Source organism: Sideroxydans lithotrophicus ES-1, from assembly GCF_000025705.1.
GTDB classification, from domain to species: Bacteria; Pseudomonadota; Gammaproteobacteria; order Burkholderiales; family Gallionellaceae; genus Sideroxyarcus; species Sideroxyarcus lithotrophicus.
The window spans coordinates 1,609,549-1,840,234 of sequence record NC_013959.1; the positions used below are offsets into that span (position 1 = coordinate 1,609,549).

Annotated in this window: 214 protein-coding genes and 5 tRNA genes (2 of these 219 running past the window's edge); 55 read left to right on the top strand and 164 right to left on the bottom strand. The window is 56.8% G+C overall.

Going from position 1 to position 230,686, the window contains the following annotated elements; genetic code table 11:
* The 5 genes from SLIT_RS07985 to SLIT_RS08015 form a co-directional block, all read right to left on the bottom strand.
* On the bottom strand, nt 1-247 hold the start of the coding sequence (locus tag SLIT_RS07985; protein WP_013029729.1) for an HlyD family type I secretion periplasmic adaptor subunit. 1,112 nt of this gene lie to the left of the window's left edge; only the first 247 of its 1,359 coding nucleotides appear in the window; the start codon lies at nt 245-247; its stop codon lies off the left edge, out of view.
* 3 nt (nt 248-250) lie between these two features.
* Nucleotides 251-11,587: a cadherin-like domain-containing protein gene (locus SLIT_RS16205; RefSeq protein ID WP_013029730.1), complete on the bottom strand. Its 11,337-nt coding sequence runs from the start codon at nt 11,585-11,587 to the stop codon at nt 251-253.
* 24 nt (nt 11,588-11,611) lie between these two features.
* Complete coding sequence (locus tag SLIT_RS15935; protein ID WP_190272124.1) at nt 11,612-12,820, bottom strand: TolB family protein; 1,209 nt, start codon at nt 12,818-12,820, stop codon at nt 11,612-11,614.
* Nucleotides 12,807-13,469 (bottom strand): ATP-binding cassette domain-containing protein, encoded by a 663-nt coding sequence (locus SLIT_RS08010; protein WP_223293851.1) that lies wholly within the window; start codon nt 13,467-13,469, stop codon nt 12,807-12,809. Before SLIT_RS08010 ends, SLIT_RS15935 begins: the two co-directional genes overlap by 14 nt.
* 235 nt (nt 13,470-13,704) lie before the next feature.
* Nucleotides 13,705-14,388 carry a transposase gene (locus SLIT_RS08015; protein ID WP_263053155.1) on the bottom strand — a complete coding sequence of 228 codons (684 nt, stop codon included), beginning with the start codon at nt 14,386-14,388 and terminating at the stop codon, nt 13,705-13,707.
* Between the two features lie 145 nt (nt 14,389-14,533).
* Between SLIT_RS08015 and SLIT_RS08020 the strand changes: the two genes are divergently transcribed.
* Nucleotides 14,534-14,809 (top strand): BrnT family toxin, encoded by a 276-nt coding sequence (locus SLIT_RS08020; RefSeq protein WP_013029734.1) that lies wholly within the window; start codon nt 14,534-14,536, stop codon nt 14,807-14,809.
* Nucleotides 14,793-15,056 (top strand): BrnA antitoxin family protein, encoded by a 264-nt coding sequence (locus tag SLIT_RS08025; protein ID WP_013029735.1) that lies wholly within the window; start codon nt 14,793-14,795, stop codon nt 15,054-15,056. Before SLIT_RS08020 ends, SLIT_RS08025 begins: the two co-directional genes overlap by 17 nt.
* Before the next feature lie 172 nt (nt 15,057-15,228).
* Here the strand turns inward: SLIT_RS08025 and SLIT_RS08030 are convergent, their stop codons facing one another.
* The 3 genes from SLIT_RS08030 to SLIT_RS08040 all read right to left on the bottom strand — a co-directional run bounded on the left by SLIT_RS08030 (nt 15,229) and on the right by SLIT_RS08040 (nt 18,611).
* Nucleotides 15,229-17,571, bottom strand: coding sequence for a peptidase domain-containing ABC transporter (locus SLIT_RS08030; RefSeq protein ID WP_013029736.1), 2,343 nt, complete (start codon nt 17,569-17,571; stop codon nt 15,229-15,231).
* A gap of 375 nt (nt 17,572-17,946) precedes the next feature.
* On the bottom strand, nt 17,947-18,219 hold the full coding sequence (locus SLIT_RS08035) for a hypothetical protein (protein ID WP_013029737.1): 273 nt from the start codon (nt 18,217-18,219) through the stop codon (nt 17,947-17,949).
* 23 nt (nt 18,220-18,242) lie between these two features.
* Entirely contained in the window at nt 18,243-18,611 is a 369-nt protein-coding gene (locus SLIT_RS08040; protein ID WP_013029738.1) for a thioredoxin family protein, read from the bottom strand.
* Between the two features lie 86 nt (nt 18,612-18,697).
* Here SLIT_RS08040 and SLIT_RS08045 point away from each other — a divergent pair, with 86 nt between their 5' ends.
* From SLIT_RS08045 to SLIT_RS08065, 5 genes are all read left to right on the top strand, one after another.
* Entirely contained in the window at nt 18,698-20,509 is a 1,812-nt protein-coding gene (locus SLIT_RS08045) for an NAD(P)H-dependent oxidoreductase subunit E (RefSeq protein ID WP_013029739.1), read from the top strand.
* The gene (locus tag SLIT_RS08050) at nt 20,506-21,258 is read left to right on the top strand and encodes a 2Fe-2S iron-sulfur cluster-binding protein (RefSeq protein ID WP_013029740.1); all 753 of its coding nucleotides are present in this window, start codon (nt 20,506-20,508) and stop codon (nt 21,256-21,258) included. The genes SLIT_RS08045 and SLIT_RS08050 overlap by 4 nt, the downstream gene beginning before the upstream one ends.
* Complete coding sequence (locus tag SLIT_RS08055) at nt 21,255-21,794, top strand: NADH-quinone oxidoreductase subunit B family protein (RefSeq protein ID WP_013029741.1); 540 nt, start codon at nt 21,255-21,257, stop codon at nt 21,792-21,794. The genes SLIT_RS08050 and SLIT_RS08055 overlap by 4 nt, the downstream gene beginning before the upstream one ends.
* A gap of 93 nt (nt 21,795-21,887) precedes the next feature.
* Complete coding sequence (locus tag SLIT_RS08060) at nt 21,888-23,375, top strand: Ni/Fe hydrogenase subunit alpha (RefSeq protein WP_013029742.1); 1,488 nt, start codon at nt 21,888-21,890, stop codon at nt 23,373-23,375.
* The gene (locus SLIT_RS08065) at nt 23,375-23,836 is read left to right on the top strand and encodes a hydrogenase maturation protease (protein ID WP_013029743.1); all 462 of its coding nucleotides are present in this window, start codon (nt 23,375-23,377) and stop codon (nt 23,834-23,836) included. The genes SLIT_RS08060 and SLIT_RS08065 overlap by 1 nt, the downstream gene beginning before the upstream one ends.
* A gap of 165 nt (nt 23,837-24,001) precedes the next feature.
* Here SLIT_RS08065 and SLIT_RS15205 read toward each other — a convergent pair whose 3' ends face one another.
* From SLIT_RS15205 to SLIT_RS08160, 19 genes are all read right to left on the bottom strand, one after another.
* On the bottom strand, nt 24,002-24,844 hold the full coding sequence (locus tag SLIT_RS15205; protein WP_013029744.1) for a lysozyme inhibitor LprI family protein: 843 nt from the start codon (nt 24,842-24,844) through the stop codon (nt 24,002-24,004).
* 251 nt (nt 24,845-25,095) lie between these two features.
* Nucleotides 25,096-25,326, bottom strand: a complete 231-nt coding sequence (locus SLIT_RS08075) for a hypothetical protein (RefSeq protein WP_013029745.1) — start codon at nt 25,324-25,326, stop codon at nt 25,096-25,098.
* A 120-nt stretch (nt 25,327-25,446) separates the two neighbouring features.
* Nucleotides 25,447-25,737, bottom strand: coding sequence for an addiction module antidote protein (locus tag SLIT_RS08080; RefSeq protein ID WP_013029746.1), 291 nt, complete (start codon nt 25,735-25,737; stop codon nt 25,447-25,449).
* Nucleotides 25,738-25,745: 8 nt separating this feature from the next.
* Nucleotides 25,746-26,036 (bottom strand): type II toxin-antitoxin system RelE/ParE family toxin, encoded by a 291-nt coding sequence (locus SLIT_RS15630; protein ID WP_013029747.1) that lies wholly within the window; start codon nt 26,034-26,036, stop codon nt 25,746-25,748.
* Between the two features lie 197 nt (nt 26,037-26,233).
* On the bottom strand, nt 26,234-28,003 hold the full coding sequence (locus tag SLIT_RS08085; protein ID WP_013029748.1) for a nickel-dependent hydrogenase large subunit: 1,770 nt from the start codon (nt 28,001-28,003) through the stop codon (nt 26,234-26,236).
* Nucleotides 28,004-28,013: 10 nt separating this feature from the next.
* Entirely contained in the window at nt 28,014-28,451 is a 438-nt protein-coding gene (locus SLIT_RS08090; RefSeq protein ID WP_013029749.1) for a hypothetical protein, read from the bottom strand.
* 4 nt (nt 28,452-28,455) lie between these two features.
* Entirely contained in the window at nt 28,456-29,718 is a 1,263-nt protein-coding gene (locus tag SLIT_RS08095) for a (Fe-S)-binding protein (protein ID WP_013029750.1), read from the bottom strand.
* A 15-nt stretch (nt 29,719-29,733) separates the two neighbouring features.
* On the bottom strand, nt 29,734-30,393 hold the full coding sequence (locus tag SLIT_RS08100; RefSeq protein WP_013029751.1) for a hypothetical protein: 660 nt from the start codon (nt 30,391-30,393) through the stop codon (nt 29,734-29,736).
* Nucleotides 30,390-31,505: a hydrogenase small subunit gene (locus SLIT_RS08105; protein ID WP_013029752.1), complete on the bottom strand. Its 1,116-nt coding sequence runs from the start codon at nt 31,503-31,505 to the stop codon at nt 30,390-30,392. The genes SLIT_RS08100 and SLIT_RS08105 overlap by 4 nt, the downstream gene beginning before the upstream one ends.
* A gap of 65 nt (nt 31,506-31,570) precedes the next feature.
* On the bottom strand, nt 31,571-32,374 hold the full coding sequence (hypC, locus tag SLIT_RS08110) for a HypC/HybG/HupF family hydrogenase formation chaperone (protein ID WP_013029753.1): 804 nt from the start codon (nt 32,372-32,374) through the stop codon (nt 31,571-31,573).
* Nucleotides 32,375-32,426: 52 nt separating this feature from the next.
* A complete protein-coding gene (locus tag SLIT_RS08115; RefSeq protein WP_013029754.1) occupies nt 32,427-33,212 on the bottom strand; it encodes a TrmH family RNA methyltransferase in 786 nt (261 codons plus the stop codon).
* Between the two features lie 228 nt (nt 33,213-33,440).
* Nucleotides 33,441-34,094, bottom strand: a complete 654-nt coding sequence (scpB, locus tag SLIT_RS08120; RefSeq protein ID WP_013029755.1) for an SMC-Scp complex subunit ScpB — start codon at nt 34,092-34,094, stop codon at nt 33,441-33,443.
* Nucleotides 34,060-34,884: a segregation and condensation protein A gene (locus SLIT_RS08125; protein WP_013029756.1), complete on the bottom strand. Its 825-nt coding sequence runs from the start codon at nt 34,882-34,884 to the stop codon at nt 34,060-34,062. Before SLIT_RS08125 ends, scpB begins: the two co-directional genes overlap by 35 nt.
* Nucleotides 34,884-36,086: a tryptophan--tRNA ligase gene (locus SLIT_RS08130; protein ID WP_013029757.1), complete on the bottom strand. Its 1,203-nt coding sequence runs from the start codon at nt 36,084-36,086 to the stop codon at nt 34,884-34,886. The genes SLIT_RS08125 and SLIT_RS08130 overlap by 1 nt, the downstream gene beginning before the upstream one ends.
* Before the next feature lie 14 nt (nt 36,087-36,100).
* Entirely contained in the window at nt 36,101-36,757 is a 657-nt protein-coding gene (locus SLIT_RS08135; RefSeq protein ID WP_013029758.1) for a site-2 protease family protein, read from the bottom strand.
* Between the two features lie 187 nt (nt 36,758-36,944).
* Nucleotides 36,945-37,574 (bottom strand): L-threonylcarbamoyladenylate synthase, encoded by a 630-nt coding sequence (locus tag SLIT_RS08145; protein ID WP_013029760.1) that lies wholly within the window; start codon nt 37,572-37,574, stop codon nt 36,945-36,947.
* Between the two features lie 3 nt (nt 37,575-37,577).
* Nucleotides 37,578-38,438: a 3',5'-nucleoside bisphosphate phosphatase gene (locus SLIT_RS08150; RefSeq protein WP_013029761.1), complete on the bottom strand. Its 861-nt coding sequence runs from the start codon at nt 38,436-38,438 to the stop codon at nt 37,578-37,580.
* On the bottom strand, nt 38,438-38,752 hold the full coding sequence (locus SLIT_RS08155; protein WP_013029762.1) for an RnfH family protein: 315 nt from the start codon (nt 38,750-38,752) through the stop codon (nt 38,438-38,440). The genes SLIT_RS08150 and SLIT_RS08155 overlap by 1 nt, the downstream gene beginning before the upstream one ends.
* Nucleotides 38,749-39,186, bottom strand: a complete 438-nt coding sequence (locus SLIT_RS08160) for a type II toxin-antitoxin system RatA family toxin (protein WP_013029763.1) — start codon at nt 39,184-39,186, stop codon at nt 38,749-38,751. The genes SLIT_RS08155 and SLIT_RS08160 overlap by 4 nt, the downstream gene beginning before the upstream one ends.
* A 189-nt stretch (nt 39,187-39,375) precedes the next feature.
* Here SLIT_RS08160 and smpB point away from each other — a divergent pair, with 189 nt between their 5' ends.
* The gene (smpB, locus tag SLIT_RS08165; RefSeq protein WP_013029764.1) at nt 39,376-39,825 is read left to right on the top strand and encodes an SsrA-binding protein SmpB; all 450 of its coding nucleotides are present in this window, start codon (nt 39,376-39,378) and stop codon (nt 39,823-39,825) included.
* Nucleotides 39,826-40,123: 298 nt separating this feature from the next.
* Nucleotides 40,124-40,633, top strand: coding sequence for a peptide-methionine (S)-S-oxide reductase MsrA (msrA, locus tag SLIT_RS08170; protein WP_013029765.1), 510 nt, complete (start codon nt 40,124-40,126; stop codon nt 40,631-40,633).
* Between the two features lie 3 nt (nt 40,634-40,636).
* Here the strand turns inward: msrA and SLIT_RS08175 are convergent, their stop codons facing one another.
* The 25 genes from SLIT_RS08175 to SLIT_RS08295 all read right to left on the bottom strand — a co-directional run bounded on the left by SLIT_RS08175 (nt 40,637) and on the right by SLIT_RS08295 (nt 65,422).
* A complete protein-coding gene (locus SLIT_RS08175; protein WP_013029766.1) occupies nt 40,637-40,879 on the bottom strand; it encodes a hypothetical protein in 243 nt (80 codons plus the stop codon).
* A 43-nt stretch (nt 40,880-40,922) separates the two neighbouring features.
* Nucleotides 40,923-41,387 (bottom strand): CopD family protein, encoded by a 465-nt coding sequence (locus tag SLIT_RS08180; protein ID WP_013029767.1) that lies wholly within the window; start codon nt 41,385-41,387, stop codon nt 40,923-40,925.
* 68 nt (nt 41,388-41,455) lie between these two features.
* Nucleotides 41,456-42,031 (bottom strand): ribonuclease HII, encoded by a 576-nt coding sequence (gene rnhB / locus SLIT_RS08185; RefSeq protein WP_013029768.1) that lies wholly within the window; start codon nt 42,029-42,031, stop codon nt 41,456-41,458.
* Nucleotides 42,028-43,179 carry a lipid-A-disaccharide synthase gene (gene lpxB, locus SLIT_RS08190; protein WP_013029769.1) on the bottom strand — a complete coding sequence of 384 codons (1,152 nt, stop codon included), beginning with the start codon at nt 43,177-43,179 and terminating at the stop codon, nt 42,028-42,030. Before lpxB ends, rnhB begins: the two co-directional genes overlap by 4 nt.
* Before the next feature lie 5 nt (nt 43,180-43,184).
* Nucleotides 43,185-43,976, bottom strand: coding sequence for an acyl-ACP--UDP-N-acetylglucosamine O-acyltransferase (gene lpxA, locus SLIT_RS08195; RefSeq protein WP_013029770.1), 792 nt, complete (start codon nt 43,974-43,976; stop codon nt 43,185-43,187).
* Nucleotides 43,976-44,422: a 3-hydroxyacyl-ACP dehydratase FabZ gene (gene fabZ, locus SLIT_RS08200; protein ID WP_013029771.1), complete on the bottom strand. Its 447-nt coding sequence runs from the start codon at nt 44,420-44,422 to the stop codon at nt 43,976-43,978. The genes lpxA and fabZ overlap by 1 nt, the downstream gene beginning before the upstream one ends.
* Entirely contained in the window at nt 44,419-45,462 is a 1,044-nt protein-coding gene (gene lpxD, locus SLIT_RS08205; RefSeq protein ID WP_013029772.1) for a UDP-3-O-(3-hydroxymyristoyl)glucosamine N-acyltransferase, read from the bottom strand. Before lpxD ends, fabZ begins: the two co-directional genes overlap by 4 nt.
* 18 nt (nt 45,463-45,480) lie before the next feature.
* Complete coding sequence (locus SLIT_RS08210; protein WP_013029773.1) at nt 45,481-45,996, bottom strand: OmpH/Skp family outer membrane protein; 516 nt, start codon at nt 45,994-45,996, stop codon at nt 45,481-45,483.
* A gap of 20 nt (nt 45,997-46,016) precedes the next feature.
* On the bottom strand, nt 46,017-48,299 hold the full coding sequence (bamA, locus tag SLIT_RS08215; protein WP_013029774.1) for an outer membrane protein assembly factor BamA: 2,283 nt from the start codon (nt 48,297-48,299) through the stop codon (nt 46,017-46,019).
* 8 nt (nt 48,300-48,307) lie between these two features.
* Nucleotides 48,308-49,663 (bottom strand): RIP metalloprotease RseP, encoded by a 1,356-nt coding sequence (gene rseP / locus SLIT_RS08220; protein WP_013029775.1) that lies wholly within the window; start codon nt 49,661-49,663, stop codon nt 48,308-48,310.
* Complete coding sequence (gene ispC, locus SLIT_RS08225) at nt 49,660-50,841, bottom strand: 1-deoxy-D-xylulose-5-phosphate reductoisomerase (RefSeq protein ID WP_013029776.1); 1,182 nt, start codon at nt 50,839-50,841, stop codon at nt 49,660-49,662. The genes rseP and ispC overlap by 4 nt, the downstream gene beginning before the upstream one ends.
* Entirely contained in the window at nt 50,838-51,662 is an 825-nt protein-coding gene (locus SLIT_RS08230) for a phosphatidate cytidylyltransferase (protein ID WP_013029777.1), read from the bottom strand. The genes ispC and SLIT_RS08230 overlap by 4 nt, the downstream gene beginning before the upstream one ends.
* Nucleotides 51,655-52,422, bottom strand: coding sequence for an undecaprenyl pyrophosphate synthase (uppS, locus tag SLIT_RS08235; protein ID WP_013029778.1), 768 nt, complete (start codon nt 52,420-52,422; stop codon nt 51,655-51,657). Before uppS ends, SLIT_RS08230 begins: the two co-directional genes overlap by 8 nt.
* A gap of 18 nt (nt 52,423-52,440) precedes the next feature.
* Nucleotides 52,441-52,998, bottom strand: a complete 558-nt coding sequence (frr, locus tag SLIT_RS08240) for a ribosome recycling factor (RefSeq protein ID WP_013029779.1) — start codon at nt 52,996-52,998, stop codon at nt 52,441-52,443.
* 27 nt (nt 52,999-53,025) lie between these two features.
* Nucleotides 53,026-53,745: a UMP kinase gene (gene pyrH / locus SLIT_RS08245; protein WP_013029780.1), complete on the bottom strand. Its 720-nt coding sequence runs from the start codon at nt 53,743-53,745 to the stop codon at nt 53,026-53,028.
* A 13-nt stretch (nt 53,746-53,758) separates the two neighbouring features.
* Nucleotides 53,759-54,658, bottom strand: coding sequence for a translation elongation factor Ts (tsf, locus tag SLIT_RS08250; protein ID WP_013029781.1), 900 nt, complete (start codon nt 54,656-54,658; stop codon nt 53,759-53,761).
* 196 nt (nt 54,659-54,854) lie between these two features.
* Complete coding sequence (gene rpsB / locus SLIT_RS08255; protein ID WP_013029782.1) at nt 54,855-55,577, bottom strand: 30S ribosomal protein S2; 723 nt, start codon at nt 55,575-55,577, stop codon at nt 54,855-54,857.
* Between the two features lie 199 nt (nt 55,578-55,776).
* A complete protein-coding gene (locus SLIT_RS08260; RefSeq protein WP_013029783.1) occupies nt 55,777-56,712 on the bottom strand; it encodes a flagellar brake protein in 936 nt (311 codons plus the stop codon).
* Nucleotides 56,713-56,782: 70 nt separating this feature from the next.
* Nucleotides 56,783-57,121: a P-II family nitrogen regulator gene (locus SLIT_RS08265; protein WP_013029784.1), complete on the bottom strand. Its 339-nt coding sequence runs from the start codon at nt 57,119-57,121 to the stop codon at nt 56,783-56,785.
* Between the two features lie 33 nt (nt 57,122-57,154).
* Nucleotides 57,155-58,759: an NAD+ synthase gene (locus SLIT_RS08270; RefSeq protein ID WP_013029785.1), complete on the bottom strand. Its 1,605-nt coding sequence runs from the start codon at nt 58,757-58,759 to the stop codon at nt 57,155-57,157.
* Entirely contained in the window at nt 58,756-60,009 is a 1,254-nt protein-coding gene (locus tag SLIT_RS08275) for a DNA recombination protein RmuC (RefSeq protein WP_013029786.1), read from the bottom strand. Before SLIT_RS08275 ends, SLIT_RS08270 begins: the two co-directional genes overlap by 4 nt.
* A gap of 20 nt (nt 60,010-60,029) precedes the next feature.
* Nucleotides 60,030-60,821 (bottom strand): dienelactone hydrolase family protein, encoded by a 792-nt coding sequence (locus SLIT_RS08280; RefSeq protein WP_013029787.1) that lies wholly within the window; start codon nt 60,819-60,821, stop codon nt 60,030-60,032.
* Nucleotides 60,822-60,922: 101 nt separating this feature from the next.
* Complete coding sequence (typA, locus tag SLIT_RS08285; RefSeq protein WP_013029788.1) at nt 60,923-62,755, bottom strand: translational GTPase TypA; 1,833 nt, start codon at nt 62,753-62,755, stop codon at nt 60,923-60,925.
* Nucleotides 62,756-62,825: 70 nt separating this feature from the next.
* Nucleotides 62,826-64,526 carry a diguanylate cyclase gene (locus SLIT_RS15210; RefSeq protein WP_013029789.1) on the bottom strand — a complete coding sequence of 567 codons (1,701 nt, stop codon included), beginning with the start codon at nt 64,524-64,526 and terminating at the stop codon, nt 62,826-62,828.
* The gene (locus tag SLIT_RS08295) at nt 64,526-65,422 is read right to left on the bottom strand and encodes a phosphate/phosphite/phosphonate ABC transporter substrate-binding protein (protein ID WP_013029790.1); all 897 of its coding nucleotides are present in this window, start codon (nt 65,420-65,422) and stop codon (nt 64,526-64,528) included. Before SLIT_RS08295 ends, SLIT_RS15210 begins: the two co-directional genes overlap by 1 nt.
* A 337-nt stretch (nt 65,423-65,759) precedes the next feature.
* Between SLIT_RS08295 and SLIT_RS08300 the strand changes: the two genes are divergently transcribed.
* Nucleotides 65,760-67,295 carry a DEAD/DEAH box helicase gene (locus tag SLIT_RS08300; protein ID WP_013029791.1) on the top strand — a complete coding sequence of 512 codons (1,536 nt, stop codon included), beginning with the start codon at nt 65,760-65,762 and terminating at the stop codon, nt 67,293-67,295.
* Between the two features lie 64 nt (nt 67,296-67,359).
* On the opposite strand, the gene SLIT_RS08305 is transcribed toward SLIT_RS08300, so the two are convergent.
* Nucleotides 67,360-67,686 (bottom strand): YMGG-like glycine zipper-containing protein, encoded by a 327-nt coding sequence (locus SLIT_RS08305; RefSeq protein ID WP_013029792.1) that lies wholly within the window; start codon nt 67,684-67,686, stop codon nt 67,360-67,362.
* Nucleotides 67,687-67,861: 175 nt separating this feature from the next.
* On the opposite strand from SLIT_RS08305, the gene map reads away from it, so the two are divergent.
* The 5 genes from map (at nt 67,862) to SLIT_RS15215 (ending at nt 77,255) form a co-directional block, all read left to right on the top strand.
* Complete coding sequence (map, locus tag SLIT_RS08310; protein WP_013029793.1) at nt 67,862-68,653, top strand: type I methionyl aminopeptidase; 792 nt, start codon at nt 67,862-67,864, stop codon at nt 68,651-68,653.
* A 14-nt stretch (nt 68,654-68,667) separates the two neighbouring features.
* The gene (locus SLIT_RS08315; protein WP_013029794.1) at nt 68,668-71,199 is read left to right on the top strand and encodes a [protein-PII] uridylyltransferase; all 2,532 of its coding nucleotides are present in this window, start codon (nt 68,668-68,670) and stop codon (nt 71,197-71,199) included.
* 229 nt (nt 71,200-71,428) lie between these two features.
* Nucleotides 71,429-72,604 carry a carbohydrate porin gene (locus tag SLIT_RS08320; RefSeq protein WP_150102979.1) on the top strand — a complete coding sequence of 392 codons (1,176 nt, stop codon included), beginning with the start codon at nt 71,429-71,431 and terminating at the stop codon, nt 72,602-72,604.
* Between the two features lie 112 nt (nt 72,605-72,716).
* Nucleotides 72,717-73,760: an extracellular solute-binding protein gene (locus SLIT_RS08325; protein WP_013029796.1), complete on the top strand. Its 1,044-nt coding sequence runs from the start codon at nt 72,717-72,719 to the stop codon at nt 73,758-73,760.
* Between the two features lie 36 nt (nt 73,761-73,796).
* Complete coding sequence (locus tag SLIT_RS15215; RefSeq protein WP_013029797.1) at nt 73,797-77,255, top strand: EAL domain-containing protein; 3,459 nt, start codon at nt 73,797-73,799, stop codon at nt 77,253-77,255.
* An 88-nt stretch (nt 77,256-77,343) separates the two neighbouring features.
* Here SLIT_RS15215 and SLIT_RS08335 read toward each other — a convergent pair whose 3' ends face one another.
* Genes SLIT_RS08335 through dsrA form a run of 20 tightly spaced genes read right to left on the bottom strand, consistent with a single transcriptional unit; the run spans nt 77,344 to nt 94,947 of the window.
* Complete coding sequence (locus SLIT_RS08335; RefSeq protein ID WP_013029798.1) at nt 77,344-77,778, bottom strand: hypothetical protein; 435 nt, start codon at nt 77,776-77,778, stop codon at nt 77,344-77,346.
* A gap of 5 nt (nt 77,779-77,783) precedes the next feature.
* Entirely contained in the window at nt 77,784-78,011 is a 228-nt protein-coding gene (locus SLIT_RS08340) for a hypothetical protein (protein ID WP_013029799.1), read from the bottom strand.
* A gap of 38 nt (nt 78,012-78,049) precedes the next feature.
* A complete protein-coding gene (locus SLIT_RS08345) occupies nt 78,050-78,622 on the bottom strand; it encodes an ankyrin repeat domain-containing protein (RefSeq protein WP_013029800.1) in 573 nt (190 codons plus the stop codon).
* Between the two features lie 19 nt (nt 78,623-78,641).
* Nucleotides 78,642-79,538 carry a hypothetical protein gene (locus tag SLIT_RS08350; protein ID WP_150102980.1) on the bottom strand — a complete coding sequence of 299 codons (897 nt, stop codon included), beginning with the start codon at nt 79,536-79,538 and terminating at the stop codon, nt 78,642-78,644.
* Between the two features lie 47 nt (nt 79,539-79,585).
* Entirely contained in the window at nt 79,586-81,079 is a 1,494-nt protein-coding gene (locus SLIT_RS08355; protein ID WP_013029802.1) for a 2Fe-2S iron-sulfur cluster-binding protein, read from the bottom strand.
* A gap of 55 nt (nt 81,080-81,134) precedes the next feature.
* Nucleotides 81,135-82,511 carry a siroheme synthase CysG gene (cysG, locus tag SLIT_RS08360; protein ID WP_013029803.1) on the bottom strand — a complete coding sequence of 459 codons (1,377 nt, stop codon included), beginning with the start codon at nt 82,509-82,511 and terminating at the stop codon, nt 81,135-81,137.
* A gap of 1 nt (nt 82,512) precedes the next feature.
* Nucleotides 82,513-83,115 (bottom strand): DUF4202 domain-containing protein, encoded by a 603-nt coding sequence (locus SLIT_RS08365; RefSeq protein WP_013029804.1) that lies wholly within the window; start codon nt 83,113-83,115, stop codon nt 82,513-82,515.
* On the bottom strand, nt 83,112-84,581 hold the full coding sequence (locus tag SLIT_RS08370) for a cobyrinic acid a,c-diamide synthase CobB (RefSeq protein ID WP_013029805.1): 1,470 nt from the start codon (nt 84,579-84,581) through the stop codon (nt 83,112-83,114). Before SLIT_RS08370 ends, SLIT_RS08365 begins: the two co-directional genes overlap by 4 nt.
* A gap of 18 nt (nt 84,582-84,599) precedes the next feature.
* On the bottom strand, nt 84,600-85,781 hold the full coding sequence (gene nrfD / locus SLIT_RS08375; protein WP_013029806.1) for an NrfD/PsrC family molybdoenzyme membrane anchor subunit: 1,182 nt from the start codon (nt 85,779-85,781) through the stop codon (nt 84,600-84,602).
* 3 nt (nt 85,782-85,784) lie between these two features.
* Nucleotides 85,785-86,501 (bottom strand): sulfate reduction electron transfer complex DsrMKJOP subunit DsrO, encoded by a 717-nt coding sequence (gene dsrO / locus SLIT_RS08380; RefSeq protein WP_013029807.1) that lies wholly within the window; start codon nt 86,499-86,501, stop codon nt 85,785-85,787.
* Nucleotides 86,498-86,866 carry a hypothetical protein gene (locus SLIT_RS08385; protein WP_013029808.1) on the bottom strand — a complete coding sequence of 123 codons (369 nt, stop codon included), beginning with the start codon at nt 86,864-86,866 and terminating at the stop codon, nt 86,498-86,500. Before SLIT_RS08385 ends, dsrO begins: the two co-directional genes overlap by 4 nt.
* A complete protein-coding gene (locus tag SLIT_RS08390) occupies nt 86,866-88,836 on the bottom strand; it encodes an NAD(P)-binding protein (RefSeq protein ID WP_013029809.1) in 1,971 nt (656 codons plus the stop codon). Before SLIT_RS08390 ends, SLIT_RS08385 begins: the two co-directional genes overlap by 1 nt.
* 15 nt (nt 88,837-88,851) lie before the next feature.
* Entirely contained in the window at nt 88,852-90,381 is a 1,530-nt protein-coding gene (gene dsrK, locus SLIT_RS08395) for a sulfate reduction electron transfer complex DsrMKJOP subunit DsrK (protein ID WP_013029810.1), read from the bottom strand.
* A gap of 1 nt (nt 90,382) precedes the next feature.
* The gene (locus tag SLIT_RS08400; RefSeq protein ID WP_013029811.1) at nt 90,383-91,114 is read right to left on the bottom strand and encodes a respiratory nitrate reductase subunit gamma; all 732 of its coding nucleotides are present in this window, start codon (nt 91,112-91,114) and stop codon (nt 90,383-90,385) included.
* Between the two features lie 27 nt (nt 91,115-91,141).
* A complete protein-coding gene (locus tag SLIT_RS08405) occupies nt 91,142-91,477 on the bottom strand; it encodes a TusE/DsrC/DsvC family sulfur relay protein (protein WP_013029812.1) in 336 nt (111 codons plus the stop codon).
* Between the two features lie 27 nt (nt 91,478-91,504).
* Nucleotides 91,505-91,801, bottom strand: a complete 297-nt coding sequence (gene tusB, locus SLIT_RS08410) for a sulfurtransferase complex subunit TusB (protein WP_013029813.1) — start codon at nt 91,799-91,801, stop codon at nt 91,505-91,507.
* A 9-nt stretch (nt 91,802-91,810) separates the two neighbouring features.
* Entirely contained in the window at nt 91,811-92,176 is a 366-nt protein-coding gene (gene tusC, locus SLIT_RS08415; protein WP_013029814.1) for a sulfurtransferase complex subunit TusC, read from the bottom strand.
* An 11-nt stretch (nt 92,177-92,187) separates the two neighbouring features.
* Nucleotides 92,188-92,547: a sulfurtransferase complex subunit TusD gene (gene tusD, locus SLIT_RS08420; RefSeq protein ID WP_013029815.1), complete on the bottom strand. Its 360-nt coding sequence runs from the start codon at nt 92,545-92,547 to the stop codon at nt 92,188-92,190.
* Between the two features lie 13 nt (nt 92,548-92,560).
* A complete protein-coding gene (gene dsrB, locus SLIT_RS08425) occupies nt 92,561-93,640 on the bottom strand; it encodes a dissimilatory-type sulfite reductase subunit beta (protein ID WP_013029816.1) in 1,080 nt (359 codons plus the stop codon).
* Between the two features lie 11 nt (nt 93,641-93,651).
* Nucleotides 93,652-94,947, bottom strand: a complete 1,296-nt coding sequence (dsrA, locus tag SLIT_RS08430) for a dissimilatory-type sulfite reductase subunit alpha (protein ID WP_013029817.1) — start codon at nt 94,945-94,947, stop codon at nt 93,652-93,654.
* A 294-nt stretch (nt 94,948-95,241) separates the two neighbouring features.
* On the opposite strand from dsrA, the gene SLIT_RS08435 reads away from it, so the two are divergent.
* The 7 genes from SLIT_RS08435 to SLIT_RS08470 all read left to right on the top strand — a co-directional run bounded on the left by SLIT_RS08435 (nt 95,242) and on the right by SLIT_RS08470 (nt 98,889).
* On the top strand, nt 95,242-95,457 hold the full coding sequence (locus SLIT_RS08435) for a DUF6967 family protein (protein WP_013029818.1): 216 nt from the start codon (nt 95,242-95,244) through the stop codon (nt 95,455-95,457).
* A complete protein-coding gene (gene cas6, locus SLIT_RS08440) occupies nt 95,454-96,056 on the top strand; it encodes a type I-MYXAN CRISPR-associated protein Cas6/Cmx6 (protein ID WP_013029819.1) in 603 nt (200 codons plus the stop codon). The genes SLIT_RS08435 and cas6 overlap by 4 nt, the downstream gene beginning before the upstream one ends.
* A 24-nt stretch (nt 96,057-96,080) precedes the next feature.
* Nucleotides 96,081-96,410 (top strand): TusE/DsrC/DsvC family sulfur relay protein, encoded by a 330-nt coding sequence (locus tag SLIT_RS08445; protein WP_013029820.1) that lies wholly within the window; start codon nt 96,081-96,083, stop codon nt 96,408-96,410.
* A gap of 12 nt (nt 96,411-96,422) precedes the next feature.
* Nucleotides 96,423-96,896 carry a sulfurtransferase TusA family protein gene (locus tag SLIT_RS15220; RefSeq protein ID WP_013029821.1) on the top strand — a complete coding sequence of 158 codons (474 nt, stop codon included), beginning with the start codon at nt 96,423-96,425 and terminating at the stop codon, nt 96,894-96,896.
* Nucleotides 96,897-96,899: 3 nt separating this feature from the next.
* A complete protein-coding gene (locus SLIT_RS08460; protein ID WP_013029822.1) occupies nt 96,900-97,496 on the top strand; it encodes a hypothetical protein in 597 nt (198 codons plus the stop codon).
* Nucleotides 97,497-98,375, top strand: a complete 879-nt coding sequence (locus tag SLIT_RS08465; RefSeq protein WP_013029823.1) for a TauD/TfdA family dioxygenase — start codon at nt 97,497-97,499, stop codon at nt 98,373-98,375.
* Nucleotides 98,376-98,499: 124 nt separating this feature from the next.
* Entirely contained in the window at nt 98,500-98,889 is a 390-nt protein-coding gene (locus SLIT_RS08470; RefSeq protein ID WP_013029824.1) for a glutaredoxin family protein, read from the top strand.
* Between the two features lie 44 nt (nt 98,890-98,933).
* Here the strand turns inward: SLIT_RS08470 and SLIT_RS08475 are convergent, their stop codons facing one another.
* The 9 genes from SLIT_RS08475 to SLIT_RS08515 all read right to left on the bottom strand — a co-directional run bounded on the left by SLIT_RS08475 (nt 98,934) and on the right by SLIT_RS08515 (nt 105,986).
* Nucleotides 98,934-99,389, bottom strand: a complete 456-nt coding sequence (locus SLIT_RS08475; RefSeq protein ID WP_013029825.1) for a DsrE family protein — start codon at nt 99,387-99,389, stop codon at nt 98,934-98,936.
* A 52-nt stretch (nt 99,390-99,441) separates the two neighbouring features.
* Nucleotides 99,442-100,539, bottom strand: a complete 1,098-nt coding sequence (locus SLIT_RS08480) for a YeeE/YedE family protein (RefSeq protein WP_223293780.1) — start codon at nt 100,537-100,539, stop codon at nt 99,442-99,444.
* A 114-nt stretch (nt 100,540-100,653) separates the two neighbouring features.
* Nucleotides 100,654-102,369 (bottom strand): thiosulfohydrolase SoxB, encoded by a 1,716-nt coding sequence (soxB, locus tag SLIT_RS08485; RefSeq protein WP_013029827.1) that lies wholly within the window; start codon nt 102,367-102,369, stop codon nt 100,654-100,656.
* A gap of 87 nt (nt 102,370-102,456) precedes the next feature.
* The gene (soxA, locus tag SLIT_RS08490; RefSeq protein WP_013029828.1) at nt 102,457-103,284 is read right to left on the bottom strand and encodes a sulfur oxidation c-type cytochrome SoxA; all 828 of its coding nucleotides are present in this window, start codon (nt 103,282-103,284) and stop codon (nt 102,457-102,459) included.
* Between the two features lie 45 nt (nt 103,285-103,329).
* On the bottom strand, nt 103,330-103,644 hold the full coding sequence (soxZ, locus tag SLIT_RS08495) for a thiosulfate oxidation carrier complex protein SoxZ (protein WP_013029829.1): 315 nt from the start codon (nt 103,642-103,644) through the stop codon (nt 103,330-103,332).
* Between the two features lie 52 nt (nt 103,645-103,696).
* Complete coding sequence (gene soxY, locus SLIT_RS08500; protein WP_013029830.1) at nt 103,697-104,158, bottom strand: thiosulfate oxidation carrier protein SoxY; 462 nt, start codon at nt 104,156-104,158, stop codon at nt 103,697-103,699.
* Nucleotides 104,159-104,186: 28 nt separating this feature from the next.
* The gene (gene soxX, locus SLIT_RS08505; RefSeq protein WP_013029831.1) at nt 104,187-104,540 is read right to left on the bottom strand and encodes a sulfur oxidation c-type cytochrome SoxX; all 354 of its coding nucleotides are present in this window, start codon (nt 104,538-104,540) and stop codon (nt 104,187-104,189) included.
* Between the two features lie 142 nt (nt 104,541-104,682).
* On the bottom strand, nt 104,683-105,429 hold the full coding sequence (locus SLIT_RS08510; protein ID WP_013029832.1) for an anti-sigma factor: 747 nt from the start codon (nt 105,427-105,429) through the stop codon (nt 104,683-104,685).
* On the bottom strand, nt 105,426-105,986 hold the full coding sequence (locus tag SLIT_RS08515; protein WP_013029833.1) for an RNA polymerase sigma factor: 561 nt from the start codon (nt 105,984-105,986) through the stop codon (nt 105,426-105,428). The genes SLIT_RS08510 and SLIT_RS08515 overlap by 4 nt, the downstream gene beginning before the upstream one ends.
* A 328-nt stretch (nt 105,987-106,314) precedes the next feature.
* Here SLIT_RS08515 and SLIT_RS08520 point away from each other — a divergent pair, with 328 nt between their 5' ends.
* Nucleotides 106,315-106,710, top strand: a complete 396-nt coding sequence (locus tag SLIT_RS08520) for a DUF302 domain-containing protein (RefSeq protein WP_150102981.1) — start codon at nt 106,315-106,317, stop codon at nt 106,708-106,710.
* A gap of 47 nt (nt 106,711-106,757) precedes the next feature.
* Here SLIT_RS08520 and SLIT_RS08525 read toward each other — a convergent pair whose 3' ends face one another.
* The 8 genes from SLIT_RS08525 to SLIT_RS08560 all read right to left on the bottom strand — a co-directional run bounded on the left by SLIT_RS08525 (nt 106,758) and on the right by SLIT_RS08560 (nt 116,404).
* Nucleotides 106,758-107,471, bottom strand: coding sequence for a DsbC family protein (locus tag SLIT_RS08525; RefSeq protein WP_013029835.1), 714 nt, complete (start codon nt 107,469-107,471; stop codon nt 106,758-106,760).
* Between the two features lie 174 nt (nt 107,472-107,645).
* Nucleotides 107,646-108,914 (bottom strand): OmpP1/FadL family transporter, encoded by a 1,269-nt coding sequence (locus tag SLIT_RS08530; RefSeq protein WP_013029836.1) that lies wholly within the window; start codon nt 108,912-108,914, stop codon nt 107,646-107,648.
* 78 nt (nt 108,915-108,992) lie between these two features.
* Complete coding sequence (gene dsrE2, locus SLIT_RS08535) at nt 108,993-109,463, bottom strand: sulfur carrier protein DsrE2 (protein WP_013029837.1); 471 nt, start codon at nt 109,461-109,463, stop codon at nt 108,993-108,995.
* A gap of 35 nt (nt 109,464-109,498) precedes the next feature.
* On the bottom strand, nt 109,499-109,726 hold the full coding sequence (locus tag SLIT_RS08540; RefSeq protein WP_013029838.1) for a sulfurtransferase TusA family protein: 228 nt from the start codon (nt 109,724-109,726) through the stop codon (nt 109,499-109,501).
* A gap of 246 nt (nt 109,727-109,972) precedes the next feature.
* Entirely contained in the window at nt 109,973-111,679 is a 1,707-nt protein-coding gene (locus tag SLIT_RS08545) for a SulP family inorganic anion transporter (protein WP_013029839.1), read from the bottom strand.
* 63 nt (nt 111,680-111,742) lie between these two features.
* Nucleotides 111,743-112,714: a dimethyl sulfoxide reductase anchor subunit family protein gene (locus SLIT_RS08550; RefSeq protein WP_013029840.1), complete on the bottom strand. Its 972-nt coding sequence runs from the start codon at nt 112,712-112,714 to the stop codon at nt 111,743-111,745.
* Nucleotides 112,715-112,722: 8 nt separating this feature from the next.
* Nucleotides 112,723-113,454 (bottom strand): 4Fe-4S dicluster domain-containing protein, encoded by a 732-nt coding sequence (locus SLIT_RS08555; RefSeq protein ID WP_013029841.1) that lies wholly within the window; start codon nt 113,452-113,454, stop codon nt 112,723-112,725.
* A 34-nt stretch (nt 113,455-113,488) separates the two neighbouring features.
* A complete protein-coding gene (locus tag SLIT_RS08560) occupies nt 113,489-116,404 on the bottom strand; it encodes a molybdopterin oxidoreductase family protein (RefSeq protein ID WP_013029842.1) in 2,916 nt (971 codons plus the stop codon).
* Nucleotides 116,405-116,644: 240 nt separating this feature from the next.
* Here SLIT_RS08560 and sat point away from each other — a divergent pair, with 240 nt between their 5' ends.
* The 9 genes from sat (at nt 116,645) to SLIT_RS16105 (ending at nt 123,993) form a co-directional block, all read left to right on the top strand.
* Nucleotides 116,645-117,859 (top strand): sulfate adenylyltransferase, encoded by a 1,215-nt coding sequence (sat, locus tag SLIT_RS08565; protein WP_013029843.1) that lies wholly within the window; start codon nt 116,645-116,647, stop codon nt 117,857-117,859.
* 59 nt (nt 117,860-117,918) lie between these two features.
* Entirely contained in the window at nt 117,919-118,755 is an 837-nt protein-coding gene (locus tag SLIT_RS08570) for a hypothetical protein (protein ID WP_013029844.1), read from the top strand.
* Nucleotides 118,756-118,798: 43 nt separating this feature from the next.
* Nucleotides 118,799-119,281 carry an adenylyl-sulfate reductase subunit beta gene (gene aprB, locus SLIT_RS08575; RefSeq protein ID WP_013029845.1) on the top strand — a complete coding sequence of 161 codons (483 nt, stop codon included), beginning with the start codon at nt 118,799-118,801 and terminating at the stop codon, nt 119,279-119,281.
* Nucleotides 119,281-121,173, top strand: coding sequence for an adenylyl-sulfate reductase subunit alpha (aprA, locus tag SLIT_RS08580; RefSeq protein WP_013029846.1), 1,893 nt, complete (start codon nt 119,281-119,283; stop codon nt 121,171-121,173). The genes aprB and aprA overlap by 1 nt, the downstream gene beginning before the upstream one ends.
* Nucleotides 121,174-121,363: 190 nt before the next feature.
* The gene (locus SLIT_RS08585) at nt 121,364-121,714 is read left to right on the top strand and encodes a hypothetical protein (protein WP_013029847.1); all 351 of its coding nucleotides are present in this window, start codon (nt 121,364-121,366) and stop codon (nt 121,712-121,714) included.
* A 25-nt stretch (nt 121,715-121,739) separates the two neighbouring features.
* Nucleotides 121,740-122,249: an FKBP-type peptidyl-prolyl cis-trans isomerase gene (locus SLIT_RS08590; RefSeq protein WP_013029848.1), complete on the top strand. Its 510-nt coding sequence runs from the start codon at nt 121,740-121,742 to the stop codon at nt 122,247-122,249.
* Entirely contained in the window at nt 122,246-123,310 is a 1,065-nt protein-coding gene (locus SLIT_RS08595) for a tetratricopeptide repeat protein (RefSeq protein WP_013029849.1), read from the top strand. The genes SLIT_RS08590 and SLIT_RS08595 overlap by 4 nt, the downstream gene beginning before the upstream one ends.
* A gap of 15 nt (nt 123,311-123,325) precedes the next feature.
* A complete protein-coding gene (locus tag SLIT_RS15635; protein ID WP_013029850.1) occupies nt 123,326-123,739 on the top strand; it encodes an HIT family protein in 414 nt (137 codons plus the stop codon).
* 83 nt (nt 123,740-123,822) lie between these two features.
* The gene (locus tag SLIT_RS16105) at nt 123,823-123,993 is read left to right on the top strand and encodes a hypothetical protein (RefSeq protein ID WP_013029851.1); all 171 of its coding nucleotides are present in this window, start codon (nt 123,823-123,825) and stop codon (nt 123,991-123,993) included.
* Nucleotides 123,994-124,138: 145 nt separating this feature from the next.
* On the opposite strand, the gene SLIT_RS15640 is transcribed toward SLIT_RS16105, so the two are convergent.
* The 3 genes from SLIT_RS15640 to SLIT_RS08620 form a co-directional block, all read right to left on the bottom strand.
* Complete coding sequence (locus SLIT_RS15640; protein ID WP_013029852.1) at nt 124,139-124,561, bottom strand: DUF4279 domain-containing protein; 423 nt, start codon at nt 124,559-124,561, stop codon at nt 124,139-124,141.
* A 214-nt stretch (nt 124,562-124,775) separates the two neighbouring features.
* Complete coding sequence (locus SLIT_RS08610; RefSeq protein ID WP_013029853.1) at nt 124,776-125,162, bottom strand: rhodanese-like domain-containing protein; 387 nt, start codon at nt 125,160-125,162, stop codon at nt 124,776-124,778.
* Between the two features lie 486 nt (nt 125,163-125,648).
* Nucleotides 125,649-126,206: a metallophosphoesterase family protein gene (locus SLIT_RS08620; RefSeq protein ID WP_223293781.1), complete on the bottom strand. Its 558-nt coding sequence runs from the start codon at nt 126,204-126,206 to the stop codon at nt 125,649-125,651.
* A 248-nt stretch (nt 126,207-126,454) separates the two neighbouring features.
* Here SLIT_RS08620 and SLIT_RS08625 point away from each other — a divergent pair, with 248 nt between their 5' ends.
* Genes SLIT_RS08625 through SLIT_RS08635 form a run of 3 tightly spaced genes read left to right on the top strand, consistent with a single transcriptional unit; the run spans nt 126,455 to nt 129,696 of the window.
* Complete coding sequence (locus tag SLIT_RS08625) at nt 126,455-127,678, top strand: GAF domain-containing sensor histidine kinase (RefSeq protein WP_013029855.1); 1,224 nt, start codon at nt 126,455-126,457, stop codon at nt 127,676-127,678.
* Nucleotides 127,671-128,378 (top strand): response regulator, encoded by a 708-nt coding sequence (locus SLIT_RS08630; RefSeq protein WP_013029856.1) that lies wholly within the window; start codon nt 127,671-127,673, stop codon nt 128,376-128,378. Before SLIT_RS08625 ends, SLIT_RS08630 begins: the two co-directional genes overlap by 8 nt.
* Nucleotides 128,379-128,424: 46 nt before the next feature.
* Complete coding sequence (locus tag SLIT_RS08635; protein WP_013029857.1) at nt 128,425-129,696, top strand: NAD(P)/FAD-dependent oxidoreductase; 1,272 nt, start codon at nt 128,425-128,427, stop codon at nt 129,694-129,696.
* A gap of 136 nt (nt 129,697-129,832) precedes the next feature.
* On the opposite strand, the gene SLIT_RS08640 is transcribed toward SLIT_RS08635, so the two are convergent.
* From SLIT_RS08640 to SLIT_RS08745, 23 genes are all read right to left on the bottom strand, one after another.
* Nucleotides 129,833-129,909, bottom strand: a tRNA-Pro gene (locus SLIT_RS08640).
* 60 nt (nt 129,910-129,969) lie between these two features.
* A complete protein-coding gene (locus tag SLIT_RS08645) occupies nt 129,970-130,338 on the bottom strand; it encodes a MerR family transcriptional regulator (RefSeq protein ID WP_013029858.1) in 369 nt (122 codons plus the stop codon).
* Entirely contained in the window at nt 130,319-130,627 is a 309-nt protein-coding gene (locus SLIT_RS08650; protein ID WP_013029859.1) for an integration host factor subunit alpha, read from the bottom strand. Before SLIT_RS08650 ends, SLIT_RS08645 begins: the two co-directional genes overlap by 20 nt.
* A gap of 9 nt (nt 130,628-130,636) precedes the next feature.
* On the bottom strand, nt 130,637-132,991 hold the full coding sequence (gene pheT, locus SLIT_RS08655; protein WP_013029860.1) for a phenylalanine--tRNA ligase subunit beta: 2,355 nt from the start codon (nt 132,989-132,991) through the stop codon (nt 130,637-130,639).
* Nucleotides 132,992-133,147: 156 nt separating this feature from the next.
* Nucleotides 133,148-134,158, bottom strand: a complete 1,011-nt coding sequence (gene pheS, locus SLIT_RS08660) for a phenylalanine--tRNA ligase subunit alpha (protein WP_013029862.1) — start codon at nt 134,156-134,158, stop codon at nt 133,148-133,150.
* Between the two features lie 58 nt (nt 134,159-134,216).
* Entirely contained in the window at nt 134,217-134,576 is a 360-nt protein-coding gene (rplT, locus tag SLIT_RS08665) for a 50S ribosomal protein L20 (protein WP_013029863.1), read from the bottom strand.
* Nucleotides 134,577-134,586: 10 nt separating this feature from the next.
* Entirely contained in the window at nt 134,587-134,784 is a 198-nt protein-coding gene (gene rpmI / locus SLIT_RS08670) for a 50S ribosomal protein L35 (RefSeq protein ID WP_013029864.1), read from the bottom strand.
* A gap of 130 nt (nt 134,785-134,914) precedes the next feature.
* Nucleotides 134,915-135,433 (bottom strand): translation initiation factor IF-3, encoded by a 519-nt coding sequence (infC, locus tag SLIT_RS08675; RefSeq protein ID WP_013029865.1) that lies wholly within the window; start codon nt 135,431-135,433, stop codon nt 134,915-134,917.
* A 21-nt stretch (nt 135,434-135,454) separates the two neighbouring features.
* Nucleotides 135,455-137,368, bottom strand: a complete 1,914-nt coding sequence (gene thrS, locus SLIT_RS08680; RefSeq protein WP_013029866.1) for a threonine--tRNA ligase — start codon at nt 137,366-137,368, stop codon at nt 135,455-135,457.
* 242 nt (nt 137,369-137,610) lie between these two features.
* Entirely contained in the window at nt 137,611-138,393 is a 783-nt protein-coding gene (locus SLIT_RS08685; RefSeq protein ID WP_013029867.1) for an ABC transporter permease, read from the bottom strand.
* Nucleotides 138,393-140,180, bottom strand: coding sequence for an adenylate/guanylate cyclase domain-containing protein (locus SLIT_RS08690; RefSeq protein ID WP_013029868.1), 1,788 nt, complete (start codon nt 140,178-140,180; stop codon nt 138,393-138,395). Before SLIT_RS08690 ends, SLIT_RS08685 begins: the two co-directional genes overlap by 1 nt.
* Before the next feature lie 7 nt (nt 140,181-140,187).
* Nucleotides 140,188-140,985: a hypothetical protein gene (locus SLIT_RS08695; protein ID WP_150102982.1), complete on the bottom strand. Its 798-nt coding sequence runs from the start codon at nt 140,983-140,985 to the stop codon at nt 140,188-140,190.
* Nucleotides 140,986-140,996: 11 nt separating this feature from the next.
* Nucleotides 140,997-141,947: an MlaD family protein gene (locus tag SLIT_RS08700; RefSeq protein WP_013029870.1), complete on the bottom strand. Its 951-nt coding sequence runs from the start codon at nt 141,945-141,947 to the stop codon at nt 140,997-140,999.
* Between the two features lie 13 nt (nt 141,948-141,960).
* Nucleotides 141,961-142,515, bottom strand: coding sequence for a P-loop NTPase family protein (locus tag SLIT_RS08705; RefSeq protein WP_013029871.1), 555 nt, complete (start codon nt 142,513-142,515; stop codon nt 141,961-141,963).
* A gap of 38 nt (nt 142,516-142,553) precedes the next feature.
* A tRNA-Val gene (locus SLIT_RS08710) sits at nt 142,554-142,630 on the bottom strand.
* Nucleotides 142,631-142,797: 167 nt separating this feature from the next.
* Entirely contained in the window at nt 142,798-144,183 is a 1,386-nt protein-coding gene (gene dnaB, locus SLIT_RS08715; RefSeq protein WP_013029872.1) for a replicative DNA helicase, read from the bottom strand.
* A gap of 86 nt (nt 144,184-144,269) precedes the next feature.
* Nucleotides 144,270-144,719 carry a 50S ribosomal protein L9 gene (rplI, locus tag SLIT_RS08720; protein ID WP_013029873.1) on the bottom strand — a complete coding sequence of 150 codons (450 nt, stop codon included), beginning with the start codon at nt 144,717-144,719 and terminating at the stop codon, nt 144,270-144,272.
* Nucleotides 144,720-144,729: 10 nt separating this feature from the next.
* A complete protein-coding gene (rpsR, locus tag SLIT_RS08725; protein ID WP_013029874.1) occupies nt 144,730-144,999 on the bottom strand; it encodes a 30S ribosomal protein S18 in 270 nt (89 codons plus the stop codon).
* A 9-nt stretch (nt 145,000-145,008) separates the two neighbouring features.
* Nucleotides 145,009-145,305: a primosomal replication protein N gene (gene priB / locus SLIT_RS08730; protein ID WP_041420825.1), complete on the bottom strand. Its 297-nt coding sequence runs from the start codon at nt 145,303-145,305 to the stop codon at nt 145,009-145,011.
* 7 nt (nt 145,306-145,312) lie between these two features.
* The gene (gene rpsF / locus SLIT_RS08735; protein WP_013029876.1) at nt 145,313-145,699 is read right to left on the bottom strand and encodes a 30S ribosomal protein S6; all 387 of its coding nucleotides are present in this window, start codon (nt 145,697-145,699) and stop codon (nt 145,313-145,315) included.
* Nucleotides 145,700-145,821: 122 nt separating this feature from the next.
* The gene (locus SLIT_RS08740) at nt 145,822-148,296 is read right to left on the bottom strand and encodes an ABC transporter permease (protein ID WP_013029877.1); all 2,475 of its coding nucleotides are present in this window, start codon (nt 148,294-148,296) and stop codon (nt 145,822-145,824) included.
* A gap of 3 nt (nt 148,297-148,299) precedes the next feature.
* The gene (locus tag SLIT_RS15950; RefSeq protein ID WP_013029878.1) at nt 148,300-148,932 is read right to left on the bottom strand and encodes a DUF6988 family protein; all 633 of its coding nucleotides are present in this window, start codon (nt 148,930-148,932) and stop codon (nt 148,300-148,302) included.
* The gene (locus SLIT_RS08745; RefSeq protein ID WP_223293782.1) at nt 148,929-149,597 is read right to left on the bottom strand and encodes an ABC transporter ATP-binding protein; all 669 of its coding nucleotides are present in this window, start codon (nt 149,595-149,597) and stop codon (nt 148,929-148,931) included. The genes SLIT_RS15950 and SLIT_RS08745 overlap by 4 nt, the downstream gene beginning before the upstream one ends.
* On the opposite strand from SLIT_RS08745, the gene SLIT_RS08750 reads away from it, so the two are divergent.
* The gene (locus SLIT_RS08750) at nt 149,596-150,204 is read left to right on the top strand and encodes an arylesterase (protein WP_013029880.1); all 609 of its coding nucleotides are present in this window, start codon (nt 149,596-149,598) and stop codon (nt 150,202-150,204) included. The two genes, SLIT_RS08745 and SLIT_RS08750, sit on opposite strands and share 2 nt — an antisense overlap.
* A complete protein-coding gene (locus SLIT_RS08755; protein WP_013029881.1) occupies nt 150,204-152,234 on the top strand; it encodes a thioredoxin domain-containing protein in 2,031 nt (676 codons plus the stop codon). Before SLIT_RS08750 ends, SLIT_RS08755 begins: the two co-directional genes overlap by 1 nt.
* Nucleotides 152,235-152,288: 54 nt before the next feature.
* Here SLIT_RS08755 and SLIT_RS08760 read toward each other — a convergent pair whose 3' ends face one another.
* Together SLIT_RS08760 and SLIT_RS08765 are read right to left on the bottom strand one after the other, a co-directional pair.
* Nucleotides 152,289-153,242 (bottom strand): S49 family peptidase, encoded by a 954-nt coding sequence (locus SLIT_RS08760; RefSeq protein ID WP_013029882.1) that lies wholly within the window; start codon nt 153,240-153,242, stop codon nt 152,289-152,291.
* Nucleotides 153,243-153,267: 25 nt separating this feature from the next.
* Nucleotides 153,268-153,924, bottom strand: a complete 657-nt coding sequence (locus SLIT_RS08765) for an HAD-IA family hydrolase (protein ID WP_013029883.1) — start codon at nt 153,922-153,924, stop codon at nt 153,268-153,270.
* A gap of 92 nt (nt 153,925-154,016) precedes the next feature.
* Here SLIT_RS08765 and rlmM point away from each other — a divergent pair, with 92 nt between their 5' ends.
* Complete coding sequence (gene rlmM, locus SLIT_RS08770; RefSeq protein WP_041420827.1) at nt 154,017-155,036, top strand: 23S rRNA (cytidine(2498)-2'-O)-methyltransferase RlmM; 1,020 nt, start codon at nt 154,017-154,019, stop codon at nt 155,034-155,036.
* Between the two features lie 7 nt (nt 155,037-155,043).
* Here rlmM and SLIT_RS08775 read toward each other — a convergent pair whose 3' ends face one another.
* Nucleotides 155,044-155,364, bottom strand: a complete 321-nt coding sequence (locus tag SLIT_RS08775; protein ID WP_013029885.1) for a hypothetical protein — start codon at nt 155,362-155,364, stop codon at nt 155,044-155,046.
* A gap of 64 nt (nt 155,365-155,428) precedes the next feature.
* On the bottom strand, nt 155,429-156,367 hold the full coding sequence (locus SLIT_RS08780) for an RluA family pseudouridine synthase (protein WP_013029886.1): 939 nt from the start codon (nt 156,365-156,367) through the stop codon (nt 155,429-155,431).
* Between the two features lie 360 nt (nt 156,368-156,727).
* On the opposite strand from SLIT_RS08780, the gene SLIT_RS08785 reads away from it, so the two are divergent.
* Nucleotides 156,728-159,235: an Rne/Rng family ribonuclease gene (locus SLIT_RS08785; protein WP_013029887.1), complete on the top strand. Its 2,508-nt coding sequence runs from the start codon at nt 156,728-156,730 to the stop codon at nt 159,233-159,235.
* Nucleotides 159,236-159,301: 66 nt separating this feature from the next.
* Nucleotides 159,302-162,103, top strand: coding sequence for a hypothetical protein (locus SLIT_RS08790; RefSeq protein WP_013029888.1), 2,802 nt, complete (start codon nt 159,302-159,304; stop codon nt 162,101-162,103).
* A 1-nt stretch (nt 162,104) separates the two neighbouring features.
* Here the strand turns inward: SLIT_RS08790 and SLIT_RS08795 are convergent, their stop codons facing one another.
* The 6 genes from SLIT_RS08795 to uvrB form a co-directional block, all read right to left on the bottom strand.
* The gene (locus tag SLIT_RS08795) at nt 162,105-162,599 is read right to left on the bottom strand and encodes a low molecular weight protein-tyrosine-phosphatase (RefSeq protein WP_013029889.1); all 495 of its coding nucleotides are present in this window, start codon (nt 162,597-162,599) and stop codon (nt 162,105-162,107) included.
* Between the two features lie 67 nt (nt 162,600-162,666).
* On the bottom strand, nt 162,667-164,430 hold the full coding sequence (locus SLIT_RS15230; RefSeq protein ID WP_013029890.1) for an ATP-binding response regulator: 1,764 nt from the start codon (nt 164,428-164,430) through the stop codon (nt 162,667-162,669).
* A gap of 51 nt (nt 164,431-164,481) precedes the next feature.
* Nucleotides 164,482-166,290, bottom strand: a complete 1,809-nt coding sequence (locus SLIT_RS08805) for a GMC oxidoreductase (protein WP_013029891.1) — start codon at nt 166,288-166,290, stop codon at nt 164,482-164,484.
* A gap of 32 nt (nt 166,291-166,322) precedes the next feature.
* Nucleotides 166,323-167,837, bottom strand: coding sequence for a metallophosphoesterase (locus SLIT_RS08810; protein WP_013029892.1), 1,515 nt, complete (start codon nt 167,835-167,837; stop codon nt 166,323-166,325).
* Entirely contained in the window at nt 167,830-169,575 is a 1,746-nt protein-coding gene (locus tag SLIT_RS08815; RefSeq protein ID WP_013029893.1) for an alpha/beta fold hydrolase, read from the bottom strand. Before SLIT_RS08815 ends, SLIT_RS08810 begins: the two co-directional genes overlap by 8 nt.
* 96 nt (nt 169,576-169,671) lie before the next feature.
* Nucleotides 169,672-171,696 (bottom strand): excinuclease ABC subunit UvrB, encoded by a 2,025-nt coding sequence (gene uvrB / locus SLIT_RS08820; protein WP_013029894.1) that lies wholly within the window; start codon nt 171,694-171,696, stop codon nt 169,672-169,674.
* A 111-nt stretch (nt 171,697-171,807) separates the two neighbouring features.
* Between uvrB and SLIT_RS08825 the strand changes: the two genes are divergently transcribed.
* From SLIT_RS08825 to SLIT_RS08840, 4 genes are all read left to right on the top strand, one after another.
* Nucleotides 171,808-172,131 (top strand): type II toxin-antitoxin system RelE/ParE family toxin, encoded by a 324-nt coding sequence (locus tag SLIT_RS08825; RefSeq protein WP_013029895.1) that lies wholly within the window; start codon nt 171,808-171,810, stop codon nt 172,129-172,131.
* The gene (locus tag SLIT_RS08830; protein ID WP_013029896.1) at nt 172,128-172,454 is read left to right on the top strand and encodes an addiction module antidote protein; all 327 of its coding nucleotides are present in this window, start codon (nt 172,128-172,130) and stop codon (nt 172,452-172,454) included. The genes SLIT_RS08825 and SLIT_RS08830 overlap by 4 nt, the downstream gene beginning before the upstream one ends.
* A 190-nt stretch (nt 172,455-172,644) precedes the next feature.
* Nucleotides 172,645-173,376, top strand: coding sequence for a hypothetical protein (locus tag SLIT_RS08835; RefSeq protein WP_150102983.1), 732 nt, complete (start codon nt 172,645-172,647; stop codon nt 173,374-173,376).
* Between the two features lie 125 nt (nt 173,377-173,501).
* Nucleotides 173,502-174,062, top strand: a complete 561-nt coding sequence (locus tag SLIT_RS08840; protein ID WP_013029898.1) for a peroxiredoxin — start codon at nt 173,502-173,504, stop codon at nt 174,060-174,062.
* A gap of 189 nt (nt 174,063-174,251) precedes the next feature.
* Here SLIT_RS08840 and SLIT_RS08845 read toward each other — a convergent pair whose 3' ends face one another.
* The 4 genes from SLIT_RS08845 to SLIT_RS08860 form a co-directional block, all read right to left on the bottom strand.
* Nucleotides 174,252-174,581, bottom strand: coding sequence for a c-type cytochrome (locus tag SLIT_RS08845; RefSeq protein WP_013029899.1), 330 nt, complete (start codon nt 174,579-174,581; stop codon nt 174,252-174,254).
* Nucleotides 174,582-174,895: 314 nt separating this feature from the next.
* The gene (locus SLIT_RS08850) at nt 174,896-175,177 is read right to left on the bottom strand and encodes a type II toxin-antitoxin system RelE family toxin (RefSeq protein WP_013029900.1); all 282 of its coding nucleotides are present in this window, start codon (nt 175,175-175,177) and stop codon (nt 174,896-174,898) included.
* Nucleotides 175,167-175,421: a type II toxin-antitoxin system Phd/YefM family antitoxin gene (locus SLIT_RS08855; RefSeq protein ID WP_013029901.1), complete on the bottom strand. Its 255-nt coding sequence runs from the start codon at nt 175,419-175,421 to the stop codon at nt 175,167-175,169. The genes SLIT_RS08850 and SLIT_RS08855 overlap by 11 nt, the downstream gene beginning before the upstream one ends.
* A 71-nt stretch (nt 175,422-175,492) precedes the next feature.
* Nucleotides 175,493-176,380, bottom strand: coding sequence for an ROK family protein (locus SLIT_RS08860; protein ID WP_013029902.1), 888 nt, complete (start codon nt 176,378-176,380; stop codon nt 175,493-175,495).
* Nucleotides 176,381-176,531: 151 nt separating this feature from the next.
* Between SLIT_RS08860 and SLIT_RS08865 the strand changes: the two genes are divergently transcribed.
* Nucleotides 176,532-177,446: a sensor domain-containing diguanylate cyclase gene (locus SLIT_RS08865; protein WP_013029903.1), complete on the top strand. Its 915-nt coding sequence runs from the start codon at nt 176,532-176,534 to the stop codon at nt 177,444-177,446.
* Nucleotides 177,447-177,467: 21 nt separating this feature from the next.
* On the opposite strand, the gene dtd is transcribed toward SLIT_RS08865, so the two are convergent.
* Both dtd and SLIT_RS15235 read right to left on the bottom strand, forming a co-directional pair.
* A complete protein-coding gene (dtd, locus tag SLIT_RS08870; RefSeq protein ID WP_013029904.1) occupies nt 177,468-177,911 on the bottom strand; it encodes a D-aminoacyl-tRNA deacylase in 444 nt (147 codons plus the stop codon).
* 33 nt (nt 177,912-177,944) lie between these two features.
* Nucleotides 177,945-179,222 (bottom strand): BamA/TamA family outer membrane protein, encoded by a 1,278-nt coding sequence (locus tag SLIT_RS15235; RefSeq protein WP_013029905.1) that lies wholly within the window; start codon nt 179,220-179,222, stop codon nt 177,945-177,947.
* A gap of 220 nt (nt 179,223-179,442) precedes the next feature.
* Between SLIT_RS15235 and SLIT_RS08880 the strand changes: the two genes are divergently transcribed.
* From SLIT_RS08880 to SLIT_RS08895, 4 genes are read left to right on the top strand one after another with little or no spacing between them, the layout of a single operon-like run.
* Entirely contained in the window at nt 179,443-179,733 is a 291-nt protein-coding gene (locus SLIT_RS08880) for a DUF427 domain-containing protein (RefSeq protein ID WP_013029906.1), read from the top strand.
* 1 nt (nt 179,734) lies between these two features.
* Entirely contained in the window at nt 179,735-180,991 is a 1,257-nt protein-coding gene (gene egtB, locus SLIT_RS08885) for an ergothioneine biosynthesis protein EgtB (RefSeq protein ID WP_013029907.1), read from the top strand.
* Entirely contained in the window at nt 180,988-181,977 is a 990-nt protein-coding gene (egtD, locus tag SLIT_RS08890) for an L-histidine N(alpha)-methyltransferase (RefSeq protein ID WP_013029908.1), read from the top strand. Before egtB ends, egtD begins: the two co-directional genes overlap by 4 nt.
* A gap of 10 nt (nt 181,978-181,987) precedes the next feature.
* On the top strand, nt 181,988-182,827 hold the full coding sequence (locus tag SLIT_RS08895) for a DMT family transporter (RefSeq protein WP_013029909.1): 840 nt from the start codon (nt 181,988-181,990) through the stop codon (nt 182,825-182,827).
* Between the two features lie 3 nt (nt 182,828-182,830).
* Here the strand turns inward: SLIT_RS08895 and SLIT_RS08900 are convergent, their stop codons facing one another.
* The 3 genes from SLIT_RS08900 to SLIT_RS08910 all read right to left on the bottom strand — a co-directional run bounded on the left by SLIT_RS08900 (nt 182,831) and on the right by SLIT_RS08910 (nt 186,375).
* Nucleotides 182,831-184,000, bottom strand: coding sequence for a MalY/PatB family protein (locus SLIT_RS08900; protein WP_013029910.1), 1,170 nt, complete (start codon nt 183,998-184,000; stop codon nt 182,831-182,833).
* Between the two features lie 115 nt (nt 184,001-184,115).
* Nucleotides 184,116-185,030, bottom strand: coding sequence for a response regulator (locus tag SLIT_RS08905; RefSeq protein ID WP_013029911.1), 915 nt, complete (start codon nt 185,028-185,030; stop codon nt 184,116-184,118).
* A gap of 16 nt (nt 185,031-185,046) precedes the next feature.
* Nucleotides 185,047-186,375, bottom strand: coding sequence for an ATP-binding protein (locus SLIT_RS08910; protein ID WP_013029912.1), 1,329 nt, complete (start codon nt 186,373-186,375; stop codon nt 185,047-185,049).
* A 315-nt stretch (nt 186,376-186,690) separates the two neighbouring features.
* Between SLIT_RS08910 and SLIT_RS15955 the strand changes: the two genes are divergently transcribed.
* From SLIT_RS15955 to SLIT_RS08930, 4 genes are all read left to right on the top strand, one after another.
* Nucleotides 186,691-186,957, top strand: a complete 267-nt coding sequence (locus SLIT_RS15955) for a hypothetical protein (RefSeq protein ID WP_150102984.1) — start codon at nt 186,691-186,693, stop codon at nt 186,955-186,957.
* Nucleotides 186,951-188,339, top strand: coding sequence for a glycerate kinase type-2 family protein (locus tag SLIT_RS08915; protein ID WP_190272125.1), 1,389 nt, complete (start codon nt 186,951-186,953; stop codon nt 188,337-188,339). Before SLIT_RS15955 ends, SLIT_RS08915 begins: the two co-directional genes overlap by 7 nt.
* Nucleotides 188,340-188,695: 356 nt before the next feature.
* Nucleotides 188,696-189,889, top strand: coding sequence for a pyridoxal phosphate-dependent aminotransferase (locus SLIT_RS08925; protein ID WP_013029914.1), 1,194 nt, complete (start codon nt 188,696-188,698; stop codon nt 189,887-189,889).
* Nucleotides 189,890-189,894: 5 nt separating this feature from the next.
* On the top strand, nt 189,895-190,860 hold the full coding sequence (locus SLIT_RS08930; RefSeq protein ID WP_013029915.1) for an HDOD domain-containing protein: 966 nt from the start codon (nt 189,895-189,897) through the stop codon (nt 190,858-190,860).
* A gap of 8 nt (nt 190,861-190,868) precedes the next feature.
* On the opposite strand, the gene SLIT_RS15240 is transcribed toward SLIT_RS08930, so the two are convergent.
* Entirely contained in the window at nt 190,869-193,898 is a 3,030-nt protein-coding gene (locus tag SLIT_RS15240; protein WP_013029916.1) for an AsmA family protein, read from the bottom strand.
* A 141-nt stretch (nt 193,899-194,039) separates the two neighbouring features.
* On the opposite strand from SLIT_RS15240, the gene SLIT_RS08940 reads away from it, so the two are divergent.
* A tRNA-Asn gene (locus tag SLIT_RS08940) sits at nt 194,040-194,115 on the top strand.
* A gap of 58 nt (nt 194,116-194,173) precedes the next feature.
* Here SLIT_RS08940 and ccmI read toward each other — a convergent pair.
* The 9 genes from ccmI to ccmA form a co-directional block, all read right to left on the bottom strand.
* Nucleotides 194,174-195,418 (bottom strand): c-type cytochrome biogenesis protein CcmI, encoded by a 1,245-nt coding sequence (gene ccmI / locus SLIT_RS08945; RefSeq protein WP_013029917.1) that lies wholly within the window; start codon nt 195,416-195,418, stop codon nt 194,174-194,176.
* Entirely contained in the window at nt 195,415-195,876 is a 462-nt protein-coding gene (locus SLIT_RS08950) for a cytochrome c-type biogenesis protein (protein WP_013029918.1), read from the bottom strand. Before SLIT_RS08950 ends, ccmI begins: the two co-directional genes overlap by 4 nt.
* A complete protein-coding gene (locus tag SLIT_RS08955; protein WP_013029919.1) occupies nt 195,873-196,400 on the bottom strand; it encodes a DsbE family thiol:disulfide interchange protein in 528 nt (175 codons plus the stop codon). The genes SLIT_RS08950 and SLIT_RS08955 overlap by 4 nt, the downstream gene beginning before the upstream one ends.
* A complete protein-coding gene (locus SLIT_RS08960) occupies nt 196,397-198,382 on the bottom strand; it encodes a heme lyase CcmF/NrfE family subunit (protein WP_013029920.1) in 1,986 nt (661 codons plus the stop codon). Before SLIT_RS08960 ends, SLIT_RS08955 begins: the two co-directional genes overlap by 4 nt.
* 16 nt (nt 198,383-198,398) lie before the next feature.
* Nucleotides 198,399-198,893, bottom strand: coding sequence for a cytochrome c maturation protein CcmE (gene ccmE, locus SLIT_RS08965; RefSeq protein ID WP_013029921.1), 495 nt, complete (start codon nt 198,891-198,893; stop codon nt 198,399-198,401).
* Nucleotides 198,890-199,075 carry a heme exporter protein CcmD gene (ccmD, locus tag SLIT_RS08970; RefSeq protein WP_013029922.1) on the bottom strand — a complete coding sequence of 62 codons (186 nt, stop codon included), beginning with the start codon at nt 199,073-199,075 and terminating at the stop codon, nt 198,890-198,892. The genes ccmE and ccmD overlap by 4 nt, the downstream gene beginning before the upstream one ends.
* Nucleotides 199,076-199,168: 93 nt before the next feature.
* Entirely contained in the window at nt 199,169-199,906 is a 738-nt protein-coding gene (ccmC, locus tag SLIT_RS08975) for a heme ABC transporter permease CcmC (RefSeq protein ID WP_013029923.1), read from the bottom strand.
* A 4-nt stretch (nt 199,907-199,910) separates the two neighbouring features.
* The gene (gene ccmB, locus SLIT_RS08980; protein ID WP_013029924.1) at nt 199,911-200,594 is read right to left on the bottom strand and encodes a heme exporter protein CcmB; all 684 of its coding nucleotides are present in this window, start codon (nt 200,592-200,594) and stop codon (nt 199,911-199,913) included.
* Entirely contained in the window at nt 200,591-201,205 is a 615-nt protein-coding gene (gene ccmA, locus SLIT_RS08985; protein ID WP_013029925.1) for a cytochrome c biogenesis heme-transporting ATPase CcmA, read from the bottom strand. Before ccmA ends, ccmB begins: the two co-directional genes overlap by 4 nt.
* Before the next feature lie 273 nt (nt 201,206-201,478).
* Here ccmA and fabI point away from each other — a divergent pair, with 273 nt between their 5' ends.
* Nucleotides 201,479-202,264 carry an enoyl-ACP reductase FabI gene (gene fabI, locus SLIT_RS08990; RefSeq protein ID WP_013029926.1) on the top strand — a complete coding sequence of 262 codons (786 nt, stop codon included), beginning with the start codon at nt 201,479-201,481 and terminating at the stop codon, nt 202,262-202,264.
* Nucleotides 202,265-202,333: 69 nt separating this feature from the next.
* Here the strand turns inward: fabI and SLIT_RS08995 are convergent, their stop codons facing one another.
* The 19 genes from SLIT_RS08995 to SLIT_RS09085 all read right to left on the bottom strand — a co-directional run.
* The gene (locus SLIT_RS08995; protein ID WP_013029927.1) at nt 202,334-204,220 is read right to left on the bottom strand and encodes a SurA N-terminal domain-containing protein; all 1,887 of its coding nucleotides are present in this window, start codon (nt 204,218-204,220) and stop codon (nt 202,334-202,336) included.
* Between the two features lie 76 nt (nt 204,221-204,296).
* A tRNA-Asp gene (locus SLIT_RS09000) sits at nt 204,297-204,373 on the bottom strand.
* 33 nt (nt 204,374-204,406) lie between these two features.
* A tRNA-Val gene (locus SLIT_RS09005) sits at nt 204,407-204,482 on the bottom strand.
* Between the two features lie 11 nt (nt 204,483-204,493).
* Nucleotides 204,494-204,769, bottom strand: coding sequence for an HU family DNA-binding protein (locus SLIT_RS09010; RefSeq protein ID WP_013029928.1), 276 nt, complete (start codon nt 204,767-204,769; stop codon nt 204,494-204,496).
* Between the two features lie 127 nt (nt 204,770-204,896).
* Nucleotides 204,897-207,314 carry an endopeptidase La gene (gene lon, locus SLIT_RS09015; RefSeq protein WP_013029929.1) on the bottom strand — a complete coding sequence of 806 codons (2,418 nt, stop codon included), beginning with the start codon at nt 207,312-207,314 and terminating at the stop codon, nt 204,897-204,899.
* Nucleotides 207,315-207,397: 83 nt separating this feature from the next.
* Nucleotides 207,398-208,654: an ATP-dependent Clp protease ATP-binding subunit ClpX gene (clpX, locus tag SLIT_RS09020; protein ID WP_013029930.1), complete on the bottom strand. Its 1,257-nt coding sequence runs from the start codon at nt 208,652-208,654 to the stop codon at nt 207,398-207,400.
* 42 nt (nt 208,655-208,696) lie between these two features.
* Nucleotides 208,697-209,323, bottom strand: coding sequence for an ATP-dependent Clp endopeptidase proteolytic subunit ClpP (gene clpP / locus SLIT_RS09025; RefSeq protein WP_013029931.1), 627 nt, complete (start codon nt 209,321-209,323; stop codon nt 208,697-208,699).
* A gap of 2 nt (nt 209,324-209,325) precedes the next feature.
* Nucleotides 209,326-210,630: a trigger factor gene (gene tig / locus SLIT_RS09030; protein WP_013029932.1), complete on the bottom strand. Its 1,305-nt coding sequence runs from the start codon at nt 210,628-210,630 to the stop codon at nt 209,326-209,328.
* A gap of 94 nt (nt 210,631-210,724) precedes the next feature.
* Entirely contained in the window at nt 210,725-213,229 is a 2,505-nt protein-coding gene (locus tag SLIT_RS09035; protein WP_013029933.1) for a glycogen/starch/alpha-glucan phosphorylase, read from the bottom strand.
* A 479-nt stretch (nt 213,230-213,708) separates the two neighbouring features.
* Nucleotides 213,709-215,457 carry a glycoside hydrolase family 57 protein gene (locus SLIT_RS09040; protein ID WP_013029934.1) on the bottom strand — a complete coding sequence of 583 codons (1,749 nt, stop codon included), beginning with the start codon at nt 215,455-215,457 and terminating at the stop codon, nt 213,709-213,711.
* Between the two features lie 29 nt (nt 215,458-215,486).
* Nucleotides 215,487-216,770, bottom strand: a complete 1,284-nt coding sequence (gene glgC / locus SLIT_RS09045) for a glucose-1-phosphate adenylyltransferase (RefSeq protein ID WP_013029935.1) — start codon at nt 216,768-216,770, stop codon at nt 215,487-215,489.
* A 38-nt stretch (nt 216,771-216,808) separates the two neighbouring features.
* Nucleotides 216,809-218,239, bottom strand: a complete 1,431-nt coding sequence (gene glgA / locus SLIT_RS09050; protein ID WP_013029936.1) for a glycogen synthase GlgA — start codon at nt 218,237-218,239, stop codon at nt 216,809-216,811.
* Nucleotides 218,236-219,882: a glucose-6-phosphate isomerase gene (pgi, locus tag SLIT_RS09055; RefSeq protein ID WP_013029937.1), complete on the bottom strand. Its 1,647-nt coding sequence runs from the start codon at nt 219,880-219,882 to the stop codon at nt 218,236-218,238. The genes glgA and pgi overlap by 4 nt, the downstream gene beginning before the upstream one ends.
* A 17-nt stretch (nt 219,883-219,899) precedes the next feature.
* Nucleotides 219,900-222,071, bottom strand: coding sequence for a 1,4-alpha-glucan branching protein GlgB (gene glgB / locus SLIT_RS09060; RefSeq protein WP_013029938.1), 2,172 nt, complete (start codon nt 222,069-222,071; stop codon nt 219,900-219,902).
* A gap of 320 nt (nt 222,072-222,391) precedes the next feature.
* Nucleotides 222,392-223,999, bottom strand: a complete 1,608-nt coding sequence (locus tag SLIT_RS09065; protein WP_013029939.1) for a cytochrome c/ABC transporter substrate-binding protein — start codon at nt 223,997-223,999, stop codon at nt 222,392-222,394.
* 20 nt (nt 224,000-224,019) lie between these two features.
* Entirely contained in the window at nt 224,020-224,658 is a 639-nt protein-coding gene (locus SLIT_RS09070; RefSeq protein ID WP_013029940.1) for an SCO family protein, read from the bottom strand.
* Nucleotides 224,659-224,674: 16 nt separating this feature from the next.
* Nucleotides 224,675-225,517 carry a LolA-like protein gene (locus SLIT_RS09075; protein ID WP_013029941.1) on the bottom strand — a complete coding sequence of 281 codons (843 nt, stop codon included), beginning with the start codon at nt 225,515-225,517 and terminating at the stop codon, nt 224,675-224,677.
* Between the two features lie 10 nt (nt 225,518-225,527).
* Nucleotides 225,528-226,040 carry a hypothetical protein gene (locus SLIT_RS09080; protein ID WP_013029942.1) on the bottom strand — a complete coding sequence of 171 codons (513 nt, stop codon included), beginning with the start codon at nt 226,038-226,040 and terminating at the stop codon, nt 225,528-225,530.
* A gap of 10 nt (nt 226,041-226,050) precedes the next feature.
* Nucleotides 226,051-230,686, bottom strand: the 3' portion of a protein-coding gene (locus tag SLIT_RS09085) for a choice-of-anchor D domain-containing protein (RefSeq protein ID WP_013029943.1). Its footprint extends 3,986 nt past the window's final position; 4,636 of the gene's 8,622 nt are visible here — the last part of the coding sequence; the start codon falls outside the window, past its right edge; its stop codon occupies nt 226,051-226,053.

Below are 230,686 nucleotides of genomic sequence, written 5' to 3' on the forward strand. Positions count from 1 at the left end.
CCTGCACGATGCCGGCATCGGCAGGCTGCACGATCTTGACGTAGGTCTGCGGCACCAGGCGCCCTTCGGCGCTGGCGATGATGTTGAGTTTGCCGAAGACAGCCCACAGTACAAGGATGGTGAACAGTGCTGCAACTGTGTACATCACCGACCGCGGAAGGCGTGCCGGCGGGCTTTCCTGGATGGCCAGCAACCCCGGGGCAAAATCCAGTGCCTCCGGGGACAGGACGGGTGACTTGTTCGTCATTGTTTACCCCAATTTTGCCGTTGTGGTCTGCAGCCCCGCAAAAGGATGCAGTTGTTGGGGTATACCACCGAAGTTGGTGTCATTGATGGCCGTCTGCGATGAGGCCAGTGCAATAGCGGCCAGACTCCCGTTCTGGTTGAACTGGTTTGCCAGGTCCCCGCCCAGGGTGGAAGAGTCGCAACCTTCCAGATGTGCACTCAGCAAGGCATCGGTCATGCTCCACGCATTCAGTGCCGGATTGGTAGTCAATGCCTGATCAAAGGCGTTGACCACCGCAGTGAAGTCGAAATGCCGGATCGACAAATGATCGTCGTGCTTGCCGTGGTGATTGTCTTCGCCAAAACCGGACATCGCATTGGAGATGATCTCCAGGTTCAGCACGCTCTTATGGTTGACATTGGTGTCATACCAGTTCTTGAAGGTGATCTGGTCGTTGTTGCCGGATTCGAGGATGAGATCGTTACCCTGTTTGGAGAGTGCGATATCAGCCATCTGGATACCACCACCTAGCACCACGGTGTTGTCGGTGCCGATGCTGCCATAAACCTTGTCTTGGCCATAGCCGCGCATAAAGACGATGGTATTGGCGCCGTTACCGGTGTGGATGATGTCGTTCACCGAACTGCTGGTGATGATTTCGTCCTGGGTGGTGTCAATTGGCAGCACTTGATCGTCATGGCACTTGTCGCGATGATCGTCGCCAGAACTCAGGTTGAAGACTTGCGAGACACTGGCGCCGGCCCGGTCGGTGACAGTCAGCAGGATGTCCCAGTTACCGGAGTCCTCCGCTCTGCCGCTGAAAGTGCAGGTGGCTGCATCGAACTTGAGCCAGCATGGAAGCTTTTCTCCATCCGCCATGGTGGCGCTGTAGGTAAGACTGTCGCCATGGACGATATCCCAGTCGTCAAAAGTGTTGGCTGGCACGGCAAAACTGAAACCGTGGTGGTCATCACAATGGCTCTCGGCAATATGCTGGTCAGCCATGTGGTTGAGCACGACCGGTGCATCGTTGACGTTCTGCACATCGAGCGTAAAGGTGTCAGTTGCCGAAAGTCCGCCGGTATCGGTCGCAGTCACAGATACGTTGAACACACCCACATCCCAGTTGGAAGGCACGCCGCTGAAGGTCAGTGTGGTTGCATCGAACGTGAGCCAGTCGGGCAGTACGGAGCCATCGGCCATCGTGGCGTGGTATGTCAACACGTCGCCCTGGTCGATATCGGTAAAGGTATCGGCTGGCACCTGGAAGTGGAAAATCTGGTCTTCAAGCGTACTGCTATCCGGCAACGGAACAGCGACTATCGGTGCATCATTCGTACAAGTAATGGTGACTGTGAGGGAGGATGGGGTAGATACCAATCCATCGGTCGCCTGGTAGGCAAAAGTCTCAGTGATGACTTGTCCGGCAGCCAGTGACTGGACTGCAGACGAGGCGTTGTCCAGCACATAGGTGTAGCTTCCGTCGGCTTGCAATGTGAGCTGACCATACTGGCCCGCAAATTCACCAGCGTTTGCTACGCCAAGAACGGTGCCTTGATCTACATCGCTGTCGTTTGCCAACACATTGCCACTTGCCGCGATACTGATATCTTCCTGCACCGCAGCAGTATCAACCGTGGTAACCGGTGCATCGTTGGTGCCGGTGATAGTGACGGTCAGAGTGGATGGCGTAGAAGTGATTCCATCGGTCGCTTGATAAGCAAAGGTTTCGGTGACCACCTGCCCTTCAGCAAGACTCTGTACGCCGAGTGAGGCATTGTCCAAAGTGTAGGTGTAACTGCCATCTGCATTCAAGTTGAGCTGGCCATAATGACCTGCAAACATTCCGGTATTGGCCACGCTCAGCACCGCTCCCTGATCGATGTCGATGTCGTTCGCCAGCACATTGCCGATTGCAGTGATACTCAGGTCTTCCTGCACGGCTGCCGTGTCGGCAGCAACTACCGGAGCATCGTTTGTACCGGTGATGCTGATAGTCAGCGTTGATGGTGTGGAAGTGATGCCATCTGAAGCTTGGTACGCAAAAGATTCTGTCACCACTTGGCCTTCGGCGAGCGATTGAACAGCGAGCGCATTATTATCCAGCGCGTAGGTGTAACTGCCGTCGGCATTCAGGGTCAACTGACCAAACTGACCGATGAATACGCCCACATTCGCCACGCTGAGCACGGTGCCCTGATCCACATCCGCGTCATTGGATAGCACATTGCCGCTTGCTGTAACGCTGACATCTTCCTGCACCGTAGTAGTATCAACCGTGGCAATTGGAGCATCGTTGGTGCCGATGATGGTGACGGTAAGTGTCGATGGTGTTGCCACGAGCCCGTCAGTCGCCTGGTATGCAAATGTTTCGGTGACAACCTGTCCTTCAGCAAGACTCTGTACACCGAGTGAGGCATTGTCCAAAGCGTAGGTGTAGCTGCCATCTGCATTCAGCGCGAGCTGACCGTACTGGCCAGCAAATGTGCCTGCATTCGCAACCGCAAGGACAGTACCTTGATCTATATCGGTGTCGTTCGCCAGCACATTGCCCATTACCGTAACGGCTAGGTCTTCCTGCATGGCAGTCGCAACATCAGCGGTAGTCACAGGTGCGTCATTCACGCCAGTGATAGTGGCAGTGACTGTCGCTGTAGCAGTGGCTCCCGAACCATCAGCCACCGTGTAATTGAAAGTGTCTATTGCAGTCTGGCCAGCGCCCAACAATTGATATTTGTTGCCGATGTCGAACACAACATCGCCTGCCGCCCCCAGCATCACTGAATTACCCAATGCGCTTGTCGCATCGACAGAGACGATATTGAGAGTATCGCCCATATCTGGATCGGTATCGTTTGCCAACAATGATGATGCAGTGATGATCGACTGCCCACTATTTTGATCCAGCGTCACCGTATCACCATTGGCAACTGGCGCCTGATTGCTTGGAGCAACACCAGCAATATCCAATCTGAACGTTGTCGAAGCCGTCAACCCATCGATATCGGTCGCTGTTACCGCAACATCAAGAACACCCACATCACCGTGTGCCGGCACTCCACTGAATACACCAGCCCCTGCATCGAAAGTCAGCCATGCAGGCAAAGCAGAACCATCAGTTAATGTGGCACTGTAGATCAGGCTATCTCCATAATTCATGTCTATGTCAGTAAAAGCGCCATCGGGCACAGCGAAAGTAAATTCCGCACTTTCCTGCACTGTCTGATCAGTAAGTGCCATTGAAACCACGGGAGCATCATTCACATTCAGCACGTTTAAAATAAATGTACCGCTCGTTGATAGCCCTCCCGCATCGGTAGCGGTCACAGATAGATTGAGACTGCGGACATCAGCATTTTCAGGTGTACCGGTGAACGTCTGCGTCAGAGGATCGAATTGAAGCCATGCTGGCACAGCAGAACCATCAGCCATCGCGACGCTATAACTCAGCCTATCTCCATTAGGGTCGGCAAACACGGAGTCGGGTATCTGGTAAGTAAAGGCCTGGTCTTGCGTAGCATCCTGATCCAGCAGCGCACCGGATTGCGTCGGTGCCAGATTATTGCCATTTCCGCCAGGTAGATGTGCTATGACGCCCCACTCATCCCATGACGTGCCATCTGCAAACTGAACCTTCTGCACTGAAAAAGCACCCGGCTGTCCGAGATCGATGCTTCCGCCATCCGCCATTTTCAGCACGATGCTGCCAGTATCTGCATTGAAACTCACTGATACATTGGACTGGTCGATACCGCTGCCAAGCTGGAGTGTGTTTTCGTCCGCCACCAAGACATTACCATTCCAGTGCCAGCCCTGATCAATGATGGTATCTGTGCCATCCCCGAGGTCGTACGCGTAAGTATCACCGCCCTCGCCTCCGCGCAGAATGTCGTTCCCTTTGCCGCCAATGATTGTGTCGTTGCCGTCAAGCGCGTCAATCCGATCATTGACGGCCGTTCCTTCGATGACTTCCGAAGCGGCTGAACCCTGCATATCGATTCCGCGTGTCAGAAGTTGATCGTAGGTAAGCGCCGTGCCATCGGCAAACTTGAAGGAATCTATCGAACAGGAAGCCTGCGGATCATTCGGATCGAATCCACCCAAGCGAACCGTTGCTCCGTTATCAAAATTCAGCGTCAGCCCACTTTCGTTCGAAAGCGTAAAGTTCGAATCTGCATAGTTCCAGGCGAATTCGACAGTATTGTTGCCACTGCCAACACCGCAAGAATCCGTGATGGTGTAATCGCCAGATTCGCTGATCACATAGGTATCGTTCCCCAACCCGCCTGACAGCACCGAATTCCCGGCATAAGCAAAGATACGATCGTTATATCCCGTTCCTGTCACAAGTGCCGATGCCGCATCTTCCACAATATGCGTAGCGTGGGCCATGATGTCCTCGTAATTCCATATGACACCATTGGCGAACTCGATCTTACGAATGCTTTGTATGGTCTGCGCTTCTCCACTCCACCAATCCCAGGCACTTGGCAGCGAGCCGGGAACCTGATTCTGCCCGGCCTGGAATGTATATGCATCCTGAATGAACACCTGATCGCCCTGATTGCCATAGCCGATGCTGATATCCTGCGAATCCAGCCCAAGCTGACCTTGCCTGGACCAAAGTTGACCGGTATTTTTCTTTTCAATGACTTCAATATTGAAAGAGGCGTCCGGAGTGATTCCCGTTCCAAACAACAACGTCATTCCGGAATCATTATATGAGCTGCCCCAACCTTTATTTTGTATCGTGTCCTGACCGTCACCCACGTTGAACAGGAAGGTACTGTTTGGGCCGTACATGACATCGTCACCCTTGCCGCCTACGACAACAGCAGCTCCAGATGATGCCGACACATCCGAATTGATCGTATCGTCGGCATTCGAACCCATCAGCAAACCCGAGTTATACGAATATAGCGACTTGGGTATATCCGGCGTAACAGGCGGCAAGCCGCCTTGCTGAGCCAACAATTGATCGAAAGTGATCGCCGTTCCATCGCTGAAAACAAAGTTCTGGATTATCCCCTGCTCGCCATTGGCGATCGCGATCGAGTCGCCATACGGCCCTACATTCAGAACGAATGGTGTCGCACTGGCCGGATCGTAATTCCAGGTGATGTCACTGGCTGTGATTCCCGCCCCGAATCTGATGTCATTCCAGCCACCCAAATCTGCAATGACATCCTGGCCATCGCCAAGATTAAAGGTATACGAATCATATTGATCACCGCCGATGACAATGTCGTTACCCGCCCCACCGTTAAAGACTGCGGAAGTCCCGATACCGTCCAACGTGGACGCCCTCCAGGGATCGTTGATCGTGTCATTGATAGTCGGCAACCCTGCATCCTGCCAAGTGATCAATTCATTCAACGTAAATTCAGATCCGTCTGCGAATTTAAATTTGCCGATGGCATTCATGCCTGACATCACTTGAATCGCATCGCCCTGTGCACCCACAGAAATGGTCATCACCTGACGGGTCGTTTCGTTCGGGGCCATGTCAGCTGCAGTGGATGGAAATGATGGCGTATTTCCATATCCCGTACGCCAGGCATCGGTTGCCTGAACGACCTCCATATTGAAGGAAAGCATATCCGGCGTAATTCCAGCGCCAAAAACGATCGAATTATCAGTTGCGGGATTTCCCAGACCTGACAACTCGTAAATCTGATCCACACCATCACCCAGATTGAACAGGTATGTATCGTTACCAGTGCCACCGATCAGTGTATCGTTGCCTTGTCCGCCTGCCAGCGTATCGTTCCCGACACTGCCGGTCAGTATGTCGTCCGCCACGGTTCCCACAATTGGCACATCCGCAAACGACGGTTCCATGGCACGCAAATCGAGTGAAGTTCCATCGTTAAAAGTCAGTGTCTCAATCGAGTTTCCGGCAAACCAATCCACTACGCGGATACGATCCGTACCATTGGAGAAATCGATTTGCAGATCTGAACCGAACTTGCTGAAGGTCACATCGGAAGCGAAAATTCCTGCACCGAATTGCAAAGTGTTGCTGCCCTGGTTATCGATGATGCGATCCTGCCCATCACCGTAATTGAAGACATAGGTATCGTTGCCGGTGCCGCCATACAAAACATCGTAACCAATGCCGCCTTGCAATATATCGTTGCCACCTTCACCGCTCAGAACATCGTTGCCGTATCCGCCATCCAGAGCATCATCGCCCGCTCCTGCCAGCAATACATCGTTACCGTCGTCACCAAACATATAATCCGTTGAACTGGAACCCAGGAGCACATCGTCGCCAGTTGTACCATCGACATTGATACCAAGATCAACCAACTGTTGCGCTGTCATTACGGTGCCATCGACAAACTCGAAGCGCTGTATGGACAACCCGGCAAGCAAATCATTCCTGTTGAAACCACCGATCACGACTGCATCGCCATTGCCGAAATCCAGTGTCAATAACCCATTGTCTTGAGTCGTAGCCAGACGCAGCATCGGTACTGTCAATCCGGCACCCAGCCGCAGCGTATTGATCTGCCCGGCAGTATTCGAATCAGCTATCAGATCAACACCATCACCCTGATTAAATATGTATGTGTCGCTTCCTTCGCCACCAAAGAGGGTATCGTTTCCAGCACCGCCAGTCAGCACGTCGTTGCCGTAGCCGCCGGACAACTGATCGTTCCCGGCACCACCATTCAGCGTGTCGCTACCAAGTCCGCCGTCGAGCCAGTCGTTACCATCCCCGCCATCCAATATGTCGTTAATGCTTCCGCCCGACAAACTGTCGTCACCGGCACCTCCTTGCATCCGATTGGTCCAGTTTGCAGCTCCTTGCAAAACATCGACCATATCTCCACCGATGACATCAAGCCCTTTTTGGGCGAACAATTCAAACGGAGTGATTGTCGATCCATCGGCAAATTTCAACTGCTCGATAGAGATGCCATTCAAGTCGTTTGTGTTTAAATCGATTTGACCTATCGTGACACTGTCGCCGCCACCCAAATCGAGCGTGACGTCACCGAATTCACCATCGAGTTGTACAGTAATCATGTCTGCCGTAATGCCAGCGCCGAAACTCAATACATTGATACCAAGGCCATGTGCCATATCACTAACACCGGTATCAATAATATTGTCGGCCCCGTCCCCAAGATTGAAAACATAGGTATCGTTTCCACGACCGCCGATCAATAGGTCGTTACCAGCTCCACCAATTAAAGTGTCGCTATAACTTGACGAGTTGCTTCCGTACAAAACATCCGATCCGCTGGTACCAACCTCGGTCAATGTCTTCTGACCAAGAAAATCATTCAGATTCATTGTTGAGCCATCAGCAAACTTCAATTGCTGAATAGTCAGTGCATCTGCAGCACCCACATTGATCGAATCGCCGTTGCCCAAATCCAGCACAATTGCGTTTACGCTTCTGTCATAGCGAGGCGTGACCATGTCAGCCGTAATGCCCGTACCAAAACTCAAAGTATTGGTTCCTGCCACCCAACCCGAAGCAGTCTGCGTTCCACTGGGATAATCAACAATCTGATCAGCGCCGTCCCCAAAGTTGTATATATAAGTATCGCTACCACCCATCCCGATCAGTACATCGTTACCCGCTCCACCGCTCAAGATGTCGTTACCTTCCGTTCCGGTCAATGTGTCATCCCCACCCATCCCTTGCAGATTGTTTCCATAGAAATGATTGAATCCGGTCATGCTTTCCGCTGTGGCAGTACCTTCCACATAGAACTTGTTGCGGCGCAACATTTGATCGATCGTAAAACTTGAGCCGTCCGCAAACTGGACTGTTTGAACAGAAAGGTTGTAGTTACTGCTTGTCTGAATACCGCTGCCGACATTGATTGTGTCGCCATTTCCCAAATCGAATACGATGGAGCCAGTACTTCCTGTTGGGTCTGCCGGGTCGGGTACAAAACGGATCTTGACCATATCCGGCGTAATTCCGGAACCAAAGCTAAGCGTGTTTATGTCAGGAGTTGGCCATTGCCCCCACCCTTCAGGATGAGTACCAACCAGATCAATGATCGTATCTGCGCCATCTCCAAGGTTGTATACATAAGTATCGTTACCACCGCCACCGGACAAAGTATCGTTGCCCGTCCCTCCGATGAGAATGTCATTACCGCTTTGGCCGTATAAAGTATCGTTGCCGGCACCGCCATCCAGCGTGTCGCCGCCTGCCCCGCCATAGAGTGTGTCGTCCCCGCCCAAGCCCTGGATCGAATCCCTGAACATAATCGAATCAGAACCCGTCAGTACATCGTTACCTTCTGTACCCACCTGCGTCAACGTCTGTTGTCCGACCAAGGTATTCACATCCAGCGTACTGCCATCGGCGAATTGCAATGTCTGGATCGCCAGATTATCCGGCGCACCGATTTCGATGGTGTCGCCGTTGCTTAGCACCAGTGTTGCAGCAAGCGTCACGCTGTCGTAGCTCACCGTCAGCATATCGGCCGTGATACCTGCGCCGAATGACAAAACGTTGGTGTCCGCATTACGGTACTGTCTTGTCTGCCAGTCATAATACTGACGACCGCTATCGGTGATCCGATCCGAACCATCGCCCAGGTTGTACACGTACGTATCACTGCCTGTACCGCCATTCAACACATCGTTGCCCGTGCCTCCGTTCAGCACATCATTACCGGCACCTCCATTCAGGATATCGTCGCCTGCACCTCCACTGAGGACGTCTGCATAAGCCGAATCCGAGCCCTGCAAGATATCCGCGCCATCGGTGCCGTTCTGTACAAGGGAGCGTTGTCTTAGCAGCGTATCGACATCCAGCGTGCTGCCGTCCGCCAGTTGTATCGTTTGAATAGCAAGATCGGTCGGACTGCCGATGTGGATGCTGTCGCCATTGCCCATGTCCAGCAGCACCGTCACGGCAACGCTGTCGTAGGTCACGAAGAGGGTGTCTGCGGTGATGCCTGCCCCCAGTTGAAGGATGTTGTTTGCAGTGTGGTAGTAGCTGTTGTCGATGATGATGTCTGCACCATCGCCTTTGTTGTAGACATAAGTGTCGTTGCCGGAGCCGCCTTGCAGGATGTCGTTGCCAGTCCCTCCAGTGAGCACATCGTTGCCCGTATCGCCATTCAAGATGTCATCACCTGCCCCGCCATCCAGAACATCGTTTCCCCATCCACCATCCAGGTTGTCGTTACCATCACCACCTTGCAAAGTGTCGTTATACCAACCGCCCTTGAGTACATCATCCCCTGCTCCACCTTGCAGGATGTTGGTAGCCAACATCCCACCGGTAATTACATCGTCGCCCGCGCCGCCCAGCAGGATGTTGTTGCCGTAATACCCGCCGTTCAGCACGTCGTTGCCATCGTTACCCACCAGCACCCCACCGTTCCATAACCCATTGAGCGTGCTGCCGTCTTTTTTGGCGATCTGAACTTCAGCATTGGCTTTCTGGTTTGGCTGTCCATCCATGTTGATATTGAAATCGGCAAGAGTCTTCTGGATGGCGGGGGTAAGTGTGGGGTTGGTCAGCGTAATATCGTTAAGGGTATCGCCCAGCAGTTGCCAGCCCTGTGTCTCCCAGTCGCTGCTCTTGAAGTAATCCTTGCCGTAGCGGTTGAATTCGACGAGGTCAACGATGGCTTTGTCGGGGTTGGCAAGTATCTGTGCCAGAAAGAGCTCTTGCACGTTAACAAAGTCATACACCAGATCGCCGTCCTCTTGTTTCAAACCCACTGCATCGAGATACGGCAATAGACGGGTTTGCGGCAGCAATGCTTGATATACCGCGTCACGCAGAATGGCATAAGTGTCATCCAACATCCTGGTTTGCCCGAAGCGCGGCGAGAGGTCGATGCGGATGTGCTTGGGATTGCCATCGTAGCAGACCGTCATGCCTTGCGATGCACCCATAGCACCTGAGTTGCCCTCCCACGGCATGCGGAAATAACTGCTTCCGGTAAATTGTTCAAGCACTGAAAGGTGGGCTTGCTGAGTCGGCGTAAGACCGGCATACACCAGGGTGTAGCCGTTTGCCGCCGCCCTTGTTTGCATGTCCGCGAAGCCGCTGCTTTTTCCCCATTCCGCAATCAGGTTATCGATGAGGGCATATTGCTCATCTCGGGTGCCCGCATTGCTGTATTGGGTGAGCGCGGCTTCCAGGCTACTGCTCAGGCTCACGGCTTCACTCAGGTCGCGCACTTTGCCGCTGCCCTGCATGTCGGGCAGTTGTTCCGCGGCGGGTGTCAAGGGAATTGGGGTGACGAAAGTACGGTGGAAAGTATCCAGTGCCAAGTTGATGTCGGCCATGTTACTGACGGAGCCGGTGGCGCCAGTACTGCCGTCGGCATAGGTGAAGCTGCCCAGGTCAGCCATCTGGTTGCCGCTGGCGAGCATCTGGCTGTGCTGGGTGGCAGCGACGTTGATGCTGGTGATGTTGAGGTCGTCGGCCAGATAGCGGAGTTCGTTTGCCTGCGAGATTCCATCCTGATTCAGGTCTTGCCAGACTTGCAGGTCGAAGAAGTTGGCATCCTGAGCATCCACGATTCCGTCGTGGTTAGTGTCTAGCTGAGCGAGCGCATCGAAGCCGTTTTTCGCTTTGCCGATGACGTTGCCATTCGCATCAAGTATTGGTGTGCTGTCGCCGAAAAGTTCGGTACCGTTGTCGATGGTGCCGTTCCCGTTCCTATCCAGTACGAGAAAGCCGTCGTCTGGAGCGATCCAGCCGGTGCCAGTCTTGATGCCGCTGCCGGTGTGGTCAAACAGGATGGGCGGATTGGTCAGGGGAACGGTGTTGATGCCGTCGCCGTTCAGATCAAGCGTAAGCGGGTCGCCGAAGCGTTGGTTGAATTGTTTAGTGGCGTTAAGACTGGTACTAAGCTGTAAAGGCATACCAGGTGATGGTAAATCGCAGGTGCCAAAGAGTTCAGGCCATGGATTTACACGATCCACTTTACCTGGATACCCCATCGCACCAGTTGTGTTCCATTTAATTTCAGTTTTTGATTTAATAACTTCAAAATGTAGATGCGGATCTTGGCTACTACCTGATCCGGGGGCTCCTTTTTTTCCACCACTAAGCCCAAGTGGCTGCCCAGCAGCGACCACCTGCCCCACAGCAAGAGCGGAATCAAACTCGCTTAAGTGTGCATATAACGAATAAACATGTTCACCTTCAATAATCCCATGATCAATCACCACCACATTTCCATAATTATGCGGACCTGGATTGTCGGACGCACGAACAACAGTGCCAGCGCCACTGGCAAACACGCCAGTACCCACACTTGCTCGAATATCTATTCCAGCGTGATTCGTACCACTCCTCATTCCAAAAGGGCTTGTAATTTTTACTGTTCCAGCAATCGGCAAAGACGTGAGGCACATAATTATTCTCCTAATTTCTAGAAATTATTTCAGTGGCATAATATAAGCATCATCAACACTCTGCCCCACGCCTTCAGTATTTCCGGCCCTTAGGCGATAGAACACAACATTTCCCCCATCCGGCGAGATTGATGGATATCCTTCAACTTTTTCAGCCAAGCGTTTAGTTTTCTGGGTAGCTATATCAACAGAATAAAGCTCGGAGTGATCTGGATTCACATAAACCAATTGATGCCCATCTTGCGAAACATCAAAAGTAATGACACCTGCAGAGGAGCCAGCAATCTTGATGCAATTTATTTGCGTCAAGTTTATTGAGCACTTGAATAGCTGATACATCATCGCCAAGGTTTTGGTATCGGTAGTGGAAACATAAATATGTTCTTGACTATCGATTTTGATCTGAACAATGGCTGGAAAATTCTGAGGTGACATTACGTCGAGAGTCGTTAAATCCTGCCCACGCTGTAAAAAGAACTTACCTCTATGCCCCAGAAAAAGTGTTTTGGAATCTGGCATCCACGCAGCGACACCGCCAGTACCCGATGGCCAATCATGTGACCAATAGAATTCCCATTTAGTTGTTGTTTGTTTAATTGAAAGCTGCGGTGCTTTGCCAAGAAACAATATTTTGCTACCGTCTGGAGACAAGACCCCGCCGCCTTGTGCAATAGCAAAGCGTTCTTTTTTTCCACTGACAAGATCAATTCTAGAATAGTCCTGTACAGAATGAGCATAATCAACATGCCCTGAAGCATCCCTATCAGCTCGAGCTGTGCGTGTATCAACAATAATTAACCATTTGCCATCGATTGAACAACTGGTTGCTCCGATATAGCCACTGTTTGACACCTTGCGTCGAGCGCCATTTGGTAGTTCGAATAGAAATGAACCTGATTCTCCTACATCTAAAACAAGAGCATTATTTCCGCACCAAACTGCTTCCGTATAAGTCACATTCTTAGCTAACAACCGTTCCCTATTATTCGTCGCTTCTGTTGCACCCAATACGACATCGGCTGCGAAACTTTTTGGCTGAAAAAGTAATACAACAATTGCTATGGCATGGCATAAACCGCGAAACTTACTTATGCTCTTCACATCCACATTGTTCATCACTTGCTGTTCTCTCATGCTAACCATGCCCCCTCCCTCAACTTCCTGTTTGATTTGATCGTTTGAATCACTCACCGCACTAACCAAAGTGGTCCGCATCGCATTAAGTTTTTTCATTTCGCATCCCTTGTTCATCGATTACCCTGACATCATCCTTCCCGCCTACCGCACTCAACGCCCCCTTGCCTATCCTTACAATCTCATCCACCAATAGACTCTTCGGCATGGCGTGGGTGATGAAGATCATGCCGACCTTGCCCTTGAACTGGTTAATGGTGCTGGCGAAGTGTTCTGCCGTGTTCTGGTCCAGGCTGCTGGTCGCTTCGTCAAAGATGAGTATTTTGGGTTGCTTGATCAATGCCCGCGCAATGGCCAGCCGTTGTTTTTGTCCGCCAGAGAGTCCTGAGCCGCGCTCCCCGATCTCGGTCTGGTAACCCTGCGGGAGTTCTTCGATGGCAGAGTGGATCTCGGCCATGCGGCAGGCATTCACGATCTGTTCGAAGGTGGCATGCGGGTTGGCCATCAGCAGGTTGTCGTAGATGGTGCCGGAGAACAGCACGGTCTCTTGCGGCACCACGCCGAAGTAGTGCCGCAGTTCGTTGGCGGAGAGATAGCGGATGTCGGTGCCGTCGATCTTGATGGTGCCGCCTGCAGGTTGATAGAAACCTTGCAGCAGTTTGGTGAGCGTGCTTTTGCCGGAACCGGATGGCCCCATGATGGCGACGACTTTGCCGGGCGCAACACTGAGGTTGAAGTTCTCGTACAGGAAAGGCCTGTCCTCGGCATAGCGGCAATCAAAGGGGTCAGCCTCGCATTATGTTTTCGCATCTCAATGTTCCCGTTCAAAATCCAAAATCACTTTGATCTTCAACTTGCACGCTTAGGTCGCTCATTACCATCGGCCTGCCCGGTTTCCTATGGGCTCGCCTCACTCCGAGCGGGATATCGGCAGAATTAAAGGGGTCAGCCTCGCATTAAGTTTTCGCATCTCAATTCTCCTATCAGAATCCAAAATCACTTTGATCTTCAACCCGCTCACCCTGGTCGCGCTTTACCATCGGCCTACCCGGCTTTCTCTGCGCACGCCGCACACCAACTGCTGCACACATCATTTCGCTGAACCGCTCGCTTCCCAACGGTTGCCCCTGTGCCAGTGCAAGCCGGATATCCGCTATCGCTGCGTCATCCAGTTCACTACGGAACAGCCCACGATATTCAGTCAGTCGTTCAGTCTCTTCCTTGCCCAGTGCCAGATACAGCGAATGGGGCGTAATGCGCTCGTCTGTTTGTCCCAATCCGTTATGCCGATAGCTTGACCACCGATATTGCGCAGGGTCGTTCACCATGTTTGCGCGCACCGGGTTGAGTTCGATGTAGCGCATGCAGGTCAAAAGGTAATCTTCGGCTTGCACCAAACTGGATTTGAAGCGCCCTTCCCATAAACCGCCCGTGCGGCGATAGCTGCGGTTGATGTATTGCACGTACCGACGTCCGATGGATTGCATCATCTTTGCGATGCCGTCCGGCCTGTCTGATGTCACCAGCAGATGTACATGGTTGGTCATCAGTACATAAGCGTGTATGGCGCAGTGCCAATCGCCAGCCGATTTCTGTAGCCAGTGGAGGTAGCAGTGATAATCCTCTTCGGCAAAGAAACACGGTCCGCGATTGATTCCGCGCTGCACGATGTGCTGCGGGACTTCGGCTAATCTAATGCGTGGGCGACGGGGCATGGTTGTCTAAAATTAAATGCGAGGCTGAGCCAACTCCTTTTATTTCCACTTTAGGCCCCCCATTGACGGTACATACGTTTGTGCATATCATATTTATATGAACATTGAGTTCGATCCGAAAAAGGCTGCCGGTAACTTGAAGAAACACGGCGTGCCGTTTGATGAAGCGGCGAGTTGTTTGCTGGATCCGTTGGCGCTGGCGCGTGACGACCCCGATGCGGGAGGTGAGGTGCGCTTGGTGCTATTGGGGATGAGCCATGCGGGGCGGTTATTGACGGTGTGTTATACCTTGCGCGATGCGGAAACGGTTCGTTTGATTTCGGCGCGCAAGGCCACGAAAAAAGAGGAGAGTTATTATGCGCAAGGAATATGATTTTACGGGCGCCAAGCGCGCCAAGGATGTGGCCCATCTGGCCAAGCTGCAAACCGAAATGGCGGGCAAGACGCGCATCACGATGCGTGTAGATAATTCGGTGCTGGCTTTGTACAAGGCGCGCGCCGAGACAAGCGGCGGCAGTTACCAGACCATGATGAATGAAGCGTTGAAACAGTACGCGCTGGGTTTGTCGCTGGCGGAAGTGGTGCGCGATACGATACGCGAGGAAATGCATTCTTCCTGAAGGAACCAAATTATGGTTTGGTCGTTTCTTTTGTCCGCTTTGCTGAGCTTTTATTTTTGCTGGATTCCGGCCTGCACCCGCAAGAGGTACGCCATGGTTGTAAGGGGCTAACGCCCCAACAACACACGCAGCGCCAGAATGACGGAGTATTGGATTTATTTGGTTCATGAAGTTACCCATGCACTCCACCGTCAGCTTCCTTCTTGGGTGAGTCGTTCGAGTCACTCACCGCACTAAGCGACCCCTGCCCTATCCGCACCACCTCATCCACCAGCAGATTCTTGGGCATGGCGTGGGTAATGAACAGCATCGAGACTTTGCCCTTGAGCTGATTGATGGTGGCGGCGAAATGTTCGGCGGTGTTGGAATCCAGACTGCTGGTGGCTTCGTCGAAGACGAGTATTTTGGGTTGTTTGATGAGGGCTCTTGCGATGGCCATACGTTGCTTTTGTCCACCGGAGAGTCCCACACCGCGTTCGCCGATCTCGGTCTGGTAGCCTTGCGGCAGAGCTTCGATGGCGCTGTGGATTTCGGCCATCTTGCAACACTGCACGATCTGGTCGAAGGTGGTATGCGGGTTGGCCATCAGCAGGTTGTCGTAGATGGTGCCGGAGAAAAGAACCGTCTCCTGCGGCACCACGCCGAAGTAGTGGCGCAACTCATTCGCTGAAAGGTAGCGAATGTCATTGCCATCGATCTTGATGGTGCCGCTGGCGGGCTGGTAGAAGCCTTGCAGCAGTTTGGTGAGCGTGCTTTTGCCTGAGCCCGATGGCCCCATGATGGCGACCACCTTGCCGGGGGCGACCTTGAGGTTGAAGTTCTGGTACAGGAAAGGCCTATCTTCGGCATAGCGGAAGCTCAAGGCTTCGATGTCGATCTGGCCCTTGCCTTCGCGCATGCGACTGGGCAGAACCGAATACGGTTCCATCGGGGCGTTCATGATGTCGCCCAGGCGCTGCACGGACATATTGGCTTGCTGGAACTGCTGCCACAGCCCCACCAGCCGCAGCATGGGTTGCGACACTTTGCTGGCGTACATCTGGAAGGCGATGAGCATACCAATGGAGAAGTCGCTGCTGTTCATCACGGTATAGGCACCCACGATCAGGATGAGCAGGGTCATCATTTGTTCGAGGCCGTTGGAGATGACGTTGTAGGTGTTGCCGATCTGGCGGACGTTGAAACCGGTACGTAGGTATTCGGCCAGGTAGTCGCTATAACGGGCATTGAGCTGGGGTTCCATTTGCAGGCTCTTGACGGTTTCCAGACCTGATACGTATTCGGTGGTAAATGCCTGGTTGCGCGCACCGAGCATGAATTGTTCGTTCAACCGGGTCCTGAACAAAGGGGCGACGATGAAGCTCATGATGGTGATCACACCCATGATGGCCAGTGCAATACAGGTCAGCAGCACGCTGTAGTAAAGCATCATGGCGAGGAAGATCAGCAGGAACGGAAAATCCAGGATGAGGGTGACGGCGGCACTGGCAATGAATTCGCGTATGGTTTCCACCCCATGCAGGCGGGCGGCGATGACACCGGTCGGGCGCTGTTCGAAGTAGCGCGGCGGGAGCTTGAACAGGTGCTCGAACACGGCATGCCCCAGCACGGCATCCACCCGGTTGCCGGTATGCAGGATGAGGTACTGGCGCACCCAGGACAGCAAGGCTGAGAACACCATGAATACGGCCAGTGCGATGCCGATGACGATCAGGGTGCTTTCGGTTCGGTGGACAACAACTTTATCGATGATGACTTGGGTGAATAGCGGCGTCACCAGCCCCAGCAACTGGATAATGAAGGAAGCGATCAGCACGTCGCGCCAGATGCGCTTGTGTTTCAGCAATTCAGGGATGAACCAGTTGAAGCCGAATTCAGCTTGTTTGTTTAATGCACCATCGGGGTCCTGGATGCCCTTGGTTTCGAGTGCCAGCTGGAAGGCTGTGCCTGCAAAACGCGTGGCGAATTCTGCTTGCGTCAGGGTCTTGGGGGTGTTGGTGCCGACCTCGAACAGGATCACGCTCTCGGCAGTCATCTGCACGACGATGGCGGGATGGAATTTGGGTGGTGCGGGTGGTAGTTCTACCGGTAGGATGCCAACGGTTTCTGCAGTTTCTTCTTGGACCGCTGCGAGGCCAGGTGTACCTGGTTGCTCTGGCGCTGTGTGCTGAGCAACCGGAACAACTTCGGCTTCAGCGTCAGACTGCATGACCGGTTCGGCCTCATTCAGTACAACCAGACACGGCAGGTTGAGGCTGGATAATCCGGCGCACTCGATATCCCTTCGTTTGATCCGAAAACCCAACGCTCTTGCAGCATGGATAAAGGAATCCGAGGTGTAGGGTGGTGGAAATTGCTTGGCCAGCAACTCGGCATCGAAGGGCTTGCGGTTCAGGGCGCAAAAACTGCCCATGGCCCAGACCATGTCTTCAAGTGCAAAAGTGAATATGGGTGAAGGACGGGAAGGCTCCCGCGACAGGCTGCTGGAAACGATCTTGAGCAGCCGCCGCGGCATCAGATGGATGCTCCGCAGGCATAACAATTGACACGAGCTGCTCTGATGGTTGTCACCATGGGCGCTTCCCTGAACAAGTTTCTGTGTACGCATCATTTGATGCACTTGCCACTCGGGAAAACCCTATCTGGCATCAGGGCAACACCCTACTTGATTGCAATTGTTAAAACAACGTTAAAAAAGGCCTATGCCTTTCTATATATATTGACTGAAAATTTCTCCAAATATGCTGCTGGAAAAGGGTTTAAGAGGATATATATCCCGCCAACAATCCCGAGTGAACTATGAGGAAACTGACAAATATTCCTGCTTTGCTCTTAAATGTAAATTAAGTTGCTCACAGCTCTCCTTATGCAAGTCAGCTCGCTTTCAAATCTATATTTTTATGATGAAAATATAAATTGATCTGAAACGAAACAGCACGGGTTCGACAACAAGCCCGAAGCGGCTTGTTGCGGCGTAGGCTAACGTGAGCTTGCGAACGTTAAGCGCGAAGAGCGCGGCCGAAGCCACCAGCCGCTCGCGCAGGATGCCGAAGGCAGTCCCGAGTTCCACGAGGGATGAGGTTTTCGCGGAGGCAACGCGAAAGCTGAGCAATCCGCCCTCTCCGCCAAATACAAAACCGCCCACAAAGGGCGGTTTTTTCATTCAGCGATGCCGTCGCAAACGATTCACGCACCGGACTGATGATGCGAAATCAGCTTGTCGATGAACTGGCGCAAGAAGTGATCCGGCTGCGAACTGTGGAAACGGTCGAACTCTGCACCGCGGCTGTAGGCGATGACTGTCGGGAATCCCCTGACCTTGTGTTTTCCGGCGATGCGCATGTTCTCGTCCGCATCGACTTTCGCCAGCAGGAACTTGCCGCTGTATTCCTTCGCCAGGCGCTCCAGATGCGGGCCGAGGACTTTGCACGGTGCGCACCACTCGGCGCCGATGTCGAGCAGGATGGGAGCATCCTGCGAACGGGCAACGACCCGCTCGTCAAAATTGGCTTCTTCCACGTCGTATGAATAAGGATGGGGATCGTGCATGTGCATAACTATTCAGTTCCTGTGAGTGCTGTTTAGATTGTTTAGGGGTAAACTGTCCGGACACATTTCGGTGAAGCATCAATTTCCACCATATGCTACCAGACAACGATATTCGTTTTGACGTTTCCGATCTGTCATGGCTGGATAAATTGGTCATGCGTCACGGGCGCGACGCGACCCGGTTGTTGCAGATACTCCGGGAGATACAAGAGTCTTTCGGCCATATTCCGCAACAGGCCGTTTCCGTACTCGCGGCAAAACTGTCCATACCCCGTTCCCGCATCGAAAGCGTGGCTTCGTTCTATTCTTTCCTGCACCTGAAACCGCACGGCGAATATCGCGTGCTGTTCTCCGACAACATCACCGACCGCATGCTGGGCAGCCAGGACCTGATGGACCAGATGTGCCAATTGTTGTGGCTGCAACCGGGCAAGGTCTCCGAAGACGGCCTGGTCAGCATCGGCACCACATCCTGCACCGGCATGTGTGACCAGGGGCCGGCGCTGCTGGTCAACGGACGCGCCATCACACGCATGACTCACCAGCGCGTGCAGGAGATCGCACAACTGATCCGCAACCGCACCCCTGTTGCCGACTGGCCGTCCGATTTCTTCAGGGTGGAAGACAACATCCGGCGCAGCGGCCTGCTGCTCGGCAACACCATTCCCTACGGCGCAGCGTTGGCAGCTGCGATATCGTCCGGGGCGCACATCATCGAACCGATCAAGGCATCGGGACTGCGCGGACGCGGCGGCGCCGGCTTCCCAACCGGCTTGAAATGGGAAGCCTGCCGCGATGCACCGGGCTCTGAACATTATGTGGTGTGCAATGCCGACGAAGGCGAACCGGGCACATTCAAGGACCGCGTGCTGCTCAACTCGCACGCCGACCTGGTGTTCGAAGGCATGACGATATGCGCCCTGGCCGTCGGTGCCCGCAAAGGCTTTCTGTACCTGCGCGGCGAATACCGCTACCTGCTCGAACCTTTGCACGCGACATTGCAGCGCCGCCGCGAAAGCAACCTGCTGGGCGAGAGCATCCTGGGACGGGCCGGATTCGATTTCGACATCGACATCCATGTTGGCGCAGGCGCCTATATCTGCGGCGAGGAATCGGCGCTGATCGAATCGCTGGAAGGCAAGCGCGGCGTACCGCGCAACCGCCCGCCGTTCCCGGTGACGCACGGATACCTGCAACAACCGACTGCGATCGATAATGTCGAGACCTTCTGTCAGGCCGTGCTGGCTCTGTACTTGGGCGCCGAAAGATATCGCGCCATCGGCACAGCCAAATCCACCGGCAGCAAGCTCATATCTGTCTCCGGCGATTGTCCCCGTCCCGGCATCTATGAGTATCCCTTCGGCGTCTCGGTGCGCGAAGTGCTGCAGGATTGCGGTGCGGTGAACACGATCGCAGTGCAGGTCAGCGGTCCGTCCGGTGCGTGTGTCGGGGAAAGCGAATTCGACCGCAAGCTGGGTTTCGAGGACCTGCCGACCGCCGGAGCATTCATGGTCTTCGACGACAGCCGCGACATGTTCGAAGTGGCCCGCAACTATGTGCATTTCTTCGCGCATGAGAGTTGCGGCTTTTGCACGCCGTGTCGTGTCGGCACTTCGATGTTGAAATCCACCATGGACAAGATCGCCAACGGCCACGGCACGCGCTACGACCTGAACGAGGTCGAGAACCTGGACCGTGTGCTGCAGACCACGTCCCACTGCGGCCTGGGGCGTACCGCCTGCAACCCGGTGCTGCATACGCTCAAGCATTTCCGTCCCGCCTACGAGAACAGACTGAAATCGCTGATGTTCTCGCCCGCCTTCGACCTCGACGGTTCCCTGGCGCGCGCACGGCAGATGACCGGCCGCGACGATGCCGGAGCCCACCTGAAGGAGGTCGAGTGAGCGACACATTCCAGCTCGATGGCAGCACAGTGCCGTTTGAATCAGGTCAGACCGTGATGCAGGCCGCGCTGGCAGCCGGACATTACATCCCGCACCTGTGCTACCACCCGGAGTTCAAACCGCACGGCAGTTGCAAACTGTGCACGGTCAAGGTCAACGGGCGCACGACCGCCTCATGCACCATGCCGGCCGAAGCCGATCTCAATGTCGAAAGCAATATCGAGGAACTGAATGCCCTGCGCCGCTCCCTGGTGCAGATGCTGTTCGCCGAAGGTAACCATTTCTGTCCCTCTTGCGAAAAGAGCGGCAATTGCGTGTTGCAGGCGCTGGGTTACGATCTCGAAGTTCACGCCACCGGCTTCCGCCACCTCTATCCGGATCGCCCGCTGGACGCCTCGCATCCCGACATCCTGCTCGACTTCAACCGCTGCATCCTGTGCGAACTGTGCGTGCGCGCCTCCGGCGAAGTGGATGGCAAGAACGTGTTCGCCCTGGCGGGGCGCGGCATCGACAAACATCTCATCGTCAATGCCGAATCGGGCTTGCTCAAGGATACCAACATCGCGCTCACCGACAAGGCGATGCAGGTCTGCCCGGTGGGCGTGATTCTGCCCAAGCGCATCGGCTTCAGCGTGCCTATCGGCGAGCGGCGTTACGACCAGCGCCCGATCAGCGCGCAGGCGCTGGACGACGCTCCGCGCCAACTCGACGCCAGCGGCAATTGCGATGCCTGCGAGGGAATGCCATGAGCAAGAAACTGCGCGTCGCCACCACTTCGCTAGCCGGTTGCTTCGGCTGCCACATGTCCTTGCTCGACATCGACGAGCGTCTGTTCCCGCTGCTTGAGCTGGTCGAGTTCGACCGCTCGCCGATCACCGACATCAAACATTGCGGGCCGTGCGACATCGGCATCGTCGAAGGCGGTGTCTGCAACGCAGAGAACGTGCATGTGCTGCATGAGTTCAGAAAGAACTGCAAGATCCTCATCGCCATCGGCGCCTGCGCCATCAACGGCGGGCTGCCGGCACAGCGCAACCATCTCGATCTGGCCAGCTGTCTCACCGAGGTGTATCTCACCGAACCCGGGCTGGAACATGGGCATATCCCCAACGATCCCGAGCTGCCGCTGCCGCTGGACAAGGTGCATCCGCTGCACGAAGTCGTGAAGATCGATTACTTCATCCCCGGCTGCCCGCCCTCGGCTGATGCCATCTGGAAATTCCTCACCGACCTCATTGCGGGCAAGACGCCGGAACTGGGGCACGGGTTGATTAAATATGATTGAAAGACATTTAGCCACAGAGATCACAGAGCACACAGAGAAAAGCAGCGAAGTTCTCTGTGGTCTCTGTGTACTCTGTGGCAAAGGATTTTGAATATGGGTAATGATCTGGAAACCGCCGCCCACCCCGAGAACCTGCGCCGCGTCGCCATCGACCCGGTGTCGCGCGTCGAAGGCCACGGCAAGGTGACCTTGCTGCTCGACGAGAACGACCGTGTGCACCAGGTGCGGCTGCATATCGTCGAGTTTCGCGGCTTCGAGAAATTCATCCAGGGCCGTCCCTACTGGGAAGCGCCGGTCATGGTGCAGCGGCTGTGCGGTATCTGCCCGGTGAGCCACCATCTTGCGGCATCCAAGGCGATGGACATGATCGTCGGTGCGACGCTCACGCCCACGGCGGAAAAGGTGCGGCGGCTGATGCATTACGGCCAGATCCTGCAATCGCATGCGCTGCATTTCTTCCACCTGTGTTCGCCGGACCTGTTGTTCGGTTTCGATTCCGATGTCGCTAAGCGCAACATCGTCGGCATCGCCGCCGCCTATCCGGACATCGCAAAACAGGGGGTGCTGCTGCGCAAGTTCGGGCAGGAAGTGATCCGCATCACCGCAGGAAAACGCATTCACGGCACCGGTTCCGTTCCCGGCGGGGTCAACAAGAACGTCAGCTTCGAAGAACGCGATTACCTGCTCAAGGACATCGAACAGATCGTGGCCTGGAGCAAGGATGCCGTTGGCATCGCGCGACAACTGTTCGAGCAGAATCTCGACCTGTACAACGATTTCGGTCGCTTCAAGGCGCACACGCTCAATCTGGTGCGTGCCGACGGTGCGCTGGACCTGTACCACGGCGGATTGCGCGCGCGCGACATGGAAGGTCAAACGCTGTTCGATCATCACGACTATGGACATTACTGGGATGTGATCTTCGAGGACGTGAAGCCGTGGTCGTACATGAAATTCCCGTTCCTACGCAGCCTCGGACCGGAGAACGGCTGGTATCGCGTCGGACCGCTGACGCGCGTGACCCAGTGTGACTTTATTCCCACGCCGCTGGCCGAAGCGCAGCGCCAGGAATTCCTCGCCTTCAACGGCGGCTCTGCGACAGGCGCGACGCTCGGTTTCCATTGGGCACGCATGATCGAGATGCTGCACTCTGCCGAAGTGATCCGCGACCTGCTGCACGATCCTGACCTGCAAGGCAGCGAGCTGGTCAGCCAGGGCGCACGGCAGGAACGCGGCGTGGGCGTGATCGAAGCGCCGCGCGGCACGCTGATCCATCACTACAAGGTGGACGATAACGACCAGATCGTGCGCTGCAACCTGATCGTTTCCACCACCCACAACAACCAGGCGATGAACGAGGCCATCCGCTCCGTGGCAAGGCAGTACATCGACGGAAAGAAGCTCACCGAAGGGCTGCTCAACCATATCGAAGTCGCCATCCGCGCCTTCGACCCCTGCCTCTCCTGTGCCACGCATGCCTTGGGCAAGATGCCGCTGGAAGTGGAACTGCTGGATGCAGAAGGTGCCCGCGTAGATGTGCTGACGCGTTCATCCGACGGTTCTTTCAGCTGCGCTGCCTGATGCCTGCCCCGCTGCTCGTCTTCGCCATCGGCAACGAATCGCGCGGCGACGACGCACTGGCCCCGCTGCTGCTGCGACAACTCGCAGCGCAAGATTTTTCCCAAGCCGAGTTCATCGAAGATTTCCAGTTGCAGGTCGAGCACGTCACCGACCTCGCCGGGCGCGATGCCATCCTGTTCGTGGATGCAGACATGTCCTGTGCAGCCCCATGCCTGCTGCAACCCATCGCTGCTGCGCATGACCACAGCTACACCAGCCACGCCATGACACCCCATTCCTTGCTGCATGCCTTCCACCAGTTCTATGGCAAAACAGCTCCGCCCAGCTATCTGCTACGCATCCGGGGATATGGATTTGAATTGGGAGAGGGATTGAGCCCGGAGGCGAGAGCGAATTTGCAGCAGGCTTATGCGAAGGCACAAGAGTGGATCGCTGAAGTCGGGACGGTTCAAATTCGATAATTAACCGGCAGCATGGTGCCCACCAAAGCGGTCGTCGAACGTCAAAAGATTGATAGCCTTCTACCGACTGTTCCTAACCCAAAGCGGTTATTCGCCTCTTCTCGATTTTTGACATTCAAAACAAATCGGGCCTAGTTAGCTGCCGAGCTAGCCTTCAATAATTTCTTAGTCTTTGGTTGGCGTAGCGGTCAGTTCGAATATTCGGTTTATGTAAGTTTCCTTCATACAACCGATGTTTTGGCATTCATTGCGCTTCTTCATCCATTGTCTTTGCATTTCTCGAAGAGAATTACTTCTCCTGTCCTGCTTCAACATATTCCTGTAGATAGCATCTAACAATCTGTCGAGTGACTTCATCTCATTTTCGCTGCATATTAGTTTTTCAACTTGGCTCTCGGCCTTACTGCAATTAAAGCTCGCGTAGCTTCTCTCCGGAATATTTTCAATTTTTTGTGCCGGATCGCATTTCTCTGCTTCAGTTAATTGGTCCAAACAGGTGTATCGCGTTTTTACTTGCCCATCGCTAGGGACTTCAACTTGTTCAACAATGGTCTGTTCCTTCCCTGTTGAATAGTATGGGAAAAACCTCACATCATTCACCAGTACACCTCCTCTCCAAATTACGCTAAGTTCGGGAGAAACGTGGGTGGTGTTATATGCATAACTCTGAATAATTATTTTGTATACATTGTTATTAATGCGGCATTCCCTTACTGCCATTCTGCCCGCATATATCACTCCAGATGGATTGGATGGGCTTACATATGTATCAAACGCCATTGAGTAAATATCCAGCGTGTTTGGCATCTGACTCTTTTCTTTCCCTGCTTCATTCCAATCCGAATTATTTCTGATGATTAAGGCATTGGAGTCCTGGTCGCAATCGACATTTATGAGTGTGTAAAATATATCGGCAACTGCCACATTTGATCCAAGAATGAAAATAATTGCTAATACATTCCTCATTAAACGGGGCAGCACCGAATTAATCTTTAGATTGTTTCTCATAGGAGACTGCTATCCGAGTAGGTGATGTCCGAAAACTATCCCGCCCTTGCAGCGGAGTCAACCAGCAAGAATATCTATATCCGGCCTATAGTCGTTCGTTAACTGTCATGCCTGCAAGCTCAGAGTCTTTAGTCATGTCTAACCCAAATTAGAGTACAACCTCGAACGGCTGCTTGTGGCCGATTTTTGCCCTTTGCTAAATACTATTCCAGTGTCCGTTGTTTCACCGTTAGCGGATGTCAAAACATCGGCTACCTGCGGGACTGCTGCAGACGTGCGAGCTTTTCCGCCCTTCGGATGTTTCTTGTCAGTGCTTTTTGTACCAACGCATAAAATCCGACCAAGTCATGCTCTGGATGATCATCCAGCACGCCACAGTCTTGATAGAATTCCGCGATCCATAGTGAATCGAGTTCATCTTTACCTGTTTCTTGCCAATATTCCTCTGCGGCAATTTCCACATAGTCACTTAGTTTACGCATCGAGCCCCCAGTGAAGTTTTCTGGAAGAATTAAAACGATCGTGACCTTCTGCGTCTGGCCGCAAAATGACTCGCATACGCCGGTTGGCGAAAGTCCGTTCCCAGTTTGGATGCGGTCGAGTTATACGCTGGCGTGAAGTTTCATGCCAAGGGCCTTCGTTACCTTTAGAATAGTGTCAAAGGTTGGCGCTCTTTCGCCTGAAAGAGCCTTGTACAAACTCTCTCGTGAAAGGCCAGTATCTTTTGCGACCTGTGACATACCACGAGCGCGGGCTATATCACCAAGAGCTTTTGCGATGAATGCGGCATCACCATCAGCCTCTTCGATGCATGCATCAAGGTAGAGTGCCATTTCTTCTGGCGTACGGAGATGTTCTGCAACATCGTAACTTGAAGTTTGAGTTTTATTCATATTGCCTCCTACAAATTCTCCGCAAGGCGCAAAGCAGTTTTAATGTCTGCTTCTTGAGTTCGTTTATCTCCACCCGCTAGGAGAACAATCAATATCTCACCATGTTTAATGAAATAAACTCTGTAACCAGGGCCGTAATCAATCCTCAATTCAGACACCCCAGATCCAACTGGTTTTGCATCTCCTGGATTGCCAGATCGTAACCTTTCAATTCGAACTAAAATTCTCGTTCGTGCCTGCGGGTCTCGTAGATCGTCAATCCATTTTGCGTATTCGGCTGTTTTGCGAATTTCAATCATAGCAAAGTGTAGCCAGTAGGCTACGACATGTCAATCATTGGACGATCTCGTTGAATGTCTCAATTGGGCAACCGATTCCTGTCTGTTTCCTATTTCAGCCGTAAGAGACTGCTATTGGGAACAAGCAGTCTACCCCCAACAACTTACCAGAATGATAGATGAGACGGCGATGACCGGCCAGCCATCGCCACAAGAAGTTAAACCACCTTCACCTGCACCAGTTCTTCTCCGTTCGGGTCGGTGACATGCACTGCGCAGGCGATGCATGGATCGAAACTGTGGATGGTGCGCAGGATCTCGATGGGTTGTTTCACATCATGCAGCTGGTGGCCTTTCAAAGCTGCCTCGTATGGCCCCTGATTCCCCTGGGCATCGCGCGGGCCGGCATTCCAGGTACTGGGCACGATGGCCTGGTAGTTATCGATCTTCTGGTCCTTGATGACGATCCAGTGCGAAAGCGCACCGCGCGGCGCTTCCATGACACCGACGCCCTGCGCATGGCTGGGCCAGGTCGATGGGTCCCATTTGGTTTCGTTGAAGGTCTTCACATCGCCAGCCTTGATGTTGGCGACCAGCTGGTCGTACCAGCCCTGCATCGCGTCGGCAACGATCTTGGTCTCCAGCGTGCGCGCTGCCGTGCGCCCCAGTGTCGAATACAACGCCTGTACCGGCACATCGAGTTTCTTCAGTGTCATGCCAACCAGCTCCCTGGTCTGTTCATGGCCGGAGGCATACAGCATCAACACGCGCGCCAGCGGCCCGACCTCCACCGCCTTGCCTTTCCAGCGTGGCGATTTCAGCCATGAGTATTCCTTGTCCACATCCAGATGGTCATACGGCGGTTTCGGGCCGGTATAGTCGAGCTTTGTCTCGCCCTTGTAGGGATGCAGTCCCTTTTCTTTTCCCACGGAGTAGTCGTACCAGGCATGGCTGACGAACTCCTGGATCTCTCCTTCCGCATCCATGTCGATAGGATGGATCTTGCTCAGGTCGCGATCCAGTATCACGCCGGATGGGATCAGGTAGGAGGACGGATCGGACATGCCCTTGGCCGGAAAATCTCCGAAGGTGAGGAAGTTGCCCACGCCCTCGCCCTGTTTCGCCCAGTCCTTGTAGAAACCGGCGATGGCCAGCGTATCCGGCACATAGACCTGGTCGACGAAGCTGCGCATCTGGTTGATCGCGTTCTGCACCGTTTGCAGGCCGACCACATTGAGCGCGGTGCCGGAGTTGCCGCCGTGGAAATGCGGGCCGTTGCCTTGTCCCGGATGATTCGGGTCGATGCTGATCGCGCACGGTACGCCGCCGACCAGGAACATCGGGTGCGGGTTCTTGCCGCCGAACACGGCATGCAGTTTGACCACGTCGCGCTGCCAGGCCAGCGCATCCAGATAATGCGCCACCGCCATCAGGTTCGCTTCCGGCGGCAACTTGTAGGCTGGATGCCCCCAGTAGCCGTTGGCGAAGATACCCAACTGGCCGGCATCGACGAAACCTTTCAGTTTCTTCTGCACATCGCTGAAATAGCCGGGAGAGGATTTGGCGTAGCCGGACAGGCTCTGTGCCAGCGCTGAGGTCGCTTTGGGATCGGCCTTCAATGCCGAGACCACATCCACCCAGTCCAGCGCATGCAGGTGATAGAAGTGCATCACGTGGTCGTGAATATATTGCGCGCCGATCATCATATTGCGGATCAGCTGCGCATTGCTCGGCACTTCGATCTTCAGCGCATTTTCCACGGCACGCACGGAGGCGATGCCATGCACCAGCGTGCACACGCCGCAGATGCGCTGGGCGAATGCCCAAGCCTCGCGCGGATCGCGTCCGCGCAGGATGATCTCGATGCCGCGCACCATGGTCCCTGCGGATGAGGCGCGCGAGATGCGGTTGTCCGCGTCCATTTCCGCCTCGATGCGCAAGTGGCCTTCGATGCGGGTGATCGGGTCGACTACGATGGTTTGCGTCATGTCTTATCCCTCAAACGTTCAAAAAATCCGCCAGGATGCGGTATTGCGCCGAGGTCTCGGCATTGTCCGTTCCCCGGCCAGTGGCGATGCTCTCGCAGGTGCGTGCCATGCGCGCGTGCATCGCAGCGTCCCATGCAGGAGCATCCGCAGTCTTGAAACAGGCCAGCACTGCCTGCGCAACGAAATGGCCAGCCTGGTCGTTCCAGTCGCATTCATGTCCGCACTGAGTGAAACTGTCTACGCTGGCTTTACCGGCCGACTGATGTGCGGCGGCAAGCTCGTCTTCGGTTATATCGGAACGTTTGGCCGCATTCACCGCGTTCCTCACTCTGGCGTCCTTGCTCAGTGCAAGCACGTTTTCCGCAAAGCGCGCGGCAACCTGACGCTGCCCGGCTCTGGAAAGGCCGTTCAGGGCAAGCTTGAATTCGTTGTCGTTATTGATGGCCATCGCATCATTCTCCTTCAACCAGATGATCGGCGAGCAACTCAGTCAGGCCGATCACATCGACCTTCATGTGATAGTGCTCCAGGCCTTCTTCCAGCACGATGCGGCAGTTGGCACACGCGGTGACCAGCGTATGCACGCCGGTGGTTTCGAGCTGGCGTTTCTTGACCTTGAACGCCTCCAGGCGCAACGGTTCGGCGCGCGAGTTGGCCGACACCCCGCCACCACCACCGCAACACCAGTTCATCACGCCGGCATCCGGCATCTCGCGAAAATCCGCGGCAACATCGCCAAGCAGGCGGCGCGGCTGCTCCACCACCCCGCCGCGGCGGGTGATCTGGCAGGGATCGTGGTATGTCAACGGACGTGCATCCTTGCCCGTGGTCTTGATCTTGCCAGCCGTGCGCAGTTCGTCCAGCACTTCGAGAATATGCTTCACTTCGAAGCCGAATGGTCTGCCCATCAGGTTCGGCCCTTCCCAGCGTATCGCGGTGAAGGCATGGCCGCATTCCGGGCTGATCACGCATTTGACCTTCAGGCGCTCGGCTGCCACCACGATGCGGCTGACGATCTCGCGCGCCAGATCCGACGCCCCAATCTGGATGCCGCTGTTGGTCGCCTCGAACGCATCCTGCGCCAAGGTCCAGCTCACGCCGGCCTGCTTGAAGATGCGGCACAGTGCAGAAAGGTATTCGGGGAAGTTGATGATTTCCATCGAGGACATCAGCACCAGGTAGTCGGCACCCTCGCGTTCCACCGGCACCTCGATGCCGGTCTCGGCCTGCACATGCTTGATCTGGGCCAGTACCGCCGGCCACTTGATACCCATCGGGCTGCCGATGTTGACGGCACGCGTCGTCGCACCGATCAGGTCTTCCTGTGCATGGCCGGATGCCGCCATGCCTTCGCGCATCTTGCGGATCATGTAGGTGATGTCGTTGCCGACCGGACAGACCATGGAACAGCGGCCGCACATCGTGCAACTGTCGTAGACCAAGGGCTCCCACTCGGCCAGTTCCGCATCGGTCACCGGCTTGGACAGACCCAGCATCTTTGCGAGCTTGCCGAGCAGCGTGTATTCCTGCTTCCACACACGGCGCAACGGTTCCAGCTTGTGGATCGGCGTGTACTTTTCTTCGCCGGTTTCGTTATAGAACAGGCAAGCCTCGGCACACAATCCGCAATGCACACAACTGGAGAAATAGCTGGCGATCGGCGTATCGATCACTTCCTTGAAGGCGTTGAGGCCTTTCTCTAAAGTCGCACTCATCTTCAGCTCTCCCGGTTAAGAAGCCACACCCTTGCGTCCAAAGAAATCACCGTTGTACCAGCGCGAGATGAACAACGAGAACGTGTGGAACAGCTTGGTGAACGGCAACAGCACCAGCAACAATTCGACAGAAAAGATATGCAATGCAAGCATCAGGGTGTACTCGACGAACAGGTGGTGATAGGCCATGTAGCCAGTCAGCAACGGCAGGAAGGTCGCCGCCCAGGCAACATAATCGCCGACGCCTGACAGCATGCGCTTCACCTTGTTGTTGAGCCGATGCGCCAGCGATACGCCCAAGGCCAGCATCGCTGCGACGACCGAAGCGTCGACCAGCGCGGTCGGCAAGCCGGGCCAGTGCAGCCCTGTCACGCTGCGGAAGAATGCGATATGCGGGACAAAAAAGAGGATGGCCAGGAACAACCCAGCATGGAACACATAGCCGCTGATATAGGTCACCGGATCGCGTTTCAACATGCCTTCGGCCGGCAAGGAACGCGTGAACACGGTGCGCCAGCCGCTGCCCACACTGTCGGTCCGTGGTCTTGCCAGATCGGCTTTGCGGCCCAGACCGAAGATCTCGAACAGGCGCAGTACGACGCCAACCAGAAAGATCATCATTGCCCAGTTCAATGCGCTGCCGCGTGCAAAGGTCAGGAGTTCGAGGTGGTTCATTTTTCCTCCCGCGTCAGCTCTTCCACCGTCACCTTTGCATGCGCTGCCTTGGCCGCCGACTTGGTCGAACGGTTGTGCCAGGTGATGACGGCCCCTGCCGCCACACCCACTGCGGCAGCACCGCCCAGCATGGCGGTCGTCGCCGATACCGGCATCGACAGGGCCTTGTAGAACGGCCCGGCATCCCAGAACTTTGGCTCGGAACAGCCGATGCAACCGTGGCCGGACTCGATCGGGAAACTGGTGCCGTCGTTCCACTTCGTCGTGGCACAGGCGTTGTAGGTCACCGGCCCCTTGCAACCGAGCTTGAACAGGCACCAGCCATTCCGCGCAGCCTCGTCGTCGAAGGTCTCGGCGAACTTGCCCTGGTCGTAGAACGGGCGGCGATAGCAACGGTCATGGATGGTCTCGCCATAGAAGGATTTCGGCCTGCCCAATGCATCCAGCTCGGGGATCCCGCCGAAAGTCAGGAAGTGCGCCAGTACCCCGGTCATCACCACCGGGATGGGCGGACAGCCGGGTACGTTGATGATGGGTTTGTCCTTGACGATGTCGCTTACCGGGACTGCACCTGTCGGGTTTGGATCGGCCATGGGAATGCCGCCGTAGGTCGCGCAGGTTCCCACTGCCACGATGGCGGCCGCGCCTTTGGCGGTCTCGACCAGCATGTCGTGGTTGCTGATGCCGGCAATGGCGGAATATCCCGGATTGCCCATCGGGATCGACCCGTCGACGATCACCAGGTACTTGCCCTCATTGTCTTTCATCGCCTGCAAGCGGGCATGTTCGGCAGCCTCGCCGGAGGCGGCTTGCAGGGTATGGTGGTAATCGAGGGAGATCATTTCGAAGATCAGGCTTTCCAGCGTCGGCGAATGCGAGCGCGTGATGGATTCGGTGCAGCCGGTGCATTCCTGGAACGAGAGCCAGATCACCGATTGTCGTCGCGCCTTGCTGATCGCTTCCGCCATCACGCTGGCCATCGACGGAGGCAACGCCAGCAGTGCGGCCAGAGAAGTGCAGAACTGGAGGAATTCGCGGCGGGAAATGCCGCGCTGAGCCAAACCTTCACCAACTGTTCCGGGGATGACTTCCGGTTGATGTGTTCTTTTCATGTCGACTCCCTGTGTTCGATGAACCATGGAATGCGCGTGGATTCTGCGCGCACATTCCTGCCTGGTCAACTCATCTGATCAAGTGCCTGCAAACCCGCGCCAAGTCTGAAACGTCCGATGATCCCGGCTGCGGCGTTGCAGATATCCGGCAATGCCGTTGCAACAGCTGGCGTCAGCGCTTCTCCCCAACCCACGAAGGCTGGCTGGATGCCGATCAAGGCGCGCCGTTGCGGCCAGTACCCGGTCAGCAGCGAGATAGACCTCAGGTCGAGCAATCCCACTTCATGCACGCTGCTTTTGCGGTTCTCGCCGAGGAAACGGTCCATCGCTTCACCCTCGAAACTGCGCACTGTGCCCGGCGTTGCGCCAAGTTCGGCTGCGTCGATCACCAACAGCGCATCGCATTCGCTGATCGGTACTGCCAGCGTAAAGGACAGCGTGCCACCGTCGAGGAACTCGATATCTTCATCTGCCCCCAAGCGCGCTTTCAACTCCTGCATCACAACGATACCGACGCCTTCATCGGCAAGCAGCGTGTTGCCGATCCCGAGCACCAGTATCTTCAAGCCGCTCTTCCCGCTCTTGTCCGGCATATCCGGCAACTGCGGTGCAGCAGGAGCCGGAAAATAGGCCTCCAGATCCGTTTCGCCCTGCAATGCCGCGGCAAGTCCATCGAGCGCAAGGCCGATCTCTTCCGCACGCTGTGCAGTGATCCTTTCGCGGGCGTGCCCGAGCGTCGCATACACCCAGTCTCCGGGAGACACCTCTTCCAGCAAGATGACGTTCAGGCGTTCACGCCGTCCGCGTCCTTCGCACCAGGCAAAGGCACCTTCGACTTCGACGACCTGCATGGGTATGCCGATACACATAGCGGAATCCTACTAGCAAAACGTGACAAAGACATGACCCCGACGGGTACGACTAAAGTCGCTGCCGCGAGGCCTCGAACAGGCAAACCGCAGTAGCCGCCGCGGCATTGAGCGATTCGATCTTGCCCTGCATGGGAATGATGAAATGCTGCTGTGCCGCAGTCAACAATTCGGGCGACAGCCCTGCTCCTTCGTTGCCGATGGCGAACGCCAGTTTTCCGCGCAGGTTGCAGTCATACAACGATTTCCTTGCATGCAGCGATGCTGCCAGTATCTTGCCGGTGAAACCGGTCGCGACCTTGAGCAGGTCGGCCGACTCCAGAATGCTCAACGCGAAATGCCCGCCCATCCCGGCACGCAACACCTTGGGCGACCATGCATCGGCACAGCCTGGCGACATGAACACCGCATCGCAACCTGCCGCTGCAGCCGAACGCAGGATGGAACCGAGGTTGCCGGGATCCTGAATATCTTCCAGCAGCAGTGCGAACTGGCTGTGCGCTACTTCGACCTGGGCGGCGGGAATATCGATCAGCGCCAGCAAACCGTTCGGTGTCTTGAGTTCGGAGAGTTGCGCGAACAATGCGTCCTCGAATTGGGTCTGCGGCACATCGACGCAGGCATCAAGCAAGGCGACGATCTCGGCATCCTGCTGCGCCTGCTCGTTGAGCAGCAGGTGTTTCGGTTTGCCGCCGTTGTCCAGAAAGGCGCGCAGCAGGTGCGAACCATCGAGCAGCGTCTGCCCTGCTTCGCGCCGCTCGCGGGCAGAAGATGAAATCCGGTGCAGCGACTTGTAGAACGGATTGTCGCGCGAGGTGATGCGCTTGATCGCAGTCATTAGTATGAAATTCGCGAAGCGTTTCGTTTGCCTCCTCTCCCGCAAGCGGGATAACCAGCGACTTGCCCGCTTGCGGGCTTAGTCGAATGGCTAGTAGTTCCACCAGAGGATTGCACCCGCAAGGGGTAGGCCGTGGTTGTAAAGCCGATAAATCGGCAACAACCACGCACAGGAGAGGGAGCGGACATGGTGTGTTTCATAATCAGCACAGGCTATTCACCACATCCGCTAGGCAGCGTTGGCTTCCGGTTCGGATTCCGTCGACTCAGGCGCTTCAGCGATACCGGCCTCCAGCAAGGTACCCATCTCTTCCAGGGCAGGCAATTCCTGCAAAGTCCGCAGGTTGAGATCGTCCATGAACTGCGGCGTGGTGGCATACAGCGCAGGCTTGCCCGGTGTGTCGCGCGTGCCGATGCTCTCGATCCAGCCGCGCGCCTCCAGCGTCTTCAACACCTGCGTGGAAACCGCCACACCGCGTATCTCTTCGATGTCGCCGCGAGTGACCGGCTGGCGGTAGGCGATGATGGCCAGAGTCTCCAGCACGGCGCGCGAATAGCGCGGCGGCTTCTGCGGGTTGAGCTTGTCCAGATGCACCTGCATCTCCGGCCGAGCGCGGAAGCGCCAGCCGCTGGCAACGCGGTTAAGTTCGACGCCGCTGTCGCTGTACTTGTCGGCCAGTTGCTGCAGCAGATCTTCCAGGAACCGGGTCTCCAGCGGTACCTCGCTCAAACGCTTCAACTCGGCGATGGACAGCGGTTCCTGCGTGGTCAGCAGCGCCGCTTCGAGAATGCGCATGAGTTGCACGGAATCCACGGCATGCTCGACCTCCGCGACTGCGGTGACTTGTTCACTCGGCAGTGATTGCTCGACTGGTTCGGACATAGATATTCCCCAAGCTTTCGGTTTGTGTGATCTCGACCAGGTTTTCCTTGGCGAGTTCGAGAATGGCGATGAAGGTGACAACCAGCAACGGGATGCTGGCTTCGGCTTCGAACAGGCTCTCGAAGGCGATGAAGTCGGTATTGCGCAGCTGGCGCAGCACCTTGGTCATCTGTTCGCGCACCGACAGTTCCTCGCGGCGCACCCGGTGATGCGCGTTGACCTTGGCGCGTGTAAGCAATGCCAGCCAGGCATGGCGCAGGTCTTCCACCGAAACGCTGGGCAGGCGTTCGATCACCGTGCGTTCGATCAACACCTGCACCAGTTCGAAGTCGCGCCCCGCTTGCGGCACTTCGTTGAGCTGCTGCGCGGCCAGTTTCATCTGTTCGTACTCGAGCAAGCGGCGCATCAGTTCGGCGCGCGGGTCTTCGACCGCCTCTTCCTCGTTCACCTTGGGCGGGCGCGGCAGCAGCATGCGCGATTTGATCTCGATCAGCACCGCCGCCATCAGCAGGTACTCGGCTGCCAGCTCCAGACGATGCTGCTGCATCGCCTCGATATAGGTCATGTATTGCTGGGTGAGCGCAGCCATCGGAATGTCGAGCACATCGAGGTTGTGCTTGCGGATCAGGTACAGCAACAGATCGAGCGGACCCTGGAAGGACTCCAGCACCACCTCGAGCGCGTCCGGCGGGATGTACAGATCCTGCGGCATCTCCAGCATCGGTTCGCCGTGGACATGTGCCACGGGACTTGCCGGTTGCATCTCGACTTGTGTTTCCGCTTCGGTCATCAGTTGTAGCCCAGCCCCATCGCTTCACGCACATCGCGCATGGTCTCGCTGGCCAGCTTGCGTGCCTTTTCGCAACCGTCGGCGATGATGTTACGCACCAGGCTGGGATCATCCAGATAGAGCTGCGCGCGTTCGCGCATCGGTTTCTGCTCTTCCAGCACGGCAGTAATGACAGGCTGTTTGCATTCGATGCAGCCGATGCCGGCACTCCTGCAGCCCTGTTGCACCCATTGTTTGATCGCATCGCTGGAATAGACCTGATGCAATTGCCACACCGGGCATTTGTCCGGATCGCCGGCATCGGTACGGCGGATGCGCGCGGGGTCGGTTGGCATGGTCTTGATCTTTTTCCCTACCTCGGCCTCGTCTTCGCGCAGGCTGATGGTGTTGCCGTAGGACTTGGACATCTTGTTGCCGTCCAGCCCCGGCATGCGCGAAGCCACAGTCAGCATGGCTTGCGGCTCGGACAATATCATCTTGCCGCCGCCCTCAAGGTAGCCGAACAGACGCTCACGGTCACCCAGGCTCAGGCTCTGCTGTTCGTCGAGCAATGCCTTGGCCGATTCCAGCGCCGCATCATCGCCCTGCTCCTGAAAGCGGGTACGCAACTCGACATACAGCTTGGCTTTCTTGCCGCCGAGTTTTTTGATCGCAGCCTCGGCCTTTTCCTCGAAGCCCGGTTCACGTCCGTAGATATGGTTGAAACGGCGCGCAATCTCGCGCGTGAATTCGATATGCGGCACCTGGTCCTCGCCGACCGGCACTTGCGTGGCACGGTAGATCAGGATGTCCGCGCTTTGCAGCAAGGGGTAACCGAGAAAGCCGTAGGTGGAAAGATCCTTCTCGGAAAGCTTCTCCTGCTGGTCCTTGTAGGTCGGCACGCGTTCCAGCCAGCCCAGCGGCGTGATCATGGAAAGCAGCAGATGCAATTCGGCATGCTCAGGCACGCGCGACTGGATGAAAAGCGTTGCCTGTGCAGGATCGACACCTGCCGCCAGCCAGTCGATGACCATGTCCCACACGTTCTGTTCGATGATCTGCGGCGTGTCGTAATGGGTGGTCAGAGCATGCCAGTCGGCCACAAAGAACAGGCACTCGTACTGGTGCTGCATCTGCACCCAGTTCTTCAGCACACCATGGTAATGCCCCAGGTGCAGACTGCCTGTGGGGCGCATTCCGGATAACACGCGATCAGCAAACATAGCTCAACTTCACATTAAAAAATCGTTTCGACAAACTGGATGAACGAGGTTACCAGCGGCGACAATATCCAGCTCAATATCGGTTGGCCCCCGATCGGCACCACGGCCAGCAGGATCAGTATGACCATGCCGTACGGTTCGACCTTTGCCAGCTGGAAGGCCTGGCGGTGCGGCAGCAGGCTGATGGCGATGCGTCCGCCGTCCAGGGGCGGCAACGGCAACAGGTTCAACACCAGCAAAACGGCGTTGATTGTAACTCCGATCTGCGCCATGCCTATCAGCGGCTCGGCAAAATAGTTCTCAGGGAACATCAGCGCCACCTTGATCATCCCGCCCCAGAACAGCGCCATCACCAGATTGGCAAGCGGGCCGGCCAGCGCGACCCACAGCATGTCCTGCTTGGGTCGGCGCAACGCGGAAAAATTGACCGGAACCGGCTTCGCCCAGCCAAACAGGATACCGCCCACGAACAGCGTCAGCAGAGGCAGCAGGATCGTGCCCACGGGATCGATATGGTGCAAGGGATTCAGCGATATCCGCCCCTGCTGATACGCCGTCAGATCGCCGAAATGACGCGCCGCATAACCATGTGCGGCCTCATGCAAGGTGATGGCAAACAGCACAGGTATGGCTGCAAGCGCGATGGTCTGTATCAATGCATCAAAGTTCATTTGTTTTCCTCGTTCGTTCCCTCTCCCGCAAGCGGGAGAGGGTTAGGGTTAGGGTGAGGGACGATATCGCGGGCCTCGCGAACCCTCATCATCTGCCCTTCCACCCGCAAGCAGTACGCCGGTGGGTACCCCGCTGCTACGCAGCGCCCCATCCGCAGTCCCGACTGCGGGAAAAGGGAGTGATTCATCATTCCTCGATTCCTAAATGTGCGACCTCCCCGATACCGCGCCGTACCAGCACTGGTGTTGCGTCGGTCAGGTCGATGACCGTGGTCGGGCCGATACCTACCGTGCCGCCTTCGATGACGAGTTCGACCAGGCGCTCGAGTTGTTCCCGTATCACGTCCACATCGGTCAGCGGTTGTTCTTCGTCCGGCAGGATCAGTGTGGAACTCAGCAACGGCTCGCCCAACTCCTCCAGCAAGGCCAGCGCGATGGGATGATCCGGGATGCGCAAACCGACGGTACTGCGCTTGGGATGCTGCAAGCGTCGCGGCACTTCCCTGGTCGCTTCCAGGATGAACGTGTAGCTGCCCGGCGTGTTGTTCTTCAGCAGGCGGAACTGAGCGTTGTCCACCCTGGCATAGTGAGACAGCTCGGACAGATCGCGACACATCAAGGTCAGAAAATGCTTGTCGTCGAGCCCGCGTATCTGGCGGATCCGGGTCACCGCATCTTTGTCGTCCAGATGGCAACCGAGCGCATAACCGGAATCGGTGGGATAGACGATCACGGCGCCGTTCCGCAACATCTCCGCTGCCTGCTTGATCAAGCGCGGCTGCGGGTTTTCAGGATGGATGGTAAAGAATTGCGCCATAGTTCAGGCTGCCGCCTTTTCCCACTCTGTCCACACCGGTCGGCATTCCAGCGGAAAATCCGGCAAGCGCCCGAGGTCCCGGTAGCTCTCTCCGGGCCCGTGGAAATCCGAGCCGCAGGAGCACAGCAAGCCGAACTCCTTGGCGTAGCGTGCGAACTCGGCATATTGCGGCGGCGTATGGCTGCCGCTCACCACTTCGATGCCGCGTCCGCCTGCTTCGACGAATTCTCGCAGCAGTTCCTGCAAGGTCGTCTTTCCCATCGCCTTGCGTCCGGCGGTATAGCGGCCCGGATGCGCCAGCACTGCAACGCCGCCGCTGCCGCGTATCCAGCTTACCGCATCCTGCAGATGCGCCCATTCGTGCGGCACATAGCCGGGCTTGCCCTTGACCAGATAGCGGCTGAACACGCTGCGCACATCCTTGCAATAACCCGCTTCGACCAGATAACGCGCGAAATGGGTACGCCCGATGATGTCCGGATTGGCCGCATACCGATACGCCCCCTCCAGCACGCCACCGATACCGCTGCGCGCCAGCGATTCCGACATCAGCTCTGCGCGATGCTTGCGACCGCTGCGGATCGCGCGCAAACCATCGACCAATGCAGGATATTGCGGGTCGATATGCAGCCCGACGATGTGTATCGTGTGGCTACGCCAGCTCACCGATATCTCCACCCCATTGATGAATTCGATACCGTGCGCAGTGGCGGCTTGTTCTGCCTCTGTCAGGCCATCCACTTCGTCATGATCGGTCAATGCCAGCACCTTCACTTCGCGCGCGGCGGCGCGCGCCACCAGTTCGGTCGGAGTGAGCGTCCCGTCGGACACATTGGAATGGCAATGCAGATCGTAATCGAGCATCAGAGGTCGCCGCCGCCTTTCTTCATCGCTTTGCCTTCTTCGGCGCGCTTGCGCCGCACCTCTTTCGGATCGGCGATCAATGGACGATAGATCTCGATACGGTCTTTCTCGCGCAATACGGTATCGGTCTTGCTCAACTTGCCGAAGATGCCGAATTTGCCTTTTTCAAGGTCGATCTCGGGATGCTTGTCCAGCATGCCGGAAAGCCTGACTGCCTCGGCAATGGTCGTTCCCCTGGGCACTTCCGACTTGATCAGGAACTGCTCGGCAGGCAAGGCATAGACCAATTCCACATCGATTTTTTCGTCGCTCATTTTTTTACATAAACCTTGTCTGCACGTTGGATAAAGGCATCCACAAAACTGTTGGCGATATGGTGAAACACCGGGCCCACCAGCTTCTCCAGCAGCTTGCTGGAAAACTCATAATGCAGGCGGAACTCTATTTTACAGGCTTCGTCGCTCAAGGGGATGAATCGCCAGCTTCCATCCAGGTGCCGGAACGGGCCGTCTGTCAGCTTTATATCGATCTGGTGCGGCGGAGTGCGCCGGTTCTCGGTGCTGAAATGCTGTTTGATATGGTGATAATCGATATGGATCGTGGCATGCATGGTCGTACCCTGCATGTCGTTGATGCTCCCGCCGCCGCACCAGGGCAGGAACTGCTGATATTCCTCCACCCCATCCACCAGCTTGAACATCTGCTCCGCCGTGTGCGGAACCAGGACCGTCTTTTCTACCAGAGCCATTGCTTTACGAAGCCGCCAAATCAAAGACTGGTAGAATATCGCAACACACCTCAAAACTCACCTTATTCCAGTTCAATTTCGAAGGTCAAACAAGGCGATGACGAACGAACGACGCGGGCAGTGCTGATGCATGACTAGGAGTGAGTGAGGAAATCAACGCAGTTTCACCGAAGAAATTGGATTGGAATCATGAGCATCATCCAGAACAAAAAAGCCTTTCACGAGTACTTCATCGAAGAAAAACATGAAGCCGGACTCATGCTGGAAGGCTGGGAAGTCAAAGCCATCCGCGAAGGACGCGTGCAGCTGAAGGAAGCCTACGTCCTCGCCAAGGACGGTGCACTCTACCTGTTCGGCTCGCACATCAGCCCGCTACTGAACGCCTCCACCCATATCCACCCCGACCCCGTGCGCACCCGCAAGCTGTTGCTGCACAAGCACGAGATCGACAAGCTCATCGGCAAGGTGCAACGCGCCGGTTACACCATCATGCCACTGGACATGCACTACAAGGGCGGACGCGTGAAGCTGGAGATCGGCCTCGCAAAAGGCAAGAAGGAGCATGACAAACGCGCAACGGAACGAGAAAAGGACGCGAAGCGTGAAGCAGCCTCCGCAATGAAGAAGGAGCGCCGCTAAGGCAAGCCTTGCGCGCTTGCGGCGCAGGCTAACTTGGCGTAGCCAAGTTAAACGAACGAAGTGAGTGGCCGAAGCCACAAAGAGCCACCGAACGCGAAAAAGATTCGAAACGTGAAGTCGCTATGGCTATGAAAAAGGAACGCCGCTAGTTGAGTGGCTCACTTGCGGCGCAGGCTAACATGGGCACAGCAAATGTTGAGCTCGCAACGCGAGCGGCCGGAGCCACAAGCATGCGACCAGCCTTTAAAAGGCGCAATTCGATTTCCCCGCACCATTCCGCCAACCGAAAGGAGCCGCCATGACCGACATCTACCAAACCGCCTATCTCTCCGGCGGCTGTTTCTGGGGCATGGAAGAGCTGGTGCGCCAGATTCACGGCGTGCTGGAAACCGAGGTCGGCTATACCGGCGGCGATATACCAGACGCGACTTACGAGATCGTGAAGTCCGGGCGCAGCGGCCATGCCGAATCGCTGAAGGTCGTGTTCGATCCCGGGCTGCTGACTTACCGCCATTTGCTGTTCGAGTTCTTCCGCATGCATAACCCCACCACCCGCAACCAGCAGGGTAACGACATCGGCACGCAATACCGTTCGGCGATCTTCTATCTGGATGAAGAACAGAAACGTACTGCGGAAGAGGTCATCAGTACCGTGGATGCATCAAGAGGCTGGAGCGCAAAGGTGGTCACGGAGGTCGTACCATTCAAGGACTTCTGGCGTGCCGAGGAGTACCACCAGAGATATCTGGTCAAGCACCCGCACGGCTACACCTGCCACTATGTGCGTCGCATGCAACTCGGCGAGTAACGTCTATTTCTTCATCCTGAAGGTCAGCAGCACACCCGCCACAGCGCCCGCAGCACCGCACAGCAATATCTTGTTGCGCATATCGTCGATGCCGGAAACGGACTGGAATGCACGATGGAATGCATTTCCTCCGAAAGAGAACAGCGTTTGCAGGCTGACGTATTCACCAGCCCACTTTCCGAAGATGGCGTAGCCGATGATCAAACCCAGGGCGGTGAAGGATGCGACGCTGAGCAGGTTCTTCATATCTGGTGATTCCTCTTGTACAAGGGATGTTTGCGATCTCCGCCTAGCGGGTGAATCCACCGGCCATGCCAATAAGCGCCACAGAGACGGTGATCAGCCCCAGCGTGAGGTTGACCGCCACCAGCTTGCGTATCTTGCCGAGCATCGCACCCGCTTCTTTCCAGCGTTCCTTGGCGACATGCAGACTGAGCGGCACGTAGCAGGCGAAGAACACGTAACCGTAGACCGCCACCATCACCAATCCCAGCAGCAGCATGATGTGAACATAGGGCGGCACATGCGCCATGCCGCCGAACAGGTAGATCATGTAGAAGCCGCTGGCCAGTATGGCGCCGATCGCACCCCACACCCAGTTGAAGAAACGGCGGAACACATTGTCCCAAAGGCGCAGGCGTTCGGGCGGCTGCAACACATCGACAGCAGCTGGACGCAGCACCATATAGGCGAAGAACATGCCGCCGACCCAGATGAGCACGGCAAGCAGATGAATGAGTTTGAACAGGGTCATGATGTCTCTGGATTGGTTGTGCAGGAGCAAAAGGATAACCGAAAAATCCTTCGCTTAATCCCCTGTTTTCAAGGGGACAAAAGTTCGCGCACGGGCCTGAAACTGCGGCGATGCACGTCGGAAACGCCATGCTGGCGAAGGGCAGCGAGGTGCGCGGCAGTCGGATAGCCCTTGTGGCCGTCGAACCCGTACTGCGGATATTGCTCATGCATCTTCAGCATGAGTTCGTCGCGCGCAGTCTTGGCGAGTATGGAAGCAGCGGAAATGGCGGCGACCTTGCTGTCGCCCTTGACGATGGCCTGGCTGGGAATGCCGGTCTGCGGGCAATACAGGCCGTCCACCAGCACCTGTTGCGGTTGCGTATGCAGCGCCAGCACGGCGCGCTTCATCGCCAGCAGGGTCGCCTGCAGGATGTTGAGGCGGTCGATCTCTTCGACTTCGGCATAGGCGACCGCCCAGGCCAGCGCGCGTTCCCGGATAAGCGGCGCAAGCTGGTCGCGTTGTCTTTCGGACAGTTTCTTGGAGTCCGCCAGCCCCTCGATCGGGCGCGATTTGTCGAGAATGACTGCAGCCGCACTCACCGGCCCGGCCAGCGGCCCCCGCCCTGCTTCATCCACACCGCAGATGAGCAGGACATGGCTCATGCCAGGAACGGCAGGATGGCCGCCGCCGCCTTCTGTGCAGTGTCCTGGCGCAAGGTCCGATGGATAGCACCGAAGGTCTGCTCCAGTTCGGCCACAGCATGTTTGTTGCTGACCAGGTTGAGTAGTGCCTGGGACAGGTTCTCCGGCGTGGCATCGTCCTGCAGGATCTCGGGCACGACGAACTTCCCGGCGAGGATATTGGGAAGCCCCACATAAGGCAGGTATTGCTTGCGCTTTGCCAGCCAATAAGTCAGCGCGGGCATCTTGTAGGTGATGACCATGGGGCATTTGAGCAATGCGGCTTCCAGCGTGGCCGTGCCAGAGGCGACCAGTGCGCCGTCGGCGGCGATCATCGCGTCATGCGCATGGCCGAAAAGCAGCGTGATAGGCAATTGCTGCGCTTCCTGCTTCCATATCTCGTTTTCGAATATGGTGCGCGTCTCGCGGCTGGCGAGCGGCACCAGAAACTGCGCTTCCGGCACTTTCTGCAGAATCAATCTGGCTGTCTCGATGTATGTCCTGGCCAGACGCCGTACTTCGCCCTGGCGACTGCCCGGCAGGAAGGCGAACACCTTGGCATTCCTCGGCATGATGCGCATCTGCTCGCGCATCTCGGAACGATTGGGCGCCTCCGGCAGCATATCCGCCAGCGGGTGGCCGACATAGGTGACCTGGACACCGGCCTTCTGATACAGCGGCGCCTCGAACGGAAACAAGGCAAGCATGTGCGACACCGCCTGTTTGATCTTGTGGATGCGCTCGCCGCGCCAGGCCCAGATGGAAGGGCTGACGTAATGCACAGTGGGAATGCCGTGCTGCTTGAGCGCCAGTTCAAGATCGAGATTGAAGTCAGGCGCATCGATGCCGATGAAAAGATCCGGCGGCTCGGCAATGAAGCGCTCGCGCAGATTGCGGCGGATGCCAATGAGTTCGCGGTAATGGCGCAGGACTTCGATATAGCCGTTCACCGACAGCTTTTCCAGCGGGAACAATACTTCCATGCCCTGCGCCTGCATCTTCGGACCGCCGATACCGATGAAGCGGACATTGGGGAAAGCTTGCTTGATCGCATCCAGCAGCAAACTGCCCAGCAGGTCGCCCGAGGCTTCGCCCGCCACGATGGCGATGGTTTTCACAGAATTAGTCATACCGGTTACCGCACGATGCCGCGGCTGGCGTGGCTCAGGAATGTCAGCATGTTCTCGATGTCCGCGTCGGCATCCGTCGCTTGTCCGCGCAAGGCTTCGATCTCCTTTTTTGCCGTATCGAAACTGCTGCCTGCACGATAAAGAGTGCGGTACATCTGCTTGATCATGTCGAGGCGTTGCGCTGAGTAGCCTGCACGGCGTGGTCCTTCCTGATGCGGCCCCTTGGCTTCGGCCGGATTCCCGACTGCAGTCACAAACGGCGGAAGATCCTGGGACAAACGCGTCTGGAAGCCAATCATGGCAAAGTCGCCGATGCGCACGAACTGGTGTATCCCGCTCATGCCGCCGATCAGGGTATGGCTGCCTACAGTCACATGGCCCGCGAACTGCACCGAATTGGCGATCACGTTATGGTCGGCGATATGGCAATCATGCGCCACATGCACATAGGCCATGATCCAGTTGTCGTTGCCGATGGAGGTGACGCCGCCGTCCTGTATGGTGCCCAGATTCAGGGTGCAACTCTCGCGGATGGTGTTGTTGTCGCCGATGATCAGCCTTGTCGGCTCGCCCTTGTATTTCTTGTCCTGGGGAATCTCGCCGATCGAACTGAACTGAAAGATGCGATTGCCTTTGCCGATCGTGGTATGTCCATCGACGACGACATGCGGGCCGATCACCGATCCCGCGCCGATCTCGACATGCTCGCCGATGATGGAATACGGGCCGACTGAAACGTCGTCGGCCAGTCTGGCATTCGGGTGGATGATCGCGGTCGGGTGACGCAAGCTGTCCATTATTTGTCCCGCAGCGTGCAAATCAGCTCTGCTTCTGCGGCGACCTGCCCGTCCACTTCTGCCTTGCCGTTGAATTTCCACATGCCGCGACGGTTCATGCCTATCGACACTTTCAGGATCAGTTGGTCGCCGGGGCTGACCGGGCGCTTGAATCGAGCATTCTCGATACCGACGAAGTAATACACCGAATCGTCGCTCGGCAAGGTACCCATCGTCTTGAAGGACAGGATGGCCGCCGCCTGCGCCATCGCTTCGATCACCAGCACGCCCGGCATCACCGGATGGTGCGGGTAGTGACCGGGAAAGAAGGGCTCATTCATGGTGACATTCTTAAGCGCCACGATCCTCTCGTTCGGCACGACTTCGAGCACGCGATCTATCAGCAGGAACGGATAACGGTGCGGCAGATGCTCCAACACCTCGTGGATGTCCATCACGGTACTCATACTTTCTCCCCTTTTAATGTTGCTATCTCTTTTTCCAGTGCTTTGACACGTTTGACCAGGTCACCCAGGTGCCGCAGATGTACGGCGTTGTTGCGCCATTCGTCGTTCTTGCTGAACGGATAGATGCCCGCATAGCTGCCCGGTTCGGATATGGATTTACCGACCAGCGTGAACGAGGCGACCTCGACGTTGTCGGCGATCTGCAAATGGCCCAGGATGCCGGCGCTGCCGCCGATGCGGCAATACTTGCCGATGGTCGCGCTGCCGGCGATCCCCACGCAGCCGGCGATGGCAGTATGCGCGCCGATACGGACGTTGTGGGCGACCTGGATCTGGTTATCCAGTTTCGCCCCCTCTTCGATCACCGTGTCGTCCAGCGCACCGCGATCGATGGTGGTGTTCGCCCCGATCTCGACATGATCGCCGATGACCACGCGACCGATCTGCGGGATCTTCAACCACCTGCCTTCATCCATCGCGATACCGAAACCGTCCGCTCCGATCACTGCGCCGGAATGCACGATGACGTCGCTGCCGATGAGGCAGCCGTGATAGATCGTCACTCGCGGATAGAGCCTTGTGTTCCGCCCCAGTGTCACGCCTTCGCCGATGCAGCATCCGGCCATCACCACAGCCCCTTCGCCGATGACGGCGCCGTCGCCTATCGTCACCAGCGGTCCGATGTAGGCTTGCGCAGATATCTGAACGTCTTTGCCGATGATGGCGGAGGGATGAACGCCAGGAACATACCGGGCCAGGGGATTCAGAAAGGCGGAAAGCCTGGCGAAATACGAATAAGGGTTGTCGCAGACGATGCGCGGCAACCCGGTAGCATCGACATCGGCCCTGGACAGGATCACGGCGGAAGCTTTGCTGCCTTCCAGTTGACTGCGATATTTCGCATTGGCAAGAAAGGCGATCTGGCCTGCCGTCGCGTGCTCCAATGTTCCGATCTGCTGCACTCGCGTATCGGCATCGCCCATCACCTGCCCGCCGAAGCGCGCTACGATGTCTGCCAGTCGGTAGGCTGTACGTTCCATCAAGACAACTCTTTCAGATCACTTCTCGGATTTTTCGGGAGCCTCGTTGGCAAGGTATTTCAGCACCTTGTCGGTGATGTCCACTTTGGGATTGCGATAGACTGCTTCCTGCAGGATGATGTCGTACTTTTCGCTCTCGGCGATCTCGCGTATCGCCTTGTCGGCACGGGCCAGCACCACCGCCAACTCCTCGTTCTTGCGCAGATTCAGGTCTTCGCGAAATTCGCGCTGCAGGGTCTGCAAATTCAGGTTCAGGTTGGCCAGCTCGCGTTCCTTGCCGCGGCGCACTGCATCGGACATGGTAGAACCGTCCTTTTCCAGTGATGCCTGCAGGTCCTTGCTCTGCTTGATCATCTTTTTGATCTCCTGATCCCGCGCGGAGAACTCCCGTTCGATCTTCTTCTCTGCACGGATCGCCTGGTCCGATTCGCGCAGGATACGCTCGGTATCGACCACCCCGATACGGAAACCATCTGCATTTGTCTGCGCGACACATGCGAAGAACAACAGGCCCGCACAAAGTAACTTCTTCATCTCATACTCCTTCGAATAGGTCAAAACATCGAACCCAACGTAAACTGGAGATTCTGTATCTTGTCCTGCGGTTGCTTGTTCAACGGCCTGGCCCAGCTCAGTTTCAGCGGGCCGGCAGGCGAAAACCATGTCAAAGCAAGGCCTGTAGAATAGCGCATTCCGTCCGTGCCCGGTACCTGTCCTCCCGAGCCGAATATCTCGCCGCCGTCCAGGAAGGCGCTCAAGCGCAGCGATTTCTCCTTTTCCATGCCAGGCATGGGGAACAACAACTCGATATTGCCGACCGCCAGCTTGTTGCCGCCCAATGAATAGTTATTGATGTCTCGGGGACCCAGAGAATTCGGATCATAGCCACGCACCGAACCGACCCCGCCCGCGTAGAAGTTCTTGAAGAACGGCAGCGGCATACCGCCGTATCCGCCTGCCACGCCGAAATTCGCATTGGTCATCAGGGTAAAACTGCGGCTCAGCGGATGGAACCACTGGTTCTGATAAGTCCACTTGTAGTAGCGCTGGTCGGATGACGGAATGCTGAGCTCGATATATGAGTTCTGCATCACGCCCTCGGTGGTAAATATTGCGCTATCGCGCGTGTCTTGCGACCAGCCTATCGTGCCGAGCTCGTTCCTGTTGGTCGGGCCAAATGTGTTGATGTAGTCAACGAAGCGCTGCGGACTGAGCGAAGTCAAACCGATCGTGGTCTGCTCGAACGACAAGCCGTAATGGAACATCTGGTCATCGGTGATCGGCACACCATAGCGCACCCCGGCACCATAGGTATCCGACGTATATTGACTGACCGTTATCTGGGTCGCGTTGGTTCTGCGCTTGTAAACGTCAAACCCGCGGCTGATGCCATCATCGGTGTAATAGGGATTGGTATAGGAAACCGAATAGACCTGGTTTAGCTTGCTGGTGTTGATTTGCGTGGACAGCGAGTTTCCCGTGCCGAACACGTTGGATTGAGTGACGCCAGCCATCAGCGTCAATTTTTCCAGGCTGCTGTAACCGGCGCCGATCGAGAAGTTGCCGGTGGATCTTTCCGCCACCTTGAGGTTCAGGTCCAATTGATCGCCGGTTCCCTGTACCGGCGAAGTATCGACATTCACATCCGAGAAGAAGCCCAGCCGATCGAGACGCTGCTTGGATTTCTTTATCTTCGAAGTGGCGAACCAGCCGCCTTCCATCTGGCGGAATTCGCGGCGGATAACTTCATCCCTGGTCTTGTCGTTGCCGGTGATATTGATACGCCGGATATAGGCGCGCTGCAGCGGATCGACCACAAAGGTGAATGCCACCTGGTGTTTGGCCTTGTCAATTTCCGGTGCAGCATTCACGTTGGCAAATGCATAGCCTTCCTCGCCAAGCCGTTCGCCGATCTTGCGCGTGGATTCAGTGATCGCGTCGCGCGAGAACACATCGCCCGGCTGTATGCCTATCAGCTTGCGCATTTCCTCATGCGAAAGCACGGCCTGCGTTCCGGCCACCTTGATGTCCGAAACGGTATATTTGTCGCCTTCCGAGATATTCAGGGTGATAAAGATGTCTTTTTTGTCCGGCGAAATGGAGACTTGCGTCGATTCGATGGTGAAATCCATATACCCAGAGTTCATGTAGAAGGTACGCAGACTCTCCATGTCGGCAGACAGTTTTTGCTTGGAATACTGATCGTTCTTGCTGAACCAGGAGAACCAGCCGGGTGTGGTCAGCTGCATGGTATCGAGCAAGTCCTTTTCGGAGTATGCCTTGTTGCCCACGATATTGATGAGACGAATCTTGGATGCCGAACCCTCTTCCACATTGAAACTCACCGCCACACGGTTGCGTTCCAGGTCTTTCACGGTCGTCTTCACCACGACGGAGTATTTTCCGCGCGCTATGTACTGGCGCTTGAGTTCGTTTTCGGATTTCTCCAGCGCAGACTTGTCGAAGATGCGCCCTTCCGCCAAACCGACATATTTGAGATTGTCGAGCAATTGCGACTTGGGGAAATCCTTCACGCCGTTGATCTCGACGCTGGCGACGGTCGGACGCTCTTTCACGACGACGATCAGCACGCTGCCCTCTGCCTTCAACTCCACATCCTTGAAGAATCCGGTTGCGAACAAAGCATGCAGCGATGCGGTCGCATGTTCGTCATCCATCGTATCGCCGACCTTGACCGGCAGGTAGCTGAACACCGTGCCGGGCTCGGTACGCTGGATGCCCTCGACGCGGATGTCCTTGATGGTGAAAGGCTCTATCGCCATAACAGATGTGCTGTACAACAGTGCAAACAGACCCGCCAGTTTTATCAAATTCATTATTGTGTTCAACCTAAAATCAGGCGGCTGATGTCGTTATATAACGCAAAAGCCATCATGGTAACCAACAGGGCGATACCTACTTTTTGTCCCGCTTCCCACAGGCTTTCCGAGACCGGGCTGCCTTTGACCAACTCGACCGAATAATACAGCAAATGTCCGCCATCCAATAAAGGTATGGGCAACAGATTCAATACGCCCAGGCTGATGCTGATGAGCGCAAGAAAACTGATATACGCTCCTGCCCCCAATTGTGCCGACTGCCCGGCGTAGTCCGCGATGGTGATCGGACCGGAAAGGTTTTTCAGCGACACCTCGCCCTCCACCATCTTGCCCATCATTTTCAAACTGACGATGGCAGTCTCCCAGGTCTTGCGCAATGCTTCCTGCAAAGCCGCGAGCGGCGGGTAACTCACCTGGGTCAGCATCGCTTCAAACGCCGTCTTGTCGATAAACGCCGCCGCGCCGATACGGCCTATGGTCTTGCCGCCCTCGACAATGACCTCGGGCGTCAGGCTAAGTTTCAGGACTGCGCCCGCACGTTCGATCTCAATATCCAATGGCTTGCCGGGGTGGCTGCGCACCGCGTTCACCCAGTCGTCCCACAAGGGGACTTTCTGCCCATCCGCCAGCAGCACCCGGTCGTTCACCTGCAACCCGGCACGCTGCGCCACACCGCCCTCGACCAACTTGCCGATGACGGGATAGATCGGCGGCTGGAATGGTTGCAAGCCGAGTTTCTGCATGAAATCGCCGTCCAGATCCGCAGCCTTCAGGCTGCTCATCTCCAGAACACGGAACGACCTTTCGCCCTGGACATCCAGCAGCTCGACATTGGCCGCTTTCTGCTGCAGCACCAGATCGAGCAGTATCCAGCGTATCTCCTGCCAGCTCGGGGTCGGCTGCCCATTGATGCTGACGATGGTCTGTTTGCTTTGCAGTCCGGCAACAGCTGCAGGCGAATTCGGCACGATCTCGCCCAATACCGGCTTGAGGCCCGGCACGCCGTGTATGAAAAGCATGAAATACAGGACGACAGCCAGCAGCAGGTTGGCGATCGGGCCCGCTACCACGATGGCCATGCGCTGCCACACCGGTTTGCGGTTGAAGGCACGCGGCAACTCATGCGCGGCAACCTCGCCCTCATTCTCGTCCAGCATCTTGACGTAGCCACCCAACGGGATCGCCGAAATCACCCACTCCGTCTCGCTATTGCTGAAGCGTTTTGTATACAGTGCATTGCCGAATCCGATGGAGAACTTCAGCACCTTCACATCGCACAGTCGCGCCACCACGTAATGCCCCAGTTCATGGAACACCACGAGGATAGCGATAGCAACAATGAATGCGATCAGCGTGGTCATTTTGCGATCCACTCCCTGGCTGCATCGCGTGCCGCGGCATCCGCAGCCAGCACATCCTGCAGTGTGTGCACTTCAACGCGGGTGATCTTATTCAGCACTGCTTCGATCAGGCGCGGGATATCGAGAAAGGATATGCGCCGTTCGAGGAATGCAGCTACTGCCTCTTCATTTGCTGCGTTCAGCAATGCCGGCGTGGTGCCGCCCGCACGCAAGGCATGGTACGCCAAAGCAAGGCAAGGGAAGCGCGTGAAATCGGGAGCGGCAAAATCGAGTCTTGCGATCTGGAACAGGTCGAGCGCTGCAACGCCGGCATCGATGCGCTCGGGATAAGCCAGGGCATAAGCGATCGGTGTGCGCATATCCGGGTTGCCGAGTTGGGCCAGTACCGAGCCATCGACATACTGGACCATGGAATGAATCACGCTCTGCGGATGGACCACCACCTGGATGTCATCGGCAGATGCATTGAACAGCCAGTGCGCCTCGATCACTTCCAGCCCCTTGTTCATCATGCTGGCGGAATCGACCGATATCTTGCGCCCCATGCTCCAGTTCGGGTGTGCGCAGGCCTGCTCCGGCGTGACCTGCTGCAACTGCTCCAGCGGCGTATTGCGGAACGGCCCGCCGGACGCGGTGAGCAATATCTTGCTCACCCCGCCCTGCTTCATGTCGCCTGAATAGCCGCGTGGCAGCGCCTGAAAGATCGCGTTGTGCTCGCTGTCTATGGGCAGCAACACCGAGCCGCTGCGATGCACCGCCTCCATGAACAGATGTCCGGCCAGCACCAGGGTCTCTTTGTTGGCCAGCAATATCTTCTTGCCGGCCTGCGCAGCAGCCAGGGTGGGAGGCATGCCTGCCGCACCGACGATGGCCGCCATCACCGCGTCCACTTCGGGCAAAGTCGAAACGCGTTCAAGTTCTGCCGCCCCGCACAGCACTTCGACATCCAGCCCGGCTGCAGCGATGCGCCGGCTCAGGCGTTCACCGGCAGCCTCATCCAGCAATACCGCATAGCGCGGCTGGAAACGCTGGCATTGTTCGAACAGCAAACCGTCCTGTTGTTGCGCGGTCAGTGCGACGATCCGGTATTTTTCGGGATGACGCGCCACCACGTCCAGCGTGCTTTTGCCGATACTGCCGGTAGAACCGAGTACGGTAAGTCGGGTGATCTTGTTCATTCCAGCCTTTGCAGAACGAGTACGATCGCGGCAAAGGGCAAGGTGGACGTCAGGGCATCGATGCGATCCAGCAGACCGCCATGTCCGGGCAGCAGCGCACCGCTGTCCTTGACGCCCGCCTGACGCTTGACGGCAGATTCGAACAGGTCGCCGATCACCGCCAATGCCACCCACCACCATCCGGCCACGACGACTCCCGGCAGCATCGGATACTGCTTGTAAAACCCGCTCGCCCAATAGACCGCGACCACGTACACGGTCACACCGATCATCGCCCCGATCACGCCTTCCCAGGTCTTGCCGGGACTGATCGCCGGAGCGAGCTTGTTCTTGCCGAAACGCTTGCCGGCAAAGTAAGCCGAGATGTCCGCCATCATCACCACTGTCATCACGAACAACAGCAGCCAGGGACTGGAAGCGCGCAGATCCAGCATCGCCAGCCCGGTCGGCAGCAACACGATCCAGCCGACCACACCCATCAGCCATGCATTGCGGGGACGCCATCCCGCGATCAACCACGCGGGAACCACGAACACCCAGAGCAGCACTGCCAGGACGTACCAGACCAGGTGCAACAATGTCTGTTGCTGCTGCGCCAAGCCATAGTCGAGCATTACCATACCGGCCATCATCGCCAGCGTCAGCAGCCAATATACGGTGGCAGCGCGCCCGTTCAAACCGGCCAGCCGCGACCATTCCACTGCGCTCTGCCATACCACAGCCAGCACCAGTACCTGCCAGCCCAAAGTCGGCAGACCGAACAAGGCTGCCAGAAACAGCACAAACAGGATGCTCGCAGTGATGACGCGCTGTTTAAGCATTGGTCTTGCCCTCGGTCAGTTGTTCGCTGGTCCGCCCGAAACGACGTTCGCGCTTTTGATAGGACTGGATGGCCGATTCCAGCGCGGCCCGGTCGAATGCGGGCCACAGGGTATCGGTGAAGTACAGTTCGGTATAAGCCAGTTGCCATAGCAGGAAGTTGCTGATGCGTTGCTCGCCGCCGGTACGGATGAACAGATCCGGTTCCGGCGCATAGGGCATGGAAAGATAAGGGGTAAGCTCTTCTTCGCCGAAGGCCGTAGCGCGCTCCGGGTGGGCCTGGCTCAAGGCATGCATCGCCTGCATGATGTCCCAGCGGCCGCCGTAATTGGCGGCGATGGTCAGCGTGAGGCTGGTGTTGTTCGCGGTAAGCAGTTCCGCCTCTTCGATGTGGCGCACGAGTTGCGCTTCGAAGCGGCTGCGGTCGCCGATGACCTTGAGGCGAATGTTGTTCTCGTGCAGTTTGCCGACTTCGCGTTCCAGCATCTTCATGAACAGCTGCATCAGGAAAGACACTTCATCCGCGGGACGCCGCCAGTTCTCGCTGCTGAATGCAAATAGAGTCAGATATTCGACGCCAAGCTGGCGGCATGCCTTGACCATCTCGCGCACCGTTTCCACGCCGCGCTGATGCCCCATGACACGAGGCATGAAGCGCTGCTTCGCCCAGCGGCCATTGCCATCCATGATGATGGCGATGTGACGCGGGACAGCAGTGATGTCGGGGATGGTGCGGGTGGAACTGAAGAAAGGCAGCGCCATTATCGTATCGATGGCCGCCTATACTGCCATCAGATCGGTTTCTTTTGCCTGCAGTGCCTTGTCGATCTCGGCAACGAAGCGGTCAGTCAGTTTCTGCACATCCTCTTGTGCGCGACGCTCCTCGTCCTCACCGACCGCTTTGTCCTTGAGCAGCTTTTTCAGCTGTTCGTTGGCATCGCGACGGATGTTGCGCACGGCGACCTTGGCATCCTCGCCCTCGCTCTTGACCACCTTGATCAGGTCGCGGCGCCGCTCTTCGGTCAGCATCGGCATCGGCACGCGGATCAGGTCACCATTGGTTGCCGGATTCAATCCAAGGTCGGAGTCGCGGATGGCTTTTTCAATGGGACCGACCATGTTCTTTTCGTAGGGCTGCACGCCGATGGTGCGCGCATCGGTCAGCGTGATGTTCGCGACCTGATTCACGGCTGTCGGACTGCCGTAGTAGTCCACCATCACGTGATCCAGCAAACCGGTATGCGCGCGCCCGGTGCGAATCTTGCCCAAGTCGGTCTTCAAAGCTTCCAGCGACTTGGCCATCTTTTGTTCTACGTTCTTCTTGATGTCAGCAATCATTTTCGTTCTCCGTCAAGAATGCTTTATTCAGTCGCAATGTACCAGCGTTCCTTCATCCTGCCCCATCACCACACGCTTCAAAGCGCCTTCCTTGAAGATGCTGAACACGATGATGGGCAGCTTCTGGTCGCGGCACAGCGTCAATGCGGTGGCATCCATCACTTTCAGGTCCTTGCCGATGGCCTCGTCGAAACTCACCTTCTGGTAGCGCGTGGCCTTCGGGTCCTTCTTCGGATCGGCGGTATACACGCCATCCACCTTGGTGGCCTTGATCACCACGTCGGCAGACATCTCCACGCCGCGCAATGCGGCCGCAGTGTCGGTGGTAAAGAACGGACTGCCGATCCCGGCTGCGAAGATCACCACCTTGCCGTCTTCCAGATAACGCAAGGCCTTGCCGCGGATGAACGGCTCGGCGACCTGCTCCAGACTCAATGCAGACTGCACACGGCATTCCAGCCCGGCGCGGGTCATCGCGTCCTGCAATGCCATGGAATTCATCACCGTCGCCAGCATGCCCATGTAATCCGCATTGGCACGATCCATGCCTTCTGCAGCAGGCGCCACGCCGCGAAAGATGTTGCCGCCGCCTACCACCATCGCCACCTCGACACCCAGCTCGGTCACTTCCTTGATCTCGGCCACGATGCGCTCGACGACCACGCGGTTGATACCGTAGCTGTCATCGCCCATCAGGGCTTCACCGGAAAGTTTGAGCAGGATGCGTTTGTAGGCGGGTGCAGTCATGGATTCCTTTCGATTATTTCTTGGCTGCAGCAGCTGCAGCAGCGACTTCAGCAGCGTAGTCTTCCACTTTCTTCTCGATGCCTTCGCCGACGATGAACATCTGGAAGGCAGAGACCGTTGCGCTCTTGCTCTTCAGCAATTGTTCGATGGTCTGCTTGCCGTCCTCGGCCTTGACGAACACCTGTCCAAGCAAGGTGACTTCCTTGAGGAACTTCTGCACGGTACCTTCGGCGATCTTTTCCAGCATGGCTTCCGGCTTGCCGGATTCCTTGGCCTTCTCGATCGCGATGCGGCGCTCGGTGGCGATGTCTTCCGGATTCACGCCGGATGCATCGACCGATTTCGGCTTGCTTGCTGCGATGTGCATCGCCAGATCCTTGCCCAGGGCTTCGTCGCCGCCGGTGAAGTTCACCATCACGCCGATCTTGTTGCCGTGCAGGTAGGTCGCCAGCTTGCCGGTGGTGGTTGCATAACGTTCGAAACGGCGCACGGTCAGGTTCTCGCCCAGCTTCATCACCAGCGCCTTGCGGTCTTCTTCGACCGTACCGGTTCCATTCGCCAGCTTCATCGCCAGCAGCGCGTCGATGTCCGCCGGGTCGTTCTTGACCACGGTTTCTGCAACGTTTTTGGCGAACGCCATGAAATCGTCGTTCTTGGCCACGAAGTCGGTTTCGCAATTCACTTCCGCCACCGCGCCGGTCTTGCCGTCAGCGGCGAGGAACGAACCGATCACGCCTTCTGCCGTCACACGCGATGCCGCCTTGCTGGCCTTGGCGCCGCTCTTGATGCGCAGCAACTCTTCCGCCGCCTTGGCGTCGCCATTGGTCTCGACCAATGCCTTCTTGCATTCCATCATGCCGAGGCCGGTAGCCTCGCGCAGCTCTTTCACCATGGTTGCGGTGATCTCTGCCATGTCACACTCCTAATGATTTCAACTAAATTCAAGTTACAAAAAAGGGGGCTTGCGCCCCCTCGAAAATATGAAAACTCGCGTCGCGACTCGTTTGTCCCCTCTCCCCCCGGGAGAGGGTTAGGGTGAGGGAAAACGGCGATGGCGAATTCACTATCTTAAAGATGGCTACTTGCCACAGCCGTTGCGGGTAGGCTGCTTACGCTGCACTTTCCGCGACTTGCGCCGTCAAGTCGTTGAGCGCCTGCTCGCGTCCTTCCAGGATCGCATCGGCCACGCCGCGCGCATACAGGCGGATCGCCTGGCTGGAGTCGTCGTTGCCGGGAATCACGTAATCCACGCCGAGCGGACTGTGGTTGGTATCCACCACGCCGATGACCGGGATGCCCAGCTTCTGCGCTTCGGTGACGGTACCCTTCTGGTAGCCGACGTCGATCACGAAGATGGCGGAAGGCAGGCCTTGCAGATCCTTGATGCCACCCAGGCTGCGATCGAGCTTTTCCAGCTCGCGGCGCAGAACCAGGCCTTCTTTCTTGGAAACCTTCTCGATGCTGCCGTCTTCGATCATCGTTTCCAGTTCGCGCAGGCGCTTGATGGAAGTCTGGACGGTCTTGAAGTTGGTCAGCATGCCGCCGAGCCAACGGTGATCAACGAAGGGGGAACCGCAACGTTGCGCTTCCTCGCGGATGATCTCGCGCGCCTGGCGCTTGGTTGCCACGAACAGGATGGTGCCCTTCTTCGCGGCGATCTTGCGCACTTCCTTCAGCGCGTCGTTGAACATCACGACGGTCTTTTCCAGGTTGACGATATGAATCTTGTTGCGATGACCGAAGATATACGGGGCCATCTTGGGATTCCAGAAACGGGTCTGGTGTCCGAAATGGACGCCCGCTTCCAGCATTTGACGCATGGTTACTTGCATTTAGTGCTCCAATCGTTAAGGGTTAAGTCTTCCACCCGTCAGCCTGATCCTTTAATCCAAAGGACACCCCAACATGAACGGATGTGCGAATTACCGTTTATTCGGCGGATGCCGGATAAACAGGGCGCGCATTGTAACCGAAGCGGCCCGCGGACTCAACGGCTGGATGCATGATGAACTTGGCTGGCTTCAGGCGCAGCTAAACCAGCATGTGCGGGTTCTCGATCAGTTGCTGATAGATCAGACTTTGCAGGATGACGCTGTCATTCGGCGGTAAATCCTGGAATTCGATGCCGTGGCGCACCAGGGGCGGCTTCGCAGTACCATCCTGCCCGGTGGTGAATGTTGCCCGAATGATGCCCTTTAGCGACAGGTATGCATCGATATTGTGCAGCTGTACCCGGAACGACAAATTAAGGGTATCTCCTTTACCACCCAGTGCACTCCTCGATTCCAGGGAAACCCCATTGGCGCTGATGTCGGAAATAAGCGCCGATATTTGCTCTGCCTCCCCGCTCTTGCTACCCCTGACTGCCGCAATGATCCGCGTCCTGACGCGTGGCGCCTTGCGGATCATGATTCCCTGGATGTCCCCTGGAATCGAGAGATGCATATATTCATAAGGGATCTTGCATATCTTCAGGATGGTACAGGCGAAGCCAAAGGCATTCTGGCCAGAAAAAGAGCGCATGACGACCTTTTCCTTTTCCCTGAGTTGCAGCCGAAGTCCGTTGGCGGTGATCGGCATGGATACCAGCAGGCTGGATCCCCTGAGAAATCCGATCACCTTGACTGTGAAGCGTTCATGGGACAATTGGGCCGGCGGTTCAAGTTGCAGCCTGTCTTCCGATTTCAGATTCAAGTCGTCAAAACCAAAGGAGGTCTTCGCTCCATTGGCTCCAGACGCCCCGGTAGCCGCCTCTTCCAGGGCGGAAAAACGCTCCTCCTCCACATTGTCCGGCACTTCCCACGACAATTCGTGGCGGGCGCCGCCAGCAAGCAGTGCATCAAGGTGTTCCTCGTCCCGTACAAGCTCGCCCCGCCCAAGCAATAGCGTGTAGTTCTGGTCATACAGCGGCCACGGGGCCGGCTTGCCGACCATGACCTCATTGGGCTTTAGCAGTATCAGGCTCATGCAACAGGATCAGCCGGAATGGTCATGGCAGATGGATATTCAATCCTGCCGTGCATGGCGGCTAGGTCGATTACAGCGCTGATTCGTTGGTCTCGCCGGTACGTATCCGGATGACCTGCTCCACCGGGGTGATGAATATCTTGCCGTCACCGATCTTGCCGGTGTTCGCCGCCTTGACGATGGCTTCGATTGCCGTATCCAGCATGGCTGCACTGATCACGACCTCGATCTTGATCTTCGGGAGGAAATCCACCACATATTCCGCACCGCGATACAACTCCGTGTGCCCCTTCTGGCGGCCAAAGCCCTTGACTTCGGTAACGGTCAGCCCGCTGACACCCAGCTCGGACAATGCCTCGCGGACTTCGTCGAGTTTGAAGGGCTTGATGATGGCTTCGATCTTCTTCATGGAGTTCTCCCAAAATGTGTGCGGCAAGTATAACTAAAAGTCGTCCTGATAACGTACCGTAATCGGGTAGCGCCAGTCTTTACCGAATCCGCGATCCGTGATGCGGACTCCGACCGGGGCTTGGCGGCGCTTGTACTCCGCTATCCGGATGAGTCTCACCACTCGCAGAACATCTGCGCTGGCGTATCCCAAGTCCTCGATTTGCGCGATGTTCATGTTCTTCTCGACATAACAGGCCATGATCGCATCCAGCACGTCATACAGAGGCAGGCTATCCTGGTCGGTCTGATCCGGCTTCAGTTCGGCACTGGGCGGTCGCGTGATGATGCGCTCCGGGATCACCCTGCCCATGCTGTTGCGCCAGTTGGACAGGCGATATACCCAGGTCTTGCTCACATCCTTGAGCACCGCAAAACCTCCGGCCATGTCGCCGTAGAGCGTGGCGTAGCCGACCGTCATCTCGGATTTGTTGCCGGTGGTCAGTACCAGCGAGCCGGTCTTGTTGGAGATCGCCATCAGCAGGTTGCCGCGTATGCGTGCCTGCAGATTCTCTTCGGTCGTATCTGCGGGCAGGCCCTTGAACAAGGGCGACAGTGTCTCCTGCAGCGCAGTGAAGGTTGGCAGGATATCCAGCTCCTCGTAGCGCACGCCGAGCAGCCTCACCATCTCGCGCGAATCGTCGATGCTCATCTGCGCGGTGTAAGGCGACGGCATCATCACCGCCAGTACCTTGTCCGCGCCCAATGCATCCACCGCCACCGCCAGCGTCAACGCCGAATCGATACCGCCGGACAGCCCCAGCAGCACTCCGGGAAAACGATTCTTGCCGATGTAATCGCGTACGCCGACGCACAAGGCACGATAGATGCTGGCCTCGTCCTTCACCACGTTCTCGCACTTCCCCGGCACCAGCTTGCCATCCTCAAACTCTACAAGACCCAGCAACTCGTCAAAGGCCGGGAATTGATGCGTCAGCTCCCCTTCGTTGTCCATCACGAAAGAGGCTCCGTCGAACACCAGCTCGTCTTGCCCGCCCACCATGTTGGCGTACACCACGGCCAGACCGGTGTCGACTATGCGTTCGCGTATGGTCTCGTAACGGGTGTCCTGCTTGTTGAAGTGATAGGGCGATGCGTTCAATACCAGCAATACCTGCGCCCCAGCCTCTTTGGCGCGGATGGCGGCGTGCTCATGCCAGACATCGGCACAGATATTGATTCCGAATCTGACACCGTCCAGCTCGATCAGGCAGGGCTCGTTGCCATGTGCGAAATAACGCTCCTCATCGAACACGCTGTGGTTGGGCAAGGCATGTTTGTTATAGGTCGCAACGATCTTGCCGTCGCGCAACACCGATGCCGAGTTGTAGAAATGCCTGTCGATCTTGCGCGGATGTCCGACGATCAGCGTGATGCCCTGTGCTTGCAGCGCAAGGTCGCGCAATGCGGTGTCGCAGGCATGATAGAAACCGTCGCGCAACAGCAGGTCTTCCGGCGGATAGCCGCAGAGGCTGAGTTCAGGCGTGAGCAAGATTCCCGCGCCCTGTTTTTTTGCACGCTGCGCGTATTCGGCGATCTTGGCGGCGTTGCCGGCGAGGTCGCCGACGGTGCAATTGATCTGTGCGATTGCGATCTTCATACCTTGTCTTCCAACTGCTGTGGTTGATCCAGTTCGACCCGTTCTATCCTGGCGAACTGTTCAGTGATCTTGCGACTGCTGATCTGAACATCGTCCACATCCTTGTTCGCCTGACGGATGTGTTCCGCCAGTTTCTTCATGCGTTCGTCGAAGCGGCCGAAGTCTTTGCCCAGCTTGCCCAGCTCGTCCTTGATGATGTGCACCTGCTTGCGCGTCTCCACATCCTTCATCACCGCGCGTGCCGTGTTCAGCACAGCCATCAACGTGGTCGGGGATACGATCCACACGCGCCGCTGCATGGCGTAATCCACCACATCGGAATGGTGCGCGTGGATCTCGGCGAACACCGCCTCGGCGGGAATGAACATCACCGCGCCGTCCGAGGTCACCTCGGGAATGATGTATTTTGCGGAGATATCGTCCACGTGTTTTTTTACGTCCGCCTTGAATTGCCGTTCCGCCACCAGTCTTTCTGCAGGGCTCGCCGCATCGAACATGCGGTGATAGTTTTCCAGCGGGAATTTGGAATCCACCGCCACCATGCCGGTGGGCTCGGGCAGCTTCAGCACGCAATCGGCGCGGCTGCCGTTCGGCAGGGTGTATTGCATCTCGTAGGCCTGCGGCGACAGGATGTTGCGCACCAGACCTTCCAGCTGCACCTCGCCGAACGCACCCCGCGAACGCTTGTCGCCGAGCAGTTCCTGCAGGCTTACCACGTTGGTGGTCAACCCGTCGATCTTCTTCTGCGCCTCATCGATGGTTGCCAGCCGCGCCATCACGCTGACGAATGTCTCGTTGGTCTTCTTGAAGCCTTCATCCAGGCGTTCGTTGACCTTGCCGCCGATCTGTTCCAGCCGACCATCCACAGTCTTGCTCAGGGTCTCGATACTGTTGCGCAGATGCTGCGATGCATTGTTGAACGATTCCTGGATCAGCTTCTGGTCTGCCCGCCCCTGTTCCGCCAGCTTCTCCAGCATCTGCGCCAGCATCTCGGTGCGCAACGCACCAATGGCGTCGCGCGTGGCGCGCAATTCTTCGCTCACGGCAGAACGCAGGCGTTCGGATTCCGCGACCTGAGTCGCGATCAGACGATCGCCCTGCTTGTTCAAACCATCGTGCAGGTCGGTGAGCATGGCACGATGCTGTTGTTCCAGCATCTGTGCGGTCCGCGCGGGAGCCCTCCACTGCATTGCCAGCAATACGGCCAGCAGCACCAGCGCGGCAGCGATCAGAAATACTTCCAGCGTCATATCACTTACCAGTCAAATTTCTATTTGGTCTTGAATGCCTCGGCCATGAGAGCCATGCCCTTGCTCCAGGAATCCTTGTCCGCCGCGGCGTTGTAGGCCATGGGCAACTTGAATTTCTTGCCAAGCCTGTCCGCCTCCGGGCTGGTGAAGCTGTGCATGGCTCCTGGATAGGTCACCACCAGGGGCGTCACACCGGCTTTCTCCATTTCCTGGCGAAATGCCGCAACCTGCTCGGCGGGGATAAACGGGTCGGCTTCGCCGGTGAACGAGGCGATGCGCGCCTTCACCACACCTGGCTCGGCCGGATGCATCGTCTTCAGCCCGCCGTGGAAACTTTCCACCACCTTGAGCGGTTCGCCTATGCGCGCCATGTTCAGCACCACCGAGCCACCGAAGCAATAGCCGATAGCGCCGATGTTGTCGGCATCCACCGACTTCTGCTGCCTGAGCAGTGCGAGTGCCGCCTCGAAGCGCGCCTTGGCCAGTGCCTCGTTCTGGCTCACTTCGCTGGAGAATTTCTGCGCATCGTCGGGATGGTGCGCCATCTTGCCGTTGCCGTACATGTCGAGAGCGAGCGCGGTGTAGCCTTGCTTGGCCAGCATGCGTGCGCGCTTGCGCGCGTAGTCGTTGAGCCCCCACCATTCATGCACCACGAGGACACCCGGGCGCTTGCCCTTGACGACATCGTCATAGGCAATATAGCCCTTGAGCTTGACACCGTCGGCTTCGTAGCTGACTTCCTTGCCCTGTACCGCAGCATGGGCCGCCACTGCCGCGAACATGAGTCCGACGAAACATAGCAATGTTTTCATGGTCATTCTCCGGTTGTGAGTGTGCAGCCAGTATAAATCAAGATGAAATGACAAGGGACGCCGTAGCGTCCCTTGTCGGTCAGATTACATCCGGACAATGATCACTCAGCTGCCCGTACCGCCTTCTTGCGGTCATGCTCTTTCAGGTAACGCTTGCGGATGCGAATCGATTTCGGCGTCAGCTCGACCAGTTCGTCGTCGTCGATGAATTCCACGGCGGATTCCAGCGTCAACTTCAGCGCAGTGGTCAAACGCACTGCTTCGTCGGTGCCGGAAGCGCGCACGTTGGTGAGCTTCTTGCCCTTGATCGGATTGACGATCAGGTCGTTGTCGCGCGAGTGGATACCGATGATCATGCCTTCATACAGCTTGTCGCCGGGGACCACGAACATGCGACCGCGATCTTCCAGGTTCCACAGCGCGTAAGCCACCGCTTCGCCGTCTTCCGCCGAGATCAGCACACCGTTGTGGCGCCCCGGCAGGTCGGCCTTGACCGGACCGTAGTCGTCGAACACGTGGCCGATCAGGCCGGTGCCGCGCGTCATGGTCATGAAGTCGGACTGGAAGCCGATCAGGCCGCGTGCGGGAATGTGGTATTCCAGACGGGTACGGCCCTGGCCGTCGGATTCCATGTTGGTCAGTTCGCCGCGACGGCGGCCGATCTCTTCCATCACCGCGCCCTGATGGGCATCTTCCAGGTCGATGGAGAGGTTTTCATACGGCTCGCACTTCTCGCCGTTGATCTCTTTGTAAACCACGCGCGGTTTGCCCACGGCCATCTCGAAACCTTCGCGGCGCATGTTCTCCAGCAGAATCGTCAGGTGCAACTCGCCGCGACCGGAGACGCGGAACACGTCGGCATCCTGTGTGTCTTCCACCTTCAAAGCCACGTTGGTCAGCAATTCCTTGGTCAGGCGGTCACGGATCTGGCGGCTGGTGACAAACTTGCCCTCGGTGCCTGCCAGCGGCGAGGTGTTGACCATGAAGTCCATGGTCAACGTGGGCTCATCCACCATCAGCATGGGCAAGCCAACAGGATTGTCCTTGTCGCAGATGGTGACGCCGATACCGATCTCTTCCAGACCGGAGATGATGATGATGTCGCCAGCTTCGGCGCTATCCACCGGCACGCGATCCAGACCCTGGAAACCCAGCACCTGGTTGATACGGCCGGAGCCGACCTGTTTCTCATGGTTCATCACCACGACCTGCTGGCCGGGCTTGATGCGGCCGTTCAGTACGCGACCGACGCCGAGGCGTCCGGTGAAGGTGGAGTAGTCCAGCGCGGCCAGTTGCAGCTGCAGCGGCGCATCGGGGCTGCCGGGAGGCGTCGGTACGAACTTCAATACGGTGTCGAACAGCGGCTTCATGTCGGAAGCCGATCCGCCATTCGATGGCGCATCTTTCAGATCCAGGCAGGCCCAGCCATTCAGGCCGGATGCATAGATCACGGGAAAATCCAGTTGCTCGTCGGTGGCGCCGAGTTTGTCAAACAGGTCGAAAGTCTGGTTCAGCACCCAGTCCGGACGGGAACCCGGGCGGTCGACCTTGTTGATCACCACGATGGGCTTGAGACCCAAGGCCAGCGCCTTCTTGGTCACGAAGCGGGTCTGCGGCATCGGGCCTTCCACCGCATCCACCAGCAGCAGCACGCCGTTCACCATGCCCAGCACGCGCTCCACCTCGCCGCCGAAGTCGGCGTGTCCCGGTGTGTCGACGATGTTGATGTGGGTGCCGTTGTATTCGATGGCGGTGTTCTTGGCCAGAATGGTAATGCCGCGCTCTTTTTCCAGATCGTTGCTGTCCATCACGCGCACATCCACCTTCTGGTGTGCGGCGAAGGTTCCGGACTGGCGCAGTAATTGGTCAACCAGGGTGGTCTTGCCGTGGTCGACGTGGGCGATGATGGCGATGTTGCGTAGAGCGCGGGACATGATGTGTACTACCTGTGCAGGATTCAAAGGGCGCGCATTCTAGCACAGAGCCGGTAGACAGACAGGATAACTATGAGTCGGCAAAACACACCCGATTCCGGCCGGCGGCTTTGGCCTGGTACATCGCGGCATCGGCCAGCCTGATCAGATCCTCCTGGGTAACGCCATGATCGTTGAAAAGCACCACGCCGATACTGGCTGTGCAATGGTGCTCGACGATGTGCGGCTCCACCCCGTCCTTTTTCGACACAGCCAGCCGGTAAGTTTCCCCCAGAGACTGCCTGATCTTTTCGGCAACGACATTGGCCTGATCCACCGAAATGTCTTTGTCGGTATCCAGCTCGCTCAACATCACCACGAACTCATCGCCGCCGAAGCGCGAAACGGTATCGACCTCGCGCACACATTTAACGATGCGGCGCGCCACCTCCACCAGCAGGATATCCCCCACATCGTGCCCATGCTCGTCGTTGAGCGGCTTGAAATTATCCAGGTCTATGAACATCAGCGCCGCATAGCGATTGTTGCGTTTGCAGGCGGAAATGACCAGGCTGAACCTGTCCTGGAGCAGGCGCCGATTGGGCAGTTGCGTCAGGGTATCGTAGAAAGCCAGGTTGCGGATCTGCTCCTCGGCTTTCTTGCGTTCGGTGATGTCGCGCATCACCCCCAACAGGATCATTTCATTCCGCTCGTTTCTGGCGAAACTTGTCGTCACCTCGCACCACACGACAGAACCGTCGCGGCGGCAGTATCCCACTTCGTCCAGATACACATGATCGCCATCTGTGCCGCTCAGGAATATCTCGCTGCGTTCGCGGATCCACCTTTGGACATCTGCCCTGGATTCGGCTGTCAGCGTTTTTTCCATCGGATATTGCATGATCTCATCGACACTGTAGCCAAGCAGTTTGCTGATAGACGGGCTCATATAGACCCAGTGCTGCGATTTCGGCTCCAGCACCCAGATGACATCGGAAATATTATCGGCAAGAAAACGATACTTGGCCTCGCTCTCGTGTATCAGTTTTTTTTGATCTTCAAGCGCATCCAGCATGCGATCCAGATGTCGCGCCAGCACGCCGATCTCATCGGCGCGCCCCATATCGGAACGTCGCTTTCCCCAGCCGTGCTCCACTGCTGCCGCGACCTGCATCAAATGGCTAAGCCCGCGCGTCAATCGCCTCGCCAGCAATAGCGCAATCAGCGAAACCGCCAGCACCGCGAACAGGATGAACTCGATCCACATCCGGGTGAGTTCGGCAAGATTCTCATTCACCGTATCGCGCGTCATCTCGACACGCACCCAGCCCAGAAAACGGCCTTCATCCAGTACCGGTTGGGCGATGACGATCAGGTTGGGCTGATTCACCAATATGGCTTGCTCACGATTCAACGAGGCCAGCATGTCGCGACTTGTCTTGTCGGTCACGAAGAATCCAACTTCATCAGGGTTGGTCGAGGCCAGCACCTCACCGTGTGGGTTCAGGAAATAGGCCCGCTGCAGATCCTGCGTCCTGGCAAAGCCCTGCACCACCTCCTGCAGCCCCACCAGGTCATTTGCCAATGCCCATGAGGTTCCACTGATTGCCAGCGCGCGTGCGAGTGAAGAAGCGCGTTCCTCGGAAGATTGATAGAGTGCCCCACGTTGTTGCTGGAGGATCAGGTAACCAAAACCCAGCATCAACGCGAGCGATGCTATGGCGAAACCGAGGATCAGCTGCCTTCGTATCGAGCCGCGCCACAGGGTGCTGAATTGTCTGAATATCTTCATCAGTATTCGATCGGCCGTACGGTTTCGGAAAAATCCTTCAGATATTGCTCGACCGGCCTGTAGGTCTCATTGCTGGCATGTTCGAAACGGGTGATACCCAGCCTTTTGAGTATGGCCCTTCCCTCGCTGGTTTTACCTATGTCGACCAGCGCCCTGCCGACCTTCACGGTCAATACGGGTGGCACATCGTCACGTGCCACCCAACCGTTGTTCGGCAACGTTCCCGTCTGCCACTTCACCTCGAGTTGCGCCGCCATTTCCGGCTTTTCCTGCTGGAAGACCTTCCACGGCACGGGCCATGTCGCTGCAGCGGCGACATGGCCGCGCAGTACATTCATGATGGAAGATTCTTGCGAACCGACGTACAGGTTCTCGATGTCGCGCTTCACGTCGATGCCGTGCGTTTGCAGATAGTATTGCGGCATCATGGTCGCCGCCAAAGCGGTCGGCGCTGGATAACACACCTTCTTGCCTTTAAGATCGCTGACGCGGCTAATACCGCTATCCCTGCGCACCAGGATGATGCCGCGGAACAGTTCGTCGTTGCCCATCTTGCCGAACACCCGGTAACCATACTTGAGCGAACGCACAGTCTGATAGGGATTCGGCATGGCGAAGTCGAAATGCCCGTTGTAGAGTTTCTTCTCGAACTCTGCGTAGTTGCGGGAAGCTTCCAACCGGAAGCGTGCCTGCGGAATGGCAGCATTGAGGTAGTCGATGACGGGACCGTACACCTCCACCAGACGCTTCGGATTGTGCAAGGGATGGATGCCGACGATGTATTCCTTGGGCTCATCCGCTCCGCGTTCCGAGAATGTGGGTTGATAGGTTTCTTCTTGCTGTTCGCCGCAGCCGACGATCAGCAATGCGGCAAGCGCCACAACATGCCATTTCATCTTTAGCTCCCCAGATCGCCCAGCAGCCGGATGACTTGTCAACTCAAGTGCGGAATATACTCGCAATCCCAATGCCAGCAAACGTCCCCGGCCTTGCCCAACATAACGCTGGCTTTTATTTTCTTGCTGAGTATAATGCGCGCCTTGCCGCCTTTGGGGCGGTATTGAGTCCATCGTTTTCTGACCCTCCAGCGTCCATTTTGGATGCGCCAAGCTTCACCGGTTAGCGACGATGTTTGTTTGCGCCGGTAGAGGTATTAGCATTTCCCCTACTGAATTTCATTGTGTGGCATTGAGCCACGCATGCGCTGTGTCTGATAAAAATTAAGGAACAACTGTGTCTGATAAAATCATCGCAACTGCTGCACCCGAGACTACCGAAGCCGTAGCCACCTTTGCCACACTGGGTTTGAACCCGGCGATCCTGAAAGCCGTGCAGGATGCGGGTTACACCGTACCTTCTCCTATCCAGGCGCAAGCCATCCCTGAAGCGCTGGCCGGCCATGACCTGATGGCATCCGCCCAGACCGGCACCGGCAAGACCGCCGCTTTCATCCTGCCTGCATTGCAACGCCTGTCCGTCGAATCTGCCGTACGCAGCAAAGGCCCGCGCGTACTGGTACTGACCCCGACGCGCGAACTGGCGCAACAAGTCTCCGACGCCGCCAACAAATACGGCAAGAACATGCGCGTCAAGGTGGTGAGCATCCTCGGCGGCATGCCCTACCCGCTGCAAAACAAGCTGCTGTCCGGATTCGTCGATATCCTGGTTGCCACACCAGGCCGTCTGATCGACCACATCGAACGCGGCCGCATCGATTTCTCGCGCCTTGAGATGCTGGTGCTGGACGAAGCCGACCGCATGCTGGACATGGGTTTCATCGACGATGTGGAGCGCATCGCCGCAGCCACGCCGGCTACACGCCAGACCCTGCTGTTCTCTGCCACGCTGGAAGGCGTGATCGGCAATCTGGCCCAACGTCTGTTGAAAAGCCCCAAGCGCATCAGCGTCACCTCCGCTCAGGCCAAGCACGAGAACATCGAACAGCGCCTGATGTATGTGGACGACATGGCCCACAAGAACCGCCTGCTCGACCATCTGCTGCGCGATGTGGACTTGAACCAGGCGCTGGTGTTCACCGCCACCAAGCGCGATGCCGATTCGCTGGCTGACGAACTTTCCGCTGCCGGCCACGCTGCCGCCGCCCTGCATGGCGACATGAATCAGCGCGAACGCAACCGCACCCTGCTCAACCTGCGCCGCGGCAATGTGCGTGTGCTGGTCGCCACCGATGTCGCCGCACGCGGCATCGACGTGGCAGGCATCACGCACGTCATCAACTTCGACCTGCCCAAGTTCGCCGAGGATTACGTCCACCGTATCGGCCGTACCGGCCGCGGCGGCGCTTCGGGCATCGCAGTCTCGTTCGCCTCCAACCGCGACGCGATGCACCTGAAGAAGATCGAACGCTATACCGGCCAGCCCATCAAGACGCACACTGTCGAAGGTATGGAGCCGAAGTTCAAGCCGCGTCCGGCTTCTTCACAACCTCGCAGCGGCGCTGGTCGCAGCAACGGTGGCGGTTTTGGACGCAACAATGGCGGAGGCAACGGTGGCAACTTCAGCCGTCACGCCGCCCCGGACAGTCGGCACGAGCATCCGCAAGGACAGCGCCGTGAAGGGCACAAGCACAGCCGTTTCAGCAACGATGCTCGTCCTCGCAGCAATGCAGCGGTGAATGGCAACGTGAACGGCAATGTCAACGGCAATCGCGCACCTTCAGCTCCTCATGCCGGCGCACGCCGTCCTCAAGGTACCAGCTTTGCTTTGGGACGCGGTCATAACAGCAGCAATACCGGCAACAAACGCTGAAGCGAACAGTAGGCACAATAAAAAAGGCACGCCGAAGCGTGCCTTTTTTGTTTATCAGTTCCAATCAATCATCTTCTTCATCGTCCCGCTGGTGCCTTCTGTGCTTCTCCCGGCGACCATGATCATGCTCGCCATCATCCTCACCGGCATCGCCTTGTTCGGCAGGTGCCGTAGATGCAGAAACCTGCGCGTTATTGCTGCCACCCACTGCCGCCCCCACTGCGCCGCCAACAGCACCGCCTATCACCGCCCCATTCTGTCCGCCGACCTGATATCCCACAGCCGCGCCAGTACCCCCTCCGACTGCGCCACCCAATACCGCCCCCAGATTGCCATCGTCAGTTGCACAGCCAGCCAGCAATAACACAGCGATCACAACAATATTCTTCATCTAAAACCCCTAATCAATTGTCCATATTCATATCCGGCATAAACAAGTCTGCCTGACCCGCACCTGCGGCGCGCTTCGGCATTCTACTATCTCCGTTATCAAAACACTCACAAGATGGTTGTAGTCGCCAGCGCTATCCTCTATCCTTGCGGCCAGTTGCTATTCATTATTTATCATGTCCATCAGCATCAAAACCCCGCAGGAAATCGAAAAGATGCGCATTGCCGGACGTTTGGCCGGCGAGGTGCTGGATTACATCGCGCCTTTCGTGAAAGCAGGCGTTACTACCGACGAACTCGACAAACTGTGCCATGACTACACGGTGAACGTGCAGGGCGGCATCCCTGCCCCGCTCAATTATGCACCGGGCGGACACACCCCCTATCCGAAATCCATTTGCACATCGATCAACCATCAGGTCTGTCACGGCATACCCAGCGACAAAAAATTGAAAAACGGCGACATCGTGAACATAGATGTCACGCCGATCAAGGACGGCTATCACGGCGATTCCAGCCGCATGTATTACGTTGGCGAACCGTCCATCCAGGCCAGACGATTGTGCGAAGTGGCCTATGAATCGATGTGGCGCGGCATCCGCATGGTCAAGCCAGGTGCGCATCTCGGCGACATCGGACACGCCATCCAGACCTTTGTCGAAGGCATGGGTTACAGCGTGGTGCGGGAATTCTGCGGCCACGGCATCGGCAGCAAATTCCACGAAGAACCGCAAGTGCTGCACTATGGCAGACCCCATACGGGCGTCAAACTCGAGGCCGGCATGATCTTCACCATCGAACCGATGGTCAATGCGGGAAAAGCTGGCATCAAACAGCTGGGCGACGGCTGGACGGTGGTGACCAAAGATCACAGCCTGTCCGCGCAGTGGGAACATACCATTCTGGTCACCGAGACCGGTTATGAAGTGCTGACCCTGTCTGCAGGATCGCCGCCAATTCCCGCATAGACTCCTCTGCCGCGATGTCCATAGCAGAAATACGTGACAGTCTGCGCAATGCCCGTCGCGCGCTTCAGGAAGACTACATCGCCCATCCTCACCCCGCCCGTTATCTGCGCGCCCACGCAAAACTGGTTGATGAACATCTGCGCCTGGTATGGAAGCTGCTCGGCCTGCCCCGCAACCTTGCTTTGGTCGCCGTGGGCGGATATGGCCGGGCCGAGCTGTTTCCGAAGTCGGACATCGACCTGCTGATCCTGCTGCCGCAGCAGCCGGACGAGCCATTGCAGCATCGCCTGCAGGAACTGGTCGGAAAACTATGGGACATGGGACTGGAAGTCGGCCACAGCGTGCGCACCATCGGCGACTGCATGTCGGAAGCGTCGGATGTGACGGTGCAAACCAATCTGATGGAGGCACGCCATATCACAGGCAACCGCGCCCTGTTCGTGGAGATGCGCGAAACCCTGGCAACGCACCTGAGCCGCCGCGCCTTCTATCTCGCCAAGGTACAGGAGCAGGAACAGCGGCATACCCGTTTTGTGGACACCGACTACAACCTGGAACCCAATCTGAAAGAAAGTCCCGGCGGACTGCGCGATCTGCAGACGGTGCTATGGATCTCGCGTGCATGCGGATTTGGCCATACCTGGCAGGCGCTGGCCCTGGCCGACCTCATCACCCCCACCGAAGCGCGCCAGATCGCACACCATGAACACCTGCTCCAGGATCTGCGCATCCGCCTGCATTACCTTTCCGGTCGCCACGACGATCGCCTGGTGTTCGAGTACCAGACCGCGCTTGCCGGGCAGCTCGGCATCTCCGCAAGTGCGCAACGCCGTGCCAGCGAACACTTGATGCAACATTACTACCGCACCAAGCGGGCCGTGCTGCAGCTCAATGCCGTACTACTGCAAACAATGAGAGCACGCATCTTCCCTGCTACCGAGACCTACCCATTGAACGAGCGCTTCGTCGCGCGCGACGACAAACTGGAAGCACGCGATGAAGCACTGTTTGAAAAAGAACCCTCCGCCATTCTGGAGAGTTTCCTGCTGCTGGAACAGCATCCGCGCCTGACCGGATTCTCCGCCCAGACCTTGCGTGCACTGTGGAGGGCACGCAAATCCATCGGTTCGGCATTCCGCAAAGACCCGCACAATCGCAGCTTGTTCATGGAGATATTCCGCCAGCCGCAAGGCCTGACCCATGCGCTCAGGCGCATGAACCAGCAGGACATCCTCGGACGCTATCTCCCGCCCTTCGGGCGCATCGTTGGACAGATGCAACACGACCTGTTCCATGTTTATACCGTGGATGAACACATCCTGATGGTGGTGCGCAACCTGCGCCGCTTCACCTTGGCGCAATATGCACACGAATACCCGCTGTGCAGCAAGCTCATCCACGATTTCGCGCGGCCCGAAGTGCTGTATATCGCTGGCATCTTCCATGACATCGCCAAAGGGCGCGGCGGCGACCACGCCACACTTGGACGCGTCGATGCAGCGCGCTTCTGCAGACTGCACGGAATGATGCGCGAAGACACCGATCTCGTCGTGTGGCTGGTCGAACATCACCTCACCATGTCGGCCACCGCGCAGAAACAGGATCTTTCCGACCAGGACGTGATCGCCGCTTTTGCCGCCAAGATCAAGAACGAACGCTATCTCGCCGCCCTCTATCTGCTGACCGTGGCCGACATACGCGGCACCAGCGCGAAAGTGTGGAACGCATGGAAAGCCCAGTTGCTTGAAAGTCTCTACCACACGACCCGGCGCTTCCTCACCAGCGGCAAGGTCGCCGACCAGGTAGGAGAGGTTCGCCGTCTCGCCACCGAGACGCTGAGCCTGTATGCCATCGGCCCGGAAGTCTATGAACTGCTGTGGGCCCAGTTCGATGCGGACTATTTCCTGCGCCATGAACCGCACGAGATTGCCTGGCATACCCGCTTGCTGGCGCACCGGGTGAACAGCGACACACCCATCGTCAAGGCGCGGCTTAGCCGCATCGGCGAAGGACTGCAGGTAATGGTGTATACCCAGGACAAGCCGTTCCTGTTCGCGCGCATCTGCAATTTCTTCGCACGCATGTCCTACAACATCATGGAAGCCAAGGTGCACACCACACAGCACGGTTATGCGCTGGACAGCTTCCAGGTGATGGATGCAAACAATGAGAAGACCATATACCGCGACGTGATGAACTACATCGAATACGAACTGGCACAGCAACTGGCCAGCGAGGCGCCGCTGGCTGCACCGAATGTCGGCAGGGTCAGCCGCCAGCTCAAGCATTTCCCTATCGTGCCGCAAGTCGACATCTCGCAGGACGAAAAAGGAAGACACATCCTGTCCGTCGTCGCCGGCGACCGGCCCGGCCTGCTGGCGCGCATCGCTTACCTGCTGGCGAAGCACAACATCGAACTGAGTACTGCCAAGATCAACACCCTGGGTTCGCGTGCGGAAGACACTTTCTGGATCAATGGCGATGCATTGGAGCGACCTCAGGAAGTCGCAGATTTGCGCGAAGCCTTGCAGTTGCAGCTCGCATGAACATGATCCCAGCCCGGCCCTGGAAACTTGGTTGCCGCCAAACCGACCGGAATTTAACGGATAATTAACAATCGTGCGGCAAATAATCTGGTCTAATTGAGTTGTGACGTTTACCCGCAAATCATATTCCACTCAAGATGGAAGAAGCATGAAAGATTCGTCACAAAAAATCGGTGGATCAGGTATTCACACTTGCAGACAGCTTCTTGCCATATCGGCAGCCATGTTCATGGCAAGCTTTTCCGCCCAGGCCGTCGAAATCGACACTTTCGAATTCAATGGCTACATGCGCGGGGGTGCATATCTCAGTCCTGCAGGTACGCCCCGCGGAGGCTACACGTTGGGCGGCGACACCCAGAAGTTCCGGCTTGGCAATGAAGGCGATAACGGCATCGAATTCGGTATCGGAAAGACCTTCGATGTCGGCAACGGCATGAAATGGGGCGTGCAATACATGCCATCGGTATGGAACGGGAAATATGCCACCGCACAGGGCTTTGCGACGATGTCGGGACTGGATTTCGCGCCGGAAGCAACCTTTTGGGCCGGGCAGCGCCGGCTGCGCATACAGGATGTGCATATCGTCGATTATTATCTGATGGATTACGGCGACAATACCGGCGCAGGCATGACTGGCTACAATCTTGGCTACGCCAAGCTGGGGGTGGGCGTATTCACCGGGGGCACCCTCGACAACAATACTGCTGCAACCAGCAACGCCCGCCGCATCAATGTGGACCTGTCGGAAATTCAATCTAATGCCGGCGGCACACTGCGAATCCTGGCTACACTGGTGAACGGAAGTTTTCAGATGGGAAGATCCGGCACAGGGCTGTCGCTCTCCCATAACCAGTCCGATTTCCTGGTGAACGGGCTCACCAATACCATTTTTCTGCAAAGTGCATCCGGCCATGCCGGATTGAACGGTCAGTTCCAGGGATTGGGAGACGTCGCAACTGGCAGCATCGAACAGCCCGGAATGCAAAGCATGCGCATCGCAGAGACCGTCACCTGGCAAAGCGGTGCGTTCGGTGGACAGGCATTGATAGCCCATCAGTCTGCAAAAATCGATGGCGGCATCAATAATGGCCTGAGCACACGCGACTTCTCTTTGGGGGGGCGCATGTCTTATGCAACCAGCCGAAACTTCAAATGGCTGGTGGAAGCTGGCACGACCTCACGCAGGATCGACGGACAAGCCCCCCAGTATCTGCACAAATTCACCTTGGCACCGACACTGGCACTGGCGCCTGAGTTCTGGTCGCGTCCGGAAATGCGTTTTTATGTCACGCGCGCAAACTGGAACAGCTCAGCTGCAGCAGCCAATTCGGGGGTTGGAGGTTTTGCTGTCGGGGGGCGTACATCGATAACGCTTACTGGCATACAGATAGAGACGTGGTGGTAGCATCTGCCCGGGCTGCCATCATCCGGCCATTTGGTTGCGCGAGGTATACATAAAAGCAATTACGAAATCCGCTCGATACCTGACCGGAACTGGTTGCAAGGAAACTCAAGGCATGCGTTACATCACTACACTGACACGTTCCATATCACTGGCTATGCTGCTGGCATTTGTCCCTGTGATAGCAAATGCAGGGGAGGTCTTGCGTGTATTGGCTTGGCCGGGTTATGCCGATGCCGATCTGGTACAGGTCTTCGAACAGCGTTACCGGGTCAAAGTTGAAGTGACCACGATCAGTTCAGATGACGTCATGTGGCAGCGCCTGTCGGCTGGGCAAGGCAGGGATTTCGATGTGTTCGCCGTCAATACGGCAGAACTTCAGCGTTACATCGACAATGGGATCAGCGTTCCTGTCGTACCTGCCGACATTCCCAATACCGCGAAGCAGTTGAAACGATTCAGCGACCTTGCCGCAATTCCCGGCATTACCCGCAACGGTGCAGTGTATGCCATTCCCTATACCTATTCCGAGATGGGGCTGATCTATGACCGCAAGTCCTTCAAGACTCCGCCCGACACTTTCTCGGCTTTGTGGGACAAGCGCTATAAAGGTCGCGTATTGGCCTACCAGGCCAGCGAACACAACTTTTCGCTGGCTGCGATGGTGCTGGGCCTGAAAAATCCTTTCCGCATCCCCGCTGCCGATTTCAAACGGGTCAGCCGCCACCTGATCGCATTGCGGCGCAATGTCCTGACGTTCTATAGCTCGCCCGAGGAAGCTACGGAGCTATTCATGCGCAATCACGTAGCCTTGCTGTTTGCCAACTATGGGACGCAACAGCTGGATATGCTGAAAAAGGCCGGCGCAGACATCGGTTATGTCATTCCCAAAGAAGGTGCTCTTGCCTGGCTTGATTGCTGGTCGATCACGCACGGCGCCAAAAACCGCAAGCTGGCTGAAGCCTGGATCAATTACACGCTGGAAATGCCGGTCAGCCATGCGTTAACTGAACGACAGGGATTGTCCAATACGTTGGAGGTACCGTCTACAGTGCATGACAGCGACAAGATCCTTTGGTTGCAGCGCGTGGAAGACGTTGGCAGGCGCGCTGCAATATGGGAGAAAATCATCTCCGGCACACTGCCGGAAAAGTTCTAGCGCATGACAATACCAGCAACCCGACAAGTTGGGATCATGAGGTTCGGCATCGCTCTCAAGCTAACTGCCATGCTGGCCGCATTCTGTATATTGGCTATCGGACTCACCGGTTATTACACCTACCATGCCACGCGTGAGATTCTGGTCAACAAGGCCAGTCAGGATATCGTGCTATCGACACGCATCATGGGACGGCGCTTTTCGATGGCGGCAGACGATGTCGCCAAAGATGCGCTTTTCTTTGCGGGGATGCCAGGCATCCGCTATGTCATCGGCAGCGGACGTGCAGCAGAAATCGCGCGGCAGAACCTGGCCGAGCAATTCAGAAGCATGCTCTCGGAGCATCCCACTTATTACCAGATTCGCTTCATCAGCGCGCAAAACAACGGCATCGAACTGGTCAGGGTAGATCGCGACAGCAACGGTTACAAAATCGTCAGAGGCCAGGATTTGCAGGAAAAGATGCAATTCCCGTATGTATATGAATCCCTCAGGTTGGCAGCAGGGCAAGTTCATTACTCCAACATCTTCATCAACCGCGAGATCGGCGCGCATGTCGGCCTCAACAAGCCCACGCTGCAAGTCGCGACGCCGGTACAAAGTGCCGATGGACGGACCCTCGGCGTGCTCGTGATCAATGTCGACCTGAACCGGATTTTTGCGCTGCTGAAAGCCGACCTGCGCAGCGAATACCAGCTCTATCTCGCCAACCAGGCTGGAGATTTCCTGATACATCCTGACAATTCCATGACCTTCGGCTTCGATTACGGTCGGCGTTTTCTGGTGCAGGACACCTTCAAGCCGGTAGCCGCACTCATAAACGAGATCAGCGAGGCAGTAGCGGTGCACTCGAATTCCGTCGACGAAAAGAGCGATGTGGTCGGAGGGTTTGTGCGCATTCCATTCGGCGACGAGCGGGCGCAGAGTTTCGTCATCATAGGCATGACGGTTCCGCTGGATATCGTGCTTGCCGAAACCGATGCCATGGTCAGGAATAGTGTCCGCATCGCGATAGGCATGAGCCTTGCGGCCATCGTCATGTCCATATTGGTCGCCATGCTGTTTTCCAGGCCGCTCAAGCGACTGGTGAGAGTTGTGCAAAGGTTCTCGGATACGCGGGAACTGACTCCGGAAACCATACATAACCACGATGAGATCGGGGTACTGGCACAAAGCATCTACCAGATGCAGGAGAATATTCTGGATCATCTGGGAGAACTCAACATACAGAATGAAATACTGCAGCAAGAGATCCACGAGCGCGAACAGATGGAAAGATACGAACAGTTTCGCAGCCAATCGCTGGAGTTACTTGCGGGTGACAATTCCATACTCAGCATACTGAAGGCTATCGTACAGGGTGTCGAGAGGCTCAATCCCGGGATGCTTTGCAGCATATTGCTGCTGGACAAGGACGGCAAACATCTGGGCAAAGGGATAGCCCCCAGCCTGCCTGACTTCTATAACACAGCGATCGAAGGTGTCGAGATCGGCTTGGGTGTAGGCTCCTGTGGAACAGCCGCATACACCAAAGAACGTATCATCGTTGAAGACATTCAAACACATCCCTACTGGGCCCTGTACAAAGAGCTCGCGGCAAAGGCCGGATTGGGTTCGTGCTGGTCACAGCCGATCCTGTCCTCGACGGATCAAGTGCTGGGCACCTTTGCCATCTACCACCATCAGGCTTACACACCGACCGAATCCGACATACAGCTCATCGAACAGTCCGCCCGCCTGGCCAGTATCGCTATCGAGCGCAAGCGCTCCGAAGAGGCGCTGCATTACAGCGAAAAGCGTTTCCGCGATGTGAATGATGCGGCCGGTGAATATGTGTGGGAAATGGGTACCGACATGGTTTACACCTATGTATCCAATCGATCCGTCGATGTTAAGGGATACGTGCCAGACGAGTTGCTCGGTCATACCCCGATGGAATTCATGCCTGTGGAAGACATTCCGCATGTGAGAGAAATCGTCAATCGCGCGATCGCCAGCAATACGTCATTCAAGTTGCAACACCGCGACATCACCAAATCCGGCACATTGTTATGGGAAGAAGTGAACGGTGTCCCTTTCTTCGACGAGCACGGAGAGCTCATGGGCCTGCGCGGTACCGGGATGAACATCACCGATCGCAAACGGGCTGAAGAGGAGATCAAGAGTCTTGCGTTCTATGACCCGCTGACCCACCTGCCCAATCGGCGGCTCCTCGTCGATCGGCTGCAGCATGCATTGGCTTCCAGTACACGAAGTGGACGTGAAGGCGCATTGCTGTTCATCGATCTGGACAATTTCAAGACCCTCAACGACACTCTTGGCCACGATATAGGCGACCTGCTGTTGCAGCAAGTTGCACTACGCCTGGCTTCCTGTGTACGCGAAGGAGACACCGTGGCACGTCTGGGCGGGGACGAATTCGTGGTGATGCTGGAGGAACTCAGCGAACAGACGCTTGAAGCAGCCGCTCAGACAGAATCCATCGGTGAGAAGATCCTGCTTACCCTCAACCAGCCCTACCTGCTTGCGGCACATGAGTACAGGAACTCGCCCAGCATCGGCGCCACCCTGTTCGGCAACAAGCCTCAGTCGATAGAAGAACTTTTGAAACAGGCTGATATCGCCATGTACCAGGCCAAGAAGGCAGGACGCAATACGCTGCGCTTCTTTGACCCGCAGATGCAGGAAACCGTCATTGCTCGTGCCTTGCTGGAGCGCGAGTTAAGCAAGGCGCTTGAGAATGACCAATTCCAGCTGTATTACCAGATCCAGATGACCGACCTGAATGAACCGTTTGGTGCAGAAGCATTGATTCGCTGGATCCATCCGGAGCGCGGACTGATACCGCCCAATCATTTCATTCCGCTGGCAGAAGAAGTTGGATTGATCCTGCCCATCGGCCTGTGGGTACTCGATACTGCCTGCAACCAGATCAAGATATGGGAAAAGAACGCATCGACTCGCGAGCTGGTACTGGCGGTTAATGTGAGCGCCAGAAGTTTCTTCCAGGATGATTTTGTCACCCAGATACAAACTGTCCTGCAACGTCATGCAATCAACCCAAAGCGGCTCAAACTCGAGATCACCGAAAGCATGATGCTCAACAGTATCGAACAGACCATCGAGAAGATGAATGCCCTGAAAAAGCTGGGTGTTCAATTCGCGATGGATGACTTCGGCACCGGCTATTCATCGCTGCAATATCTCAAACGATTGCCGCTGGACCAGCTCAAGATCGACCAGTCGTTCGTTCGGGACATCGCCACCGATAGCAGCGACAAAGCGATTGTGACAACCATCGTCGCCATGGCGCACAGCCTGAATCTCGATGTCATCGCCGAGGGAGTAGAAACGGAACAGCAACGGCAACTCCTCATCGAGAGCGGCTGCAGCCAGTACCAGGGCTACCTGTTCGGCAAACCCGCGCCGATCAGGCAATTCGAAGAATCACTGAAGCCGGGCTTGCGGCAAGCCAACGTCACTTATGACATTTAGTCCAGTAGTGAATGTCGAATCAGCCATCTGGCACACGTCGACTGAGGCAGCATCCTGAAGTAATTCATTGATGCGTTGTCCACAAAAGTCAGCCATGCCGCCCCTTGTAGCAGTGTGCCGCAGCATGCACGACTTCCGAATAGGGAATCTCCTCCAGCTCGCCCCACTTCAGCAGTGCGCCTTCCAGCAGCGCATCGACATTCCCCACTTCCTCGCCGTCATCCAGCACGTACTGCAGCCCCTTCAATCCCCCGCATTGCACTCGCATTTCCTGTGCATGCGAAAGTACAACGTCATCCCGCACCGTCCCCAGCGCAAAGGCAAAACCATGCCGCAGGCGATCGTGCAATTCAGTACAACGGGAAAGGCTATCCGCATCCCGGCAGGTGACCAGTTCGCGCTCGGCGATCTGGACCCGATCCGAACGGTCGCACCCGACACAACGGCTCAGCAAGGACTTTTCGAACGTACAGGGACGCTCGACCGCCTCGGATAGTTTTCTCCGGAAGGCAGTCTCGTCCATGACAGTTAATCGTCCCCCAGTTCCGGGGCCGGATCGCGCACCTGATTGAGCAGATCCTCGGCATGCAGCTCCGATTCGGCATGGATCATCTTGATCAAAGAAGGGGAGCCCACGGCAAGTTCAATCCGCAATTGCTTGACTCTCGCCGATGCATCCCGATATTGGTCATGTTGCTCCAGCTTCTTCAATTGCCTGAAGGGGAACTCGGTCACTTGAAAAATGTAATAGGGCATGGCTTCCTCGTTTTATCCAGGCCAGGATGCACGCTGCATCAGGTACCCGGGCGTTTCATGAATGTGACGACGTTGGAGCCGGGAGCATTTTTGGTGGCACAACTGCCTTCCCCTGCTCCAGCGAGTTGTTCGGCTTCGTGCAACAGGTTGATGACATCCACATAATGCTTCTGTTTCACCATCATCAGCGCAGTGTAGCCGCCCTCGTTGCGTGCCAGGACATCCGCGCCTGCCTGCAGGAGAGCCTCGACCACTGCGGTCTCGCCGTATCCCGCTGCCAGCATCAACGGCCGCACACCATAACCGATAGCCGCCTCGATGTTGGCCCCGGCATCGATCAAAGTCTGCACGACATCTGCAAAGCCGCGCTTCGATTCCGGGTTGTACACTGCCTTGGCCAACGGGGCCCAACCGCGTTCGTCGCAGGCATTGACGTCTGCCCCCTCTTCGATCAACAGCTTCACCATGGACAGATCGCCGGCATGGGCAGCCAGCATCAGCAACGTGGCATTTTCAGCGTCCCGTGTACCGACATCGGCCCCATCCTTCAGCATCCGCTTCACCGTAGCCGCATCGCCGGCCTTTACGAACTCAATCAATTCATTGGACATACGAACCTCCACTGGCAATTTATTTCTTGACCGTGTCCTGCAAGGCAAGCCGGATTGCTTCCGGTGCCTTCATGATGCTCATGAAGCTGTTGCTTCCCATCATGCTGAGATCTGGAAAATCGATGGCAATGCGGAAACGCGCATACAGGGCATAGACCTTGCTGCCCGAAACCAGCACTTCATAGGGCAAATGCGCGGTGGATTTCACGTCGCGGAAGTCGATCGCTTTCATGATGAACTGGTCGTCCATATATTTCTTGTCGCCCTCGCCTTTCATGGCCACGCCGAACACGGTTTCCTGTTTGCCGGGCACGTCGACGCGATAGACCTTGGATACGCCGTTCTTGTTGCTTGAAAGTTTCGCATCAACGGCCTGAACCGCCTCTTCATAACTGCCGTATTCGGCCAGCACGCTGGGCTCGTTGAAATATTCCATGCCGAAAGTGTAGTGGTACTTGCGCGCCTGCTTCGCCGTCATGCCTTCCGCGCCGAACTCCTCCACTTTGCCCAATGCCGTTGCCAATGTGGATGCCACATTGCCCAGATCGCTCTGCATGCGGTAAACGTTCGCCATGTATACCGGGTTTGTATAACCCACTTGCACTTCCTTGCCGACCTCGGTGATCGATACACGCTGGATCGCGCCATAGCCGCCGAACTCGGAAGCTGCGGCATTCTTCTTCAATTCATCATTGGTCACGACGATGATGTCGGCTCCGCCATAAGGCGCATATTCGCCGACCACGGTGAAACCGGCTGTCGTCAATGCTGACTTCACTTGCGCGGACTTCTCAGCCACTGTTCCTGCGCCCTTTGAAGCCAACACGAACGGCTTGAGCTTCACATCATCAGCCCGGGCAACACTTGTCACGACCATCAGCAACACAGCAAGCAACATATTTATAATTTTCATCATTCATCTCCCTATTTTGGTTGGCACTACAGGTGAACCATCAAAACGACCTAGTTGACCATCTCTACAAACACACGCGTCTTGGGCAGGCCGCGCCCAAGAAAGAATTGCTCGGCGACCCCCAATGCCGATTCGGGACCTGCGAGATAGATATCTCCCTGCAACACCCCGCTATCATTTTCTACAATACCTTTGAGCTGGTGTAGCAACGAGGTTTCCCGTTTGCCGCTTACTGCGCGCAGATCGAATCCCGCCACCAGTTCTGCGTAGTGAAAATTATCCAGCGCATCATCCCAGGCCCGTGCCACATTCGGTATGTAGATATGCGCCTTGCTCGAACCGATCCAGTACAGATGGATGGACTCTGCATCGAGCGACATGGCATGTTCTATCAGGCTTTTGATGGGTGCGAATCCGCCGTCGAAGGCAAAGAAATATAACGGACGAGGAGATTTTTCGTGCAGGATGAACTCCCCTTGCGGCCCCTCGATCTCGACGGATTCGTTTTGCCCGAGATGCTCGAACACATAATCCGAGAACAGGTTGCCGGAATGGCGGCGCAGATGAAACAGCACATTGCGATCATCGCAGGGGCAGCTGGCGATAGGCAGATCCGCACTGAACGATTGTCCGACGCGCAAAGTAACGCGCTGTCCGGCGAGGAAACGCAGACGCTGGGTACGCGGGGTTTGCAGATGCAGCAGGATCATGTCCTCGCTGATGTCCCCCTTTGCCTTCACTTTGGCGGTTATCTGTTGGAAGGGGATGTCCTGCACACTGCCGGCTACCGGTGCTTCGATCACGACATCGCTGACCGCCGTGTTGCTGCACAGCAGGATATAACCCTGGTCCTTTTCGGCATCTGGAATGACAAAATCGTGGTGGCGTGTCTTCTTGACTTCACCCGATACGAGCCTGGCCTTGCACAGACCGCAATTACCCCCGCTGCACCCGTAACTGAGCGGTATGCCGGAACGCATCGCGGCTTCGAGCAATGTATCCTGACCTTCCACCAGAAAATCATGCCTGCTCGGCAATATCGTGACCTGTGCCGTCATGACATGCAGCATGCTGTCCTTGATCGCCAGCGGGTTGCTGAATCCGGGTTCCATCGCCAGGGCCACCTCCTGTTTGATCCACGCCTTCAGCTTATCCATCGTCTCATGAGTCAAAGGGCTGTCTTTCTCTTCGATCTCGATGAGTTTGTCCCACAAGCCGGCCAGCAGGACATTGAATTTCTTGACCTGGGCCTGACTGATGTCCAGTGTCTTGCTCAGTTCGGTTATGCGTGCAGCCAGTACTTCCGCATCGGGCAGCGCGCGTTCGAACACGCGTTTGCCAAAGGCTTTTTCCTTGATCTGGGTGACACGCCTGAATTCGGCTATATCTTCCAGTTGCGCATCCGGATAACAGGCCAACAGCCCCTCGACGGACACCATCCCATCGAAGGAAAGCAGCTCGCCGTTCTTTATCTTCTTTTGCAAGGCGGTCCGGGTGACCCCTACCAATCTTGCGGCCCGTGTCAGACTCAGCGTATCGCTCATGCAATCACCCTGTGCCCCTCTGCTGCCCCATCAGGAACGGATCACGGAAAATCGCTCACGTACCGGGATGGAACCAGGCCAGCTTGTCGCGCAACGTCACCACGCCACCGACGATGATGAGTGTAGGTGCCTGCGGTTTCTCGCGCTCGGCGATGGCAGGCAGCGTCGCCAAAGTGCCGGTGATGACGCGCTGGTTCTGCGTCGTGCCCTGTTGCACGATGGCGATCGGTGTCGTGTCCGGCATGCCGTGTTTGATGAGTTCGGAACAAAGCGTTTCCAGACCATGCAAGCCCATGTAGACCACCACGGTCTGCCGGGGTCGTGCGAGCGCACCCCAGTCCAGGTTCATCGTGCCGTCTTTCAGATGGCCGGTGACGAACATGCAGGATTGGGCATGGTCACGATGGGTCAGCGGAATGCCGGCATAGGATGCCACACCCGAAGCTGCAGTGATGCCTGGCACCACCTGGAATGGAATACCTTCCGCTGCCAGCGTCTCGATCTCCTCGCCGCCGCGGCCGAAGATGAACGGATCGCCGCCCTTGAGGCGCAACACGCGCTTGCCTTCCTTGGCCAGCCGTACCAGCAGTTCGTTGATCTCTTCCTGGCGCAAGGTATGGTCGTCGCGCTTCTTGCCCACGTAGATGCGCTCCGCGTCGCGTCGCGCCATCTCGACGATGGGCTTGGATACAAGGTTGTCGTATACCACCACATCGGCCTTCTGCATCAGGCGCAACGCACGGAAAGTGAGCAAGTCCGGATCGCCGGGACCAGCTCCGACCAGATAGACCTCACCACGCTGGATGTTGTCTTCGCTGGCCAGCATTTGTTGCAGCATCGCTTCTGCACTCGGCTCATCGCCGGTCAGCACCTTTTCGGCGACCACCCCTTCCAGCGCGTTCTCCCAGAAGATGCGCCGCTTGGCCGGGTTGGTGACGCGCAGCTTGACCTGTTCGCGAAAACGCTCGGCAAAGGCTGCCAGTCGGCTGTAGTTCTGCGGAATGATCGTCTCCAGTTTGCCGCGCATCATGCGCGTCAGCACCGGCGAAGCACCGCCGCTGGAGAAAGCGATCATCAGCGGCGAGCGGTCGAGGATGGCGGGCATGATGAAACTGCACAGCTCCGGGTCGTCGACCACGTTCACCGGGATATTGCGCGCATGCGCCAGTTCGGACACCTGCTTGTTCACGCTGCGGTCGTTGGTCGCGGCGATGATCAGGGTCACGCCATCGAGGTGCGATGCTTCGAAACGCGCAACGACCGCTTGAACATCATGCAGCTGTGCCAGCGCCGGATCGATCTCGGGTGCGACCACGCGCACTTTCGCCCCCGCCTCCAGCAGCACGCCCGCCTTGCGTTTGGCAACCTCACCTCCGCCGACGATCAGGCAAAGACGACCTTTGACGTTATGAAATACCGGCAGGAAATCCACGTTATCCCTTGATGGATTTCAGGATCAGCGGCACCAGCGCTTCCGGCAGCTTGATCTTGCCTGCCAGCGCGAAATCATGGGCGCGGGAAGACATCTTGTTCCAGGTCTTTTTGACGATCTCGATCCACTTCGCTTCGTCATATTCAGGGTGCTGTCCGGCAAAGTGCAGCATGTAATGCTCGATGAACACCAGGTCGACCACATCTTCCATCATCTGCGTTTCCGGATTGACCTTGAGCGCCTTCTTGCCAACGATGGTCTTGACGCGCTCTATCATCTCGTCGTCATAACCGGCTTCCTTCATCAACCTGCCCGCGGTCTCGGCGTGGAACTTGTACAGCCCGGTGCGCCATTGCAGATAACCGTTGCGATCCATGGGATAGTTACTGCGCGGGGTCTTCCAGCGCTGGATGTGCTGGGCGCGGCATGCCAGCTTCACGGCTTCCGATGCCTCTGGCGCATAACGCTCCTGCATCTCGGTCATGCGCTGCGCGTACAGCAATTCTTTCGGATATTCCTTGCCGTCTGCCATTTCCTTGTTCGGATCTTCTGCATTGGCCTTGTCGAAGGCTGCGATGGCAGCCTGGTAACGTTGCTGTGTCATAGTGCTTTCTCGTTGATTGAGGTTGATGGTTGCTCCTTGCATCGCCGGACAAAAGCGACGAAACGGGTGGCCCAATAGCAACTGCCGATGGTGCGCAGATGCGTATAGGAAGCCAACAGGTTATTCACGATCAGTCCGTCCCGGTCTCCGTCGATGCCATAGCCGCGCTCGACATGGTAAGCGAAGCGACTGTCCGGTGGAAGATTCTCCAGACTGGAATAGTGAAACTCGTGCGCCTTGATCTGCTTTGCCGGCGCATTCGGCCGCGGCCAGGGATGTGTCTCGTCTTCTTTCAAATGCACATAGCCGCGGCCGATGGGCTTCGCATGCATTTTCACATCGCCGGGAATCGCACCGACCATCTCGTAGGTACGATCCTGATACTCGATACTGCGCGCCAGGTACATCAAGCCGCCGCACTCGGCATAAACCGGCATGCCGTCTTCGATGGCTTGCCTGATCTGCGCGCGCAAGGCCGCATTCGCCTCCAGTTCGGTGGCGCATGTCTCGGGGAAGCCACCACCGATGTAGAGTGCATCCACTTCCGGCAACTGAGCATCGCGCAGTGCATCGAACGGCACCAGTTCCGCCCCCGCCGCCTCCAGTGCATCCAGGTCGTCTGCATAATAAAAGCCGAAAGAACGATCGCGCGCGATACCGATACGCACTTTCTCGCCGCAAGGCAGCGGACTCACGACGGCAGGGAATTTAATAATGTTTTTCGCGTTTGCCTCCTCGCCCGCTTGCGGGAGAGGATTGAGGTGAGGGCTTTGGTGCGGAATCGCCAGCGGCTCTTTTCGCGACAGCTCAAGCAACCTGTCCAGATCGACCTGCTCGGCGATGGCTTCGCCGATCTGCTTGATCTTGGATGTGGCCACATGCGATTCATTGCTGGGCATCAGGCCCAGATGGCGTTCGACGATGCTGAGTCGCTCGTCATGATGGATCGCTCCGATCACCGGCACATCGGTGTAATGTTCAATGACCGCGCGCAACTTCGACTCGTGACGCGAGCCGCCGAGATTGTTGAGGATGACACCGGCGATGTCGATGTCGCGGTCGAACGCCTGATAACCGAGTATCAGCGGAGCGATGCCGCGCGTCATGCCGCGCGCGTCGATCACCAGCATCACCGGCAAGTCGAGCATCTTGGCCAGGGCCGCGTTGCTGTTGCTTCCGTCCAGCGCAAGTCCGTCGTACAAGCCCTTGTTGCCTTCGACCAGGTTCACTTCCCGGCTATGGCGCGCAAAAGTGGCAACTATGTCGTCACGCTCCATCAGGTACAGGTCGAGGTTGCGGCAGGCATGTCCGGCTGCCTGGCTGAGCCACATCGGGTCGATATAGTCCGGGCCTTTTTTGAACGGTTGCACGACATGACCGCGCGCCTTCAACGCGGCGCACAGTCCGATGCTGACCATGGTTTTCCCGGAGGATTTATGAGCTGCCGAAATCAGCATGCGGTTCATGGCAGCCTTCAGACAGATTCAATCAGGGATATAGGGCTTGTCATTCGGCATGAAATTCAACACACGCACGCTGACAGTGGTGATGATGAAGGCGATCGCCAGACCGCCGAAGCCCAGCAGGAATTCATAGATCGAAGGATGATAGATGGCGATCTGTCCATCGCCGAAAGTACTGCTGACCTGATAGCCCGGAAAGATGTCGAGCGGATAGGCCTGACCGCCGATGATGAACACATACAACAGGACGAAGGCGCCGAGGATGACCAGCAACGAGGCGACCAGCACGCAGGTGGACTTGCCCAGGCCCGGGAAATAGATCAGCAGCAAGGGGACCAGGTTGCCGAACACGACATAGCCCCACCAGAACAGGTTCGGATAGATGCCGCCATCCACCAGGATGAAATGCTCGAACCCGGTGCGGTGTGCAAAATACAGATTGGTCAGATGATAGGTGGCGACCATGTACAGCGCGCCGATGACAAACACGCCGAGCAGATTCCTGGTTCGCTGCAGGATCGCCGGATCGAGCGTCTTCTCGTTCCAGGTATAGATCACCTTCTGCACCACATGAAACACGGCCAATCCCCATGCAAACGACAGCACGATGAACATCGGCGGCAGTATGGCCGAGCCGTAGGCCTGGCGCGCCGTGAGAAATGCGAAGATCAGGCCGGTACCGGTGGTGAGGATGAAACGCCAGGCGAACACCGCGAGACCTGCCGGTTTCGACCATGGATTCATGCGCCGCTCCATCATCGTCCACAAATACAAGGCAACCAGGGTGAACATGCCCGAATACAGCAGCACGTTCCAGGCGAACACCGAGGTCGGGTTGTAATTGGTGGCAGCCACGATGACGCGATCGGGCCTGCCCAAGTCCAGCATCAACACGGTCAGGCCACCTGCAAGCATGGCAATGGACAACAGGCTGGCCAGCGGTGCGCGCGCCTTGTAGATGCTCTTGCCGAACACCGAACCGATGGAAGCGACGTTCAGCACCCCGGAGGCGGCGACGATCAGGAAGATCGCGAACACATGCGGCATGCCCCATACGATCTGGTTGTTCATGCCGGTGATGATGTGTCCGTGCGATTCCATCATGTGCACTGCATACAATCCGGCCAGCGCAACCAAGCCGCCTGCAGCGAGCAGTACATAAAACAAACGGTTCTTGAATCGCAATGCGGTAAGGTCAGCCATGTTTTAAAGCCCTTGGTAACGGATGCCAGTGTTCAATTGCAGATCGGCGCGCACCTGCACGGAAACGACGCTGCGTACCTTCTTGGCGATCTCGCTGTTCTCGTCGTTCAGGTTTCCGAACAATATGGCTTTGTTCTTGCATGCTTCTGCGCAGGCTGGTTGTTGCCCCTTGTCGATGCGTTGCACGCACAAGGTACAGGACTCCACCGTACCTTTGCCGCGCGGCACGTCCGGTTTCTGGTCAGTCAGGGGTTCGTGCACGAACGAGCGCGCCTTGTACGGGCAGGCCATCATGCAATAACGGCAGCCGATGCAGCGATGCCTGTCCACCAGCACGATGCCGTCGGCACGCTTGAATGAGGCAGCGGTCGGGCAGACATCCACACAAGGCGGTTCCGCACAGTGCTGGCACATCATCGGCAACGACAACTCGTGACCGCTGCTGATGTCCTTGAGATCGATCTTGCGTATCCATTGCGAATCGGTCGGGGCCGTGCCGCCTGACAGCCCGTTCTCCTTGTTGCAGGCGGTCACACAATCGTTGCAACCTTGCGTACATTGAGCAGTGTCGATCAGCATCCCCCAGCGCACCTTGGAACTGGCCGCTTCCGTATTGCCACGAGCCGTTTCGAACAACAGCATGCCCGGTGCGATCGCAACTGCCGCCGCGCCCAGAGATGTCTTCAGGAATTGTCTGCGTTGTGCGTCGGTATCGCTCATTTTTCATCCTTCATGGCGAGCGCCGTCTGGCGTTTGCTGGAATGACATTCGAAGCAATCGATCTTGACCGCCTCATAGCGGTGGCAACCCACACAGAAACTGTCGTCACGCGCAATCACGCTGTTGTCCTTCAGACTGGCATGGCAATCCACACAATTCTTCATGCTGACCTGATCATCGCGTATGCCCTTGCGCACCGTCTCGTCGCGCTGATGTATGAGCAGGTGCATATGGTTCTTGCGCATCCACTGCGGGTCTCGTACACAGTGCCCACCCTTGCCGATGTCCAGCTTGGGTGCATTCGCATCAGCAGCCCAGGTCATCGGGATGCACAGGCAAAGCAGCAGGGATACGAGCAGTCTCATTATTCGCCCAGGCCCATTTGGATATAACCGGTCGGACATACATCCGCGCAGATATGGCAACCGATGCACTTGTCATAGTCGGTTGCAACATAACGCCCCAAGGTAGACTCAGTCTTCTTCACGCGGTACACGGCGGTCTGCGGGCAATACACCACACAGTTGTCGCATTCGAAGCACATGCCGCAACTCATGCAACGCTTGGCTTCCGCCACGGCCTGTTTCTCATCCAGCACCCCCAGACGATCCTGGAAGTTGCCCAGCGCGCTGTCCTTATCGAGCGTGGTCACTGCCCGCTGATTGCGCGCCACATAGGCGAAATGACCAAGGAATAGCTTGTCATGCGGAATGATGTAGCGGTCGGAACGGTTGTCGAAATTGTGCACCGCTACGTTCGTATCGCAGGTACCGCGGATCGGCTCGTGGATCTCCTTGATCTCGAGACCCTTCTCGGCCATCTTGCGCATCAGGTCGAACTGGTGAGCATCGATCTTCGGACGCTTCTCCAGATCGCGACCCAGCATGAAGTTATGGATGCCATCGGCAGCGATCGAACCGTGGCCGATCGCGGTGGTCAGCAGATGCGGACGGATAACGTCGCCGCCGGCGAACACCCCGGGCTGTCCGTTCACGACATAGTTGCGGTCGGTGGAGACGGCGCCCTTGCCATTGTCGAATTGTTCCAAACCGGTGAAATCGACTGCCTGTCCGATCGCAGACACGATCAGGTCGGCCTCGATGTCATGCTCGCTGCCCTCGATGTTCTTGATCTCAAGCTTGCCGCCCGCCAGTTTGGCTTCGCACTTTGCCACTCGCAATGCAGTGGCGCGGCCGTTCGCATCGCGTACGATGCCGACAGGTGCCAAGCTGCCGAGGATGTGGATACCTTCCGCCAGCGCCTGCTCGATCTCGTGCTTGTTCGCCTGCATCTTGTCGATGTTGAAGATCGAGGTCAGCGTGACTTCTGCGCCTTGTTTAGCGGAAATGTCGGCCACGTCGTGAGCCATGCGCCCGGCGATGGCGAGCTCGGCATCGGTCGGCTTGGCATGCGCGATATGACCCAGACGACGAGCCACGGTCGCCACGTCGATGGATGTATCGCCGCCGCCCACTACCACCACGCGCTTGCCGACATGCTGCAAACGGCCGTCGTTGAAGGCTTTCAGGAATGCGGTCGCGGTCACCACATTCGGTGCTGCGCTATCGGCGATAGGTAGCGCACGGCCTGCCTGTGCGCCCATGCCCAGGAATACTGAGTCAAACTCCTTGCGGATCTGCTCCAGAGTGATGTCGGTACCGACGCGGCATTTCATGCGCGTCTTCACGCCAAGGTCCAGAATGCGCTGGATCTCGGCATCCAGCACTTCGCGGGGCGTACGGAAACCCGGGATGCCGTAACGCATCATGCCGCCGAGAAATTCATGCTCGTCGAATATGGTGACTTCGTGCCCCTTCAACACCAGTTGATAGGCACAGGACAAACCAGCGGGTCCACCGCCAAGAATGGCGACCTTCTTGCCGCTAGGAGCGACATTCGGTTTGTTGAACTTGAGCTTGTTGGCAATCGCATATTCGCCGAGGAAATGCTCGACCGAGTTGATGCCGACGTGGTCCTCGACCTCGTTGCGGTTGCAGCCGCTTTCGCATGGTGCGGGACATACACGTCCCATCACCGACGGGAACGGGTTGGCTTCGGTCAGCCTGCGCCATGCATATTCTTGCCACGGCATGGTCGGTTTGCCATCGGCACCGACCGGAGGTTTTTCGGTTCCGCGCACGACGGCCAGATAGCCGCGGATATCCTCGCCAGCCGGGCAACTACCCTGGCACGGGGGCGTGGACTGGATATAGGTCGGGCATTTATAGGAATAGCTGGACTGAAAGATCTTTTCATTCAGGCGCTTGACTTTGTTGTCGCCATCCTTGTAGCGACGGAACGTGATCTTTTGCGGGGTTTCGGTAGTTACTGACATTTCGCCTTCTCCTCGTTATTTCTGACCCAACTGGATCGCATTGCTTACCAGCTGATGCACACCACCCACCATCTTTCTGTCGAATCCATAGATGGGCATAACCTTCGTAAATTGAGCCTTGCAGATGGCGCAAATAGTCGCCATGAAATTGACGCCGTGCTCGTCCACCGTCTGTTGCAGCACTTCCATGCGCGGCAATGCGCCCTTGACACGCAAATCAAGCAGATCGTCGGTGAGCAGGCCGCCGCCGCCGCCGCAGCAGAAGGTCTGCTCACGCGTGGTATTGGGTGCCATCTCGACGAAGTTGTTGGCGACCGCCTTGATGATGTTGCGCGGGATCTCGAACTGCCCTCCGGGCAGATCCCCCATGCGCGAACCGCGCGCCACATTGCAGGAATCGTGGAACGTGATGATGTATTTGTCGTTAGCCGTTTTATCGAAGGTCAGGCGCTCGTCCTGGATCATGTCCCAGGTGAATTCGCAGATATGCGCTGGCTGTTTGTAGCGATGATCCAGCTGCTTCTGCAGCATCTGCGCAAAGCGGTCGTTGGGATCTGCACCATCGCCTACACCGGTCAAGGTATTCCAGAAACTGTACGCTACGCGCCAGGCATGGCCGCACTCGCCCACCACGATGCGCTTGACTCCCAGCTCCAGCGCGGCCTGACGGATACGCATGGCAATGGTACGCAGCTGGTCGTAGTTGCCGATGAACATGCCGAAGTTGCCAGCTTCCGACGACATTGACGACAGCGTCCAACTGGTGCCTGTAGCATGGAACACCTTGGCATAGCCGATCAGGCTGTCGATATGCGGCTCGGCAAAAAAATCGGCAGAAGGCGTGACGAGCAGCACTTCCGCTCCCTTCACGTCCATGGGGAAACGCACATCAATACCGGTGGCGTCTTTGACATCCTCTTCCAGACCTTCGAGCGTATCGCGCAACGCAGGGCCCGGCAGGCCAAGATTGTTGCCGATCTTGTGCACTTTGCCGATGATCTCGTTGGAATACTTCTGTCCATATCCGACAGTGTCAAGTATCTCGCGCGCGGCCATAGTGATCTCTGCCGTGTCTATGCCATAGGGGCAAAACACCGAGCAACGGCGACATTCTGAACATTGATTGAAATAGTTGTACCACTCGTCCAGCACTTCGCGCGTCAAATCGCGCGCGCCAACCAGTTTCGGAAACAGCTTGCCGGGCAAGGTAAAGTAGCGGCGATATACGCTGCGCAACAGGTCCTGGCGCGCCACCGGCATGTTTTTCGGATCTTGCGTGCCGATGAAATAGTGGCATTTGTCGGAACAGGCGCCGCAATGTACGCAGGCGTCCATGAATACTTTGAGCGAACGATATTTGGACAGCAAGTCGCCCATTTTCGCGATGGCTCGATCATGCCAGTCTTCCACCAGTTGCCCGGGGAAGCCGAGGGCCTCGTTAAGCTTATCGCTGGCAACAAATGGTCCTTTGCCTTCCATTGAACCCGGCTTGAGCGCAGGAATGATGGGAATGGTGCGATAGGCCGGTGCAGTGATGTCTGCCATTTCAGCTCTTCTCCGATTCCAGTTTGGCAGCCCAGGTGCTCAGATGACGGTGCTCGCGAGGATCGTCCTTCTGATTGCGGGTCGGTGAAAAAAAGACTCCTGGTGCGTGCAGCAATTTGCTGAAGGGGAACACGACCAGGAGCGACACAACCAAAGATAAATGCACGATCAACAACAGATCGGCAGGCAGCGCCTGGATATTCAGGTGCATCAAACCGAGAAAGAACTCCTTCACGGCGATCACATCAGTGTGCGCCAGGAACTTCATCGACAAACCCGAAGCAGCGATACCCATGAGCAACAGCAGCATCAGATGATCGGACGGTGTCGAAATGTAGCGGATGCGTTCGACGAACAGTCGACGCAGCCACAATCCGCCCAAGCCGAGCAGCATGGTGATGCCTGCATACATGCCGAACGGCTGAATGAAAGCGACCCAACCCCATACCGGCTCGGTGAAATAGCGCAAGTGCCTCAACAACACCAGCAGCAAGCTGGCGTGGAACAACCACCCCGCTGCCCAGGTCCACAGATTGGCCTTGAACAGACTCTCGAAGAACACCACCTCGCGCGTCATGCGCAACACTACGCCGCCATTGGTGGTCGGCGCAGGTGTGGTCGGTATCTTCAGAGGCGCCGGGGTGCGTGCGTAGGAGTTGATGCGATAGAGCAAACCTACGACAAACAACAGCGTAGCGAGATAAAACAAGATCGCAAAGACCATGCTCGTCATGAGTGAGTCCCTATCGCCGATCCAGAATCAAACGCAACCGGTTGGTTTGGGCAGACCAGCGATCTTGCACGCCTGCTTGCCTGGGCCATAAGGGAACAGACCATACAGATATTCGCTGTTGCCTTTTTCCGCACCCAGTTTCTTGCCGATTGCCTTGGTCAGGACACGCACGGCCGGAGCGATCTGATATTCCTCGAAATACTCGCGCAGGAAATTGACGACTTCCCAGTGCTGTTCGGTCATCGTGACGTTCTCGGTCTGTGCGATGTAATTCGCGACTTCGGTATTCCAATCGGCCAGGTTGGTCAGATAACCCTCTTCGTCCGTTTCGTAAGTTTTACCGCCGACTTCGATAGTTGCCATGCTGATTCTCCTTCTGTGTGTTACTGATTAAAGCCACGATTGGCAGGATTTGTTGCTGCTAGTCAGATCGACGAAGCCGCCATAGTCTACAGGCGATACGCCATCGATAAGCCGATCGCCGAGGCCACGCGCATCCAGATCCGGCATCAGGACATGGAACTTGAACTGCCCCATTGCCGCGCGCAATCTGGCTTCAGCCGCATTGCCGCGCGTTGCGGCATAGACCGCATCCTCGATAAGCAGTATGTCCCCACCTGTTGCCGTGTTCAAACAAGTGTCCAGCGTTACGCTGGTCAGGGGCGATTTGTTGATGATATGTAACATGATTCCCCCTCAGAAACTCAAGACCACGTCTTGCTCATCCATCAGCTTGCCCATTTCGGCACGGCTGAGCACAGTGACAGGCACTATAAAATCATCCTCAGTTAGACCACGGGCATCCATAGCTTCTTTTTCGGCATAAAGCTTTTCGACATCGTAGTCTTCCAGGGCACGATAGGCAGGCGAGAAGTTCTTCGTCTCGATCCCTTTCGTCTGCTGGCCCTTTTTCAACTGATATACGCCATCATCCAGGAACACCAGCGACACGTCCTGGTCGAAAGCCGCAGAGATCAGTACCACCTCGAGCGACTCCAGTGCGTAGATCGTGCCGTAAGGAGCCTTGCGGTTGACGAACATGAATTTTTTTGCATCACTCATTCCGTCTCTCCTTAATCGCCAAAGGTGACCAGACGGTCACACTTGATTCCGGCTTCGACCAGTTGCCCCAGACCGGAGATACGGAAGCCTTGAGCAAGATTCTCTTCCTTGATACCCCGACGCAGCGCAGCTGCGACGCATACCACCAGATCGATCTTATGTTCCTCGGCCAATTTGGCCCAGCGGGTCACAATATTGCGATCATCCTGAGGCGGCTCGGTCAGCTTGGACGCGTTGTTGACGCCATCGTGATAGAAGAACACGCGCCAGACCTCATGTCCTTTCTCGATGGCAGCCTTGGCGAACAGATAGGCCGAGTCGCTTGCTTGATGCTGATATGGTCCCTCGTTGACGACGATTCCGAATTTCATCAGGTTACCTCGCTCAGAAACGGATATGCGTCGAAGCGTTCAGGTTATAACGAGAACCACGCCAGTCGTCGATCAGATACTTGGTGAAAGGCAGGCCAGTCTTTTCGAAGAAGCGCGGCCAGCCGATACGGTCGATCCAGTCTGCCATGCGCTCCCATGGACGTGCGTCTTCCTTGTATACGCGAATGATGTTCTTCACCGCTTCGCTGACTTCCGGCCAGCGTGGTGCATTGTTCGGATATCCGGAAGCGACCATCTTCATGAACGTCGGCTTGCCGCGTGCATTGGAGTTCTTGCCGCCCACCCAGATCGCCAGTTTCGAATTCTCCGGGTCGTTGATCTGCATCGGCGGGCAAGGGGGATAGCAGGCGCCACAGCACATGCACTTGGACTCGTCGATCTCAAGCGAAGGCTTGCCGTTGACCATCGCAGGACGGATCGCTGCGACAGGACAACGTGCAACCACAGCCGGACGTTCGCACACGTTGGCAACCAAGTCATGGTTGATGACCGGCGGCTTGGTGTGCTGCACGATGATGGCGATATCGGCCTGGCCACCGCAGTTGATCTCGCAGCAGGAAGTCGACAGGTGAACGCGGTTCGGCATCTCTTCACGCTTGAACTCGTCGACCAGCTCATCCATCAGCGCCTTGACCACGCCGGAAGCGTCGGTGCCCGGGATGTCGCAGTGCAGCCAGCCCTGAGTGTGGGCGATCATGGTCACCGAGTTTCCGGTGCCGCCGACCGGGAAGCCATGCTTCTCGAGCTCGGCAATCAACGGCGCGACCTTCTTCTCTTCCGACACCATGAATTCGATGTTGGAACGGATGGTGAAACGCACACGACCTTCGGCAAACTTGTCGGCGATATCGCACAGCGTGCGGATGGTATAGACATCCATCTGGCGCTGGGTACCGGCACGCACCGACCAAACCTCGTCGCCGCTGTGGGATACGTGGTGCAACACGCCGGGACGCGGACGGTCGTGATATTTCCAGTTGCCGTAGTTCTTTGCCAGCAACGGATGCAGGTATTTCTTGTTGTCCGGTACGCCAGTCTCTTTCGGCTTGCGCATCTGTACGGGTGCATTCATCTTCTATCTCCTCAGGCTGCTTGCTTTTTGGCTTTGATCTTGGCGACTTCGTCGTCCCATCCATCGGTACGGACGTAGGGGTTCATGCGCGGCGAATTGATCATCGCCGGATCGACATCGAGCTCCATCGCGTCAAGGAAGTTGGCCAGGCCGATACGCTCGATCATCTCGCCGGTACGCTCGTGTTCCAGCGCATTTTCGGCAAAGAAATCGATGGTGCGCTGGGCGAAATCGACCAACTTCTCGACTTGCTCTTCGGTATCCAGCTTCATGAACGGGATGACCACGGTACCCATCAGGCCGCCGATCTTCAGGTGGCTCTTGCCGCCAACCAGCACGCTTGCGCCCTTGTCCTTGCCTGGTGCCAGTGCGCCGGTCATCACGTTGATGCAGTGCATGCAGCGCACGCAATCCTGATTGTCGATCTCGACTCCGTGCGTATCGCTCACAGCCACGGAAGTGATGTGCTCGCCCTTCTTGATCTTCTTGAGTTCCTTGACCTGGAAGGTCTTGGTCGGGCAGCGCGCAACAACATCGTTCACCAGCTCATCCATTCCGTGCTTGGCAAACCATTTCTTGGCCAGCGCTTCATCAGAACGGATATTGTCGCGCCAAGTGCCGATCACTGCCATGTCTGAACGCTGGATCGCATTCATGCAATCGTTCGGACAACCGGAGAACTTGAACTTGAACTTGTATGGCAGGGAAGGACGGTGCAGGTCATCGAGGAAAGTGTTCAGCACGGCGCGATGTGCCTGCGCCTCGTCGTAGCAGGACTGTTCGCAGCGAGCAGCGCCCACACATGACATCGAGGTGCGCACTGCCGGGCCGGCGCCACCGAGGTCGAAACCCATCTCATTGATCTCGTCAAATGCCTTTTGCACATTTTCCGTGCTGCAGCCCTGGAACATGATGTCGCCGGACTGGCCATGGAATGCGATCAGGCCGGAGCCGTGCTTTTCCCAGATGTCGCAGAATTGGCGCAAGGTGCCAGTGTCATAGTGCATGCCGGGTGGCGGCATGACGCGCAAAGTATGGAATTCGGCAGCATCCTTGTAGACGGGCTGGCCATTCTCATCCTTTAGTTCGGTGAAGCGTGGAATCACGCCGCCGCCATAGCCGAACACGCCGACAGTGCCGCCTTTCCAGTAGCCTTTGCGTGTCTTGTAGGAGGTTTCGAGCTGCCCGAGCAAATCGACCATGAGGTCTTTTTCTTTGGCCAGACGTTTCAAACCGGTCACAAAACTCGGCCATTCACCCTTCTCAAGCTCATCCAGATTCGGAGTGTCATACATCTTTTTTGCCATAATATTTTCCTTTCAAGTCGCGTTGCGCTATGTTACCCCGCGTAGGGCTGGAATTCCGGAGTCGTACGGGTTCTGGCACAAACTACCGACCCGGTTTCTTAATGGTTCCGCATGGTACGGCGCTCCAACAAGCCTAACTATCACCCGTAGCGACTATCCAAAGTAACCCTTATGGGGGGTGCTTTTCACTTCCCTAGTAGTATTCCAAATCTGGCATCGTTGGGGATAGACTTGGCGTATATATTGGGTATGTCGCTCCACTTTCCTGCAAATCGAACGTTTAAAAGGGCAAACATGGCGAAAATTACCGAACTAAGCAAGATCCATGTCCCTTTGGGAGGCCAGCAGATCGAGCTGCAACAAATCGACCATGCAGAAGGTGGTATGAGCATGTTGCGCGTCCGCATCCGCGAAGGCAAGCGTTTCACCATCTTTGACATCGACCCGGCAACTGCGGTGCAATGGGCTGACACCATGCATCAATGGGCCAACCTGCAAGGCACCAAGTGACCTCCCCTCACGCCGAAATGATCGATCTGGTATTCGAGATAAGTGGTGGCACCTTGCCCATCGCATACCACTACGAATTATGGGACGAACTGACCAGACTGGTTCCCCAGCTTGGAGAATGCGAAGAAGTCGGGGTCATTCCCTTGCGCATGGCCTCGAGCAACGAAGGAATGCTGATACCCAAGCGCGCCAAGCTGGCATTGAGGCTACCGCTCGAACTGGCCGATATCGTGTCCGCCCTGGCGCAAAAGCAGATGCAGGTGGCAAACAGCGAACTACAACTCGGCTCCTGCAAGACCCGGCCTATACAGCACTACCCTACCCTGCACGCGCATCTGGTGACCGGTGCCGATGATGAACTCTCGTTCATTGAGGAAGTGTCATCAGCTCTGGCGGCGATGGGAGTCGAAGCCAAGCTGATCTGCGGGCAGCGTCACACGCTGGCCAATGGGGAACGCACCATCAGTGGATACAGCCTGGTGTTGCACGATCTGAATCCTGAAGATTCACTGCGTGTGCAATACACAGGGCTGGGCAAGGAACGGCGATTTGGTTGCGGCATATTCGTGCCGTATAAGGTCATCTCTGGTCTGGAGTGACTGTTTTAAGAAAGGGAAAAGAAGATGGGATATACAGTTGCAGGAAACGAATTGGAAACCAATGATGATGGCTTTCTGCTGGAACCGGATTTCAGCGAAGAAGCGGTCAGCGTCATCGCTGCGGCCGAAGGGATAGAGCTGACACCCAGACATTGGGACGTCATCAACTATATGCGCGATGAATACCGCGAAAATGGCCATACACCGAACTTCCGCAACATGCTGAAGGGCGTCAACGAATTCTGGCCGGAAGCAGACAGCAAAGCGTTGTACGATCTGTTTCCGATGGGCCCGGCCAAACAAGCGGCGAAGGTCGCCGGATTGCCGCAACCGCTGGGTAAAGGCGGCTATTAAATGGAGACTCAAATGGATCTGGTCAACGTAGTTCTCGATATGAAAGGGCTTTCCTGCCCCAGGCCGCTCATTGGCGCGAAACGCATGGTCGATGAACTTGCCCCCGGGCAAGTGCTGCTGCTGGTGTCGGATTGTCCGGGCACTCAAGATGACCTGTTCGCATGGGCAAAACAGACCGGCAACCAGATACTGAAGACCGAAAAGATGCCCGACGGCGGCACTGGCTACCATATCCAGAAAGGCAAATTGCATAAGCACACAGCCAATGTCACGCTGGATATACGCGGCGCAGTCTGCCCCGGGCCTATCGTTGAGGCTAAAAAGTTGCTGAGCGGAATGCAGAACGGCGAAGTATTGAAACTGGTCAGCGACTGTCCCGGCGTTCAGTCCGATATCGGCGGATGGGCATCAGCTACGGGCATGACCCTGCTGGAAACGATCGAGTCCGGTGCCGGTGTGCACGAGTTCTATATCCGTAAAGGCTGACCCTTGCGCATCAAGAGCAATTGGTACAAAAGCGGACGCGAACGTACACCGCAGGAGATATCCGATGCTTTGGCATTCGTCGTCTCGCGCATCGCAGACAATGCCCTGAAGAACACGCGCAAGGACAAATTCGAAATCGAGGTCGGCACGCAGTATTTCGAGTTCCTCGCCGAGTTCCTGATATTCCTCATCCTGGTCGGCGACCGCATCGTTTACCGACAGCTCTCTGCAGAGGACAGGCTCGCATTCACCGGCAATCTGGCGAATCGTGTGGGCGAAACCTTTGCTGAGAACCGCAGTCGTTTGCTCGTTGAAGACTTCAAGGAATGCAAACAGCGCTTCATCGACCAACTCAACCAGCGCGCCGGAGAATATGCCGACTTCGGCTTTACCGAGAAGGGCCCGGAATATTCCTTCTATCGCTATCTCGCCTATTGCATCAGCCAGATCATGAATGAGGCCGACAGCGGCTGGATCATCGACCAGATGATCAGCTTTGAAGCGCCTGAAGCGGTGCAGATGGTAGAGAAGACTCTGCGCGGATTGTATGAGGCGGAACCCAGGCAAACTCGCCGCCGCGCTTCAGTCAGTGGAGACTGAATGAACAATCCGTTCGATCTGGACGATACAGCCAGCTACCAGGATTGGCGCAGGCACAAACTGTCCATTGCGCCTAAATCGACGGAAGACCTTATTGTCGAGGTTAACGATCCGCGCGCCCTGACACCCAACGAACACGCAGCACTGACAGAACGCATCCGCAGTTGCAACATGGCGATCTATGCCGGCAAGATGCACGATGCGGATACCGACATCCCGCGCCTGCTGGGAGAACAGTTCGGACTGAGACATCTCGATGCCAACTGGCTGGCCGGTGAAGACGGCATCTCGGAAATCCGTGTGTTCGACAACGGCACCCGCCAGCATTACATCCCCTACACCGATCGTCCGATCAAGTGGCACACAGACGGTTATTACAACCCGCCGGAACGCACCATCCGCGGCATGATATTGCATTGCGTGCGTAACGCCAGCAGCGGCGGCGAGAACCAGCTGATGGACCACGAATTGGCCTATCTGCTGCTGCGCGACGAGGACCCGCAGCATATCCAGGCCTTGATGCAACCCGATGCGATGACCATCCCGGAACGGGTGGACGACACCGACGGCGTGCGCGCCGCGCAGAGCGGCCCGGTGTTTTCCCTGGATTCGAGCGGGAACCTGCACATGCGTTATACCGCCCGTACCCGCAGCATAGAATGGAAACAGGATGCTGCGACGCTGGCAGCAGTCGCGGCACTGGAAGCCATCCTGGCATCCAGTCCGCCGCACGTATTCAAAGCGCGTCTCGAGCCCGGCATGGGCTTGCTTTGCAACAATATCCTGCATGACCGCAGCGCCTTTGCCGACGACCCCACCCATCCGCCACGTCTGCTCTATCGTGCACGCTATCTGGACCGGATATCGACGATCAGCTGAAAGAATGCAAGCCTGGTTTTGCAACTATCTTGCCAGGCAGCGGTCGCAGTTCCGGAACCATTCGTCGATACCCTTACGGCAAGACGGCGCTTCCTTCACAACTCGAAACGTAACCAGGATAAAAATGATCAGGACGATGGTAAGGATGTTTTTCAGGACACTGCGCTGGATATTGATGCCCTTCATGCTTTTATGGGCGAAACTGGCGACACCCAAAGGGCTGGTCCGCAGCGCGGACGAACAACACAAGACGGACCTGGAATGCGAAAGGATGGTGCTTTACCATTTTCAGACCTGTCCGTTTTGCATCAAGGTGCGTCACGAAATGGCCCGCTTGTCTTTGCCCATCAAACTGCTCAATGCGCAACACGATCCATTGCGCCGCGAGGAATTGCAACAAGGGGGCGGGAAGATCCAGACCCCTTGTTTGCGCATAACCGACGACCAAGGCAACGTTCAGTGGATGTACGAGTCAAACGACATCATCAAATATCTGCAGCATCGTTTCTCTTGACTGCATGACCGCCTCAACCGGGATCGGGCCCCAGCGTTGAATCGCTACGGGCGTATGTAGGCCCATCCCTCGTGCTGTTTCCTTATTATTTCCACCACGCCGGCTGGAACATAGCCAATAGACGACAGCATGTCCGGCTTGGTCAGCTTCATGTTTTTCATGGTGTTTTCGCATGCCACGATCCTGACTCCGTCTGCCAGCGCCTTGTCTATGCGGGATCCCACTTCGGATTCGAATTTGAGCATGTCGATTCCCGGGCCATAAGCGACGATCTCGACGTCGACCTTGTCTTTTCCGATTGCGTCCTGCACGTTCTTGGCGTTGTTGAGCGCCAGGTTCCATTTGGCTGGCACCGAGTCGCTAACCTGGATGACTACCTTCTCGCGTGCAAGCGTATTTTGCCCGGAAGCTGTGTCAGCCGCCTCAACGCCTGATGATGCAAAAGCGAGCGCGCAGAAGAATGCTGTTGCGACAACCTTGAGCCGAGCGATATGTTTCATTGTTTTCCCCTTTGAATATTTCCGGTTCGAGATTTCCATATTTGCACCGCGATCAGCTTTCCCGCATCAGCAACGCATACTGGATCTTCATGGTTACGGCGGCACCAGCGATGATGGAAGCCAGCGCCAGAATCGAACCTAAAGAGAGCGTGGAAACGCCGGTTATGCCCTGACCGATCGTGCAGCCCATGGCTGTCACGCCGCCGAACCCCATCAATGTGCCGCCGATGATGTGGTAGAACATGTCCTGCGCAGAAGAAAATGCTTCCCAGCGAAAAGACCTGGTGAACAGCGCGTAGAGGAATGAACCGATGCCGACGCCAAAGACTGTGGCAATACCAAAGGTGACGATGTTCGAGGTGTCGGTCCAGTATGCCCAATATTCCAGGGTATAGGCTGTAGGGGCGACAAAGGACATCGATTCCGCCAAGTGGGAATTGGTGCCCAAGTACGTCATTTCCAGTGTATCCGGATTCTCGCCATAGCCGAGGTGCCCTGCCACGAACCAGCCTCCGACCACGAGCAATCCTATGATCAGGCCGGCAAGGTTGTTATCCAGGTTCTTGCGAAATTTTTCGTCCTTGAACACAAAGACCATCATAGCCAATCCGATCACGCCGGCCATCACCATCTGAAGGGTATTGGGTGCCAGGCCGCCGATGCCGGACAGAAGGGCCGGCAGTGTCTGGCCATGATCCAGTTGGATGGTGACCGCGGGCGCTTGCAGCACGTTGACGCGGAATGCACCGAGGATGCCTTTCAGTGTCACCAAGGCGGCAAAGCCCAGATATATGAACACGACAACAGACCTCAGGTTGCCGCCCCCGACGCGCACCAGCGTCTTGTTGGCACAGCCGGAAGCCAGCGTCATGCCGACACCGAAGCACAACCCACCGACGATATAGGCAAGCCAGGGGAAATTGCTTCCGGTATAGATGGTCTTGGACAAATCGAGATAGCCAAAATAGGCGAGCGCATTGGTTCCTATCATCGCCACCGCAATGGCGAGCAGCCAGGCGCGCATGCGCCCCCAGTGTCCCATGTTGACCACATCCGAAACCGCACCCATGGTGCAGAAGTTGGTCTTGTTGGCGATGAATCCGAACACGATACCTAAACCGAATCCCCACCAGACTATAGTCTTTGTCACAACAGCCGCATCCATGTAACGCTCTCCCTAGATAATTATCGAAGACTTCCGATTATTCCTGCATTGATCATTCAACCAGCCGCCCCACTCGCCCACGGACAAATCAACGGCACCTCAAGCGACACCGTCGTTATCCTTCACGCCGATCATTTTCGGCAGGTTGAGTTTGCGCGGCGTGATCACTTTCTTGTCCCGCAGATAGCTGGTCACGACATCCCAGATCGGTTCGCCTGTCACTCCCTCGGACACAGGAGCCCATCCGGCCACCTTGTATTTCCGGTTCGGATCGAGCGCCTTGCCGTTCAGCATCATGTTGTTGATGCGCTTGCCTATGCTCTTGTTTACATCGCATGTGTAGCTTATGCCACCGACGCGCACCATGTCCCCGCCTTGCTGTTTGTAGGGATCCGGATTGAACAGGTTGTCGCAGACATCTTCCATGATGGCCTTGATGGTTGCGCCGGTCATCTCGGTCAGCGTCGTTTGCGGATAGGTGATCGCGGTCTGATCCATCACATGCTCGAGAGTGATGTCCTGCCCGGCCAATAGCGATGTACCCCAGCGGAAACCCGGCGAGAACGCCGCATCCGCTCCTTTCACCTCCATCAGCGCGTCCAGGATCAGTTGATCGAAAGTACCGTTGAAATTTCCCCTGCGGTACAGCGTCCCTTCCGTGACGGCAAGTTTTTCGCCGAGCTTTTCTTTATACGGTGCGCGCACGGTTTCGATCAGTGCAGCCATTTCCTTATCGGGCTCGATCAGGTTGGCGAAGACCGGCAACAACTTGTACTTGAAGCCTGCCACTTTGCCATTCCTGACATCCAGATCGAGCACTCCAAGGAACTTGCCGTTGGAACCGGCATTGGTCACCAAGGTCTGTCCGCGGGCATTCTTGACTATGGATGGCGCTGGCATGCCGTCATGGGTATGCCCGCCCATGATGGCGTCGATGCCGCTGACGCGCCCCGCCATCTTGATATCCACGTCCATGCCGTTGTGCGAAAGCACCACGACCACCTGTGCGCCCTTGGCCCTTGCCTCGTCGACGACTGTCTGCATGTTGTCGTCCTGGATGCCGAAGCTCCAATCCGGAGTCATGTAGCGGGGATTGGCGATCGGCGTGTAAGGAAACGCCTGGCCGATGATCGCAACAGGGATGCCGTTGATCGGCTTGATCACATATCCCGGAAAAACGGGATCGCCAAAATCATTCGTCTTGATATTCTGCGCAACGAAATCCACTTTGCCTTTGAAGTCGTTATCGACGACCTGCTTGACCCGCTCTGCGCCGAAAGTGAATTCCCAGTGCCCCGTCATCACATCCACACCGAGGAGCTTCCCTGCATCCACCATGTCCTGTCCCTTGGTCCACAGTGCTGTGGCGGACCCCTGCCAGGTGTCTCCGCCGTCGAGCAGCAGGGAGCCGGGACGGCTGGCACGGATCTTCTTGACCAGCGTAGCCAAGTGGGCGAAACCTCCCACCTTGCCGTAGGTGCGGGCAGCGTTGTCGAAATCGAGATAGGTGAACGCATAGGCCTCCGGCGTTCCCGGACGGATGCCGAACGCCTTGAGCAGGTGTTCGCCCACCAGATGCGGCGCCTGGTTGAGGCCCGGCCCTACCCCGATGTTGACATTGGGTTCCCGAAAATAGATAGGCAACAGCTGTGCATGGCAATCGGTGATATGCAACAGGGATACATTGCCGAACGCAGGCAGATCGTAGAAGCCGCCTGCATCGGTGGCTGACAGCGCAGCACGGCTGTTCAATGCGAAACCCGATGCGGCAGCCACAGCCAGAACTTGCATGAACTCGCGACGGTTCATAGGCATAAAAACACTCCTGAAATTATATTCACAACCAGGATGCCGACACTTGCGGATAACACGGTCCTGCCAGTGTTATCCGCCATATCGACTTTACTTGCGGAACACCGGGGTCTGCATCGGCAGACCGTTGCTCATGTAAGTCAGGAAATATTCCAGGTCGTTATAATCCTCGCTGTTGCCCTCTTGCGGCTTTTCGCGCGTATTGTTGTTGCATTGCATGAATCGCTTCTGCAACGTGACGATATCCGTGCCGGCACGGAACTCAGGCCAGTGGGTCGCCTGGCCGATCATCATGGAAAGCTGCTCGCTACGCAGGAACTTGCCCGCATTCTGCACATGGCAACTGGCACAGGAAAAATTCAGCAAGCCGCGTCGAGTGTAGTAGTAGGTCTTGCCTTTCTCGTATGCGGCAAGCGCATCCTTGCCCTTGACCTTGATATTGACCTTCATCCCGTCCGACAAGCTTCTGGCATAGGCGGTAAGCAGGCCCATATCCGAATCGGCGTACTTCAGTTCCTTTTCGCCATTCTTTTTCAGGCAGGCATTGATGGCATTCTCGAAAGTCACCACACGCTTGGTGGCCTTGTCGAAATAAGGATAGTTGCCGGCGATATTGCGGCCGCCATGCGGGAAGCAGGATGCAAATGTCTTGCCGTTGGCAAATGACGTTTCCCACACTTTCTGCCCCTTGTCCAGATCGATGGAATAAGGGGGAAAAACCATGATGTCGTCATACTGACTCTTGGCATCGGGATTCATGGCCAGAGCCCCGTAGATGTAATCGTTGAACTTGATGTTTGGGAGCGTCTCTTTGTAATGCGCGATCATTGCATTGCGATCCTGCTCCGGACCGGCGACGGCCAGAAAGGATATTGAGTACAAGAACGCAGCCAGCAGGGATAGATATTTTATTTTCATGTCGTGACTTCCTCTTGGTTGGAAGAATCTAATTGGGTTAAGCGATCAGGCTACGACCACTTCGCCATCGAATACCGTGCCGAGATTGTCGACCGCATGCACCGCGACCTTGTCACCAACCTTAGCTCCCTTGACCCTGAAACCGACAAAGGGGTTTCTCGATATACCGACGCCCCATTGCATGTCCAGCACCATCTTGCCGTTCAGCGTGGCACTGACCTGATTGATAAAGTGTGCGGGAATCAGATTCCCGGTCTTCTTGTCCTTGCGCTGTCCCGTTTCCATGATGTGCTGGATCAGCACTTTCACATCCACCGCATCCCCCTGCATCGTCGCGCGCATTTTCATTGCTTCAGCCATGTTCGTATCCTCTCTTACAAATATTTAGATGAATTTCAGAATCGGGTTGTTCTTAACCGCCGCAGCCACCGATCGTCACCTTAACTTCGCGGCTATTCGTATAGACCTTGCCACCAGCCTTCACCGATGCCCGCACGATCGAAGTCGATGCCATTTTGACGCGCGTTGCGATGAATGGCTCGGCACCGTTCATGAATTCAAAGTCGGCGATCATCGGATTGGGATTCTTGTCCACAAAGATCGCGATCGACGTAGTTCCCGGAATATTGCTGCTGACTTCAACCGGCACCACGGCACCGTTTTCAGCTATGTCCGGCACCTTGATCATGATGTCTTTGTTCTCGGCAGCCCCGGCGTAACCTGCATTTTTCATGGCATCGGCGGTATCCTTCGATGTGAAGGCCAGATTGTTCCAGGTAGCCGCAAATACCCCACTGGTCTTCAGCAGCCCCGCCGCACACACCGCCATCACGGCACCCATGCTTTTCAGAAAATTCCTGCGTAGATGATTCATTTCACTCCCTCTCAATTTGGTTGTCACTTCAAAGACCCATTACGTAATCGATAACCTGGTCGATTTCCTGCTCCGTCAGAATCTTGTTCCTGCCAAAAGGCGGCATGACCGATTCGGGGTTCGCCACGGTGGCATCCCATATCTGGGCACGCAATTTGGCGGTATCGGGGAAACGTGCCTTCATCCCGGCAAGCGCAGGTCCGATATTGCCGGCCGCCTCGACCTTGGGGTCGCTCGGAATGGCATGGCAGGCAATGCAATTGCCCTTGTTTTTGTCGAAGGCTAGCTTCCGGCCTGCGTCAGAGTCTGCTGCGACCGCATTCAAATTGGCCAATCCCAATAAAGCCACAAGAGAAAGCAAAAAAGTCATTTTAATGCGCATCAAAATATCCTCCCTTTCATAGACATCCACTGTAAATAAAACTCCTGTCCCATAGCGATTCAAGACATATGAACTGATTATTTCCCTATTTCAATTTCCCCCTTTAGTACGACCCGATCAAAAATTTGAACAATTCAGCCGCCTATATTCGGGCATAGTCCCAGCCCTGCTGCAGGCGCTTGTTGATCTCCTCTGCCGCAGATGACGCAACCCCGGTGTTAGGCAACAGGTGCACTGCGATGCCGCTACTGCGCAAAGTTCTTATGGCCTGACCACAGGCCAGAAAACCAAGATTCGGATACTTGGCCTGCATCAAACCGATTCGCTTCCCATAAGGCGACACATCTGCTCTTAACAAATCGACGCCCTCGGCATTCGCCATGATCTCCACATTGAGCTGTCGATTCTCATGCCTGCTGGCTTCCAGCAGACTTTCCGCCTCATCCAGGACGGCCTTGAGCCTGAGCGGATTGGAAGTACTGACCTGGAAGATGATATTGCCCTGTCCGGTCGCCGAGTTAATGTTGTGTGCCGCCCTGGACACGTACGCGACATAGGAGTGATTCCTTGATTCCGACTTTGTAGCAATGAACCAGCCCGAGACCCCGCCCAGCAAAAGCAGCAACACACAGGCCGCTATTCTTCTGATGTTTTGCACATACTGCGGCCGTCTCAAGCGCATGACATTTTCAGCTGCCGCTTCATGCATCGGAGGGTGATGGTAGGCATGCTTCACCATCTCTTTCAGCCCGCGCAGTTCGCACACCCGCCCTTTCAATGCATCGTCCCGCCCGATCACATCGAGGATCTCACTTTTCTCGTTTGTCTCAAGTTCGTTGTCGACAAAGGCATTCAGCAATTCATCTGAGATGTTTGCATTGCTCTTCATATGACTCTCCTTATATGACTGACTCGTGCCGTCTGCTGCGGAGCGAGTTCTTTCAACAGGATCTTCAAGGATTGCCGTGCGCGGCATAAGCGACTCATGACTGTTCCGATCGGAATGGACAGGATTGCAGCGACCTCGATATAGGGAAAATCTTCCAGGTCCACCAGGGTCAGCACCTGGCGCTGCCCCATGGGCAGCATGGCAACGGCATTCCGCACGCGGTCGACGATCTGCGTCTGCGCATGCTCGTCTTCCGGCGTGGTTTCATGGATGCAACGGTGATCTTCCAGCTCTTCGATATCATCCATGTCCCGGTGTTGACGGAAATGGTCACGCCAGCAGTTAGCCAGTATGCTGAACAGCCAGCTATTCATTAATGCCGGATCGCGCAGCTGAGCGGCATTCTTCAGTGCCTTGATCATCGTTTCCTGTACAAGGTCGTCGGCGAGCGCGGCGTTATGGCTCCAGGAGAAAGCGACGCGATATAGCTTCGGACGAATTTGTTCCAATTGCTGCTGGAATGCATCTACACCACAGAACAAGGAGAAAATCTTCATCGCCACGTTTCACCTGAAGGTTGGAATTACGGTCAACATACATATAGACGCAACAGCATGCGGAAATATTCCATCGATTCGAAAATTTCCATCACCGCGGCTGGCAGGGTATAGACTATTCACAATATCCTTCCAGAACATGAGAGACCTGATGACCCCGATACACTTCCGCTGTTTTATATGGTGTTGCATGTTATTTGCCGCCTTGATGTTGACAGGGTGCAGCAACATGAATAAAGGCGGCGATGTCCACCTGCAACCAATCCAGCCCTTATCCAAATCCGATCAGCCTTCATTTCCCGCTTCCGGTAGCACAGCAGACGGCCATATGGCCGTTTTCACCAAGACGGGAAAATTCGAGGATGTCAGGGACGATGTCGAGATGGCGATCACCGGACGCGGATTGGTGGTCAACAATGTTTCCCATGTGGGCGAGATGCTGGAGCGCACCGGCAAAGACTTGGGAGATGACAGACAGATTTACCTCAAGGCCGAAGCACTGGAATTCTGCAGCGCAGTCGTATCGCGCAAGATGATGGAAACCGACCCTGACAATATCGTGTTTTGTCCCTACATCATTTCCGTTTACGTGCTGCCGGGAAAGCCGAACGAAGTACGCATCGCATACCGCAAACCCCAGATCGTTGGCTCTCAAGCTTCGCAGGCCGCACTCAAGGCGGTCGATGAACTGCTTTCCGGCATCGTCAAGGATGCGCTGCAATAACCTGCCGGTTCGGCCAACAAGAGTTATCCGAATACCGGCCTGATGGATCATTTTTTCTTCGGGCTGGACGAGGTGAGACGTTCGTCGAGCAGCTCCAGCCTCAGCCAGCCGGGATTCATGATCCCGTCCTCGAACACCAGGGTGGGCGTCACGACGATATTCAGCTTCTTCGCCGCCGCGGCAATGCGGGTCAAGGCAGAGGTATCACAGGTCTTTCCCGGTTTCGGGTCCTTCCACTTCAGCATATGATCCTCCCAGGCTTTCAGCCGGTCGGATGAGCACCAGATCGCCTCGGCCTTCTCCTTGGAACCGGGCAATATCGGCAACACGAAAGTGTAGATCGTGGCATCGGTCAGGCCGACCATCTCCTTTTCCTGCCTCCTGCAATAGGGACAGTTCGGATCGGTGAAAACAGCCAGTCTTCTCTTGCCGTTGCCTTTCACATTCTTGATCGCCAGATCAAGCGGCAAGGAATCGAAATCGATCGCATAAAGTTGTTTTTCCCTTTCTTCAGTCAGGTTCTGCATCGTATGCATATCGATGATGTTGCCTGAAAAAAGGTAGGACATATTTTCGTCGGTATAGACCAGTTGGTCGTTCAAGACCACTTCATACAAGCCGAGATAGGGAGTCTTGTGGACACTGATGACCTGCTCATAGGGAAATCTCTTTTCCATCGCGGCCTTGATAGCGGCCTCATCGGCCAAAGCCGCATTGGAAAAGAAAAACAACAGCAATACCAAATAAGAGAATGCGTTCATCTTGCTTTTCCTGATCGAGTCGCACGCCGCGAAAGAATCACCTGGATTTTCTCGCAGCAAATAAAAAGGCTGACGAATCTCTTCGTCAGCCCTTGTCACTCATATTGGATTTTCAACCAGGCCCGCTTCATTTTGATGGCAGGCTTCAGTTGACATCGCTAAGACTAGCAGTGCTTACCAACCGTAAGAAACACTGAGAGAGTCTTCGTACATGCTGATGTTTGCATTGCCGCCACCCAGCGCAGTAGGGATGGATCCTGCGCCATTGACTGTCTGCTTGAAGGCATGGACATAGGCAACAGTCACTTCAGACTTGTCGGCCAGCTTCCATGTGCCGCCCAATGACAGATGGTTTTGAACCACTCCTGGAGCCAAGATATTCAACAATGTCTGGCTGGTTGGCACTTGCTGGTTGTTATGGTCATAGCCAACACGCAGAGTCGTTTTTGAATCCAGGTCATAACTGACCCCAAGTTTGATCACGGTCATGTCCTGCCAGCCAAAGCCGACGCCGTTGGTCGCACCCAGTTGGGGGCCTGTTCCACCATATGCTGGAGGTAATGATGTAAACGAGTTACCCACAGAAGGGACCCCGCTGTAATTGATGCGTGTAACATCGAGCGCCACCGTGGTTGCCGGCATGGCTTTGAATGCGGCACCAACACCATAGGTTGACGGGATGTCGAAACTGCCCTGATCAGCGAACAAGCCGCTGTATTTGGCGAATTTGCCCATCTTGGTCTTGGTCTGGTAGGTGGCTCCCAAAGTCAACACTGGAGTCACTTCCCCAGTCCAGCCAAACCTGAACCCGTAGCCAGTAGAGGTATCTGTGCCGTTATTGGTCACATGGCCTGGATTGCTGGAAAAACCTGCGTTATCGAAGGCCTGCAATCCGGTCGCACTGAACATCTGATAAGCCAGATTCAGAGAAACGCCGACTGCATTGGTGGAATTGATCTTCATCGACCAGGTAGGTGCGATAAACAGCTGCGACAGGTTGATACCTGCCGGTCCTACGCCACCTAATGAGGCGAATGGATTTGTGTTGTATTGCGTATTCATGCCGCCGTTACCGAACACAGAAACGCCAACGGATGAGTCAGAGCTGATCATCTTGTTATAGCCAAACGATGGAATGAAGAAGTTGCTCTTGCCATTTCCATCATATGTTCCGGTCATGCCAGCACCATTGCCAACGATTTCAGCACTACGCGATGGCTTGAACCAGATCAGGCCGACATCGGCACGGTCTCCCACCATCACCATACCGGCTGGATTGTTGGCAGCAGCGATTGCATCCTTGGGCAGGGCGATACCGGCTCCACCCATACCTTCGGTTTGCGCGCCATAACCGATTGGCAGATAACCATTGGTAGCGAACGCGGCTGGTGATGCCACCATGCCCAATGAAATTAATGAAGCTACGATCTTTTTGATTCTCATGCTTCTCTCTCCCTGATTGTGAGAGACACCCCGATGGCGTCCCTAAATAACAACAACTTGATTACATCCCGACTTACCTCAAATGAACAGACAGATGTCCGTATCCCCGGCGAAGCTCATGAAGGTTGCTGCACCGCCGTATTCGCACTGCTCGATGAATTCGCTCTTGTCGAATTCAAACAAATCGACCGTCATCTGGCAAGCGATGAACTTCACGTCTGCCTCCAGGCACAGGTCGCGCAATTCCTGCAGTGAGGCAACGCCATGTTTCTTCAACTTCTGCTTCATCATCATGGTTGCCATGGATTCCATGCCTGGCAGCATCTGCACCATCACCGGCATCGGGATCGGCATCGGCATCGCTGGATTGGCCAGCGGGCTGATCATCACGCTGGACAAGTCCTTGCGCAGCAATTGCAGGCCGTAGAAGGTGAAGAACACCTGCACGTCGTATCCCAATGCGGCAGCGGTCGAAGCCAGGATGAATGGCGGATACGCCATGTCGAGTGTGCCCTTGGTGGCGATGATCGCCATTCTTTTGGTAGTCATACTTGCCCCTTTAAGATTGTTTGAAGAAGATCAACTTACTTCTTCTTCATGTAAAACACGTATTCGCCATTGACCTCTTCCTGGCTCAACAACGGATTGCCGGTCTGCTCGGCAAACGCCGCCATGTCTTTTACAGAACCGCAATCGGTCGAAATGACCTTGAGCACCTGGTTGGAAGCCATGTCGGCAAGCGCCTTCTTGGTCTTCACGATGGGCAAGGGACAGGACATACCACGGGCGTTCAGTTCTTTATCGAAATTCATTGTATTTCTCCCACAAGTTATTTTGAACAGCTACTAAAACCAAAGTGCATCACTACACAAAACCTGAGTTGCATTATAGGAATATGCCAGCATACAACGTCCATAGCCACCACGGGTGGAATGGAATAGCCCATTAGGGTTATCTTTAAGCATCTGCTTATGAAGGTATCGACAGCGTCGAATCTAGGCCTTCAATATGCGCACATTTATATGTGCTAATCATTTTTTATTATAGCGCCATCAGGCTTATGGCAATGGTTCCGTCGGCACTTTTCCATCCAGCCGGCCGCGTAGCTCATCTATCGCCCAACTGTCTGTGCCAAAGATGTTTTCCTGCCCTATCCTGTCGGTCAGGCCGGTTCGATCCATCACGTCTGAAACCTGTTTTTTCAACCCGCTGAACGCGAGCTTGATACCACTACTCTTGAAGCGGTCAAGCAGGTTGCGCAACATCTCGATGCCAGAAGCATCGATCTCGTTGATGCCGCTGGACTGGACGAGGATGTATTCGATCTCGGGATTCTCTCTTTCCAGTTTTAGCAGGGCATCTTCAAAATACGAGACGTTCACAAAGCGTAATGCGCCGTCGAAACGGATCGCTCCCAAATTAGGATGCAACGGAGGCAGGTTATGCCGTACCGCGTCGCGTAGGGTGGTGTCGCTATGCAAGCCCAGTACCGCCACCCTTGGGCGCATCATGCGATACAGCAACAATGAAAGCGAAAGGATGATGCCGGTCAGGATGCCGTTCTGGATATTGGGCGCGAATGCCAGCGTGGCGATGAAAGTGACGATCGCGGCAAGTCCATCGTCCCGGTTCGCCCGCCATGCGTTCCTGATCGACTCGAAGTTGACCAGGTTCATCACAGCCATCATGATGATGGCGGCCAACACCGGTTTTGGAAGGTGGTAAAGCAATGAAGTAAAGAAGATCAGTGTCAACAGCACGAACACCGCGGAGATGATCGACGAGAGCGGTGTTCTGGCGTCAGAGGCAAGATTCAAAGCTGATCTTGAAAACGAACCGCTCACCGGCATCGACTGGCTGAATGCGGCGGCCACCTTGGCCAGGCCCTGCCCGATCAATTCCTTGTTCTCATCCCAGGGCTGACGAGTCTTGATGGCGATCACCTTGCAACTCGACATGGCTTCCATGAAGCTGATCAGCGCGATCACAAAACTGGCTGGAAGCAACGCCATGGTCGCATGCCAGTCCAGCGGCGGAAGGCTCACGGTTGGCAACCCCTCCGGCACGACACCGACCACCCTCCCGCCCAGATTGGCATAACCAACCATGTAGCTGAGCCAGGTCAGGGAGGCTACCGTGATCAACACTCCCGGCAACCTGGGTGCGAATTTCTTGAAACCAAGCAGCAACAGGATGGCTGCCACGCCGAACCCAATGGAAAGCTCATGCGCGGTATCGATATGCAGCAGCACCCGTGAGATATCGAGCAGGAAATGTTGCGACTGGGCAGCCGGAATGCCCAGCAAGGTCGGCAATTGCGACAAGCCGATGATCAGCGCAGCGGCATTGATGAATCCCATCAGCACCGGATTCGACAGGAAATTAAGCAGCACCCCGATCCGCAATACGCCAAAGGCGATCTGGAACAACCCGGAGATCAACGCCAGCAGGATCGCATACGAGTAGAACAGGTCGCTGCCGTGAGCAGCCAGCGGTGCGATGCTGGCCGCGGTCAGCAGGGATGTCATCGCGACCGGACCGGTCGACAGCTGGTTGGAAGAGCCGAACAGGGCGCCGATCACCGTGGGGATCAAGGCAGCATACAGGCCGTAGTAAGCAGGAACACCGGCAAGCTGGGCATAGGCCAGCGACTGCGGTATGGCGACCAGGGAGACGGTGATACCGGCGATCAGATCGGCCTTGAGAGTGCCGGAATGGAAGTCGAAGCGACTTGCAAAATTGCCCCAATAAGCGCGCAGATTCATTGTCCCTTCCCCGCCTTCATCGAACCGTCCCGGTCGTTACATCATCGATACTGTACCGCAGCATCAGGAGACGCATTGATAATAAAGGTTCTGTGGATGGTTGGCTTGCGCGAAGAAGAACCAGCGTTCGGCCAGCAATCCGATGTACTGGAGTATGAATGCAAAGGCGAGCATCGATGGCGTAAACATGCCTATGGCCAGCAACGCGAGTGGAACGACGAAGGCCAGCAACAGGAAGATCGGCTTGATCGTGCGCATGAATGCAGGACTCTTGCCATGGAAGAACTCGCGCGTATTGAACGATCCGCCCATGAAGCCCATGGAGCGTTGCACGATGTTCGGGTGCTTGATCCCGATAGCAGTCTGGATCGTGGATTTCGGTTTCAGGCGCGCGTTGCGCACCAATGACGCCCCCCGCCCGACAAAAGCCAGTACGGTGATGATGATGGACCAGCCGACAAAGAAGTGGGTCTGTGCAGGTGCAGCAGAAGATGCATAGAACGACGCCAGAATGAATCCGGATGAGCCGCCGAGCAGAATGTAGTTGATGACTGTCAACGGTGAATTCCATTCACGCAGGAAGCGCAGACAAGCGTAGATCATGCCGGTGCACACGAACAGCGCAAAAGAGAGCAGCGTACCGATGACGCCGATCACGGTGGACAGATCGATGACCAGTCCGGTGGGCAGGGTCACGATCGCGGGACGATATCCGGCCAGGTGTGCCGCACCGTAGAGGAACACCACGCCCATGAACGCCGGCAATACGATGACCTCGCGCGACAACCATGAGGTACGCCATTGCGTGGCCGAACGCCAGGCCCGCTCCGGGCGACCCAAATGGAAGAACGAGGCGATCAGCCCACCTCCCAGAAAGAGCAAGGCAAGCGCACTGCCGTAGCCGTAGAACGCGTCCGACTGCATCGGCAGCAGGCCGAACAGCGCATACGATTGATGCGTGAACAACGCCAGGAACAGGCCCTGTCCGGCACCAAGCAAAGTAGTCAGAAAGATCACAGAGAATGCAGGTTTCATAATTCGTATTACCAGGCAGAAACGTCGTCCATCGACGACTCACCCTTGCCCGGTTTGGGCAGATGGCCGTCCACTTTGAGCGGATTGTCCGCGCGCTCCAGCTCATCCTCATGGATCTTGAGCTTGGTCTTGCGCCGCGGCAGATAATGATTGGCTGGCTGCGTGCCCCACTCCGGCATCAGCGCATAACCGCCCTCCTCCCGTATCGCCTGCGAAACCGCCGATTCAGGATCGTGGATATCGCCGAACAGGCGCGCGCTGGTCGGGCATGCTTTCACGCAGGACGGCTTGCGGTCGATCTCCGGCATGGACATGTCATAGATGCGATCCACGCAGAGGGTGCATTTCTTCATCACCTTCTGCTTCTCGTCGATCTCGCGCGCGCCGTATGGACAGGCCCAGGTGCAATACTTGCAGCCGATGCATTTGTCGTAATCCACCAGCACGATGCCGTCTTCCTTGCGCTTGTACGATGCGCCAGTCGGACAGACCGGCACACAGGGCGGATCTTCGCAGTGCAGGCAGGATTTGGGGAAATGCACCGTCTCGCTGAGCGGATAGGTGCCGACCTCAAAGGTCTGCACGCGGTTGAAGAACGTACCGGTCGGGTCGGCAGCATAGGGATTTTCGTCGCACAGCGGTCCCGCCGAGCCGGAGGTGTTCCACTCCTTGCAACTGGTCACGCAGGCATGGCAGCCCACGCAGACATTCAAATCGATGACCAAGGCGAGCTGAGTCATAGCGAGCCTTTCAAATTAAAAATTCCGAGCTGGGTCATTTCGCACCGCCTTTCTTCTTGCCGCCACCAAAGTAGGTCAACAAGCTCGGATGTATTTTCATACCTGGATATTTCTTCATGGGTTCGAATTGCGGCGAAGTCTGTTCGGGTTCGCCCTCTTCCGCCTTGTAGATACGCACACGCACGTCGTACCAGGCAGCCTGTCCGGTGATCGGGTCGGAGTTGGAATAACGCTTGCCGTCCGCTTGCGCCGGCAGCTCTTCCGAGATGACATGATTGAGCAGGAAGCCGCGCTGCGATTCGTTCGCATCGGGCGACAGATTCCACGCCCCGGCAGCTTTGCCGATCGCATTCCATGTCCACACCGTGCCGGGTTCCACCGATTCGCTGTAACGCGCCATGCAGCGTACCTTGCCCCACTGCGACTCTACCCATATCCAGTCGCCGTCGGCGATCCCGGATGACTTGGCTGTGGCCGAGTTGACGTGGAGGTAGTTGTGCGCATGGATCTGGCGCAACCAGGCGTTCTGCGAATCCCACGAGTGGTACATCGCCATCGGGCGTTGTGTCAGCGCAGTCAGCGGATATTTGCGCTTGTCGCTGGCTTGCACCTCCAGTGGTTCGAAATAGAACGGCAGCGGATCGAAGAAAGTTTCGATGCGTTTTGCCAGATGTGCTGGCGGCTGGCGCGTGATGCTCTTGCCCTGTGCCGCAAGACGGAACTTCTGCAACACCTCGGAATACAGATGGATCAGGATCGGTTCGGCATAGCGCGTGATACCGTTGCTCTGCGACCATTCGAGGTAGCCCTGATTCCAGTTGCGCATGAACTGGTACGAGCGCGGCAGCTTGTAGTGATGCACGCAATCGTTCTTGGCATACATCTCCCACTGGTTCGGGTTCGGTTCGCCCTTGATCGATTTCTCGCCCCCTTTGCCGCGCCAGCCGGACAGAAAGCCGATGCCGGAGCCCGGCGCAGTCTCCCAGTTGACGATGAAGTCGGGATAGTCGCGGTACTTGCGCTTGCCTTCCTTGTCAACGAAAGCAGGCAGTTTCAGGCGGGTACCGAGTTCGATCAGCACTTCCTGGAACGGTTTGCATTCGCCTGTCGGCGGCATCACCGGGATGCGCACCGAGTCCACCGGGCCATCGAATTCCGAGATCGGTCGGTCGAGCATCGACATCACGTCATGGCGCTCGAGATAGGTCGTGTCCGGCAGGATCAGGTCGGCGAACGCGGTCGTCTCGGATTGGAATGCGTCGCACACCACCAGGAACGGGATCTTGTATTCGCCGTTCTCTTCCTTGTCGGTGAGCATCTTGCGCACTTCGCTGGTGTTCATCGAAGAGTTCCACGCCATGTTGGCCATGAACAGCAACAGGGTGTCGATCTTGTAGGGATCGCCGCGCCAGGCATTGGTGATGGCGTTGTGCATCATGCCATGCACCGACAGCGGATATTCCCATGAGAACGCCTTGTCGATACGCACCGGGCTGCCGTCCGCATTGACGAACAGGTCATCCGGATCAGCCGGCCAGCCCAGTGCCATGCCGTCCAGCGGCGTGTTCGGTTGTACCGCGCGCGGGTCGTTCGGTGTACGCGCGCAGGGCGGGATGGGACGCGGGAACGGAGCTTTGTGGCGGAAGCCGCCGGGCCGGTCGATGGTGCCCAGCAGCGTCATCAGGATGGACAGCGCGCGTATGGTCTGAAAACCGTTGGAGTGCGCGGCCAGGCCGCGCATGGCATGGAACGACACCGGGTTGCCGGTGACTGTATCGTGTTCCTTGCCCCAGGAATCCGTCCAGGCGATCGGCAGTTCGATCTTCTGGTCGCGCGCGGTGATGCCCATCTCGTGCGCCAGTCGCTTGATGGTGTCAGCCGGGATGCCGGTGATCTGTTCCGCCCATTCCGGCGTGTAATCCTTGACGCGATCCTGCAGCAACTGGAATGCAGGTTTTACCGGTGTACCGTCTGCCAGCTTGAATTCACCCAGCAGATAGGGGTCGGCACCTTCGGTATGCGTGACCACTGCATGGTTGGTGTTGCGATCCCACCACAATTTGTTCTGCGGATCGTAGCAAGCTTCCTCTTCCGGCACTTCCGTGCGCACGAACATGCCGAACTCGTCGTGCTCGGCATCCAGGTTGACCAGTTGTCCGGAGTTGGTATAGCGCACCAGGAATTCGCGGTCATACAGGCCCAGCGCGATGATCTCGTGGATCAACGCCAGCATCAGCGCGCCATCCGTGCCGGGGCGGATCGGTACCCATTCGTCCGCGATGGCCGAATAGCCGCTGCGCACCGGATTGATGGAGATGAAACGGCCACCCTCGCGCTTGAATTTCGACAGCGCGATCTTCATGGGATTGGAGTGATGGTCTTCCGCCGTGCCGATCATGATGAACAGCTTGGAGCGTTCCAGGTCGGGGCCTCCGAATTCCCAGAACGAGCCCCCGATGGTGTAGATCATGCCCGCAGCCATGTTCACCGAACAGAAGCCGCCGTGAGCCGCGTAGTTGGGCGTGCCGAACTGGCGCGCGAACAGGCCGGTCAATGCCTGCATCTGGTCGCGGCCGGTGAATAGCGCAAATTTCTTCGGATCGGTCGCACGTATCTTGCCCAGTCGCTCGCTCAGGATGGAAAAAGTTTCTTCCCAGCTGATCTCTTCAAACTCGCCCGCACCGCGTTCCGATCCTGCCTTGCGCCGCAACGGCTTGGTCAGCCGAGCCGGCGAATACTGCTTCATGATGCCGGAAGAACCTTTGGCGCAGATAACCCCATTATTCAGCGGGTGATCGGGGTTGCCGTCTATGTAGCGAACCTCGCCATTGCGCAGATGCACGCGGATGCCGCAGCGGCATGCGCACATATAGCAGGTGGTGTTCTTGATTTCGGTCGTGGCATCCGCAACTGGCGGAGCGAAAGGGTCGTGCAATGGAGTCGATGACATGGGTGGCTGGTTTAATAGTTATCGAGGCGCGACAGCCTCACCAAAATTGTCGGCTTTTCGGGTCGCAAGTATGCGTTTCACACGCCAGTGCTGCCATAACCGTCATGAGTGATGATGACATAACCCGTAAGGGGGGTGTGGCCCTCAACCCATGAGGGGTATCGCCGGTTCGGCGATGTTGCTCTAGTGTGCCGGCCTGAGATTCCATAAGCAGCTATACCTTAATTTAGGGAGGCATACATGGCATTAGTCAACCCGCATGGCGGGGGCGACCTCAAACCCTTGCTGTTAGAGGGTGAAGAGTTGATCGCTGAAATGAAACGCGCTCGCTCGTACCCGAAAGTGACCGTGAGTTCGCGCGAAAAAGGCGACCTCATCATGCTCGGCATCGGCGGTTTCACACCACTCGACGGCTTCATGCCCCATGCCGACTGGCAAGGCGTCTGCGACGGCATGACCATGACCAACGGCCTCTTCTGGCCCATCCCCATCACCCTCTCGACCAGCAAAGCAGCAGCAGAAGCGATTCCTACCGGTACCGACATCGCATTGGTTGATCCGGACGATGACAGCATTCTCGCCACGATGAAGGTCACCGAAAAATACTCCATCGATAAAGGGCATGAATGCGCAACCGTATTCGGCACTACCGACATCGAGCATCCCGGCGTGAAGATGGTGATGGAGCAAGGCGACGTGAATCTTGCCGGCCCCGTGAAGGTCTTGTCGCAGGGAGGGTTTCCGCAGAAATATGGCACGCTGTTCATGACGCCGAAAGAGACGCGCGCCCTGTTCAACGAGTTGGGCTGGAGCAAGGTCGCCGCTTTCCAAACGCGCAACCCGATGCACCGGTCGCACGAATATCTCGCCAAAGTGGCGATCGAAGTCTGCGATGGCGTGCTCATCCATTCGTTGCTCGGCAACCTGAAACCCGGCGACATCCCTGCCGAAGTACGCACACAGGCCATCATCGCGCTGACCAAACACTACTTCGTCGCCAAGACCATCGCACAGGCAGGATATCCGCTGGACATGCGCTACGCGGGGCCGCGCGAAGCCCTGCTGCATGCACTGTTCCGCCAGAACTACGGCTGTTCGCATCTCATCGTCGGACGCGACCACGCTGGGGTCGGCAGCTACTACGGCCCGTTCGATGCTCATCACATCTTCGACAAGATACCCAAGGGAGCGCTGGAGACACAGGCGCTCAAGATCGACTGGACGTTCTGGTGCTACAAGTGCGGCGGCATGGCTTCCGCCCGCACCTGCCCTCACGGCGATGCTGATCGCCTGCTGCTCTCCGGCACCAAATTACGCAAGATGCTTTCCGAAGGCTCCGACGTGCCAGCCGAATTCAGCCGACCGGAAGTACTGGAGATATTGCGCGAGTACTACGCTGGACTGCAAGAGCATGAGAAGGTAGAAGTAAAACTGACGGGGCATTCCGCGAAGTAAGGCCAACGGATATTCCGGTCATTTAGGGTCATTCGTCTGCAATTATTGAGGAGAAACTAATGTTCACGAGCAATCCCTTTGCCGCACTTTCGGCATCGATTCCAACCGCCTACATGCAGGGGTATATCGTCGTGATGTTCCTGCTGGTCATGGGCGGGACGATACTCGACATGCTTCACAAGAAAAGCGCGCAATACTTTTTCGCCAATGCGAAAAAAGCGCAGAAGAGTGCAAAACGATCTGTGGGTGGCGGAGAAAAGGTGGCGATCGCCACTTCCGTGCTGGTAAAGGAAGTTTTGACTTCTGGCGAATTCGACAATCCAAGACGCAGACTTTCCCATCTGTTGACCATGTGGGGAACCATCATCTTCATCATGACTACCGCAATCATGATCTTTTGCTATCCCACACCGGCAACGCCCACACCTACCCTGCTGCCCCAGCTCTGGCACATCGGCGCGCTGATGCTGGCGGTGGGTGGATACTGGTTCTGGTTTGCCATCCGCGTTGATGTGGCTGCGGAAGGCCTTTCATGGTTTCGGCTTGAGCGCGCGGACTTGTTCATCCTCTCGCTGCTGGCCACCTCGACCTTCGCATTGGCCTGGTCTTTTACCGGCGGTGGATTGACCGTGTTCTTTGCCTTGTTCATCCTGTCCAGCACAGTGCTCTTTGGCGGCGTGTATTGGTCCAAGTTTGCCCACATGTTCTTCAAGCCAGCTGCGGCCTATCAGAAGAAAGTCATCATGGCCGATGGTGGGCGCGAGAATCTGCCTCCCGACTATGACCTGACGGATCCTGAAGTACAGCGAAAGTTTCCGGATATCCCCACGTACATGGGCAAGAACCCGCCCAACATGGGACTTTGCATCAAGGCTGAACGAGCAAACCATTACTAATGCTGTCTTGACCAATTTTCGATAAGAAATAGAGGAGTATCGTATGCCTACCTTTGTATATATGACGCGTTGTGATGGTTGCGGAGAATGCGTAGACATCTGCCCGTCCGACATCATGCACATCGACAAGAAGCTGCGTCGTGCTTACAACATCGAACCCAATATGTGCTGGGAATGCTATTCCTGTGTAAAAGCCTGCCCGCATCAAGCGATCGATGTACGCGGTTATGCAGACTTTGCGCCGCTTGGTCACTCGGTACGTGTGATCCGGGATGAGGAAAAAGGCACCATTGCATGGCGCATCAAGTTCCGCAACGGCAAAAAAGATATGGAGTTGTTGGCGCCTATCACGACCAAGCCCTGGGGCTCGGCGACACCGAAACTGGCAGACGAACCTGCTCCAAGCAAGGAGATGCGCGACAGCCAACTGTTGTTTAACGAGCCGAAATATATACGCATGGATGAAGGTGGCTTACACACACTGGAATCCAATGGCCTGGAAATTAAAAAAGGGGTGCAATACTAATGAGCTACCAGACAATTATTGAAGACGATATCGACATCCTGGTTGCCGGTGCGGGTCTGGGCGGTACGGGGGCGGCATTCGAGGCAAGATATTGGGGACGGGACAAGAAGATCGTCATCGCCGAAAAGGCGAACATCATGCGTTCTGGTGCAGTAGCCCAGGGCCTGTATGCGATCAACTGTTACATGGGCACACGCTTTGGCGAGAACAATCCCGAGGATCATGTGCGCTATGCACGTATCGACCTGATGGGTATGGTGCGTGAAGATCTGGCTTTTGATATGGCGCGTCACGTTGACTCCACTGTGCATAATTTTGAAGAATGGGGCCTTCCCATCATGCGCAACGAGAAGAAGGGTTCGTTTCTGCGTGAAGGACGTTGGCAGATCATGATTCATGGTGAATCCTACAAGCCTATCGTTGCTGAAGCGGCGAAAAAGCAAGCAGACAAGGTATTCAACCGCGTCTGTTTGACCCATCTGCTAATGGATGAGGCCAAAGAGAACCGTGTTGCCGGTGCTGTAGGCTTCAACGTTCGCACAGGTAACTACCACGTATTCAAGTCCAAGACCGTTATCTGTGGTGCCGGTGGTGCTTCCAACATCTTCAAGCCGCGCTCTGTCGGTGAAGGTGCGGGCCGCGTCTGGTATGCGCCATGGTCTTCCGGTTCCGCATATGGTCTGATGATCGAAGCCGGTGCAAAGATGACCCAAATGGAAAACCGTATCGTACTGGCTCGATTCAAGGATGGTTACGGTCCTGTTGGCGCCTACTTCCTGCACCTCAAGACCTATACCCAGAATGCCTACGGTGAAGAGTATGAGTCCAAGTGGTTCCCGGAACTACAGAAGATGGTCGGCAAGGAATACCTGGATCCGGAAGTTTCGCACCGTACGCATCGCCCCATTCCGACCTGCCTGCGTAACCACGCGATCATCTCCGAGGTGAATGCCGGACGTGGCCCGATTCACATGGTCACCATGGAAGCCTTCCAGGACCCACATCTTGAAGAGATCGGCTGGCACAACTTCCTGGGCATGACCGTTGGTCAGGCAGTACTGTGGGCCGCAACTGACGTTGACCCAAAATACGAAAACCCTGAACTGACGACTTCCGAGCCATACGTAATGGGTTCGCATGCAACGGGTTGTGGCGCTTGGTGTTCAGGCCCTGAAGACTTGTCTCCACCCGAGTACTTCTGGGGCTACAACCGCATGACGACCGTTGAAGGTCTGTTCGGTGCGGGTGATGCGGCTGGCGGTACACCTCACGCATTCTCATCAGGCTCCTTCACCGAAGGTCGTCTGGCTGCCAAGGCTGCCTGTAAATATATCGATGATGGCAAAGCAGAAGGCATCCGCGTTTCTGACGCTCAGATTAATCGCCGCAAGGAACAGATCTACAAGCCACTGGAAACTTATCGCGTTTTTAGCAACGAAGTGGTTGCCGGTACCGTCAATCCCAACTTCATCAATCCGAGACAGGGTCTTGATCGATTGCAAAAGCTGATGGATGAGTACTGTGGGGGTTTTGGTGTTAACTACATGACCAACGACAAGCTTCTGAATATCGGTCTGAAGAAGATGTCGATTCTGGGTGAGGATCTGGAAAAGGTTGCTGCGTCTGATATCCACGAACTGCTGCGTGCATGGGAGCTGAAGCATCGTTTCCTGACTTCTGAAAGCGTGTTCCATCATACGCTGTTCCGTAAGGAGACACGCTGGCCGGGTTACTACTACCGTGGTGATGCGATGAAGCTGGATGATGAGAACTGGCACGTACTGACAGTTTCTCGTCGCAATCCCAAGACGGGCGAGTACACGATGGAAAAAGCACCTCTTTACCACCTGGTAGGTGATGTAGAGAAAGCGCCCCCAGAAGGCCATCACTAAGCAATTGCAGGCTTGATTTACCCGTTCTGTTCAATCAGGCCCATGCAGCTATTTGTGATAACTTGTCAGTGTATTGAATGAGGACCAGCATATTCCTGTTGGTCCTCTTTTTATCTATTTCGCCAGAGTGGAGTAATTGTTTCCATGAATGATCATAATCAGGTGAAATATTTTTAATGGAGTGGACTTGATGAATATCATTGACAAGACAGATGAAGAGATATCGGAGCTCGCAAATGCCATGTGGGCGGATTTGGTCAAATACTCGAATGAAGGCAACTACGGTGCTTTCACGCGCAACTTTTCGAGCACTTTCATTGCGGGTGCCAATGAGGTTGAAATGGGAAAACAGTTTGCCAGGAGCGAACTGGCAAAGAACCTGTCGCCGGACTATGAGTATCTTGGCATCATACGTCGTGGCGAATATGTCACCGTGCTATACAAACAGAGAAGCTCGAAAAAAGCTGGCGAATGGCTGGGAAGGCTGGTGCTGGGTTATGAAAAAGACAAGGTGAGAATCTTTGGTGCCACCATATTTTAAGACAAGGTTTATATAAAGATTCGATATGTCAGATACCATTGAAGACGATAAATTCGTTGAACTGAATTACAAGGTCATCGATAACAAGACCGGTGACATACTCGTTACTGTGGATTATCCGCTGGGTTATGTTCATGGCGTGAATGATGTGATGTCTGAAGAAGTGACAAAGGAACTGTATGGCAAGAAAGTTGGCGATGTCATCGAAGTGCCAATAGACATTACAAAGTTATACGGTGAGAGAGATGAGTCACTGGTATTTACCGATCGTATAGAAAATGTCCCGGAAGAATATCGGGAGATCGGCATGACCATCACCATGGAAAATGAAAAGGGTGAGCCCAGAAACTTTATCGTCACACGATTCGACGACAAGACATTGACTGTCGACGGCAATAATCCCCTTTGCGGCAGAGAAATCACTTTCATGCTGGAAGTATTGTCCATACGCGAAGCTACCGAGGAAGAGATCGAGCTTGGCGGAGCGGTTGGCGCAGATCCAGACTTAAATGAAATACTCGACCGAGCAAAATGAAATTCTCGACAAATTACATAATTCATCCTGAGAACAAGGCGCTGGAACGTGCCATAGCCAACGCTATGGACCTGCTGAGTGCAGATGTGGCCGCTGCGGCTGTTCCGGATACCAAAGTTGCTGTAGCGGACAATTTTCGTTACACGCGGGGAAATTATGAGCAGCACCGTTTCAGTTCAAGGATTTTCGAGAGCTTACGCGAGGCGCTTGAGCTATCGCTGACTGATACGCCTACTACGGCCCGCCCTGCTCCACAAATTCGCCGTGACCAGGAACCACTAGTCTGGGCTGAGACCCTTAATAATCTGGGAAACATCCTTGCGGCACAGGGTCAGCAGCGGAGAGATGCTGAATCGTTTGAACGGGCCATCCAGTGTTTCAGCAATGCATTGGAGGAGTTCCGACAGGAATCCTCACCATTGGAATGGGCAGCTACGCAATACAACCTGGGCACGGCCAATCAGGCGCTGGGTAGGCTGCTTGATGCCACAAAGCCGTTAAAGATCGCTGTCGATGCTTATACCAATGCCTTGCTGGTTTGGACGCGAGATGAGTTTCCGGAAGAATGGATGTACACCATGCATCAACTGGGTTCTACCTTGCATACGTACGGAACATTGCTTAAAGGTAACCGTCAATTTCAAAAGTCCGTTGTTGCCTATAAAAATGCGCTTGCCGTACTCGACGCTGACAATTACGCATTAGAGCTGACTGCCACACATAATAATCGGGCTGCCGCTTTGCATCATCTCGGCGAGTCAGAAGAAAACCCTGATCGATTAAAAGAAGCGATAAATTCATATGAAAAGGCATTGACGGTCAGTATGGAGCAGCAGCTTCCCATTCATCTGGCGGTGCTATGCAGGGTAAACAAGACGACAGCACAGAATGCTCTGGCAGAATTAACGAGCGATACAGGACTTGCAGAAGAAGTGGCCGACGAGTTTGAAGTAATTATCGAGTGTTTTTCGCATGCCCTTCAGCCACTTTGTTTAAGGCATTGCGAGGAGCAAATGAATAAAGCAAGATCGCTGGCGCTGGCCAATAGCGCAAGCTGCTGATAAGGGGAACGAAGTTTGTCGGCTGTAGAGAAAACAGAAAAAAAGCGAGATCCGAACGATCCATGCCTGTTCTGTAAAGATCCGCATGGCGTATCACTGCAGCATGAACTTGCTTATAGTGCACGCGACACCTACGCCGTAAGCCCGGGCCATACCTTGGTTATTCCACGTCGCCATGTCGCGAGTTTTTTCGACCTGACGCCCGAGGAGGTCAATGCCTGCATGGGACTGATCATCGAGGAGCGCTTTCGACTGGACGAGGAATTCAAGCCCGATGGTTACAATATCGGCGTTAACGTGGGACCGGCGGCCGGGCAGAGCATATTCCATGTCCATATTCACCTCATTCCGCGCTATCAGGGTGATGTCGAGAATCCGCAAGGGGGCGTGCGTCATGTGATTCCAAAGAAGGGACACTACACGCGCTAGATAGTACGATTAGCCAGTCAAGTGGGAGGGGCTGGCAACTCTGTTCAAATTCCTCCCGTTTTCAACCAGCAAGGAGAATGATTATGAGTGATGACAAGAAGCCTTATACCCGCCCCAAGATTCCGGATGGCCATGCATTCCATGTGACAACTCGTCAGAAAGAGATTACGCCGGGACAATTCTTTGTTGGCTATGAAACTATCTGGGAACCGCACCAGAAAGAAGTTCCATACACTACTCCCAAGAAGCCCTGACAAGCATATTCAAGGCTATCAGCTGCGCGGCACTTTGCCAGATAGTCGAAGGCCGCGCGGATAACGCTAAACAGTTCAAGTCTGGATTTGCTTTATGACAAGCACGCTTCCATAGCGTGCTTTTCTTTTTGATATAAAGTGCAATTTAAAGCTTAGGACGCTCAGAAAGCTGGTAATCCACATTAATGAAGGCGCCAATATCGGCCAAAAAACGAATCGTTCTGGCGCCGAAACCCACATCCGGACAGGTTTCACCTTTATCCGCAGACAGTACCAGTACTACACTGATTCTGGGCGACAAATTGTGGCTTTTGATTACTTGCAGGATTTTTTCCTTGGCCGGTTCTATTTTTTTAATAATGACGTCCGTCATTTTATAAACGTCAATATTGTCCGTCATCGTTTCCGTTGATAACTCCCATGAACTGATCACGGGCTTATCGAGTGGACTGTGCGCGCCGGATGCATCAACCGAGGTAGGTTCGATGCCAAGCAGACGCGTGATGTCATCAGGATCGAAATGATAACCACTGAGTGTGAAGTGGGCGCGAGCTTTATTCGATGCCAAGTTATTACCCTCATCAATTGATTGTAAATGGGATGAAAGATTATAGCGTATAGCAAAAGGGGGAAATGCGCTGTCCCTGGCTTTGCCCAGGAAAACGTATTTGATTTAAACAGTTTGGTAGTAGTGGTTTTGCGGATAATTGACCGGGCGAAGAAGAGTCAGCGTTCCAGAATTAAACCAACCAATTTAACCGCGAATGCCAAGCGTTCATGCTTCAAGTCTGCGCCCAAGGCAAGCCATCAAACCGCCAGCCATTGTGCGAATTGCGATGGTGACTATCGTCAAGATCACCTTCGAAACCATGTGTAACGTTGTAGATATCTTTCAAACCCGCATTTTCCAGTGCCAGCCCGGCATCGGCGGAGCGACGGCCGGAGCGGCAGATGAGTACGATGGGACGATTGACACTGGCTGCCTTGCGCACATGTGCAACAAATAGTGGATCGATTTCCCAGTCCGGTCCATCCACCCATGGAATAAGGATAGAACCGCGTGGATGACCGACGAACATGTATTCCATTTCACTGCGAACATCGATGAATACCGCTTCGGGATTGGCTTGCAGGAATTCGTATGCTTCTTTTGGTTCGAGGTGTTGCATGACCGCTCTCCTTCTTGATAAGTCGGGATGGAGCGATTATAACCCTACGATAATCTGCTTGAGATTTACGAAATCGGTGCTTTCCTACCTACCTGCGATGTGCCTCAGTTTCTTCGGCTGAATGACGTGGCCGTCCAGCCCTGCCTGCCAAGCAGTTCCATCATAGGCAACGCTCATTAATTGGGAGTGGTACGCCACTGGAATTGAGAACTTTGTGCCCTGCTTCTTGTTGCACTCAGACTGGTAGACCTCGACGTTGGTCTGGCACAACTGGCAGGGCGTGACAATCATTCAGGTTAATTAGCACGCAGGTAGGATGGCATATCTTAGGGAAGTATCGGTATAACAAGACGGTACACCCGCCCAAGTTGGTATTGCGCTCGGTCAGTATCACTTGTTGCCGCATTCGGCCAACTCCAGCGCTACGGTCATGCTGCCGCCAACGACGAAGATGGACTATGGACTCAATCAATCCTCAGATTCAGGTTACAGCAAGGTACGAATCTCAAAATTCATGTGTTCCAGGTCGCCGAGTATCCAGGTCGGACTGGCAATCACGCCCGGGGCATCGATACCTGCGACCGAGCCGGGATTGACCAGCCAGCTTTGACCGCCACTGATGTTGGTTTGCTTGCCGACATGAGCGGTATGGCTGTGTCCATGGCAAACCAGATCATACGCGCCGGTACAGGCAAAGGCATGGCCATGGTGCGGCATATGTGTGACAAAGATCTTGCGTCCGCCGAATTCCAGTTCGGCCTCCTGTCCATGGTAGGTAAACAACCTGTCCGACTTGGCCATCATGCGATATAGCGCTGCGACATCGCCGATATTGTTTCCATGTACGGCGTGAATGGGTATACCGAGTTTGAGAGAGGCTCTCAGTGTGTTGACGCCAATCAGGTCGCCGCAATGGATCACGGCTTTTGCACCCAAAGTCTGCGCTTCCACGATCGCCTCCACGAGGGGGGCGGAGCGGTCATGGCTATCTGAAACGATGCATATCTTCATAGCCTTGGTTATGTCGCCAAGATTGCGTGACATTAGGCAGAATTCGTTCTCCCAGTGTCTATAACCACATCGGGTGGGGGGTACTATAGCCCTGATGGGGTAGCGTGGATAAATCGACCGTCGTTGTGTTGATATTGAGATGTTTTATTGATATTAAGGTCAAAGCGGAATACCCTTACGCTTCATCCAGGATGGTCAGGCACATCTGATACAGACATACTCGACAGGGCTTCAGGACATTGATTTTCCTGAAGACCAAACCGGAGTAGGAAGGCTACGGCATGAGCAGAAAGATAAAGTTGATTGAGGAATCGGACAACGTGGCGTTCTACTGGACGCGCGATCCTGAGTTCGTCCTTCCTGGCAAGAACGGCGGGCTGGACACCTGCGTAGAACAGGAGTTCGCCACTGCCCGAAGCAACGATCTCAAGACACTGCTGAACTCCTTTCTGGAAACTGCCATCGGTTTCATCAAAGCTCGGGCCTGTGTTGTACGCGTCTTGTTACCCGACGAACAAACCCTGCAACTCATCAGCGCCGTAGGATTGACCGGCGAAGAACTGGAAGCCGAACGCATCGTCGAACTGGCCTGCGAAGATTGCGGCAAGGATGCCTTCAAACACGGGCTCTGTTCCTCCGATGTCGAAACCTGCGTAACACGGCATGGTGACCGTCCCCATCGGCAGTTCCGCTCGGTCATTTCCATCCCGCTGGAAAGTCGCAACTCCCCCGAGGCCATGCTGGGCGTTTTCACCCTGTTTTTTGACACCCCGCAATCGACTTCTGGAAATGCAGCAGAAATGGCGGTCAGTTTCGCCGATCTGTTGGGCACACTGCTCGAACACATCAAAGCCACCCGGGAAGCCAAGCGCGAAGAGTTATTGAAGGAGCGCCAATCGATCGCCAACGAAATCCATGATTCACTGGCTCAGACGCTGAATTACGCGCGCATGAACACGACCCTGTTGAGCGACGCGGTACGCAACAACAATGAAGTGATGGCGACCAAATATACGCGCGATATCGATGAGGCACTGGAGATAGGACAAAAAACAGTGCGCACCCTGATAACGGATTTCCGCAGCGATATGGATCCAGCTGGGCTATTGCAGGCATTGCAGACGCTGTCCGAACAGTTCCGCCGGCAGCACAATATCGTGCTTCACTGCTCCATCCGGGTAGCCGACCTCGATCTGCCCCTGGAACATGAGATACAGGCTTATCACATCGTGCGTGAAGCGCTCTCCAACATCGCAAAACATTCAAATGCGAGCCATGCCCGACTGATCGTCGACCACCTTTGCGGTTATTATGTTTTTACCGTCGAAGACAACGGCGTTGGAACCTTTTCTCCTGTGGAAGGCCATTACGGAATCATCATCATGCGTGAACGCGCACAGCGCATCGGTGGCGAGATCAAAGTAGAAAGCACCAAAGGGTTAGGAACATGCGTACAATTATTCTTCCCTGAACCCGGGACGAACTGGAGGACAGCGCATGCCTGATGAATTGAAGATCGTACTAGTAGATGACCAAAGCCTGTGTCGACGCGGACTGAGCGAACTGCTTTCGCGCTGTTACGGCTTCAATGTGCTTGGCGCCGTCGGCACCATCGAGGATCTGCGCTCACTGATCAAGGAACAGCCAGACCTGCTGGTAGTGGACCTGCGCATGAAACCGATGGACGGACTGGCCATGATTGAGCAGTTGCGCAAGGAAGGGTGCGATATCCCCGCAGTATTGCTGACCATGAGCGATTCTGAAGTGGATCTGGGAAATGCGATACGCGCCGGGGTACGCGGCTACCTGCTCAAGGATATGGCGCCTGAAGAAGTGGTAGATGCCATTCGCCGCGTAGCTGCCGGCGAACTGGTAGTCGCACCGACCATGACTGTGAAGATGATCGACATGTTACGTGGCGATCAGTCAGGCCAGGAACCCAAGAACTCGCTCAAACTGCTGACCGAACGCGAACGCGAGATCCTGCAGTTGCTATCTCGCGGCGAAAGCAACAAGGCGATCGCACTCACTTTGTCGATCAGTTATGACACGGTAAAACAGCATGTGCGACACATCCTGAACAAACTCAATCTGTCATCGCGCGTAAAGGCAGCAGTACTGTTCGCCAAGGAACAGGGAACGCCGGAAGAAGACGATACACAGTCGAGCAAACCCGTTGGATCCAAGCAACAAGGAAGTAGATAAATCAGGAAATCGTTCCGTCAATCGATCTATACAAAGAGGAGAAAACATGGCACACATCGTCATTATGGGAGCAGGTCTGGGCGGCATGCCGGCAGCCTACGAGATGCGGGAAAAGCTGGACAAGAAGCATAAGGTAACCGTCATCAACAACGGCGAGAATTTCCACTTTGTCCCTTCCAATCCCTGGGTCGGCGTTAAGTGGCGTGATCGCAATCAAATCGAATTTCCGGTGCGCACCTACCTGGAGCGCAAGGGCATCGAATTCATCTCAACTGGGGTAAAACGCGTACATCCCGACCAGAACCAGCTGGAATTGAACGACGGCAAGACAGTGGATTACGATTATCTGGTAATCGCTACCGGCCCCAAGCTGGCCTTCGAAGAAGTCGAAGGCCTTGGACCGCATGGCGGCCACACTTACTCCGTATGCCATGTCGATCACGCAATGAAATCGCATGACGTATGGGACGATTTCTGCAAGAAACCCGGCCCTATCGTGGTTGGCGCTGTGCAGGGAGCATCCTGCTTCGGCCCTGCCTACGAATATGCCTTCATCATGGAGACCGACCTGCGCAAACGCAAGCTGCGCGACAAGGTGCCGATGACCTTCGTGACCGCCGAACCCTATATCGGCCACTTGGGTCTGGGAGGCGTAGGGGATTCCAATGGTATCCTCGAATCAGGCATGCGCGACAAACATATCAAGTGGATCTGCAATGCCAAGGTGACCAAGATCGAAGCAGGCAAGATGTATGTCACCGAACACGACGATATGGGCGTGGAGAAGAAAAAACACGAGCTGCCTTTCAGCTACAGCATGATGCTGCCCGCCTTCAAAGGCGTGGATGCCGTGTTCGGCATCGAAGGCCTGACCAACCCGCGCGGTTTCATCATCGTGGACAAGCACCAGCGCAATCCGAAATACAAGAACGTCTTCGCGGTAGGTGTCTGTGTTGCAATTCCTCCCGTAGAAGCCACTCCGGTTCCCTGCGGCACGCCCAAGACCGGTTATATGATCGAATCCATGGTGACCGCAACTGTACACAATATCCACGCTGATCTGGACGGTACACCAGCCGACACCGAGGCAACCTGGAATGCAGTGTGTCTGGCCGACTTCGGCGAAAGCGGTGTTGCCTTCGTTGCGATACCGCAAATCCCGCCACGCAACGTGAACTGGTTCTCCGAAGGCAAGTGGGTGCATCTGGCCAAGGTCGCATTCGAGAAGTACTTCATCCGCAAAATGAAAAAAGGCAATTCAGAACCGTTCTACGAAGGTAGCATCCTCAAAATGCTGGGCATCGAGAAACTGAAATAAGCGCCACCTTTGAAAAAAGCCCTGATCCCAGGGCTTTTTTTGTCTTCAGCGACTCGGTCAACTGCAATTACTTGGCGAAAAAATAAAAAAGCCAGCTGATGCTGGCTTGTTTTATTCGGTAACCAATTGATTTAATTGGTCGGGGCGGGGAGATTCGAACTCCCGACCCCTTGCACCCCATGCAAGTACGCTACCAGGCTGCGCTACGCCCCGAGGGCGCGAATTATAGCAGAGCTCTGTTCTTTCCTTAAAACTGTTTTTTAATTTTTACTGTCAAGCATGAAGTAGCGCAATGATCGCGCGCAGCTCGCGCTTGAACATGCCCGCATCAAAAGCAGAAGCCATGGGAGCTGTTTTTTCTTCCTGGTTGATGGCATGCTGATCCAGACGGCTTCGTGCACCGCTGATGGTAAAACCTTCTTCGTAAAGCAATTGCCGGATACGCCGGATGAGCAGCACTTCGTGATGCTGGTAATAGCGGCGATTGCCGCCGCGCTTCACCGGTTTGAGTTGGGTAAATTCCTGCTCCCAGTAGCGCAACACATGGGCCTTGACCCCACACAACTCGCTGACCTCACCGATGGTGAAGTAACGCTTGGCCGGAATCGGCGGTAAATCCGAATTAGCTACGTGGTGTTCCATGATAGTTCTTTTCTACCATGCTCTTGAGCTTCTGGCTGGGGTGAAACGTCACCACACGGCGAGCGGTGATGGGAATCTCTTCGCCGGTCTTGGGATTTCGGCCAGGGCGTTGTGGCTTGTCGCGCAATTGAAAATTGCCAAAGCCGGACAGCTTGACACTTTCGCCTTGCTCCAACTGCATGCGTATCTCCTCAAAGAACGCCTCCACCATATCTTTTGCTTCACGCTTGTTCAGGCCAACTTTTTCGAACAGCAGATCGGCCAGTTCCGCCTTGGTCAATGTCGTCATATTCCCCTCTTAAACTCGCAATTGCGCGCCCTTACGTTGCAACGCTGCAACCAGACGAGCCATGTTTTCTTCAATTTCGTTATCAGTCAGAGTTTTTTGAGTATCTTGCAATAACACACGGAATGCAAGGCTTTTTTTGCCTTGCTCCACACCTTTGCCGCGATATACATCGAACAATGCCAACTCGACCACATTGGTCACTTTTTCTGCCCGCATCACATCTATAAGCGACTGTACCGTCATATTTTCATCAACCAATACAGCTATATCCCGTCGAACTGGCGGAAAGCGAGAAATGTCCGCCACTTTGGGAACGCAATTTTGGCTCAAAGCAGCAAGTTCGACTTCGAACCAAACTACAGACTGCGGCAGGTCGTATTGTTGTTGCCATTGCGGATGCAGTTCGCCGATCCAGCCGATATCCCGCCCATCCAGCAGAATGCGCGCCGAACGTCCTGGATGCGAAGCCGGGTGTTGCGCTGCCTGAAAGCTCAAGCTACTCGGCGCGAACAAGGCATCAATATCGCTTTTCACATCGTAAAAATCCACATCGCGCGCCGGAACACCCCATTGCTCCGCAACGGCACCACCATAGGCCAATCCGGCCAAACGTTCATGCTGTACATAGCTGCCGGCCTCGGCAGCAAAACAGCCACCGATCTCGAACAGGCGTACGCGCGGCTGTTTACGGGAAAGATTGGTACGCAAGCCACCCAGCAAGCCGCCCAGCAAGCTGCTGCGCATCACGCTCATCTGGCTGGCAATAGGGTTCTTCAAGGCGATCGGCGCGGTATTGCCGCACAGATCGCGTTCCCAATCGGCCTCGACAAAGGCGTAATTGATGGTTTCCTGATAATCGCGCAGCAACATGGTTTGACGCAGCTTCACCAAAGGACGCAGGGCCTCGACCTGCGGCAATATCGTCATGCGCGCCTGGATCGGCGCTGGCTCGATGTTCTCGTAGCCGTGCACACGCGCGACTTCCTCGATCAGGTCTTCTTCGATGGCGATATCGAAACGATAGCTGGGTGGAGTTACCGAAAATTCATCGTCCTTCTGCTGGTACACCATGCCGAGCCGCGACAGTATCTGTGCTATCTCGCTGGATTTCAGCGTCAAGCCCAACACCCGGTGCACCCGCGAGGTACGCAACCTTACCGGATGACGTGCGGGCAATGCGCCCTGCACTTCCGTGGCGACACCGGCCTGGCCGCCACATATGTCGATGATCAATTGCGTGGCACGATCCAAGGCAAGCTGCGTTGCCGCGAAATCCACACCGCGCTCAAAACGATAGGCGGAATCCGAGCTGAAACCGAGCCGGCGTGATTTTCCCACAATCACTCCAGGTGAGAAAAATGCACTTTCCAGGAAAATGTCGGTGGTCGCATCGTCAACCGCGCTGTCCGCGCCGCCCATCACGCCAGCCAACGCTACGGGGTTCTTGTCGTCTGCGATCACCAGCATGTCATCCTGCAAATCGACCGTCTGCTCGTTCAATAACTTCAGGCTCTCGCCAGCACGGGCAAAACGCACCTCGATATCACCGTTCAGTTTGCCCAAGTCGAAGGCGTGCAACGGCTGCCCCAGTTCCAGCAGCACATAGTTGGTCACATCCACCAGCGCACTGATGCTGCGTAAACCGCAACGCTGCAGGCGCTGCACCATCCAGGCTGGAGTCATAGCCTTGGCATTCACTCCGGAAATCACCCGTCCGCTGTAACGCGGACACGCATCGGATGCCGCCACCTTGACCTTGCAGCCCTGATTTCCCGTTTGCTTAAAGACAGTCTGCGGAATGGTTTGCAACGCTGCGCCCGTCAATGCCGAAACTTCGCGCGCGATGCCGTTCAGCGACAGGCAATCGCTGCGGTTAGGCGTGAGCTTCAGTGTGATCAGGTGATCGTCCAGATCGAGATGCTCGCGGATACTCTGGCCTACGACAGCATCATCGCTAAGCACCATCAATCCTGCGCTTTCCTCTGCCAGACCAAGCTCTTTCTCCGAACACATCATGCCGAAAGAGGCGATACCGCGCACCTTGGCCTGCTTGATCTCGATGCCGGGCAGCTTCGCGCCCACCAACGCACAGGGCGCTTTCATGCCCACAGTCACATTCCCCGCACCGCACACGATGTTCAGCGGCTCGGCCAGTCCGACGTCAACTGTCAGTACATTGAGTCGGTCCGCATCGGGATGTTTGTCTTTGGTCTTCACTTGCCCCACGACGACCTTTTCAAAGGCTGGCGCAACAGAAGTCATTTCCTCCACTTCCAGCCCGGCCATGGTCAGCAGATGCGATAACTCCTCGCTCGAAAGCTCTGGGTTCACGAAGGTACGCAACCAGGATTCAGAAAATTGCATATCAGTTAAATTGCTTAGTGGTCGTTTTAGTTACGGCATAACGCGGCCTTGCCGCATTAGCCTCCACTGACAACAACCCGCACGGGTTGTTGCGGCGCAGACTAACCAGCCGCAGGCTGGTTATGTCGTAGCCAAATATTCCACAGTTCTTTTTCATTATGAAAACTGTTTTAGGAATTGAAGATCATTTTCAAAGAACAGCCTGAGGTCGCTCACACCGTAGCGCAGCATGGCCAGACGCTCCACGCCCATGCCAAAGGCGAAGCCGATGTACTTTTCGCTGTCGATGCCGACATGCTTGAGCACGTTCGGGTGCACCATGCCGCAGCCGCCGATCTCCAGCCAGCCGCCCTTCCAGCTCATGTCCATCTCGGCCGAAGGTTCGGTGAACGGAAAGAACGAGGGACGGAAGCGCACCTGCATGTCTTCGGTCTCGAAGTAGTTCTGCAGGAAATCGGCGATCACACCCTTCAGATCGGCGAAGCCGACCTTCTCGCCTATCCACAATCCTTCCACTTGATGGAACATGGGTGAGTGGGTGGCGTCGGAATCCACGCGATACACGCGTCCCGGCGCGATGATGCGGATGTCCGGCATCGTCTCCAGATGTTTGTACTTCTCCATATGCGCTTGCATGTAGCGGATCTGGATCGGCGAAGTGTGCGTACGCAGCACATGCTGCTCATCGATGTAGAAGGTGTCGTGCATCGCGCGCGCAGGATGATCTGCCGGGATGTTCAATGCAGTGAAGTTGTAGAAATCGTTTTCGATCTCCGGACCTTCCGCCACCGCATAACCAATGGAGTGGAACAGGGTTTCGATGCGTTCCAAAGTGCGCGTGACCGGATGCAATCCGCCCACGCCCGCTCCGCGTCCAGGCAGTGTGACGTCCAGCGATTCCGCAGCCAGTTTGGCCTGCAATGCACGTCGCTGGATGGCATCGCGTTGCGCCTGCAAGGCAGCTTCGATCTGCTGTTTGATCTGATTGATGCGCGCACCGGCTGCCGGACGTTCTTCGGCGGAAAGCTTGCCCAAGCCCTTCAACAGGCCAGTCAGACTGCCCTCCTTGCCGAGATAACGCGCCTTGGCATTTTCCAGCTCCGTCGCGTCTTCTATCGCAGCGAAGCTTTGCAATGCGTCATCGAGAATTTTTTGTAGTTCTTGCATGTTCGATCTTGAAACAAAAAAGGAGGCATGACGCCTCCTTTTTTATATTGCGTAATATTTACGCGCCGAGGCTGGCTTTGGCTTGTGCGACGATCTGCGAGAACGCAGCTTTGTCGAACACGGCCAGATCGGCCAGCACCTTGCGATCGATCTCGATCGCGGCTTTTTTCAGCCCGTTCATGAACACGCTGTACGCCATACCTTGCTCACGCGCAGCCGCATTGATACGGGCAATCCACAGAGTGCGGAACTGGCGCTTGCGTTGACGACGGTCGCGGTAAGCATATTGACCCGCCTTCATCACCGCCTCTTTGGCGATACGGTAGACGCTGTTGCGACGGCCGCGGTAACCCTTGGCCAGATTCAGGACCTTCTTATGGCGCGCACGCGCCGTTACACCACGTTTAACTCTTGGCATTTTCTACTCCTTATGCGTAAGGCATCATGGCGCGAACAGACGCCGTGTTGGTTTCATGGACACCTGTCGACCCACGCAACTGGCGCTTGTTCTTGGTGGTTTTCTTGGTAAGGATGTGGCGCTTGAACGCTTGGCCGCGCTTGATGCTGCCACCGGCGCGGACGCTAAAACGCTTCTTCGCGCCGCTCTTGGTTTTCATCTTAGGCATAACAACTCCATTTTATTTGATGACGCCGGGAGGTCCCTGACAGGAACACTTGAAAACCCGGAACCACTTGTCTGGGACTCTTTGTGCTGCCACCGCAGCGGCAAGTCCCTTGCTCCGCTGCAATGCAAACTTATTTCTTCTTTGGGCCGAGCACCATCACCATCTGACGGCCTTCCATCTTCGGAAACTGCTCAACCACGCCATATTCGTCCAGATCACCCTTGATACGCTCGATCAGCTTCATGCCAATCTCCTGGTGCGCCATCTCGCGACCGCGGAAACGCAGAGTAATTTTCGTCTTGTCGCCGTCACCCAGAAACTTGATCAGATTGCGCAACTTGATGTTGTAGTCGCCTTCGTCAGTACCCGGACGAAACTTGATCTCTTTGATTTGAACCTGTTTCTGCTTTAGCTTGGCTTCGTGCTGCTTCTTGGCTTCTGCGTACTTGAATTTGCCGATATCCATGATCCGGCAAACAGGCGGTTCCGCCAAAGGCGCGATCTCCACCAGATCCAGTTCCGCTTCGTCCGCCATGCGCAATGCTTCTGCAATTGCCACGACACCAACCTGCTCTCCCTCCGCGCCGATGAGTCGCACCTGGGGTGCTGTTATCTGCTCATTGATACGCTGCGACTTATCTTGTGCTATTGGAAATTCTCCATTAAAAAATTAAACCGCACTCTCCGCATGCAGTTCGGCTTGCAAGCGCTGGATCAGCGCATCCACCGACATCTGCCCAAGGTCTTCACCTGTTCGGGATCGCACGGCAACGAGACCTGCAGCCACTTCCTTATCGCCGATAATCAGTTGATAAGGCAACTTCTGCAAGCTATGTTCTCGTATTTTATAGGTAATCTTCTCATTGCGCAAATCTGATTGCACCCGGAAGCCGGATGCGCGCAAGGTTTGGGCCACTTTACCGGCGTATTCCTCCTGCGCCTGGGAAATATTCATCACCACCATCTGTACCGGCGCCAACCACAGCGGCAACGCTCCGGCATGATTCTCCACCAGAATTCCGATGAAACGCTCCAACGAGCCCAAAATCGCGCGGTGCAGCATCACCGGCACCTTGCGAGTATTGTCCTCATCGACGAATTCGGCACCAAGGCGACCCGGCATGGAAAAGTCCACCTGGATCGTGCCGCACTGCCAGGAACGGCCAATCGCGTCCTTGATGTGGAATTCGATCTTCGGGCCATAGAACGCACCCTCGCCCGGCAACTCTTCCCAGTCCATCCCGGATGCACGCAGAGCCGCACGCAAGGCGTTCTCGGACTTGTCCCATATCTCGTCCGAGCCCACTCTGCCCTCCGGACGTAGCGCCAGCTTCACTACCACGTCATGGAAACCAAAGTCCTTGTATACCTTCAACACCAGCGTATTAAAGGCCTTCACCTCGGATTCGATCTGCTCTTCGGTACAGAAGATGTGTCCGTCGTCCTGCACGAAACCGCGCACCCGCATCAAGCCGTGCAGACCGCCGGAAGGCTCGTTGCGGTGGCAGGAGCCGAATTCGCCATAGCGCAGCGGCAGTTCGCGGTAGGAACGCAGGTCGGCATTGAACACCTGCACGTGGCCGGGGCAGTTCATCGGCTTGATTGCGTAATCGTGTTTCTCCGACTCGGTGGTGAACATGTTGGCCTTGTAATGTTCCCAGTGGCCAGACTTCTCCCACAGCACGCGGTCGATGATCTGCGGGCAGCGGATCTCGTGGTAACCGTTGTCGCGATATACCGCGCGCATATACTGCTCGATCACCTGCCACATCGCCCAGCCCTTGGGATGCCAGAACACCATGCCAGGCGCCTCGTCCTGCATGTGGAACAGGTCGAGCTGCTTGCCTAGTTTGCGGTGATCGCGTTTCTCCGCCTCTTCCAGTCGGACCAGATAGGCCTCGAGGTCTTCCTTCTTCGCCCAAGCCGTACCGTAGATGCGCTGCAGCATCTCGTTCTTCGAATCGCCGCGCCAATAGGCGCCAGCCACCTTCATCAGCTTGAACGCCTTCAGCTTGCCAGTGGAAGGCACGTGTGGGCCGCGACACAGGTCGGTGAAATCGCCTTCGCTGTACAGCGACACATCCTGATCGGCCGGGATCGACTCGATGATTTCAGCCTTGTACTTTTCGCCGATGGATTTGAAGTAGGCCACCGCCTCGTCGCGCGGCAACACCTTGCGCGTCACCGGCAGGTCTTTCTTGGCCAGCTCTGCCATGCGTTTCTCGATGGCCGTCAGGTCTTCCGGAGTGAACGGGCGCGAATAGGCAAAGTCGTAATAGAAGCCATTCTCGATCACCGGGCCGATGGTCACTTGCGCCTCTGGAAACAGATCCTTCACCGCGTAGGCCAGCAAGTGCGCAGTGGAATGGCGAATCAGGTCGACGCCATCGGCATCCTTGTCGGTGATGACGGCCAGCTTGGCATCAACCGAAATCAGATGCGAGGTATCCACCAGTACCCCGTCCACCTTGCCCGCCAGCGCAGCACGCGCCAGACCGGCACCGATGCTCTGCGCGACCTCAGCTACAGTCACAGGGTTGGGATAACTACGTTGCGAACCATCCGGTAAGGTAATGACGGGCATTTTGTCCACTCTGCTAAAAACAAATGCGGCGACTGCCGCACTTTCAAATTTCGGTCAGCAGGCTATTAAAAAACATGGTGAAGATGGACAGGATGCAAGGCGCACGGCACGGAGCGACCGAGACATACCTTGGGCAAGCGAGGAACGAGTACCGCGCAACGCCGTAAATGCACCACCACAGTAGTTTTACAACAGCCTGTCAGGCGCTCCTTGCGCCAAACGGGCGCGCAGTATAGCGCAACTCACTCCAACATGCCGAGGTAGGCGATGACGGCATCCAGCGTGAACACGAACAGCAGGCTTTGCAGTACGGCCTTGATGGCGACCTTGGGCACCTCGGTCACTGAGGGCTGGGCCTGCATGCCGTTGTAGCAGGAGATGGTGGAAATAGCCAGGCCGAACAAACAGCCCTTGAAGGCCACCACGGCGAATTCGGACAGTTTGACGGTTTGCAGAAAACGCCCGACCTGATCGAGATAGGAGACGTTCTGGAACATGGCACTAATCGCCAGTCCGCCGCCGATGGCGACGACCTGAAAATAGATAGTAAGCCCCAGAACGGCGAGCGTCACCCCGGCGATGCGCGGTACCAGCAGATAATCCTGCGGCGGAATGCCCATGCGATAGAGACTGGTCATTTCGTGCCGCGTCTTCATCAGGGCCAGTTCTGAGGCGATGGCTGCGCTGCTTCGCGCGATGATGATGATGGCGGCGAACAGCGGTCCGACTTCCCGCACCAAGGTCCAGATCAGAATCTTCACAGTCAGTTCGCTGTCCCCGCCGACCAGCGAGGTGATCTGAGTGATGACCAACGCGCCGCTCAATAGCCCGAACACCGCGACGATGCGCAATGCTTCAACCCCGGTAAAAAATATCTGCCGGTGAAACACCGCGTTCACCGGGGGGATACGCAACACGCGCAGATGAGTAAAGGCGTACCACAACAGTTGCGAGGCGCCTGTCACCGTCTGGCGCACCTGCGTCATCTTCAGCCATGCGAAGAATCTGGGCCAGAGCGCAAGCATCAGTTGGCAACCAGTAATGGCGGGTTCCAGCCGTAAACCCGGAGCTGAACGTCATTGACTGTGTGTTCGCCACAATCGACCAACCCACCCGAATTCTCCACCGCCTTTGCCACGGAGGAAGAACACACCACCGGATAGCTCAAAGCCCTCGTCAATTCTTCCAGTTTTGCAGTCAGTCCCACTGCATCGCCGATGATCGTATATTCATGCCTGGCCTCCGAACCGATCTGCCCGACGATGACCTCGCCCACATGCAATGCGATGCCCAACTCGATGGGGGCGCCCCCTTGTTCCTGCAGGCGCGCATTGACATTGCGCAAGCGCAACAACATCTCCTGTGCCGCTTCGAGCGCGTGCCTTTCCGGATGTTCCAGCGCCTGGGGGGCACCGAAGAAAGCCATCACACCGTCACCGATGAATTTGTCTACTGTGCCTTTATGCTGGTGGATCGCAACGGTCATCTCGTTGAAATAATCGTTTAACAGACCAACCACTTCCTGCGCGGGCCGGTTCTCGCTGCGAGCACTGAATCCGTGGATGTCTGCGAACAGGATGCATAGCCGTATGCGTGCCCCGTCCAGTCCGGAACGGATGTTGCCCGCCATGATCTCGTGCAACACTTCCTGACTGACATAGCTGCCGAAAATACCGCGCAACCACTGTCGTTGCTGCACTTGCAGCGCTCCCTCGTAGCCCAAACGAGCAAGGTAAGCGAACACGCCGGAGAGCAATATTCCGCCGACCGGCAGGTATAAGCCCTGCCCCAATTGCCATGTGGAGAACAGAAGCAGCAAGAACGGAAAGGCGACCAGAACGGCAAGTTTGACCCAGCCGATGCGTCCCAGCCAGAACAAAGCCGCAAGCACAGTCAGTGCGCCCACCACCAAGTCGTTCACCTCACGGATCAAACCATCGCTCAGCATCGAGCGCAATATCTGTGCCTGCACCAATACACCCGGCACACGCAGCTTATATGGATCCCATGCTGCCAGAGGAACCGGCACTTTGACGCGGACGCCAAAGCGGGACACCACGCCCAGCAGCACCGGTTTGCCGCCGAATGTGCGCTCCAGTTGTTCGGTGTCCCCTTGAGTTTGCCATTCCAGCACCTTGAGGAAAGGGACATACTCGAATTGCTCACCTGCGCTGAAATCCACCAAGCCGGTGCCAGGATTCGGCTTGCCCAGATGTGCCGCCATTTTTTCGACCAGCATCGAGCCGCGGGCATTCACCGTGCACAGGTTCGGATCGAAGCGACGCACCACGCCATCGTCGTCCTGACAGACCACTACCGATGCCAAAGTATCCGCACCGGCAGCGGAAACAAAAGGCGCGTAAACCGGGCGGAATGCGCCGCTGTCGTCCAGCACCTGTGCCATTACCAGCGGGGTCTTCGCCTTCAAAGCCTGCAATCCTTGCAACAGGCTCTGATCGTACTGGGGAATAAGAAATTGATAGGATCGTTCCGGCAACGCGATATCCAGACCGACTACGGATGGTTTCGCTGCGGCCATCGCCTCCAGAAACTTGCCCAGATGAGGATGCCACAGGGCAAATGGTTCTTTTAGCGCTCTGGTTGCGTCCTCATCGATACCGACGATGACCACATCGCTCTTCAATCGGTGTACATCGTGCTGATGCAAAAGGGCGAATTGTTCATCCAATATCACACGACTCAATTGCGCACCGGCCTCAAACAAGTACATCAGCAGCGCGACCAGCACACAAACGCCCAGCCCCAGCGAAGTTCTGACTTTCGGATCGTTCAGCCGCTTCAGCGTTTCCATCACAGCCTCAGCTCCCCGAAGCAGCGGCGATGCGGGCCGCCCTGTCGTGGTATTCTGCCGCCCGTTCGGCCTGCCCCATTTTTTCGTACACCTGTGCCGAGAGCAGCAAATCCTGGCGTATCTTCTCCGGCAAGCCAAGCGATTTATCGATGCCCAGCGATTCCTCCAGCAACTTCAGCGCCGCATCGTGTTCATTCTTCATCAATTTGGCTGAAGCCGACAGGCGCAGAGAATTGGCGTATTCAAGCGGCGACGCATTCCTGTTTTCGGAGGCAGCGCGTTCGCTCCAATGCAAAGTCTTGTCGGCATCGTTGGCACGCAGGGCGATGCTGGCTCGTGCATTGTCGATCACACCGGAAAGCGGGCAATCCGAAACGCAATACACGGCAGCCCTTTCCACCCACTTCGTTGCACCTGACTCATCGTTTTGCTGCAGACGCAGCAGGGATTTCTGTGTCGCTGCCGCCGCAAGCTGGGTTGATGCATAGTGCAGTGCCTTGTCATCCAGCAGGCTATCAAGATAGCGTTCCGCCAGTTCCGTCTTACCCAGCATCTGGTTCACTCTGGCGAGGTTGAGGACATTAATGGCGATGCCGTTCACGTTCTCGATGGCGACATCCAGTTGCAGGGCGCTCTCGTACAACCTTGCCGCGACCTGATACTCGCCGCGCTGGAATGCGCGTTGTGCGCGCTGGTTGAGATCAGTGGCCTGCTCCTGCCTGGCACTGCGCAATTCCTCCACATGCCCGCAGGCAGAAAGCAGCAAGAGGCCGCACAACATGGCGATGAATGAACGAATGGTCAATCGTACCTCCATCAAGGCAATGGTTTCGGAGGCACATAGCCATCCACGGGCAACTGCTGCTCTTCCGGCCTGGGGAACAAGCCGTTGAGCGGCCAGGCTCTCTTCACGCCATTCAAGGTTTCCTTGCTATCTTCGACCAGAACATTGGTGTTGCGCACCAGCGAAGGAACTTCTACTGCCGACTCGTTGGTGATCTTCTTGATATCCGCAGTCGCGGATTGCACGTTGTCCAGTGTCGCCCCGGCCTTGTCCGCCAGTTTCGGGATCGCCTTGTCCAGAGTCTCCAGGCTGGAATTGGCCCTGTCCAGCGCCTTGTCCAGCTTCTCGTACGCGCCGTCCAGTTTCTGGTTACTGCTGGCGCCCAGTTTGGTGAGCTGGTTCACTGTCTCGCGAAAGCCTCCCGAAGCCTGATTCAGGTTCCTGAGCGTTTGCTGGATATCCCCGTTCGGATTGTTGATGCTGGTGGTGATCTGATGGATATCGCTCAGGATAGGCTGCAACTGAGCCGCCAGATTCTCCACCACGGTGCTGGCATCCTGGCCGCGCTCGAATTCCAGCACGCTGTTATGCGTCACCTGTTTTACCTGTTGCGAACCGGGAATGATCTCCACCACACTCTCACCGACCAATGCTTCCTTGATCAGCCGCGCTTTGGCATCCTGTCCGATGAGATGGACATATTCATCATCCAGCGCGACTTTGACCCGCACCGTGGCATTGGGCTGCATGCTCACATCCTGAACGCTGCCAACCTTGAAGCCGATGAATTTGACCGCCATACCAGTACTCAGTCCCTGCGCATTGGGCGTAAAGAAATAGATCGTGGTGCTACGGTGGAAATAATCCTGCTTGAAAGCGATCATCAACAACACCAGCAACATGACCCCTACCGCGCCCAGCATGAATCGTTGGGTGCGCTTCTCAATGGTCAGCAATCTCTGGTTAAAGGTGGATAACTTCATCTCGAATCTGTCTTCATAGATGGATCACAAGTTGTTTCGGATCATCCTTGTCGCTGTATTCCTCGAAGCTTACCAGTGCCGACGTACGGAACGGGAAATATAAGCGGAATACCTTGTCCAGTTTGACCGCACGAGCCAGCTCCTTGCGGGACAATCCCTCGTTCATGGAATCGTAAATGATGAGTTCCGGGCTCATCAACATGGCACGCACGAAACCGACCAAGCGCTTTTCGTACAGCGACAATTGATCGGGCAACTTGAGCAACAACTCGGATACGACCGTCTCATCTTCCACGCCGCATCGGATAAGTAACTGCACCACGCTGTCTTCAAGTTTTCCGGCAAGCTCGATGCCATGATATTGCACCGGCAGGATGATGTTCTCCCACACGCGCAGGTTGCTTATAAGCCCGCCGTTGTGCGGCACGATGACCACACCGGGTTGATCGCCAAGGTTTTTGAGCAGTGCTGCGCGCTGGGATTCTGAACGGACGACGAGACAATACGAATAGCCTGATTGAAGCAGGGCCTGTGTACCTTCTTCACCATGCAAGCTCAGTGTGAACATGGCATTTCTTGGAAGAATTACGCAACCATTCGGGAAATTGGTAGGCGCGATTGGACTCGAACCAACGACCCCCACCATGTCAAGGTGGTGCTCTAACCAGCTGAGCTACGCGCCTGTAAAAGGACGCGCATTGTAACCGAACAGTTCGGGAGCGCCAAGGAATTAATGAGGGTTTTGCGCGATGCCACGCTGCGGTATCGCTTCTGGAAGGCTAGCGCTGCGAGCGACATGCTGCGCAGGTGCGCCCCGCGGCGAAGGGGCTGCAGGCGAACGCATCCCCGCTCAATACTGTGCGGAGGCGTGGTTCTCGAAGCGGGTGTACTCACCGCGGAAGGTCAGTCTTACCGCACCGATCGGACCATTACGTTGCTTGCCGACGATGATTTCGGCCGTACCCTTGTCCTGCGAATCCGGGTTGTAGACTTCGTCGCGGTAGATGAACAGGATCAGGTCGGCGTCCTGCTCAATAGCACCGGATTCGCGCAGATCGGACATCACCGGGCGTTTGTTCGGGCGTTGCTCCAGACTGCGGTTGAGCTGTGACAGTGCAATCACCGGCACATGCAGCTCTTTGGCCAGGGATTTAAGCGAACGGGATATCTCCGAGATCTCGGTGGCGCGGTTCTCGCTCGCCTTGCCCGCTGGAGAGGACATCAGCTGGATGTAGTCGATGACCACCAATCCAAGACCACCATGCTGCCGATGCAGGCGTCGCGTGCGCGAACGTAATTCCAGCGCGTTCAGTCCAGGGGTCTCGTCGATGAAGATCGGCGCATCGTTGAGCAGTCCCAGGGCATGTGTCATGCGCGACCAGTCTTCGTCTTCCAGCTTGCCGGTGCGCAGGGTGTGCTGGTTGAGCCGCCCTACCGAGCCGATCATACGCATCGCCAATTGTGCCCCGCCCATTTCCATACTGAAGATCGCCACCGGCTTGCCATCCAGGGCCACGTTCTCCGCGATATTGATGGAGAAGGCAGTCTTGCCCATACTGGGACGACCGGCCACGATGACCAGATCGCCGGGCTGCAGACCGGATGTCATGCGATCCAGATCTGCGAAACCGGTCGCCGTGCCGGTCACGTCACTGGCGTTGTCCCGTCCGTACAAGGTCTCGATGCGCTCCACAACCTGCGTCAACAGCGGAGGCATGCCGACAAAACCCTGGCTGCCGCGCTCGCCCTCTTCATTGATCTCCAGCACGCGGCTTTCTGCCTCATCCAGCAACTGACCAGCCGAGCGGCCACCCGGGTTGTAGGCACTGGTAGCGATCTCGCTACCCACTTCGACCAGTTTGCGCATGATGGCGCGTTCGCGCACGATCTCGGCATAGCGACGGATATTGGCGGCAGAAGGTACGTTTTGCGCCAGCGTGCCCAGATACACCAGCCCGCCCGCCTTCTCCAGCTCGGCATTGCTCTCCAGCGATTCGGCCAGAGTGATCACATCCACCGGTTGGGCATGTTCGGTCAGTCGTCCGATGTGACGCCAGATCAGGCGGTGCTCATTGCGATAGAAATCGCTCTCGCTCAACAGATCGGCAATCTTGTCCCAAGCGCTGGTGTCCAGCAGGATGCCGCCCAGCACCGATTGTTCCGCCTCTAGCGAGTGCGGCGGCAGCTTGAGGGCTTCAAGCTGGGAATCGGCAACGGGGACAGTAAAATTTTGCATGATGCGACCGCAAATTTCGGGAAGGAGATTCTAAACAAAAAAGGGCTGTCGCCAGCCCTTTTTCTTAACTACATGACAAAGCGGGATTATTGCTCGCCCAACACCGAGATCGTCACGTTCACGACCACGTCCGGATGCAGTGCGATGCTGGCCGGATGATCCCCGATCTGCTTCAGGTGTCCGGTCGGCATGCGAACCTGGCCCTTTTCGACCTGGTGGCCCTGGGCCACCAGTGCGGCTGCGATGTCGGCATTGGTAACGGAGCCGAACAGCTTGCCGTCCACGCCTGCCTTTTGCACGATCTGCACGGTCAGGCCTTCCAGCTTGCCGCCGCGCGCTTGCGCATCGGCCAGTTTGGCCGCTTCAGCCGCTTCCAGTTCGGCGCGACGCGCCGCAAAATCCGCCACGTTGCTTTCCGTCGCACGCTTGGCCTTGCCTTGCGGGATCAGGAAGTTGCGTGCGAAACCGTTCTTCACTTTGACCACATCGCCCAACTGGCCGAGGTTGACCACTTTTTCCATCAGGATAACTTGCATGATCTACTCCTTAGTGCAAATCGGTGTAAGGCAGCAAAGCCAGGAAGCGCGCGCGTTTCACGGCTACGCTCAACTGACGCTGGAAACGCGTCTTGGTGCCGGTAATGCGGGCCGGAATCAGCTTGCCGTTCTCGGTGATGAATTCCTTCAGGATGTTGATATCCTTGTAATCCACTTCCGCGATCTTCTCTGCGGTGAAACGGCAAAACTTGCGGCGCTTGAACAACTGACGCGAAGCGTTGTTCTTCTTGTCGTCTTTTTTCTTAAATACACGAGCCATGTTGTGCTCCTATCTCAATGTAACGTTATCAATGTGCAACACCAGTTGCGCGATCTTCAGGCTGCGCTGCGCCAGGAAACCTTCAGCTCTCACCATCTGTCCGGTCTGCAAACGGCTGACTTGCTGTGCCGCCTCACCCAGTGCCAGTGCCGGAACATCACACTGGACCTGACGTTGCATCCCTGCTTCCTGCTGCATTGAGCTGTGGCGCAATTTGAACGCCACTCTCGCCAAACCTGCCGGGGTATAACGCAAGCCTTCCAGCTCGGCGATCTCCCCTTCAATCACACAACGGTTGCTGCTCAATCCTTGCTTACGCTGCCGGTGCTTCTGCTGCCGGAGCCGGTGCCTCTGCAGCATCGCTGCTGAACGAACGCGACTTCTCTTCCTTCATCATGGCGGAAGGCGTGACGACTGCAGCCTTGGTCTTGATGGTCAGGTGGCGCAGTACAGCGTCGTTGAACTTGAATGCGTGTTCGAGCTCATCCAGCGTGGGCTGGTCGACTTCGATGTTCATCAGCACATAGTGTGCCTTGTGGATCTTCTGGATCGGGTAAGCCAGCTGGCGGCGGCCCCAGTCTTCCAGACGGTGGATGTGACCGTTCTTGCTGGTCACCAACGTGCGATAACGCTCGACCATCGCGGGCACTTGCTCGCTCTGATCGGGATGCACGATAAATACGATTTCGTAGTGTCGCATTACATCTCCTTGTGGATTAAAGCCCCCCGACATTAGTGGACGGTGGAGCAAGGTCAAAAACTCCCTTTTTCAGGGAGGGGCGCATTATAGGGATATTCCGTGCCGCGTCAAGCACTAACCCATTAATCCGCCGCGAGAATACGCAACGGCGGACGCTGCACCAGCCGTCGCGTCGCCAGCCATCCGGCCAGCATCACCACCGCCACCCCTCCGCCTCCGCCGATCAGCCAGATGGAAACATCTGAGCGGTAAGGGATATCCAGAACGAAACGCGCCAGCACCCAGCCCAGCAACGTCGCCCCCGCCGCCGCAAACAGCCCGCTCAAGCCGCCCAGCACGGCGAACTCGGACAGGTGCAGACGGCGCAAATAGCGGCTATCCGCGCCCAGCGTGCGCAGGATCGCCGCCTCATGGCTGCGCTCGTCCTGCGTAGCCAGCAGGGCGGCATACAGCACGGCCAAGCCAGAAAGCAGCGTGAACAGGAACACCGCGCTGACCGTCTGCGCGATCTGGTCCATGATGTTGCGCACCTGGGCGATCACCGCGCCGGTGTCGATCAGCAAAATATTGGGAAATGCGCGCGCCAGCTCGTCGCCCGCGCGCACCTTGTCCGGCGGCAGATAGAAACTGCTCAGGTAGCTGGCCGGGAAATCCCTGAGCAATTCCGGCGTGGCGATGACGAAGAAATTCACTTTCATCGAATCCCACTGCACCTTGCGCAGGCTGGTCACGCGCGCCGTGAAGGTACTGCCCGCAACATCATAGGTAAGCCTATCGCCGAGATGGATACCCAACGTTTTGGCAATGCCCTCCTCTACTGAAAGCTGCCCATTGGCGCCAATGTTCCACCACTTTCCACTCACCAACTCATTCCAGTACGGCATCTGTTCCATCCAGGAAAGATTGAATTCGCGCTCCACCAAAGCTCGGGCACGTGGATCGGGGTAACTGTCGCCGTTGATGGCACGGTCATCGATGGCGATCAGCCTGCCGCGCACCATCGGCTGCAACTGCGGTACCGGCAACGACTGGCGCACAAAGAAATCCTGCACAGCCTGAATCTGGTCGGGCTGGATGTTCACCACAAAGCGGTTCGGCGTATCCGGCGGCAGCTTGCCCTGCCAGCTTTGCAACAGGTCCCCGCGTACCAGTGTCAGCACCAGCAACGCCATGCCGCCGAGGCTCAGCGCCACCACCTGCACCGCGGCACTGCGCCCGTGGCGGGCAAGGTTATTGAGCGCGTGCCGCCATTGCGATTGGAAATAGTATGAATTGCGCGCCAGCCCATGCAGCAGCAGCCACGCCAGCCAGCCGAACACCAGCAACCCCGCCAGTAATCCGCCAAGAACCGCCATACCCAGCTTCAGCGAACCCGCATGCCACAGGAACAATAAAGCCAGCACGCCAACTGCCAGGCCGTAGATCAGCCAGCCGCTGGTTTCCGGCGAACCCAATTCGCGGCGCAACACGCGCAACGGCGAAACCTTGCGCAATTGCAGCAGAGGCAGGAAGGCGAAACCCAGCAACAAGGCAAAACCACTGGCCGCCGCCTTGATCAACGGCAACACGCCCGGTTGCGGCAGGCTGGCGCTGCGCATGGAAGCGATGCTCTCGATCAATGCTGCCTGCGTGACATAACCCAGCAATCCGCCAAGCAGCACTGCCACCACACCAAGCAGGATGAACTGGTACAGGAACAGCCACAGCACCTGCTCCTGCTGCGCCCCCAGGCAGCGCATCACCGCACAGCCATCCAGATGCCGCAGCACGAAGCGCCGAGCCGCCAGCGCCATCGCAGCACCGGCCAGGATCGCCGCGGTCAGTGCCGCGAGCCCGAGGAAATGTTCGGCGCGTTCCAGCGCCGTGCGAATCTCGGGTCGTGCATCGCGCACGTCTTCCATCTTCTCGTTGCCGGAAAGTCTGGGTTGCAACTCGGAACGCAGCATTTTCACTTGCGCCGCATCGCCCGCGATCATCAGACGATAGGAGATGCGGCTGCCTTCCTGCAGCAACCCGGTGGAGGCCAGGTCCGCATCGTTCATCAACACCCGCGGTGCAAAGCTGGAGAAACCAATGGACTGGTCTATGTCCTTCACGATGCGCGCTCCTATCGTGAAGCGCCGCGCACCGATGCCCACCTCATCCCCCACCCCGATATCGAGACGGCGCAACAGCCGCTCATCCACCCACACCGTACCGTGTGCCGGGATGGCCTGTGCCACATGCACCTTGCCATCGTCGATCTCGATCTTGCCGCGCAATGGATATCCGGGTTGTGCCGACTGGATATCGCTCAGCAGTACCTGCTCACGGTGCGACACCATGCTGGGAAAACTGCGGCTCTGCACCACGCGCAAGCCGCGTTTCTGCGCCATCTCGCGATAAGCCGGAGTGAACGGACGCGTCGAGGAGATGCGCAGGTCGGCACCGATCAGACTCTGCGCCTGCTGCTGCAACGCCTGCCGCACGCGGTCGGCGAACAGGCCGACGGTGGCCAGACTGCCCACCGCCAGCACCAGCGCCAGCAGCAGCACGCGCCACTCTCCGGCGCGCCAGTCGCGGCGCAAGAGGTTGAGAGACAGGCGGAGAAGATTCATTTTCTATTCACGTGAAATTGCGCTGTCCGATTTGAACTGATAACTAAGCTCATGTGCCTTGGCCAACACGCTCGCGGCAAGTGATTCGTTGGTAGCAATTGCTGCAAGACCAAGAGTTGATAAAAGTGCTATTGATCCAGTGAACGACAGAACTTCATCAACCTCTGCATCTGAATAGTTTGGCTGTATCGCATCGCCCGTATTCCATCGAAGTACCTGCTGGGAACCGGTGTGGGCATAGGCACACATATCTGACCAACTTTGTTTGTAAATATCCGAGAGTTGTCCAGAATCGAAACCTGGAGTCTGCTCAATGGCAGAGAGTATGGATGGCATTTTAGGTGGGCTCTTCCCGTGTGAAAACCCCTCCAGCTCAGCGTCTTTTGCGCAATGTGCAAGCCACAATCCTCTGAGGTAGGCCTCGAACACTGGGCGCACAAGCGCAAAGGCTGGAGCATGCAGCGGGTGAGTTTGACTCAGAAGAAGAAGGATTGCCTGATGGTGCTCTTGAGCAACGATAAAACATGTTCCAGCAAGACGTACTCGAACGGAGCCTGATAATTGCATGTCGCAGACTTGTTGCTCTATCCATGCTGCCAAATCATGCCCCTGCGAGAGACGATGAGCTAACTTCATACCATCACCCGTCCTGCAGCAAGTCGTAATTGCTTGCCGCAACGCTTTGCCAGCGCATCGTCATGGGTAACCAGGATCAGCGTCGTGCCCTGTGCGCGGTTCAGTTCCAGCATCAGCTCGATGATTTGCGCACCGGTGTCGGCATCGAGGTTGCCGGTGGGCTCGTCGGCAAAGAGTATCTTCGGCCGGGTGACGAAGGCACGCGCCAGTGCCACGCGCTGCTGCTCGCCGCCGGAGAGATGTTTCGGCACATGATGCATGCGCGCGGCAAGGCCGACTTGCTGCAACGACGCTTCGGCGCGCTGGCGCGCATCCTTTGCGCCGGCCAGCTCCAGCGGCAGCATCACGTTCTCCAGCGCATTCAGCGCGGGCAGCAGCTGGAACGACTGGAACACGAAGCCGGCCAGTTCGCCGCGCAGCCTTGCGCGACCGTCCTCGTCCAGCGCGAACAGGTCGGTGCCATGCAGCAATACCTTGCCGCCGGTCGGTACATCCAGCCCGGCCAGCAGGCCGAGCAAGGTGGATTTGCCGGAACCGGAGGCGCCGACGATGGCGAGGCTCTCGCCTGCTTTCACCGTGAAAGTGACATCGTGCAATATCGTGAGCGGCTGATCGCCACTTAACACTTGCTTGGTGAGCCCTGCTGCTTGCACAATCGACGCCATGAAGACCTTTCTGAAAATAGCATTGCTCATAGCCGCACTGGCGCTGTCCTGCTCGGCACAGGCAGCAAAGAACATCCTGCTGTTCGGCGACAGTTTATCAGCCGGTTACGGGATTGAGCGCGACGATTCATGGGCGAATTTATTGCAGCAGGAGTTGAAAAAAAGCCACCCTCAGTATGAAGTGGTGAATGCCAGCATCAGCGGCGAGACCACTGCGGGTGGGCTGCGCCGTATCGGCAAGGCTTTGCAGCAACACCGGCCTGCGGTGGTCGTCGTCGAACTCGGTGCCAACGACGGGCTGCGCGGCGGCGCCATCCCCGAGATGAAGAAGAACCTGGACAGGATAATCACCCAGGCGCAGAAAGCCAACGCCAGGGTGCTGTTGCTCGGTATCCAGCTGCCGCCGAACTATGGCCCGGACTACACCAGGAAATTCCGCGCGATATATCCGGCTCTGGCGAAACAGCACGACATCGCGCTGGTTCCCTTCATGCTGGAGGGGGTAAAACCGGAACAATTCCAAGCCGACAATCTGCATCCGAACGCAGAAGCACAACGGGGTATCATGCAGCACATCCTGCACTCCTTGATACCCCTGCTAGACTGATGACCAATCACCTCGCCCACGAAACCAGCCCCTACCTGTTGCAGCACGCCGACAATCCGGTGGACTGGCATCCATGGAGTGCAGCGACCTTGCAACTCGCACGCGATCTGGGCAAGCCCATCCTGCTGTCCATCGGCTATTCGGCCTGCCACTGGTGCCATGTGATGGCGCATGAATCGTTCGAGGATGAAGCCGTCGCAGCGGTGATGAACGAGCTGTTCATCAACATCAAGGTGGACAGGGAAGAACGACCCGACCTCGACCAGATCTACCAGAACGCGCATCAACTGCTTTCGCGGCGCAGCGGCGGCTGGCCACTGACCATGTTCCTTGCTCCGGATGGCACGCCGTTCTACAGCGGCACCTATTTTCCCAAGCAGGCGCGCTACGGCTTGCCCGGCTTCCCTGCGCTGATACAGGACATCGCGCATGCCTACAAGGAACAACGCGGCGAACTTGCCGAACAGGGCAAGCAGATCGTTGCCGCGCTCGCTGCATGGCAGCCTGAAAAGAGCGCGACCGATTCCACTCTCGATGCGTCGCCGATAGCCACCTCCATCCGGCAGCACAGCGAGAATTTCGACCGCGTGAACGGCGGATTCGGCGGTGCGCCCAAGTTCCTGCATCCCGCCGAACTCGACCTGCTGTTGCAGCAAACCCATGCCACCCATGATGCGCAGACACGCCACATCGTGCTGTTCACGCTGCAGCAAATGGCACAGGGCGGATTGTACGACCAGCTCGGCGGCGGCTTCTGCAGATACAGCGTGGATGCAGAATGGGACATCCCGCACTTCGAGAAGATGCTCTACGACAACGGCCTGCTGCTCGGCCTGTATAGCGATGCCTGGCTGAGCAGCAGCGACCCGTTCTTCGCCCGCATCGTGGAGCAGACCGCAGCCTGGGTGATGCGCGAGATGCAATCGCCGCAAGGCGGCTACTATGCATCGCTGGATGCGGACTCGGAGCACGAGGAAGGCAAGTTCTATGTATGGCAGCGCAACGACATCCGCGACCTGTTGAGCGCTGCCGAATACGCGCTCATCCAGCCGCATTACGGCCTCGACAGCACGCCCAATTTCGAGAACCACGCCTGGAACCTGCGCGTGTCGCAACCGCTGGGTGAGATAGCGCAGAAACTCGGACTCGGCGAGGAACAGGCGGCCATGCTGCTCGCTGCGGCAAAGACAAAACTGTTCGCCGCGCGCGAGCAGCGCATCCGCCCCGGCCGCGACGAAAAGATACTCGGCAGCTGGAACGGCCTGATGATCGCCGGCATGGCGAAAGCCGCGCGCATTTTCGGGCGCGAGGATTGGCTGCATTCGGCACAGCAGGCGATGGATTTCGTGCGCACCACCTTGTGGCAGGACGGCAGATTGCTCGCCACCCACAAGGATGGCAAGACGCACCTGAACGCCTACCTGGACGACCACGCTTACCTGTTGAATGCCGCGCTGGAATTGCTCCAGGCCGAATTCCGCTCCCCAGACTTGAGCTTTGCCGTGCAAATCGCCGATGCGCTGCTGGCACGTTTTGAAGATGTCCGGAACGGTGGCTTCTTCTTCACCAGCCACGATCACGAGGCGCTGATCCAGCGCAACAAGACCGCGCAGGACAACGCCACCCCCTCGGGCAACGGCATCGCTACGCAAGGCCTGTTGCGCCTGGCCGAGCTGACGGGTGACATACGCTACACGGATGCTGCCGAACGCTGCCTGAAACTGTTCTTCCCGATCATGCAGCGCGCAGCCGGCCAGTTCAGCAGCTTGTGCACGGCACTGGGCGAGGCCCTGCAACCGCCCTCCATGCTGGTGCTGTGCGGTGCAGAAATAGAAACAGCCGCCTGGCGGGCGGCTGTGGCGGCGAAATATCTGCCGGGATTGATGATCATAGTCCTGAACGGTGATGAAGCCAGCTTGCCGTCATCGCTGGATAAACCACGCTCCGCCACGACCACAGCCTGGCTGTGCCATGGCACGCAGTGCCTGCCGCCGATCACCAGCCTGGATGAGTTGCTGACCGAACTATAACCAGCCACTTGGCAACCGTTCTTTGGTTGCTTAGTGGGATGGCTAGTCGCTTCATCAGCGTAGCGTCACTGCGCCGAGTTGCGCCCCGAACCCTGGAAACATGCTTGCCACACCGGCGCCGAACTTCTTCGCCAGGCGATCCGCAAAACCTTCATGCGTGGTGAAGTCCACGATATTCTCTTCCTTGAGCACATCGCGCGCGACCGAATCCACACTGCCGTATTCATCCGCCAGCCCCATCTCGATGGCTTTGTCGCCCGTCCAGAACAAACCGCTGAAGGTTTCCGGCGTTTCTTTCAGGCGCTTGCCGCGCCCCTGTTTCACCACGTCGATGAACTGCATATGGATGTCTTCCAGCATCTTCCTGGTGAATGCCTCGTGCTTGGGATTGAGCGGCGAGAACGGATCCATGAACCCCTTGTTCTCGCCTGCGGTGAACAGGCGGCGTTCCACACCAAGCTTCTGCATGGTGCCGGTGAAACCGAAACCGTCCATCAGCACGCCGATGGAACCGACGATGCTGGCCTTGTTCACATAGATCTTGTCCGCCGCCGCTGCGATGTAATAGCCGCCCGAGGCACACATGTCTTCCACCACCACATACAGCGGAATGTCCGGGTGCAATTTCCGCTGGCGGCGTATCTCGTCATTCACCAGGCCGGCCTGCACCGGACTGCCGCCCGGACTGTTGATGCGCAGGATGACTCCCACTGTGTTCTTGTCCTTGAATGCATCCTGCAGACTGCCGATCAGGTTGTCTGCGTTGGCATTGCTGTCGGAGGAGATGACACCGGTCAGGTCGATCAGCGCAGTATGTTTGCCGCTCAGCGAGCCGTCGACCTTGTCGCCGGACCATCCCATGAACAGGAACAACAAAAGGAACAGGTAACCGAAGGTGAGCGACTTGAAGAAGATGCCCCAATGCCGCGCGCGGCGCTGTTCCTGCAGGGCGGACATCGCCAATTTCTCCAGCACGCTACGTTCCCAGTTGTTGTTTTCGTCTGCCATGTTAAAGACTCCTTCTATGTATTCGTTATGCATTGGCCCTGAACCAGTCGCGCAGTTCAGCAAAGTCATTCAGCAAGGCGATCGGGTTCAATTCGCGCAACTGCTCTTCAGGATGCGCGCCGTGCGTCACACCGATCGCATCCACTCCGGCGTTGATCGCCATCTGCAGGTCGTGCGTGGTGTCGCCGATCATCAGGGTGCGCTCGGGCGGTACATCCAGCTCATCCATGAGCTCCTGCAGCATCGCCGGATGCGGTTTGGAGAAAGTGCGGTCGGCCGTGCGCGTGGCATGGAAATACCCGCCCATCTGTGTCGTTTCCAGTGCATGGTCCAGGCCGTTGCGGTTCTTGCCGGTCGCCACCGCCAGCTGGTAGCCGGCGTCGTGCAATTCGATGATGGTCTCGCGCGCCTGGTCGAACAATGGTATCGACTCATTCTGCGAATGGAAATGATGGCGATAACGCGCCACCAGCGGTTCGTACATCGCCTCCGGCGCATCGGGAACGGCGTGGCGCAAGGCCTGCATCAGTCCCAGGCCGATCACATGGCGCGCCGTCTCGTCGTCCGGCACTGGCAATTTCAGATCGCGGCATGCCGCCTGGATCGAGGCTGCGATGATCGCCGTGGAGTCCATCACAGTGCCGTCCCAGTCGAACACGATCAAGTCATAACGTTTTTTCATTCATACCGCCAAAATAAAACAGGCGCGGATTCTACCATTTCGCTTGCTCATACCATCGACTATCCCTACCATGCCGCGCCATGATGCCCCCGATGAACACTTTACCCAGCTGGCTGATCTACTGCCGCCCCGGTTTCGAGCGCGACTGCGTGGAAGAGACCCAGGCCAAGCCTGTCGAAACCGCCGAGAACAGCGGCTTCGTAGTGCTGCAGGGCAAGCCGCGCCTCTCTTACCGGCAACTGACCTTTGCCCGCCAGTTGCTCAGTTTGCATGCCGAAGTGGACGAACTGCCCGAACGTGACCGTCTCACGCCGCTGCTGAAAGCGATACCTACAACACCCGAGCGGTTCAGCATGCTGTGCCTGGAAGTGCCGGACACCAACGAGGGCAAGACACTGTCCGGCTTCACGCGACGGTTCCAGCCCCTGCTGGAAGACCAGTTGCGCAAGGATTCGCGCCTGCTGGATGACCCTTCTCTCCCGCGCCTGCATATCTTCTTTCCGGACAACCAGCGTGCCCTGATCGCCAGCAGCGCTCCACACAACAGCTCTGGCGCGCTCAATGGCATCCACCGCGTCAGCATGGCGGGCGATGCGCCAAGCAGGTCTTACCTCAAACTCGCAGAAGCATTCGAGGTGTTCCTGGATAAAAAGGAACAAGCGCTATGGCTGAAACCGGGCATGACAGCCATTGATCTGGGCGCTGCTCCCGGCGGCTGGACCTGGCAACTGGTGCAACGCGGCCTGAAGGTCGTCGCTGTGGACAATGGCCCGCTCAAGGGAGCGGCGGCAGGACACCCGTCCATCAGGCATCTGCGCGAGGACGGTTTCCGTTTCCGTCCGCAACGCCCGGTCGACTGGCTGGTATGCGACATGGTGGAGCAGCCGCAGCGAGTCGCTGCGCTGATGACTGAATGGTTCGTCCGCGGACTGACCCAACGCGCCATCTTCAACCTCAAGCTGCCGATGAAGAAACGAGTCGCCGCCTTGCATGAAGCGCTCGACAGCATACGCACCGCGCTTAACAATAAAGGCATCCGCTACCAACTGGAAGCAAAGCAGCTTTATCACGACAGGGAAGAAGTGACGGTATATCTGGCACGCAAACGCTAGTAGCAGGTCAGGCGGTTTCGTCGATATGTTCGACCAAGTCGCCCTCGCGCAGATTATGGCGGCGACGATCCGGCCCTGAACGCAGTTCGACCAATACTGGCTGATGGCTCACACGACGGCAAACCTTGCGCCTATCCTCGAAAGGCTCGGTGCGTTGATATTGCTGCTCAAGTGGCGTTGGCACCTGCCTCAGCGCCTGATTTTCGACATTGGGCACAGCCTGATCGGCAGCGGGCACCGGTTTGACTGCATGGATACGGCTCAAACCGCCCACCTGACGAGTGTTCGGACTCGTCGTCAATGGCGGAAGACTGGGCGTATAGCGCATGGCACCTCTCCTCGACCGCATCATACGGCCTGCAATCCTGTTATCGGCAAGACATGACCGAAACTTAGGCAGCAGCAGCGTCCAGTTTGTTCAGGAAATTCTGCAATTCCGGCGGCAACGGCGCCGTGATGCTCAGCGGCTCACCGGTAAGCGGATGGTTGAATGCAATGCTGTGGGCATGCAGGAACATGCGTTTCAGGCCCCGTTTCGCCAGTTCCTTGTTGCGCGCGAAATCGCCATATTTGTCGTCGCCTGCGATGGGGAAACCCAGATGCGAGAGGTGTACGCGGATCTGGTGGGTGCGTCCGGTCTTCAGTTGCGCCTCCAGCAAAGTGAATTCCGGCCAGCTCTGCTGCAGGGTGAAGATGGTATGCGAGGCCTGCCCGTCTTCGCGCACCATCACCCGCTTTTCGCCTTGCGGGGTGTCGAACTTGTGCAGCGGCAGTTTCACATGCTGTTTGGCGTTCTTCCACTGCCCCAGCACCAGGGCGAAGTAGCGTTTGTCGCTATTCCCCTCGCGCATGATCTCGTGCAGCCCGGTCAGCGCCGAACGCTTCTTCGCCACCAGCAGCACTCCCGAGGTCTCGCGGTCGAGCCGGTGCACCAGTTCAAGGAGTTTGGCTTGCGGCCGCGCGCTGCGCAACTGCTCGATGACCCCGAAGCTCACCCCGCTGCCGCCGTGCACCGCCGTTCCGGACGGTTTGTTGATGGCCAGCAGGGCTTCGTCCTCATAGAGAATGGGGAATTCGGTGGCCGGGACGTATTCGCTTTCCGGCTTTTCCGCTACGCGAATAGGGGGAATGCGCAGGATATCTCCCAGTTGCAGGCGGTAGGTCTGGTCCACACGCTTCTTGTTCACCCTGACCTCGCCGCGCAGGATGCGGTAGACATGGCTTTTGGGCACGCCTTTCAGGTGACGGAACAGGAAGTTGTCGATGCGCTGGCCCTCGCTGCCCTCGTCGATTTCCAGCCAGCTGACAGATTCTTTGCTTAAACCATTCATTTTGAATATACTTCGCGCCTCGCGTGTGCGCCTTCGTGAAACGGGATGTTCATTTTCCCCGTCCAACCTAAGGCAGGCAATCAAGCCGCCTACGAAGCAGCCCCGCCCGGTTATCTCACTCACCGGAGACAAGCAGTGATGGTAATTGATTTGCGCGCTCTAAGCACGAAAGCAGATAGATTTTGGTGTGCTGCCCCATTTTGATCGGCGGCATACAGCTACAGACAAGCTAAACAACGAGAAGAAGAACTTGAAACATCGTCGTCATCACAACTCACAGGCAGTTTGCACGACCCTCATTCTCGCGCGCTAAGCGGCGCGTAGCTTTGTCCTGCCCGTGTAAGAGCGCGGGAGAAAAATATGAAACGCATGTTATTCAATGCGACGCAGCCGGAAGAACTCCGCGTCGCCATTGTGGATGGTCAGAAACTCATCGACCTCGACATTGAAACCGCCGGTAAAGAGCAACGCAAGAGCAACATCTACAAAGCCGTCATCACCCGCATCGAGCCCAGCCTCGAAGCCTGCTTCGTCGAATACGGTGGTACCCGCCACGGATTCCTCCCCTTTAAAGAAGTCTCTCCGCAGTATTACAGCGCCGGCGCCGGCAATCGCCCTTCCATCAAGGAAGCGCTGAAAGAAGGCCAGGAACTGCTGGTGCAAGTGGAAAAGGACGAACGCGGCAACAAGGGCGCTGCCCTCACCACATATATAAGTCTGGCCGGCCGTTACATCGTGCTGATGCCGAACAACCCCAACGGTGGCGGTGTCTCCCGCCGTATCGAAGGCGAAGATCGCAACGAACTGCGCGACGTGCTGGCCCAGATGGAAGTGCCGCATGGCATGAGCATCATCGCCCGCACCGCGGGCATCGGCCGCAACCTCGACGAATTGCAGTGGGACCTGGACTACCTCAAACAACTGTGGGACGCCATCGAAGGCGCCGCAGAATCCGAGAAGGCGCCTTCCCTGATCTATCTGGAAAGCAGCCTGGTGGTGCGCGCCATCCGTGACTACTTCAACCCGGAGATCGGCGAGATCCTGATCGACACCGACGACATCTACCACCAGGCGCAGGCGTTCATGAGCACAGTGATGCCGGACCATGTCGACCGCATCAAGCGCTACCACGACGACGTGCCGCTGTTCTCGCGTTTCCAGATCGAACACCAGATCGAATCGGCACACGCACGCCAGGTGAACCTGCCTTCCGGCGGCGCCATCGTCATCGACCACACCGAAGCGCTGACCGCCATCGACATCAACTCCGCGCGCGCCACTCGCGGCGGCGACATCGAGACCACCGCGCTCAACACCAACCTGGAAGCGGCTGACGAGATCGCCCGCCAGTTGCGCCTGCGCGACCTGGGCGGCCTCATCGTCATCGACTTCATCGACATGGAGTCGAGCAAGAACCAGCGTGAAGTGGAGAACCGCCTGCGCGACGCCCTGCACTTCGACCGCGCCCGCATCCAGACTGCCAAGATCTCGCGTTTCGGCCTGCTGGAACTGTCGCGCCAGCGTCTGGCCCCCAGCCTGGAAGAAAGCAGCTACAGCACCTGCCCACGCTGCAACGGCATCGGCCACATCCGCGGCACCGAGTCTTCCGCACTGAACATCCTGCGCATCATCCAGGAAGAAGCGATGAAGGACAGCAGCGCCGCCATCCACGCACAAGTACCGGTGGACGTCGCCACCTTCCTGCTCAACGAGAAACGCGCCGACATCCATCGCATCGAATCGCGCTTCAAGACTGCCGTCATCCTCATCCCCAATCCGCACATGGAGACGCCGCAATACAACGTCACCCGCCTGCGCCAGGACGACATCACGGCCGACCACCTGCAAGCCAGCTATAAACTGGTGGAGAAACCGGAAGAGGTCAAGCCTGCGCTGGCCTCCACCGCACAGGAGATCAAGGCACAACGTCCGCAAGCGGCCGTGCGCGGCATCACCCCGGCACAACCCGCGCCCAAGCATGAAGTGAAGACAGAGAAGAAAACCTCGCTGCTCGGCAGCCTGGTCGGCTGGCTCAAGTCTCTCGGCGGTGAAAGCGAACCCGCAAAACCTGCCGCACCGGCCAAAAGCGGCCGCGGCAACCAGCGCCGCGAACGCGGCGAGCGGAGTGAACGGGGAGAGCGTGGCGAGCGTGGCGAAGGCGGCAAGCAACGCCGCGACCGCAACGAAGGCGGCAAGCAACAGCGCCGCGACCGCAACGAAGCTCCGCGCACCGACAACAAGGAGCAGAAAGAACAGCCGGAAAACCGCGGCGAGCGCCAACAGCAGCAACCGCGCCAGCCGCGTCCATCCAGTGTGGACAAGCCAGCGCTGGAGGCACCGAAGCCCGTGGTGGCAGGCGAAGAAGGCAACGGCAATCGTGAAGGCCGCAAGCGCGGTCGCCGCGGTGGCCGTCGCGAGCGCGAGCGTCGCGAACAGCAAGTGGCAGCACCGTCCGGCGAGAACGCAGTTGTTCAAACCAGCGGACAGTCCGCCGCACCTGCGACCGGAGAAATTGCCGCCGTTCCAGCGCCTGTGCAACGCACAACGCCGACCGAATACGTCGCCTATCCCGACTCGATGAAGAAGGCCAGGCCGACCGAAGTGGTCTGCTATCCGGCACAGTCTGCCCCGGCGCCAGCAACCGTCGTTGCAGCGCCTGCCGCTGCACCTGCTCCGGTTGCTGCCCCGGTCGACCTGGGCAGCAGCGGCCTGACCCTGATCGAGACCGATCCGAACAAGGCGGCAAGCATCGCACCGGCACAGGAAAATCGCAGCCAGCCCCCGCGTCGTCGCCAGCGTCCACGCGAGATCTACACCATCGAGAACAGCGAACCGCTGCAGCAGGTGGAGACGCATTCGCCGAACTGACCTGTTTGTCGGATAATGAAAGCGCACGGCATGCCGTGCGCTTTTTTACTTTGGGGAACGCACATCATGCTTCGCATCCTGTTGATGCTTGCCGCCTTGACCTGGTTGTCCCCTGCACAGGCACTGCCCGGCCCGGATCCCAACCGCGACTGGCATAGCGCAGACAGCGCGCATTTCCGCATCAATTACGCCACCCCCCAGCGCGCCCAGGCAGAGCGCATCGCCGACATTGCCGAGCATGTCTATTCCCGCCTGAGCAAGGAGATGCAATGGGAGCCGGACGGCAAGATCGAGATCATCGTTCTCGACGAGTTCGACATCGCCAACGGCTACTCCACCCCGCTGCCCTTCAACGAGAGCGCGATCTTCCTCACCCCGCCCAACGACGGCGAATTGCTGGACAACAGCATCTGGCTGCAGATGCTGCTCACCCACGAACTGACCCATGTCTTCCACCTCGACAAGGTGCGCGCGGCACCGCATGTGCTGCGCCACATCTTCGGCCGTTTTCCGCTGCTGTTCCCCAACCTGTGGGAACCGACCTGGGCCATCGAAGGCATCGCCACCTACAACGAGAGCACACCCGAACTCGGCCAGGGACGCCTGCGCGGTCCCATGTTCGAGGCATGGATGCGCATCGAACATGCACACGGTTTCAGGTCGCTGGCGGAGATGAATGCCGACGGCCGTGCGCTGCCAACTTCCAAACAGTATCTGTACGGGGCCTACTTCTATGATTTCCTGGCACGCAAATACGGACCGGAGGCCATCTACAAATACATCGACAATTACAGCGGAAACATCGTGCCGCGTGTATATACCAATCCGGTCGCTGCGACCGGCAAGCACATGGACGAACTGTGGGATGAGTTCATCGCCGACCTGACCGAACAGATGAGCCATCGCGAGGCGCAACTCGAAGCCACGCCGCGCGTCGATGGCGACGTCATCTTGCCGGCGAAGTTCGAGATCGATTCGCTGGCACCGGTGCCCGATGGCGTCCTGGCCGTGGTGAACGACGGCCGCCTCCAGCCCCGGCTGGTCCATATCGATGCACAAGGCAAGCTGCGCAAGCTCGCCAAAGTGAATTCCGGCACACATATCGAGGCGCGCTCCGACGGCATGGTGCTGCTCGCCCAGCCCGATATCTGCCGCAACTACAACTACTACTACGACCTTTATACCTGGAGCGAAACTGCGGGGATGCAACGCAGGACCAGCTGCGGACGCTACCGCCGAGCCGCATGGCTGGGCGGGCAGATCGCCGCGCTACGCACCGCCGGTGGCGTCTCGACCCTGAGCGTACTGGAGCAGCACGGGAAACAGTGGCGCGAATCGCGCTCGCTGTACCAGACTCCCGACCAGGTCGAGGCGGTGGAACTGGCTGCCAGTCCGGACGACGAACATATCGCGCTCGCCATCAAACAGGCGAACGCATGGCAAGTGCTGGAGTTCGACAGTACCGGCGGCGCACCACGTGTGCTATTCAACTACAACGCGCCGCTGCACGAACTGCGCTATTCGCGCACCGGCGATGCGCTGGAGTTCGTCGCAGTCAGGGACGGCACCTATGATCTCTGGCGCTATACGTTCGGCTCGAACGAATTGACGCGCCTGAGCCACACATACACTGCCGTGCTCCTGCACAGCGGAATAGCGCAGGACGGCTCGGTCGTACTGGGCGTGCTGGCCCCCGGGGGCACCGAGTTGCGCAGGATGCGGACGACGGCACCGCTGGCACAAGCAAAATTGGCATCGAGCCAAACGGCAGTCCTGCAAGGCGATACGCCTCCCGCAACCTACCCGCTGGGGCAAGCCGGCGACTACCACGCCTTGTATTCGATGTATCCGCGCAGCTGGCTGCCGGCAGTGATCTCCGACCGGGGCCTGACCGCATTCGGCCTGTCCACCTTCGGCAGTGATGCCATGGGCTGGCATAACTACATCGCGACCTTGATGTGGGAGACCTCCCAGCATGAAGCCATCGGCAGTATCAACTACGATTACCTCGGCGAACATTTCTTCAATGTCTCGCGCAACTTGTGGGCAAGGCAATGGACCGGCTCCGCCACCAATGCGACCACCACCGTATTCGACCGTGCCACCAGCGCGCAATGGGCTTCGATGCTGCCCTGGCTGCGGATCGAGCGGCAGTTCTATCTCGGCATCGGTGCTGCCATGCAGACCACCGACCGGGTGCAGGTCCCCGGACTCACCACCCGCGCGCAGAACGAACGCCTCGCCGCGACCTTCCTGCGCTATGACACGCGCAACAGCAACTGGTATGCAGACGGTGTCAACCGGGGCAACCTCAGCACCCTGCTCTATGAAAGCTACCGGCCGTTCAACAGCTTTTACAACGGTTATGTCACGCGCTTCGACACGCGCCAATTCCTGCCTCTCGGCGACACGGTGCTCAGCGCGAGGTGGACGGAGGCACGCGCGCACGGCATCACCGAGCAGTTCCAGCTCGGCGGTGCCATGCAATATGATCTGACCCAGGTACCCATGCTCAACCAGCGCAACCTGCCCTTGCGCGGCTATATCGGCAGCGAAGGCGCCTTGCGCGGCCAGAACGTGCGCACTCTGGGCATCGAATGGCGCACCCCGCTCGCCGACATCGACCGCCACGCGATGTCCCCGCCCATCGGCATCGACCGCCTGTCGGCCTCGGTGTTCATAGATGCGGGTAGCGTGTGGGACAACGGCAATGCGCGCTCAAGATACTATCGCGGTGCGGGCATCGAACTGCTCGGCGAGATCAAGGTGTTCTACCGCCTCCCCCTCCCGCTGCGGCTGGGTATCGCACGCGGTATCGACAATCCCGGCGGAATGCGGGCCTATCTGCAACTGGGGCAGTCGTTCTAGCTCAACCCTGCAGATGATGTTGGCGGACGTGCCGCAGCAAACCGTTCGCCGCATCTTCCACCATGTCCAGCACGTGCTCGAAACCGTCGGCGCCGCCGAAATAGGGGTCGGGTACTTCGCGTTCGCGGTAGCACTCGGCGAACTCCAGGAACAAGCCGAGATGACTTTGCGCATCGCGCGGGCGCAGACGCTGGAGGATATCGAGGTTCGCTTCGTCCATCGCCAGCACATAGTCGAAACGCTTGAAATCTCCCGCCTCGACCTGGCGCCCGCGCAGATCGCTCATGTCGTAACCGCGCTGCTTTGCGGCACGTTGCGTGCGCACATCCGGGGCTTCGCCGATGTGGTAATCGTGCGTGCCTGCCGAATCGATGTGGATGCGTTCGGCCAGCCCTGCCTGTGCGACGTAATGCCGGAACACTGCTTCCGCCGTGGGCGACCGGCAGATATTGCCCATGCAACAAAACAGGATCCTTACTTTGCCATTGTTTTCCATAGCACCCCAGATACAGTGATCGATCTTTTCAATTCCAGCGAGAAACGCACAGCCGGATCGGATGGCCCTACTCACGCACCTCTTGCAGCTTGCCGCTTTCAAGTGCAGTGGTGATGGCCTCGCGCAAGGCCTCCGCCTTGGCCGGCTTGTACAGGATTGGCAGGTCGGCATCCCTGGCGAGCATATAAGTCTCCTTGCTGATGTCGCCGGTAAACAGCAAGGCCGGGAGCCGCTCCCCCCAGCGCCTGCGTATCACGGCGATCGCCTCGACGCCGTTGATGGATCTGCTCAAGCCGAAATCCGAGATGACCATCTCGACAGCATCGTCCATGGCTTCGAGCTGCTCGAGCATGGTTGCGGCCGAGTCGGCGACCACCACCCTGCACCCCCACGATTGCAGCAGATCGCTGATCCCCACGCGGATGTTGCCCTCGTTCTCGATGAAGGCGATCAAGCGACCGGCCAATTCCGGCGCCTCGGGTGCGACCCCTGTAACAGCTTGTTCCACAACCTCCCCCGGATTCGCCAGCGGCAGGGTGACTATGAATGCAGAGCCCTTGCCCAGTTGCGAAGTCAACGTGACGCTATGCCCGAGCAAACGGGCTGCGCGATCGACGATGGACAATCCCAGCCCCAACCCCTGCTGCCGGTCGCGTTCCGAATTGTCGACCTGATAGAACTCATCGAAGATCTTGGGAAACTGATCTTCGGCGATACCGATGCCGGTATCGTGCACTTCGATGGAGAGCATGCCATAGCGGTGGCGGCACCCGACAAGAATGCGGCCGGAATGCGTGTAGCGTATCGCATTGGAAATCAGGTTACGCAGGATCTGTTCCGCCAGGATGATGTCGCTTTCGACAATCGATGAGCACGGTGCGAATCTCAGCCGGAGGCCCTTGTTCGAGGCGAGCGGACAGAACTCCTCCTCCAGCTCGTCAAATAGTTTCTGGATGGGAAACGGCCTGATCTTCGGCTTGATCGCGTGGCCATCCAGCCTTGAAATGTCGAGCAAGCCATCCAGCAGACTGCTCAGGGAGGAGGTGGACAACAGCGCATGCGCCAGCACGCCCCTCCCCTTGGGGGAAAGCTGCTGCTCGAGTTCCAGCTGTTCCAGGAAAAGGATCAATGCCGCCAGGGGCTGGCGGAGATCATGGCTGGCCGCCGCAAGGAAGCGGGATTTCGACTTGCTTGCCGCTTCCAGCAACTCATGCTGACGCGACAGTTCGGTCACCAGGAATTCGTTATGGAAGCGCAGGCGCAGCACTTCGGTAAAGATGAGGTTCTTCTTGTTCCCGAGCGCGATGGTGATCGGGATGAGCAGGAGCAACATCACGCCAAGCACGGTATGCAGCTGGTTGCCGACGGTAAACAGGAAAATGGCCGGCGGCGTTAGACTGGCGATGGTGAACACACGCGGCGGCTGGGCCAGAGAGAACCCTTCGGATGCCGAAGCTGCGGCCACCACGCCTGACACCGTCAACACGAAAAGCTGGTACTTGACCGGCAGATGGGCCAGCATTGCCGTGTTGGCCAGCCCCCAGCAAACGCCGGCCGATCCCCCGGTCAGCGCCTGACTGTTGCTCCATTGGGTTGAGGTCCTGCGTTCCGGTGCGCGGTGATACTGCCAGATCAGGTAGGCGCGGTACAGCGTGATCAGGAAAAGCACTGCCAGCGCCGGCGCCCATATCCAGTTGGGCGTTTCCTCATGCACAACAACAACCAGCAACGCAAAGACCGCAAAACCGGACAGGTTGAGATAATTCGCATCATTGAAATACGCCTTGACCTGCTCGGCTTCGATCGCTTTATGCTCGTTTGGCGTGATCATTCGGTTGAGCCTGATGCTTGATGATGTGATGGAAACATTGTTCTGCGCCTTTTATCCTTGACGGGGAACATGCGCGCCAAGGTCGCCACTCGGGACTGTACCTGTAATCCCCTCGGCAATCCACTCGGAAACTGCGGAAATGGTGGCAGCCGGGTTGGCACCAAGCGCCCCGGGCATGAGCGAACCGTCCGCAACATACAGTCCCTGGTAGCCGAAAACCTGGCCGCGGTCGCTCCCCGCGCTGACCACCCCATGTTCCGCATCGTGCGCCATGGCGCAACCGCCCAGAGGATGGACCGTGATGTTGTTCCGCAACGGCCACTTCCAGGTCGGCAGCGGCGTAAAGAAAGCGGCGCCGACGAACGACTTGAACTTCCTGCCGCAATCGACGATGGCTCGGTATAGCGGCATGCTGGTTGCCTGCGGCCACTGGATATCCAGATGGCCATCCTTCAACGACAGCACGCCGTCGCCCTTGTCCAGTCCCATGCACAGAAGCACGCTGCTGCGATATGACAGGTCGCCCCGGAGCATCTCATGGAAAAGATCGGCGACCTGTCCGCTCCATTTTCCGCCAAACAGCATTTGCCTGATGCGCCGCCACAGCCACTTGATCGCGCGCCAGATCTTTCTCGCCACTCCCAACGGGCTCAGCATGGGCTGCATGCCTTCGATGAACCAGGCCAGGAAGACCGGATAACTGGCGTCTTCCAGAATGAAGGCCCGCTCCGGATCGTGCGCCTTGAGCAGGTTGAAATCCGTGTACTGGGTGATCACCGGCCCGTAATTGGGATCGGCGATCCTCTCCCCCACGGCGGCGAAGGAAACGAAATCGCCATTGCCGGAGAAACGCCGCCCCAGTTGCCGGCTGATACGCGGCAACGAGCCATGCACATCGCGGCAGCGCAGCAGCAACTCGTTCGTTCCCAATGTTCCGGCAGAGACCACGACACGCTGTGTGTCGACCCAGGCAGCACCTTGATCGAGATGACGGTAATGCACCCGGTAGCCGAACCGGCCATCTGCAGCGGCATCCTCGCCGCCAAGCTCGTTCAGCGGAACGATCTTCTCCACCAGGGACTCGGTCTGGATGCGCGCCCCGTGCACATGCTCGGCGACATGCAGATAATTCAGATCCACGGTGTTCTTCGAGTGCGTGTTGCAGCCCACGTCGCATTCGCCGCAATAGGTGCAAGAGGTCTGCGTCGCGCCGTAGCGGTTCTTTTCCTGCAGGCCGATGGCTGCTGGTGCAGCGTGCGGATCTTTATAGTTGTAGTCGTTGCCGAAGAACACGCAAATGTCGGCAAGCCTCGATTCGCGCCCCTGCTCGCGGGCGAAATCCCGGAACAAGCCGGTGCGGCTGACGTGACGGCGCTTGTCGTTTTCCCAGGGCGGAATGGGGCGCGCACCGAGAACGGTTCTGGCAACGTCGTAATAGGGCTGCAGGAATTCCCGATCCACTCCGGCAGGCCAATTGGCGGCGAACACCTCGTCGGGCGGTTCCAGGAACACGTTGGCATAGATCAGCGATCCGCCGCCCAGCCCGGCGCAGACCACGGCATCCATCCTGGAGTAGTTGCGGATGTCATACATGCCGCGCAGCCCCTTGCCGCGCATATGCCTGGGGCGGCGCACCTTGTCGGATGGGTCGCTCCAGAAATTGTCGGCCATCTGATGCGGAGAGCGCGGGAAAGCACCCATCGGATAGCGCTTGCCGCGTTCCAGCAGCAGCACGCCTGTGCCCCACTTCTGCGCCAGGCGACAGCAACTGATGGCGCCGCCGAAACCGCTGCCGATGACGACAGCTTCAAGCTTTTCAGTAAATTCTCCGCCATTACCGCCAGGACTATTTTGTTCCATTACCCCCCCTGATGACGCACTCACGAATCCGGCTACCACTGATCCAGACGGTCTCCCCAACTGGTGACATCGCGCAAAGTGAAACCGTAGGAATCGCCGGTTGAACCTGCATGCACTCCGCCTTGCACGATCAGGGCACGTCCGATGCTGCGGCGGCGATAACCCTTGTTTTCGAATTTCCGCACGATGCGGTTGCGCCATGCACCCAGATTCACATAAGTGTAATTGCGCCGTTGTTGCGGAGTGCTGTAATGCAGGTCGATTTCCATCGCAGAATGAGTATGGCCCTCGGCATGCAGGCGGAACCCAAAAGACCGGTAATCGGCACGAAATGCCGGAAGCCTGGAGTAAGAAGTCTTTCCTTCCCTGCCCGAGGCCCATGCCATCAGCCACATCAAACCTGTATCCAGCAAGGCCCAGTGCAGGCGTCTGCAACATGCGATGACAGGCAAGATAAATTTGAATAGCAGCGGAGCTGTCAATGTGGTTTCCGGATAAGCCAGCCACGCCTGCAGGCTGTTGCGATACTGATCAATCACCGTCTGAAAAAGCAGCCTGTTGTCTTCGTCGCGACGATCCAGTTTCCTGGCCTCTCCCAACAAGCGCATGACTGCCAGCGCAGACGGGCGGTACAGATCCATCTCGCGCAGCACGTTCTGGATGTGCTCGATCCCGTCATTCACGGAACGATGTACCGCAAAAGGGTTGACGTCCCGCTTGATGGCCTGAGTGGTATTCCAGATAAAGGCGGAAAGCAGCCCGCTGGCTATCGTATCGCCGAAACAAGGATCGCTGAACGGGCGATACTGCTCCTGCTGCCACAGGAGCGGCTGCCAGCCATGGCGGAACTTCCAGCGTCTTGTCGAGCGCGAATTGGTACTGTCGCGCCATTGGCCGTGCGTAGCGAAGAGGCGCAAAGCCGGGTCGGCAAAATAGAACGGCAACAGCGGCCAGATGTCGCCCGCATCGCTACCCATCTGCTCAGCCACCCATTTGCGGTAGCCGTCACTCAAATCGTCCGCGGAAAACCCGAGGCATTGCCGGTAATACATCTCGCGCGCCTCGGGCAAAACCTGCAACTCCTTGTCATGGTTCCCGACGATGGGAATGACTGTCACGCGCGTGCGCCCCAACCGCTCAGCCATCTTCCCAAGATAGTGGAAGAACCCGGATGAACGCGAATGTATCGCCGGATCGAGAGCGTGCCGCACAACGATCTTTCGCATGATGGACAGCACGATCTTCCTGAAACGCTCATGTTTGCGTTGCCAGGGATATACACCAGCTGCAGCCCAACGCCCGGACCGCAACAGATCGACGACATCCCCGTTGAGTATCAACAACACCTCGCCATCCCCGGCGAGTGTACTTGCCAACTGGTTGCCCAGTTCGTCGAAGAACCCTTCCCAGTCCGCCTCGTCCGCCGTCTGGTTGCCGACGGTGCAATCGGTGCAATGGATGTCGCTGATCAATACGGCGATACGCTGCCGCTTACCCCCGCCGCCAGGCCAGAAGACAATTCCGGGAGGCGGCTGGACATCAGCCATGGCTGTGCTCGCGCAGGAAAGAGATCATCGCAGGGAAGATGTCTTCATGCACATTCTTGCCCATGAACACATCCTGATGCCCGTAGCCGGGAAAGACATGCAACCGGTGGCGTCCGGGAACGATCTGTTCCAGACGCTCATGGCAGAGGATGTTGGAATCGGTGAAGACGCGGTTCTCCTGTCCCTGGGTCAGCAGGATGGGCGTCGTCATTTCCGCAGCATGCCGGAAATAATCGTCGGGAAGTGCCGCATAGCGCGGATCGTCCGCATCGTATTTGACGACAGTGTTGTCGTTCTTCACCATCTTCAACACATGGCGGTAGTAATTCACCGCCGTCCCGCCAAACAGGTCGCCCAGGCGTTCGTGCGTTTCGGGGGCCAGATTGACATGATTGAACAGCGAAGGATGGCCGTCCCCCCACATGAAACTCAGCATATGGCATTCGGGAGAATCGCACTCCTTGTGCGCCAAGTCGGCACCCAGCGCCAGCAACTTGCCTGCCGACCAGCCCCGCTCCCGCCGCCACGACGGATTCATGTATTCGATGCCGAGCAGATGGTCGCAAGCCCAGGGGCCGACGGCGAGTTTCATCCTTGCCCAAGGGGACACGTTCGGCGTCAGCGCCACGCAATTGAGAACGGCGCTGCTGATGCCCTGTATCGTTCTTCCGAACAGGCTCATTGCCATCGTCAGCGCCCCGACGCAATGCGCCACGATATGGATACGCCTGTCGCCGCCGATGTGCCGGCGCAATTCGGCGATGGCCGCCGGATGATCGAACAGCGCGATGTCGTCGAAGGTGTAGCGATGGCGTGCGAGGTTGTAGGGAAAACGGCAGCTGCCGCGGAAGTCGAGCGTCCACACATCGCCGTAACCCTGGTCGAGCAGGGTCTGCACCAGGTTCTTGTGCTCCGGCATGATGAACATGTCGGACGAGGTCGTCAGCCCGTGGACGATCAACACCACATCGCCGCAGTCGGCGCGCCTGAACCGGGTGAGCTGCAACGTCAGGCCATCATCGGTGCTGAACGGATGCACCGAGACCTCGGCGCCGCTTACGCCTTCATTGGTGAAGCGCGGATACTTGCGTTTGGGTTGATTGCTCGCCGGCGGCAGCGCTGGACCGTAGACATCCCACAGCTTGCCGGCAAAATATTTGCCGAATTGCGCAAGCCCTGCCAGGCTGCTGCTGCCGTCGGCTGCGGTGGCGCGCAACTGCCCCAGCACCTGGATGAAATCCTGCAGTCCGAGGCCGATGATGCCGGTCATCCATATCTCGGTTTGTGCCGCCTTGTCCGGATCGATATGACCGCGATAGATGTTGACGTAGAGCGTCGTCGTGTCGCGCCACAGATCGAATGGCGCATCGTGCTGCACCTGCTTCACGCCGATAAAGGTGATCGGCTGCTGTTGCGGTGTCGTGGCGTACAGCTGGTAATACATCACCTTGCGGTCGAGGTCTGCCGTATCCGGCAGCAGCCGGAACACGCCGGACTGCACCGGGCAGATCCCGCCAAGCAGGGAACAATCTATCTTGCCGCCGAGCGTGCCCGCATGCGCCGGGTCGGTCAGAAAGAGTTCCAGGTCCGGGATGAGCACTGAAACATCGATAGCCAGTGCATTCCCGGCCTTCTCGCCGTCGGCATGGCCATCGGCGAACGTGGTCGCCGCCGCGCTGGCATAGCCGTGCATCAATTCCGAAAACTCGATCCTTGTGCTGCCACCCTCATTCGTCATGTTATTTTTTTAACTCCGACGGAATCATTGATGCACTAACAACCGTGAACTGGTACTCCCAGACTAAAGCCTATCACATTACTTGAATTCCCCTGATTACAGAGGGGAGAGGAACACGCTCTCGCGCAATTTCTTCAACTGGTCGCGCAGTTGCGCGGCCTTCTCGAACTCCAGGTTCTTGGCAGCCTGCAGCATCTCCTTCTCCAGCTTGGCGATCTCCCTCGATACTTCCTTCTCGCTCATCGCCAGATACTTGGCCTCGGTCTGTGCCAGCTTCAGCGATTTGCGCTCGGCATCCATGTCGTACTCGGTGTCGATGATGTCCTTGATGCGTTTGACCACGGATTGCGGCGTGATGCCGTGCGCTTCGTTGTAGGCCACCTGCTTGGCGCGGCGGCGGTCGGTCTCGTCGATGGCCTTGCGCATCGAGTCGGTGATGCGGTCGGCATACAGGATGGCCGTGCCGTGCAGGTGGCGCGCGGCGCGGCCTATGGTCTGGATCAGCGAGCGCTCTGAACGCAGGAAGCCCTCCTTGTCCGCATCCAGGATCGCGACAAGCGACACCTCGGGAATATCCAGCCCCTCGCGCAACAGGTTGATGCCCACCAGCACGTCGAACATGCCGAGGCGCAGGTCGCGGATGATCTCCACACGCTCCACCGTCTCGATGTCCGAGTGCAGGTAGCGCACCTTGATGCCGTGCTCGGAGAAATATTCGGTGAGGTCTTCGGCCATGCGCTTGGTCAGCGTGGTGACCAGCACGCGTTCGCCCACGTTGGTACGCAAGGTCACTTCCGACATCAGGTCGTCCACCTGGTTGGTGGCCGGACGCACGTCGATGGTCGGGTCGATCAGTCCGGTCGGGCGCACCACCTGCTCCACCACCTGCCCGGTATGTTCGGCTTCGTAGGTGGAAGGCGTGGCCGAGACGAAGATGGTTTGGCGCATGATCTTCTCGAACTCGTCGAAGCGCAGCGGACGGTTGTCCAGTGCGGACGGCAGGCGGAAGCCGTAATTGACCAGATTTTCTTTTCTCGCGCGGTCGCCCTTGTACATGCCGCCGATCTGCGGGATCGTGACGTGGCTCTCGTCGATGATCATCAGCGCGTTCGGCGGCAGGTAATCCATCAGCGTTGGCGGCGCTTCGTTCGGACCGCGCCCGGAAAGGTGGCGCGAATAGTTCTCGATGCCCTTGGTGAAACCGATCTCGGCCAGCATCTCCAGGTCGTGGCGCGTGCGCTGCTCGATGCGCTGCGCCTCCACCAGCTTGTTCTCCTTCACGAAGAAGGCGATGCGCTCGGCCAGCTCCACCTTGATGGTCTCGATGGCGTGCAGGGTCGTCTCGCGCGGCGTCACGTAATGGCTGGAGGGATACACGGTGTAGCGCGGCACGCGCGTCTGGATGTGGCCGGTGAGCGGGTCGAACAGCGACAGCGATTCCACCTCGTCGTCGAACAGCGTCACGCGCAATGCGTTCTCGCTGCTTTCCGCCGGGAAGATGTCGATCACGTCGCCGCGCACGCGGAAGTGGCCGCGGTTGAAATCGATGTCGTTGCGCTCGTACTGCATCGCCACCAGGCGCTGGATCACATCGCGCTGCGCCATCTTCTCGTGCTCGCGCAGGTGCAGGATCATGCCGTGGTAATCCACCGGGTCGCCGATACCGTAGATGGCCGAGACGGTGGCGACGATCACGCAGTCCTGCCGCTCCAGCATCGATTTGGTGGCCGACAGGCGCATCTGCTCGATCTGCTCGTTGATGCTGGAATCCTTTTCGATATACACATCGCGCGACGGCACATAGGCCTCGGGCTGGTAATAGTCGTAATAGGAAACAAAATATTCGACCGCGTTCTCGGGAAAGAAATCGCGCATCTCGGAATACAGTTGCGCCGCCAGTGTCTTGTTCGGCGCCATCAGGATGGCCGGCCGCCCGGTGCGCGCGATCACGTTGGCCATGGTGAAGGTCTTGCCGGAACCGGTCACGCCCAGCAGCGTCTGGTACGCCAGGCCGTCCTCGATGCCTTCCACCAGCTGTGCGATGGCTGTGGGCTGGTCGCCGCTCGGCTCGAATGGCAGGTGCAGCAGGTAGGGGCTGTCGGGGAAGGTGATGGTTTTCATGCTGGGTTCCTCGGAATCGGGCATTTTAATGGCAAACGGAAAATACTGTTCGCTGCTCTTATCCCTGATCCTGTATTGTCTATTTGTGATCTATAGATTACACTGCGATCCATGATCACGGTACTGCGCTACGTCGACGAATCCGGCCATGAAGTCGTGACCGAGTGGCTATCATCGCTCAACGACAGACAGGCGCGGGTGCGCATCGAAGCGCGTTTCTTCCGCCTCGCCACCGGCAACTTCGGCGACTGCAAGCCGCTACGCGAAAGCGTATGGGAACTGCGCATAGACTGGGGCGCAGGCTATCGCGTGTATTACGCCAAGATCGGCGAGGCCATCGTCCTGCTGTTGTGCGGTGGCGACAAACGCAAGCAGGATGCAGATATAGACCGGGCGATCCAGTACCTGGCCGATTTCAAACGGAGGACGAAATGAATAAACTCAATAAAGCCAGCATCAGCAACCACGATGCGATGTTGCGCGAACTGCGCGCCGATCCGGAATACGCCGCCGAATTCGTGAAGGTCGCGCTGGAAGAAATGGAAGACCCGGATACCTGCGCCGCCGCCCTGCTGGCGCTGCGCACCGTCGCGGAAGCCTACGGCATGGCGAAAGTGGCGGAAGAAGCCGGTATCCAGCGCGAGAGCCTGTACCGTTCCCTCTCGCCCAGCGGCAACCCGACGCTGAGAACATTGATGGCCGTCATGAAAGCGGTTGGACTGCGCATTTCGGCGGTGCCGGATAAGGCGCATGCTTGAAATTTGATGTAGACACTATATTCGATGCCGACCACAAACTACTGCGGCTCATGGGTACCATCGCGGAATGGATGCTGCATGCGCATGCCCGAAAAAAAGACCCCTAACAGCGGCATGCAGCCGACACGCTTGAAGCCGCGCGCGGCCAATGCCGGACGTTAGGGTTTGGGGAATGGAGAGGCTATTCACGGTGGCACTTGAAGCAATGGATGCAGCGTTCCAAGACTATGCAGCCGCATTGCCTAAGCCGGAACGCGTGCGTCAGGGAGATGGATGGAACTATCGCTTCAAGACACAAGATGTCTATCACGCGGTCGTCTTAAAGCTCGCCTTGGTGCAGAGCGCACTTCGTGCCGCGCTAATCCTCAACAGCAGTGGCTACGTGATGGAGCAAGGGATGCTTCAGCGCGTCATAGACGAAGCAAACGAGGACATCCTGTTCCTCGTCTACGCAATCACGAACGACACCATCACCGAACTGCACTTAAGATACTTAGCGGCCTTTTGGGCGGAGGAGTTCGGCGACTTCGACAATCCGACCGACTCTCACCAAAGTCGGGACATGGTTAAGCGCGAAAAGATTCGTGCTTACCTTGCTCGAATTGAAGGAAAAAATCCAGACCCGAGCACCGCTGTCAAAGTGACGAAGGTAGTTAGTAAAGTGTATTCTGGTTTTGTGCACGGCGCGTCACCGCACATTATGGAGATCTATGGCGGTGATCCACCACACTTCCACACTCGCGGTGTACTGCCGAGAATTCCCGAGTACCAACGCGACCTTGCTAATTACATCTATCGTGGGCTCCTATCGCACATCTTCGCGGCAAAGCTGTTTGGATCCCAGACTCATGTGGATACGCTGATGAAATTCAAACAGACAATGGAACAAGCAATGGGGAGCGACTTTGCCACTAAACCCTAACAAGCGGTTTCAGCCGACGCCTTACTCGCGGCGCTCGTTCGGCGTGGCTGAACCTGTGCAAATCAATGGGGCCGGGTTTGCAATAGTCTTTCAGTTAGCATCCTACCTTCGGAAAGAAATTGAACATGAAAAATCTTCACGTACTGCCAGACAATCTGCCCGTTCCCCAGGATGACGGTGCATGTGCCCATCTGCAAGGCATGCAGATGCCTTCCCTGTCTCTGCCAAGCACTGCCGACCGCACAGTCGACCTCGGATCGGAAAGCGGAATCGTTGTCGCGTATTTCTATCCCATGACCGGCAGGCCGGACGCGCCGCCAATGATCGGCTGGAACGAGATTCCGGGGGCGCGAGGATGCACTCCGCAAACCTGTGCTTTCCGCGATCATCATGCCGAATTGCGCGGCTTGGGAGCCACGGTGTATGGCGTAAGTGCGCAATCATCGGAAGACCAGAAGGAAGCGATGCAGCGCCTGCACCTGCCGTTCGAGTTGTTGAGCGATGGCGCTTTTGAATTGACGAGCGCCTTGCGTCTGCCGACTTTCGAATACAACGCGTTACGCCTGATCAAACGACTTACGCTCATCCTCGAAGATGGAAAGATAGTCAAAGTGTTCTATCCGGTGTTCCCGCCGAACGAGAATGCGGACAATGTCATGGCCTGGCTGCGGGCGAACAGGGCCTGACCGCAGAGGGACATTTTCGCAAATCTGCCTCCCCTGCATGCAAGCAGGAACGGGCATCTTCAGGACATATCGTCCAGCGACAAGGAAAGACGACGACCTTCGGCATAGATGCTTGCAGATCGCCGCTGGATGCGAATTGCGGGCAGGGCGTCTGTTGTGAATACAGCCAGCGCGGACGACAGCGTCAGCTCAATGCAGCGCGAGTATCCAGTCCACCAGTTGCTTTGCCTCGGCCTCGGACACGGCCGGGCGCTTCCACCCGGCCGGCGGCATCGGGATGTAACCCCAGTGACCCACGCCGCCTTTCTTGATCATGTGCACCAGGTTCGCTTCGGCATCGGCCTTGCCACTGTATTTCTGCGCGATCGTCCTGAACCCGGTTGCCCTGCCGATCTTGTTATCCACCGAGTGGCAGATGAGGCACTGCTTCTCCTCGGCCAGTTTCTGGGGATCGGCATGGGCGACCGAAACCATTACCAGGAATGAGAGGACTGAGATGGAAATCGAAATCTTGGTCATGATCTTCCTTTGCTGGAGTTTATGTTCACCGAGTCTGGAGGCATTCTAGCCAAGAATTGAACGAGGCAGCTTCGCATTTGGTTCTGTTGCTCCCCAAACAGGAGTAGCCGCGCACTATTTATCTTTCCATAATCCAATTACACAAAGTCTGTGAGCTTCCGTCATTCCGGCGAAGGCCGGAATCCAGTCAAAAAAACAAACTCCCGCAACCGGGGCAAAAGCATGTTGAATAAACTCGCTGGATTCCGGCCTTCGCAGGAATAACGAGGCAAAAGGTTTCGTATGTTGTCTCCAATTATGGAAACTTCAATAGCTCACCGCTTCGCCGCAGCCTTGTACACCATGTTGCGCTCACGCTTGCCCACGGCGACGACCACGATCACCAGCACTTTGTCGCGGACTTCGTACACAAGCCGGTAGCCTGCGTCGCGCTGCTTGATCTTGTAGCGGTCTTTCTGCCCGGAAAGGCGGGCGGCGGGGATGCGGGGATTGTGCAGTCGTTCTGCAAGTTTCTTCTTGAACAGTTCGCGTATCGAACCATCGAGCTTTTTCCATTCCGCCAATGCATCGGGGTGGAAGCTCAGTTCATAACTCATCCAGCTTCACCTTGACCAGACGTTTTCCATCTTTCAGGCGAGCATCGGCCAGTGCATTGAGTTCGGCATCTTCCAGCTTATCCATCAGCGCTTCGTAGGCCTTGGCCGGAACGCAGTAGAAGGTAGGTTCGTTGCGGTTAAGGATGGCGACAGGGAAACCGTCGCCAGCGGCGACTGTCGCCATCGGGTTCTTTTTCAGTTCGGAGATGCTGGCCGTGGTGGATGCCAGAATTGCATGTGCCATGATTGCCTCGTGAAGCTATTAACAGCGCCGACAATAGCACTCTTAACAGGTCTTGACAACGGTTCGTGCCGCTACAGCCACGCCGCCCCGCGTACTCCGCTTGAGTCGCCGAACCGGTGCTGCGCCAGCCTGGTATCCACCCGATCCGAGAACACCCAGTTGCCCCACATCCTGGGCACATTCGCATACAACCTTTCGATGTTGGACATGCCGCCGCCCAGCACGATGACGTCCGGGTCGAGGATGTTGATGATGTGTGCGAGGGAACGCGCGAGGCGGTTCTCGTAAGTCTGCAGGCTGTGCTCGCAGGCGGCATCGCCCTGCTCTGCCCGCGTCACGATCTCTTCGGCGCACAGTGCTACGCCTGTCTCGTGATGATGCAACTTCGCCATGCCCGTCCCGGACAGGAAGGTTTCGATGCAGCCTTGTTTGCCGCAATAGCATGGCGGGCCAGGGAGTTCGTTCGGCTGCGGCCAGGGCAGCGGGTTGTGCCCCCATTCGCCGGCGATACCATTGGGGCCGGTAAGCACTTGGCCGTTAACGACGATGCCTGCACCGACGCCGGTACCGAGGATGACGCCGAACACGACTTCAGCGCCTGCCGCTGCGCCGTCCGTCGCTTCGGACAGCGCAAAGCAGTTGGCGTCGTTGCTGATCTGCACCTTGCGCTGCAGCAGCGCTTCGAGGTCTTGCAGGATGGGCTGACCGTTGAGCGCGACCGAGTTGGAGTTCTTCAGGCGCCCGGTGGCACGCGACAGCGCGCCGGGTGTGCCGATGCCGAGCGAGCCCTGCTGCCCCAGTTCCGCTTCGGTGTCGCGCACCAGTTGGGCGATGGCCTGCAGGGTCTCGTAGTAATCGCCCTTGGGCGTGGGCACGCGGCGGCGCAGCAGTTCGCGGCCGGCATCGTCGAGCGCGATGATCTCTATCTTGGTGCCGCCGAGGTCGATGCCTAGTCTCATGATTTGGGAAAAGTGGAAAAGTCCTGCCAGTCGCGCATTGTACGGACAAAGATTGAATTGCCAACTCGCCCGCTTCACGGCAGGATGCCGGCCATGAATATGTCTTGCCCGCCGCTTAATAAGGCCTTTACCCGCAGCCGGGGGAGTTGCCTTGCTTGAGCTAACTGCCCTGCATGCGCTGCTGCTCGATTCGCTCGAAGAGCAGATCGCCGTGATCGACCGCGAAGGCGTCATCGTTTACGTCAATCGTGCCTGGACGAACTTCGGTCTGGAAAACGGGCTGGCTTCCGCTTCGTCCGGCACGGGCAACAACTATCTGGCGGTGTGCAATATCTCCGGCTCCAGCGGCGACAGTCTTGCCGGCGAGGCCGCCGCAGGCATCCGCGACGTACTGGCCGGCAAGCGGGTTTCTTTCCACTTCGAATATCCTTGCCACAGCCCTGCGGAGAAACGCTGGTTCATGATGCGCGCTGCGCCGCTGCAAGGCGATGCAGGAAATCTTTTTGTGATCTCCCACCACAATATCACCCAGCGCAAGCTGGCCGAGGAGCGAATCGAATTCCTCTCCCTGCATGACCCGCTCACCGGGTTGGCCAACCGGCGCCATTTCAACCAGTTCCTGAACAACGCATGGCGGCGCAGCAGTCGCAGCCGCTCGCTGCTCAGTTTTGTGATGTTCGATCTCGACCACTTCAAGGATTACAACGATGAGCTGGGGCATCTTGCCGGGGATGAATGTCTGATCAAAGTAGGCCAGGTCCTTCGGGCGGCGGCGGGTCGGCCCGGCGACCTTGCTGTCCGGTATGGCGGCGAGGAGTTCGGTCTGCTGCTGGAAGGCACGTGTCTGGAGGATGCCGCAAAGATAGCGGATGCGATCAGGCAAAATGTCCATGAGCTCGATATGCGTTATCGCAAAACCCGACTGATAACTGTCAGTGCCGGCGTGGCCTCTGTCATCCCCGAAGGCGAACAGTCGGAGATCTTCCTGATTCGGGAAGCGGATAAAGCGCTGTATCGTGCAAAACAACAGGGGCGAAACCGGGTAGTCTGCGCAGGAACATCCTGATTCGGGAAACGCCTTCGATTCCTATTTTCCCACCTGCAACCAGAACGTCACCGGGCCGTCGTTGATCAGGCCCACTTTCATGTCTGCACCGAACACGCCTGTCGCCACCGCCGGATGGGACTGGCGCGCTTCGTTCACGAAATGCTCGAACAGCGCCTTACCCTGCTCCGGCGGCGCAGCGGAAGAGAAACTGGGGCGCGTGCCTTTGTGGGTGTCGGCGGCCAGCGTGAATTGCGGTACCAGCAACAGTTCGCCGCCGATGTCGACGAGCGACAGGTTCATCTTGCCTTCGGCATCCGGGAATACGCGGTAAGTGAGGATGCGTTCGAGCAGGCGCTTCGCAGTTGCCTCGTCGTCATTCTTCTCGACGCCGACCAGCACCAGCAGGCCGCGCCCGATCTGCCCGACGATGTTGCCGTCCACTGCCACGCTTGCTTCGCTGACGCGTTGTATGAGTCCGATCATGTTGTACAGCTAGTACCAAGGTTGGCGATTATCTCAGCTTGGATTGTCGACCGAGAACATGCTCCACGGATAGGTGATCCACAGCTGGCTCTGGGAACCTTCGCGCCCGCGAGCCAGGTCGAAGCGGATGATCACGCCGGACAGCACTATCCGCGCACCGACGCCGTAGCTCTCGCGTCCGTTCTTGAACAACTGGCTGGATTGGTCGGCCACCATGCCGCGCTCCCAGAAGGCAGCCAGCTGGATGCCGGTGCGTATACCCTTGGCCACGAGGATGTTGAACGGCGTGCGTTCATCGGTCAGGTTCCAGCGGTACTCGACGCCGTAGGAGAGCGACTGCCCGGCATAGAAACGGCCGTTGTCGTATGAGCGCAGGCGCTGCGTTCCGCCCAGCGGCGAGGCGGTGCCATACAGGTTGTCTGCCAGTTTGTTCGCCAGCAGTTTGGACTCGGCAGACAGACAGGCATCCCGATTCGGCCCGACCGGATACTGGGTGCAGTTCAGCCCATAGTGCTGTTGCAGCGTGGCGTAATCGGTGGTGCCCTGGTGGGTGACGTGGGCGCGGGAATAGAACAGGTTGAAGACCAGCGTATCCCACTTGCGCATCGGCGCATATCCGGTGAGGTTGTAGTCGTTGACGAAATACTCGCTTTCGTCGGCATTGCGCCGGTGCGGCAGGCGGCTGCTGAACTCGAAACGCACACCGTCGCGCGGATCGAGCCGGTCATCGGTCAGGTCGAGCGAGCCGCCGATGCTGTAGAAGTTGCCTGTCTTCCAGCTGGTATCGACGCCGGCGAAGGCCTGGTTGTTCTGGTCCAGCACTTCGATCAGGTGGTTCTTGCCGCTCAATATGCGCGCGTACGCCTCGTAGCGGCGTTCATCGAAGGTCAGCGTCATCTGCCCCAGCAGATAGCTCCCTTCCACCTTGGGGCGGATCAGATCGGCCGGGTTGGAATCGATGCCGCGGTTGTAGGCCGTGGTCGCAACGCGGTAGTCGTTGTAGCCCATGTCGAAGATCAGGCGCTTGGGCAGCACATGGTAATCGAGCAAGGCCGCGCCAGTCGCCTTGATGTCGCCGCGCACGTAGTAGCCGGTGAAATCGGTATCGCTGCCGCCCATGTTCAGCACGCTGGCGCCGACTCCCGTCGCTCTGCCCATGCCGGGTATCTCGCCCACGATCGGATAGAGGTAGTAGCCGAAATCCCGCCCGAACTGGTCCCTGCGCCGCTCGACCACCTCGGCAGAACACGCGCTGCCGACCGTCATCAGCAGCATCGCACAGCACAGGAACAACCTGACTTCGAGATTCATGAACCAGCCTTTTCGAGAATCTGTCATGCACCCGAACGATTCTATGCTGCCATATGGGTAATGACAATTTGAGGAGATGCCAACTTTACGCTGTCATAGTGTGGCGCCAGCCTGATGCATCAAATTTGCATCGTTCGATGAATATATTTGAAAAATTCATGAACAAACTCAGGCAGTCATCTGTCTTCAATTAGCCTCAACTGAATTCATGGAGGAAATCATGCCCAGAGCCATTTGGAACAACCAGATCATTGCCGAAGCACCAGCTAACGAGATCCATCGCGTGGAAGGAAACATCTACTTCCCGCCCGCTGCGGTGAAGCGCGAATACTTGCATCCCAGCGAATCGCATACCCATTGTGTATGGAAGGGTGAAGCAAGCTATTACAATGTCGAGGTTGACGGAATGGTGAATGAGGATGCAGCATGGTACTACCCTGATCCATCAACAGCCGCTGCCCGCATAAAAAACTACATCGCCTTCTGGCATGGAGTCCAGGTGGAGGAATGACGTGGCAATAAACGATGCCGCATTGATCGAACGTTTCCGAAAGGTCCGCGCGCGATCGGAATCGCTGTGCGCACCGCTGCAGATCGAGGACTACTGCATCCAGGCCATGCCCGACGTGAGCCCACCCAAGTGGCATCTGGCGCATGTCACCTGGTTCTTCGAGACGTTCATCCTTGTGCCGTATGTGAAACGGTACCGCAGGTTACGCGAGGAATATGCGCATCTGTTCAATTCCTACTACGAGACGGCGGGCACTTTCTTCCCGCGCCCGCAGCGCGGCATGCTGTCGCGTCCCACGGTGGACGAGGTCTACCGCTATCGCAGCCATGTCGACGACGCACTGCTGGAATTGCTGGCACATCCGCCTGACGAACATGCCGCCGATATCCGCGAACGCGTACGACTGGGTATCGAGCACGAGATCCAGCATCAGGAGTTGCTGCTGATGGATACCCGCTACAACTTCTCCATCAACCCTCTGCAACCTGTCTATCGCAACATCGAAGTTCCCATCACCGCAGCACCCGCACAGGCGATGGGCTGGCAGGAATTTGCCGGCGGGGTCGTCGAGATCGGCCATGGCGGCAATGCATTCGCATATGACAATGAGCGTCCCAGACATCGCACGCTGTTGCAGGCTTTCCGACTGGGCACGCGACTGGTCACCAATGCGGAATATCTGGCCTTCATCGATGACGGCGGCTATGGCCGCGTCGACCTATGGCTGTCCGACGCCTGGCGCACCGTCGACGAACAGCACTGGCAGGCGCCGCTATACTGGTTCAAGGAAGGCCGCGACTGGAAACATTTCGACCTGACCGGCGCGCATGCCTTGCGCCCGGACGAACCGGTGTCACACCTGAGTTATTACGAGGCGGATGCCTATGCACGCTGGGCAGGCAAGCGTCTGCCGACTGAAGCGGAATGGGAACATGCCGCAAGCACCCACGCCACCAACGGCAACTTCCTCGACAACGGCCTCTATGTACCGCAGCCCGCGCAACAGACAGGATTGACCCAGATGTTCGGCGACCTGTGGGAATGGACGCAGAGCGCCTACCTGCCCTATCCCGGCTTCAAGCCGCTGCCCGGAACACTGGGCGAATACAACGGCAAATTCATGAGCAACCAGATGGTGCTGCGCGGCGGCTGTTGTGCCACCGCGCAGGATCATATGCGCGCCAGCTACCGCAACTTTTTCCGGGCGGCAGATCGCTGGATGTTTTCCGGCCTGCGCCTGGCGGAGGACATGCCATGAGAAACGCATCGCCCACCCCTGCGCGCAATCCCGAGGAGGACGATTTCCTCTCCAGCGTACGCGAAGGCTTGCGCCAACGCCCCAAGTCCATCGCGCCGAAATATTTCTACGACGCGCACGGCTCGCATCTGTTCGACCTGATCTGTACCACGCCGGAGTATTACCCGACGCGCACCGAGACCGGCATCCTCGATCGCCACGGCGCCGAGATGGCTGCGATGCTGGGAGCATCCTGCGTACTGATCGAGCTGGGCAGCGGCAGCGCGATCAAGACACCGTTGATACTGCGGCACCTGTCCGACAATGCCGTGTATGTGCCCGTCGACATCTGCGAGCCGCACCTGCGGCAAAGCACGCAACGCCTGCAAGCGATGTTCCCGGCACTGAGCATGCAACCGCTGCGTGCCGACTACCATCGGCTCCCCGCTTATGCGATCAAGCACCATGCCAGACAAAGACAGGTGGTGTACTTCCCCGGCTCCACCATCGGCAACTGCACACCGCAAGAAGCTGTACAACTGTTAAAGAGTATTGCCGACCTGGTCGGCCCCGGCGGTGGATTGCTGATCGGCGTGGATGCAAAGAAGCCGATCGAGATGCTGAACGCGGCATACAACGATGCTGCGGGCCATACTGCCGCATTCAATCTCAACCTGCTGACACGCATGCAGAACGAACTCGGCGCGCAACTCGATGCGACACAGTTCGCCCACCATGCGTATTACAACGAAACGCATGGCCGTATCGAGATGCATCTGGTCAGCCGGTGCAGACAAACGATACGGCTGGGTACGGAGTCTTTCCCGTTCGCCGAAGGCGAGACCATCCACACCGAGAACTCGTACAAATATACCGCGCATGAATTCAGGCAACTGGCCCGCATGGCAGGCTGGCACCTGAAATCGACATGGCATGATGAAGATGGATTATTCAACGTGCATTACCTGAGCCTGTCCTCCGCCGAACCACTGAAACTGACGCGATGAGCGATATATCTTGAACCGCATCCGCCTCGCTGCCTATACCACGCTGACCATGGTCGCCTTCGCCGGCAACTCGCTGTTTTGCCGCATGGCACTCAAGGAAACCGGCATCGATGCCGCGAGCTTCACCACCGTGCGCCTGCTTGCCGGTGCGGCGATGCTGTGGCTGCTGATGTACTGGCAGAGACAAGCCCCGCTGCAACATGGCAGCTGGCGCAGCGCTTTGGCATTGTTCGTCTATGCGGTCGCGCTGTCCTTCGCCTACCGCACCATCAACGCCGGCGCGGGAGCGCTGATGCTGTTCGGCGCGGTGCAGGTGACCATGATCCTGTTTGGTTTCATGGCAGGCGAGCGCATGGCCGCGCTGCAGATCGCAGGCTTCGTGGCGGCGATGGCCGGGCTGGTGATACTGGTATCGCCCGGTGTGGAGGCGCCGTCGGTGCTGGATTCGGTATTGATGCTGGCGAGCGGAACTGCCTGGGGCGTGTATTCCCTGTTCGGGCGCGGACTGCCGAATCCGGCCGCTGCGACGGCCGGGAATTTCCTGCGCGCAGCACCGCTGACGCTCGTTCTGTCGCTGCTTTCTTTGCCCTGGATGAATCTGGATGCGCACGGCATGCTGTATGCCGTGCTTTCCGGCGCGCTGACTTCCGCATTGGGTTATGTGATGTGGTACCGGGTGTTGCAGCACATGCATGCCATGACGGCTTCGACGGTACAACTCAGCGCACCGGTGATCGCTGCTGCGGGCGGTGTCTTGCTGCTCGGTGAAGCGTTCACGCGCGACCTGGTGATCGCTTCGCTGCTGATACTCGGCGGGATATGGCTGGTGTTGCGTTTCCGCAAAGCGTGAACTTCATTTGAGCGTCTGTTCGGCGCGAGCGATGTTCTCCAACGCCTGTTTGACGACGCTGCGCGGCGCGCCGATGTTCATGCGCATGAAACCGCTGCCCTGTTCGCCGAACAACACTCCCGGACTCAGGCCCAGCCCAGCTTCCTGCACGAAGAAATGCTTGAGCTGCTTGTCGCTCAGCCCCATCGCGCGGCAATCCAGCCACAACAGGTAAGTGCCTTCCGGTTCGATCAGCCTGATCCTGGGCAGATGCTGCTGCAGAAAGTCGCGCACCAGGTCGCGTGTGCCGGCAAGATAATCCAGCAGCTCGTCCAGCCATGGCGCCCCATCGCGGTAGGCTGCCTCGAACGCCACGATGCTGAACGGGTTGCTCGCGCTGACATGCAGCGTGTCGAACGCTTTAGTGATCGCGGCACGGTCAGCCTCATCCGCTACGATCAGTGCGGATAGCCCCAGACCGGGGATGTTGAAGGTCTTGCTGGGCGCCACGGCGGTGACGATCCTGGCCTGGCCCGGCAACGTGGCCAGCGGCACGTGCCGCACGCCGGGATAGACCAGGTCGGCATGGATCTCGTCCGACACCACGGCGATGCCGTGACGCTGGCACACCTCCAGTAGCGCCTGCAGTTCCTGCCGTTGCCACACCCGCCCGACCGGATTGTGCGGCGAACACAGGATCAACAGGCGCCCCCCTTCCGCTGCGCAGCGTTCCAGATCGTCCAGGTCGAAGCGGTAGCGACCTTCTTCCAGTTTGAGCGGATTGAGCAGCAGCTTGCGCCCGGTCGTCGCCGGCGCGGACAGGAACGGCGCATACACCGGTGGTTGCACGATGACGGCATCGCCGGGTCGGGTGAGTGCAAAGATGCAGGCATGCAGAGTAGGCACGACGCCGGGACAACACAGGATGGACTCGCGCTGCACTGTCCAGCTGTGCCGCACATGCAGCCAATGGATCAGCGCGTCGTACAGCGATTCCGGAAAGACGGTGTAGCCGAAAACGGGATGGGCGGCACGGTTCGCCAGTGCCTGCTGCACCGCTGCCGGCACGGCGAAATCCATATCGGCCACCCACATGGGCAGGACATCTGCCCTGGCGAAATACTCGTAGCGGGCATCGTATTTTAGGCTCGATGTCCCGGCACGCGAGATGATCTGGTCGAATTCGGATGGCATTTGAATCGGAATATAGCACTTACGTCCGGATGCGGACATTCTGGCGAAACGCCATTCATCGGTCTATTCCAATCGCCGAAACTGCATGGGTACCCGGGATTGCGATATGTCCGGATCAGGCTCCGATCCTTGCGCGCAGACGACCGAGCAGCCCGAGGAAATTCCCCGCCTGTATCTTTTCCTGTGGATCGCTGATCGGTGCCACGGTCTGGCGCTTTAACAATACCGGTTGGTTGCGCACCGCATGGAAGCGCTCCAGCATGGATTCGAGGTTGCGTGCCAGGATGCCTTTGCTGACAGGCTTGGGCAGGAAACGCGTGATCTGGGCCTGGTTGATGAGTTCGATCAGGTGCGAAGTATCGTTGAACGAGGTCAGCACGATGCATTGCGTCTGCGGGTTGAGTTGCTTGATGGTCTTGAGGATGTAGCCGACATTGGTCTCGCCCAGCATGAGGTCGGAGACAACGACCGATACGTCCTGTTTCGCCAGTTCTTCCATGGCGTGCTGCGCATCGGCGGCCCAGACGATCTCGCACCGGTCGCCCAAGGTCTCGTGCACGGTCCTGGCGGTGGATTCATCGTGATCCATGACCAGCACGCGCGGTTTGCTGCCCACCATAACGTTCACTTCTTCCGCATGGGTTTGCACATCGAAGCTGGCCACGGCGATGGCGGCAGCTTCGGCGACCACTTTCTTCACCTCTTCGGCATCCCAGGGCTTCATCAGGTAGCGGAACACCTCGCCTTCGTTCACGCTGGCGATGGATGCTTCCAGGTCGGAATAGCCGGTCAGCAGGATGCGCATGGTGGCGGGAGAGGTCTCGCGCGCGATGCGCAGCAGTTCGGAGCCTTGCATCACTGGCATGCGCTGGTCGCTGACCACGACATGCACTCTTTCTTCGCGCAGTATCCGGATGGCCTCTTGCGGATCGGTGGCCATGCGCACGTTGTAGCCGACGAAGAACAGCATGCGCAGTGAACGCAGGATGCGCTCTTCGTCGTCGACCAGCAGTAATGTAGGTTTGCTCATGGTTGGTATCCTTGTGTTATGCGGCGACTTCCAGCACTGCCGGTTGTTGCGCCGCTAGCGCTGAAGCGACGGGCAGGCTGATGTGGAAACAGGTGCCTTCGCCGACACGCGAATCGACTGTGATGTCTCCGCCGTGCTTCTGAATGATCTGGTGCGTGATGGCCAGCCCCAGGCCTGTGCCCTCGCCTACCGGCTTGGTGGTGAAGAACGGATCGAAGATGCGCGTCAATATCTCTTGCGGGATACCCCTGCCACTGTCGGCCACATTGACGTGAACCATTCCATCTTCAGACCAGGTCCTGATATGCAGCTTGCCAAAACCTTCCATCGCCTGCGCGGCATTGGTGAAGAGGTTGAGGAACACCTGATTGAGCTGTGACGGCGCACAGGTGATCCTCGGCAGGTCGCCCAGCTCCCTGACGACTTCAACCTTGTCCTTGAGCACGTTGCGGCCGATGTTCAGCGCGCTTTCGATGCAGTCGTTCAGGCTCACGGCTTCCGTGGCTGCCGCATCCATGCGCGAGAAGTTCTTCAGGTTGAGCACCAGTTCGGAGATCTGGGCGATCCCGTACAGCGAATCCCCCATCAGTCCGTGCATCTCGCCCAGCATCTCGCGGGCGTTCATGTCATTGCGCAGTTCGCCAATCTGCTGCATCTGCACAGCGATCTGCTCCTCTGTCGCCTGCTCGTCCAGCAGGTCGTCCAGCAAACCCTCATAACCGGCGATCAGGGTCTGGATCTGCTGGAACAGTGCCTGTCCTATCGCCACATTGTTTTGCACATAGCCGAGCGGTGTGTTGATCTCATGCGCGATGCCCGCCACCATCTGGCCGAGCGATGCCATCTTTTCCGATTGCACCAGCGCCAGCTGCGAGGATTTGAGTTGCGCATTGGCCTGCTCCAGCTCGCTGGTGTTGGCACGCATCTGCACTTCCATCGCATGCAGCAGGTCCATCACGAAACCAACGCCCAGGTAATGCCCGCGCCGGGTGATGATGAAGTCTTCGGTGAGCGGAAACTGCATGTTGGAAGCGACATGCTGTGCAGCGATTGCCAGCGGCTGATCCAGTTCGACCAGCAGGGGTTTGTCGTTGAGAAAGCTGCGGATCGGTCGCTTGCCGTGCAACTCGCGCGCATAGCGCTTGAGATAGATATCCATGAAACGGTAGCGACTGATCATCCCTATCGGGCGTCCGTTTTCTACGACCGGTAGCGAAAGGAGTTTTGAATATTTGGGGTTGGAAAACAGCTCGGCGACATCTTCCAGCGGGCAATCCGGGGAAATGGCTTCGATCGAGTTGACGAGCGAAAATACGTCCTTGCCTGCATGGCTGGTCTGGGGCATACATCCTCCTAATACTGGTTCCCTGATGCTGTTTTGTTTTTTGTGCACGCGATTCTATAAACGGGATGTGACAAACAGATGAAATGACGATCGTCCTGACCATGCTGCCGCCAATGTCATCCCTGTTTTGCTCGTGCTCCGCAGCCGCAAATAGTCGCAGGAAGGTTTGTGCGAAAAATTACGTCATGCGCCTGCGCAATCCGGTGTGTGATCGCCATTCACCTATCATCTGCATTGACAATGTGGTGTCCTGCGATCAGGTTGGACTATGATGGCGCCATGTACGACATGCCCTGTGTTTTCCCCGGGAGGCGCATGAAAAAGCCCGTCATATTCACCGAACTTGATGGAACACTACTGGATGAAGTGACCTATTCCTGTCGCGAGGCGTTGCTCGCTTTAAGCTCCATAGCTGCAAGCGGAACGCCGTTGGTCATGTGTTCCAGCAAGACCAAAGGGGAACTCGCAGCATACCGTAGCCAGCTGAATAACAATTACCCAATCATCCCTGAGAACAGCGGTGGCATTTTCATACTTTCCGACTGCTGCAGATGCGGAAGAAAATCAATGAAGCCATGCTGAAAATGATGTCACCACAGCCAGGCGGGGCCGCCTCGGCCCTGCCGGAACAGAACATCCTGGCAGAGATTTTTAATGCCGCTGTAGCTGCGGTCGATCCTTGCAACGCCGTGCTGAATTCGGTGCACGTAGAAAACGATCGGCTAGTTGTCGGGAGGAAATCGTATGACCTTGGCGCTTTCGAACGCCTGGTCGTGGTCGGTGCAGGCAAGGCGACGGCACGTATGGCATTGGCTGTCGAATCCCTGCTTGGAAACAGGATCGCTGCAGGGCTGATCGTCGTCAAGGAGGGGCACACCGTGCCTTTGTCCATCGTCGAGCAGGTGGAGGCTTCCCACCCTGTTCCGAATGAAGCCGGACAGGTTGGCACACAACGCATATTGCAGCTGATGCGGAATGCGGACGACAAGACGCTGGTCATCTGTTTGCTGTCGGGCGGTGCGTCGGCTTTGCTGGTTGCTCCGGAGGAGGATGTGACATTGCGCGACAAGCAGGAAACGACACGGTTGCTGCTCAATGCGGGAGCGTCCATAAACGAGTTGAACGCGGTACGCAAACACCTTTCAGCGATAAAAGGCGGCAGGCTGGCTGAAGCCGCTTACCCGGCACAGTTGCTGACATTGATCCTTTCCGATGTCATCGGCGACCCGCTCGATGTGATCGCGTCTGGACCCACAGCTGCGGACAGCTCGACTTTTGCCGACGCGTGGTCGGTGATCGCGAAATTCGGTTTGCAGAAAACGCTGCCTTCGCACGTGGCGGATCATCTCCGGCGCGGCATCGCCAGGAAGGAGCTGGAAACGGTCAAGGCAAACGATGCCTGCCTGGGCAAAACCGACAATGTGATCATCGCCGGCATACGTCAGGCCTTGTCTGCGGCACAGGCCAAAGCCCGTCGACTGGGGCTGGAATCGATAACGATTTCCGATGCCCTGCAAGGAGAGGCACGCGATGCTGCGCATTCTCTGGCACAAACCGCCCTGTCCGAACTGGCCTTGATGAAACCGGGCAAGCAGCGTTGTTTGCTTTGCGGCGGCGAAACCACTGTCACCGTGCGCGGAAACGGAAGAGGTGGAAGGAACCAGGAACTGGCGCTGGCCTTTGCGCTCGAGATCGATGGCGTATCAGGCGTGTCGCTGCTCTCCGCAGGCACCGACGGCGGCGACGGTCCGACCGATGCGGCCGGTGCGTTCGCCGATGGCAACATCGTTGCGCTGGCACGCAGCCACGGAATAGACCCGCTGCGCTATCTGGACCGGAACGATTCTTATGATTTTTTCCGGCAGCTCGATGCCGCGTCAGGAATGCAATATCATTTCAAGACCGGCCCGACCGGCACCAATGTCATGGATATCCAGTTCTTGCTGTTGCACAAATTGGAATAGCCTGCCCTTGGCCTCTTGCCTGCACCAGGCCGAAGACTCCCTGACGAAATATGAATCAGATGTGCTGATCACGGACTCGATTTCGACCGGCACGAACAAGCCAAGGCGGTATAAACCTTATACCCGTTGCATAGCCATGTCTTTGCAAGTGTTTATGGAGAACCCGATAAGCACACCACTTATCCCAAACTGGAACCGGGTGATTGCGGCCATCCCTGACATTTTTGACATGCTTGAAATAGCCGTGGTAGCAGACAGTAAATAACCATTCGACTAGGTTATTCGCCATATTGCGGCATCCACTCCTCCGTTGGCACAGGTATAATTCTCGTCATCTCATACCCATAGGAAAAATCGTGTCCCTCTCCACTCGCGTGCAAGCCATCAAACCTTCGCCAACTCTTGCTGTAACTGCACGAGCGGCGAAACTGAAGGCGGAAGGCAAAGACATCATCGGCTTAGGCGCAGGAGAACCGGATTTCGATACTCCACAACACATCAAGGATGCCGCCATCGCGGCGATCAACAAGGGTTTCACCAAATACACGGCGGTCGGCGGAACGCCATCGCTCAAGGCGGCGATCATCGCCAAGTTCAAACGCGACAACGGACTGGATTACACACCAAAGCAGATCCTGGTCTCCTGCGGCGGCAAACAAAGCTTCTTTAACCTCGTGCTTGCCACGATCAATCCCGGAGATGAAGTCATCATCCCCGCACCGTATTGGGTGTCTTACCCCGACATCGTGCTGATCGCCGAAGGCAAACCGGTGATCGTGCAGGCAGGCATCGAGCAAGGCTTCAAGATGACGCCCGCGCAACTGGAAGCGGCGATCACGCCCAAGACCAGGATGGTGGTGATCAACAGCCCGAGCAACCCGTCTGGTGCGGTCTATACGCTGGAAGACCTGAAAGCACTGGGTGACGTACTGCGCAAGCACCCTAACATCATCATCTCCACCGACGACATGTACGAGCACATCGCGTTGACCGATGCCAAGTTCGTCAACATCCTCAATGCCTGTCCCGACCTGTATCCGCGCACCATGGTGCTGAACGGCGTATCCAAGGCCTACGCGATGACCGGCTGGCGCATCGGCTATGCAGGCGGCCCTGAGAACATCATCACGGCGATGGAGAACGTGCAGTCGCAAAGCACTTCCAACCCGACTTCCATCTCGCAAGTGGCGGCTGAAGCCGCGCTGAACGGCGACCAGGGCTGCATCGCGCCGATGCTCAAGGCATTCCGCGAGCGCCATGTGTTCGTGGTGAACGAACTGAACAAGATCCCCGGCCTCCACTGCATCATGGCCGGCGGAGCCTTCTATGCCTTCCCCGATGCCCGCAAGGCTATTGCGGCGCTGCACAAGAAAGGCACCATCAAGGAAGCCAACGACCTCGCCTTGTCCGAATACCTGCTGGTGGAAGCCGGCGTGGCAGTGGTGCCCGGTTCTGCCTTTGGCAGTGAAGGCTATATTCGCCTGTCATTCGCCACTTCGATGGATAACCTGAAAAAAGCACTGGAACGCATGGCCAAGGCCTTGTCGTAAGCAAATTGGCGAACATCAAGCAGCAAGAGGCAGTTGCAGCAGAAGTCTTTGCTGCGCTGGAGAGTGGAAAACTCGAACTGCCGACACTGCCCGACATAGCGATCAATATCCGCGAGACGATCGAGGATCCAAACGTCTCTGCTGAAAAGATCATCCGTCTGCTTTCGGCCGACCCGGCAATCTCTGCACAGATCATCAAGACCGCGAATAGCGCTGCTTTCTCAAATGGCTTCCCGGTCAACGATCTGCGCTCGGCGATCTCTCGCCTGGGCTACCGCATGCTGCACAACCTGGTGATGCTCATCACCATGAGCAACCTGTTCAAGGCAAGCAGTCCGATCATCAACCAGGAACTGAAGGATCTGTGGGATCACAGTCGCGAGGTCGCTGCCAACAGTTATGTGCTGGCTCTGCATCAGAAACATCTCAAACCGGAGCAGGCCTTGCTGGCTGGTCTGGTGCATGATCTCGGCGCTTTACCGCTATGCATCTACGCCGACCATCATCACCCGCGCCTCGACAAGGAGACGCTGGAAGGCCTGATCCGCAAGTTCCATACCGAGGTTGGCGCCAGGTTATTGTCCAGTTGGCACTTCCCGGACAACCTTGTTGAGATCGTAGCAGAGCACGAGAACCTGCAACGCATGACCGCAGGCGGAGTGTCGGACTATATCGATGTGGTCACGGTGGCGAATATGATGATGCCAGCCACGGCGAAGTTCGTTGCCTGGGAGAATGTGCGTGCGATAGGCCGGCTGGGATACACCCCTGCACAATGCCAGAATTTTCTGGCCCGGCACGAGGAACAACTTTCCATAGCACGCGAAATGCTTGGCTTCCCGCGATCAAATGTACCAAAGCAAGCGACCGCGACTTCCTCTGTAGTGGCAAAACCGATCGTTCCGGCACCCGAAGAAAACCCGGACAGCACATCGGGTGTGCTGTCCGGGTTGTTCAAGCTGTTCAGGTAAAGTATTGTTCAGTGCCCTGCGCGCAGCTTGGGTTCGGCAGTTGTGCCGTACAAAGTCAGCACGTTGTTGCCGGGGCGCATCTTGATCTCGGCATTAAAGGTTCCCGAAAGTTGGTTGCCCGGGAACACGTCGAACGATCCGCTTGAGTTCAGCATCTCCGAAACGATCTTCAGCTGGCGGAAATGAGTCCCTCGGTTATCCACCTGCACCTGGCCGGCCAGGTCATCGAAATGGGTACGCCCGCCTACCAGATTATCCCGGCTTAGCAGCCGTGCCGTCTCGACCATGTCGATGGCGATCGTGCCTTTCTTGACGGTGAAAGTGCCATCCAGGCGTGGCGAATCGCCCAGTTGTGAAAGTTTTACGCCACCCATCGAGAAGGTGCCCTCGCCATTCAGGTCCCCTTCGACATGGAGTTTCGGATACATCTTGTCCACATCGAACGTCTTGGCCTCCAGACTACCCTGTAACTGCCAGCCTTTGTCCCAGCTGAGCTTCGCGCTGCCAAGCAAAATCCCGTTGAAGATGTGGGCATCCAGTTCGGTGAAGCTCACCACACCTTCTCCGATATTGCCCTTCGCGCTCAGATCGCTGAATACGAGATCCGGCAACATGGGCAAGCCGCTTTCCTTCAGGTTCACATTCACTATCCAGCGATTATCGTTATTCTGGAGATCGAAACCGAGCTTGTCGTCAGGACTATGCAGCGAAACCCGGCTGAACGCTCCGTGCGCATCGATGTCTGCGATTCCGTCCATGGTTGGCAAGGTGATTTCATCGGTAACGATCTTTACATGCTGCAAATTCAGATGGCGAATCGGATATTGCGCATTGGCGCCCAGCAACATCAGGCTTTCAGCCTGCTTGTTGATGACTCGCCCATCGATGCTGACGTCATTCAAGTCGGCTTCGCTGATCACCTTCACATCGGAGAACAGGGAGAGTGCGGCAAAGTTGAGCACTATGCTCGCGACCTTCACTTCCTGGTTATTTCCCATGGTCACGTTCTGCAATTGCAACCTGGGAGGAAGGGAAGCCGCACTCATTCCGCCGATGTGCACCGGCTGCTTCAGTTGCGCGGAAAGTCGCTGCTCGATTGGAGCAATGTAATCCTTGAGCGGATAGACATAGGGCAATGCCACTGCAACTACCAGAGCCAGCATGACCACACCGAAAGCGATCTTGCCCAACGGCAACGGTTTGCGATGTTTCCTGGCTGTGGAAGGTTTGCTTGCCTTGGCTTGAGACAGGGCCGCTTGCTGCGCAGCCTGCTCCAGATCGATTATCGCCTGTGCCTTGGCGCGTTGTTCTGCTTCCGCCCATGCCTTGGCCTGTTCTTCCGCCAATGCCTGCTCTTCGGCTTTGCGGCGTGCGTCCTCTTCGGCTTTCCTGTTCGCCGCTTCGGCCTCCTTCTTCAGCCGTTCCATTTCAGCGGCGATGTTGCTGGAACTTTTTTCTGCTGCGATCTTCGCCTCTGCTGCAACGCGCTGCTCTGCCTCGATCCTGGCTTTTTCTTCGACTTCAAGAATCGCAGGAATCTCCGGGCGGGCCACTGGCGCAGCAGCCGGCTGCTCCGGCGCCATACCACCCAGGAAGCTGTCCAGCTTGATCTCGAAGGCTGGTGCTGCCGCAGTTGCAGGCTGTGAGCTTTTTTCTTTGGCCGCGCGTGCCTTCGCCTCTTGTTCCGCAACTGCACGTTTAGCACTTTCTTCCGCTTCGCGTTCGGCAGCCTCCTCGGCATCACGCTTCCTTGCAGCTGCTTCCGCCTCTGCGCGTTTTTTGGCAGCCGCTTCCTGTTCTGCCTTGATGCGTGCAGCCTCCTCTTCAGCTTTCAATCTGGCGGCCTCGGCCTCGCGTCTTGCTTTTTCCTCAGCTTCCTGTTTGATGCGAGCCTCGGCCAGTGCCTTGGCTTCAGCTTCGGCGCGTGCCTTGGCCGCTTCCAGTTCGGCCTTGACTCGCGCGGCTTCCTGTTCCGCTTTCAAGCGGGCTGCCTCGGCTTCGGCTTTGGCCTTGGCTGCTGCTTCCAGTTCGGCCTTGATCCGTGCCGCTTCTTGTTCCGCTTTCAAACGTGCTGCCTCGGCTTCCCGTTTCGCCTTTTCTTCCGCCTCCTGTTTGGCACGCGCCGCCGCCTCGATCTCGGCGCGAACTCGTGCCTCTGCTTCCGCTTTGGCTTTGGCCGCAGCCTCCAGTTCGGCCTTGACGCGTGCAGTCTCCTGTTCCGCTTTCAGGCGCGCCGCTTCAGCTTCTCTCTTGGCCTTTGCCTCTGCCTCTTGCTGGGCACGCGCTGCCGTTTCGATCTCGGCACGGATTCGCGCCTCGGTTTCAGCCTTGGCCCGTGCAGCCGCTTCCTTGGTCGCTTTGGCTAACTCGGCTTCCTGTTTGGCCTTGGCTTCGGACTGCAAACGATTGGCCGCCTCCTGCTTTGCCTTGGCTTCGATCTCCGCCTTGGCCCGCGCGGCCAATTCGGCTTCAAGCTTGGCTTTGGCTTTGGCTGCAGCTTCAGCCTCCGCTTTGGCTTTTGCTTTGGCCGCTGCCTCAGCCTCTGACCTGGCTTTGGCTGCTGCCATGCTTGCTTCCAGTTCTGCGTGCGCACGGGCGGCTTCTTCTGCTTTCTGTTTGGCTGCCAATTCCGCTTGCTGAGCTCGTACTCGTTCCGCGGCATCAGCCTGTTGCTTGGGCGCCGTGCCAGGCACATGCATGGAGCTGAAATCCAGATCTTCTGTTGGCGGCTTCGCAGCAGCCTTGGGGGTGAATGTCTCTGCAGGTTTCGGAGAGAACATTTTGAGCGGGTTGAATTTTGGTACAGCGAACTTTGGCTCGACATGAACCTTGTCCTTGTCGCGGATATATCCACCCGCCACCAGTTCGTTGACGATCTCTTGCCAGCTTTCACGCAGGCTGGGGGGAGCACGCTTGGCCAATTCTCCTGCAGCGGACTTGTTATCGATGAGAGACAGTATGCGTTTAAGGTCGCTGGAAAGATTTGCTCCTTCTTTCTCGCCTTTTTCAGTTTTTATAAATACCGTTTTCTTGTCCATGATCCATATTAGATATATTTATCTTTGGCCGCGCATCTCTTTAATGAGATCTGTCACGAAATTACGCATAAATCTTCTTCTGACGTCGTTTCTCATATTGACCAAAACGCTCTCAGTCATTAGTATAGCGCCCTCATCAATTCCCTGATAGCTCAGTCGGTAGAGCGACGGACTGTTAATCCGCAGGTCCCTGGTTCGAGTCCAGGTCGGGGAGCCAAAAAACAAGGGCTGTCGCATCATGCGACAGCCCTTTTATTTCCAGCCCAACACGCCTTTCAGCGAATCAGCTGATCGATAGCGATCTTGACGCCTTTGCTGCCCAGAGCCAGTGGCTGGCTCATACCTTGCATATCGCCCGGTTGTGGCATGGCAGTACCGGATTTGGAGATGCGCGCCACAACGACCACCTGATCGAAGTTGGACATCTTCATCTGAGGTGACATCGCCATGCTGTCATCCAGTGCGAATTGCACCGGCAGATCCCTTACCTGCTTGCGCAGGATCGCCAGCGGCATTTTTGGCCCTTGAGCGGCGCGTGCCAGCACGAACAAGGTGTCATTCGGATCGGCCTGGCCCTTGAGCGCAGCGCTCAAGGTCACGGTTCCGGTGATGCGTTCCTGGCCAGCCGCCTGGGCCTTGGGCGCAGGCTCGTTGATCTGGTCCAGCTGGGCAACCTTGCCGCCCTTGCTTTGGGCTAGCAACATATGCGCCTGACGCAGGCCTTCTTCGACCATCTTGGCATTCTCGCTTCCTGGAGGGAGCTGCTTCATCAGCTTCTCCCAGTACATGATGGCGACAGAGAATTCTCCGCGCTCCATCGCTGCCGTTCCAGACAGCGCCAGTGCCTTGGCATAGTTGGGATCGATCTCTAGCGCACGATTCAGCAGGCTGGTCGGTGCTCCCACCAGCGTGTTCTGGGTCATCGCCAACGCGTCCGCATAATCAGCCCACAACATGGCTTCGTCCGGGACGAGTTTGGTCAGGCTGTCGTATTTTTTGGCGCCATCGGCATAGCGTCCGAGCTCGACATAGGAACGGGCAAGCATGAGCAGGACTTCCGGATTGTTGGGGTTCTGCACCAGCTTGTCTTCCAGCGCCTTGATCCCGGCTTCGTCGCGCACTATTCCGCCAGCGCCAAATTCCGGCTGGGGAGCAAAGGCATTAGGATTCCCGAGCTTGAGATACAGTCCCACCGAGGCCAGCGGCAGCAACACTGCCAATACGACAGCCGTAATTTTCAGTGGATGGGGCTTTTTCGAAACCTCGCCAGTCTTGGTATCGCCGACCTCTTCCAGAAGCCGCGCCTGCAGTTCGCGTTTGCCTTGCTCATGCAATTCCGGGGTAAGCAGTCCATTCTTCAGGTCGGCATCCATTTCGGCAATCTGGTCGCGCAGAATCTCAAGATTGGCGGCATCGCGAACAACCGAATTGTCCTTGGCGATCCCGCGCCACAACGGCACAGCCACAAACAGAATGGCGATGATCAACAACGCCGCACAGATGATCCAGAATAAAGTCATTTGTTTTCTTCTTCGTTGAGTAATGAGGCAGCGCGTTGTTGCGCTTCAGGGGTGAGTTCTGGCTCCTGCACGGTCTTGCGGCGCTTGCGCAACTGCATGATCAACATGATTGCGCCGAACAGCAACATCGCAAAGGGGCCGAACCACAGCATCAGGGTGTTTTTTTGCACTGGCGGGTTATACAACACGAAGTCGCCATATCGGGCAACGAGATAATCGATGATCTCCTTGTCGCTCTTGCCCTTCTCCATCATCTCGCGCACTTCCTGGCGAAGGTCTTCTGCAAGTTCGGCGTGTGAACTTGCCAGCGATTCATTCTGGCAAACAAGGCAACGCAGGTTCTCTGCCAGTCCGATCATGCGTTTTTCTATCACCGGATTGGTAGCCAGGTCTTTTGCTTCGCCGGCGTACGAGCTGAAAGGCAACAGGCAAAACAACAGGATTGTCAGCATTCTCATTTGTTCTGTAACTCCGCAACCATTGGCAATATCTTCTCGCGCAGGTTCTGGTCCGTGACCGGACCGATCTGCTTGAAGCGGATGATTCCCGTTTTATCGATGACATAGGTTTCCGGCACGCCGTAGACGCCATAGTTGATGCCGACGCGCCCATCACTATCCATCACGCTCAAGGTGTAGGGATCCCCGGCTTGGCGCAGCCACATCTCCGCATCTTCCTTTTTGTCCTTGTAGTCGAGGCCGTAGATCGGAACAATGTTCTGTTGCGACAAGGACAACAGCACAGGATGCTCTTCCTTGCATGAAACACACCAGGAGGACCACACATTGAGCAGCCAGACCTTGCCCTTCATTTCCTGCATCGAAAACTGTTTCTTCGGATCGTGCAGTTGCGGCAGTGTGAAAGCCGGAGCAGGCTTGTCGATCAGCGGCGACGGCACTTCATGTGGATCTAGTCCCAGTCCGATATATAGAAAAACAGCCAAAACCAGAAAAGCCACCAAGGGCAATATGAATCGCATCATGCGGCATTCTCCTTCAATTGCTCACTTCCTGTGATCACAGCCTGTGCCTTGCGTGCGTGGATACGATAACGACGATCGCTGATCGCCAGGATGCCGCCGAAAGCCATCATCAGGCAACCGAACCATATCCAGTCTACGAAAGGCTTGATATAGACCCGCACCGCCCATGCCTTGGTGCCAGGAATCGGCTCTCCCAGTGACACATAGAGATCGCGCAATAGCCCGGGTTGGATGGAAGCCTCGGTCATAGGCATGCCGGACACGTTGTACTGGCGTTTTTCGGGATGCAGCGCGGTAACCAGTTTGCCATTCTTGATGACACTCACCTGGCCTTGCGATGCAACATAGTTAGGACCGGGAACATCGATCACTCCATCAAAACGGAACTCATATCCACCAGCCTCGACAGTGTCGCCGACATCCATACGGACGTCACGTTCGGTCTCATAACCTTTCACCATGGTCACGCCAATGATGAAAACGGCGATGCCAAGGTGGGCCAGCAGCATCCCGTAGTAACTGCGTGAAGGAATCTTCAAACGGTCCAGCAAATCGCCGGAACCGGCGATACGTTTGCGCAAATCGAGCAGTGTGGTGGTGATGACCCACGCTGCCAGCAGCAAACCCAGGGCGATGAGCGGGGTCCATTGCCCCATGACCAGTGGCAACAATAAGGCGATGACCATGCTGGCTCCAAATGCCCAGCGCACGCGCTGCCAGATGTCCGGCACGCTGGCATGCTTCCATCGTGCGATCGGTCCCAGGCCCATCATCATCACTAACGGCGCCATCAGGGGCACGAACACGGTATTGAAGTACGGTGGGCCCACGGAAAGTTTGCCGAAACCAAGCGCATCCATGAACAGCGGATACAGCGTTCCCAGGAACACCGACGCGGATGCCACCGATAGCAATACGTTGTTGGCAAGCAGCATGGACTCACGCGAGACAAGGTCGAATTTGCCGCCCAAACCGATCTTGGGAGCCCGCCATGCGAACAAAAGCAGCGACGATCCGATGACCACCACCAGGAAAGTAAGAATGAAGACGCCTCGTTTGGGGTCGGTCGCAAAAGCATGCACCGAAGTCAGCACACCCGAGCGCACGAGGAACGTTCCCAACAGACTCAGCGAGAAAGCCGCGATCGCCAGCAATACAGTCCAGCTCTTGAATGCGGCGCGCTTTTCCGTCACCGCCAAGGAGTGGATCAATGCAGTACCGGCCAGCCATGGCATGAACGAAGCGTTCTCGACCGGATCCCAGAACCACCAGCCGCCCCAGCCCAATTCATAGTAAGCCCACGCGCTGCCCAGCATGATGCCGATAGTGAGGAAGACCCATGCCACGGTCGTCCAGGGACGCGACCAGCGCGCCCAGGTCGAATCGAGTTTGCCGCCCAGAAGTGCAGATAGCGCAAACGCAAACGCCACGGAGAAGCCTACGTAGCCCATGTACAGCATGGGTGGATGGATCACCAAACCAGGGTCTTGCAACAGCGGATTCAGGTCGCGCCCATCCATCGCTGCCGGCAACAGGCGATCAAACGGGTTGGACGTAAGCAGCATGAACAGCAGGAAGCCTGTGGATATCAAACCCATCACGCCGATCACCCGCGCCAGCATCTCTTGCGGCAGGTGGCGGCTGAACGTGGCGACCGCGACAGTCCACACGGTCAGTATGAATGTCCACAGCAGCAGCGATCCTTCATGACCGCCCCATAATGCAGCAACGCGGTACTGGATCGGCAATTGCGAATTGGAATGCTCCGCCACATACAGCACGGAAAAGTCGTTACCCACGAAGGAGTGCACCAGACAAACAATGGCAATGAGGACGATGAAGAACTGTCCGACTGCCAAAGGCCGTGCCGTGGACATCATCACCGGATTGTTGCGTGCGGCACCGATGATGGGCAATACGCCCTGGATCATTGCAAGGAACAAGGCGACGATGAGTGCAAAATTACCGATCTCTGGAATCATACTGAGGCTCTCAAAATTATTTATCTACAGGAACTGCAGCGGATGGGCTGTTGCCAGCCTGCAACGGTGCGGCTTTGGCAGCTTCGGCAGCTTTGGCCTTTTTCAATGCATCAGCCGCCTCTGGTGGCATATAGTTTTCATCATGCTTGGCCAGCACTTCTTCGGCATGGAAAACGTTACCCTCTTCCAGTTTGCCTTGGGCAACCACCCCTTTTCCCTCCTTGAACAGATCCGGAAGGATGCCTTTATAGACCACCGCCATCGTTTTGAATGTGTCTGTGATGTTGAAATGCACGGTCAATCCATCATTTTCGCGCTTCAAACTCCCCGACTCTACCAGGCCACCGATGCGGAAGCTGCGATTTTGCGGCGCTTCCTTGTTGTAAACCTGGGTCGGGGTGAAATACAGGCTGACGTTGTTCTTCAGTGCAAACAGCACCAGACCAACTGCCGCACCAACCAGCACGAGCCCTCCAACGATGAACCACAATCTTTTCTTCCTAGGTGTCATGCCGCTTCCCCTGTTCCGTCTTCACCCATCTCTTTATTCATCAAACGCAATTCGCGCAACACATTCTTTCTGCGGTTGCGCACCATGGCGATCTCGACAGCAAACACAAAAAATGCCAGCCCGTACGATCCCCATACGTAAAAAGCGTAACCGTTCATGGCAAAAAAATCAGCCCAGTTCATTGCTGCACCTCCGACACTTTACTGGCATAGCCAGCAGATTGCGGGGGAGGTGCAATGCAGCCATTCCCGCACCCGTCACATTCTTGCACCGTGTCATGGCTGCACCTCCTTGAGGCTGTTCACCCATTGCGTATTGGCTTCACGCTCCAGAATGATGCTGCGCACACGTGCCAGACTGACGGCAATTGCATACAGCCAGCAGGCGATCAATAACGAGAACATGGCTTGCTGCATGGCGATATGCATCGTGGTTCCGCTGAACTTGATCGTCGAGCCCTGATGCAGGGTATTCCACCACTTCACCGAAAAATAGATGATCGGCACGTTCACCGATCCGACGATTGCCAGCAAGGCGCTGGCTTTGTCCGCGCGGCGCGGATCGTCGATGGATGCCTGCAGGGCGATGAAGCCCAGGTAGAGGAACAGCAGGATCAATTCGGAGGTCAAGCGCGCATCCCACACCCACCATGCCCCCCACATCGGCTTGCCCCATAGCGCGCCTGTCCATAGCGAGATAAATGCAAACAGCGCACCAGTCGGCGCGAGGGATTGCGCCATCATGGAAGAAAGCCGGGTATTGAATATCAGCCCCAATGCAGCATATCCGGCCATAACCAGGTAAATGAACATGGACAGGATGGAAGCCGGGACATGAATGAACATGATGCGATAAGCTTCGCTTTGCACAGCATCGGTCGGCGCCACGAAAAAGCCTATGTATAAGCCGATCACGAACAAGATCGCTGCCGGCCATGCAAAGAAAGGGATCAGCTTGCCTGCCAGACCGTAAAATGTGGTCGGTGCCGAGTATTTGAACCAGTTGATTGCCAAATCTCTACTCCATAGAAATACGTAACGCCTGCGCCGCCACGAACGGCGTGAATACCAGGGCAAACAGCATAAAAGCCCCCAGCAAAGACAGGTTGGAAACAGCACTCATACCGCTGGTGACCGCCTCCACCGCACCCGTACCGAATATCAGCACCGGGATGCAAAGCGGCAACACCAGCAACGACACCAGCACGCCGCCTCCGCGCAAACCCAAGGTAAGCGCCGCGCCTATAGCGCCAATCATGCTAAGTATGGGCGTACCCAGCAATAACGCCAGCATCAACATCCACAATGCCTGCGCAGACATATCGAATTGCAATCCCAGCACTGGCGCGATCAATACCAACGGGAGGCCGGACAGCATCCAATGCGCCATGATCTTTCCTAGCACAAGTACGGTGAGCGACTGCGGCGCGAGCAACATCTGCTCCAATGTTCCGTCCAGATAGTCCGCTGAAAACATCCTTGGCAGCGACAACATGGAAGCCAACAAGGCGGCGACCCACACCACACCGGATGCCATCTTTCGCAACATCTCGGATTCCGGCCCGACTCCCAATGGGAACAGGCTTGCCACCATCACGAAAAAGATCAGCGTGGTCAGGACATCTGCGCGTCGGCGCATCGCCAAGAGCAAATCTCTCCGGATCACCAATCCCATCAATCCGAACAGCGAGAGTTTCCTCATGACAGTGCCAGTTGACGAGTCTGAACACCTTCCACATGCAAGGGTTGGTGCGTAGTAAAAATCGCCATGCCACCCTTCGACAGATGTTCGCCAATTAGTTCCTGCATCAAGCCCACTGCCCCCACGTCAAGTGCGGTCAATGGTTCATCCAGTATCCACAAATGCGCATCACCTATCAACAAACGGGCCAATGCAACCCTTCGACGCTGCCCTTGTGACAGCACTTTCACCGGCAAATGTTCTCGGCGCTGCAAACCCATGCGCCTTAATGCGGCGGCAGCTTGTTGTTCGGATACCGTATAACCCGCCAGTCCGGCGCTCATCTGCAAATTTTCAAGTGCATTCAACTCGTCCTTGATCGCGTTCAAATGGCCAATATACAGCAGCTCGGCATAGTAATCTTCACCCAGTTCGCGTACACGTTTGCCGCACCAGAGAATCTCACCTTCTTCAGGCTGAATGAAGCCGCACAACGTGCGCAGCAAACTGGTCTTGCCGCTACCGTTTGCCCCCTGTACCTGCATGATCTCTCCGGCCTGGAGCGTGAAACTCAATCCGGAAAACAAACGATGATCGCCGCGACTGCACGCAAGATTGCCGACTTCCAGCATGAAGGAAAATCCGAAATGAACAGTTGGGAATTATATACGATTAAGCGTCGAGCTTCACTTCACCGGAACTTCACAAATTTCAGATATGCGCCAAGTATCCCCTTAAAGTTTCAGGCAAAAAATCACCCCACCAAGCAAAGTTGAGGCGAACCATCCGGGCTTGGCAGAAACCAGCCCTGCAACTCCAATCCGGATATCAGGCGAACACATCAGTGCTGACGATCACAGGGTTATAATCAGCAATCTTTATATCAACCATTTGCGGGAAACAACATGGGATTTTTGGCAAATAAGCGCATTCTTGTTACCGGCATGATCAGCAACCGCTCCATAGCCTATGGGGTCGCACAAGCCATGAGTCGCCAAGGCGCGCAGCTCGCCTTTACATATCAGGGGGAACGCGTAAAAGAGCGTGTAACGGAAATGGCCAAGGAATTTGGCAGCGAGCTGGCATTTCCATGCGATGTATCCTCAGACGCTGAAATTGAAAAGCTTTTCGTCGACCTGAGCAAACACTGGGATAAATTCGACGGGTTTGTGCATGCAATCGCATTTGCTCCGCGCGAGGCGCTGGATGGAGAGTTTCTGGATGGATTCAGCCGGGAGGCATTCCGAACAGCACACGACATCAGTGCCTACAGTTTCCCGGCCATGGCCAAGGTCGCCTTGCCTTACCTGAACGAAAAGTCTGCGCTACTGACCATGAGTTACCTGGGCGCAGTGCGCACCATGCCGCACTACAATGTGATGGGAATGGCCAAAGCCAGCCTCGAAGCCAGCGTGCGATACCTGGCCATGGATCTGGGACGCAAAGGAATACGTGCCAATGCCATATCTGCCGGCCCCATCAAGACTCTGGCTGCCGCCGGCATTGGCGATTTTGCCAAGCTGCTTTCATACAATGCCAAGCATGCGCCGCTCAAACGCAATGTCACGATTGAAGAGGTCGGCAACGTGGCAGCGTTCTTGTGCAGCGATCTTGCCAGCGGCATCACCGGCGAAATAACATATGTAGACGGTGGATTCAACACCACTTCACTCGGCACGACCGAAGCCTGACACTACGTTTGCAAATAAAACGCCGCTCAGTTGAGCGGCGTTTCATGTTAGCCCTGAGACTCGTAGCGATTACTTCTTTTCTTCCGCCGCGAACTCCTTCATTGTGATACTGGCCCGCTTTCTCGCATCTTCCATATAGGCCCGCCACAGCGCATCGCCTGTTATCTGGCGAATCTGTTGTTCATAACGAGCTATCTTTCCTTCATCGACTGTCGCAGCATCCTTGACTTCATCAATGCGAGCCAATTTGAAACCGCTTGCACTGTCGACACCAACATAGGCAGGTAATTTGCTTGTATCAGCACTAAATATGGCCTGCAGCAGCTCAGGATCGATGTTCGAACGCTGATTGCGAGTGATGCTTTGAGCAGCCGTCCACTTCACGCCAGGCTTCTCACCATGCTGCAACTTGCCCAGAAAATCCCTGCCTTGCTGCCTCGCCAGTTCCGAAGCCTGCAATTGCAGGAGCTTTTGCTGGATAGCAGCAGATACTTCCGTCAAAGGACGTACGCTTGCCGGCTTGTAGTCCGTTACCCTGGCAGCCAACAACTTGTTGGGGCCGACCTCCAATGCTGCAGTATTGCGTTTGTTTTTTATCGCATCATCCGAAAACACCGCCTGCAATACTTTGTCCGTCCACAATCCTGCAGGTGGCTGCCCCTTGCTCAGCCATACACCTTGCTGCACCGATAATTTTGCCAGTTCTGCAGCCGGCTTCAGACTGTCGCTTTGCTCATAGACGGTATTGTTGAATTTCTCCGCCAGCTCGGCGAACATGTCATTGGCGCGCTGCAACTTCAGTTGCTGGATGATCATGTCCCTGACTTCAGCCAAGGCCTGGATCTTGGCCGGCTTTACAGCAATCAGTTTGATGATGTGATATCCAAAGTCTGTCTGTACCAAGTCGCTCACTTGTCCGACTTTAAGGCTGAACACACTGTCTTCGAACGGCTTCACCATCGCACCGCGTCCGAACTCCCCCAGATCTCCGCCATTTGATGCCGAACCCGGGTCTTGCGAATACTGTTTAGCCAACGCGGCAAACTTGGCCGGAGATTGCTTTACCAGCTTCAATATCTGTTCCGCCTTGGTCCGTGCCGCCTGCTTCTCTGCATCCGAAGCCTGCTTCGGAACTGTAATCAGGATGTGTGCTGCATGTCGCTGTTCTTGCGTTCCAAAGTCTGCCTGGTGTTCTTCGTAGTACTGTTTTACCTCTTCATCTCTCACCTTCACCTGTGACAGCAAAGAGTCTGACGACAGCACCACGTATTGAACCTGAGCGCGTTCCGGCAGCTGGAATTCTTGCAAATTCTTATTGTAATATTCACTGACAGCACCATCGGATAATTTGACCTGCTTCACAAATGCCGCAGCATCAAGGTCGGCAATAGCCACAACTCGTTGCTGTTCGTTCAGGTGTATCAGTTTTTCGGCTATCGATTCAGGGGCGTATCCGTTCTGGGTATACGATTCCGTCAATTGCTGAAGAAGCACAGCCTGGCGTATTTCAGCATCGAAGCCTGATGGGGTCTTGCCCTTGTCTCTAAGCACCGCCTCGTAGCGTTGCCTGTCGAATCTGCCATCCTGCTGGAAGGCGCCGATATTGACGATAATTTGCCCAACCTGCTCATCAGTGATGCTTAGACCAACCTTTTTCGCCTCCATCGCCATCAGATGTTGCGTAACCAATCTGTCCAACAGCGAAAACTTGATTTCCGGCTTATCGAAAAATGCAGGGTCAAAATTGGCGCCGGCCATTTCACGAACACGTTGCTGTTGCTGATTCATCGCGCTATCGAATTCCTGCTGTCCGATCTTTTCACCGTTTACGGTCGCCAGCGGCGCGGTACCACTTGAATTCCGGTATGAAGTCACACCCCAAAATGCGAAAGGTAAAATGATCAGTGCCAATACGATCTGCACCAGCCTTCTCTTTTCTTGCACAAAATCGAACATAACATCCTACCCGAAAGAACGGACGTCACTTCGGACATCCCATATGAAAAAAGGCGAACTTTCGTTCGCCTCTGTTTGGCGGAGTGGACGGGACTCGAACCCGCGACCCCCGGCGTGACAGGCCGGTATTCTAACCAACTGAACTACCACTCCAAAACTTTTACTGCTGTTACAACATAAAACCACTGGTGGGTGCTGACGGGATCGAACCGCCGACAATCGCCTTGTAAGGGCGGTGCTCTACCAGCTGAGCTAAGCACCCGACAAAGACGACTAGTTTACAGCATCTTTCAAACCTTTGCCAGCGCGGAATTTAGGAACTTTAGCAGCCTTGATTTTAATTGTGGCGCCAGTGCGGGGATTACGGCCATTACGTGCAGCGCGCTTACCAACGTAGAACGTGCCAAAACCAACCAAGCTTACGAGTTCACCCTTTTTCAGAGACTTCTTGATGGATTCGATTGTCGCGTCCAATGCACGCCCAGCTGCGGCCTTGGAAATGTCAGCGGATTTAGCAATTGCTTCGATCAGATCAGATTTATTACTCACGCGATTCCCCTTTGCTTGTTAGTTGAGAACACAGGAAAGCCCTGCAACGGCTTTATATCAAGGGTTTTTGGGCCGGTCAAGCAATTGCAAAAACTTTTTAAGTTTTCGAACGCCTTGCCAGCCCGCGTCAATGCTTGATCGCAGAGGATGTGCCTGTCTCGCTGATGACTGCAGGTGTGGCAACCGTAGCGACCTCAGGCTCCACCAGCGGTTCCGGCCGGCGCTCCAGCGCCATCTCCAAAACCTGCTCTATCCACTTGACTGGATGAATATCAAGCTTGTTTTTTACGTTATCCGGTATTTCGACCAGATCCTTGGTGTTTTCTTCAGGGATAAGAACGACCTTGATTCCACCACGTTGCGCAGCCAGAAGCTTTTCTTTCAAACCCCCGATCGGCAATACTTCACCGCGCAACGTTATCTCACCAGTCATCGCCACATCTGCACGTACCGGGATGCCGGTGAGCGCCGACACCATCGCGGTACAGATGCCGATGCCCGCACTCGGGCCGTCCTTGGGTGTTGCACCTTCGGGCAAGTGGATATGCAGGTCGCTTTTTTCATAGAAATTTCCGGCGATACCCAAGGCTCGAGCCCGGCTGCGCACTACGCTCAGAGCTGCCTGAATGGATTCCTGCATCACCTCGCCCAGCTTCCCTGTCGTCGTTGTTTTGCCCTTGCCCGGCAGAACCGCAGTCTCGATGGTCAGCAGTTCGCCACCGACTTCGGTCCAGGCCAAGCCAGTGACTTGTCCAACCTGATTCGTCTTTTCAGCGATGCCATAACTATAGCGACGCACGCCGAGATATTTGTCCAGATTACGTGCATTGATCGTGACCTTGTTTTCACGGCCTTTGAGCAATAACGACTTCACCACCTTGCGGCATATCTTGGACAACTCCCTTTCCAGACTACGCACACCTGCTTCGCGCGTGTAGTAACGCAGGATGTCGCGAATCGCACTTTCAGAGACACTGATCTCTTCCGGTTTCAAGCCATTATTCTTGATCGCCTTGGGCAGTAGATAACGTGTGGCAATATTGACCTTCTCGTCCTCGGTGTAGCTGGACACATGGATGACCTCCATACGGTCCAGCAGCGGCGCAGGGATATTCATGCTGTTGGATGTGGCAACGAACATCACATCCGACAGGTCATACTCGACTTCAACGTAGTGGTCGACGAAAGTATGGTTCTGCTCCGGATCAAGCACTTCCAGCAATGCCGACGATGGATCTCCGCGAAAATCCATGCCCATCTTGTCCACTTCATCCAGCAGGAACAGCGGATTCTTCACCCCGACCTTGCTCATGTTCTGCAGTATCTTGCCCGGCATGGAACCGATGTAAGTGCGGCGATGCCCTCGTATCTCGGACTCATCCCTTACGCCGCCCAACGACATGCGGACGAACTTGCGGTTGGTTGCACGCGCGATGGACTGCCCCAGCGAAGTCTTGCCCACACCGGGAGGACCTACCAGGCACAGGATAGGTGCCTTCATCTTGGCCACGCGTTGCTGCACCGCAAGATATTCCACGATGCGCTCTTTCACCTTTTCCAAACCGTAGTGATCAGCCTCCAGCACGTCTTCAGCATGTTTCAAATCCGTATCGATCTTGGTTTTTTTCTTCCACGGCAAACCAACCAGCACATCGATGTAATTGCGCACCACGGTCGCTTCGGCAGACATCGGTGACATCAGGCGCAGCTTTTTCAGTTCCGCCTCGGCTTTTGCTCGTGCATCCTTGGGCATGTGCGCATCTTTGATCTTCTTCTCGATCTCCTCGATGTCGGCACCGTCTTCGCCTTCGCCCAGCTCCTTCTGGATCGCTTTCACCTGCTCATTCAGGTAGTACTCGCGCTGGCTCTTTTCCATCTGGCGTTTGACGCGCCCACGGATACGTTTCTCCACCTGCATGATGTCCAGCTCTGCTTCCAGCAGGCCCAGCAGATGCTCGAGTCGCTGGCGCACATCGAATATTTCCAGCACTTCCTGCTTCTGTTCCAGCTTGAGCGGCAAATGCGCAGCGATGGTGTCGGCCAAGCGACCGGCATCGTCGATACCTGCTAGTGAAGTCAGGATTTCAGGCGGGATCTTCTTGTTCAGCTTTACATATTGATCGAACTGGTTGATCAGCGCACGGCGCATCGCCTCGGCCTCGTGGCCGATCTCTTCGTCGACAGGCACCGGCTGTATCTCGGCATCCAAATGGGATTTGTCATCAAATATCCGCAACACTTTTGCGCGTTGCGTACCTTCCACAAGCACCTTGACCGTGCCGTCCGGCAATTTGAGCATTTGCAGGATATTGGCGATGCTGCCGATACGATAGATATCCTCGGTGGCAGGCTCGTCCTTGGCAGCGGATTTTTGCGCAACCAGCACGATGCTTTTACCCGCTTCCATCGCAGCTTCCAGTGCCTTGATGGACTTTGCCCTCCCAACGAACAGCGGAATCACCATATGCGGGAAAACCACCACATCGCGCAGGGGCAATAATGGATACAGGTCAGCGGTTGTACTTATAGGATCGTTTTCGGCCATGATTCGGGACTCTGAATTATTAGGGGACAAAGACGATGTGGGGTCAGGGCTCAGTAATTCAAGCCCTGCCCGCCAAGGCAGGCTTACGCGGCCTTGGGCGTATCCGCATACATCACGATGGGCTTGATTTCACCCGCACTGTTTTCGTCAAGCACTACTTTGCTCACGTTTTCCGCCGACGGCAGATCGAACATGGTATCCAGCAAGGCATTTTCAAGAATTGAGCGTAATCCGCGCGCACCGGTCTTCCGTTCCAGCGCCTTTTTTGCAATCACATTCAACACGCCTTCGCGGAACTCCAGTTCCACACCTTCCATCGAGAACAGTTTCTGATACTGCTTGGTAAGCGCATTTTTTGGCTCGGTCAATATCTGGATCAAGGCTGCCTCATCCAATCCCTCGAGTGTCGCCACCACCGGCAGGCGGCCGACGAACTCTGGAATCAGACCGAACTTGATCAAGTCTTCCGGCTCCACTCCGCGCAACACCTTGCCGATATCGTTACTTTCATCGCGTTTGGCAAGATTGGCGGAGAAACCTATACCTGCTTTCTCGGAGCGGTTGCGAATCACCTTCTCCAGACCGTCGAATGCACCGCCGCAGATGAACAGTATATTGCTGGTATCCACCTGGAGGAACTCGGTATTCGGATGCTTGCGTCCGCCCTGAGGAGGGATAGACGCCTTGGTGCCCTCGATCAGTTTCAGCAGTGCCTGCTGCACGCCCTCACCCGACACATCGCGGGTAATGGAAGGGTTGTCGGATTTGCGCGAGATCTTGTCGATCTCGTCGATGTAGACGATACCGCGTTGCGCACGCTCAACATCATAGTCGCAGGCCTGCAGCAATTTCTGGATGATGTTCTCGACATCCTCGCCAACATAACCCGCTTCTGTCAGCGTAGTGGCATCCGCCATCACGAAAGGCACATTGAGCAACCGCGCCAGCGTCTGCGCCAGCAAGGTCTTGCCCGAGCCAGTCGGTCCGACCAGCAGGATATTGCTCTTTGCCAGTTCGACACCGTCCGCGTCAGTGCTCTTCAAGCGCTTGTAGTGGTTATATACAGCCACCGACAGAATCTTTTTTGCCTGACGCTGCCCAATGACATACTCATCCAGACGTGCGCAAATCTCATGAGGAACCGGCAACTCGCTCTTGTCTGACTTGTCCCCGCCGATGCTGCTTTGTGTCTCTTCGCGAATGATGTCGTTGCACAGCGCGATACACTCGTCGCACACGAATACCGACGGGCCCGCAATCAGCTTGCGCACCTCATGCTGGCTTTTCCCGCAGAACGAGCAGTACAGCAGCTTGTCACCCTTGTTCTTGTCCGACGTCATTTGCACCTCCGCTCCGAAATTATCGGCAACCTACCTGATTACTTAAATCCGCTTATCCAGCACTTGATCTACCAGGCCGTATTCCACAGCCTCTTTCGCACTGAGGAAATTGTCGCGTTCGCTGTCGCGGGCGATTTCTTCCACTGTGCGTCCGGTATGTTGTGCCATCAATGCATACAGGCGTTCGCGCAAACTCAGGATGTACCTGGCATGGATCTCGATATCCGATGCCTGGCCGCGGAATCCACCCAAAGGCTGGTGGATCATTACGGTTGAATTCGGCAAGGCAAAACGCTTGCCCTTTGCACCTGCCTGCAGAAGGAATGCGCCCATCGATGCGGCCATACCGATACACAGCGTAGATACCTGCGGCTTGATGAACTGCATGGTATCGTAGATCGCCATACCCGCCGAGATGGAGCCGCCCGGCGAGTTGATGTAGAAATGGATATCCTTGTCCGGATTTTCCGATTCCAGGAACAACATTTGGGCAACGATCAGATTGGCGGTATGGTCATTGACCTCGCCAACCAGGAATACCACACGCTCCTTGAGCAGGCGCGAATAGATATCGTAGGCCCGCTCTCCTCGCCCGCTGCTCTCAACCACCATCGGAATCATGCCGATGTCCTGCGGTTCCATCATCAGCTTGGTAGAGCTATTCAACATGTTCAGTTACTCCCCATCAATTCGTTCAGCGTGACTGCCTGATCGCCGACCTTGGCACCAGCCATCACCCAGGCGACCACATTATCCTCCAGCACGAGATTTTCGACTTCACGCAGGCGCGCAGGATCGGAGTTATACCAACGCACCACTTCTTCCGGATGCTCGTAGCTCTGCGCATATTCCTGCACCAGAGCCTTTACCTGTTCAGGCTTGGCTTGCAGGTCATGCTTCTTGACCAACTCAGCCAGAATCAGGCCGAGCTTCACGCGCTTGGTCGCACGTTCGACAAACATATCCGCCGGCAATTGCATCCCCTTGGGGATTTTCATTCCGCGCGACTCCATATCCTGCAGAGTCTGCTGCATCAGGTTTTGTGCCTCACTTTCCAACAGTGACTTGGGCACTTCCAGCTCAGATATCTTGAGCAACGCGTCCATTGCGCTGTCTTTATTGCGCACCTTCACCCGACGCTGAGCCTCGCGCCCGATGTTGTCGCGGATCTCGGCTTTAAGCTTGTCCACATCGCCGTCCTCCAGGCCAAGAGATCTGGCGAACTCGGCATCGACTTCAGGCAACTCCGCCTCTTCCACTGCATGCACGGTGATAGTGAAAGTCACTTGCTTGCCGGCCACTTCCTTGCCGTGATAATCCGCGGGGAAAGTCATGTCGAAGGACTTGGTCTCCCCTGCTTTCATACCGACGATGGCCTTTTCGAAATCCGGCAGCATGCGCCCGACCCCAAGCACCAACGGAACATCCTTGGCTTCGCCACCTTCGAATACGACTCCGTTCAGCTTGCCGTAATAATCGATGCGAACCTGGTCGTCATTACGAGCCGCACGATCGGTTTTTTTGAACACTGCACGCTGCTTGCGCAATGTCTTGATGGTCTCTTCCACATCCGCATCGCTCAGCGTGAATGCAACGCGATTTACGCTTACGTCCGAGATATCGCCCAGGGTGACTTCCGGATAAACCTCGAAAGTCGCGCTGTACTCGATCTGCGGCGCGTTCAGGTCCGCAGTCTTGATCTCGAACTGCGGATAGCCGGCCACTTGCAGCTTGTTGGTAACGGCAGCCTCGGCAAAAGAACGTTGCAGGCTCTCGCCCAGAACTTCCTGTTGCACCGATGGCCCGTATTGCTGCTCCAGGACTTTATACGGCACTTTGCCCGGACGGAATCCATGTACTTTGGCGGTCCGGCCGATGCGCTTCAGCCGCGCTTCCATTTCGCCGCGCAATTGTTGCTGGGGGATGGACGCATTCAAACGGCGCTGCAATCCACTCAAGGTCTCTACATTTGACATACTGACACTTCCTTTGAATTTAGGCTGGCTTCACAAAACGAATATCGCGGACAGAATGATACATGAAACGGGGCGGGATGGCCCGCCCGCCCGTTTACTCAACATGTGCCGGCACTTGCAGCAGGTGCCAGATATCGCGGTTATAGTCCTGTATGGTGCGGTCGCTGGAGAACTTTCCGCTGGCTGCGGTATTGAGGATACTCATGCGAGTCCAGCGTTCGCGATCACGATATGCGGCAGACACCTTTTGCTGGGCAAGCACGTAACTGCGGAAATCCGCAGCCGTCAGCCATGGATCCTGCGGACTCATGATCGCCTGTACGACAGGATCGAACAGCCCCGGCTCGAACAGGTTGAAATGTCCGCTTTCCAGCAAGTGCATCACTCGCGCCAGCTCCTTGTCGGACGCAACGATAGCGGCTGGATCATAATGTCCGTGAGCTGCCTCGACCTGCTCGGCAGTCAATCCGAACAAAAAGAAGCTCTCCGCTCCGACTTCTTCGCGGATCTCGATGTTGGCTCCATCCAGCGTACCGACGGTGATCGCTCCGTTCATCATGAATTTCATGTTGCCCGTACCCGATGCCTCCTTGCCCGCCGTGGAAATCTGCTCGGACAGGTCGGCGGCCGGACAGATCACCTCCATCGCAGAAACACGATAGTCCGGCAGAAAGGCCAGGCGCAACAGACCCTTGGTTGCCGGATCGTGATTGACGACATCTGCTACCGCGATCACCAGCCGGATGATGCGCTTTGCCATGATATAGCCCGGCGCAGCCTTGCCACCGATCAGCACACAACGCGGCGTCCAGTCGGCAATATCGCCACTCTTGATGCGATCATAAAGATGGATGACATGCAGCACATTGAGCAACTGGCGTTTGTATTCGTGGATACGCTTGACTTGCACATCGAACAATGCAGAAGTATCGAATTCGACGCCGCAATCCTTTGCGACCATCTCGGCCAATTTTTGCTTGTTGGCCTGTTTCACCTTGTACCACTCGGCCCGGAACTTCTTGTCATCGGCAAATTCGCGCAGCGCCGTCAATCTGGACAGGTCGGTTCGCCAAGCGTCACCGATACTCTGGTCGATCAGTGCGCTCAGCAACGGATTGCTTGAAGCCATCCAGCGACGTGGCGTCACTCCGTTGGTCTTGTTGTTGAACCTGGCCGGCCACAACTCGAAGAAGTCATGGAACAGATGCTGCTGCAACAGCTTCGAATGCAGCGCAGCCACGCCATTCACGGAATGAGACGCCACCACTGCCAGATAGGCCATGCGTATCTGCGGCACGCCGCACTCTTCCACGATGGACATGCGCCGCTCGCGCTCCGTATCGCCGGGCCAGCGTGAAGACACCTCCTCCATGAAACGGGCATTGATCTCGTAGATGATCTCCAGCAATCGCGGCAACAGTCGCCCGAACATATGCACCGGCCAGCGCTCCAATGCTTCCGGCAACAGCGTATGGTTGGTATAGGCCATCGTGTTCGAAGTGATATCCCACGCCTCATCCCAGCCCAATCCATGTTCATCCATCAGCAAACGCATCAGTTCCGGCACGGCACAGGTGGGATGAGTATCGTTTAATTGAAAACAGTTCTTTTCGGCGAAGCCGGTGAAATCATTGCCATTCTTGTTCACCCATTGGCGCAAGACGTCCTGCAGGCTCGCTGACGCCAGGAAATACTGCTGGCGCAAACGCAGCTCCTTGCCGTTCTCGCTGGCATCGTTCGGGTACAAGACCATGGTGATATGCTCGGCGGCATTCTTGGCCGCGACCGCCTCGGTATAACTGCCGGCATTGAATTCATCCAGGTTGAACTCTTCGGTGGCTGTCGCTTTCCACAGACGCAAGGTATTCACAGTGCCGTTGCGATAGCCGGGTATCGGCATGTCATAAGGCACGGCGACCACATCCTGGGTATCCACCCAGCGTGCGTGCAAACCGCCATCCGATCCGGTATAGAAATCGGAACGCCCACCGAATTGGATGTTGACCGCGAATTCCGGCCGTTCGATCTCCCATGGATTGCCGTTGCGCAACCAATGGTCCGGCTCCTCCATCTGGCGCCCATGTTCGAGCTTCTGGCGGAACATGCCGTATTCGTAGCGGATGCCGTAGCCCGTCACCGGCAGTTGCAGCGTCGCACAGCTATCCAGGAAGCATGCCGCCAAGCGGCCCAGGCCGCCATTGCCCAGGCCGGCATCGCTTTCCAGTTCTTGCACCTCCTCCAGATCCAGACCCAGATTGCGCATCGCTTCGGCGCTTGCCCCTTCCAGATCCAGGTTCAATAGCGCATTGCCCAAAGCGCGCCCCATGAGGAATTCCAGTGACAGGTAATAGGCCTGTTTGCAATCGGACTCATCGTAGGCGCGCTGCGTCCTGCGCCAGCGCTCGACCAAACGGTCGCGCAAAACCAAAGCGCAGGAAGAATAAACATGGTGCGAAGACACACTCGCCTTTTCCCAGCCAAGGGTGTGATTGAAATAACGACAAAAATCCTCCTCCACACCGATGGCATTCATGCCCAGTGGCGGAATCTTCATCGTGCCAGGATGCTTGGCGAGAAAAGGCTTATTGACCGTATTCATTTCATTCCCAATGATTTATAAATTGGTTGCTTTATAACAACAGCAACATTGATGCCAAGCAGCAGTTAACACAAGAACACGGAGCGTACTCGAAAGTCATCACTTCGTCGGCCGACGTTATCCTGAATATCTGCACATGGTGTTCAACCCTGCCCTGACAACAACAGCGTCTTCCATTCTCCGAATCAGACACCGGCACCAACTCGGTGCAGTCCGAACCGACCGGCACAAAATCGCCTCGTTAGACGTTCTCCATGAACATGCGGACCGCAATAATATTAAAGCAACCGGTCCGCCCCCGTGTGCGGATATGGGAATCGCTCAAGCACTCGATACAAAGCGGGCTGACGTCGGAAAAAACCATGACTGTATGCAAAAGTCACATGCGCCCAATGGGTAAGTTTTCCCACAAACGGGAATGAATGCCGACAGTGTAACAACAAAGCTGACGGCCATGCCTACAACCATTCTGGCCAGGATCAAACGGCTTCGGAACGGCGCATGGCTCCGCCCATGGCCGGCTCTCCAGTGCCTACGCTGATCACATGCTGCAACTCAAGGGGCGGCGGCAGTTTGAGCAGGCGATACAGATTTGAAAGGTTGCGACGGAACAGCGCGTCGAAAGAGGCCACGCTCATCGCCGAATTGTAATCGCCGAACCACCAGAACCAGTCAGAGCCTTCGCAATCCGCAAGCTGCTCGGTGGCCAGCCGCATCTCATCGGCATTCAAGCGCCCGCTCGACATGACGATGTCATAGCTGCGCTTGGCTTCGCACAACAAATCCCAACCGCGATTCTTGTCGGCAGAACCGATCCAGGTGCTGAACGTCCCATACACCCAGCTGCCCGCCACCATCTGTTTCAATTTGCTCGCCGTCACAGGCGAATCCGGATCGTTCAGTGCCCGTACGCAATCATGGAAAGTAGTGGTGCAGATATCGGCATGACTTTCCAGTCTGGAATAGAGTTCCGACAGGAAATAATAGGCGTTGTAGGGATAATATTCCCACGCGTTTTCGCCATCCAGGATCACGGTGACTACCGGGTCGTCGTCACCCGGCGCATTGCGCAGTATCTCCTCCAGATGATGGACGAAATCGGCTGCCGCATCATCGCCCTTCCACTTTGCGTATTCGAAGCCTATCTTGTCCGACAAACCGTCATCGCGGAAGAAACAATGGATCGGCTTGCCGCCCGTCTCGACCAGATAAGGCTTGTACAGATACCCCGAGCTGCCCGGCAGCGGGTTGTCGTTCATCTCGCGCCGCAGGCTATTGGCCAACACCGCCTGCCCGGTCGCAGTCCATTCGCAACCGTGTTCCGCCAGCAGCTTCAACGCAGCTCGCGACACACCGCCTTCGGAAGGCCACATGCCGTAAGGTACGGTTCCGAAATTTTGCCTGTGACTCTCCACGGCATTGGCAAGGTGGGAATGCACTCGCGACAGTCCGCCCGGATAGTGCGATGCCTGAGGCAATGGCGCGTTCGGTTCGCTTTCACGTGCTGCAGCAAAGTCCAGCAACAGCGGCACGATGGGGTGGTTGTAAGGTGTGGACGATATTTCGATCTGCCCGCGTTCCGCAAGTTTGCGATACCGCGGCACGATGCCGGTGATGATCTCCCCGATCAGATCGAACAACTCCTTGCGCTCGGTATAGGTGAACTGGCTGCCCTTGGTCATCAACCGGGCCACCAGTTCGCTGCTGCGGCGCATACTCTCGCCCATCCAGACGAGGTGGTACCAGACCAGCAGGTCGGCCAGATATTGTCCAGACAGATAGGTCACATTCTCGCGGCCATGCCCCTCCACCAGCTTCTGCAGGTCGAACAGGTGCTGATAGGCCCGGTACGGCTTCAGCATCTTGGTATGGTTGCTCTTGAAACAACTGTCCAGGATGTGTTGACGCGCTTCGTCGCCCAGCTCGTCCAGCCGCTCGTGATTCAGCATCCCGAGCAACGCATCGCGAATGTCGCCGCTCTTGAACTGCCGTTCGTAATCCTGCAGTTGCTCGACCAGGATGGGCACGAAGTTCACCACTGCCCTGGCTTGCGGATGCTGTTCCAGGTGGAATGCCATATCGGTGTAATCCTTCATGGCATGCAGATAAGTCCATGGCAGCACGAACTCGCCATTCAGGTACTCGCGATAATCCGGCTGATGCATGTGCCAGCACAGGATCAGATGCAGCTTCTTGTTGACGTTTTGCTTCGTATTGCTTTGTGGCATGGTACTTTCCAATGATCGTCCTGAGAAGCTTATCGAATGTGATGTATCGACTGGCCCAGCATGTCCGGCGTCACCAGGGTGACACCGCCTGGGGAAACGTGGAAACGTTGCGCATCTTCCTCCGGATTCAGGCCGATCTTCATCCCGTCCGGAATCACGCAATTGTTGTCGAGCACCACGCGGTGCAATTTCACATCTTCGCCGATGCGTGCACCGGACAATATCACTGAATCGGAGACCTCGCTGCGCGAACCCACCCTGATATCCGAGAACAACAATGAATGCTGCACTCTGGCACCGCTGATGATGCAACCGCCTGAAACCATGGAGTCGATGGCAACACCACGCCGGTCGTCATCGTTGAACACGAACTTGGCTGGCGGCAGCTGCTCCTGATAGGTCCATATCGGCCAGCTCTTGTCGTACAGATCCAGAGCGGGAGTCACGCTGACCATCTCCATGTTGGCTTCCCAATAAGCATCGATTGTTCCGACATCGCGCCAATATGAATCGACGCCGTCCTGATTGCCGACGCAACTCTTTTCAAAACGGTGCGCATACACACGATAGCGGTCTATCAGGTAAGGGATGATATCGTGACCGAAATCATGCGAGGATTTCTTGGTGTCGGCATCGCGGATCAACTGCTCGTACATGAATTTGGCATTGAACACATAGATACCCATGCTGGCCAGGATGCGTCCGGGCTTGCCCGGGATCTCATCCCCGACAGGGGGTTTCTCGGTGAACTTGACGATACGGTCCTTGTCGCCAACGGTCATCACGCCGAACGAAGCGGATTGGCCGGCAGGCACCTCGACACAGCCCACCGTCATGTCGGCATCGCTGCTCACGTGATATGCCAGCATCTCACCGTAGTCCATCTTGTAGACGTGATCACCCGCAAGGATCACGATGTACTCCGGGTTGTAGCCGCGCAGGATGTCAATGTTCTGGAACACCGCATCCGCCGTGCCGCGATACCATTCTTCCTGAATGCGCTGCTGGGCGGGCAACAGGGATACGAACTCGTTGAACTCGCCGCGCAGAAAACCCCATCCCTTCTGGATATGCTCGATCAGCGTATGCGCCTTGTATTGCGTCACCACCCCGATACGGCGAATACCGGAATTCATGCAATTGGACAGCGGGAAATCGATGATGCGGAACTTGCCGCCGAACTGCACTGCGGGCTTGGCATTCCAGTCGGTCAGGTTGTGCAACCGGCTGCCGCGGCCTCCGGCCAGCACCAGCGCCACGGTGTTCTTGGTCAAGGCACTGATGAATCGTGGTGAACGCATTTCCTGGACCATGATGGTTCCTCCCCTGTTAGTTACTCGACAAAAAATCCCTACGCAATCTTTCTGTACAACTCCAGATAACGTTGCGCGCTGCCGGCCCAGCCGACATCGCGACGCATGCCATTCAGCTGTATCCGCCGAAAATCCTTGCCGTCGCGATAGCATTCGATCGCCCGCTCGACAGTACGATACAAGACCGATGCATCCGCTTCTTCGAATACGAAACCAGTGCCGTCAGCCGCCTGCGCATCGATCACCGAATCCGCCAAACCTCCTGTCCGGCGCACCACCGGCGGCGTACCGTAACGCATGCCATACATCTGGTTCAGACCGCACGGCTCGAAACGCGACGGCATCAGGAAGATGTCCGCGCCGGCCATGACCTGGTGCGACAGGCCCTCGTCGAAACGCACGGTGACGGAGACCCGCCCCGGATAGCGCTGCGCCAGGTGCTGATAGCGCCGTTCCAGTTCGCTCTCGCCGCTGCCCAGCACGACCAGCTGAGCGCCGCCGTCCAGCAGTTTGGGCAGGCTCTCCAGCAACAGATCCAGCCCTTTCTGGTAAGTAAGGCGGCTGACCACTCCGAGCAACGGCGCTCTTTCGTTATTTTCCAGGCCCACACGCTGTTGCAGCTCGCGCTTGACTGTCGCTTTGGGCGCAAGATCGCTGCTGTCATATCTCGCCGCCAGGTATGGATCGGTCGCAGGATTCCATTCCTGCTCGTCGATGCCGTTCAGGATGCCGCTGACATCGCCATTGCGCACCTTGAGCAACCCCTGCATGCCATAACCCATCTCGGTCGTCTGTATCTCATGCGCATAAGTCGGGCTGACCGTCACGATGCGGTCGGCATAATGCAAGCCCGCCTTCAGGAACGACAGGTAACCATGGAACTCCACGCCGTGCATGTCGAAACAGGATTGCGGCAATTCGAGCGGCGCCAGCCAGTCGCGATCGAAGTTGCCCTGAAAGGCCATGTTGTGAATGGTCATCACCGTCCTGGCATGCGTGGTCGGCATCAGTTGCAGGTATGCGGGAGCAAGTCCCGTCTGCCAATCGTTGCAGTGCACGATGTCGGCACGCCAGCCGACAGGCGAAGCATCGCTGCCCAGCAGCGCGGCAACCCTGGACAGCATGCCGAAACGCATCGCGTTATCGGGCCAATCGCCGCCAAGCTCGTATTGATACGGCCCCGGTACCCGGCAGAAATATTGGGGAGCGTCCAGCACATATACCGGCACTTCGGTGTGCGGCATCTTCGCGCTTAACAATTTCACTTCCGGCTGCCCGGAAAAAACGGCAAACGTAGCGACCGTGCGCTTGTTCTCCAGCTTCTCCAGCACCTGGGTGTAGCCCGGCACCAGCAACCGCACATCCTGTCCCAGACCTTGCAGTGCGGCTGGCAGCGCTCCGCTGACATCGGCGAGGCCGCCGGTCTTGATCAGCGGGTGTACTTCGGAAGTCACGAACAGTATCTTCATTTGAGCAAGTTGTAGTGATGGATCAGTCCGTTGGTGGAAGAATCGTGTGCCGCGATCTCGTCCCCGCTGCGCAATTCGGACTGGATATGGCTGGCAAGCTGCTTGCCAAGCTCCACGCCCCACTGGTCATAGGAATTGATGTTCCAGATGATGCCCTGCACGAATATCTTGTGTTCGTAGAGCGCGATCAGCCTGCCCAGCGTTCCCGGCGTCAGCTTCTCGAACAGGATGGAATTGGTCGGTTTGTTGCCCTCGAACACCTTGTGCGGCAGCAGCGCTTCGATGTCTTTGGGCTCCATGCCGGCAGCCTGCAGTTCGGCGCGCGCCTCCGCCTCCGTCTTGCCGCGCATCAGCGCCTCGGTCTGGGCGAAGAAGTTCGACAGCAAGGTCGCATGATGTTCACCCAGCGGATAGTGGGTCTTTGCCGCGGCGATGAAATCGCTCGGGATCATTTGCGTCCCCTGATGCAATATCTGGAAATAGGCATGCTGGCCGTTGGTCCCTACTCCACCCCACAGGATGGGACCGGTCGGATAATCCACAGGCAAACCTTCGCGGTCGATGCGCTTGCCGTTGCTCTCCATGTCGGCCTGCTGGAAATAAGGCACGAAATGCTCCAGTGCCTGATCGTAGGGCAGCAGCGCCTGCTTGGTGACATCGTGAAAATTGTTGTACCACAGCCCCAGCAGCGCCAGGATCACCGGCATGTTCCGCTCCAGCGGCGCAGTGCGGAAATGGGTATCCATCTGGTAACCACCGCGCAACAACTCCTCGAAGTTGTCCATTCCCACCGCCAAGGCGATAGGCAAGCCGATCGCAGACCACAGCGAATAACGCCCGCCGACCCAGTCGGAGAACTCGAACATATTCGCCACGTCGATGCCGAATGCCGTCACTTCCCTGGCATTGGTCGATAATGCAACGAAATGTCTGGCGATGTGCTTCTCATCGACCGCACGGCGCAGAAACCAGTCGCGTGCTGCGCGCGCATTCATCAGCGTCTCCTGCGTGGTGAAGGTCTTGGAAGCGACGATGAACAATGTCGTTTCGGGATCAAGCGCCTCCAGATTCTCCAGCAAGTCGGTGCTGTCGATATTGGAGACAAAATGCACCTTCACCTTGCCGTGATATGGATGCAGGGCACGGCATACCATCAACGGCCCGAGGAACGAGCCACCGATACCGATGTTCACGACATCCGTGATGGCTTTGCCGGTATAGCCGCGCCATGCCCCGTTGCGCACGTTCTCGCTGAAACTGCGCATCTTTTCCATCACACGGCGCACTCCCGGCAACACATCCTGCCCGTCTACCAGCACCGGCGCATGTGCGGGATCGATCGCCGCACGCAAGGCGGTGTGCAACACTGCACGGCGTTCGGTGAAATTGATCTTCGCTCCGGAAAACATCTGCTCGCGCCAGTCCTCCACTTGCGTCTGACGGGCCAGCGCAAAGAGCCGCGTCATGGTTTCCTGGGTGACCAGGTTCTTGGAATAGTCGAGCAGCAGGTCATCCAGACTCAGCGAAAAACGCTCGAAGCGACCGGGATCGTTGGCAAACAGGCTGCGCATCGAAAGCTGCCTGTTTTCTTCAAAATGGACGAGCAAGTCCTGCCAGGCTTTTGATTGTATCAATGCAGACATATCTCCCCTTTACGCCATCAGGACACCCGCTGCAATACGATGCCCGCCAACGGCGGCAGCGTCAGTGCCAGCGATTGCATTTCGCCGTTCCAGCTCATGTCCGAGGTATCCATGCCCAGACCGTTGCCCATGTTGGAACCGCCATAGTAGTGCGAGTCGCTGTTGAATATCTCGCGGTAACAACCCTTGTGCCGCACACCTACGCGATACCCCTCGCGCGGCACCGGTGTGAAATTGAGGACCACCACCACATATGAACCATCGCGAGCAATGCGGCGATAGCTCAGCACCGACTGGTCGGCACTGTTGCAATCTATCCACTCAAAGCCCTCGTGGGAAAAATCCAGCTCATGCAGTGCGGGCACATCGGAATACAGCCGGTTCAGGTCGCGCAATGTGGACTGGACGCCAGAATGCTCGCTGCGGCCAAGCAGATACCAGTCCAGCTCTGAACCTACTTTCCACTCATGGCCCTGTGCGAATTCATTACCCATGAAATTGAGTTTCTTGCCCGGGTAGGTCATCTGATAAGTGAACAGCAAACGCAGATTGGCGAATTTCTGCCAGGAATCTCCAGGCATCTTGTCGATCAGGGATTTTTTACCGTGTACCACTTCGTCATGCGAGAACGGCAGCACGAAGTTCTCGGTATAGCTGTAGAGCTGGCCGAAGGTCAGGCTGTTATGGTGGTATCTGCGGTGTACCGGATCGTGCTCGATGTAGTCGAGGGTATCGTTCATCCAGCCCATGTTCCACTTCATGCTGAAACCCAGCCCGCCCAGATAGGTCGGGCGCGACACCATGGGCCAGGAAGTGGACTCCTCGGCCAGGGTCAACGTGCCGGGAAAACGCTCATGCGTCATCACGTTCAACTCACGGAAGAAATCCACCGCCTCGATGTTCTCGCGACCGCCGAACTTGTTCGGCAGCCATTGCCCGGCCTTGCGCGAATAATCCAGATACAGCATGGAAGCCACCGCATCCACGCGCAAACCGTCGATGTGGAACTCGCTCAGCCAGTAGTGGGCGTTGGCCAGCAGGAAATTGCGCACTTCGTTGCGCCCGTAATTGAAGATCAGCGTGCCCCAGTCCTGATGCTCGCCCAGTCTCGGATCCTCATGTTCATACAATGCCGTACCGTCGAAACGCGCCAGCGCCCAGCTGTCCTTGGGAAAATGCGCCGGCACCCAGTCGAGGATCACGCCGATACCGACAACGTGGCAGGCATCGACGAAATACCTGAAATCGTCCGGCGTGCCGAAACGGCTGGTCACACCGTAATAGCCTGTGGTCTGATAGCCCCAGGATTCATCCAGCGGATGCTCGCTGATCGGCATCAGTTCGATATACGAGAAGCCCATCTCCTGCACATAAGGCACCAGGCTGTCGGCCAACTCGCGGAAATTGTAGAAGCGCCCGTCCCAATGCCGCTTCCATGAACCGGCATGGATCTCATAAACGCTCAGCGATTCGTGCATCCAGTCGCGGCTGGCACGCTGCCCCTGCCATGCCGAATCGCGCCACTGATAACCGTCCAGCACCGACACCCTGGCTGCAGTGCCGGGACGCATCTCGAAGCTCAAGCCATAGGGGTCGGTCTTGGCGAACACCTCGCCGGAGTGGCGATTGCGTATCTCGAACTTATAGAATTCCCCCAAACCGATGTCGGGCACGAATATCTCCCACACGCCGGTGCTGCCCAGCGCGCGCATCGGATAGATACGCCCGTCCCAGCCGTTGAAATCGCCCACCACGCTGACGCGCTCGGCATTCGGCGCCCATACAGCAAAACGCACACCCCACACGCCCTGCACCTCCATGTGGTGCGCACCAAGCATGCGGTATGCCTGTTCCAGACGACCTTCCGAGAAAAGATACAGATCGTGATCGGTGATGCTGCTGCCAAAACTGTAGGCATCATGTATCTCGACCACATGATTGAAAAAATTGATCCTCAGGCGGCACGGGGCGGGAAGGGACTGCTTGCCCTGCCAAATATAGAAACCACTGGAACTGTCGCGATCGAGAGCTTGCCATGCGTCGCCGTCATGCACCGCGACCTCGGTCGCATGAGGTTGAAACACGCGCAGAACCCAGCCTGACTTGTTCTGATGCAGCCCCAGATATGAAAAGGGGTCATGATGGCGCGCCTCAAGAATGGAGCGCTTGTTCTGAGTTTCACTAGGCATTTCTTCGCTCCTCAAGCGAAATATAGCCTTTTAGCACGAGTGGGGCAATTTAAAATCGAAAGAAAATCCGCCTGTAACCAATAATTAACATTCATGGCATGCGGAATCCAGCTCATCGAGAGATGAATGCCACCAAGATGTTTTGGAGCGATGCGACAGCCTTGTGACTGATCGTGCCAGACACCTCCTTCGCACAAATATAAACCGCATCCCTATCTGGTGAATGAAAAACCTCATGCCGCAGTTGTCGAACTTATTCCCATGGTGTCAGCGATGTCAGTCTTTAAGAACTGCCAAATCCGGCTCAGCTCCCCCAGAGATCAAGGAACAATCCAGTTTCCGTCAGCCACAAGCCGGGGGCCTGCCAGATCAGCGAATCGAACCATATACCCGCCTTTGGATGCGAAACGCTGGCCGGGCGCCAATCCCAGCCTCGGGTAGTAGCCGGTGATCACGCGATAGCTCAGCATGGTTTCCACGCGTTCCACCAGATAGTCGCGCACGAAGCTGTCCAGCATTCCGCTCAACGTCTCAGCCAGGATGCCGCAGGCCAGGTAGGTATCGGTCTGGACCCGTTCGTCGATGACGGGCATCTGGTGCACCTTGAACCACATGAATGGATAGTCCATGCGCACCCTGCGCTGGTCGGGCAGGTCGAACGGATAGGTCAGGCGGGCCGTTGTGCGCCAAGACGCCGGAACAGGTGCGTTTTCCAGTCCGCCCATCAGTCCGGAAATGAAAATCGCCGGGGTGGCAGGCGGTGTTTTCGGTAGTGCGGCCAGGTCGCCCGGACGCAGCCAGAGCACGACCGCGCTATCGGCAGCCGCGTTCCTGATGGCGTCGGTCAGCGCCTGTGACGAACCCTGCTGCGGCAGCACAACATCGTTCACTTTCATCCGCGCGGACGGAAGCGCCACCCGTAACGCCTGCGCTGCCTGTTCTCCGATATCCCCGCGGCGGAATATCTGGGTAACCCTGAGCGGCTTCTGCTGCATTCCCCGAATCTGTTCTGCAATCAACTGCGCTTCGAGCAACACGCCCTTGGAAAAATAGACCGGATAAAAATCGTTTTCGGCGACGACCGGCGCATCCACGTTGGGCAGCAGGCAGGGGATCTCTTCGTCTTCGCAGAATCGATGGACAGGTGCCCAGGTCTTGCCGCCGAGTCCGGAAATGACTGCAAACACCGGCTCTGCCGCCAGCTTTTTGCGCAATTGCTGCTCCCACGTTTCCGGTGGCCCGCTCAGCTCCCACACATGCAATTGCCATTGCCGGATGACGCGGTATTTGATTTCCCGTACCGAGTGCATGGCCCGGTGGCCGCCGCGAATGAACGAGTTTTTGTCGGCAAAAAACTGGTTGAGCACCGACAGCATCGCCTTGCGCTTTACCGGATCGGCATCGGGCGTAATGATGGTGGCAAACTGCAGGGTGTCTTCAGAAACGCCGGGCACCGGCTGGCTGGTCAGCTGCTTGAGGTAGGCGACGAGGGATGCCATGGTCGCGTCGTCCAGCTTGAACCGCGGCATCAGGTAGTTAAGCTTGCGTCCATCCGCATCAAGACCATCGCGGATAGCGCGGGCCAGCGTGGCATCGGTGTAGGCGCTGCGGTTGGGCCGGTAACCCGCGACGTGCGGCGTGGTCATATCCTCGATATTCCTGAGTCCGGCGCGAAACAGGTACTTGCCGATGATGGGCGGGATAACGTAGCGTCCCTCCTGCGTGCCGAGGCCGCTGCGGCGATGGCAGGCAACGCAGGCCGCCTCTGCACCGGTAACATCGCCCCCCTCTGCCCGGGTTCCTTGCAGCACTGTTCCGTCGGGCAGCAAGCCCTGACGGTAGAGAGTTTCACCTGCAGACGCGGCAGGCGCCGCGGTCGCAACGGGATTCAGCAGGATGAACAGGATCAGGGCAGTCAGGACACGCATTTGCCTAACTCCGCAGAACCCTATGGGGTGGAGACGAGTTTTCGATACTCAAGCAGCAGGTCGTCCGCCGAGGCGAAGCCGTCTATCCTGAGCCAGGCTTTTCCGGGCGCCGCCCGCAATAGCGTTACCGGCGTGTGATCCATCTTGTCGCCGTAATACACGCCGAAAGCGCGCTGCGCGGCAAGGCTGGCTTCGCTGGTGCCGGTATAGAACTGCCACTGCGATTTGGCATCGTACTTATGCGCATATTCGGCCAGTTGCCTGGGCGTATCCTGCTCCGGGTCGATCGAGATCGAGATCATGTGGACCTTGTTACGCTCGCTTCCGAGCTTCGCCTGCAGCTCTTGAAAGGTGTGGCTGGTGAGAGGACAAGCCGACGTGCAGGTGGTGTAGATGAAATTCATGATGACCGGCCGGCCATCGTTCATTTCGTCGGGGAGCAACACGGTCCGGTTGTCGTCGCGCACAAGTTCGACGCGGGGCACGTTGTAATTCATCGTCTTGCGTACCACTTTTTGCACCGCGTGATGAACATCGGCCGAGCCGGACATGTCCATCATTTCCATATGCATCCCATCATGTGCATAGGCACTGGTTGCGGCAGCACCGGACAGACCGATGGCAAGCGCGGCCGCCAGGATAGTCAGGTTTGATTGCATGATGCCTCCTTCAATTTCAGTCGGGCCGGGTGAATTCCGCGTCAGCCAACTTGGGATTGAGCACCACTTGCTGGATCGAAATGTCTTCCGAACCCTTTACGCCCTCGACACTGGTTTCCATGGTGAACGGAATCTTGAGCCCCTTCACGGATTTGTAATCGCGGAAATAGGTCGCCACCTGTTTAGGCTTGCCGTCCATGCGGCGCGTACCGTCGATCTTCACGTCGAGGAAACTCTTGGCATCCACCCAGACATGGCGCACGTCGCCGTTCTTGAGGGTGAGCTTGAGCTTGTATGCATCGTTACCGTCCACTTTTTCGATGCCTTCCGATTCCACCCGGGTACCCTTGGCGGCGTAATCGATCAGGAATCCGTCCAGATCCTGCTGCTGGCTCGCCATTTTCATTTCTTCCGGGGTAAAGGGTTCGACCTCATGGCGCCCGAGGAAGGGCCGCAATTTCCAGCCGTTGGTCCCGTCGTAGGCCTGGATCGCGGTATCGCCGCGGAATTTCATTTCGAAGCGCATCTTGTTCGGACGTGCCAGGTTCATCACGAACGGCAGCCGAACCATTTTTCCTTCCGGTTCGCTTTTGATTTTGCCGGGATCGAAGTGCGTTTTTGTCAGTGCGTACATGGGAACGGGCGGCTTCGTCCTCAGTCTTCCCGCGTCGATCTTGCCCGTCATGCGCATGGTATGAATCGCACGCCACGCCTTTAGTCCGCCGCGCGCGGCAACATTTCTGTCGACGATCTGCTGCGCGGTAAGCGCACTGCCGGCAGCCGCATGTTTCTTGTTTGCGGCATAGGATGGTGTCGCGGCAAGCAATAAGCAAAGCAGTGTAATGAGTCGAGTAGTCATCTTGTTTCTCCTAATCCACGATCAATCCATCAATATGAAAATTGCCTATCACAACGTCGACGCTGCTGCCCACTTTGACTATCCTTCCGGGATTCCCGAAGATCATGTAATAGATCCGCTCCGGATTGGCCGCGATGTCCTGGCGCAACGTTCCGATATTTTCCAGCGTCGGAACGGCCAGCCGGGTGCCGCTCGCATTGTCGATCAGGTATGGCCGCAACGTTTTGTCGAACAGTGCGTTGGCCTTGGACTTATCCAGCACGCGGAAACGAAATTCCAGCATCTCGCCCGACGATACCGGATGTACGCCGACCACATCGACACCCCAATTGCGCTTGTAGTACAGACTGGGCCGGGTCCCGGCAAATTTCGTCTTGTTGCTTGCCGTCGGCGAAGCAGAGGCTGTTTTTTGGGCGACGGTTGCAGGGTTGTCCGCGGTGGCGGCACAAGAGCCCGGCGCCAGAAAAAAACCGCCCGCGAGCAAGCTCGCGAGCAGTAACCCACTTTCTGTTTTTATTATCACGGCCCGTCTCCTAGTTTCCGCTCAGCGGAATGTTGAACGTGCCACCGGAAGTAATGACTCTCGCATTGCCCCGGCGGTTCGCTGTGCTCGTCGCCGGAATCTGCGTGAAGGTCACATTCAGGTCGCAGTTGTTGCCTGCGGCCACGATCGCCCCCGCGGTGCAGGTCGAGTTCGGCGCGATGTGGAAGTAGGCGGCACCGCTGGTGATCGACGCGCCGAGTATCGTCAGGTTGCCGTCGCCCGCCCCGTTGTTGATCTGCGCGGTCAGGGTCGTGTCAGCCGGAGGCGCAGTACCGAAAGCGAGCGGCGACTGCGACAGCGTCGGAACCGTTCCCACTCCGCTCAACGTCACCGTCTGCAAGGTCGACGGTATCGTCGCGGTCTGGAAGGTGATGCGCAGTGTGGGCGTGAAAGTCCCTGCCGCGACAGGCGTGAAGCTCACGTTGACCGTGCAGGTGCCGCCAACAGGTACCGGGGTTGCCAGGCAATCGTTGGTCTGGCTGAAACGGTTCGAGTTGGTACCGGCAAAGGCAATGCCCGTGACGGTCAGCGGCCCGTACCCGGTATTGGTAACGACTACCGGCTGGCTCACGCTGGTGGTGTTGATCAGCTGGCTGGTGAAGGTCAGCGTGGTCGGTGCCACAGACTGCGCCGGATGTGCGCCTGTGCCGTATAGCTGCACTGTCTGTGTCAGGTTGCCAGTCCTTACAGTCACCGTTGCCGACCGCGTCACATAGGCATTCGGCGTGAACTGGACGCCAAACGTGCAGCTTGCCGCGGCTGCCAGTGGTGCACCGCAGTTGTTATTGACGATGGCGAAGTTGCCGTTGCCGCCAGTGATGTTAAGAGCGACACCTCCCGCCAGCGCAGCATTGCCGTTATTGCTTACCGTGATCACTTGCGCCGGGTAGAAGGTCGCCGGGATGCCGACCTGCTGCTGGCCGAAGTCGATCATTGCGGGCAACACCGACAGGTGGCCGGCACTGCCTGCAGAGGCTACCTCGTCGGCACCGATGTCGAAGCCTGTGCCTTGCGGACGGACCTGCGCGTCGACGTCGTGGTTGGGTGCCAGCTCGCTGCCGCCGTTATTCACAGCCGGCGACGCGGTGGCGATATGGTAGTCGCCGAAAGCGGCATAGGCCGTGCCTGCTGTACTGGTCGGTTTGATCAGGTACAGCGGGCCGTAACGCACGTTGACGTAATTGTTGCCTTCGTCCACTGTCGGCACGGCCTGCATGGCTTTCATGCTTGGCGGATTGATGACTGCCGGGAACTCGGGCATTACGCGCGAACCGTTGCAATACAGGTCAAGCAACAGCGGGTCGGTCGTCCTGTTGTGCGTCGTCGCGTTGTTGCCGTAACCGCTAGTACTGGTCAGCACGGAATAGACCGGATTCAGGCGCAAGTTGGCATTCCTGTTAGGCGTGACGCTGGTATCGCCCAGCACGCCGAGATCCCAGTAGGCCGGGCTGCCGGTGCATTGGCCGGTAACCGTCTGGGCCGGCAGTTGAGTGCAACCCGTGCTGCCGTTGTTGGAAGAACACAGCGCGCCCTGACCGGCCACCACACCGTAGCGGAACGAGCGGTTGTGCCAGACGATGTTGTTTTCCAGCATGGGCCTGGCGATCTGGTTGGCCACACGCACCGGATTGGTGACACTCGTCGAGATCGCGTTCATCAACTGCGGACTGGTCGGTTCAGCTGAGATACCAGCCGGACCCGGCCGCCCGTTGCCTGTCGAGGTCGCGGTTTCTCCAGTACCCGAAAGCAGGACTCCAGCCGTACCGGTGCTGTCGTTCGAGGCGATGGTGTTGTTGATGATGGCGCTTGTATCGAGCACATCGCTCATTGAAATGCCGCCACCGACCCAGCCTGCCACGTTGTTGTCGATGATGTTGTTGCTCACCGTCACCTTGTTCCACGGAGCGAAGTTGCCCGGGAAGGCCTGTGTATCGGCGCCGTTCACCTGTTGCAGGCGTATGCCGCCGCCCTGGCCCGATTCCGCGAAGTTACCGCGGATGATGTTCGAATCGATGGTCAGGTTACCCGTACCCAGAGTCGCCGTTTGCAGCGCAAGCGTTGGCTCGCCGCCGACGAAGATGCCGCCGCCGTGGGTCGAGGTTGTCTGCTGGAAGCTCTGATTGAACAGGATCTCGTTGAACGCAATGGTGCCGTTCTGGCTGAAGCCGAGATGGCCGATACCGCCGCCGTCCGATTGGCTGAAGTTGCCGCAGATCCAGTTGTGGTCGACGCTGTAACCGTCAGTACCGGTGCAGATCGACACGCCGCCACCTGCACCGCCCTGGCCGGTGGTGCCTTCAACCACGCCGTTCTTGGTGATGGAATTGTGGTGGATACGCACGCTCTGGTCGTAACCGAAGCCGGCGATGGCACCGTTGACCAAGGTGGGGCTTCCGGTCAGCAAGCCTTCAGGATTTTCGGACTGCCCCACATAGCCTGGTATTTCGAGGTAGGGAACACCGATGCGGACACCGCCATTCAGCGCACCGGCATTGCCGTATACGCGGTTGTTGGCGATTTCCAGATTGTGTGCCCAGCCGTTGACATAGATACCGCCGCCGGCATCGCCGCCGGTGATGCTGACACCATCGATGCGTGATGGTGCGCAGAGGAAGTTGCTGAGCCCGGGCTGCGGTACAGTGTTGGCACCATTCACAAGATCGAACGCAACAGTCGTTGAGCTGTACGCGCAATCCGCGGCACTGGCCGTCAAGGGAGTTACACCATCGGCCTTGTAGCCCTTGGCCAGCACGGTGATGCCGGCACCTTCCTCGGTGCCCAGCACTGAGGGTTCAAGCAATACCACGCCGCCGGTGACTTCCTGGCCGGGTAGCGGATCGACCTGAGTACCCGTCGTGGACTGGTTGCCGGTGTTGGTATCAATACCGAACATGGCATTGATCCTTGGCCGCCAGACTTCCAGTTTGCTGGTCGGGTATTTGGCTGCGTTGATGATGACATCAGCCGCGCCCACGCCTTGCAGGCGGACCGGCTTCCACATGATGTCCAGCTCGTTGTATGTGCCCGCATCGACCAGGATCAGGTCTCCTGGCTTGGCAGTGTCGATGGCCGCCTGGATGGTCTGACCGCTGGCACCCTGCACACGCACTGGTGCACGGTCTTCAAGCGTGACGGTCACTGTGTCGACGCTGACCTTGCCGTTGGCGGCGGTGATCACGAGCTCGCCGCTTGGTGTATTGGCAGGCACATTGACGGTGATGCTGGCGTCGGTCCAGCTGGACACCTGCATAGTCCGGCCGCCGATGGTGACCTGGCTACCCGCACCCTGGGTGCCGAAGCCGTAGTGACGCAACAGCGTGCGCTTGCTGGCCGGACCGCTGGTGGCGAAGGGACCCGCATAGGCGGGGTTCTGCACCTGCTGGTCGCCCAGCGCGGTGATGGTCAACGTGCCGCCAGCAGTGGTCAGGTAAGGCCCGAAGCCGGCACTGCTATCCACGCGCAGGATGGCCGGGGTTGCGTCCGGGTAGGCGCAATCGGTCGGGTTGTAACCCGCCGCAAAGGCAGCGATCGGCAACACCGGCGTATCCAGATAGGTCGACTGCCCGGGCATGAACGGATTGGTGTAGCAGAAGTTGCTGTAAGCCGGGTTGTATTGCGGGTCGGTGATCTTCGCGGCCAACGCAGCCGTGGCGACCACGTTGCCGTTTACGTCGACATATTGTCCAAGCGCATTGGTGGCCGGAATCGGGCCCGGATCGTTCATGCAGTTGATGAGCATGTTGGGTCCATAGCCGGACGGAGTCGGCGGATTCACCAGCCAGCTCGACGGCAACATCATGTTGTATGCGCCCCACTGGTCGGAATAGGTACGGCTGATCTCGCGGCCATTGAAGTCCTTGGTCGACACCGGAACGAACGGCACGGAAGCCTTCTCGCCGAAATCGGGCGCCGCCGCGTTGTACTCCGACGAGGCATCGTCAAGGATGATGCCGGTGTTGTTGGCGGCGACAGGCACTTCGGTGAAGACGAAGAACGTGGCACTGGCTTGCGTCTGGTCAGTCAGGGTGACCAGCTTTCTGTCACACAGCGGTCGATCCATGCCGGCGAACGGCGCGACCTGTTGCGCGGCCGGGAACAGGCTCAGGTAATCGGGCACGCGGTGCATATTGCCCACGCATTCCGGGAAAGAGATCATCGATGCCGTCACCCCCAGATCCGACGTCGGATTGCTCTGGAAGCCGGGATCGCCGGTGTTCGGGTCGAACGGGTTCCCGTCATTCAACGTGGCCTGGTCGGGCAGGATGAAGATGCTGGCCAAGGGGCCGAATTGCTGCGTTGTCTGCGCGTTGAAAGCGTCGCCGACGAGGATGTTCTTGTCTTCTTCCTTGACGATTTCATAGCCCGGCGGTGTCACGGCCTCGACCACGTACTGGCCGGGCGGCAGGCTGACCAGCGTTTGGCCGAATGCAGCCTGCGCCGCAGTCAGCGGATGCGCCGCGACATAGGCCGCACTCGGGAAATTGTAGCGCCCGTCATATGGAGCCGGCTGTACCTGGTTCCAGTTGTGGAAACCGTCGTAGCAACGGAATTGATCGTTGTTCAATGTGTAGTTGGTGAACGGATCGACCTGGGTCGTGTTGTATGGTGGCAATGCGCCTGCCGCC

Bases quoted from the DNA above. Each gene is read 5' to 3' on its own strand.
- SLIT_RS16205 (WP_013029730.1), bottom strand. From the start codon at position 11,587: ATGTGCCTCACGTCTTTGCCGATTGCTGGAACAGTAAAAATTACAAGC.
- SLIT_RS15935 (WP_190272124.1), bottom strand. From the start codon at position 12,820: ATGAAAAAACTTAATGCGATGCGGACCACTTTGGTTAGTGCGGTGAGT.
- SLIT_RS08020 (WP_013029734.1), top strand. From the start codon at position 14,534: ATGAACATTGAGTTCGATCCGAAAAAGGCTGCCGGTAACTTGAAGAAA.
- SLIT_RS08025 (WP_013029735.1), top strand. From the start codon at position 14,793: ATGCGCAAGGAATATGATTTTACGGGCGCCAAGCGCGCCAAGGATGTG.
- SLIT_RS08030 (WP_013029736.1), bottom strand. From the start codon at position 17,571: ATGCCGCGGCGGCTGCTCAAGATCGTTTCCAGCAGCCTGTCGCGGGAG.
- SLIT_RS08035 (WP_013029737.1), bottom strand. From the start codon at position 18,219: ATGAAAAAACCGCCCTTTGTGGGCGGTTTTGTATTTGGCGGAGAGGGC.
- SLIT_RS08040 (WP_013029738.1), bottom strand. From the start codon at position 18,611: ATGCACATGCACGATCCCCATCCTTATTCATACGACGTGGAAGAAGCC.
- SLIT_RS08045 (WP_013029739.1), top strand. From the start codon at position 18,698: ATGCTACCAGACAACGATATTCGTTTTGACGTTTCCGATCTGTCATGG.
- SLIT_RS08055 (WP_013029741.1), top strand. From the start codon at position 21,255: ATGAGCAAGAAACTGCGCGTCGCCACCACTTCGCTAGCCGGTTGCTTC.
- SLIT_RS08060 (WP_013029742.1), top strand. From the start codon at position 21,888: ATGGGTAATGATCTGGAAACCGCCGCCCACCCCGAGAACCTGCGCCGC.
- SLIT_RS08065 (WP_013029743.1), top strand. From the start codon at position 23,375: ATGCCTGCCCCGCTGCTCGTCTTCGCCATCGGCAACGAATCGCGCGGC.
- SLIT_RS15205 (WP_013029744.1), bottom strand. From the start codon at position 24,844: ATGAGAAACAATCTAAAGATTAATTCGGTGCTGCCCCGTTTAATGAGG.
- SLIT_RS08075 (WP_013029745.1), bottom strand. From the start codon at position 25,326: ATGCGTAAACTAAGTGACTATGTGGAAATTGCCGCAGAGGAATATTGG.
- SLIT_RS08080 (WP_013029746.1), bottom strand. From the start codon at position 25,737: ATGAATAAAACTCAAACTTCAAGTTACGATGTTGCAGAACATCTCCGT.
- SLIT_RS15630 (WP_013029747.1), bottom strand. From the start codon at position 26,036: ATGATTGAAATTCGCAAAACAGCCGAATACGCAAAATGGATTGACGAT.
- SLIT_RS08085 (WP_013029748.1), bottom strand. From the start codon at position 28,003: ATGACGCAAACCATCGTAGTCGACCCGATCACCCGCATCGAAGGCCAC.
- SLIT_RS08090 (WP_013029749.1), bottom strand. From the start codon at position 28,451: ATGGCCATCAATAACGACAACGAATTCAAGCTTGCCCTGAACGGCCTT.
- SLIT_RS08095 (WP_013029750.1), bottom strand. From the start codon at position 29,718: ATGAGTGCGACTTTAGAGAAAGGCCTCAACGCCTTCAAGGAAGTGATC.
- SLIT_RS08100 (WP_013029751.1), bottom strand. From the start codon at position 30,393: ATGAACCACCTCGAACTCCTGACCTTTGCACGCGGCAGCGCATTGAAC.
- SLIT_RS08105 (WP_013029752.1), bottom strand. From the start codon at position 31,505: ATGAAAAGAACACATCAACCGGAAGTCATCCCCGGAACAGTTGGTGAA.
- hypC (WP_013029753.1), bottom strand. From the start codon at position 32,374: ATGTGTATCGGCATACCCATGCAGGTCGTCGAAGTCGAAGGTGCCTTT.
- SLIT_RS08115 (WP_013029754.1), bottom strand. From the start codon at position 33,212: ATGACTGCGATCAAGCGCATCACCTCGCGCGACAATCCGTTCTACAAG.
- scpB (WP_013029755.1), bottom strand. From the start codon at position 34,094: ATGTCCGAACCAGTCGAGCAATCACTGCCGAGTGAACAAGTCACCGCA.
- SLIT_RS08125 (WP_013029756.1), bottom strand. From the start codon at position 34,884: ATGACCGAAGCGGAAACACAAGTCGAGATGCAACCGGCAAGTCCCGTG.
- SLIT_RS08130 (WP_013029757.1), bottom strand. From the start codon at position 36,086: ATGTTTGCTGATCGCGTGTTATCCGGAATGCGCCCCACAGGCAGTCTG.
- SLIT_RS08135 (WP_013029758.1), bottom strand. From the start codon at position 36,757: ATGAACTTTGATGCATTGATACAGACCATCGCGCTTGCAGCCATACCT.
- SLIT_RS08145 (WP_013029760.1), bottom strand. From the start codon at position 37,574: ATGGCGCAATTCTTTACCATCCATCCTGAAAACCCGCAGCCGCGCTTG.
- SLIT_RS08150 (WP_013029761.1), bottom strand. From the start codon at position 38,438: ATGCTCGATTACGATCTGCATTGCCATTCCAATGTGTCCGACGGGACG.
- SLIT_RS08155 (WP_013029762.1), bottom strand. From the start codon at position 38,752: ATGAGCGACGAAAAAATCGATGTGGAATTGGTCTATGCCTTGCCTGCC.
- SLIT_RS08160 (WP_013029763.1), bottom strand. From the start codon at position 39,186: ATGGCTCTGGTAGAAAAGACGGTCCTGGTTCCGCACACGGCGGAGCAG.
- smpB (WP_013029764.1), top strand. From the start codon at position 39,376: ATGAGCATCATCCAGAACAAAAAAGCCTTTCACGAGTACTTCATCGAA.
- msrA (WP_013029765.1), top strand. From the start codon at position 40,124: ATGACCGACATCTACCAAACCGCCTATCTCTCCGGCGGCTGTTTCTGG.
- SLIT_RS08175 (WP_013029766.1), bottom strand. From the start codon at position 40,879: ATGAAGAACCTGCTCAGCGTCGCATCCTTCACCGCCCTGGGTTTGATC.
- SLIT_RS08180 (WP_013029767.1), bottom strand. From the start codon at position 41,387: ATGACCCTGTTCAAACTCATTCATCTGCTTGCCGTGCTCATCTGGGTC.
- rnhB (WP_013029768.1), bottom strand. From the start codon at position 42,031: ATGAGCCATGTCCTGCTCATCTGCGGTGTGGATGAAGCAGGGCGGGGG.
- lpxB (WP_013029769.1), bottom strand. From the start codon at position 43,179: ATGACTAATTCTGTGAAAACCATCGCCATCGTGGCGGGCGAAGCCTCG.
- lpxA (WP_013029770.1), bottom strand. From the start codon at position 43,976: ATGGACAGCTTGCGTCACCCGACCGCGATCATCCACCCGAATGCCAGA.
- fabZ (WP_013029771.1), bottom strand. From the start codon at position 44,422: ATGAGTACCGTGATGGACATCCACGAGGTGTTGGAGCATCTGCCGCAC.
- lpxD (WP_013029772.1), bottom strand. From the start codon at position 45,462: ATGGAACGTACAGCCTACCGACTGGCAGACATCGTAGCGCGCTTCGGC.
- SLIT_RS08210 (WP_013029773.1), bottom strand. From the start codon at position 45,996: ATGAAGAAGTTACTTTGTGCGGGCCTGTTGTTCTTCGCATGTGTCGCG.
- bamA (WP_013029774.1), bottom strand. From the start codon at position 48,299: ATGAATTTGATAAAACTGGCGGGTCTGTTTGCACTGTTGTACAGCACA.
- rseP (WP_013029775.1), bottom strand. From the start codon at position 49,663: ATGACCACGCTGATCGCATTCATTGTTGCTATCGCTATCCTCGTGGTG.
- ispC (WP_013029776.1), bottom strand. From the start codon at position 50,841: ATGAACAAGATCACCCGACTTACCGTACTCGGTTCTACCGGCAGTATC.
- SLIT_RS08230 (WP_013029777.1), bottom strand. From the start codon at position 51,662: ATGCTTAAACAGCGCGTCATCACTGCGAGCATCCTGTTTGTGCTGTTT.
- uppS (WP_013029778.1), bottom strand. From the start codon at position 52,422: ATGGCGCTGCCTTTCTTCAGTTCCACCCGCACCATCCCCGACATCACT.
- frr (WP_013029779.1), bottom strand. From the start codon at position 52,998: ATGATTGCTGACATCAAGAAGAACGTAGAACAAAAGATGGCCAAGTCG.
- pyrH (WP_013029780.1), bottom strand. From the start codon at position 53,745: ATGACTGCACCCGCCTACAAACGCATCCTGCTCAAACTTTCCGGTGAA.
- tsf (WP_013029781.1), bottom strand. From the start codon at position 54,658: ATGGCAGAGATCACCGCAACCATGGTGAAAGAGCTGCGCGAGGCTACC.
- rpsB (WP_013029782.1), bottom strand. From the start codon at position 55,577: ATGCAAGTAACCATGCGTCAAATGCTGGAAGCGGGCGTCCATTTCGGA.
- SLIT_RS08260 (WP_013029783.1), bottom strand. From the start codon at position 56,712: ATGAGCCTGATACTGCTAAAGCCCAATGAGGTCATGGTCGGCAAGCCG.
- SLIT_RS08265 (WP_013029784.1), bottom strand. From the start codon at position 57,121: ATGAAGAAGATCGAAGCCATCATCAAGCCCTTCAAACTCGACGAAGTC.
- SLIT_RS08270 (WP_013029785.1), bottom strand. From the start codon at position 58,759: ATGAAGATCGCAATCGCACAGATCAATTGCACCGTCGGCGACCTCGCC.
- SLIT_RS08275 (WP_013029786.1), bottom strand. From the start codon at position 60,009: ATGACGCTGGAAGTATTTCTGATCGCTGCCGCGCTGGTGCTGCTGGCC.
- SLIT_RS08280 (WP_013029787.1), bottom strand. From the start codon at position 60,821: ATGAAAACATTGCTATGTTTCGTCGGACTCATGTTCGCGGCAGTGGCG.
- typA (WP_013029788.1), bottom strand. From the start codon at position 62,755: ATGTCCCGCGCTCTACGCAACATCGCCATCATCGCCCACGTCGACCAC.
- SLIT_RS15210 (WP_013029789.1), bottom strand. From the start codon at position 64,526: ATGAAGATATTCAGACAATTCAGCACCCTGTGGCGCGGCTCGATACGA.
- SLIT_RS08295 (WP_013029790.1), bottom strand. From the start codon at position 65,422: ATGAAATGGCATGTTGTGGCGCTTGCCGCATTGCTGATCGTCGGCTGC.
- SLIT_RS08305 (WP_013029792.1), bottom strand. From the start codon at position 67,686: ATGAAGAATATTGTTGTGATCGCTGTGTTATTGCTGGCTGGCTGTGCA.
- map (WP_013029793.1), top strand. From the start codon at position 67,862: ATGTCCATCAGCATCAAAACCCCGCAGGAAATCGAAAAGATGCGCATT.
- SLIT_RS08315 (WP_013029794.1), top strand. From the start codon at position 68,668: ATGTCCATAGCAGAAATACGTGACAGTCTGCGCAATGCCCGTCGCGCG.
- SLIT_RS08320 (WP_150102979.1), top strand. From the start codon at position 71,429: ATGGCAAGCTTTTCCGCCCAGGCCGTCGAAATCGACACTTTCGAATTC.
- SLIT_RS08325 (WP_013029796.1), top strand. From the start codon at position 72,717: ATGCGTTACATCACTACACTGACACGTTCCATATCACTGGCTATGCTG.
- SLIT_RS15215 (WP_013029797.1), top strand. From the start codon at position 73,797: ATGAGGTTCGGCATCGCTCTCAAGCTAACTGCCATGCTGGCCGCATTC.
- SLIT_RS08335 (WP_013029798.1), bottom strand. From the start codon at position 77,778: ATGGACGAGACTGCCTTCCGGAGAAAACTATCCGAGGCGGTCGAGCGT.
- SLIT_RS08340 (WP_013029799.1), bottom strand. From the start codon at position 78,011: ATGCCCTATTACATTTTTCAAGTGACCGAGTTCCCCTTCAGGCAATTG.
- SLIT_RS08345 (WP_013029800.1), bottom strand. From the start codon at position 78,622: ATGTCCAATGAATTGATTGAGTTCGTAAAGGCCGGCGATGCGGCTACG.
- SLIT_RS08350 (WP_150102980.1), bottom strand. From the start codon at position 79,538: ATGATGAAAATTATAAATATGTTGCTTGCTGTGTTGCTGATGGTCGTG.
- SLIT_RS08355 (WP_013029802.1), bottom strand. From the start codon at position 81,079: ATGAGCGATACGCTGAGTCTGACACGGGCCGCAAGATTGGTAGGGGTC.
- SLIT_RS08365 (WP_013029804.1), bottom strand. From the start codon at position 83,115: ATGACACAGCAACGTTACCAGGCTGCCATCGCAGCCTTCGACAAGGCC.
- SLIT_RS08370 (WP_013029805.1), bottom strand. From the start codon at position 84,581: ATGAACCGCATGCTGATTTCGGCAGCTCATAAATCCTCCGGGAAAACC.
- nrfD (WP_013029806.1), bottom strand. From the start codon at position 85,781: ATGGCTGACCTTACCGCATTGCGATTCAAGAACCGTTTGTTTTATGTA.
- dsrO (WP_013029807.1), bottom strand. From the start codon at position 86,501: ATGAGCGATACCGACGCACAACGCAGACAATTCCTGAAGACATCTCTG.
- SLIT_RS08385 (WP_013029808.1), bottom strand. From the start codon at position 86,866: ATGAGACTGCTCGTATCCCTGCTGCTTTGCCTGTGCATCCCGATGACC.
- SLIT_RS08390 (WP_013029809.1), bottom strand. From the start codon at position 88,836: ATGTCAGTAACTACCGAAACCCCGCAAAAGATCACGTTCCGTCGCTAC.
- dsrK (WP_013029810.1), bottom strand. From the start codon at position 90,381: ATGGCAGACATCACTGCACCGGCCTATCGCACCATTCCCATCATTCCT.
- SLIT_RS08400 (WP_013029811.1), bottom strand. From the start codon at position 91,114: ATGACGAGCATGGTCTTTGCGATCTTGTTTTATCTCGCTACGCTGTTG.
- SLIT_RS08405 (WP_013029812.1), bottom strand. From the start codon at position 91,477: ATGGCAACTATCGAAGTCGGCGGTAAAACTTACGAAACGGACGAAGAG.
- tusB (WP_013029813.1), bottom strand. From the start codon at position 91,801: ATGTTACATATCATCAACAAATCGCCCCTGACCAGCGTAACGCTGGAC.
- tusC (WP_013029814.1), bottom strand. From the start codon at position 92,176: ATGAGTGATGCAAAAAAATTCATGTTCGTCAACCGCAAGGCTCCTTAC.
- tusD (WP_013029815.1), bottom strand. From the start codon at position 92,547: ATGAAATTCGGAATCGTCGTCAACGAGGGACCATATCAGCATCAAGCA.
- dsrB (WP_013029816.1), bottom strand. From the start codon at position 93,640: ATGAATGCACCCGTACAGATGCGCAAGCCGAAAGAGACTGGCGTACCG.
- dsrA (WP_013029817.1), bottom strand. From the start codon at position 94,947: ATGGCAAAAAAGATGTATGACACTCCGAATCTGGATGAGCTTGAGAAG.
- SLIT_RS08435 (WP_013029818.1), top strand. From the start codon at position 95,242: ATGGCGAAAATTACCGAACTAAGCAAGATCCATGTCCCTTTGGGAGGC.
- SLIT_RS08445 (WP_013029820.1), top strand. From the start codon at position 96,081: ATGGGATATACAGTTGCAGGAAACGAATTGGAAACCAATGATGATGGC.
- SLIT_RS15220 (WP_013029821.1), top strand. From the start codon at position 96,423: ATGGATCTGGTCAACGTAGTTCTCGATATGAAAGGGCTTTCCTGCCCC.
- SLIT_RS08465 (WP_013029823.1), top strand. From the start codon at position 97,497: ATGAACAATCCGTTCGATCTGGACGATACAGCCAGCTACCAGGATTGG.
- SLIT_RS08470 (WP_013029824.1), top strand. From the start codon at position 98,500: ATGATCAGGACGATGGTAAGGATGTTTTTCAGGACACTGCGCTGGATA.
- SLIT_RS08475 (WP_013029825.1), bottom strand. From the start codon at position 99,389: ATGAAACATATCGCTCGGCTCAAGGTTGTCGCAACAGCATTCTTCTGC.
- soxB (WP_013029827.1), bottom strand. From the start codon at position 102,369: ATGCCTATGAACCGTCGCGAGTTCATGCAAGTTCTGGCTGTGGCTGCC.
- soxA (WP_013029828.1), bottom strand. From the start codon at position 103,284: ATGAAAATAAAATATCTATCCCTGCTGGCTGCGTTCTTGTACTCAATA.
- soxZ (WP_013029829.1), bottom strand. From the start codon at position 103,644: ATGGCTGAAGCAATGAAAATGCGCGCGACGATGCAGGGGGATGCGGTG.
- soxY (WP_013029830.1), bottom strand. From the start codon at position 104,158: ATGAATCATCTACGCAGGAATTTTCTGAAAAGCATGGGTGCCGTGATG.
- soxX (WP_013029831.1), bottom strand. From the start codon at position 104,540: ATGCGCATTAAAATGACTTTTTTGCTTTCTCTTGTGGCTTTATTGGGA.
- SLIT_RS08510 (WP_013029832.1), bottom strand. From the start codon at position 105,429: ATGAAGAGCAATGCAAACATCTCAGATGAATTGCTGAATGCCTTTGTC.
- SLIT_RS08515 (WP_013029833.1), bottom strand. From the start codon at position 105,986: ATGAAGATTTTCTCCTTGTTCTGTGGTGTAGATGCATTCCAGCAGCAA.
- SLIT_RS08520 (WP_150102981.1), top strand. From the start codon at position 106,315: ATGGCCGTTTTCACCAAGACGGGAAAATTCGAGGATGTCAGGGACGAT.
- SLIT_RS08525 (WP_013029835.1), bottom strand. From the start codon at position 107,471: ATGAACGCATTCTCTTATTTGGTATTGCTGTTGTTTTTCTTTTCCAAT.
- SLIT_RS08530 (WP_013029836.1), bottom strand. From the start codon at position 108,914: ATGAGAATCAAAAAGATCGTAGCTTCATTAATTTCATTGGGCATGGTG.
- dsrE2 (WP_013029837.1), bottom strand. From the start codon at position 109,463: ATGACTACCAAAAGAATGGCGATCATCGCCACCAAGGGCACACTCGAC.
- SLIT_RS08540 (WP_013029838.1), bottom strand. From the start codon at position 109,726: ATGAATTTCGATAAAGAACTGAACGCCCGTGGTATGTCCTGTCCCTTG.
- SLIT_RS08545 (WP_013029839.1), bottom strand. From the start codon at position 111,679: ATGAATCTGCGCGCTTATTGGGGCAATTTTGCAAGTCGCTTCGACTTC.
- SLIT_RS08550 (WP_013029840.1), bottom strand. From the start codon at position 112,714: ATGAAACCTGCATTCTCTGTGATCTTTCTGACTACTTTGCTTGGTGCC.
- SLIT_RS08555 (WP_013029841.1), bottom strand. From the start codon at position 113,454: ATGACTCAGCTCGCCTTGGTCATCGATTTGAATGTCTGCGTGGGCTGC.
- SLIT_RS08560 (WP_013029842.1), bottom strand. From the start codon at position 116,404: ATGTCATCGACTCCATTGCACGACCCTTTCGCTCCGCCAGTTGCGGAT.
- sat (WP_013029843.1), top strand. From the start codon at position 116,645: ATGGCATTAGTCAACCCGCATGGCGGGGGCGACCTCAAACCCTTGCTG.
- SLIT_RS08570 (WP_013029844.1), top strand. From the start codon at position 117,919: ATGTTCACGAGCAATCCCTTTGCCGCACTTTCGGCATCGATTCCAACC.
- aprB (WP_013029845.1), top strand. From the start codon at position 118,799: ATGCCTACCTTTGTATATATGACGCGTTGTGATGGTTGCGGAGAATGC.
- aprA (WP_013029846.1), top strand. From the start codon at position 119,281: ATGAGCTACCAGACAATTATTGAAGACGATATCGACATCCTGGTTGCC.
- SLIT_RS08585 (WP_013029847.1), top strand. From the start codon at position 121,364: ATGAATATCATTGACAAGACAGATGAAGAGATATCGGAGCTCGCAAAT.
- SLIT_RS08590 (WP_013029848.1), top strand. From the start codon at position 121,740: ATGTCAGATACCATTGAAGACGATAAATTCGTTGAACTGAATTACAAG.
- SLIT_RS08595 (WP_013029849.1), top strand. From the start codon at position 122,246: ATGAAATTCTCGACAAATTACATAATTCATCCTGAGAACAAGGCGCTG.
- SLIT_RS16105 (WP_013029851.1), top strand. From the start codon at position 123,823: ATGAGTGATGACAAGAAGCCTTATACCCGCCCCAAGATTCCGGATGGC.
- SLIT_RS08610 (WP_013029853.1), bottom strand. From the start codon at position 125,162: ATGCAACACCTCGAACCAAAAGAAGCATACGAATTCCTGCAAGCCAAT.
- SLIT_RS08620 (WP_223293781.1), bottom strand. From the start codon at position 126,206: ATGTCACGCAATCTTGGCGACATAACCAAGGCTATGAAGATATGCATC.
- SLIT_RS08625 (WP_013029855.1), top strand. From the start codon at position 126,455: ATGAGCAGAAAGATAAAGTTGATTGAGGAATCGGACAACGTGGCGTTC.
- SLIT_RS08630 (WP_013029856.1), top strand. From the start codon at position 127,671: ATGCCTGATGAATTGAAGATCGTACTAGTAGATGACCAAAGCCTGTGT.
- SLIT_RS08635 (WP_013029857.1), top strand. From the start codon at position 128,425: ATGGCACACATCGTCATTATGGGAGCAGGTCTGGGCGGCATGCCGGCA.
- SLIT_RS08645 (WP_013029858.1), bottom strand. From the start codon at position 130,338: ATGGAACACCACGTAGCTAATTCGGATTTACCGCCGATTCCGGCCAAG.
- SLIT_RS08650 (WP_013029859.1), bottom strand. From the start codon at position 130,627: ATGACGACATTGACCAAGGCGGAACTGGCCGATCTGCTGTTCGAAAAA.
- pheT (WP_013029860.1), bottom strand. From the start codon at position 132,991: ATGCAATTTTCTGAATCCTGGTTGCGTACCTTCGTGAACCCAGAGCTT.
- pheS (WP_013029862.1), bottom strand. From the start codon at position 134,158: ATGCAAGAACTACAAAAAATTCTCGATGACGCATTGCAAAGCTTCGCT.
- rplT (WP_013029863.1), bottom strand. From the start codon at position 134,576: ATGCCAAGAGTTAAACGTGGTGTAACGGCGCGTGCGCGCCATAAGAAG.
- rpmI (WP_013029864.1), bottom strand. From the start codon at position 134,784: ATGCCTAAGATGAAAACCAAGAGCGGCGCGAAGAAGCGTTTTAGCGTC.
- thrS (WP_013029866.1), bottom strand. From the start codon at position 137,368: ATGCCCGTCATTACCTTACCGGATGGTTCGCAACGTAGTTATCCCAAC.
- SLIT_RS08685 (WP_013029867.1), bottom strand. From the start codon at position 138,393: ATGCTTGCGCTCTGGCCCAGATTCTTCGCATGGCTGAAGATGACGCAG.
- SLIT_RS08690 (WP_013029868.1), bottom strand. From the start codon at position 140,180: ATGGAAACGCTGAAGCGGCTGAACGATCCGAAAGTCAGAACTTCGCTG.
- SLIT_RS08700 (WP_013029870.1), bottom strand. From the start codon at position 141,947: ATGAAGTTATCCACCTTTAACCAGAGATTGCTGACCATTGAGAAGCGC.
- SLIT_RS08705 (WP_013029871.1), bottom strand. From the start codon at position 142,515: ATGTTCACACTGAGCTTGCATGGTGAAGAAGGTACACAGGCCCTGCTT.
- dnaB (WP_013029872.1), bottom strand. From the start codon at position 144,183: ATGCAAAATTTTACTGTCCCCGTTGCCGATTCCCAGCTTGAAGCCCTC.
- rplI (WP_013029873.1), bottom strand. From the start codon at position 144,719: ATGCAAGTTATCCTGATGGAAAAAGTGGTCAACCTCGGCCAGTTGGGC.
- rpsR (WP_013029874.1), bottom strand. From the start codon at position 144,999: ATGGCTCGTGTATTTAAGAAAAAAGACGACAAGAAGAACAACGCTTCG.
- rpsF (WP_013029876.1), bottom strand. From the start codon at position 145,699: ATGCGACACTACGAAATCGTATTTATCGTGCATCCCGATCAGAGCGAG.
- SLIT_RS08740 (WP_013029877.1), bottom strand. From the start codon at position 148,296: ATGAATCTTCTCCGCCTGTCTCTCAACCTCTTGCGCCGCGACTGGCGC.
- SLIT_RS15950 (WP_013029878.1), bottom strand. From the start codon at position 148,932: ATGAAGTTAGCTCATCGTCTCTCGCAGGGGCATGATTTGGCAGCATGG.
- SLIT_RS08750 (WP_013029880.1), top strand. From the start codon at position 149,596: ATGAAGACCTTTCTGAAAATAGCATTGCTCATAGCCGCACTGGCGCTG.
- SLIT_RS08745 (WP_223293782.1), bottom strand. From the start codon at position 149,597: ATGGCGTCGATTGTGCAAGCAGCAGGGCTCACCAAGCAAGTGTTAAGT.
- SLIT_RS08755 (WP_013029881.1), top strand. From the start codon at position 150,204: ATGACCAATCACCTCGCCCACGAAACCAGCCCCTACCTGTTGCAGCAC.
- SLIT_RS08760 (WP_013029882.1), bottom strand. From the start codon at position 153,242: ATGGCAGACGAAAACAACAACTGGGAACGTAGCGTGCTGGAGAAATTG.
- SLIT_RS08765 (WP_013029883.1), bottom strand. From the start codon at position 153,924: ATGAAAAAACGTTATGACTTGATCGTGTTCGACTGGGACGGCACTGTG.
- rlmM (WP_041420827.1), top strand. From the start codon at position 154,017: ATGAACACTTTACCCAGCTGGCTGATCTACTGCCGCCCCGGTTTCGAG.
- SLIT_RS08775 (WP_013029885.1), bottom strand. From the start codon at position 155,364: ATGCGCTATACGCCCAGTCTTCCGCCATTGACGACGAGTCCGAACACT.
- SLIT_RS08780 (WP_013029886.1), bottom strand. From the start codon at position 156,367: ATGAATGGTTTAAGCAAAGAATCTGTCAGCTGGCTGGAAATCGACGAG.
- SLIT_RS08785 (WP_013029887.1), top strand. From the start codon at position 156,728: ATGAAACGCATGTTATTCAATGCGACGCAGCCGGAAGAACTCCGCGTC.
- SLIT_RS08790 (WP_013029888.1), top strand. From the start codon at position 159,302: ATGCTTCGCATCCTGTTGATGCTTGCCGCCTTGACCTGGTTGTCCCCT.
- SLIT_RS08795 (WP_013029889.1), bottom strand. From the start codon at position 162,599: ATGGAAAACAATGGCAAAGTAAGGATCCTGTTTTGTTGCATGGGCAAT.
- SLIT_RS15230 (WP_013029890.1), bottom strand. From the start codon at position 164,430: ATGATCACGCCAAACGAGCATAAAGCGATCGAAGCCGAGCAGGTCAAG.
- SLIT_RS08805 (WP_013029891.1), bottom strand. From the start codon at position 166,290: ATGGAACAAAATAGTCCTGGCGGTAATGGCGGAGAATTTACTGAAAAG.
- SLIT_RS08810 (WP_013029892.1), bottom strand. From the start codon at position 167,837: ATGGCTGATGTCCAGCCGCCTCCCGGAATTGTCTTCTGGCCTGGCGGC.
- SLIT_RS08815 (WP_013029893.1), bottom strand. From the start codon at position 169,575: ATGACGAATGAGGGTGGCAGCACAAGGATCGAGTTTTCGGAATTGATG.
- uvrB (WP_013029894.1), bottom strand. From the start codon at position 171,696: ATGAAAACCATCACCTTCCCCGACAGCCCCTACCTGCTGCACCTGCCA.
- SLIT_RS08825 (WP_013029895.1), top strand. From the start codon at position 171,808: ATGATCACGGTACTGCGCTACGTCGACGAATCCGGCCATGAAGTCGTG.
- SLIT_RS08830 (WP_013029896.1), top strand. From the start codon at position 172,128: ATGAATAAACTCAATAAAGCCAGCATCAGCAACCACGATGCGATGTTG.
- SLIT_RS08840 (WP_013029898.1), top strand. From the start codon at position 173,502: ATGAAAAATCTTCACGTACTGCCAGACAATCTGCCCGTTCCCCAGGAT.
- SLIT_RS08845 (WP_013029899.1), bottom strand. From the start codon at position 174,581: ATGACCAAGATTTCGATTTCCATCTCAGTCCTCTCATTCCTGGTAATG.
- SLIT_RS08850 (WP_013029900.1), bottom strand. From the start codon at position 175,177: ATGAGTTATGAACTGAGCTTCCACCCCGATGCATTGGCGGAATGGAAA.
- SLIT_RS08855 (WP_013029901.1), bottom strand. From the start codon at position 175,421: ATGGCACATGCAATTCTGGCATCCACCACGGCCAGCATCTCCGAACTG.
- SLIT_RS08860 (WP_013029902.1), bottom strand. From the start codon at position 176,380: ATGAGACTAGGCATCGACCTCGGCGGCACCAAGATAGAGATCATCGCG.
- dtd (WP_013029904.1), bottom strand. From the start codon at position 177,911: ATGATCGGACTCATACAACGCGTCAGCGAAGCAAGCGTGGCAGTGGAC.
- SLIT_RS15235 (WP_013029905.1), bottom strand. From the start codon at position 179,222: ATGAATCTCGAAGTCAGGTTGTTCCTGTGCTGTGCGATGCTGCTGATG.
- SLIT_RS08880 (WP_013029906.1), top strand. From the start codon at position 179,443: ATGCCCAGAGCCATTTGGAACAACCAGATCATTGCCGAAGCACCAGCT.
- egtD (WP_013029908.1), top strand. From the start codon at position 180,988: ATGAGAAACGCATCGCCCACCCCTGCGCGCAATCCCGAGGAGGACGAT.
- SLIT_RS08900 (WP_013029910.1), bottom strand. From the start codon at position 184,000: ATGCCATCCGAATTCGACCAGATCATCTCGCGTGCCGGGACATCGAGC.
- SLIT_RS08905 (WP_013029911.1), bottom strand. From the start codon at position 185,030: ATGAGCAAACCTACATTACTGCTGGTCGACGACGAAGAGCGCATCCTG.
- SLIT_RS08910 (WP_013029912.1), bottom strand. From the start codon at position 186,375: ATGCCCCAGACCAGCCATGCAGGCAAGGACGTATTTTCGCTCGTCAAC.
- SLIT_RS15955 (WP_150102984.1), top strand. From the start codon at position 186,691: ATGAAAAAGCCCGTCATATTCACCGAACTTGATGGAACACTACTGGAT.
- SLIT_RS08915 (WP_190272125.1), top strand. From the start codon at position 186,951: ATGCTGAAAATGATGTCACCACAGCCAGGCGGGGCCGCCTCGGCCCTG.
- SLIT_RS15240 (WP_013029916.1), bottom strand. From the start codon at position 193,898: ATGGACAAGAAAACGGTATTTATAAAAACTGAAAAAGGCGAGAAAGAA.
- ccmI (WP_013029917.1), bottom strand. From the start codon at position 195,418: ATGACTTTATTCTGGATCATCTGTGCGGCGTTGTTGATCATCGCCATT.
- SLIT_RS08950 (WP_013029918.1), bottom strand. From the start codon at position 195,876: ATGAGAATGCTGACAATCCTGTTGTTTTGCCTGTTGCCTTTCAGCTCG.
- SLIT_RS08955 (WP_013029919.1), bottom strand. From the start codon at position 196,400: ATGATGCGATTCATATTGCCCTTGGTGGCTTTTCTGGTTTTGGCTGTT.
- SLIT_RS08960 (WP_013029920.1), bottom strand. From the start codon at position 198,382: ATGATTCCAGAGATCGGTAATTTTGCACTCATCGTCGCCTTGTTCCTT.
- ccmE (WP_013029921.1), bottom strand. From the start codon at position 198,893: ATGACACCTAGGAAGAAAAGATTGTGGTTCATCGTTGGAGGGCTCGTG.
- ccmD (WP_013029922.1), bottom strand. From the start codon at position 199,075: ATGAACTGGGCTGATTTTTTTGCCATGAACGGTTACGCTTTTTACGTA.
- ccmB (WP_013029924.1), bottom strand. From the start codon at position 200,594: ATGAGGAAACTCTCGCTGTTCGGATTGATGGGATTGGTGATCCGGAGA.
- ccmA (WP_013029925.1), bottom strand. From the start codon at position 201,205: ATGCTGGAAGTCGGCAATCTTGCGTGCAGTCGCGGCGATCATCGTTTG.
- fabI (WP_013029926.1), top strand. From the start codon at position 201,479: ATGGGATTTTTGGCAAATAAGCGCATTCTTGTTACCGGCATGATCAGC.
- SLIT_RS08995 (WP_013029927.1), bottom strand. From the start codon at position 204,220: ATGTTCGATTTTGTGCAAGAAAAGAGAAGGCTGGTGCAGATCGTATTG.
- lon (WP_013029929.1), bottom strand. From the start codon at position 207,314: ATGGCCGAAAACGATCCTATAAGTACAACCGCTGACCTGTATCCATTA.
- clpX (WP_013029930.1), bottom strand. From the start codon at position 208,654: ATGACGTCGGACAAGAACAAGGGTGACAAGCTGCTGTACTGCTCGTTC.
- clpP (WP_013029931.1), bottom strand. From the start codon at position 209,323: ATGTTGAATAGCTCTACCAAGCTGATGATGGAACCGCAGGACATCGGC.
- tig (WP_013029932.1), bottom strand. From the start codon at position 210,630: ATGTCAAATGTAGAGACCTTGAGTGGATTGCAGCGCCGTTTGAATGCG.
- SLIT_RS09035 (WP_013029933.1), bottom strand. From the start codon at position 213,229: ATGAATACGGTCAATAAGCCTTTTCTCGCCAAGCATCCTGGCACGATG.
- SLIT_RS09040 (WP_013029934.1), bottom strand. From the start codon at position 215,457: ATGCCACAAAGCAATACGAAGCAAAACGTCAACAAGAAGCTGCATCTG.
- glgC (WP_013029935.1), bottom strand. From the start codon at position 216,770: ATGGTCCAGGAAATGCGTTCACCACGATTCATCAGTGCCTTGACCAAG.
- glgA (WP_013029936.1), bottom strand. From the start codon at position 218,239: ATGAAGATACTGTTCGTGACTTCCGAAGTACACCCGCTGATCAAGACC.
- pgi (WP_013029937.1), bottom strand. From the start codon at position 219,882: ATGTCTGCATTGATACAATCAAAAGCCTGGCAGGACTTGCTCGTCCAT.
- glgB (WP_013029938.1), bottom strand. From the start codon at position 222,071: ATGCCTAGTGAAACTCAGAACAAGCGCTCCATTCTTGAGGCGCGCCAT.
- SLIT_RS09065 (WP_013029939.1), bottom strand. From the start codon at position 223,999: ATGCGTGTCCTGACTGCCCTGATCCTGTTCATCCTGCTGAATCCCGTT.
- SLIT_RS09070 (WP_013029940.1), bottom strand. From the start codon at position 224,658: ATGCAATCAAACCTGACTATCCTGGCGGCCGCGCTTGCCATCGGTCTG.
- SLIT_RS09075 (WP_013029941.1), bottom strand. From the start codon at position 225,517: ATGACTACTCGACTCATTACACTGCTTTGCTTATTGCTTGCCGCGACA.